Here is a 230,686-nt window from a genome sequence, read left to right as displayed (position 1 = left end):
TGGCGATCAAACTCCTAACCTTCCACTAGAAGAAATGATAGATACAAGCAACATTCATGGCTGGCTTCAAGGGAAAATACATTCTGCTGAAGGAAGAATGGCAGCTTGGACAACAAAAGTTCTAAATAATAATAAGGAAGCTGCTACAAAGTTTGAAGATCTTTATTTAAAGCAGGGAATTAAAGCAGCACAAGAAGTTAAAGAAAAAGGAATGGAGCTTATTAGCGCGCCAGAGATATTTAACAGTATTAACGACTATATTCTAGATGGAATGCCATGTGATAGAGTTAATGAAATTATACGTTCAGAAGAAGATATAGTTGAGTGGAAGAGAATGCTTTGTGTTCATAGTGATATATGGAATGAAGAAGAAGGCGATGTTAATTACTTTTATAAGTTAAGAAGTATATGGATTAAAGCATTTGTAAAGGAAGTAAATTCAAATTTTGAATACATTGAAGAAGCTGATGATATTAAGATAATTAAAAGAAAATAATATGTGGTATATAAAAAAGTGATTTTATGGATAGGAGGAGAAATATATGGATGCAATAGATTTAATGATGGAAGAGCATAAGTATATAAAGCGAATGCTGGTGGTTGTTAGAAAAGCATGCTTTAAAGTATTTAAAGGTGATAAAATAGATTATGACGATTTTTATGACATAATAAACTTCATCAGAAATTATGCAGATTCTCATCATCATAAGAAAGAAGAAGTAATGCTTTTTAATAAAATGGTGGATGAAATAGGTGAAACTGCTGAAAAAATAGTGAAGTATGGAATGCTTGTGGAACATGATCTTGGAAGATTATATATAGGAAATCTTGAAGAAGCTTTAAAAAATGTACAAAGTGGAAATGAGGAAGCTGTTTTAGATGTAATTTCAAATGCAATTTCTTATACTCATTTGCTGGAAAGACATATTGAAAAAGAAGATAATGTTATATATAAATTCGCTAAACGTGAATTGAAAAATGAAATATTAGAGTGCATTAACAATGAATGTCTTGATTTTGAGGAAAAGAATACAGCTATAAAAGATGAAAATATATTAATATTAGAAAAGTTAGAACATAAATATAAATGATAAAATAAAGGTGCTATAGCAATGAAAGCCATAGCACCTTTATTTTACTTGAAACAAATTTAAGTAAATCGTAATCATACTGGACAATTCCTTTGAAATACTAAAGCATTAGAGAATGTCTTGTAAGGTGTGTTCACCAACCTCACCAATAAAAGAATTTATCGCAGAGTTTAAAATAGATTTCAATTTGCATTTTGAATCAGGGGTGCAAGTATGTTTTGCACTAGAAAAACATTCCGATATATTTAAACTATCTTCAGTTATAACTAAAATTTTACCTAGATTAATATCTTTTGGATCCATGCCAAGTTTAAGACCACCATTTCTTCCTTTGGTGGATATCACATATTCCGTTTTACCTAATCTATGAACAATTTTTTTTAAGTGGTGTTCCGATATTTCAAGATTACATGCTAATTCTTCAACTGTACACAATCTATCTTGATTTTTAGCTAGATAGATTAAAATTCTAAAACCATAATCTGAAAATTTAGATAAGTTCATATTTCCACATCCTTTCTGCATATTTATTATAACCTATTCTATATAAAAAGAAAATTAAATAAAAATTAAAAGTGCATTTATATTGCACATTAAAAAAACCTGTGCTAATATTAAGATATAATTTTAAAGTGTATTTTGAATACACTTTAAAATTATACATATTAAAGAAGTTTGTAAATATAAAATAAAACTCATAATAATTTTTTAGAGGTTTTTAGAAAGTAAATATAGCAATAGAAAAGGGGAACAGTCATGAAAGAAAATCTATTAAAAGTGTGTGATTTAAGAATAGAAGCAGATGACAAAGAAATATTAAAAGGACTAAATCTTGAAATTAATAAAGGTGAAATTCATGTGATAATGGGACCTAATGGAGCTGGGAAATCAACTCTCGCAAATGGTTTAATGAATAATCCAAGGTACAAGAGGCTAAGTGGAGACATAGAATTTGAAGGTGAAAATATTAATGATTTAAAGACAGATGAAAGAGCTAAAAAGGGATTATTTTTATCTTTTCAATATCCTGAAGAGATTCCAGGAATAACCGTAGAAAATTTTTTGAAGTATGCAAAAAGAGCATCTGATGGAAATGTATTAAAACATTTTAAATTTGATTTAGATCTAAAGAAGAATATGAAAGAGTTAAAGATGGATGAAAGCTACGCAGGTAGATATTTAAATGTAGGTTTTTCTGGTGGTGAGAAGAAGAAAAATGAAATACTACAAATGCTTACTTTGAATCCTAAATTAGCCATATTAGATGAATCTGACTCAGGATTAGATGTTGATGCAATAAGGATTGTTTCAAAGGGAATAAAGATGTTCTCTAGTGAGAATAATGGAGTCTTAATCATAACTCACAACACAAAAATTTTAGAAAATTTAGAACCAAATTTTGTTCACGTGTTAGTTGATGGAAGAATAGTTAAAACTGGAGATGGCAGTTTAGCTAAGGAAATTGAAGAAAAAGGATATGAATCTTTTAAAGAAAGTCTAGCAATATAAGGTGGTGAAGTTGCATGGAGAATAAGAAAAAAAATTTTATAGATGAAATGGACAGAGGAATATATGATATTAAAAACGAAGATAGTTTCAGTTTTAAATCAAAAAAAGGTTTAACCAAGGAAATAATAGAAACTATTTCAGAAGAAAAAAAAGAAGCACAATGGATGAAGGATTTTAGATTAAAATCTTTAGAAGTATATAATAAATCGGAAATGCCAACCTGGGGACCAGAATTAGATGTTTTAGACATGGACAATATTGTAACATATGTTCGTCCTAAAAGTAACTTAGTTGGTTCTTGGAATGAAGTGCCTGAAGACATAAAAAAGACCTTTGATCTCTTAGGGATTCCAGAAGCAGAAAAAAAGTCTCTTGCAGGAGTTGGTGCTCAATATGACTCAGAAGTAGTTTATCACAGTATAAAAGAGGAATTAGTTAAACAAGGCGTTATTTATACTGATATGGAAACTGCTCTAAGGGAACATGAAGATATAGTTAAAGAGTATTTTATGAAATGTGTTACACCAAATGATCATAAATTTGTTGCTCTTCATGGAGCTGTCTGGTCTGGTGGTTCCTTTGTATATGTTCCTAAAGGTGTTAATGTAGATATACCACTTCAATCATATTTCAGGTTAAATTCACCTGGTGCTGGGCAATTTGAACATACTTTGATAATAGTTGACGAAGGAGCAAAGCTTCATTTTATTGAAGGATGTTCAGCTCCAAAATACAGCGTGACCAATTTACATGCAGGCTGCGTTGAACTTTATGTTAAAGAAGGAGCAACTCTTAGATACAGTACTATAGAGAACTGGTCAAAGAATATGCTTAATTTAAATACTAAAAGAGCAATTGTTGAAAAAAATGGAACTATAGAATGGGTATCAGGTTCCTTTGGATCACAAATATCCATGTTATATCCAATGAGCATTTTAAAAGGTGAAGGTGCTAGAGCAGAATTTACTGGAGTGTCCTTTGCAGGAAAAGGGCAAAATTTAGATACAGGAGCTAAGGTAATACATGCAGCACCAAACACTTTCTCTACAATAAACTCAAAGTCAATTTCTAGAAATGGTGGAAAGGCTACTTATAGAGGAGTATTGAAGGTAAATGACAATGCCTACAATTCAAAGTCTATGGTTTCCTGCGAATCTTTAATGCTGGATAATAAATCAAAATCTGATACTATTCCAGTTATAGATTTATTAAATGACGAAGTTGAGATAGGACATGAAGCTAAGATTGGTAAGATAAGTGATGAGGCTATTTTTTATTTGATGACTAGAGGAATAAGTGAAAATGAAGCTAAATCAATGATAGTTAGAGGTTTTGTAGAACCGATATCTAAGGAATTGCCATTAGAATATGCAGTAGAGATGAATAATTTGATCAATATAGAATTAGAAGGAAACATAGGGTAGGTGAGATTAATGAAGGCTATACAATTAGATAATTTAAATAAGACTCCAGTAAGGACAAAAAAGTGGCTTAACATTAATGATATAAGCCTTGGGAAATTAAATATTAATGAAATTAAAAAATTTGATAATGTAAAAATAACAAGTTCAAATGATGGAGTATGTATTCAAAAATTAGAGAATAACAAGATACTTCCTTTATATAAAGAGTTTATATATGGCGCTAATGAAGAATTAATAAAACAAGCCAAAGAAGAATTCAATGCTGGATATTTAATAACTATAGAAAAGAATGCAAATGTTAGTGAGCCAATAATTATAGAATTTAATTTTGATAAAGCTAACGCAACATTAATTGATAATTTAATTGTTGTAGGAGAAGAAAATTCAAAGGCATCAATTGTTATAAAATACAAATCACTAGATGCTTCCAAAGGATATCATAACGGTATATGTACAATATATTCAAAGAAAAATAGTCAAGTAAAGTTAACTAAGATTAACTTATTAAATGATAATATAGTTCACATTGATTCAAATGCTTCAGAAGGTAAAGAGGACGGCACAGTTAATTTTATATCTGTAGATCTTGGTGGAGAATATAGCATTTATAATTATCATGGTGATTTATTGGGAGAAAAATCCTCTTCTAATATAAAAGCTATATATCTAGGTAATGGAAATAAAATCATAGATATCAATTATGTTATTACTCATAGAGGAATAGGTAGTAAATCAAATATAGATGTTAAAGGTGCACTTCAAGGTGAAGCTAAGAAAGCTTTTAAAGGTACAATAGACTTTAAACAAGGTGCAGCAAAGAGTGTTGGGGCTGAAGATGAATATTGCATGCTGCTTTCTAAAGATGCCAGAGCTAAAGCGATGCCGATATTATTATGTGAAGAAGATGATGTTTCAGGAGAACATTCAGCATCATCAGGAAAAATAGATGAGAATAAATTATTTTACTTGATGTCTAGGGGATTAAGTTATGATGAAGCAAAGATTGTGATTGTTAGAGCTGCCTTTAACCCAATTATAGATGAGATTGGTGATAGTAATATTATAGAAGAAATTTTAGATACAGTAGACAGGAGATTGAAAAATGAATAATGTGAATTTTTTAGATGATTTTCCTGTTTTGAAAGCAGGTGAAGATGGAAAAAGATTAGTTTATTTAGATAGCGGAGCGACAACTCAAAAGCCAGTGCAAGTCTTAAAAGCTATTGAAAATTATTACAGAACAAATAACGCTAATCCTCACAGAGGTGCCTATAAGCTTAGCATAGATGCAACTAAGGCTTATGATGATGCGAGAGAAAAGGTTAGAAACTTTATAGATGCTGAATTTTCAAAAGAAATTGTATTTACCAAAAACGCAACAGAAGGTTTTAATCTTCTTGCTGCATCTTATGGTATGGAAAATGTTAATGAAGGTGATGAAATTGTAATTTCAATTTTAGAACATCATTCAAACCTTATTCCATGGCAGATAGTAGCAAAAGCAAAAAAAGCCGAATTAAAATATATGTATATAAATGAAGACGGAGAAATTCCAGAAGAAGAAATAAAAAATAAAATAACAGAAAAGACTAAATTAGTCAGCATAACTCATGTTTCTAACGCTCTTGGTACAATAAACGATGTTAAGAAAATCATAGATTATGCTCATTCTAAAGGTGCTAAAGTAATAGTTGATGGCTCTCAAAGTGTGCCGCATATGAAAGTTAGTGTAAGAGAATTAGATGCGGACTTTTTAGTATTTTCTGGGCATAAACTTTTATCTCCAATGGGAATAGGTGTAGTATATGGTAAAAAAGAATTATTAGAAAATATGCCTCCTTATATAGTAGGTGGAGATATGATTGAATATGTTTATGAACAAAGTGCTACTTTTGCAGAATTACCTTCGAAATTTGAAGGAGGAACTCAAAATGTAGAAGGAGCTGTAGGTCTTGGAGCAGCTATTGATTACTTAGAAAAAATAGGCATGAATAAAATTCATGAAATAGAAAAAGAACTTTTAATATATGCTATCGGGGAATTATCAAAATTATCTTACGTAAAAATATATGGACCAAAGAATATAGATCATATGGGCGGACTAATTTCATTTGAAATAGAAGGTGTTCATCCTCATGATGTTGCTTCAGTTTTTGATACCTTTGGAGTTGCTATAAGATCAGGAAATCATTGTGCTCAGCCTTTGATGAGATATATGGGAATTAATGCAACCTGCAGAGCAAGTTTTTACTTTTATAATACTAAAGAAGATGTAGATAGATTAATTGAAGCAACTAAGAAGACATATGAAATGTTTTTAAAATGGAGGTAATTAGTATGGATTTAGATTCAATATATACAGAATTAATTATGGAACACAGCACATCTAAACACAATAAGAGAAATTTAGAAAATCCAGATATTAAAGAAAAGGGTCATAATCCAAGCTGTGGAGATGAAATAACCTTAGAGTTAAAATTAAATGACGATATAATTGAAGATTTAGCTTTTACAGGACAGGGATGTGCAATATCTCAGGCCTCAACTTCAATAATGATAGATTTAATAAAAGGTAAAAGTATAAAAGAAGCTTTAGAACTTACTGAAACCTTTATTGGTATGATTAAAAGAGAAATTAAAGATGATGAAGAATTATATGCTTTAGAAGATGCAATGGCTTTTAAGAATATATCAAATATGCCTGCAAGGGTTAAATGTGCAGTTTTAGCATGGCATACCTTAAAAGAAGCTTTAGAAAAATAATATTAATAATAAGCATTAAAGAGTAATTTAAATTTATGTTATTATAAACGAAAAGAAGATACTATATTATTTTAGTTTTTATGAAAATAATATAGTATCTTCTTTTTTTTATTTTTAAAAATATTCTCTTGAGGCTTTTCTAAGAGAAGTTATTATCATGTTTTGTTTTATACATGAATAACTCAGATTTACTTAGCAAATAATAAACAAATCAAGAATAATTATAAAATATATAATATGAAAACGAGGTAAATGCGATGAGAAAAATGAAGACTATGGATGGTAATACAGCTGCGGCATATATATCTTATGCTTTTGCAGAAGCAGCGGTGATTTTTCCAATAACGCCATCATCACCAATGTCAGAACATGCAGATGAATGGGCAGCACAAGGTAAAAAAAATATTTTTGGAGAGCCAGTGAAGGTTATTGAAATGCAGTCAGAAGCAGGTGCTGCAGGTGCGCTGCATGGATCACTTCAAGCAGGAGCAATAACAACTACATATACATCATCACAAGGATTACTGCTTATGATTCCTAATATGTATAAAATAGCTGGAGAATTACTTCCATGTGTAATAAATGTGGCAGCAAGAGCAATTGCTACATCATCTTTAAGCATATTTGGAGATCATCAGGATGTTATGGCTGCAAGGCAAACAGGTTTTGCAATGCTTTCAGAAGGTTCTGTTCAGGAAGTAATGGATTTAAGCGGAGTTTCATATTTAACATCTTTAAAAGCAAGAATGCCGTTTATGAATTTTTTTGATGGCTTTAGAACTTCACATGAAATACAAAAAATAGAGGTTATAGAATATGATGAACTTGCTAAGCTAGTAGATTATAAGGCTGTTGATGAATTTAGAAAGAGAGCTTTAAACCCTGATCATCCGGTTACAAGAGGAACGGCTCAAAATCCAGATATTTATTTCCAGACAAGGGAAGCTGTTAATCAATATTATGATGATATTCCGGAAGTTGTTGAACATTATATGAATCAAATAACTAAATTAACAGGCAGAACTTATCACTGCTTTGATTATTATGGTGACCCGGATGCTGATAGAATTATAATATCAATGGGGTCTGTAAATGATGTTGTAGAAGAAACTGTTGATTTTTTAAACTCTAACAAGCAAAAAGTAGGTTTGGTAAAGGTTAGACTTTATAGACCATTTTCTATGGAGAGACTTTTAAAAGCTATTCCTAAAACAGTAAGAAAAATTGCAGTTTTAGATAGAACAAAGGAACCAGGCTCAATTGGAGAGCCCTTATATTTAGATGTGGTAAGAAGTTTCTTTGGAAAGGAAAATGCTCCAATTATAGTAGGCGGAAGATTTGGTCTTGGATCAAAAGATCCAACTCCGGCTCATATAGCCGCAGTCTTTGATAATTTAATATTAGATGAGCCTAAGAATAATTTTACAATAGGAATAATTGATGATGTGACAAATACTTCTCTTAGACCACTTGAAGATATAGATGCTACTCCAGATGGAATTACCTCCTGCAAGTTCTGGGGATTAGGTTCAGATGGTACCGTTGGAGCAAATAAGAGTGCAATAAAAATTATTGGAGATCATACAGATATGTATGCTCAGGGGTATTTTGATTATGATTCAAGAAAATCTGGAGGAATAACAGTTTCGCATTTGAGGTTTGGTGATAAGCCAATTAAATCCCGTTATTTAATTGATAGACCTGATTTTATTGCATGCCATAATCAGTCCTATGTATATAAGTACCATGTAATTAGAGGTTTAAAGAAGAATGGAAAGTTTATATTAAATACAATATGGACACCAGATGAATTAGATGAAAAATTACCCGCAGTGTTAAAAAGATATATATGTGAAAATAACATAGATTTTTATACAATAAACGCTGTTAAAATTGCGCAAGATGTTGGACTTGGTGGAAGGATAAACATGATAATGCAGGCTGCTTTCTTTAAAATAGCCAATATAATACCTGTAGAGGATGCTGTTAAATATTTAAAAGAAGCTGTTGTCACTTCATATGGTAAAAAAGGTGAAAAGATCGTTAACATGAACCATGCAGCTATAGATGAAGGAATAAAGGGTATTATTAAAATAAAAGTTCCTTTTGACTGGGGAACTATTCCTGATGAAAAACTTGAGCATGATGAAGATTTCCCAGAGTTTATTAAAGAAATTACAAGGCCAATGAATAGACTAGAAGGAGATTCAATGCCAGTTTCAACCTTTATAAGAGCTGGAATGCATGATGGTACATTTATGCATGGAACAACGGCCTATGAAAAAAGAGGCATAGCCGTAAATGTTCCAGAATGGATACCAGAAAATTGTATACAATGTACTCAATGCTCCTTTGTATGTCCTCATGCTACAATAAGATCATTTTTATTAAATGAAGAAGAGAAAAATAAGGCACCTGAAAGTCTTAAAATATTAGACGCAAAAGGAATTAAAGGTGAAGGCAATTCATATTTTGTAATTGGAGTGACACCACTTGATTGTACTGGATGCGGTAATTGTGCGCAAGTTTGTCCAGCACCAGATAAAGCATTGGTTATGAAATCTCAGGATAGTCAACATGAGCAAATTGAAGTTTGGAATTACTTGGTTGAAGAAGTACATACTAAAAATCCATTAAATAAGTATACTCTTAAAGGAAGTCAATTTGAAAGACCATTACTTGAATATAATGGAGCTTGTGCAGGATGCGGAGAAACTCCATATGCAAGGCTTGTAACTCAATTGTTTGGAGACAGAATGATGATAGCAAACGCAACAGGCTGCTCTTCTATTTGGGCAGCAGGCGCACCGGCAATAGCATACACAATCAATCAAGAAGGTCACGGTCCTGCATGGGCTAACTCATTATTTGAAGATAACGCAGAGTTTGGTTATGGAATGTATTTAGGTGTTAAAACTATAAGAGAAAGAATAGCAAATAATGTTAAACATGCGCTTGAAGGCGACATGTCAGAGAAGGTTAAAGGTGTACTTAAAGAGTGGCTTGATAATAAAGATGTTGGAGATGGAACAAGAGATAGAGCAAAAAGGTTAATCGAGGTGCTTGAAAATGAAAATGGTGAAGCTGCTAAAGAAATTTTAAAGGATAAAGAGTATTTTATTAAGAGATCTCAATGGATATTTGGCGGTGATGGCTGGGCTTATGATATTGGATATGGCGGTCTTGATCACGTTCTTGCAAGTAATGAGAATGTTAATGTGCTAGTATTTGATACAGAAATTTATTCAAATACAGGAGGCCAATCTTCAAAATCAACACCTACAGCTGCTATTGCTAAATTTGCTGCATCAGGCAAGAGAACAAAGAAAAAGGATTTAGGGCGAATGGCAATGACTTATGGATACGTATATGTTGCCCAAATATCTATGGGAGCAGACAAGAATCAAACTATTAAAGCTTTAACAGAAGCTGAAGCTTATGATGGTCCATCACTTATAATTGCTTATTCAACATGTATAAGTCATGGTATAAAGGTAGGAATGTCTAATTCTCAAGCTGAGGAGAAAAAAGCAGTGGAATGTGGATATTGGCATTTGTATAGATATAATCCTTTATTAAAAGATTCAGGTAATCCATTTATATTAGATTCTAAAGATCCAAAGGGGGATTTTAAAGACTTCTTGATGGGAGAAGTAAGATATGCCTCCCTTGCTAAAGCATTTCCAGAAGAAGCAGAAAAATTATTTGATAAAGCTGAGGGAGAAGCAAAAGAAAGATTAGAAATTTATAAAAGTTTAGCACACGAATAATAAGAAAGCATATCAATTTAACAGCATTATGCTGCTAGGTTGATATGCTTTTTATAAGTGCATCTTTATGAATAATCTACATTATATATAAATATTATATTATATATGAGAACTATGGAGGAGCTAAATGTGCCTTATTCAAAAAATTGTAATTTATATTACACAGATTCGCCTAATTATTTAGTTGAATATAGAGGGAATTTTAAAGAAGAGATAGATAAGGTATCATATGCTTGCGGAGATATAATAACCAATACTATTGGAATTGTATCGACATCTCCTGAGAATATAGATAGATTGAAAAAAGATGTACCAGCAATTATGTATATTGACTTTAGACGTAGGTTTGTACTTCAAGACATTTCTCCATCCAGTGTAGATAATATAAATGCTATTAAAATCAATCCTTATTTAAATTTAGATGGTAGAGGCGTACTTATAGGTATGGTTGATACAGGAATAGATTACTTAAATGAAGAATTTATTAGGGAAGATGATACGTCGAGAATAGTAAGCATATGGGATCAATCAATTCAGGATACAACTGATAAATCTGTATATGTTGGCAGGACGTTTTCTAATGAAGAAATTAATAATGCAATTAAAGCTTATAGAAATAAACAAGATCCTTATGCTATCGTCCCTTCAAAAGATGATAATGGACACGGAACCCAAATTGCAGGAATAATAGGTGCAAAAGGCTTTAATAGTGGACTTCAAGGAATTGCAACAGGTTGTGATTTTGTAATTGTTAAACTTTTAGAATCTTCTAATTTTGTAAATGAATTAAAAGCTAATGGTGTTCCGTATACCCCTGTCTATAATACATCAGAAGTTTTGGCAGCTGTGGAGTATTTGAAAAATTATGCATTAACATCCAACAGACCAATGGTATTATATTTAGGAGTTGGAACTACAGACGGGAATCATGATGGTAACAATTTAATTTCAAGGCATCTGGCATCTGTGGCTAGCAATATAGGAATAACCATAGTTGCTGGTGTTGGAAATGAGGGCGCTTCAGATGGACACGCATCTGGGAATATTCAGCAAGTAGGAAACATAGCTTCAGTGGAGCTTAGAATACCAAGAGAAATGAAAGTTTTTTCTCTGAGTATATTAGTATTAAAACCTAATACAGCATCTTTAAATGTGATTTCACCTAATGGCGAAGCATCAAATTTTATTAAGGCAAAGTCAAGTGGTATAGATAATATTAATTTTGTATTCTTCAGGACTCAGATGACAGTAGGGTATTTTAATCCAGAGCAATTTACAGGGCATGAAGTTATTACTGTTAGTTTTAAAGATATTAAAGCGGGAATTTGGACATTTCAATTAAGAGGTGAATATATAACTGATGGAAGATATCATATATGGCTTCCTCCTCAAAAAACTTTACCAGAAAACACAAGATTTCTTCAGTCTGATCCATTTACCACACTGACAATCCCAGCAACTGCAGATAGCGTAATTACAGTGGCCTATCATGGAAATGATAATGCTTTAGTTGCTGCGTCTGGAAAAGGATACAATGTAAATGTTAATATTAATCCGGACATAGCAACCTTAGGGGTAAATATTTTAACAACAAAACCTAATGGAGGAACTACAACGGTTTCTGGGAGTTCAGCAGCTACAGGAATAATAGCTGGAGCTTGTGCACTCATTTTACAATGGGGAGTTGTTAATGGAAATGATAAGACTATGTTTTCTACAAAAGTTTTATCTTATCTTATACTTGGTGCTGATAGAAGCAATCCTAGTTATAGATATCCTAATAGAGAAATAGGTTATGGATTTTTTGATTTATTAGGTACGTTTAATATTATAAGCAGAAGCTTTAGAATAGATATCAATCCAGATATTGATGATAATTCTATAGAATATTTTGTTAAGAAGTTATTTATAAGAATTCCTAAATTTAAGGTGGAGTGAGCTAGGTGATTAAAAATTTAGTGCATGAAAGAATTTTACACGATGTTAACTACGATAATTATCTTGTTCAGTATCAAGGTAATATTGAAGCTGAGATTTCAACAAGACCTAATTATTATGTGTCAATAATCAATGATAGTTATGCAATTGTATCCGTAATAAAAGATTTAGAAATTAATATGAGCCCAGAGACGTATTTTAAAACTATTAGATATGTTGTACCTGCAGAGTTCTTTACGCTACAGGAAATTTCACCTCAAGAAGCATCACAGGCAAGTTTTGTTCAAATCGGATCACCCTTAAATTTAACAGGAAAAGGTGTTAATGTAGGAATTATTGATTCTGGAATAGACTACTTAAATGAGGAGTTTATGGACAATAATGGGATGACGAGAATTGAAAATATTTGGGATCAAACTAGTATTACAACTGATTTTAATAATACTGATAATGTGCCATTTGGAACTGTGTATAATAAAAATAAAATAAATGAAGCTATAAAAGCAAATAGGGAAGGAAATTCCCCATATGATATAGTTGAAACTCAAGATGGAATTGGTCATGGAACTAATATGGCAGGCATTATTGGAGCTACAGGAAAAACAACTGATTTAAAGGGAGTTGCCTTTGAATGCGATTTTGTAGTGGTAAAATTAATGAGAGATTTTTCATACGAAATACAATTTTCAGAATCAACAGTTCCAGTATATAATTTAACTGTTATTTTTGCAGCAATAGAATACCTATATGAGTATGCATTAACTAGCAGGAAGCCAATGGTTATATATTTACCAATTGGAAGTTCACTGGGTAATCATAAGGGTGGAGGAGTTCTGGCACAATTTATAGATAGAATTTCAACTAGTAATGGAGTAGCGGTAGTTTCAGGAACAGGTAATCAGAGGGATAAGGGTGGACATGCTTCTGGCGTGTCAACCCAAGTAGTTGGAGTTCAACTTCAGGAAGCCAGTATCATAGAATTTACAGCTGCACCGGAACAAAAAAACTTATGGGGATTAGAAATTTGGGCAGATGTTCCTAACTCATTTTCTCTAGAAGTTGTTTCACCGTCAGGAGAAAGCACGGGGGTGATGTCAATTATAATAAACTTTACAATAAATCATACATTCATATTTGAAAAGACATCACTTAAAGTTAATTATTATTTTCCGGAAGAAACTACAGGCGATGAGTTAATTCGTCTTAGGTTTTATAATCTGCAGCCAGGAATATGGAGACTTAGATTATATGCAAATTATATTACCACAGGAAGATATAATGCATGGCTTCCTCAAGCAGGGTTAACGGTTGGGGATACGAGATTTAGTTTTTCAGATCCTTTTGGAACAATAACAAATCCATCTAATTCTGATCGTATTGTAACTATAGCAGCATATAATCAAAATAATAACAATCTTGTTGATTATTCCGGTATGGCGTTTTTAGAATCATATGTTGATAAAATAGATTTGGCTGCAGGAGGAGTAAATGCATTGACAGTGGCGCCAGGCAACAAAACAGCAGTTGTTAATGGTACAAGTGTATCAGCTGCTGTAGCCAGTGGAGTCTGCGCTATGTTATTTCAGTGGGGAATAATCAATGGAAATAATCCGTATATGTATGCTGAAACTCTTAAAGCATATCTTGCAAAGGGTGGAGTTGCAAGAAGCGGGGATCTTATACCTAATCCATATTGGGGATATGGAATGTTGAATGTACCTAAAATATTTGAAAATATGACATAGAAATTAATAATAAATTCGGAGGAATATATGAAATATGGGAAGATAGAATTATCATATTCATATAACGCATTAGAACCATATATAGATGAGGAAACAGTAAGAATACATTATAATAAGTATCTTCAAGGATATGCAGATAAATTAAATAGTATCTTAAAATGGATGTGGGAAAATTACAAACAGAAAGCTTTTAGGAGATAAAAAAATACGAGCTTCCGTTTTGTTTTATAAATTTTAATAATAATGGTGTAGAGTAGATAGCGTCAATTTATATTTGTATTAATGCTATTTCAGTTATAATTTAATAAAATTTCTGATATAATATTATTTAAGTTATAATTTATAAAACATTATTTTTATTTAAGAGGAAGAAAAAATGGTAGAATTGAGTAAGATATTAAGGCCTAAGTTAGGAAAGCTATTACAAAATGATAATATTAATCATGAATTAATAAATGAAAGATATTTAGCAAATACATTAATTCAAAATATTAATTTAGATTATATAAATGAGGAAAAAATAGAAATTAGAGAATGTCACTTTGTAAATGTTACATTTAATGAATGCAGCTTTAAGAATGTGGATTTTTTGGATGTGGTATTTGAAAATTGTGATTTATCAAATTTAGATTTTTCTGAAGGAAGCATCCATAGAGTAGAATTTAAAGCATGTAAACTTATCGGAACTAACTTTAGTGAAGGAAATCTTCAAAATGTTCTTTTTGAAGAAACATTAGGGCGATATTTAAACTTTGGATATTCTAAAATGAAAAATGTGAATTTTAAACAATGCAATATACAAGGAAGCATTTTTTTAGGATGTGATCTAAAAAATGTTGGATTTAAAGGCTGCGACATAAGCAATTCAGAGTTTACTAATACACCTTTAAAAACAATAGATTTTAGCGATAGTGATATATCACAAGTAATATTAACTGGAACAGAATTAAAAGGAGCCATTGTATCACCTATGCAGGCTTTAGATTTAGCGCGGCTTCTTGGAGTTGTTATCAAATAGAAGATTTGTATATTGTTAGGAGAAATTTCTTAGTTAAAGATAGGTAACTTTTATTTATAGTGAGATAATAGCTTATAATATGGATGTAATTAGAGTGGGAAATTGTAATAATTATTTTTGTGTAGGAAAAACTACCTTATATAAAAACGAAAATATAAGGAGGACACATAATGAACTTTCCAACATCCTTTCCAAAACAAAAACAAAGTGAGCAACCAGGAATAGAATACGAAATGAATCCCGCTCCAATTTTTGATGAACCGAATTATAATAAAAAAGGTAATTTACTAGAAAATAAAGTGGCGATAATTACAGGTGGAGATAGCGGTATAGGTAAAGCCGTAGCTATTGCTTATGCATATCAGGGAGCAGATGTAGTTATTGTTTATTATAATGAAACTAAAGATGCAGAAAATACTAAAAAAATCATTGATGGCTTAGAGAGAAAATGTACATTAATAAATGGCGATATTGGAGATTCAAATTTTTGTGATAGTGTCTTAGATAAAGTAATTAAGGAATATGGAAAATTAGACATACTTGTTAATAATGCAGCTGTTCAGTTTGAGTGCACAGATTTAAAGAAATTAACAAATGAAAATTTTGATAAAACTTTTAAAACTAATGTATATGGAACTTTTTATATGACTAGAGCTGCGTTAAAGCATCTAAAAGCTGAGGGATGTATAATAAACACAGCTTCTGTTACTGCTTATAAAGGAAATGAAACATTAATAGATTACTCCATGACTAAAGGTGCTATAGTCGCCTTTACAAGATCTTTATCAACTGCTTTGGCAAAAGGAAAGACTGGGATTAGAATAAATGCTGTAGCTCCAGGTCCTATTTGGACACCGTTAATTCCTGCAAGCTTTGATGAAAATAAGGTTACTAAATTTGGTTCAGACACCCCACTCGGCAGAGCCGGTCAGCCTGTTGAATGTGCAGGAGCATATGTATTTTTAGCATCTAAATGTGCATCATATATTACAGGTCAGGTTATTCACGTTAATGGAGGAGAAATAGTAAATGCTTGAATAACCCAACCAATCCCAACTAATTTCCACTAAACCCTGGCGATTTCAACTAAACCATGACGAAATCGCCATCCTGGTCGGAATTTCACCCAATCCAAAATTCAAACAAAAACCCAGAGCTGAGAGCAAAATCTCGGCTCTTTTTTCATGCAGATAATTAGGATTAAAGGAGAAGAAAGAGATATTTAATACCATGATTTTTGCGAGAAAAATTCTAAAGAGTGTGACGGAAATTGACTGGGGAAGGCGGGGGGAGCGGGAAGATTTTGAGTGATGTTTGTTTGGTGAGTACATAGTTAGGACGATTTTTTAGAAAAATCGTTAAGGATATAGGTCTGAAGGGACAAGTGATAATAGAAGTAAACTTAAATATTGAGGTTATTAAAGGGTTAATGGAATTTATTTATTATTTCTTATGTGTATTTTTCAGCAAGATTTATTAAAATTCTAATAAAGCATTATGAAAAAAGAAAGTTAGTAGAAAGTAAAAATTAAATTCTGTAATGTAAAATTATAGATTTATTTACAATTAGTATAAGTGATATGAAAATAGTGATATAATTTTTATATTAATTAAATTAAGGGGAGGCGAGAATATGAAGTTAAAAGTTTTAGTTGATAATAATACATATATTGACCAATATTATTGTGGTGAACCTGCTGTTTCATATTATATTGAAGATGGAGAGGTTAGACTATTATTAGACGTTGGATATTCAGATTTATTTATTTGATAATTTGTTCGCCTATTTTACAAGATGAATTAAAAGAAAAATGTAATCTAATTCTATCAAAAGAACCTAAAAAGGTTAGTGAAAATCGAATATTCTTGGGTGAAATACCTAAAATTAATGATTTTGAAAATAGGAAAGCTATAGGAAAACAGGTGGAAGGTAAAACGTTAGTAGATGATTATGTAATGGATGATACAGCACTCGTGTATAAAAGTGAAAATGGTATTTATATTATTGCGGGATGTTCTCATAGTGGGATTTGCAATATTGTGGAATATGTAAAGCAAGTCTGTAATGATAATAGAGTATTAGGAATTATAGGAGGATTTCATTTATTTGAAGTAAATGAACAAGTATATAAAACTATAGATTATCTAAAGCGGAATAATATAAAAGAGTTATATCCGTGCCATTGTACTTCATTTGTTGTTAGAGCTGAAATTCATAAAGTTTTGCCAGTAAAAGAAGTTGGAGTAGGTTTGGAAATCAATTGGTAACAATATCGTGAAAATGTATGTTATGTGAATATATATTATAACAATAGATGGTGTATATTTAAGGAATTATTATAAACTCTTATAAAAGCGAGGAATAAAATTATGTTAACTATTTTTTAGTGGATAACAATAATCAGTTTGCAGAAATTGAATATTGCATTGGAAGTCTCTTTCAAAGAAAAGGTCTTGCAACAGAAGCGACAAAGGCTGTCATTGCTATTTCAAATATAGATAAAAAAACAGTGGGAAAACCAATTGGTTATATGGCAAATTGTGTTCATCCAACAGTGTTAGGAAAAGCATTATCTCCTTCATTCAATAAGACTAAATTGGTAAAAGAGCGTTTCTGTGGTATACAAGCAAACACTTCACCATTATCACCAGAAGAATTAGATGATTGCAGTGATTTAAAGTCATCTGATAGTGTTAATCTTGCTAATGAAATGATGAAGTTAGATCAGTATTTTACTCCTAAAATTTTTGGTGGTTGTTGTGGCACTGATGATAGTCATATGGAAGAAATAGCAAAACGAATAAAAAATATTAGAATATTTGGAGGAAAAGAAAGTGTTAGAACAAAAACAAGTTGGCATTTTGCTCTTTAATGAAGTTGAAGTATTGGATTTTGCAGGTCCATTTGAAGTGTTTTCAATTACTACATATATTGGATGTAATGAGAAACCATTTAAAGTGCATACAGTTGCTCAATCTAAGGAGCTAATAAATGCCCGTAATGGTTTGAAAATTAAACCTGATTATGATTTTAATGACGCTCCACAATTTGATATTTTAATTATACCTGGTGGATATGGAGCAGAAGAAATTGAAATTCATAATCCAACGATTATAAATTGGATTAAAGATAATATTAATAATGTAGATATAATGGCCTCTGTATGCACTGGTGCATTTTTATTAGCTAAAGCAGGTCTATTAGATGGAAAACAAGCTACAACACATTGGATGGATATTGATAGATTAGAAAAAGAATATACTACAATTGATGTACAACGCAATGTTAAGTTTGTTGATGAAACACCTATTATTACTTCTGGTGGCATATCGTCTGGAATTAATATGTCTTTTTATATTATCAAAAAGCTTTTAGGTGAAGAAGTCGCAAATTTCACAGCTAAGAGAATGGAATACGATATTAATATTAAAAATATGTTTTGAATAAAAAGGAGAATTATAATGCCATTTGTAAATTGACAATGATTCGAGAAGAATATAGTTACTTTTGTTAATATAAAAGTATCAAAGGGAACTACTAATCCAGATGAAATGGATAGAATGATGAAAGCTACAAAAGAATTAATAATAAAAGTATTAGGTAGCAGTGCAGTAACAAATTATTTCATTATTGATGAATTGAACCCAGATGGATGGGGATTTGATGGCATTTCGATGACTGAGAGAAATAAAATGGAGCAATAATATTTTTGGGTGACTTTAATTTGAAAAGTATTTAAGGGGGATTAACGTGATAAAGAAAGTAGAAACTGATGTGGAAATTATAAAATGCCAAGAAATAATTAGAAATTCATTTATAACTGTAGCAGATGACTTTGGATTAACTATAAAAAACGCATCTACAAACCCTGCATTTATAACATATGAAAATTTACAGAAATCAATAGAAAAGGGAATGGAATTATATATAAAATATGAAAATAATGAAGCTGTTGGATGTGTAGGAATTCAGAGGTCAAGCAGTAGTAAAGAAATCTATTATATTGAGAGATTAGCTGTATTACCTGAAAAAAGACATCTTGGTATAGGAAAAAGTTTATTGGATTTTGCCTTTTATAAAGTAAATAAAAGAGAAGGAAAGGAAATATCAATAGGAATAATAGATGAAAATAAAGTTTTAAAAGAATGGTATATAGAATATGGTTTTATCGAAAAAGAAACAAAAATATACGAACACTTACCTTTTACTGTATGTTTGATGACAAAGAAGGTATAGAGTAATTATATGAATAAATAGGGAGAATGTATAATATTTTAAAGAAATTTAAACAAAATTTTATGGAGGCGATTAAAGTTGAGAGATTTCCCAGAGTTTATGAAAAATGAAAAGAATCATATTAGTAGCAGTCAGCAAAATACAGAAGACATTGATGGATATTATTTTGAAGGTGCAGATGGTAGTCAAATGGCTTTTTGGACATGCTATTCTGATAGGGTTTCTAAAGAACATAAGCATGAATTTGATGAATATACGGTTGTTGTTTCAGGTCAGTATACAGCAATTATTGATGGAAAAGAAATTGTATTAAACCCAGGTGACGAGATATTTATTCCTAAAGGAACTTTACAAGGTGGAAGTTATATTGCAGGAACAAGGACAATTTCAGCCTTTGGTGGAAAAAGAATAAAAAATGATGTAGAATAATGAATTAAAAAAAGAGGAGTTAGCATTATGAATTTTGATATACAGTCTATAACATGGGATGATGAAAGAAGAAAGAGCAGAGCTAAATTAATTGCAGAAGAAATAAGTAAATCAATTCAAATAAAAAAGCAGTATACTGCACTCGAATTCGGTTGTGGAACAGGACTTATAAGCTTTTGTCTTAATGATAAATTTGAAATGATAACTCTTGTTGATACGTCAAAAGGTATGATTGATGTATTGAACTCTAAGATAGAATCATTTGAAATAGATAATATGAAGGCGTATCAAATAGATATAAATGAAAATCATACTTTGTCAGGGGATAGCTATGATGTAATATATACGTCTATGGCTTTACATCATATTATTGATACAGAAGCAACGATAAAGAATTTATATAAATTACTAAAGTCAGATGGTTATTTATGTATTATTGATTTAGATGAAGAAGATGGAAGTTTCCATAAAGAAGAAAAGGATTTTAATGGGCATAATGGATTTAATCAGAATGATCTGAAAAATGTATTATTAAAAGCAGGATTTAAGGGAGTAGAGTCTACTACTTTTTATGAAGATGAAAAAGTTGTGGAAGAGATAAAAGTGAAATATTCATTATTTTTGATGACAGGAAGAAAATAATAATAATGGATAAGGTGTTTATTTTATAGAAATAATAAGTATATATAGAGATTACATTAGAAAAAGATAATTTAATAGAATTTGATGAAGTTGAGAAGTTGGTGGAGCAATACTCGGAATTAGAGTTAAAAGAGGAGATGAAAATTAGAACGCCTGATGGAAATACAATAAGTATACCTGGGACATATATACTTTGGAAGAAGAAAGAATTTGATGTTTGGTGGAACTATAATAGAGGAAAAATAAGTTCAAGCTATATTAGTGATGATGGAATAGAAAAGTTAAGAAAAATCGCATATGAATTAGATGGTCAAGTTATAGGTGATGAAGGAGAAGAGTATTAATTGAAGGTTAACTTTAGTATTGAAGTAAAATTTTATAATAGCATTGATGATAGTTTACTGAAATTTGCTGTTATTGTCGCGAAACACAATGGTAAATGGGTTTTTTGTAAACATAGAGAACGTAATAAATACGAAGTTCCAGGTGGTCACAGAGAAGAAAATGAAGCAATTCTTGATACAGCTAAAAGAGAATTATTTGAAGAAACAGGAGCGTGTGAATATGAGATAAAAGAAATTTGTGTATATTCAGTTATTGGAAAAACAAGGGTTAATGATAGCGGCCAAGAAAGTTATGGAATGCTATACTATGCAGATATTAAGGCATTTGAAAATTTGCCAAAATCAGAAATAGAAAAAGTATGCTTATTTGAAAACCTGCCTACAGAATGGACATATCCACTTATTCAACCCAAATTAATTGACAAGGTTCAAAAATTAATATTCGGTAGCATTACATAATATCATCAATTGGACAAGTTATGAGTTTAGAAATAGATAAGTAAAATAAAGGAAGTATTATGCACTATTAATAGGATATATTACCAAATGTGCTATAATTAAGAATGAAATGGAGCGGGATTAGTAAAATTATATTATGAAAAAAGATAAAGTTTTGCTTTTTACAAGGTTTCTTTGTGTTTTAATTTTAATAGGAACGATAGTGTCCTCGATTATTGTTTTTAAAAATATAGATAGTAATGTTGCTCTTAATTTTCTAAAAGGATATTTATTTTTAGTTTTTTTCATCATTTTATATATTCCAGTGGTTATTGTTTACAATTTAAGGAGAATGAAATTGGTTAAAATAAAAAAGCGATTATTTAGAGTTATTATTTTGTTTATTTTATTCGGAGCATTAAATAATGTTTATGGCAGTCTATTTAAATCTTTTAATATAGAATTAATCAAAGATTTAACTATCTGCTTAGTTTTATCGCTATACATTGTTTTTGGAGATATTATATTTTTGAAAAGTAAACAAAATTGAAGAAATAGTGTCTTATTTTTATAAGGGAAGGATGAATAACATGGAGATAGCTCAATTACAAAAAAGTCATATAAAAAATGCTCTCGAATTAATATGGAGTGTTTTTCAAGAATTTGAAGCCCCAGATTATTCTGAACAAGGTGTTAACACGTTCAAGGATTTTATTCGTTATGAACAAATAACCCAAAAGTTTGATAATGGACAAATGATGCTTTGGGGCTGCTTTATTTCAGATGATTTGAAAGGAGTCATTGCAATAAGAGATAATAACCATATTTCTATGCTTTTTGTAAAGGAAGAGTATCAAAGTAAAGGTATAGCAAAGAAATTGTTTCAAACATTAATTGAATATTGTAAAGCTAATGAAAGCATTAAGAGTATTACAGTGAACTCATCTCCATATGCAGTGGAAATATATCATCATCTTGGTTTTAAAGATATAAATACTGAACAAACAGTAGACGGAATTAGGTTTACGTCAATGGAATATATAATAGAATAAGGAGTCAAATTTATATATAGAAAGGAATGACAGGATTTGAAAGAAGGAAAAGAAAGAACTATTGGAGGAATAGAGGGGCTGTTGGTGGCTTTTTGGGTTCAATGATTAGTTTATTTCTAACTATATAAGTTGCATTAAAGACATTTCAATACATATTTTGCATTTGAGTTTGTTTATACTTCTGCAATGTAACTATATTATTGCACTTATATAATAAAATGTTGTTAAGCGATAATATTTTTAAGATTATAATTGTAGCAATTATTGCAGGTAATTGCCTTTTTTACATGTAAAGTATTACGTATAATATGGAAATAACCTATGTAAAGTAGTTAATTGATATAAATTAAATAAAGGTGGTTCTATTTTAAAAATAAATATTTACGAATTAGATTTATGTGTGGAATAGGAGCATTTATATTTTTATTATGTATGGTATAATTCATTCATTTATTTCAGGGAATATAATAATTCAATCAATTTTTTTATAGGTGGGATTATTGTTAAGCGCATTGCATGAAGATGTCCAGTGTGTAAGAAGTCTTTACCAACAAGACAACCAATGAAATATATTAATTATTGTTCTAATTGTAATGCCAAATTAAAATAATTTATCAATAATTAGTAATATTCCTAAATACGGAGATATTGGATTAGTTAGAAAATACAAGTAAGAAATATAAAAATTAATAAGTTCATAATTTTAGGTATTGGATGTATCCCCAAAATCAATTAATTAAATAGATAAAAGAGGTGTCTTATGAGTTTAATGCACTATATTTCAGCAAATAAAGAACTACCTTTAGGAGTAAGTGGAAAGAAGGAACCAAAGCAAATTGGTATTAGTTTAAATGAAATTAAAGAATAAAGTGGAAAGTTAATAAGGAGAATATTATGGAATTAAGCAAATTGGTATATAAAAGAGCGGATATACAAAATGTTGATATTATATTAGGAATTATACATAGGTGCATGAAAGAAGTAAACTATATAGATTATAATGAGAATGAATTTGAAAAATATTTAGGCAGATTTACTACAAATTGGCTAAAAAACATTATTGAAACAAAGCATTATTATGAAGTTTGGTATGATAATAAGATTATTGCTTGTGGAGGAGTAAGTAGAGATTATAGTCAAGAAAAACAAAGTTATTTTACTGCTATATTTGTCAATCCAGATTATAGGTGGAAAGGTATTGGAAGAGACCTTGTACATCATCTTGAACTTGATGAATGGTGTATTGACAGCAATTTAATTGAAATTCCATCTTCCAAAAGTTCTCATAAATTTTATTATAAGCTTGGTTATGAGTATAGGACATATCCACCAGTATTTAATGAAGATGATGGTTCAACTATTATGTATAAGTATAAAAAAGTATAACATATATGCGATTTAATGAATTTTAATTTAAAGTAGGAGCTATATAAATAATATGTATAAATGAGGGATCGATATGTACGTAAAAAAGTTAGATGAAAATGATGAATTATTATTGAAACAAAGAAGAGAAAAAATAAAAGAATTCCAAGAAAAAGGAATATGCTTTTCATGTCAAAATTTTATTACTGGTGATATATTTCCAGATGAAGGTTTAATTATTTATGAAGATGAATTAGTACGATGTCAATTTGAAAAATTTCCAAGAGCAACGGGACAAACAATTATAGTTTCAAAAGAACATTATGAAGATATTTCTGAAATGCCACTTGACTTGGGAATACACATATTAAAAATATCTGATGTTATTATAAAATTACATAAAGATATTTTAGGTGCAAAAAAAGTATATATGTGTACTATATGTGATGGTAAAAGAAATCATTTGCATTTTCAACTTTTTCCGAGGTTAAAGGGAGAAAAAATAGGCTATCAAAACTTTGTGAGAGAAGAGGGAATTTTAACTGATTATCAAGAAACAGCAGATTTATACAGAGAAGCTTTAAAAAATATCAAATTATAAGCTGTTAGTTATAATAAACAAATTCTAATTTTGCAGATAATAATATGGATAAATTATATGTACTTGGAACGTGAATATGATGATTAAAACATAAAGATTAACCATTAGACTAATAAAAGAAATAGATTATGATGATATTTGTGAATATGGTTGTGATGAAGAAACTGGACAATATATGATTTATTGGACAAAGACTAAGGAACAAATAAGGATGTTTATTAATGATTGTATATTTTTATAGGTTCATATAAAACTATGAACATTTAAAAATATTTTTAAATATTTCTATGTAAATTTGTTTATAGAAATATATTTATCTAGGAACATACATATAAAGAAACATATAAATATATAAAAATATGTAAATATATAAATATTTATAGAAAACATGCGCATTGAGAGGAGTAAGGGGAAAATTTAAGTATTTTTAATTAATGCAGAAAATTTTACTTTTAATTTTTATAAGAAAAAATATTTACTAAGGTGGAGATAATAAATGGAATTGCTTAAAAATCATATATTAAAACTTGAAAATGATTTATTAAAACCTGAGATAAGACAATCTGCAGAAAAGACAAGTGAATTGTTAATAGATGGATTTACAGAGTTTACAAGTTCAGGATATATATATAATTACAATATAGGACAAGCAATAGATGAATATATTAATGTACAAGATATGTATTGGGAGATAACAGACTTTAAAATAGATCAACTTAGTAATGACTGTGTATTAGCAACATATAGATTAATAAAGCATAGTGAATTAAATGAAAACAAAAAGTATTCACTGCGTAGTTCTGTATGGAAGTGCTTTGAGGGTAAGTGGAAAATGATTTTCCATCAAGGAACAATAACTGCTTAATTATAATTGAAATATGATTTTCAATTATAATTTATATAATAAATATAGTCGTATTGGAGGATTCATAATGAACATAAACAAAGATATAATTAATGAAAGGGTTAATAAATATTATTGGGAAGATGATTTAAATTGCGCTACAACAGTATTAAAAACTTTAGGAAGTATCTATGAGATAGAATTAGAATCTCAAATAATAGATTCTGCTATTGGAATGCATGGTGCAGGAAAGTTTGGAGCTCAATGTGGATTAGTAGAAGGAGCTTTAATGTTCATAGGTATTTGGGGTAGAAAACTTAGATGTGATAATAGAAGGATCGTAGAATATTGTTACAATTTTGCAGATAAATTTCAAAGTAACTTTGGAAGTTTACTTTGTAGAGAATTAAGACCTCAGGGATTTAATAAAGATAACCCTCCACATTTATGTGAAGGGATGACTAAAAAAGCAATTGAATTTACATGTAATTATATTAATAATACAATTTTATAAAGGTTTATATATGAGGAGAGAGTTATATAATGAATATTAACATAATTGAAAAGGATATATCTGAAATAAATATAATAAGGCCATTATGGGAAAAACTTAATTTAATTCATCTTAATAAATCGGTTTATTTTAAAGAGAAATACAAAACATTTACTTTTGAAGAAAGAATGAAATCAATTTATGAAAAGGCGCAAAAAGGGATCATTAAACTTGAAGTACTTTTAGATACTGAAAAAGATGAATATATTGGATATTGCTTATGTTCAATTGAAGATACTTTTGGAGAAATAGAATCTATTTTCATAAAAGAGCAATATCGTAAATTTGGATTAGGAGACAAGCTAATGAATAATGCTTTGAAATGGTTTGAATCTAATGGAATAGTAAAAATTGAAATCAATGTTGTTTATGCAAATGATGAAGCACTACCATTTTATAATAAATATGGATTTTTCATTGGAAATTATATTTTAAAAAGAGAAGTTAAATAATAAGATATAAAGTTGAATGCTGATATTTTCACGATGTAATAGAAATATAACAAAATTAAAATAGAAATAGACCTCAAGTTTTTTTATATATGAAAGATTGAGATCTATTTTTATGTAAATAATACTAATGATCTGGATATAATTATTATAAAAAAGTTTGAATTTAATTCTAATAATAAGTATAAATACATTTCTAATTGTAGCTGTATAAAAATAACAAATAGATATATGTATATACGTAAAGATATTAAAATAGTAAAATAAAATAAAATTATTGACTACATATAGATGAATATCTATACTGTATACGTAGAAATAAATATGGATAATGTTGAGAGGAGTATAAGGTGAGCACAGAATATGAAGAAAATGCTAAAATACTAAAGGCTTTAAGCGATCCTAATAGACTTAATATAATAGATCTGCTTTCGTGCGGAGAGAAATGTGCGTGTGAGATATTGGAAAGTTTTAATTTTACTCAACCTACATTATCTCATCATATGAAAGTATTAATTGATTGTGGTTTAGTTGAAGCTAGAAAAGATGGCATTTGGAATTTATATAAATTAAATATAAATAATGCGAATCGATTGGTATTATTCTTATTAAAGCTAGTCACAGAAAAAGATAAATGCATATGCGATAGTAAAAAATTTAATATGCATTGTAATGCAGAGAATAGTAGGGGGTAATATGAAGAAAACAGATTTGACCGAAGGAAAAACTTTAAAAGTATTGACAACCTTATCTGTTCCTATAATGGGAAGTTCTTTATTACAATTTACATATAATTTAGTTGATATGTTATGGGTTGGAGGCCTTGGGAGTGGTGCTATTGCCAGTGTCGGATCTGCAAGTTTTTATATGGGACTTGGCTATTCAATAAATTCCTTAGTTGTTATTGGTACTGGAATAAAAGTAGCTCATGCTATTGGAAAAAAAGATGATAATGAAGTTAAAGAATATATTAATGCGGGACTTTTAATAAATACAATAATGGCGATTTTATTTGCATCTGTATTGATTTTAAGTGGAAGAAGTCTAATAGATTTTTTGCATATTGATAATCCAAGTGTCGCAAGAGACTCTTATCTATTTTTAGCTGTAAGTGGACCAACTATGTTTTTTACTTTTTATAATCTGCTTTATGCAAGAATACTTGGAAGCTTTGGGAATAACAAATTACCATTTAATATTAACTCAATAGGTGTGGTTGCAAATATTATATTAGATCCGATTTTTATTTATGTATTCAAATTTGGAGTGATTGGAGCAGCAATTGCAACAATGCTGGCTAATATTATAATGTTTTTGCTATATTTGTCTAAATCATCGGATATACTTAAATATAATCTAAAAACAAAAATATACTATGAAAAAATACAAGAAATAATAGTTTTAGGATTTCCAATGGCACTTCAAAGAATTTTATTTACTATAATAAATATATTCATTGCACGAATTATTGCGATATTCGGCTCAGATGCTATTGCAGCTCAAAAAATAGGATTACAAATTGAATCAATTACCTATATGGTTGTAGGCGGGCTGCATGGTGCAATAGCGGCTTTTACAGGTCAAAATTTTGGCGCAAAAAAGTATGACAGAATAAAAGAAGGATATAATACAGCAATAAGAATTGGTGCGATATATTCGCTTATAATGGCATTTTTATTTATGTTTTTTAATGTTCCATTTATCAAATTATTCGTCAGAGATGAAAATACCATAGTTATTGCAAAAGCTTACTTACAAGCAGTAGCTTTTTCGCAGATTTTTAGTACTATTGAAACCGTGTCAAACGGTCTATTCACTGGAATTGGCAAGCCTAAAATCTCTTCAATTATAAGTATAATATTTACAGGTTTGCGTATTCCAATGGCATTAGCTTTAATTAAGCCTTTTGGACTTACAGGTATTTGGATGAGCATCTCACTATCAAGCATACTTAAGGGGATTACAGCTTATTTATTATATATAATTCAAGTAAAAAGAAAATATTAACAGGGGGACAATTCATGTTAAACGAACTTAAAGAATTATTTACGCCTTATGAATTATTAAAAGGAAATTATGGAATTGAAAGAGAAAGTTTAAGAGTAAATGATACTGGAGAATTATCAGAAGAAAATCATCCAGCAATATTTGGTGATAAAGTTGAAAATTCATATATAACTACAGATTTTGCAGAAAGCCAAGTTGAGGTTGTAACACCACCTTTTACAAATGTGGAAGATGTCTATAATTTTTCAAATGCACTTTATGATATTGTTGCAATGGAAATTGGCGATGAGTATTTATGGCCGCAATCAATGCCAGGTATAGTCCCTGCAGATGATAAAATTAGAATTGCAGAGTATGGTGAAAGCAGTAAGGGGACGGCAGCCAGATTATATAGAGAAAGTTTAATTGAAAGATATGGCGGTAAAAAGCAAATTATTTGTGGTATACATTATAATTTTTCTTTTAGTGATGAATTCTTAGTAAAATTATATAACAGCAAAAAGTTTAATAAATTTTTATTTAAAGAAAACTGTGATAATCAGGATATTAATTACAAAGAATTTAAAAACAACATTTATTTAAAAATAGCAAGGAATTATTTGCGTTATAGATGGTTTATCATATATTTACTAGGTGCGAGCGGTGTTGTAGATAAGAGCTATGTTGGTAAATGCTTAAAATCATCTACACAAATTGCGCAAGATAGTTTTTCAAATGAAGGAGCTTTATCTTATAGAAACAGCGAATGTGGTTATAAGAATAAAATTGATTTATATCCGAATTATGATTCTGTTGAAAGTTATATCGAAAGCTTAAAAGGGTTTATAAGCGACAAACTTATAGATAGTTACAAAGAATTATATAGCTGTATAAGACCTAAACCAGCTGATCCAGATGATTTCTTTAGCTCACTTAGTCGTGATGGAATTAAATATTTAGAGTACAGAAGCATTGATATAAATCCATTTGAAAAAGGAGGAATAAGTCTAAATGACTTATATTTTCTTCAAATATTCAATTTATTCTTGTTAATAAATGATGAAAATGATTATGATAAGTGGCAGGAAGAAGGAAATGAGAATCAAAGAATCATTTCAAAGCTTGGTCAAAATGATATTATGTTAAAGAAAGATGGAGTTCCAATTTCAAAAAAACAGTGGGGATTAGAAATATTAGAAAAAATTAAAAATATAAACAATGAACTTAAACTTAATAAAGAAGAAATTATAAATCTAATGACTGAGAAAATAAAAGATAATAAATTGACCTATGCATATAAAATTGAGCAAAAGGTTAAAGAAGAAGGGTATATTAATGCTCATTTGAATTTAGCAAAGAAATATAAGAAAAGCGCTTATGATAATAGATTTAAGTTGCAAGGATATGAAGAATTAGAGTTGTCTACTCAAATTTTAATGAAGGATGCAATTAAAAGAGGTATTAAAGTTGAGGTTTTAGATAAGACAGAAAATTTTATTTCTCTAAAAAAGAAGAATAAAATAGAATATGTAAAGCAGGCAACAAAAACTTCAAAGGATAATTATGTAACAGTTTTAATTATGGAAAATAAAAGTGTTACTAAAAAGGTATTATCAGAAAATAAAATTAAAGTTCCACAAGGAATAGAAGTAAATTCTATGAATGAAGCCTTAAATGTAATAAAGGATTTTGTAAATATTCCAATAGTAATAAAGCCTAAATCGACTAACTTTGGCTTAGGAATAAGCATTTTTAAAGATGGAACAGATGAGAAAAGTATACAAAAAGCCTTTGAAATTGCTTTTAAACATGATAATACAGTGCTTGTTGAGGAATTTGTAAACGGAAAAGAATATCGTTTTTTAGTTATAGATGATAAAGTTGTAGGAATACTTCACAGAGTTCCAGCCAACGTTAAAGGAAATGGCATAAATTCTATTTCAGAACTTGTAGAAGTAAAAAATCAAGATCCTCTTCGAGGATACCATTATGTTACTCCTCTTGAAAAAATAATATTAGATGAGAATGCAGAATTATTTTTAAGACAGCAGAATAAAGATTTTAATTATATTCCTCAAAAAGATGAAGTAGTTTATTTAAGGGAAAATTCTAATATCAGTACTGGAGGAGACAGCATAGATTACACTGATGATATTCCAGAAAAGTTTAAAAAGATAGCTGTTCAGGCAGCTAAAGCTGTTAATGCTAGAATTTGCGGCGTAGACATGATGTTAGAGGATTATTCTGATGAAAATTCAAACTATGCAATAATTGAACTTAATTTTAATCCTGCAATCCATATTCATTGCTATCCATATAAAGGCTCTGAAAGAAAAATTGGAGCTGATGTATTAAAAGTGCTCGGATTTTTAGAAGACTAAATAATATAATAAACCGATGAGTAATTGAAGGTTTATTCATCGGCTGGTTTCAAAACTTAAGTATTATAATATATAAAAACAAGAGAAGCTCTATAAATAGAGCTCCCTGTAATATAATTACTTACTATTATTATAGAGTTTCAACAGCTAAAGCTGATAATGTTGCGTTAGTTATAGTTAAACCAGCTGTCTCAGCAATCAAGCTACTTGGTTCAAGCTGAACTGTATAAGTTATATTTCCGCATGCTGGATTGCAATCGCAATATTGGAAAGCAAATGATTCTGCTTCCAAAACGCTTGCTATTTCAGAGAAAGTATGAGTTCCACCTACTGGTTGAGGTGCTCCATCTGCAAGACTCTTAATTATAATAAAGTTTAATGTTACAGCAACAGTTGCTGGTAAACAGATTAAGCTAGTAAAAGTTAAAAGAACCTTAGGATTGCACATGCAAGTAGTATCTATAGATACGCTAGCTACAGGAATAGGTCTAGATAATGGTGTTGAAATTATAGGCATTGGTCCAATTCCGCCGCATCCAACATTTAATATGGCTCTGCCAGGTTCTTGAGGAGCACAACCGCATCCACAGCCACAGCCACAGGATGGATAATAAGGGCGATTATCAGAATATTCATAACCGCGTTCGTTTTCACATAAAATGTTCATAATATACCTCCATACTATCATAAGTTTATCAAAGTTTTCTCCGTATAATTGAGTTATAAGAGATTCTTTTTATAGTATATTGTATGAAAAATATATAAAAGTGTGCTGTATAAGATCTTTTGATAAATATATAAATTTTGTATGGAATATTTTATAATTATTTATTATAATCTCATGGTAAATGTAAATATTAATTAAATTAATAAAGTTATATTTATTATAGACAGATTCAATATAAAGCTGTAAATTTTTAATATGATAAGAGTTAGGTTAAAATGAAATAGAGTTTAGATTTCAAACATAATCATGCAAGACAAAGGTGAGGTGTGGATACTAAGATGATAAAGAATGATCACGTTAGAGAAATAGAAAACAATTTAAGATTAGTTAAGGAAGAAGTTAATAAAGATATATTTGATGGAAATATAGAAGAAGCTAAAGAAAAAGTAAATAAGCAGCTAAGAAGATTAGTTGGACTAGATATGGGGACTGTAGATGTATTCTCCTTTGATAGTATAGCAGCACTTATAAGCAAGGAAATGCAATATAATGCTGAAAAATTTATAGCTTTTGGAAGTCTTATGAAGCTAAAAGGATTAATAAGTGATAAAGAAGATAATCAAAATGCAAAACTTCAGTACTATGAAAAATCGCTAGAAGGTTTTTATAAAGCCTATACAGAAGATGATGAAGTGACTGCTAAATATTTAGATGAGGCAGCAGAAGTAGCAGATGAACTTAGTAATTATGAACTTTCTCTTGATATTGATAAGAAGAGCTTAAAAATATATGAGTATTCTAAAAAATTTGATAAAGCTGAAGACACCTTATTTTATATGCTTAGAAAGACTGATAATGATGGCAGTGTTATACTTGAAGGAATGAAATTTTATAATAGACTTAAGGAAGTTGACCACGATGAATTAAATGAAGGTAATCTGCCTATTGAAGAGGTTGAAGATGGGATCTCAGAGCTTGAAAGAAGATTAGGGTTATAAATAGATAAATTAATAATAGCTAGTATTAAAGTCAACTTTAATACTAGCTATTATTTTGTTTTCCAAATAATTTTTGCCTAACCTTTTTTAGATTTGTAACTTGTCTTGTTATTGTAGATACGAAAATTACTCCTAATGATAAAGTTCCTGCACTATAAATTGTATCTAATCCAAGAGCTACAGCACCATGTATATTTCCTCGAATTGTTTCATACATGGTATAATACATACCAGACCCAGGAACTAATGGGATAAGAGCACAGACAACTAAAGTTGTTACTGGTGTTTTTAGATATCGCGCACAGATTTCTGAATATATACTAAAAATTATAGAAGATATAAACATGGATAAGATATTGCTTATTTTATTTTCAACTAAAAATAAATAACAAAACCAGCTTAAGCCCCCACCAAGTGCTGCAAAAATTAATTTTTTGCCTCTTATATTAAAAATTATACCAAATCCCAAAGATGCAAAAATTGAAACTATAATTTGTTCAATCATATAATCCTCCTACAATTATAAGAAATATTGTAACTAGTTACATAGAAATACCTAAGCTGGTTATTAAGATACTTAAGATAGCTCCAGTTCCAACTGCTATTGATACAGCTACTAAAAAAGCTTCTGAAGCTTTTGTGATGCCAGATAAAAAGTCACCTGCTATAGTATCTCTAATAGCATTTGTAATTGTAAGTCCTGGTACAAGAAGCATAATCGCGCCTATAATAGTTTTATCCAGATTAGAGCATAAATTAAATTTTATTGCTATAGCAGCTAAAAATGCACATAGACCACCACAAACGCTATTTACAAAGAATTCGTTTATATCTAACCGCCCGAAGATAATTTCTCCTATTTTAATAACTGCACCTATAAAGGTCGCAACAAAAAAATCTTTTATATCCCCTCCAAACATGATTGAAAAGCAGCCAGCAGCGATAGAAGACCAAAGTAAAGTAACTAAAAATGAATATCTAGTGCTGTTAGATATTTTAACAAGCTCTTCATAAAAGTCATAAATAGGAATATTTTCTCTTTGAATTTTTCTAGAAAGATCATTAATACGGTCTATCTTGTTTAAGTCTACACCTCTTGAAGTAATTCTTTTAACAAGTGTCGCAACTTCATCATTATAAGTAACTGTAACAATTATTCCTGTTGGTATTACAAAACTATCTGCCGTATGAGCACCAAAGGAAGTGCATATTCTACTTATTGTTTCTTCAACTCTATAAGTCTCAGCACCACTTTCTAACATTATTTTTCCAGCCAGCGTTGATACTTTAAGCAATTTATTTAAATCCATAGTTTTTTCTCCAATAATTATTTTATCAAATGCATTATAGCATATAATAAAAATTTCTTATATAATAAAATTTTTTGTTCTTTAATGTAAATTACTTATATGCATAAATATGCTCAGTGTAAGTGTTAAAACAGTAAATATAGAAGTGAAAATATTATATAAAATAAAAAAATAATACTAATAATATCATAAATACTCAAAAAATAGTTGATTAATATAGTAAGAAATCTTATAATTTGAATATAAAAATTATGTTGGGGTGATAAAAATGAATTTTGAAAATATTCAAAAAGAAGACAAAGAAATTTATGATCTAATTGAAAAAGAATTAAAAAGGCAACAAAAAGGTATAGAATTAATAGCATCAGAAAATATTGTAAGCCCAGCTGTTATGGAAGCTATGGGATCTTATTTAACTAATAAATATGCTGAAGGATATCCAGGTAAAAGATATTATGGCGGATGTTACGTTGTTGATGAGATAGAACAGATAGCAATTGATAGAGCTAAGAAACTATTTGGTGCAGAACATGCTAATGTTCAGCCTCATTCAGGTTCTCAGGCAAACATGGCTGTTTATTTTACTGTACTTGAACCAGGAGATACTGTTCTTGGTATGGATTTAAGCCATGGAGGACATTTAACTCATGGTTCACCAGTTAACTTTTCAGGAAAATTGTTTAACTTCGTATCATATGGAGTTGATAAGGAAACTGAAATGATAGATTATGAAAATGTAAGAAAAATTGCTAAAGAAGCAAAGCCTAAACTTATAGTTGCTGGTGCAAGTGCATATGGAAGAATAATAGATTTTGCAAAATTCAAAGAAATAGCTGATGAAGTTGGCGCTTTACTTATGGTAGATATGGCTCACATTGCAGGACTTGTTGCTGCAGGAGTGCATCCATCACCAGTACCATATTGTGATTTTGTCACTACAACAACACATAAGACTCTAAGAGGTCCAAGAGGGGGATTGATTCTTTGTAAAGAAAAATATGCTAAAGACTTAAACAAAAATATATTCCCTGGTATACAAGGAGGTCCATTAGAACATATTATAGCTGCAAAAGCCGTATGCTTTAAGGAAGCTTTAGAACCAAGTTTTAAAGAATATGGGAAAAATATAGTTGAAAACTGTAAAGAACTTGCAAGTGCATTAATTTCAAAAGGATTTAAAATTGTTTCAGGCGGAACAGATAATCATGTGTTCCTAGTTGATTTAAATAACAAAGATATAACTGGAAAAGAAGCAGAAACCTTATTGGACTCAGTAGGTATAACTGTTAATAAAAATACAGTGCCAAACGAAACAAGAAGTCCATTTGTAACTTCTGGAATCAGAATAGGTACAGCTGCAATCACCACAAGAGGTTTTGTAAAAGAAGATATGTTAGAAATAGCTTCAATTATTTCTGATGCAATAGATAAAAGAGAAGGGGATTTATCAGTTCTTAAGGCTAGAGTAGAAGCTTTATGTGATAGACATCCATTATATAAATAATTATATTTTAAGAGGCTTCATAAACAATTATGAAGCCTCTTAATTATTATGTATATGTTGAAATTAATTTTATGCATTTTGCATTTGGATATTTTCTTAGCCCCTATAAATTCACTGAAATGTAATTTTATTATTGCACATATAGATGATATTAAATAATTTATATTGAACATTTTAGGGTTTTTAGGAATATCATGAATTAAGAAGTAAGAAGGTTTTATAGGAGGCTTATATAAATGAATCCCTACCAATTAATTGTTTCAGTTCAACAGAAAATGCAGAAAGATCCTGAATTTTCTAATAGGTTTAATAAGGCAGTTTCTGAATTAAACAAGGTACCAGGACTTCAGCAAAAAGTAATTCAAATTGCCCAGCTTAGCAGTGAAGAACAAAGACAAGAAGCTATGGACAAACTCCCTAAAGATGCAAAACATGCAGTGAAAAAAATATTATCATTACTAGACGATTATAATCTATATAATTAATAAAATTCGTCTATAATTTTATTAATAATATACATTCTTTAGTTCTTCAAAAATGAAGGGAGGTTCTCTTATAAAATATATATAAGAAAACCTCCTTACATTTTTGAAAAATTTAGTTAGAATCCTCTCTTGTCTGCTTCTATTCCACTCTCATTTTTTGCAGGTCTTTCTATAGTTGTATTAAAGCTGCTTTTGGCATGCTGATTTTGAGTTTTATTTCCATTTCTTAAATAGTTGGATTCTGAATAATCTTTATTGTTGTTATTTTGCATAAAACCATCTCCTTTTAAATTATACGTATATAGTATTTCTATATAATAAAAATTTACTAATGGTAAATTCAGTATTATTAAGAGAGTATTACATAAATTAAAGGAGTAATTAGTTTGCCTATAATATTGTAAGTAGAATAAATAGTACATTCCAAAAAAACAAATGCATTGATAAGGTAATAAAAAAACAAAGAAGAACGCGCTGCTTGGCCGTAAAAGAAGGTTCTATGCTTATTCTAATTAAAAAATATAATCCTATTAGAGTAAAGAGAGCAGCACATACACTATTGTATGAAAATATAAAAATAAGTAAGATTAGTCCTAAAAATATAAAATTCCAATTTGGCATATATTTAACTGTTACATATTTCATACCTGAGCCCAAATACATACCATTAATGGCAATATCAGCTTCTTTGTCTATAGTGACTAAAATAGCAGCTCTATTACCAAGATTAAAGGCTGTTTCTCTCGTTATTCCAAAAGTTTTTGACGGTTCAAGTTTTATGGGAATAGAATTTACTAATAATTCTTTCTTTAAGAATTTAGTAGTAAATTCTATGTTATAAGTTATATTATCTATAGTAGTTGTCCAAGTTTTTCTTCTCATATAATCCCTCCCTTGCATCTAAATAATTTTTATTGAAATAGATTATATATTTATATATATACAATAAGATGATAAATAGAATTGTATAACAAGGATATATAATATAATGGCGAAAATATATAGATGAATTTAATAATTTACAAAATAATAAATTATTAAAGAAAATTTATACAAAATATGATATAATAAGATGCTTTTAAAGTTAGGTATATGAAAGGAAAATGGATAAAAAATAATTTATAATATGTAATAATTAAGGAGAGATAAATTTGGATACATCTACTATATTTTTATTTATTTTTATATTAGCAGTAGATATAATACTCATCATAAAAGATATACGAAGTAAATTAATAATTAGCGGCAACAAAAAATTTAAGGTTATAATACCAATTATGCTAGTACTATTTATTGTAATGACTCTTGAAAATTCTAGTTTTAGTATTGAAAATATTATAGTGTGCATTGGGATATTACCACTTGCATTTGTCGGTAATAAAACAGGTATAACAGAGAATGGATTTTTATTTAATTCATATGTAACTCCTTGGGATAAAGTTGAAAGTTATTCTTTAAAGGAACAAGGAGAGAAATATGTACTTTCTTTTAAAACAAATATTGGAATTAGAAAAATATTTTTTAAACTTGAACATAAAGATGAAGTAAAAAAGTACTTATCTGGAATAAGAAAATTAAAATATGTTATATAATGACTTTAGGTGCTGAAATAATAAAGAGTTGCCGTGAAATAATTTTCTAGGTAACTCTTTATGTTTTAAAAAAGTATAGCGCTTTTAATGCAAACTTATATGATATAATTGATACATTAATACATAAATAAATATAATTGACGTTAGAAAAAGGCACAGTTAAAATAATATGTTTAATTATTATTTTAACTGTGCCAAGGAGAGGAAGAGAAACAAAATGAGTAAAACTCTTGTATTAGCTGAAAAGCCATCAGTAGGAAGAGATCTGGCAAAAGTTCTTAAGTGTAATCAAAATAAAGGTTCATATATAGAAGGAAGTAAATATATAGTGACTTGGGCAATGGGGCATTTGGTTGGTCTTATGGACCCAGAAGGATATGATAATAAGTATAAAGAATGGAAGATGGAGACACTTCCAATGCTTCCTAAACATATGAAGCTTACAGTATTAAAAAAAACAGGAAAACAATATAATGAAGTTAAAAAGCAATTATTAAGAAATGATGTAAGTGAAGTTATAATTGCAACAGATGCAGGGAGGGAAGGCGAGCTTGTAGCTAGATGGATTTTAGAAAAATCAGGCGTGAAAAAGCCACTTAAAAGATTGTGGATTTCATCACAAACAGAAAAAGCAATTTTAGATGGATTTAGAAACTTAAAGCCAGGAGAAGCTTATGAAAATCTTTATAGGGCTGCAGTATGCAGAGCAGAGGCAGATTGGCTTGTAGGACTTAATGTCACTAGAGCTTTAACCTGCAAATATAATGCACAACTATCAGCAGGAAGGGTTCAATCACCAACATTAGCTATGATAGTATTAAAGGAAGATGAGATAAAAAACTTTAAACCAAAAACTTACTACACTTTAGATGGAAAAACTAAAGGTTTTAATCTATCATGGATAAATAAAGATAATAATTCACGAATATTTGATGAAGAATTTGCTAATAAAGTAGCTGCTAAATTAAAAAATTCAGAGGGAAAAATAGTTGATATAAGTGAAGTAAACAAGAAAAAGTTTTCTCCAGCGTTATATGATTTAACCGAACTACAAAGAGATGCAAATAAAATCTGGGGATATTCTGCGAAACAGACATTAAATATAATGCAGAGACTTTATGAAAATTATAAAATATTGACTTATCCAAGGACAGACTCAAGATATGTTACTACTGATATCGTAGCTACAATTCCAGAAAGATTAAAAGCAATATCTATAGGAGAATACAGAACTTCAGCAGAAGAATTGCTTAAAGGAAAGATAAATGGACATAAAGGCTTTGTAGATAATTCAAAAGTTAGCGATCACCATGCCATAATTCCAACAGAAGAAAGACCGAATTTATCAATTTTATCGTCTGAAGAAAGAAAGATTTATGATTTAGTAGTTAAAAGATTTTTAAGTGTTATGCTTCCACCTTTTGAATATGTTCAAACCACAATAGAAGCGGATGTTAATGGAGAAAGGCTCATAGCTAAAGGGAAAGTTATTAAAGCTAAGGGTTGGAAAAAGCTTTATGATAAATCAGACGAAGATAACAGCGAAGAAGATATTAAAGAACAAGTATTGCCTAATGTATCTAAAGGGGACGATATTAAAATAGAAAGTGTAAATTTAAAGAAAGGTGAAACAAAACCACCAGCTAGATTTACAGAAGCTACGCTCCTATCAGCTATGGAAAACCCACATAAATACATTAATGTTTCTAAAGAAGCAGCTAAAACTTTAGGTGAAACAGGTGGCCTTGGAACAGTTGCCACTAGAGCAGACATTATTGAAAAGTTATTTAATTCTTTTGTTATAGAAAAGAAGGGCAAGGAAATAATACCTACATCAAAGGGAAAACAATTAATAGACCTTGTACCAACAGACTTAAAATCACCTCTTTTGACAGCTAAATGGGAGAGTCAACTAGATGAAATAGCTAAAGGAAAAAGAGATGATAATTCTTTTATAAGAGAAATGAAAAACTATTCAGTTGCATTAGTTGAAGATGTTAAAGGTGGAAACAGCAAATTTGTTCATGATAATAAAACTGGAAAGAAATGTCCTAATTGTGGTAAATATTTATTAGAGGTTAAAGGAAAAAATGGAATAATGAATGTTTGCCAGGATAGAGAGTGTGGATATAGAGAGAGTGTATCAAGAGTGACGAATGCAAGGTGTCCTGAATGTAAAAAGAAGCTAGAACTTAGAGGCCATGGAGAAGGTGCCATATACGTATGTCCAGGCAGCAATTGTAATTTCAGAGAAAAAGCATCGCAATTTAAGAAGAGATTTGAAGGTAATGGAAAAGTTGATAAAAGAGAAGTAAATAATATAATTAAAAAAATGAAAAAAGAAGCAGAAGCTGACATGAATAATCCTTTTGCTGATCTTCTAAAAGGTTTTAATAAATAGCTAAATAATTAAGAAGTAGTATGCTTCTTTAAGGAGTTGAACTCACATAAATTCAAAATGGATTTTTTGTGAGTTCTTTTCTTTTAAGAGCATTTATATAAATAATATATTTAAGATATGCGGCTAATCATAGGCTGTATACCTTTTTTATATAAGTACACATAAATTTAAAAATGAATTAAATAATAATATATTATTTTGACAAAAGGAAGTTAATAAGATTTAGGTATGTATAAAATGATTTAGGTTGACAAGTGAATTTGAAGGATGATATTATATGCATATACATATAAATAATAATAAGATTTTGAAACAAAAAAATTTTGTTTAAGTACATGTATATGCATGTAAAGGAGATAACAAAAACTGTTGAAAGGATGATATAATAGATGAATTCATTAGCATTACAAATAAAAGAAGCAGCTTTAGATATGGGATATGAAAAATGTGGGATTATTAAGATATCAGACATAGAAGGGTATAGTGAAAAAGTTGATGAGAGGATTGAGAGAGTTCCAGTTACAAAACCTTTCTATCAAAATTACTATCGTTTTGAGCAGTTAAAGGATAATCATCCATGGGCAAAATCTATTGTTGTTTGTGTTAGACAATATGGCAGATATACTATACCAGAACATTTAAAAGGCAGAGTTGCAAAATACTATTTAGTTGATAGTAGAAGAGATGAAGAATCTCAGGATTATAAAGATAGTTTAAGATTCGAAAAGTATCTTAAAGATATGGGAATTAGGGCAGAAACTGAAAGAAAGTTTGGATTAACAGCTTTAAGATGGGCAGCTCTTAAAGCTGGTTTAGGAATGGTACGTAGAAATAATTTCTTCTATACTGAAAATGGTTCATGGGTGTATCTAGAAGCATGGCTTATTGATAAGGAATTAGAAGCAAAAGAAACACCAAACTTAAGACCTTGTTCTGATAAATGCAATCTGTGCATCAAAAATTGCCCTTCAAAATCTTTATCAGAACCATATACTATGAATCCTTTTGCTTGTGTATCATTTATTACAACATTTGGAGGGAGAGATATGCCAAATCAGCCATGTAAAAAAGAAATAGGAGATTGGGTGTATGGCTGTGATGCCTGTCAAGATGCCTGCCCCATGAATAAGAACCGTTGGAAAGAAGAAGAAAAATTCCCGAATTTAGAGGAATTAGGTGAAAAAATTTCGTTAGAAAAAATTCTAAAAATGGATTACGAGTTTTTAGAAAATGTAATGCAGCCTAAGTTTTGGTATATACCAAAAGATGATGTTTGGAAATGGAAAGTTAATGCTATAAATGCAATGGTAAATGATTATAAAGATCAATATAAAGATAGTATTTATGAAGCATGTAAGGATGAACATGAAAAAGTAAGAGAAATGGCAGAATGGGCAATTCATAAATTAAATATATAACATATTTAATTGGAATGTAATATAATAATACCATCAACAAAATGATTCTAAGGTAAATAATTCATTTTGTTGGTGGTTTTTCTAGTAAATTTATTTAATGTACTTAAGGAGATAGAAATATGGCTAAAACAATAATGATACAAGGAACAGCATCAAACTCTGGAAAGAGTTTAGTAGTTGCAGGTTTATGTAGAATTTTAAAGCAGGATGGTTATAAAGTCGCACCATTTAAATCTCAAAATATGGCTTTGAATTCATTTATAACTGATGATGGGGATGAAATGGGAAGAGCGCAGGTTATGCAGGCAGAAGCGGCAGGAATTGCACCTGATGTAAGAATGAATCCTATTTTATTGAAGCCTACAAGCGATCAAGGGTCCCAGGTAATTGTAAATGGGAAAGTCATTGGGAATATGAGCGCAAAGGATTATTATGCTCAAAAAACTAAATTAATTCCAGATATTTTAGAAGCATTCAATGGATTAGCTAATGAGCATGATATTATTGTAATAGAAGGAGCAGGTAGTCCAGCAGAAATAAACTTAAATAAGGATGACATTGTAAATATGGGACTTGCTAAGCTGGTAGACGCTCCTGTACTCATTGTTGGAGATATAGATCGTGGCGGAGTTTTTGCATCTTTAGCGGGTACAATGCTTTTTTTATCTGATGATGAGAAAGGAAGAGTAAAAGGAACAATCATAAATAAATTCAGAGGCGATATATCAATACTTAAGCCAGGGCTTAAAATGCTTGAAGATGCAATTAAAGTACCTGTAGTTGGCGTTATTCCTTATTTAAATGTTGATGTTGATGATGAAGATAGTCTTACAGATAGATTCTCGGTAAAAAATAAACCATCTATCATTGATATTGCTGTAATTAGATTGCCTAGAATATCAAATTTCACAGATTTTAATGCTTTAGAATGCATTGATGGAGTTTCTCTTAGATATGTAGGATCTCTCAATGAACTAAAAGATCCAGATCTGATTATTCTGCCAGGAACAAAAAATACTATAGCTGATTTAATTTGGCTTAGAGAATCTGGCTTTGAAGCAGCCATAATGAAGCATATATCTAAAGATAAGCCATTAATTGGAGTATGCGGTGGATATCAAATGCTAGGTTTGACCTTAAAAGATCCATATGGGGTCGAACAAGGAGGAGAAATATCAGGGCTTGGACTTTTAGAAACAGATACTATATTTGCAAAGGAAAAGACGAGAACTAGAATTAAAGGAAACCTTGCAGAGGTTAATGGAATATTTTACAAGCTTTCAGGAGCTGAATTTGAAGGGTACGAAATTCATATGGGAATCACCATGAGTGATAAAAATATAGTAAATAATAAAAATATATATGGAACATATATTCATGGAATATTTGATAAAGATACAATTGCTAAAACAATAGTTGAGGCACTTTTAAAGAAAAAAGGATTAAGTGCAGATAATATAAAAACATTTGACATGTCAAGTTATAAGGAAAGTCAATATGATATTTTAGCTGATGAAATGAGAAAAACATTAGATATGAATTATATATATAAAATAATCAGTTAAAGGAATGTATAAATTAAAATGGTAGATTGATCAAATATAAGATTATTTTCCTGTCAAATCCTTGAGGAATTTAGGATTACTTATAATATAATTTCTTTTTATGGTAACACTAAATTTTGAAAGGAGGTAGAAAAATGAAATATAATATTAAAAAGATTTTATCTTTAACTTTGATATTTATTTTTACTGTATTATTATTACCAATTAAGTCTGCCATTGCAGTTGAACCAGAAGATAAAGCTCAGTCAGATGGAACGAATATAGAAGCAAGATCTGCTTTATTAATGGAGCCTATGAGTGGAAAAATACTTTATGAAAAGAATGCAGATGAAAAATTTGCGCCTGCATCAGTAACAAAAATAATGACCATGTTGCTTACAATGGAGGCTGTTGATAACGGAAAAATAAATTTAGATGATAAAGTGACTTGTAGTGAAAATGCTAAGAAAATGGGCGGAAGTACAATGCTTTTAGACACTGGAGAAATAAGAACCGTTGAGGAATTACTAAAAGGGGTTGCAATAGCATCTGGTAATGATGCGGCAGTAGCTCTTGCCGAGTACCTTGGAGGTACAGAAGGCGATTTTGTTAATATGATGAATAAAAGAGCTCAAGAATTAGGAATGAAGAATACAACCTTCAAAAATTGTAATGGCTTACCAGCAGACGGACATTTATCAACAGCAAAAGATATAGCACTAATGTCTAAAGAATTGTTAAAGCATCCAAAAGTTTTAAAATATACAGGAACTTATATGGAAACTATATCTGAAGGCAGGAAATCTCCAATAGAGCTTGTAAATCATAATAAATTGGTTAGATTTTTTGAAGGCTGTGATGGATTAAAAACAGGATTTACAGATGAAGCTAAATATTGTATTAGTGCTACTGCAAAAAGAAATGGAGTTAGAATGATGTCGGTAATTATGGGCGCTCCAACCTATAAAATTAGGAACCGTGATGCAGGAGTATTACTTAATTATGGTTTTTCTAAATACGAAGGAAAAAAACTTATCTCTAAAGATGAAGATATAGATAAAGTATATATGGATAAACAAACCGATAAGTTCTTTATGGCAAAGGCATGCGATGATTTAAATGTTATACTACCTAAAGGACAAAATGATGAACTTGAAAAGAAAATTGTCATTGATGAATTGAAAAAAGAATACAAAGTTGGAGATGTAGTTGGAAAATATGAAGTTTATTTAGGAAATGATAAGGTAGGCGAAGTAGAAATATATTGCGATAGAAATATAAAGAAGGGCAATATATTTGATAATATAAAATATAATATTAAGAATTTATTTGAAAAAGGCGTTTAAATCATCATAAATCTAATGATATATTTTTATTATTAAATAGAATAAGACATATTTGAGATATAACTCAATAATTAGAAGAATTTCTTTTTATTGAGTTATATTTTTATGTATAATATAAAGAGATATAAACTTTATTGTTTTATATCATATAAATTGTTATTATATTATAGTATCAATTCTAATTATATGAATTGAGTGAAATATACGGTGGAGGTAGAAGATAATAATGGAACTTCCAAGAATTAAAATTAATGATTTTGAAGGACCATTTGATTTATTGTTGCATTTAATAAGAAAAAATCAAATGAGTATTTATAATGTAAAAATTTATGAAGTAACCAATCAATACTTAAATTATATAAACGAAATGAAAGAAATGGATTTGGAGATAACTTCGGAATTTATTGTTGTCGCAGCGACATTAATAGAAATAAAGTCTAAATATCTGCTACCTAAATATAAAAAGGAAGATGAAGAGGATGAAGAAGATGAAGAAAAATCTCTTTTAGAAAAGCTTATAGTTTATAAGAAAATCAAAGGGGTTTCCACGTTCTTTAAAGAAAGATATATTAGCGCAGGTGAGGTATATAGTAAAAAGCCAGAAATAATAGAAGAAATAAAAGAAGATGTTACAAAAATAGATTTATTTAAAGATATAAGTCTTATTGAATTATATAATATCTACAATAATTTATTAGAAATCTATAATAATAAGCAAAATAGAAATAATGTAATTCAAAAGAAAATATATGTGGATAAGTATAAAATTGAAGATAAGTTAGACTATCTTATGAATAAGATAAAAAATGAAAATGTTCGTGATTTCGCCCAAATAATAGAAGCTTGTGAATGTAAGCTGGAGTGTGTTGTTACATTTTTAGCTCTGCTTGAAATGATAAAACAGAGAATGGTTAAAGTTTATCAAAGCGATAATTTTAGGAACATAATAATTGAAAGGAGAATAGATAATGCATAATGGAAAAGGAATTCAAATACCATTTATGAACGATGAAAAGAAAAATTCGCTAAAATCTGCAATAGAAGCATTATTATTTGCAAGTGGTGAACCTTTGAGTATTCAAGACCTAGTAAATCATCTTGAAGAAAAAGCTAAGCTTATTGAAATTATAATTCAAGAAATGATTGAAGAATATGACAATACTAGTAGTAGAGGAATTAAAATAATTGTTATAAAAGGTAGTTATCAATTAGTAACAAAAGCAGAAAATTCTGATCAGATACAGAAATTGTTAAAGAAAAATAAAAGACAATCTTTATCCCAGGCATCAATTGAAAGTTTAGCTATAATAGCATATAAACAGCCTATCACACGAGTCGATATAGATGAGATTAGAGGTGTTAAATCTGAAAGTGCGATTCAAAAACTTGTTGAAAAAGATCTTATAAAAGAAGTCGGAAGATTAGAAGTACCAGGTAGGCCGATTTTATATGGCACTACGGATGAGTTTTTAAGACAATTTGAACTAAGGGATTTGAAAGAACTACCATCATTAGATCTATTTGGCCAGGATAATGATGTTCAAGAAGAGGAAATAGGTGAAAAGAGGTAAATAATGAAGATATAGAATAATTTATTAGTAAGATACTAATGAAGTTAGTAATTAAAAAGGAAAATAGTCTATGAGTAAATCATTATAAACATTTCCCTTTTCAATTTAATAATTTTATATTTTAAATAGCATTATCATTATTAGTGGCATTATTTTCAAAATTATTTACAGGATTACTAGTATTATTTTTATCGCTAGTTTCATTATTTTTTTTACATAGATCTTTAACAAAGCCTTTAACAATATCTAGAACTTGAGGAACTGTATCAACGATTCTATCACAAGTAGTATTTTGGTCTGCAGGTATCATTCTAACTCCATCCTCCTTTACAACCAAAAAGGCAACAGGTTTTACTGAGACTCCAGCTCCAGATCCACCTCCAAATGGAAAAACTGTACTTGTAGTATTTTCGTACAAGTACTCACTTCCTCCAGAAGCAAATCCAAAGCTTAATTTTGAAACTGGAATTATACAAGTTCCATCTTTTGTTTCAATAGCTTTTCCAATAACTGTGTTTACATCAATCATATCTTTAAGATTTTCCATAGTACTCTTCATTAAGTTTTCAACATGTTGTTCACTCGACATAATTTGTCCCCTGTGAAGGGGTCACCTCCCTTTATTTAATACTTTTTTAAATATAATAATTGTCATATATATAATGTTCGCAAATGATAAGAAAATTATACTTGAGGACTCAATTCTTAGTGAAAATTTATCTTCAAATATTGGATTTATGCTTAAATTGAATTTATTAATTTTGAAAATGAATTTTAGAAAAATATATATTAATGGTGGTACTTGACAGAGAACTCCATAAAATATAGCAGTTCTTGCAGCATCATTTAGGGAATAGTAAAAAAAGAAATTGAGCTTTAATGGCGGCTTAAATCTAAGATTTAAACTATACATCTTTGATAATAAGGATTTATAATTTATATTTTTATAGATATTTGAAAAAAACTTACGTTCTTTTTTTACTACAGGTTTATCTCTTTTAGGAGGTCTTTTTTTTGACATAATGGTTAATTTATATATCTTTATATAATAATCTTCAGGAGAATAGTGAATAATAATCTTAATAGGAATAGGCATGAATAATAAAAATATTATAATGACTAAGATAATAAAAAATAATTTCATAAGATACCTCCAAGTTATCTGTACTTCATAATTATTGACTTAATAAAAAAAAATAAACAAAAAAATTAAAAAATTATGTTTAAAAAATAATTAAAAAGGTAAACTAGAACCAAATAGTAAGTTTAGAAGGTGATTAATTATGAGAAAAGGTATAAAATTCGTTACTGTTATATTGTTAGGTCTTATTTTTTCTCAAATATCAAATATAAGTGTAAATGCCAAAAGTAAAGATAATATAAAGTTTAAGGTTAACGCAAGATGTGCAATAGCCTTAGATAAGGAAAGTGGGACAGTTTTATATGAACAAAATGCATACGAATTGGTACCAATGGCAAGCACAACTAAAATACTTACTTCGCTAATTGCTATTGAACAAGGCAATTTAGATAAAAAGGTAACTATCAGCAAAAAGGCAGCTAGCATTAGAGGTTCTACTGTAGGATATAGAGAAAATGAAGAGATTACATTAAGAGAATTAATTTTTGGACTTATGTTTAAGTCTGGAAATGACGCAGCAATTGCAATAGCTGAAGAATTAGGTGGATCGGTAGAAGGATTCTCAGAGATTATGAACCATTATGCTAGAGGAATCGGAATATTGGATTCGCACTTTGAATCTCCACATGGATTGGATAGTAATGAGCATTATTCATCTGCCTATGATTTAGCCCTATTAACTTCTAAGGGAATGGAATATGATTTATTTAGAGAAGTTGTAGGAAGTAAAGAAATATCGAAAGAAAAATATAATTTTACTAGGGATTATAGTAATATTAATAAAATATTGTGGAGAATTCCTGGTGCTAATGGCGTTAAAACAGGATCAACAGGTAAAGCTGGAAAATGTTTAGTTTCATCAATAAATAATAATGGTAAAGACATTATTATTGTAGTTTTAAATTGTCCAGATAGATGGAATGCAACTGAAAAGATATACAATTATGTATTAGAAAAAGTAGCCTTTGGAAGCAAGACAGTTAAAGAATTAGTATAGTAATTTTAAAGTAGATAGTAATTTTATACTATCTACTATTTTTATGAAAAAAATAAGTATATATAAATAAAAGTTTCAAATTAATCCTATTTTGTAGCAAATTCTATCTTTTTAAATAATCTATTAATAGAAACAATTTTATCTAAAGGAAAGAAAATGGTGAAAGAAGCTATTGATTGTATTGATGCAGGAACTGAATATTGTCCTTGTAAGCTTGCAGAATATGGACAATGTTTAATTTGTTCTCAATGCCAAGGAAAAGTTTTCTGCGATTGCTTAAATTGGAAGGGGGTTTGTATATATCAAGAATTTCACAATAATAATGAAAAGGCTAAAGATGGCCGAAAAACTTATGAGTGCCTTATTAAAGATGTATTTAATTATCATAACGATTTAGTTATAGTAAAGTTTAAGGCACCTCATAAATTGGTTATAGATTTAGTTAAACCTGGAAGCTATGTATTCGTAAGAAGTAATGAAAATGAATATTTTGATATTCCTATTTCAATAATGAATTGTGATATAGAAAATGATATTATAACTATTGCTATTGAAATTAGGGGAATAAAAACTACTGGATTACTAAATATAAAGGCTGATGAAAACATAGTAATTAGAGGGCCCTATTGGAATGGAATTTTTGGAATAAAAAATATATTAGCTCAAAATAAAACTAAAGCATTAATTTTAGCTAGAGGAATTGGACTAGCACCTATGATACCAGTTATTAGAAAATTAATTTCTCAAGATAACGAATTGCAGGTAGTAATAGATACAAGCCCCTTCAAAGAAAATTTTGTAAGTGAATTTTTAACTAATTATTCGCTAAAAGCAACTGAGAAATCTTTATTAGATAAAGGCAAACTTTCAGATCATGCTAAAGTTGTAATTAAAGATGCCTTAGAAGATGGAGTGAAATATATTCATGTAGGAGGAGCAGATATATTAACTTATAATGTAATAAATTACTTAAATGAAATTTATAGAGATGATGTTTCTCTTTCGTGTTGTAATAATTTTAAAATGTCTTGTGGTGAGGGGATTTGTGGAGCATGTACAGCAAGGTTTTCAGGTCATATAGTAAAAAGATTTTGTAAAGAGCAGGCTGATCCACGAAATATTTTTGAAGGGAGAAGATTCATATGAAAGTTGTTATTATTGGTGGAGGGTGGTCTGGATGTGCAGCAGCTGTCTCCAGCAAAAAAGCTGGAGCAGATGTTACAGTCATAGAAAAGACGGATTTACTATTAGGACTTGGTAATGTAGGCGGGATAATGAGAAATAATGGACGTTATACTGCAGCAGAAGAATTGATTGCGTTAGGATGCGGTGATTTAATAAAAATTACAGACAGAAATGCTATTCATAGCAATATTGATTTTCCTGGCCATAAACATGCTTCTTTATACAATGTAAATAAAATTGAAGGAGAAGTAAGTAAATATCTAAAATCCTTGAATATAGAACTCATGATGGAGAGCAGGGTAACTGATATTAATTTTGATGGACAGAAAATTAAAGGGGTATATTTGAGTGATGGCACCTATATAGATGGAGATGTATTTATTGAAACTACAGGAACTACAGGGCCAATGGGAAATTGTCTTCGTTATGGAAATGGATGTTCTATGTGCGTTTTAAGATGTCCATCATTTGGACCTAGAATTAGCATTAGTGAAAGATGTGGTGTTTCAGATATTCAAGGTGAACGAGGAGATGACATATTTGGTGCATTTTCTGGCTCATGTAAGTTAGCAAAAGAGAGCTTATCAGAAGAGATAAAAGCTGAATTAGATTCCAAAGGGGTTGTTATTTTAAAAGTTCCTGAAGAAGATGTTAATTATGAAAAATTAGAAACTAAGGTCTGCCAACAATATGCATTAAAAGAATTTGCCGAGAATATTATACTTCTAGATACAGGCCATGCAAAATTAATGACAACATATTATCCTTTGCATAAATTAAGAAAGATAAAAGGTTTAGAAAGTGCAAAATATGTTGATCCATATGCCGGAAGTAAAGGAAATTCAATTAGATATCTATCGGTTGCCCCAAGGACAAATGATTTAAGAGTTATAGGTGTAGATAATTTATTCTGTGCAGGAGAAAAGAGCGGATTATTTGTAGGACACACCGAAGCTATATGTACAGGAACTCTAGCAGGTCATAATGCCGTTAGATTAACTATGGGAATGCCGCTTTTAATTTTGCCTTCATCGATTGCGATTGGTGATTTAATAACCTATACAAATGAAAAAGTTCGAACTAGGGAAGGAAGAAAGGATAGATATACTTTTGCTGGTTCAGTTTATTTTAATAGAATGAAAGCATTAGGATTATACAGCATTGACATAGATGAAATAAGGAAAAGAGTTCAAAAAGTGAATTTAGATAATGTATTTTCTCAAAAGTTGTGCTAATTTAATATTTATTATTTTAAAGCTATCTAGCCTTACTGGTAAGATAGCTTTCTTTTTATGAAAGATATAAGAATAGGATTTAAGATTATGGTTTTATTAACACAAAAATAAAATCCAACATAACATATAGTATATATAAACCTAAGGAGGAATTATTATGAGTAACTGTGGCTGTGTAACTAGTAAAGGCAACAATGCTGTAAGTCCTGCTGTTGCCAACACTTACGGTCAAAACTACAGAGGGAATAACAATAATAGATTCACTAATCACAATCATGAATTTCTAGCAAGTACAAATTATGAGAAGGATGATGATTGTAATATACACAATCATCGTATAGCTGGAATGACTGGACCAGCAATCAGAAACGGGGTGACCCATGTTCATAAAATTGAGGAGATTACAGATACCTTTTGTGATCATATTCATAAAATCTGTGATACAACTGGACCCGCTATTTATATTTCGAATAATAAACACGTCCATCTTATAAAAGGAGTAACTTCTTGCTGCGATGGGCATGATCATGATTATTATTTTACTACTTTAATTGAAGATCCTACCAACGTACCAAATACTGGTAAGTGTTAATCTTATTTAAGATAATCACTTATTTAGCAATTGGAATTCTAAAATGATGTTATTTTAATTATTCAATGAATATTTACGAATTTTCATAAAATAAAAACTATGCATAGAAGAAATTTACTTTTTCCTTTTATGCATAGTTTTTATTTTATTAGTGAGATATTTCATTATTTTTGCTTATTCTTATAATATTTTATTAATATTTTTACAATATTTATATTAAAAAGAAAAATACTATTAAGTTATGATAATAAGTTATAAATACCTTAACGCAATTTAAAATATGAAAAGCAAAGTTTGAAAAATTTAATATATTCATAAAAATATTAAATATTAATCTAAAAACAGGTAAAATCAGTAGTTTGATTTGACAAAATAACAATAGTAATATAAAAAAGTGTATATTTATATAAAAATGAGGAGTAAGAATAATGACAGAAAAAACAAAACAAAAAAAATTAACACTAATAACATTAATTTTAATGATTTTCACATCAGTTTTTGGATTTGCAAATATGCCCAGATCATTTTATCTTATGGGATATGGAGCAATTCCATGGTTTATATTTGGTGGAATAACATTTTTTATTCCATATGCATTCATGATGGCCGAATATGGAGCTGCCTTTAAAGAAGAAAAAGGTGGAATATATTCATGGATGGAAAAATCAGTAGGGCCTAAATTTGCCTTCGTAGGAATATTTATGTGGTATGCATCTTATGTAGTATGGATGATAAACATTTGTACAGTTGTTTGGATACCGTTATCAAATACCTTCTTTGGTGTTGATACTACTTCAAAATGGGGCGTTTTAGGTTTAAACTCAACACAGGTTCTTGGAATACTTGGAGTTTTATGGGTATCTGGTGCCTTTTTAATATCAAGAAGAGGAATAAGCAAGATAACTAAAATAACCTCTCTTGGAGGAACTGCAGTTGCACTATTAAATATTCTTCTTATCGTAGGAGCGATTGTTGTATTAGTATTAAACAAAGGACAATTTAAGGAGCCTATAACATCAGCTATGTCTTTTGTTAATTCACCAAATCCATCATATCAAACTACTTTTTCGCTATTATCATTCTTAGTTTTTGCATTATTTGCATATGGTGGAATTGAAGCTGTTGGTGGACTTGTTGACCAAACTGAAAATGCAGAAAAAACTTTTCCAAAGGGTGTTTTAATAGCAGCATTAGTTATTGCTGTAGGATATTCGTTAGGAATATTTTTAACTGGAATATTTGTAAATTGGTCTCATAGTCTCTCAGGAAAAGATGTAAACATGGCCAATATTACATATGTTGTAATGAATAATTTAGGATATTCTTTAGGAAATGCACTTGGAATGAGTGATGCAATCTCAATTCAGGTAGGTAACTGGATTGCTCGATTTGTTGGATTGTCAATGTTTTTAGCATATACAGGAGCATTCTTCACTCTATCCTATGCGCCACTTAAACAATTAATAGAAGGAACACCAGCAAAGTTTTGGCCAGGTAAAATGGCTCAAATTGATAAAAATGATATGCCGATAAATGCAATGCTTATCCAAACCATTATAGTTGGAGTAATGGTTTTAGTTATTGCTATGGGAGGAGCTAGTGCACAAGCATTCTTTGCAATCTTAGTTAATATGACAAATGTTGCAATGACATTACCATATGTATTTTTATCAGTAGCATATATATTCTTTGTAAGAAGAGAGAATATACAAAAACCTTTTAAAGTATTCAAAAATAAACCATTTGCAATTTTTATGGGAGTTGTTGTAACATTAGTAGTTGGATTTGCTAATATTTTTACAATCATAGAACCAGCTATTGAAGGAGATTATGTATCTACAATTTCTATGATTGCAGGACCGTTAATATTTATAGTTGCGGCATTAGTAATATATGCAAGAGGCGAGAAAAAATAAAAATTTAAATTAGAAGTACTGTAATGAAACAACTAGATTAATTAAAAAGATCTAGTTGTTTTTTTATATTTTAAAATTTCTTTATTATATTAAGTAATGCTTGACTCTATAAAATAAGATTCAGATATTATTTTAAATCTTAAAGAACCAAAAATATAAAATTAGAATAATATATATTAACAAAAGAATAGGAGATGATTAACAATGTCAAGACATTCTCATGATGACTGTTGCTGCAATAATTGCTGCACATGCTGTAAACCTAGCTGCTGTAATATGTGCGGCTGTGGCGGAGGTTGTGGCGGAGGCTATGGCGGCTACGGAGGAGGTTACGGTGGTTTCGGTGGCTGTGGTGGATTCGGTGGTTGCGGAAGCTGGCTTTGGATCATATTAATTTTATGCTTCTGCGGCGGAGGCTGCGGCGGATTTGGAGGCTTCGGACCAGGTTTTGGAGGATTTTTCTAGTAGTTTAAATTAATATTAAGGAATAGAACTATTAAATGTCCTTTTTATTAGATAGTAGAAACGCTATTTTATTAGCGTTTCTATTATTTTTGAAACTAATAATAAAATAAAGAGAAAGTTGTATTGTATAGCTGAAAAAGATATAATTTAAAATGTTAAAAGATGATATAGATTAATTTTAAAATTTTAATCTAGAAAATTTTTAGAAATCCCAAAAGAATTTTATCAATGGATTTCGTAATTAAATATTACTTAGATATTATGGAGTGGTTTAAAGATGGAAGAAAGATTGCAGAAATATATGGCAAGTTGCGGCGTTGCTTCAAGAAGAAAATGTGAAGAAATAATTATTGAGGGCAAAGTGAAAGTTAATGGGGTTATGGTTAATGAAGTTGGAATTAAGGTAAATCCATTAAAAGACATAGTAGAATATAACGGGAAAGTCATAAAGAAAGAAGAAAAAAAGGTTTATATTATGCTTAATAAGCCAGAAGGTTATATAAGTTCCGTTAAAGATGAGAAGGGAAGAGCAACTATACTGGATATTGTTAATGTAAAAGAAAGAATTTATCCAATCGGAAGATTAGATTATGATAGTTCAGGATTATTATTATTAACTAATGATGGTGAAGTATATAATAAAATAATTCATCCAAGAGTAGAACTAATAAAAAAATATATAGCAGTAGTTACAGATGAAATAACCAAAAATGACATACAAAAATTTGAAATAGGTATCGACATTGGAGGATATATTACAGCTCCAGCAGAACTTAAGGTGTTAAGCTTTGAAAAAGGTGTTTCTACAGTAGAGATTGGAATTCACGAAGGAAAAAATAGGCAGATTAGAAGGATGTGCGCAGCTCTTCATCATGAAGTATTGTCATTAAAGAGAATTTCTATAGGCGATTTAAAACTTGGATATTTAAAAAGAGGGGAATATAGAGAATTAAAGCAAGATGAAATTGATTATTTGAATAATTTATAAGCTAATAATAAACAATAGCGAAAGTTGATGAAGAAAATCTTGCAGATTTTGAATAATTTCTGCGAAAAATCAGTTATTTATTGAATATTTCAAAATAAGATGATAGAATTAGATTGAGATTATTCAATTTGATTACAGGAAGGCAAAAAATGGATGAAATAAATAATGAAAATAGCAAGGATTTAATGAGATTAATTCAAGGGAAGTTTATAAGGTTAAGTAAGGGGCAAAAGCTAATAGCTGAGTACATATTAAAAAATTATGATAAAGCAGCATTCATGACAGCTGCCAAACTTGGCATATCTGTAGGAGTATCTGAATCAACTGTTGTAAGATTTGCAATTGAGCTTGGATTTTCTGGATATCCTAAATTGCAAAAAGCTTTACAAGAGCTTATAAAGAATAAGCTTACTACAGTTCAAAGATTAGAGCTTAGAAATGATTATTTTTCAGACGGAGATGCTTTAAAGGGTGTTCTTAAAGCTGACATGGAGAACATAAGAGCTACTCTTGAGAAAATAAATCAAAACACATTTGAAGATGTTGTAAAAAGTATATTTGAAGCGAAAAGAATATATATAATAGGACTTAGAAGTTCAACAGCTTTAGCAGAATTTTTGGGATTTTATTTAAATATAATATTACAAAATGTAAAGATTGTAAGTTATGGAATCTCTGATGTTTTTGAGCAAATGATAAATGTAGGAGATGGTGATCTAGTAATAGGAATTGGATTTCCAAGATATGCTGCTAAGACAATTGATGCTTTAGAATTTTCTCAAGATAGAGGAGCTAAAGTGGTTGCACTTACTGATAGTTTATTATCACCATTAGCATCTAAAGCTGACCATACATTAATTGCTCAAAGTAACATGGCTTCATTTGTAGATTCTTTAGTTGCACCAATGTCGGTAATAAACGCTTTAATCATTGCAGTTGGAATGAGGGAAAAGGAAAATATATCTGATATATTTGGAAACTTAGAACAAATATGGCAGACGTATAATGTATATTCATATAACAATAAAAATGTAGCTGATGATTAAAAAATAATGGAAGTTACTAATAAGCTGTTCTCAATAAAATTTGGAGAACAGCTTATTTTATAGATATATAACTTTGAACTTAAACTCATGTGATTTTTGATATATGCGCACAAAAAAAGTTTAACAAAGATATATAATTTAGTATATATCTGTAAGGTTTTTATCTATATTATAAAGCAAAAGTGTCAACAATTATAAATAAAGCAAAATGTGACCTGAGTATCATAGGAATTACTGAACAATTATATGATGAAATATTTAAAGATATATATGTTGCAATTGATTTTTTACATTTAACATTTCGATATTTACTTAGCGGATAGATATCCTAAATGTAATTTTATTTGCAACACATATATTAAAAAATAAACTTATAGAAATTTGTATGGTTAATAAGGGGATGAGATAATGAACGTTAAAATTAAGCTGCCGCAAGATGTTGAATTTATTACTAGTAGATTAATTGATAATGGATATGAAGCTTATGCTGTTGGGGGATGTGTCAGAGACAGCATTTTATCTAAAAAGCCAAAAGATTGGGATATAACAACTAAAGCTAAGCCGGATGATGTAATAAGGTTATTTGACAGAGTTGTATTAACAGGACTTAAGCATGGAACAGTAACAATAATATTAAATAACGAAAATTATGAAGTAACCACATATAGAAATGACGGAGAATATGAAGATAATAGACATCCAAAGCAAGTAAAATTTGTTTCTTCTCTTAAAGAAGATTTAGCTAGAAGAGATTTCACAATTAATGCTATGGCATACAATGAAATAAATGGTTTAATAGATTATTTTGGTGGAATTCAAGATTTAAATGATAAAATAATTAAAACTGTTGGAGATCCAAAGCAAAGATTTGGTGAAGATGCCCTCAGAATGCTGAGGGCAATTAGATTCTCAGCAGAATTGAATTTCAGAATCGATTCAGCAATTATAACGGCAATTAAAGAACTTAAAGATAATATTAAATATATTTCAAAAGAAAGAATTAGAGAAGAATTTAATAAAATATTAATCAATGACTCACGAAAAATTGAAATATTAAAGGAATGTGAACTTTTAGATTACATTATACCAGGTATAAATAGAACCTATGATTTTGACCAAAACAATCCATATCATGTATATGATTTATATACTCATACATTGTTATCATTAGAGGCTATAGACTCAGTTCTACACTTAAAATTAACTATGCTGCTTCATGACTTTGGGAAGCTTTTTACTAAAACCACAGATAAAAATGGAATTTCTCATTATTATTCTCATGGAAAAGAATCAGTAATAGCTGCTAAAAATATACTAAAGGATTTAAAATATGATAATGATACAATTAATTTAGTTTTAACATTGATACAATATCATGATTGTATATTAGAAAGCAAAGCGTCTATCAAGAGAATGTTAAATAAAATAGGTGAAGATCTTTTTAGAGACTTAATTAAAGTAAAAAGGGCAGATATACTTTCACAAAATCCGTTGTATATTAAGGAAGGTTTATTAAACTTAATTAAAGTTGAAGAGAAACTGGATTTAATAATAAAGCAAAGGGAATGTTTTAATTTAAAAGATTTAAAGATTAATGGAAAAGATTTAATCTATTTAGGATTTAATAAAGGTAAGGAAATTGGAGAGATATTAAAATACTTACTAGATTTGGTTATAGAAAATCCAAATTTAAATGATGAAGAAAAACTAATTGAATTAGCAAATAAAAAAATTAAAAGCAAGTCTTAAAATTATTTAAGGACAATCATATGTGTATTTATGTAATACATAAATTGAAAATATAATTGTCCTGTTTTTTACCAGCTCCCACTTGATCCACCGCCGCCGGAAGATCCACCGCCAAAGCCACCAAAACCTCCACCGGAAGATCCGCCTCCTCTTGGCCCACGACCTCTAAATATATTACTCCAAAAAATGAGTTGTAATAGAGATAAAGAAATTCTTCCTCTGTTAAACATAAAATCAAATAGTAACATTGCTATTATTATACCGCCTGCAATTTTAGTACCAGTACCATAAGGTTGAGCAGTAGTTTGCTTTGGTAATGATATATTTAAAGATTTATCTAAAGTAACATTATATTCTTTGGCGATATAATCAGAAAAGGTACTATATGAGTTGACTAATCCCTCACCATATTTGCCTTCTGCAAATCTAGGCTTTGCAATAGATTCCATAATTCTGTTACTTAATACATCTGGAATAGCTCCTTCAAGACCTCGACCTACTTCTACTCTCCATGTTCTATCATTTATGGCTAATAAAATAAGTAAGCCATTGTCTTTTTCTTTTTGTCCTATTCCCCAGGTTCTAAAAAGTGTAATAGCATAATCTTCTATAGGAACATTATTTGTTGAATTTATTAGAACAACTACTGCTTGAGCGCCTGTTTTATCTTCTAGTTCTTTCCCAATGGATACTATACTATTCATCTCAGTTTGAGTTACTACATTAGTATAATCATTTAAATATTTATATGTTGTAGGGGAAGGAATTTTAATTTCAGCATTTGATTGAAAGGATGAAAAAAGAATTACTAAAAGAAAAAAGCATATAAATAAATTAAGAATTTTGCTTTTATTACTTATTCTCATTTAGTAAAATCCACTGGAGGAACATCTTTTGCACCTTCTGCCGCTTTATAAAGTGCTTTTTCCTGGAATCCAAATAATGATGCTACTATATTGCTCGGAAAACTTCTTCTTTTAGTATTATAATTTGTTACAGCAGTATTATAATCTTGTCTAGCTACAGCAATTCTATTTTCTGTACCTTCTAATTGAACTGATAAATCTCTAAAATTTTGATTTGATTTTAATTCAGGATAATTCTCAACTACAACTAACAATCTAGAAAGTGCTCCAGAAAGCTGATTATCTGCGTCAGCTCGATCCTGTATATTGGTAGCTCCGGCCAATTTACTTCGTGCATCTGCTATATCTGTGTATATTGTTTTTTCCTGAGCAGCATATCCTTTAACTGTATTAACCAAATTAGGAATTAAATCCGATCTTCTTTGAAGCTGAGTATCAATATTGGATGATGCAGAATTTGCCGTTTGTTCAAGGGAAACCAATTTATTATAAGAAGTAATAGGAATACCTAAAATTATTAATATCGCAACTACCAATATTCCAAGTTTCATACCTTTGCTCATCATTGAATACCTCCTTTGTTATTGAATATATTTTGTGTAAAAAATCAAAAAATATGTTTTCATAAATAGAATCTTAAATATGTAAAAAAAGCTTAAATAAAAACAATGGATATTTACAAATGATATTTTAACAAAATAAACATTAACTAGAGGATATTAGGAAAATTTAATTATAAGAATTTTTTCCATTGAAAAATTTATCCAGCACATGAGATAATTAACACAGCCGGTGATTCTAAATGAAAGGGGATGATAATATTGATTATTAATAGGAGGTGGCTATTAGCCTAAATAGTAGGTTAGTAGTGTCATCGATAAATAATGAAGAGGGCAGGTTAAAATGACCTCTTCTACTGTTATCATTAAAGTAGTAATATCAACAAAGCATAATTGGGATATGTTGACAGAAAGTGAAATTTAAAATAAAATATAAATAGTTTAATAAATTCAGATGAAGGAGGAGTTAGAATATGAATTCATTTATATATTGTGAAGAGGTGTTTTTTAAATAATTTAATATTGCCGGAAGCACTGTAATAAGTTTATAGTTATTTCTATAACTTCTGTAGGAAGTTTAGACAAATCAAAGCTTAGTATGCTTTCGAAAGTGACTAATAACCGTCATCTGAAGAGTTAATATGGATTGAAATCTGACAGAGTGCACGAGGATTATCGTGTTTTTTTTATTGTCTTTTTTCTAAAGTCCCGTGGATGGTTATATATATCCACGGGATTTTTTTATCCAAAATTCAAGATGAAAAACTGTAGTTTTAAATTTTAAAATTTATTAGGAGGTGATTTCAATGGGAAATTCTAAAAGCGAAATAATACTAGAACTTATAAAAGATAAGGAGGAATTGAACATTGTGTTACAAAAATGGAAAGGATATTTTGCCGAAGAAACTTTTAGAGGAGCTGCAAAAATATATTGAGGGAGAAAACATATATATTCCTAGAAAAGAAGAGAGAAAAGGCTGGGGAGAAAATAATGGTACTAGAATAGCAATAAGGGAAAGAAATTTAGAAATATACAATCTTTATAAAAAAGGAACTAAAATCCTTGATATAGCGGAATTATATAATCTTTCAGAAGACAGTATAAGAAAAATTATTTTTAAATTAAATAAGCTTAAAAATATAAGAACAACGTAAAAGAAAGATTTCTATAAGTAAAGTAACTAATATAAATGACATTTTAAAGGATTATATGAAATAACATACTTAACATTGTCAATCGAGAAAAAAAGTATATCATTACCTATATGATGAAAATGTGATTTATATATAAAGATAGAAATTAATATTAATTATAATGGTGAGAATTAGATATAGGTACTAAATGAATAACTATGATTTAGTTATAGCTATTTCTCCTTTACCAGCTATTATAATAAGATCTCCATTTTTAATACAACCTAAGTTTACAACTTCATTAAGATTTTCAAAGTTTTTAAAATATCTTTGATTACCAGTAGAATCAATTATTATCAAAGTTGTAGGCGGATTTACTACCAGTTTAGCGGTAGCGGTAAAATCCGCTACTTCAGAAATATTATATACACCTTGTTTATAAGAATCTGATATAAAAACTGCCTGTGGTACTTTTACAAGAGCAAATGTAAACATTAAAAAGAATATTATAAATACTTTTAATTTCATTATGAACACCTCACTGTGTAGTATTTTGTGAGATTACGATGAAAATATACTATAGAATTTATAATTCGGACTTAATATTAAGATTAAAATATAAGCAGTGTTATCTATTTTACGGGTGTCCATGCATATAAAGTCGGAAAGTTTTATTCTAATTATTTTTTATATATACCTTAAGCGACAGTAAGAGTAATCTATTATTATGATGATAGTTTATAATAATATAAACTTGTCAAAAATAATTAGTAAAGGAGCGATTTAAATGAGAAGTTATAAAAGAAAATTTAATGGATATTCAAAGAAAGGAGTTATAAAAAATACGGAATGAAATTTAAAGTTAGTAGAGGCAAAAATAATATGAAAGCTGAATTCAAAATGAGAATGCTTTTTTCAAAAGTAAAGAGTTTAATCAAAGTTTTTAGAAAAGTTTTTGAAATTAAGCCATATGAGAATAATAAAGAAATTTACTACGATTACAGAACTGAAAAGCTGCAGCTTAATAGCTATGAAAAGCGTAGAATTGAAATTTATAAAGAAAAAATAAAAGATAGACTTTTATTTTAAAATAAATAGGGATTGGGCAAGAGTAGAATTAAATAAAACTTGCTTCAATCCTTATTATATTTTAATTAATTTTACATATTTAATAATAGTTATATTTGATAAAAATTTCATTAAGGAATAAAATAATAGTTGGTATGATAAATCAAAAAAGTAAAAAATATGAATATGATGTTTAGTCATAAGAATGAGGTAGATATGGATATTGTAAAAAAATACGAGGAATTAACCAAAAAACAAGCTGAAGCCAATCCAAAGACAGCATACAAAATGATTAAATTAGGACTTTTCTTAGAAAAGCAAATGGTTAAGTTTTCATCTCAAGAAGTTCCTAAAGCATATAAAGAATTAAATTTAATAGCTCTTAATTCGATCTTAAGAGGATTAAAAAGTCCAGAGAATTCTGCCTGGGTTAATATCTTTACTCCAGTGGAAATTCTACAATGCTTTGATATCAATCCATTATCACTTGAGTGCATGTCCTGCTTTATGTCAGGCTTTGAATGTGAGGATTTTGTAAATGAATATGCTGAAAATATAGGAGTTGCGGAAACCCTATGTTCATATCATAAAGGCTTCATTGGAACGGTAGAAAGCGGAATTCTACCAAAACCTAAGTTTGCATTTACAACATCTACATGTTGTGATGGAAATGTTAATACAATCCGTTATCTTGCGAGCAAACATGATTTAGATTCGTATATTTTAGATATTCCTTATGAGTATTCTCTAGAAAATGAAAAATATGTTGTAGTCCAATTAAGACAGATGATTAATATGCTTGAAGAAAAGTGTAAGAAGAAATTTAATGAGAATGAATTGAAGGAAATATTAAAAAGGGAAAATGAATCCAAAAGTTTTTTCAAAGAATATTTAAAATATCAAAGAACAAAATATTATCCGAGCTCTTTAACTTTGCATATGTATATGCTTTTTGCATCACATGTAGGTATAGGAACTAAAGAAATTTATAATTTTTATAAGTTATTAGCAGAAGATATAAAAAAGTATCCTGAAAGTGAAGGACTAAAAGTATTTTGGGTTCATCTTTTGCCATATTATCAAGAAACGATGAAGGAATATTTTAATTTTAATCCTAAATATCAAATTCAATCATATGATACGAATTTTGATTACATGGATGAATTGGATGTTGAACATCCTTTAGAAGCATTGGCAAAGAAGCTTATTTTAAATATATATAATGGCTCCTATGAAAGAAAGATCGAGGCAATTAAAAAAGCTGTAGATGATTTAGGTTCTCAAGCTATCATTCATTTTTGTCATTGGGGCTGCAAGCAATCTTCTGGAGGGGTAATGCAGCTTAAGGAGGCAATGAAAGAAAAAAATATACCAATGCTTATTTTGGATGGAGATTGTATGGACAGGAGAAATTGTCAAGATGGGCAGTTAAAAACTAGATTAGAAGCTTTTTTAGAAATCTTAAAAAATACGGAGGGAAACATATGATTGGATATACTTGCAAATATACGCCAATAGAAATATTCACAAGTCTAGGTGCTGAAACAAAGAGAATAGAACCTAATGTAACGAGCTATGATAAAGCCGAAATGATGATGCATACTAACTTGTGTTCTTATGTTAAAGGCGTATTAGAAGATGTAATTTTAAATGATTATGAAGGAGTAGTATTAACAAGCTGTTGTGATAGTACTAGAAGGCTTTATGATACTTTAAAAGATACTTTTCCAGATAAATTCATTTATATATTAGATTTGCCTAGAAAAGTAAACGATGAATCTATAAGAATTTATGAAAATATAGTTAAAAAAATGATACATGCATATGAAAGTTTTAGCAAAAAGACATTTGAAGAAGAGAAACTTAAAGAAATCTGTGATTCAATAAAAATAAATTATAGTAAGCCTTCAACCGGTATAAACGTAGGAATGATGGGCGCAAGATGCAATGATGGAATAATTGAATTAGTTAAGAACTCTAATGTTAATGTATTATTTAATATTTCATGTACCGGTGATGAACGGAAATATGAGTTAAATAATAAAGACATATATCATAAATATATAAAAGATTTGTTGAGTAAATTGCCTTGTCTTCGTATGACAGATATTAATGATAGAAAAGATTTTCTTAAAGAACAAAAAGAGAATCTAGATGGAATTATATATCATACAGTTAAATTCTGTGATATTTATTCTTATGAATATGCTGATATGAAAGAAAATTATGATGTTCCAATATTAAAGGTAGAGACAGATTACACAAAACAATGTGAAGGACAAATAAAAACAAGGGTTGAGGCATTTATTGAAGCATTAAAGACAAACATGGAAAAAGGTGATAATAAAATGAAAAATGTTATTAGCGAAGAATCAATAAATAATTCTAATAAAAAAGATGAAGATATAAAGTATGTAATTGGAATTGATAGTGGTTCAACATCAACAAATGCGGTAGTTGTTAATACTAATAAGGAAATTGTAGCTTTAACAGTAATAAGAACTGGAGCTAAAAGTAGTGAAAGTGCGAACAGAATTTTAGAGGAAATATTAAATAAATCAAAATTAAACAGAACTGACATCTCACTAATAGTTGCTACTGGTTATGGAAGGGTAAGTATATCTTTTGCTGATAAAGAGATAACAGAAATAAGCTGTCATGGTAAAGGTGCTCATTATTTAAATCCCAAAATTAGAACAATAATAGATATAGGAGGCCAGGATAGTAAGGTCATTAAGTTAAATGAAAAAGGAGAAGTAATTGATTTTGTAATGAATGATAAATGTGCGGCAGGAACCGGCAGATTTCTAGAAATGATGGCTAGAACTCTTGAAATAGCTATAAAGGATATGGGACCTGAATCGTTGAAATGGAGCGAAGATATAAAAATAAGCAGCATGTGTTCGGTTTTTGCCGAGTCAGAAGTAATTTCCCTTATTGCACAAAACAAAGAAAAAGCTGATATTATTCACGCTTTAAATCAATCTATATCAAGCAAGACTAATGCTCTACTTGGTAGAGTAGGAAAAGAAAGTGAATTCATGATGACTGGAGGTGTAGCTCAGAACATAGGAGTTGTAAAAGCTTTAGAAGAAAAAATAGGCGAAAAGTTATTTATTTCAGATGAACCTGAAATAGTAGGAGCACTAGGAGCAGCATTATTTGGAGTTGAAGAACTAGAAAAAAAAGAGAATTAATAATTTCTTAAGAATAAATAAAATAAAGTTTTCTATAGAATTTATTTTGAGAGGATGTAGATATTATGGACAAATATAATATACCATTAGGAACTTTAGTTGAAGTAATACAAACTAATTCTGAGTCTGATAAAAAGAATCATGGAGTTAGACTTTATGTTGTGGCTCATCATAAAGATTCACAAGGAACACCGCTATATTCATTGGGCTTAAAAGGAGAAACTAATGCTTTAAAAATGTATAATGGGTATTATGAAGAAAATTTGAAAATTATTGATAAGATATCGGTTGAGTTAACCAAAGAAGAAATAGATGATATAGTTCAATGGGGAAATATATGTGAAGAAGAAGGCTGGTTTATTGAAAAGGATAGAAATTTAAAAGAGAAATTAAGTAAATCAATTTAAATTATAGAAATTATGAAAACGATATTCCTTTCACATTTAAAAACCATAATTAGTAAATATATATACTAATTATGGTTTTTTTAAAGAATATAACAATCTTAACTAGCACAATAAAAGATAGCTTATCATCCCATTATAATCTTTCGACTATAATACAACAAATCACAACCTAATAATCATGTTTCGCTCCACCAGACAACATATTTATTCAACTCTATATAACCTCACGGCTATATAAAATCAATTCAACACATTGAATAATGTTAACTCGACCTTAAATAATAAGTTGGAGTATTATTATAATAAATATAATAATATATAATCAACTATAATAAAACTTTTCCATACTATTTAAAATCTTATCGCCGACTAAATATAACAACTATATTTATAATCATTATATAATCTTTGTTCGACACATATACACCCTTTTATTTAGAGCATATATATATCTTTGCTCAACTGTTATATCCCTTATGATAATAATATGTGCATTTTCATTTTTAATATACATATTATTATAAATTAATTTATTGGGTATTATGTTATTTTTTGCAGGTACATATAGAGATTTAATGATTAAGTGTATTTGTATTTTTTGCTTTTAGTATATTTGTAACAAACTTCACTATGATATCTGATGATATTATGAGAATAATATATTCTACATAAAATTTATTATTTAAAATATTTTGCCACAAGCCTCATTAAAGTTATAGAATTTAATTTAAATATATGTTTAATTAAATCAGTTGTCCAAAAAATGATTTCTTATAATTATCATATATGATAGAATGTAAGAAAACTAGAAAACAGGTGATAGCAATGATATACTCTCTAAATAATGAGAAATTAGTTGAAGATTCCATTGATAATATAAATTCCGAAGAAAGGTCTTTTGTTGCTGTTATTACTTATGAGCAATTAAAAAAATATGCAGAGAAGCTTTTTATTAATGAAAAAATACTTTTCGATTGCCTTAATGGAAAAACCACAAAATTTGAAAGCTATGAAGGTTTTGATTATTTATCGTTAAAGATTCCAAAAGTTTTTGATGTGTTAAAACCATCTAAAAGAGTTTGCATATATATTAGAAAAAAACTTCTTGTATTTAGCTGTGATAATTTTCAAATGGTAGATGAACTTATATTAAAAATTAACTCTGAAGAAATAAAATGTTCTACGCTTAGTAAGATGCTTTACATATTTTTTGACAAGCTAACATATGATGATACTAATTATCTTGAAAAACTTGAATATGAAATAACTGATCTTGAGGAAGGACTTATAACTTTAAAGAATGATAATTATTTAAAGAAGATAATTGTTTTAAGAAAAAAATTATTGAAACTAAAACGCTATTATGAGCGGCTTATAAATATTGCAGAATTAATCGAAGAAAATGAAAATGGACTTATTGATAAAAAGACAATTAAATATTTTAAAATGCTTACCAATCGTATTAATAGATTATATCAAGTAGTAAACAACTTAAGAGATTACGTAACGCAAGTTAGGGAAGCATATCAAGCTCAGGTAGACATAAGTCAAAATCAATTGATGAAATTATTTACTGTTGTAACTACTATATTTCTGCCATTAACTCTTATAGTAGGGTGGTATGGAATGAATTTTCAAATGCCAGAATATAATTGGACCTATGGTTATCCGTTTGTCATATTAATCAGTATATGTATAATTGGTATATGTATTTTTTGGTTTAAAAAGAAGAAATGGTTATAAAATAGGTGCAGGCACTTTAATGAATGTTCGTATATATACAATATTTTTTCCACATGAAAATATAAAAAAATGTCCAAGTGATATAAATGTCATTACTAGCTTATTGGAAACTTTAGTAGATTATTAAAAATAAAATGTTTAAAGTTAAAAAGCACTTAAATGTTTAAATAAAGGAACATTTAAGTGCTTTTCGACTTTATAGTGATAACTTTTATATAATTATAGGATAAAAAATGATGCAGCAACAATTAAATATACCGCTAGCAATTGTACACCTTCCAGCCAATTTGATTCTCCATCATTAGATACTCTGTTTACTATTAATACAGCAACTATAAGAGCAATTAATTCAAATTCATTAAAAATAATGCTCATAGGAGTAAATAATAAACTGATGAAAATTAATACTGGAGCAACAAATAATATTATTTGAAGACTTGAACCTATAGCAATTTCTAAAGCTACATCCATTTTATTTTTAAGAGCCATAACTACACCAGTACTATGCTCAGCAGCATTTCCGATTATAGGAATTATTATAATACCTACGAAAAATTCGCTAAGACCTAAACTCTTTGTTATATCTTCAATACCACTTACTAAAAATTCACTTTCAATTGCAATTAATACAGTGGATATAATTAGTATTAATATAGCTTTTTTTAGTGACCAATTAGCACTTGTTTCCTCCTCAGAATTAACAATATAAATATCTTTATGAGTAAAAAAGGAAAAAATCAAGCTTAATATGTATATTGTAATCATTATGATTGCTACCACTATACTTAATCCTTCATATCTTGTATTCAAAAGAGATGGATCAACGGTATGAGTAAATAATGCAGGAATGCATAAACCAACTACTGCAAATAGAAGCATACTTGCAGAAACTTCTACTACCTTTTTATTAAATTTTTGAGTTTTATGTTTTAAGCCTCCAGCAAGCATGCTAGCACCGAGTACTAATAATACATTTCCTATTACTGCACCCGCAACGGATGATTTAACAACTTCAAAAAGACCTTGTTTAAGTGCAAAGAATGATATGATAAGTTCTGTTGCATTACCAAAAGTACCATTTAGAAATCCGCCAATTTTAGGACCTGAATAAAATGAAATTTCCTCTGTTCCTTCACCCATAAGACCAGCTAGCGGAATTATAGAAAAAGCTGCAAGTACAAACATGATCGAAGGTGAAGCATGCATAAATTCTGCTATAAAGCTTATTGGAATGAATATAAGCATATATTTTAATATTTTCATCTAATTATTAACCCCCTTAATTATTCTTAATATCGATAAAAATTATGAATGTGATAGCTAGAGTCACTGTATACTATTATAAAGTATAAGTTGATATTATGCTATATTTTACTAGTTAAGTTGAACGTAAAAAACCAAGCAAGGTAAATTTTAATATTTTATATAAATTAAAGTATTTTTTGATTTTAATTTATATGTTATATTATGATTATGACGATTTATATAGAGTTCATAATAAAAATTATGCTTAGATCTTAGAAATTCTAGGCAGTTATGTTTTAAGCATAAGATAGTTTCTGTTGCATTTGCATGTATATTTATAACTATAGTATATAAATAATCTATATAAATTATTAGAAATATTATAATTTAAATTGTACACTAATAAAAGGAGGTACTGATATGTCAGTAAAAATGTTGCATACCTGTATAAGAGTTAAAAATTTAGAGGAATCATTAAAATTTTATAAAGAAGGTTTAGGGCTAATAGAAACAAGAAGAAAGGATTTCCCAGAGCATAAATTTACTCTTGTTTATTTATCAAATGAAGCTAATGGTTATGAAATTGAACTTACATATAATTATGGTGCAGAAAAATATGAATTAGGAAATGGATTCAGCCATGTTGCTATTGGAGTTGAAAAGTTAGAAGAATTAAGAGATAAGCATATTGAGCTAGGATACGAAGTTACACCTTTAAAGGGTCTACCAGGAGAAAAACCAGGTTATTATTTTGTTACAGATCCAGATGGATACAAGGTTGAAGTTATTAGATGTTAATAACTATCTACATTAAAGAGGCTGCTAAAAGAGAGTGCAGCCTCTTTAATCATTTGTAGCGTGCAATATCAAAATGTATTTTTATATAAAGTCATATGTTATAATTTACTTAATTGATAAAATCATGAAGGGATGATTATATGGAAAAAAAGAAAAATATTTATGTTATTATCGGTACGGCGGTTGTAGTCATTCCATTTATTATTTGTGTAATCGCTTTTTTTGTATATAATAATATGCACAAACCTACGGACAAATTAACAGAGTATATAAATTATCTAAACCAAAAAGACTATAAGAAAATGTATGAATTAACTGACGCTGAGACAAAACAAAAAATCTCAGAAGATGATTTTGTTTCAAGAAATAAAAATATCTATGAAGGTATACAAGCCAGTAATATTAAAGTAGAGGTTAAAGATGTTCAAAAAAGTAACACTGAGGCAACCATAAATTACATAATGAATATGGATACTTTATGTGGAAATCTAGAGTTTTCAAACAGTATAACCATGAGTAAAGATATAGGTAAAGATTATATGATAAAGTGGGGTTCTCAAGTGATATTTCCAGATTTAGCTGATAATGATAAAGTCAGAGTGGAAACAATAAAATCAAAAAGAGGAGATATTTTAGATAGAAATAACGTGAAGCTTGCAACTGATTCAGTCTCTTCTAATGTAGGCATTGTTCCAGGTAATCTAGGCGATGATAAAGACAAGTCTGTTAATGATATTGCAAAACTATTAGAAACAACTCCAGATTATATAAACAAGCAATTAAATGCTTCATATGTAAAGCCTGATATGTTTATTCCAATAAAATCCATACCTTATGGTGATGATCGAATTCCAAGTTTACTTAAAATTCCTGGAGTAAAGATTAATGATAAGGATTCAAGAGTATATCCTCTAGGTGAACAAGCAGCGCATCTAACAGGTTATGTACAAACTATAAATTCAGATGAATTAGAGACGCACAAAGATGAACAATATACTGAAAGTTCATTAATTGGAAAAGCAGGAATTGAAAAAGCATTTGAAGACACTCTTAGAGGAATAGATGGTGCAGAAATATATATTCAAAGTAGTACAGGAGATAAAAAGAAAACTATTATAACTAAAGACGTTAAAAATGGGACAGACCTGAAGTTAACCATTGATAGTAATATAGAAACTCTTTTATATAATCAGCTAGGCAGTGATAAAGGGTCTTCGGTAGCTTTGAATCCAAATACAGGTGAAGTTCTGGCTTTAGTTAGTACTCCGTCCTACAACCCTAACGATTTTGCTTTAGGTATGTCTAATGATAAATGGAACAGTTTAAATAATGATCCTAATAAGCCTTTATACAATAGATTTCAAGCAACCTTAGTTCCTGGTTCTTCATTTAAACCAATTACAGCAGCTATTGGGGTTGATACTAAAAAGATAGATCCAAATGCTGACAAAAACATAAAGGGGTTAAGCTGGCAAAAAAGTAACAGTTGGGGAAGTTATTCTGTTACAAGAGTAGAGGCGTATAATGGACCATCTAATCTCCTAAATGCTCTTGTTTATTCTGATAATATTTATTTTGCACAAGCAGCACTTGATATAGGAAAGGATACTTTTAAAAATAAATTGATTAGCTTTGGGTTTGCTGACAAAATTCCGTTTGAATTCCCATTATACAATTCACAATTTACAAATGATAATAAAGATTTTAAATCAGAAGTCCAGTTAGCTGATAGTGGATATGGACAAGGAGAAGTATTAGTTAATCCAGTTCATTTAGCGTCATTATATACAATGTTTGAGAATGATGGGAATATTTTAACTCCTTATTTAACATATCAAAGCAATCCACAAAGTAAGATATGGAAAGCGAATGCAGTTGCCAAAGAATCATCAGATTTGGTACTTCAAGATTTAATACAAGTAGTGGAAAATCCTGCTGGTACTGGACATGGAGCTTATACAAACGGGTTAACCATAGCCGGAAAAACTGGAACAGCAGAAATTAAAGCTTCACAAACAGATGTTAATGGAACTGAATTAGGTTGGTTTATAGGTATGACTACAAATAAGGCGCCTAATAATTTACTAGTTGCAATGATGGTAGAAGACGTTAAAGATAGGGGTGGAAGTCACTATGTAGTTCCAAAGGTAAAAAAAGCACTAGAAACTGTAAAATAGCTAAATAATTTTTAGTTGTAAGTTATAAAAAGCTATTATAACTTACTGAATAGGAGAGTGCTCCCTGTAACTCGATTTATAAATTTATTGATACGAGTAATGGGGAGCACCATTCTATTTAAATACTTTCAACTATGTTTAAATGTAATAATTAATAATGCCAAGTTAAAAATTATCATTCAAATTTCCGTTCAAAAATACTTATTTTATCTTTATCATGAAAGTCATCTAGTGAATGTATATCAAGCTTTTCCAAAACTTGATCAAGTACTTTACTATGAACAGGGACTTTTATTGCTGAATTGTAAGCATATTTATCAGCGGCTTCTTTACCTAAATCTGTAGGAAGTATTGCCTTAGGTCCACCAACACACCCTCCTATACAGCCCATACCTTCAAGGAAATTTGCATCAAGCTCTCCTTTTAAAGCTTTTTCAAGAAGCTCTTTGCAATCTTTAACTCCGGAAGCATTAGCAGCCTTAAAGTGTTCAAATTTTTCAGGACAAAATTCCTTTATAACATCAGAAACTGCAATAGAAACGCCACCACTACGTGCATATAAACGGCCGCCTTTTGAAGCGTATTCTATAGAAGGAATTTCTTGCAGTTTATCAGGTTCAATTTTTAATGCTGAAAATATTTCATTAAGCTCCTCAAATGTTAATACAAAATCTACGGCATCATTTAAATCCTTATCTTTCGCCTCAGCTTTTTTTGCAATACATGGACCTATAAATACAACTTTCGCATCGTTATCTAATTTTTTTATCATGCGGGCAGCTGCAACCATAGGAGAGACAGAAGGAGATAAATTAGGAACAAGTTCTTTGTATACTTTTCTTAACATTCCAATCCATATAGGACAACAGCAGGATGTTATCATAAAGTCATCTGGATTATTTACAAGTCTATCAAATTCAACAGCTTCCTTTATTGATAATGCATCAGCGGCAAAGGCAACCTCAAACATATCAGTAAATCCTATTTTTATTAATGCTGCTCTTAATTTATCCATTGTCACACTATCACCAAACTGACCAGAAATAGCGGGAGCAACAGCTGCAAAAACATGTTTATTATTCTTAATAAGATCCAAAACAGGAAGAAAAAATACTTTATCTAATATTAATCCATTCTGGCATGAATCTATACATACTCCGCAGCTTAAACAACGATCGGAATCGATAAAAGTGCTCTTTTGTTTGTCATCATACATGATTGCATCAAATGGACAGGCTGCTTGGCAACTAAACTTGCCATTTTCATCTTTAGTGCATTCTATGTTGCAGCCTTTAATTTTTTCTATTAATCGTACATTAACAGTATATTCAGTTATAGCTTTCTTCAAGTTATATAAATAATTATTATCAAACTCCATATCAACTCCACATAAAGACGTAATTATCTGAAAAGTTTCTTGTGGAGATTTTTCATGGCATGTCATAATTCTCTCAAGAGTTTCATCGAAATTATCTTCATAATATGATTTAACCAGTTCATCAAATAAATCATTATATTTATTGTTCATTATGGCACCTCCAAAATATAAATATAATACTTATATTAGTATGTATATATTTGCAAATAATAATTCCTATATTATAAAGAAGTTAAATAAAATAATAATTTAATAAGAATAATATAAAGAAAAAAGAAAATTGTACAAATATGTAGAATGGGGTAGATTAAGTAGAAATTTAGTGATATAATTAATGTAAACGTATATCAAAGAAATATAATTTAAGGAGAAATTAAATGTTTATATATATTTTAAATATCTTGAATGACAGCTTAAGAAGGAATGAACACGATAACAACTTTTTGCCTGCAGAAGTTTTAAAAGATGCAAAATACATTGTTGAACTTGGAAGAATTGACAAGGAATTAGATTTTAAGATAATTAGTAATCGTCTTAACAATGTTGTTGAACTTTTATGGAAATATAATCTATCTTTTAGAGAAACTATGAATACTTTGAGCAAGCTTCTAAATAATAAGAAAAACATGTGGATATTAGAATATTTCAATACCTCCAGCGTGTACAGTTCTAATATAATATTTAGTTCAGCAATAAATGAAATACTGCAGAAAGCTAGAGATAGCGGAGAGAATAGAAAAATGAATTATCTCGCATTATAAGATTAATAGTTACATATATTAAAAAGGAACAGTATACACTGCTCCTTTTTAATATAATAATGAAATTATGCTCTGTTTACAGAACCGAATAATTGCATTTTTTCTTTAACTGTAGCCTTAATAGCTTCAAAACCTGGTGCCAATAATTTTCTTGGGTCAAAGCCTTTTCCTTCTAAATCTTTTCCAGCTTCTATGTATTTTCTAGTAGCTTCTTGGAAAGATAATTGACATTCAGTGTTAACGTTGATTTTAGCAACACCAAGAGAAATTGCTTTTTTAATCATATCTTCTGGAATTCCAGTACCACCATGTAATACTAATGGCATATCAGTTCCAACAGCTTTTTCAATTTTAGCTAATGCATCAAAATCTAATCCAGTCCAGTTAGCTGGATATTTTCCGTGGATATTTCCGATTCCAGCAGCAAGCATTGTAACTCCTAAATCAGCAATTTGCTTACATTCATTTGGATCAGCAACTTCACCTTTACCGATAACTCCATCTTCTTCTCCACCAATTGAACCAACTTCTGCCTCTAAAGAAAGTCCTTTTTCATTAGCTATAGCAACTAATTCTTTAGTCTTTTCTATGTTTTCAGCTATTGGATAGTGAGATCCATCAAACATGATTGATGAGAATCCAGCTTCGATACATTTTTTAGCTCCTTCATAACTACCGTGATCTAAGTGTAGTGCAACTGGTACAGTGATATTTAATTCTTCGATCATTGCTTTAACCATAGCAGCAACAGTCTTATATCCAGTCATATATTTTCCTGCACCTTCAGATACACCTAAAATAACTGGTGAATTGTTTTCTTGTGCAGTTAATAATACAGCTTTTGTCCATTCTAAGTTGTTTATGTTGAATTGACCAACTGCATACTTTCCTTGTTTTGCTTTGTTTAACATTTCTTTAGCTGATGTTAACATTATTACGACCTCCGTATACTTGTAAATTTGTTGTGATACTAAATAGGCTAAGAAATAAATTTAGTTAATAAAATAACAAACTTTCTTATCCATGTTTATTATACTCTAAAAATTACTATATGAAAACAAAAAAATGAAAATTCTGTTTATAGAGTATTAAAGTAGAATAATGTCTTATTATATATACAAATGCAATTAATTAGGTTTAGTCCATATAAATTCTATAATTCTAACTACATATATATTTTTATCTTAAGTAATATAATTATGCAAATAAACAGTGTTATCTTTAATTAAATATTAGTTAATTATTGAATTATTTCTTTAAGAGGTATATTATTCACATATAGACTAAAACAATAAAATATCAGGAGGACTTTATTTATGATATGTGAAAATATTAAAAACACTAAAGATTACTCAACTATCAATAAGAATTTTGTAAAAGCTTTTGAATTTTTAAAGAGCAATAATTTAAATGACTTAAAAGTTGGTGAATACGAAATCTCAGGAAAGGATGTATTTGCATTGGTACAAGAATATACTACTGCAGATGAAAAAGAAAAAAATTGGGAAGCTCATGAAAAGTATATTGATATCCAATTAATTGTTGAAGGTCAAGAAATTATGGGATATGCTCCAATAACTAATTTAGAAGTTAGCGAAGATTTTAGACCAGAAAAAGATTTGATTTTTTATAAAGAAACAGATAAAGGCTCGAATATAAAATTTTCTGCTGGAGATTATGCAATCTTTTTCCCAGAAGATGGACATAAACCAGGTTGTGCTCTAGGTAAACCTTCTAGTATAAAGAAAATAGTAGTAAAGGTTGCCTGCAAATAATTAATTTAGGCTTGTATAACATTTTGTGCACGTGTGCAAATATTGCACAAGCCTAATTATAAAAATAGTAGATAATTATAATTCTGGATTCCATTTATCATTTCCACTAAGTATGTTAAAAATAGTATATTTTTTAATTTCAGTTTCATTTAAGATATAAGACCAAGGCATTCTTGTTTCATTAGATGCACCAGGTCCATAACTGTTATATTCTGCATAAACTGCTTCCTTCTCAGCAAGTGTCTTGTTCCAATTATTCCATCCTTCTTTTTTTATGTGATTTTCCATATAGCAATTTATAAATACAGTTTTAGCAAAATCTCTCCAAGGCCTTCCTAGATAAACAGTATTAGAAGCTGCATTGCTTGTTAATTTGCAATCAATAAACACATAACCAAATTCTTTGCCTTCTACTGTTGAGGCTGCAGTTATATATCCATTAACATCTCTATCCCTGTTTTTTGAGAATATTTCACATTTATTAAAGACAGCAATGGCAGAACCAAATATAAAATCTATATCACCTTCAATGTAGCAATTTTCATAATATTGCCTTCCTACAATTCGTTCTTTTTCATCCATAGGTCCACCAAAGTTATTGCCTTCTATTGGTTTAGGGGGAAGTGGACCAGTAAATAAAGTATCTTGATTTCCTAAGAATCTACAGTTTTTAAATTTTGCTTTATCACCTTCAACATATGCAGCTACGGCTTGCCCAACAATTTCACCAATTCCAGCAGCATTTTCAAAAGTTATATTTTTTGCAGTAAAATTTTTAGTGCCTATGAAGATAGTATAAGAATTAAATGTCCTATATGCTTCGCCATTTGGAAATAGTTTTTTTGCATAATCATCATAAGTTATAATAGTTTGATTTTTATCCTCTCCGATGAGGGTTATAAAAGGTTTTAAAATACATAATTTCTCTTTGTAGACACCTTTTTTTATATATATTTCAATTTCTTCAGCACTATCTTTTGTAACAGAATCAACTGCAGCTTGAATGTTATTAAATTGTCCTGTACCATCTTTAGCAACTATTATCATATTAAGCCTTCTTTCATTAAATATTATAAAATCTGAGACATAGCATTTAACTTGAAAGTATTTTTAATTACTTTATTATAGTAATATTATACTACTAAAGAATTATATTACTTATGTTAAAAAGTCTTTGCAGAAAAATTATTAATACTTAATATTACTTACTTAATGTGAATAGAAATGAAGATATGATATTTAAAGCCTTCATTTCTATTTATAAAGTCTAGAGAATATTTAAAAATCTATACTTATATTATAATTTTTGAACATTTGTAGCCATAGGGCCTTTTTTACCATCTTCAATATCAAAGGTTACACTTTCATTTTCATGTAACTCTTTATCTGGACCTTTTTCTTTAACTTGTGAATGATGTACAAAAACATCATTTCCTTCGCTGCATGATATAAAACCAAATCCCCTTTCAGCATCAAACCATTTGACTACACCAGTAGTTTTAGGCATAAATCATTCCTCCTTATATAGTAATTATTTAATAGTATTTGTTAATGTAAGAATTTTAAACCTAAATACAGAGATTTTTATAGGATTACATTCTAATTCAAATATTTATTGAAAGTGTACGCTTATAATTCTTTCCGTAATTAAACTTAGTGATAAAGTCACAGACAATTATGCTGATAATTTTATAAACTCTAATTAAGTTAAATAAATAACAATCAGTAGTATGAAAATAATCGAAATATTATCATGATGTTTTATAAATATGCATTATAAAAAAGGAGAGATTTTATGACTAAGAAAATAATTATCGTTGGTGGAGTTGCTGGTGGTGCGTCTACTGCTGCAAGGCTTAGAAGATTAGATGAAAAAGCTGAAATAATTGTGCTTGAAAAAGGTGAATATATATCCTTTGCTAATTGCGGTCTTCCTTATTATATCGGTGAGACAATAGACGATAGAAGTAAGCTTATAGTACAGACAGTTGAAGAAATGAGTGAAAAATTTAATCTGGATATAAGAAATTTTAATGAAGCATTAAATATAGATAAAGAAAATAAAGTAGTTAAAATTAAGAATCACAAAACAAATGAAGAATATGAAGAATCTTATGATATTTTAGTTTTATCGCCGGGAGCAGCACCAATAAAACCTCAAATATCAGGAATAAGAGAATGTGATAATTTATTTACTCTTAGAAATATACCTGACACCGATAAAATTAAAGCATATGTTGATAAGAAAAAACCGAAGCATGCAACTGTAGTAGGAGGAGGATTTATCGGTCTTGAAATGGCAGAAAATCTTCATGCTCGAGGAATTAATATAACATTAGTTGAGGCAGGAATCCAAGTAATGGCTCCACTAGATTTTGAAATGGCAAGTATCATTCATGAACATTTAATAGATAAAGGTGTTGAACTACTATTAAATGATGGAGTAAAGAGTTTTAAAGATAACGGTAGAAAGATAGTATTAAATAGTGGAAAAGAAGTATCAACTGATATTGTAATATTATCAATCGGAGTGAAACCTGAAACAACAATTGCAGGAGATGCAAATTTGAAATTAAATGAAAGAGGAGCTATTGTAGTTGATAAATTTATGAAAACTTCTGATCCTAATATTTATGCTTTAGGTGATGCGGTAGAGATTATGGATTTTGTAAATGAAAAGCCTACAATGATTCCTCTAGCCTGGCCAGCTAATAGACAAGGTCGAATAGTAGCAGATAACATCTGTGGCAAAAAAGCTGAATATAGAGGAACTCTTGGTTCATCAGTTGCAAAGATATTTGATTATACAGCAGCAACAACTGGAAATAACGAAAAGACTTTGAAAAGATTAGGCATTGAATATGAAGCTATACACATTCATCCAGGTTCTCATGCTGGCTATTATCCAGGTTCTTTCCCTATAGCCTTTAAAATGCTATTTGATTCAAAATCAGGACGAATATTTGGTGCACAAGGAGTTGGCCTTGATGGTGTTGAAAAAAGAATTGATGTAATAGCAGCAGCAATTAAAGGAAAACTTACTGTATTTGATTTACAAGATATAGAACCATGTTATGCGCCACCATATAATTCGGCTAAAGATCCAGTTAATATGCTTGGATACTATGCTTCAAATATTATAGAGGGATTTACAAAAACAATTCAATGGCATGAAATTGATAAATTAGACGCCGAAAAATCCTTAATTCTTGATATAAGAGAAGAATTTGAGTTAGTTACAGGTGGATTTGATAATTCTATTCATATTCCACTTGGAGAATTGAGAAAGAGAATAAATGAAATTCCAAGGAATAAAAGTTTATATGTTACCTGTCAAGTTGGACTTAGAGGATATGTTGCCTGCAGAATTTTAGAACAAAATGGATTTGACTGTACAAATATAGACGGTGGAGTAAAAACTTATTTATATGTAAAAAGAGCAGAGGAAAGTATAGAAAATCAGCATAAAAATAATAGAAAAATAGATGATGAGGTAGCTGTAATGAAATTAGAAAATTCAGATGTAACAGAAATAAATGCTAATATAAGTTTAAATGCATGTGGACTTCAATGCCCAGGTCCAATAAAAAGAGTATTTGAAGAAATTAAGAAAATGGAAGATGGAAATATTTTAGAAGTTAAAGCAAGCGATCCTGGATTTACGAAGGATATAAAATCATGGTGTGATTCAACTGGAAATACTCTATTAAAATCAGAATTTAATAGCAGCGAGAAAGCCTTTATGGCTTATATTCAAAAAGGAAAAGCATCAGCATTGAATTTACAAACTGAGGCTCTTAAAGTAGAATCTATAGAAAAAAATGGAGCAACACTAGTTGTGTTTAGTGGAGATTTAGATAAAGCAATAGCCTCATTCATAATAGCTACAGGGGCTGCATCTATGGGAAAAGAAGTTACAATGTTCTTTACCTTCTGGGGGCTTAATATATTGAAAAATCCCAATAAGCCTAATGTAAAGAAGGATACTATGGAAAAAATGTTTGATATAATGCTTCCAGCTCATCCGGGAAAATTACCATTATCTCAAATGAATATGATGGGAATGGGTCCTGCAATGATAAAGCAAATCATGAAAAAACATAATGTTGATAGCCTTGAAACATTAATAAAGAATGCAATTGATATGGGTGTTAATGTTGTAGCATGCTCTATGAGCATGGAATTAATGGGAATAAAGAAAGAAGAATTTATTGACGGAGTTGAAATAGGAGGAGTTGCTTCATATCTAGGTGCTGCTAATGATTCAGGATTAAATTTATTTATCTAATATATAAATTTTAAATGAAACTAACTATAAGAAGCTATTGCAATTAAGTAGTAAAACTTTATGCAATAGCTTCTATATTTACAAAAGTATTAATCTTGAAATAGTTACCTATATATAATAAAATATCCATAGAGGTTTATTTAACAAACAGATTTTAAAGACGATATTTAATAAATTTCTTCATGATATTTTTAAGATAGAGGGTAGTATACATGAGAACTATTTATAAGTGTTTTCCAAATGGAAAATTTAAAGTATTAACAATGAGCTATGATGATGGACGAGAGCCTGATAAAAAATTAATTTCTTTATTTAATAGATATGGAATTAAAGGGACTTTTCATTTAAATTCTGGGCTTCTTAAGGATGCGCCTCCAACCCAAAATGATATTTATGGATTAAGAATACCTAAGGAAGAAATTAGCGATTTATATAAAGGACATGAAATCTCATGCCATACAGATACTCATCCAACTATTTCAAGATTACCAATAGCCCATGTAGCAAAGCAAATTCTTGAAGACAGGGAAAAACTTGAATCTATAGTTGGATATACAGTAAGAGGCTTATCTTATCCTAATGGTTCATATAGTAATGAAATTAAAGCAATACTACCTAGTCTTGGAATAGAATATGGACGAGTCGTTGAAACTACTGGTACCTTTGATATTCCAGAAGATTTTCTTGAATGGAAAGGAACTTGTAGACATGGTAATCCTAATTTGCTTAAGTATGCAGATGATTTTTTAGCTTTAAACAAGAAACAATACTTATATATGTTTTATGTATGGGGACACAGTTATGAATTCCCTAGAGATGATAATTGGGATATCATCGAGAAATTCTGTGAGAAATTGGGGAATAGAGAAGATATATGGTATGCAACAAATATCGAGATAGTTGATTATTTAAAGGCAAGTGATAATTTACAATTTTCTATGAGCGGAGAGTTTGTATATAACCCTAATTTTAAATCTGTTTGGATAAGTGTGAATGGAATCGTGTATGAAGTTCCAGGTGGAAAACAAGTTCATTTCAAATAGTTTAGTATTAAAAAATTTATAATTGAAATAAAAAAAGAGTACAATATAAAAGGAATTGAATATATTGATAATGAGGTCACTGCATTTATACAGAAGGTTTAATGTGGTGACTTTTATATTTTTTTTAGCTAAGCTTTTTCTAGAATCTGAGCTCATATTTTTATAGAAGGAGAATAAGTTATATTATTATTTTATAGATAGGGGAATGATTAAATGATACAGCCTAAACCTTTAAAAGTTGGAGATAAAATAGGATTAATCGGTCCCGCTGGTCCAACTCCAAATGATAGAATAAATCCTTCAGTTAAAGCAATGGAAGACTTAGGTCTTAAAGTAGTTTTGGGTGAAAGTTGCAGAGGCTTACATGGTTTTTTATCTGGAAGTGATGATTTAAGAGCTAATGATATAAATAATATGTTTAAAGATAAAAATATTAAAGGAATTTTTGCAATAAGAGGTGGTTATGGTTCCGCAAGATTACTTGATATGCTGGATTATGAGATGATTAAAAGGAATCCTAAAGTGTTTGCAGGATATAGTGATATTACAGTTCTTCATAATGTACTTAATCAAAAATGCAAGCTAATAACTTTCCATACCCCAATGGCTGGAACAGAATTATATAAAGGAATAGATTGTTACACTATGGATTATTTTAAAAGAAACATATTTAGTGATAAACCTTTAGGGAAACTTGAAAATCCTAATGGACAAAAAATCAATACTTTAGTTAATGGATGCGCAACAGGAAAACTAGCTGGTGGTAATCTTTCTTTAATAGTTTCATCTCTAGGAACTCGCTATGAAATTAATACTAAAGGTAAAATATTATTTTTAGAGGATGTGGATGAATTACCATATAAAATAGATAGGATGCTGATTCAATTAAAACAATCAGGAAAATTTAAAGATGCAGCAGGTATTATTTTGGGAGCATGGACTGATTGCAAGGCAAAAGAGGAAGATAAAAGCTTAAGTTTGATGGAGGTTTTTGAAGAACTAATTAAGCCAGAAAACAAGCCTACAATTTATAATTTAGCCTGCGGGCATTGTATGCCTACTATGAGCCTCCCTTTAGGCAAAAAAGCAGCCATAGATTGCAACAGAAAAGAAATAACTATCTTTTAATATATTAGAATTAATGAGGTGATTAAATGAAATATGCTGTGGTAAATAAAACTATTGGGATATTAAAAAGTGAGCCTAAAGAAATTTCAGAAAATGTTGATGAAGTTTTATTTGGAATGAATGTTGAAATACTTAAAGCTGAACCTAGTAATTGGTTTTATATAAGAACTCATTACAAATATGAGGGATATATAAATGGAGAAAATCTGATTATTGATGATATTAACTCAAAACTATGGAATAGAGAAAAAAATACTGTGGTATTAAACTCATTTGCAGATGTACTAAACAAACCTGAGGCTTCTGGATATCAAATAGCAAGATTAACGAAGGGTGGTAACTTGATTTCAACTAATGAAATCAGTGAAAATAAAAGATTCGTAAAAGTTAAATTACCAGATTCAAGAATAGGATGGATTAGAAAAAGTTTTATATCAAAAATAATAAATACCTATGATATAAAAGATGAAGAAAACTTAAGAAAGAATTTAACTAAAGCTGCAATAAGCTATTTAGGAACTCAATACAGGTGGGGTGGGAAAACACCTCTTGGAATTGATTGTTCAGGTCTCTGCTCAATGGCTTACATGCTAAATGGAATACTTATTTATAGAGATGCTAAGATAAAAAAAGGCTTTCCAATCAAAGAAATATCATTTGAAAAACTAAAGCCAGGGGACTTGATATTTTTTCCCGGTCATGTAGCTATGTATTTAGGAAATGGAAATTATGTTCATTCATCAACCAGTAATGATATAGTTAAAATAAATAGTTTTAATGATAAATCAGAAAATTATAATGAATATTTATTCAAAAGTCCTAAGAAGTTTGGAAGCATATTTTAAAATAAAATCTTAAATTTATTTTTATAATTTTCCCTGTTAATATAGGTATATAAATTGTCTACTAAGCTTGTAAGAGACTTATATATAAGTTGGCAGATTTAGCCGCAATGAGTAATTTTTTGAATAATAATAGTATTAAAATAGTTAAATTTTATATTGCAATTATTATAATTTTTCAATATAATGTAAATTGTTGGTAAAAAATGTTTTTGGAGGAAGGGGGCTATATAATGGATGAATTAAGATATAAATTGATAAACCTTATAGACGAAAAAGGATTGTTGAATGAAAAAACAATATCAGTTAGTCAAGAATTGGACAACCTTATTGTGCATTATTATAAAACTAATTATCAGCTAATTGGTAAGTAAAAATATATAAATTTTAATAAGTATCTATAATAAGATACTTTTTTTATTCTTAAGCAATGGATATAGTAGCCTTTCCCTATAGTAGCTTATATGAAAACGATTATCTAAAAGCGTCATAATACTATTCTGAGTCGTATTACGAAATATAATATTGATATGCATATTAACTATATAAAGTTAAGTATTATTTTTAGTTTTATTATGTAAAAGTTAGGTAGTATTATGCTATTGACAGCATAATAATCCAAGTATAGTATTATATTTAATTATGATAAAATGTTTACATGACATGAAAGGTGTGTTAATGGATGAAAGCGTTATTAATAGGTGGAACAGGAAGAATTAGTCTAGCTATTTCAAAGTTATTAATCAAAAAAGGATGGGATCTTTATTTACTTAATCGTGCTAATCGCTCAACTGAGCTTGAAAGTGCTAAAGTAAATTTTATAGTTTCTGACGTTAATGATGAAGAAAAGGTACAAGGCTTATTAAGCGGAATGGAGTTTGACGTTGTAGCAGATTTTATAGCATTTACACCAGATCAACTAGAAAGAGATTACAGATTATTTAAGGGCAGAACAAAGCAATTTATTTTCATAAGTTCAGCTTCAGCTTATCAAAAACCACTATGTGATTACAGAGTTAACGAAGGCACACCACTTTCAAATCCTTACTGGGATTATTCTAGAAATAAGATTGCCTGCGAGGAATATTTAATTAAATTATATAGAGAAGAAGGATTCCCAATTACCATAGTTAGACCAAGTCATACATATGATGAACGTTCTATTCCATTTGCTGTTACTGGCAATAATGGAAGCTGGCAGGTTGCAAAAAGAATGTTAGAAGGAAAACCTGTTATTATTAATGGTGATGGAACATCATTATGGACTATGACTCATAATAGTGATTTTGCAAAAGGTTTTGTTGGATTAATGAGTAATATACATGCAATTGGTGAAGCAGTTCAAATAACTTCAGATGAGACCTTAACTTGGAATCAGATTTATCAAACAATAGCTGATGCTTTAGGTGTGAAATTGAATGCTTTTTACGTTTCATCAATGTTTTTAGATGTTTGCAGCGATCAAGATTTTAAGGGAGGACTCATTGGAGATAAAGCCAATTCAGTTGTATTTGATAATTCAAAATTAAAACGTCTTGTACCAGAGTTTGTAGCTACAACACGATTTGATCAAGGAATAAGAAAAACAATTGAATATGTTTTAAAACATCCTGAGTGCCAGACTTTGGATAAAGAATTTGATAACTGGTGCGATAAGGTCATTTCAGTATTGAATAAAGCTGTTGAAGAAATAAATGATTAATAAAAAATAAGGTGCTACACGGCACCTTATTTTTTATTATATATATAAATTCTGCTATTAAAGCAAATATGCATTACTAAATTTAAATAGTCATCTATATAATGATAATGAGGTGATTGTATTATGAGTTTTAAAGAAACATTTAAACAAATGAAAGCTGAAAAAGATAAAAAACTTCAGGAGAAGATTGAGAAATTAGATGATGATGAATTAAAAGAGTTCAGCAAGCTGAAATATAAAACACACTTGCAATTAATTCTGGCAGGAGTTATATGCCTTATATTTGGAGTATTTATATCACCTTTATTACTGGTATCTGTCATATTTTTTGTATTAGGCTTTATATGGATGGGTACTCATTGGCAACAAATAAAAGATGAGTACGATAGTAAAAGGCACATTAATAGAAAATTTTAAGATAAACCTAAAAGCGCTTACTAAATAAGTAGGTGCTATTTTTTTATTCTTACGAGGAATTTATAATAACGAAAATTTATATACCTATACAAAAGTATATTTGTCATATACAATATAGTTTGAAATTATTTATAATTAGGAGTTTTATAAGATGAAATACTTTTTTGCACCATTAGAAGGTGTTACTGGATACATATATAGAAATGCATATCAAACTTTCTTTGGAGGAATTGATAAATACTTTATGCCCTTTATCTCACCGACTAAGAATAAAGGATTTACTTCTAGAGAATTGAATGATGTAATACCTGAACATAATCAAGGAATTCCTGTTATTCCTCAAATACTTACAAATAATTCCGAATACTTCATTTATACAGTAAATGAATTGATTAAATTTGGCTATGATGAGATTAACTTAAACTTAGGATGCCCATCTGGCACAGTTGTAGCCAAACATAAAGGTTCAGGATTTCTATCACAAAGAAAGGAGCTTGATGAATTTTTAGAAGACACATTCTCAAAAACGTCAGTGAAGATTTCTATAAAAACAAGAATCGGAAAAGAATCTCCAGAAGAATTTTATGATTTAATTGAGATCTTTAACAAATATCCTATAGATGAACTTATTATTCATCCAAGAATACAAACAGACTTTTATAAAAATAAGCCTAATATGAAGGTATTTGATGATGCACTAGCATTAAGTAAAAATCCTGTTTGTTATAATGGTGACATTTTTAATATGAGCGACTATGAGAAATTAATAGAAAACCATCAATGTTTAGATAAAGTAATGTTAGGACGAGGACTTATTGCAAACCCAGCATTAATACGAGAAATAAAAAATAATCATAGTTTAAATAAACTGGAGCTGAAAGCTTTTCATGATACGGTTCTTAGAGGGTATAAAGAAATACTTTCTGGAGATAAGAATGTATTGTTTAAAATGAAAGAACTTTGGTTTTATATGATACATATGTTTATAGAAAATGATAAATATGCAAAGCAAATAAGAAAGACAGAGCGATTAAGCGATTATGAAATAATTGTAGCAAACCTATTTCAAGAACTTGATATAGATGAAACGCCTCTACGAGGATTTAAATCTAATTAATAATAAAATGCTTTAATTATTATAAAAATGATAGCAACTAATGGTATTGCTATCATTTAATTTGTGCTTCTAAATATAGTTTCCGTATTTATATAAATGATAACAATGCTTTATTTATGATTATTTTTGTTAGAGATATGATCATTATCATGTTTATCTTCTTTAGTTCTGTCAGTATTGCTTTTATCATTCTTATTCTTATTATATTGAGAAGAACCCATAACTTTCACCACCTTACTTTAGTTTTATTATTTACGCAAAAACGCCAGGATATTCATTCATTTTTATAGTGATAGAAATCTGAAAATATTAGCATAATGTTAAATACATAGAATAAGTAGTTCAAGATACAATTATTTTTTATAAATGGAGACCTTACGAATTTTATATTTTAGAATCTTTCTATTTTTCGAATTTTTGAGGAAAAAAGAGGATTTTTATATTGAAAAATTTAACCAATAATGATATTCTTAATTATATGATAAGTAATTTCATTTAGGAGGTGGCATTATTAATATTTGTAGTTTAAATCCAGGAGAAAAAGGAATAATTTCATCAATTAAAGGAGATTCAAAATTAATTAAAAGGTTATTTGCGTTAGGATGTATTGAAGGAACTGAAGTTGAGCTAAAGAGAGCAGCACCACTTGGAGATCCTGTTATTATAAATTTTAGAGGATTTGATTTGGCTATAAGAAAAAAAGATGCTAAAAACATTTTATTGAAAAGAGCATAGTGTTACAATATATTATTATAGATACAAAATCCAATTATTACCAGAGTGAGGGAGACGTAAAAAATGATCAATGTAGCATTACTTGGTAATCCCAATGTAGGAAAAACAACGTTATATAATGCACTTACCGGTTCCAATCAATATGTTGGAAATTGGCCAGGCGTTACGGTAGATAAAAAAGAAGGTTTTCTTTTTGACGATATAAAAATAGTAGATTTGCCAGGAATATATGCCATGGATACATTCTCAAATGAAGAAAAAGTATCTAAGAGTTATTTAGAAGAAGGCAATGTGGATTTAATATTAAACATTGTAGATGCATCTAATCTCAATAGAAATTTATATCTTACCACCCAGCTTAAGCAATTTAATATTCCAATTGTAATGGCACTAAATATGATTGATATTTCTGAAAGCAAGGGAATAACAATTGATTATGATAAGCTTTCTAAAGAATTGGATGTAGAAGTAATTCCTATTGTTGCAGGGAAAAATATAGGAATTAGTAAAATTAAAGAGCGATTAAAGAACGGTAATTTTAAAGAACCTTTAAATAATAAAAAATATAGGTTCTCTTCTGAGAAAGATGCATATATTTTTATAGAGGATGTATTAAAATCCTGTATCACAAAAAGAGCTGAGAATCAAGAAACTATTACTGAAAAATTAGATAAGTTTATATTGCACCCATTTCTAGCATATCCAATTTTTTTGCTATTAATGGCTTTGATGTTTCAACTTACGTTTGCGTGGATTGGACAACCTATTTCTGACTTGCTGGACAATATTTTAAATGAACTGATTATACCAGGAGCTAGAGAAATGCTTTCAGGTTCATCTCCATGGTTCAGTTCTCTTATAGTCGATGGAATAATTTCAGGAGTTGGAGGAATTATAGTATTATTACCAATAATACTGGTTCTATTTATCTGCATAACCATACTAGAAGATAGTGGATATATGGCAAGAGTAGCATTTATGATGGATAAATTAATGAGAAAAATGGGACTTTCGGGGAAAGCATTCATTCCCATGATAATAGGCTTTGGATGTACTGTACCAGCAATAATGACAGCAAGAACGTTAGAAAGTGAGAAAGATAGAAAGCTTACTGCGCTTCTTGTTCCATTTATGTCGTGTAATGCAAGACTTCCGGTTTATACAGTTTTTGCAGCAGTATTTTTTAAATCACATAGAGGATTAGCAGTATCCTCGCTATATTTACTTGGAGTAATGGTTGCATTTTTACTTGGTATTCTATTTAAAAACACATATTTTAAGAAGGATGAAGAACCGTTTATAATTGAAATTCCAGAATATAAAATGCCAAAAGTTAATTCGGTCTATAAGCAGACATTGGATAAAGCCAGTGGATTTTTAAAGAAAGCTTCAACTATTATATTTGCAATGAGCGTATTAGTATGGTTTCTATCGAACTTTAGTATTCATGGGATGGTTGATCAGGTTGATGATAGTATATTAGCATCGATTGGAAGTGTACTTGCACCGATATTTAAACCATTGGGCTTTGGAAATTGGCAGTCGGCAGTATCACTTCTTTCAGGGCTATTAGCAAAGGAATCTGTTTTAGCTTCAATGCAGGTAATTTTCTCAGGAGATTTAGCAGTTGTTTTACCACTGCACTTTTCTACTATTTCTGCTTATGCTTTTTTAGTATTTGTATTACTGTATACTCCATGTATCTCTACAATTGGTACTATGCAAAAGGAATATGGAACAAAGTTTACATTGTTTTCCGTACTTTTTCAATTAATCGTTGCATGGATTGCAGCATACTTTGTGTATAATGCAGGCGGTTTGATTATTAATTTGCTTCGCATGTATTTAAGAATAAATAATATGTTTTTTTGATATATGTAGTTTAAAAATAACGTTATTAATTGTATATTTTTATTGATTTAAGAAGGTGATTTTAAATGTTAGAGATAACAATTACCATAGCTATTGTATTTATTGCAGGATGTATTATAGTTAAATCATTTAAGAATTCTTCAAAAGGCAAGTGTGATTGTGGTTGTAAAAATTGCAAAGCCAAAGAAACTTGCTCTAGTAAAAGCAATATTTCAATAAAGAAGTGAACTTAACACATGATATGTCTTATATGAAATGCTAAGTATAAATACAGATAGAAACGATATTCCACTAAGATAATAAATATTTTAGTGGAATATTTTATTTTATTAGAAGATTTATAGTATAATAGCAAAATGAACATACTTTAACAAAAGATTACAAAGAATAGGAGTACATAAGATGACTTATAAAACACATTTAAATGGTGGGATATTAGCGGGGCTTTATATTATAGGCTCTAAGATTATAAATGTTCCTATAATACCTTCAATAATATTTTTAGGGGGAGCAGTACTAGGAAGTTTACTTCCTGACATTGATCATAAAAACAGCTATATTGGTAAAAAAACTAAAGGCGTATCTAAAACTATAAATAAGCTGGCAGGGCATAGAAAATTATTTCACGCCCCGTTTTTATATTTGCTGCTATATTCATTAAGCATTGGCGCATCTTTGCAGGAATTAATACTGATTGGTTTGAAGGGGATTTTTATTGGTATACTATCGCATTTGATTTTAGATAGTTTTACGATTGGAGGACTTCCGTGGTTTTTCCCTTTAAGTAAGAAAAAATTTTCATTAGGGAATATTAAAACTAATAGTAAACTTGAAGAAATATTTTGCGGAATTTTACTTTTTACAAATGTAATTATAGTTCTAGATATATTTAAAATAACCTCAATCTTTACCTTTACACAACATTTTAGACAATAAATAAGAGCTGAATAAAGTGAAGAATAGTTCATTTTATCCAGCTCTTATTAGTTTAGTACAACACATTAACGAATACATATAACTCTATTAATATTATTTCATTAAATTTAAATTGGATTTATTAGTATCCTTTAGCTCATTTATAGCCAATCCACAGTAGAGCAACGTAACCATATAAAATATAACCGAAAAATAATCAACATATATTCCAGCTATAAGCAATAAAGATTGAAGTAATAGTGGAAGTGTCATTGCGTAAAAACTTAACGTGCATGATCTAGAATAGTTTAATCTAACTTTCATAAGCGATCCTAGTAATAACGTAAGAGGTCCAAAAAATAAAAAAACTATAATCAAATTATCACAAAAATTAAATATTGGCTTAAATAACATGATAGTTATCGGCAAAATTATGTTTAATCCTGATAATTCGCTTAGAAAAACTTCATTATTTACATATAAACTATTGAAATCAGAAAATGAAGCATTTCCAATTGTTCTATAATTCTTTTTAACAAAAAATCCATTTGAATCAATGAATATACCATCCTTATAATTAGCTAAAACCGATGAATTCGTTTTTCCAGTAGTATCGACAATAATCATATAATAATTAGGTTTATCATCTTCTTCATCTGTTCCCGCATCTTCCAAGCCAATAGATTCAGAAGTATCTCCTGTATCAGAATTTAATAAAGTCATTTTATTAAATATAGATGCATACTCCGATACAAAATCAAATAAAAGATCTCCTGTATGTTTATAATAAATAGTTTCTTTAGAATCAACTGTTAATAAACCGTCCTTAAGTTCAAAGTCAGGAGCAGTTTCAACAAGATTATTTTGCATAGTGGATATCTCCGAAGTAATTAACGCTACATCTTTGAAATTGGTTAGAGTCGAAAATATTAATGTAACTAAAAAAATATATAAGATTGATCTTCCTAATCCTTGCTTTAAAAAATCTTTATAGGCGGAAAAATCAAAAAAGCTATACGCAAATTTATGCCTAAATCCCAGTTTGGTTTCCAAAAAATGACCTCCTTAAATTTTGAAAAGATTAATTGTTTCTTGATAATTATAGCACATTACTTAAATAATGTAACAGAAAGTTTGCATATTAAAACGAAATATGGTATTATTGACCTTGTAAATTTCATATGGACAGTTCATTAAGACCATCCTGTCCTTAAACAAAACTAGGCATTTTAATTTTAGATTTAAGAGAATTTAAGGTTAATTTTGTGTTGCTAGTTTTTAGTCATGCAGAATTAGCCTTTTTTATTTCTTAGAAATTCATAATAATGTTAAATCTGTTGATAACTTATTATGAGGAAGATATTCAATTAGGTTTATTATTAGATTTTATTATAATTACAAATAAATTAATTATTATACAGTGAAGTAAGGAGAATTATATGTTTAAAATAAAAAGTGAAGTACAATTTGATATGGCCCATTATTTAAGTGGTTATAATGGTAAATGCTCAAATATTCATGGGCATAGATATAGATTAATTGTTAAGTTAAAGTCTGAAACATTACATTCAGATGGACAGCTTAGAGGGATGGTTGATGATTTTTCTAATTTTAAAGAGGCTTTAAAAGAAATTGCTGAAATATTTGACCATAAGCTTATTTTAGAGGACAATGAGGAAGGCAGAACTTTAGCCGAAAAATTTAAAGAGCTTACGAACGATTTTAATACCTATTTTGTATCTTACAGGCCAACAGCAGAGGAAATGTCCAGGGATATTTTTAATAGGCTAAAGGAAAAAGGATTGCCTGTATGTGAAGTAGAATTGTTTGAAACTCCAAATAATAGCTGCATATATACAGAAGATTAATTGGAGGTATATAAAAATGTTTAATGTTATAGAAAAATTTCTATCAATAGACGGGGAAGGCCCAACGTCAGGAGAAATTGCTACATTTATAAGATTTCAAGGCTGTAATTTAAGATGTTCTTGGTGTGATACTACTTATTCATGGGATAAGGGCAATATCTCAGAATTTTTAAGTATTGAAGAAATATACAATTACATAAAGGAAAATAAGGCAGTAAATGTTACTTTGACTGGTGGTGAACCACTTATTCAAGAAAATATAGATAAACTTTTAAGTGTATTAAATTGTGATAATAATTTAAAGATACATATAGAAACTAATGGATCTGTAGATATAGAACCTTTTAAGAAAAAGCATTTAAATGATAATATAAGTTATATTATAGATTTCAAGTTACCAAGCAGTAAAATGACAGATAAAATGAACTTAAATAATTTAAAAGTTGTAGGCAAAAATGATGTTTATAAATTTGTAGTCGGCAGTCATGAAGATTTAAAAATGGCTTATGAAATAATTAAGAAATATGACTTGATATCTAAGTGCTTGGTTTATTTAAGTCCTGTTTCGGGAAATATAGATATGCAGGATATTGTTGAGTTTATGAAAGAAAATAAATTAAACAATGTCAAATTGCAGGTACAGCTTCATAAAATTATTTGGAATAAGAATACAAGGGGAGTTTAAAAATATAGTTATCTCCAGATTCTATTCGGTCAGTATACTTTATATTGTTTGAATAGAAATCGTCCTAGTAATTAAAAAATAAAACATGCGATTAGATTAGGTTATAATGTGAGGAGGCTTTAAAATGCCAAAGAAGATAGATACTAAAAAGATAGAGGAATGTATAAGAGAAATATTAATTGCATTGGGAGATGATCCAAACAGAGAGGGATTATTGGATACACCAAAAAGAGTTGCTAAAATGTATGAAGAAGTTTTTGAGGGAATGACACATACAAATGAAGAAATAGCAAAAATGTTTGGAACTACCTTTGAAAATGAAGATACAATTTCTGAAATTAATAATAACATGGTTGTAGTAAAAGATATACCAATACACAGTTACTGTGAGCATCACTTGGCGCTAATGTATAATATGAAAGTTTCTGTAGTTTATATACCTAAAGAAAAGATAATCGGACTTAGCAAGATTTCAAGAATAGCAGATATGGTTGGAAGGAGACTTCAGCTTCAAGAACGTATAGGAAGCGATATAGCAGAAATTGTTTCATTTGTTACAGGCAGCAACGATGTTGGTGTTCTTATTACTGGAGAACATGGATGCATGACTTCAAGAGGTATAAAAAAGCCTGGAACACTCACAACCACTACAACTTTTACTGGAAGTTTTAAAACTAATGATATGTTAAGGCAGGAAGCTATATTAATTATGAAATAACTAATTTGAAACTAAATAAATTGAAATATATAAAAGTTTGGGAGGAATTTAATATGAATAAGAAGGCGGTAGTTGTATTTAGCGGGGGACAAGATTCTACAACATGTTTATTTTGGGCACTTAGGGAATTTGATGAGGTAATTGCTGTTACTTTTAATTATAATCAGAAGCATAAGAAAGAAATAGAATGTGCAACTGATATAGCTAAAGAATTAGGTATAGAGCATCATATATTAGATATGGGATTACTTAATCAATTAGCACCAAATGCGCTTACAAGAGATGATATAGAAATAAAGGCTGGTGAAAATGGTTCACTGCCATCAACTTTCGTTGAAGGACGTAATATGCTATTTTTAACTTTCGCAGGAGTACTTGCAAAAGTTAAAGGAGCACGACATATTGTAACTGGAGTATGCGAAACAGATTTTAGCGGATATCCTGACTGCAGAGATGTATTTATAAAGTCTCTTAATGTCACTTTGAATTTAGCCATGGATTATGAGTTCGTAGTTCACACGCCTTTAATGTGGATTGACAAAGCTGAAACATGGAAAATGGCAGATGAATTTGGAAAATTAGATTATGTAAGAGAAAAAACTCTTACTTGTTATAATGGCATAATCGGAGATGGTTGTGGAGAATGCCCAGCGTGTAAGCTTAGACAAAGAGGATTAGAACATTATTTAGAGAGTAGGAAAAAATAATTTTTGCATAAAGTTTTATTTAAAGGAGAAGAACAATGAGTGAAAGCGGAAGAAAATCAAAGGAACTTGAAGGATTATCACTTCTGGGAAACCAAGGAACAAAATATGATTATGGCTATAATCCTGGCGTATTAGAGGTCTTTGAGAATAAACATCCTGATAATGATTATTTTGTAAAATTTAATTGCCCAGAATTTACAAGTCTTTGTCCAATAACAGGCCAGCCTGATTTTGCTACAATTTATATTAGCTATATACCAAATATAAAAATGGTAGAAAGCAAGTCTTTAAAACTATATTTATTTAGTTTTAGAAATCATGGAGACTTTCATGAAGATTGTATGAATATAATCATGAAGGATTTAATAAAACTTATGGATCCTAGATATATAGAAGTTTGGGGTAAATTTACTCCAAGAGGTGGTATAAGCATAGATCCATATTGCAATTATGGAATGAAGGGTACAAAATATGAAGAAATGGCAAACTATAGAATGATGAATCATGATATGTATCCAGAAAAAGTAGACAACAGATAATTAAAACGGTTTACAACTCACGGTTTACAGTTATAGAAGAAAAGTCTATGACTTTTCTTAATATTTAAATTTATCTAATTATCATTAAGTGAAAATTTATTTATATTAGTACACTTAATCATAGATACATTTTTCAAACTCCTTTGGAGTTTGTTCATAAACTGTAAATTGTTAATTGTACATTGTTAACTGAATAAAGGTGGTTTTAAAAATTGAGTAAGGTTATTGTTATAGGCGCAGGCCCAGCAGGTATGATGGCTGCACTACATGCAGCAAAAAAACATGAGGTAATATTACTAGATGGTAATGAGAAACTTGGAAGAAAGCTTTTTATTACTGGTAAAGGAAGATGTAATGTAACTAACGCAAAGGATATATCAGAATTTTTTGATTATATTCCTGGTAATCCACATTTTCTATATAGTTCATTGTATAGTTTTACTAATAATGACACTATGGACTTTTTTGCAAATGAAGGAATTAAATTAAAGATTGAACGTGGTGATAGAGTTTTTCCTGAGTCTGATAAATCTTCAGATATAATAAAAGGTTTAGCTAATGCTTTAAGTAGAACAAATGTAAAAATTAAATTAAATTCAAGAGTAACAAATATAAAATTAAAAAATAAAATAATAACAGGTCTTGAAATAAACAATAAAGAGACTTTAAGTGGAGATTATTATATTATAGCAACAGGTGGAGCGTCGTATCCTCTTACAGGATCAAGAGGTGAAGGTCAAAAATTTGCGCAAATGCTAGGACATAATATTGTTCCATTAACTCCAGCATTAGTTCCAATTGAAATTGTAGATGCTAAAACTAAAGAACTCATGGGATTATCTTTAAAGAATGTGGAAGTAACTGTTAAAGAAAATGATAAAAAGGTTATCTATAAGAATTTTGGCGAAATGCTATTTACACATTTTGGAGTTTCTGGTCCTATTATATTAAGCGGCAGCAGGTTCATAGAAAAAGGTAAAAGCTATAGATTATATATTGATTTAAAGCCAGGTTTAAATCTAGGTGAATTAGATAAGCGTATTCAAAAGGATTTTAATAAGTATATTAATAAAGACTTCAAGAATTCTTTAGATGATCTTTTACCTCAGAAGTTAATACCTATGATCATTAATATATCTGGAATTTCAGAAAATAAAAAAGTAAATGAGATAACTAAAGATGAAAGAAAAAATTTGGTTAAATCAATAAAGGAACTAGCTTTTGATATAAAGGGCTTAAGGCCAATTGATGAAGCTATTGTGACTTCAGGAGGAGTAGATGTAAAAGAAATTGATCCTTCAACAATGAAATCCAAAATAATCGAAAATCTTTCATTTGCAGGAGAAGTAATGGATGTAGATGCTTTTACAGGTGGATATAATGTTCAGATTGCTTTTTCGACAGGCTTTATTGCTGGAACTAATATTTAGCAAGATAAAAATATTTTCTTGTTTGAATTGATAAAAAATTATATAATCTTATAGTAGACGTAAATTATGGGATACAGAAATGAGGAGAACGATTTGAAAATTTCAGTAGCAATAGACGGACCAGCAGGAGCAGGGAAAAGTACTATAGCAAAATTAGTTGGTAAGAGATATAATCTAATGTATATAAATACAGGAGCAATGTACAGGGCGGTAGCATTAAAATCAAAAGAAAATAACTTGCAGCCAGAAAATGTTGATGAAATTTGCACTCTAATAAAGGAAATGGAAATGCATTTTGAAAATGATGATTTAATATTAAATGGTGAAAATGTACAAGATAAAATAACAACACCAGAAATAAGTAGTATCGTATCAAATTATGCCAGCATTCCGGAGATTAGGGCTATGCTTGTTAGACTTCAACAGGAGATGTCAAATAAATTTGATGTAATTATGGATGGAAGAGATATCGGGACAGTTGTTTTAAAAGATGCAAGTTTCAAGTTCTTTTTAACAGCAAGTCCAGAAGAAAGAGCTAAAAGAAGATTTAATGAATTACATGCTAAAAACATAGAATGCTCATATGATCAAATTTTAAAGGGCATAATAGATAGAGATTATATTGATACCCACAGAGCTGCTGATCCTTTAAGAAAAGCTGACGATGCCATAGAAATAGACACTACTAGTCTAGATATTGATGGGGTTGTGAATGCAATTACTGAATACATAAGAAAAGAAAACTAGCAAGGAGGCTACGATGCGTGAAGTTGTTTTAGCTCAAAATGCAGGATTTTGTTTTGGAGTTCAAAGAGCTGTAGATGAGGCCATTAAAATTCAAGAAGAACATAATAAAAAAATTTATACTTTAGGACCATTAATACATAATAATGATGTTGTAAAGTATCTAGAAAGCAATAATATTTTTTCTATAGAATTTGAAGATATAGGTAGACTGGGTAAAGGTGACGTAATCGTTATAAGATCTCATGGTGTATCTGAGGCGATTATAGATGCACTTGAAAAAAAGGAATTAACTGTTATAAATGCTACATGTCCTTTTGTAGCGAATATTCAAAAAAAAGTTAAGAAATATTCAAAAGAGGGATATCATATAGTAATATTAGGAGATAAAAATCATCCAGAAGTTATAGGTATAAACGGATGGTGTGATGATAAAGCCATTATAACCAAGGATGGTACCTTTGAAGACAAAGTACCACATAAGGTATGTCTAGTAGCTCAAACTACTGAGAAATTAAAAAATTGGGAAGAAACTTTAAGAAATTTAAGTTGTGTAAATGAAGTATTAGCCTTTAATACTATTTGTGCAGCAACAGATGTCAGACAAAAAAGTGCAAGTAAAATATCAAAAGAAACAGATGCTATGATAGTAATTGGCGGAAAAAATAGTTCAAATACAACTAAATTATATCAAATCGCCAAAGAAAATTGTGAAAATACAATTCACATTGAAAATGCAAAAGATCTGCCAGAAAATTTAATAAAAAATAATAATATTAAAAAAATAGGAGTTACAGCTGGTGCATCAACACCAGATTGGATTATTAGGGAGGTACTAGATATTATGAATACAGAAAATAATAATTTTGAAGATCAATTATCATTAATGAACGAATTAGACAAGAGATTTGCTATTGGTGATGAAGTTCAAGGAGAAATACTTTCAAAAACTAGAGATTCTATTTTAGTTTCACTTGTAGGATATAAATCAGATGGGATTATTCCTTTTTCTGAGTTATCAGCTAAAGAAGATCCTATAACACTTTCTGAAAAGCTTAATGTTGGAGATAATATTACAGCTAAGGTAATAAAATTACAAAATAGCGATGGATATGTAGTATTATCAAGATTGGAATATGAAAGAGAAGAGGCTTTTAAGGAACTTGAAGAAATGTTTGCAAAAAACAGTACTTTTGAAGTTAGTATAAAAGAAGCTAAGGAAAAAGGGTTAATTGCTGATTATAAGGGTGTTAGAATCTTTATACCAGCATCTCAGATCGATATAAGGTTTACTGAGGATAAAAATCAATTCGTAGGGAAAAACCTAGAAGTAAAGTTAATAGATTTTTCTCTAAAAAATCCAGTGAAAATAGTGGCATCAAGAAGAATCATTTTAGAAGTAGCAAAAGATGCGGAAGATTCTAAGGCTTGGGAGAAATTCAACCTTGGTGATATTGTAAAAGGTGAAGTAAAAAGATTTACAAACTTTGGCGCATTTGTTGAAGTAAATGGTATAGATGGACTATTACATTTATCTCAAATATCTTGGAATCATGTTAAAAATGTAAGTGATGTACTTAAAGAAGGTCAAATAATTGATGTTAAGATAATAGGTCTTGATAAGGAAGCAAAAAAATTATCTTTAAGCATGAAAGAACTTATGCCTAAGCCATGGGAAAATGTTAAAGAAAAATATCCTGAAGAATCAATAGTGCTTGGAAAAGTTGTAAGACTTAATGATTTTGGAGCATTTGTTGAATTAGAACCAGGTGTAGATGGATTAGTTCATATTTCTAAGATTTCACATAGCAGAATAGAACATCCATCAGAAGTATTAAAAGTTGGTCAAGAAATAAAAGCAAAAATTTTAAGTGTTGATGAAGAAAATAAGAGAATCAGCCTAAGTATAAAAGATATTTAATTTGTAGAAAGAAGGAAGTTATTCCTTCTTTTTATTTATATGTATGACATCCTGGAAATTTGAAGTATAATTGTATTACGCTAAAATGATTAATATGATTCTTATATATAGGAAGGATAGCAAGAATATGAAAAAGAATAAAGTTACAAATATAAGAACTTTAGTGGAAACTAAATTTTTAAAATTATATGAAGCAGAATATGAAAATAAAGTTGGAAATACTAGAACTTGGACCATTGCTTCAAGGAAAGATAAGGATACTATTCAAAAGAATTTTTTTGAGAAGAAGGAAGATAATGTAGATGCTGTAATAATTGCAGCCTTTCATAAAGAGAAAAAGAAATTAGTCATAATAAAACAGTTCAGAATACCAATTAATGATTATATTTATGAATTAACTGCAGGTCTTATTGATCCAGGAGAAGATGCTAAGAGTACGATTAGTAGAGAATTGATGGAAGAAACAGGTTTAAAATTAGTAAATATAATCAAAAATAAAGGTAAAGAAAAAGTATATGTATCACCTGGCATGACTGATGAATCATTAGCTTTTGTATATTGCATTTGTGAAGGCGAAATAAGCGATGAACATTTAGAAGACGATGAATGTATTGAAGCAATATTAGTTTCTCAGGAAGAAGCTAAGAAGCTTATACAAAGCGATGAAAAGTTTGATATTAAATGTTTTTTACTTCTTCAAAGTTTTGCATTAATAGGAGAAAATTTATTTGAAGAATAATATAACCGCAAAAAAGAGATCCTATATGTGAATTAAAATGATCACATATAGGATCTCTTAATATTTGAATTAATGCATAAATGAATTTGCAATAAAATATAACAAGAAAATTAGTGGAGTAATATACATGGATATTGATAGCTGCTTATCTTTTTTATTACACAATTTGCAGATAGGATAAAGTATAAATCCAAAGGCAATTCCATCTATAATACTATATGTTAGCGGTATAGAAATTATAGTAATAAAACTCGGAATGAGTTCACTAAAATCATCAAAATTTAAATTTCTTAGATTTTGAGCCATTAAACATCCAAGAATAATAAGTATTGGTGCTATTGCTGCATTTGGAATTAGTGAAATTAATGGTATAAAGAATATTGATACTAAAAACAAAATTCCAGCAGCTAAAGATGTAAGTCCTGTTTTGCCACCAGCTGATATCCCAGCAGTTCCTTCTACAGCAGAAACAGTTGGACTAGATCCCAAAAGCGCAGAGGTTATAGTAGAAAATGATACTGCAATTAAAGCTTTTGAAGCTGCTTCAGATCTGTTTAGCATTCCTGCAACCTGACTTTGGATAATTCCTATATTTTCAAAAACTAGTACTAGCGTTAATGAAAAAGTTCCTATCCAAAATTTAATTTTCCCAAGAGAAGCAAAATCTAAATGGAAAAAGATGTCCTTATAGTTATTAAAGTCTGGCATGGAATAAGTTACATTATGAATATCGATAATTCCAAAGCAAACAGAAATCATTGTCCCTAAAATAATAGAAATTAGAAAACTCCCTGGTACTTTCTTTAGAAATAGCACAAGTGTTAATATCATAATTATAATAAATGCTAATACTTCTGGACTCGTAAGATCCCCCAGCTTAAGTAATGTGGTCGTATCCGAAACTATTAATTTAGATTTTTGAAGCCCAATAAACGTGATAAAAAGTCCTATACCTATGGTAATAGATTCTTTCAAATTATTAGGTATAGCTCTTACCAAAATGGTACTTAATGGGGTTATTGCAATAATTACAAATAGAATTCCTGCAATAAACACCGAGGTTAAGGCCTCGTAAAAGGAAAGACCTAAAGTTTGTACTAATGTGTAAGTAAATAGTGCATTAATGCCCATACCAGGCACTATGATTAGAGGTGTGTTACTTATAAAAGCAACTAAAAGACATCCGACGACAGAAGTAAACACCGTAGCAATTATTAATGGATTAATATTCATTCCAGAATCACTTAATATACTTGCATTTACAATAATAATGTAAGCTGCTGCAAAAAATGATGTAAGCGCCGCAAGCATTTCACTTCTAAATGTGACATTGTTTTCTTGTAATTTAAATAATTTTTTCATCCTTTCAACTCAACTTTCAAATCTCCCTCACCCACCCGCATAAAACGCAATTAATATTATAACATCATTTAGTAATGTGTCAATAACATTTCCACTTATTCTTATAGTATAGATGAATAGATAGATTGATATTTGGAATTGGATAGTTAAAGTGCTATAATATAGTTTAATATTTTAAATTATAAAAGCAATTTGCAATAAAACAATTATTGGGAGGCAAGAAGATGTATACAAATTCAGAAAACATGAGAAAAGCTAATATAATGATAAACTCATTATGCATTTTTACTAAGCTTAAAGAAGATGAAGTGATAAAAAAGTATAAAATACTTCTAGATTATCTAAGTACAGACAAAATAGAAATAACGACAGCTATAAGCATATATAATGATTTCGCTTATGGATTGTTAAATAAAACTTATGGAAGCTCTTTAAAGAAGTATATTGTAGATTTAATGTTTCTAGAAAGCAATCCATTTACAGATATGATTGATCGTAATGATTTAGGCAATGATGGTATTATAGCTCAAGTTTCATACGAGCTATGCGCCCTTCAATTTATAAGTGGTATTAAAACTGAGAGTATAAAAGAAGAAATTTTACATAAAACTAATCCTTTAGATTTTGAAGAAGATATTGTTAAAAATCTAATTGCTTTTGATAAGGAGATATTACACTGTAATAGCAAGAAAGCAATTGATAAATTAAAAGTTAGTATTTTAAGCTCAGAAAAGTGGGATAAATGTCTTGAAAGCATTATGACATTTTATAAACAATATGGAACAGGAGAATTTGGACATTATAGAGCCTTTGTCTGGGAGCATGAGGATAATAATGAATATTTAAGAGGTATAGAAACACCAGATCCTATAAGATTAAAAGATTTAGTAGGGTATGAAGATCAAAAGGATATAATAATTGATAATACAAGACAATTTTTAAATGGTTATCCAGCCAATAATCTTTTGTTATACGGCTCAAGAGGTACTGGGAAATCATCAACTGTTAAAGCTATAACAAATGAATTCTATGATGAGGGTTTAAGACTTATAGAAGTAGATAAAAATAAGCTTGCTGATTTTACAAAGATAATACGAATACTAAAGAACAAAAATTTAAAATTTATAATATTTGTAGATGATTTAGTATTTGAAGAAGGAGAGGCGAGCTATTCAGCACTAAAGACTATTTTAGAAGGCGGTGTTGAAAATAGATCTAATAACATATTAATTTATGCAACTACAAATAGAAAGCATCTAGTAAAGGAAACCTTCAGTGAAAGAGCAGGAGACGATGTACATGCTAATGATGCAATAGAAGAAAAACTATCATTAGCAGATAGGTTTGGAATTACTGTATCATTCTATTCACCTGATCAAAAGGAATATTTAAAAATAGTTAATGGAATAGTTGAAGCAAGGGGAATTGAAGTCGATAAGGAATATCTTCGCGCTGAAGCACTAAAATGGGTAATGTGGTATAATGCACGTTCCCCAAGAACTGCTATACAATTTGTAAATTGGCTTGAGGGTAAATTGAATACCAAGTAATAATTTCTTTTTATTTTATGGACCCCTTTGTTTTTAAAATCGTGTTTGTGTTATTATATTATATTCTCTATAAAAGGCATACATAACTTTGCTCTCCTAACTAATAATATAAATTAGAAAGGAGATGATGCAATTGTCCAAAAATAAAAAAGATAAGTTAATTTTACAAACTGGTGAACTGTCTCAAAGCAAAGTTAAATCTTACGTTGAAAGAGAGCGAGATGATTTAAGAACAAAAAGAGTTTCTAGAGGCAAAGATATAACCATAAATAATAAATATTAAGGACATAACAAGCATTAAACAACTGCATAATTTAAAATATGACTGTAACACATATTTTAAGTCTATGCAGTTGTTCTGTTATTTTTAAATTTATGCTAGTATATATAATTTTATGAAAGTATGCTAATATATAAATAAATAGGGGATTAAATCAGAAAATTCAACAATTCGATTAATGGAAGGAAAGAGCTAATGGCAACAAATAGAAGCGCACCAGAAAATTTTTATTATGATAATGCTGAAAAGACTAATAAAAATTTTATTTATAAAAATCTTAAAAGAAGTAAATGTTATAATTGTAATTTTTCAAATTCAAATTTTGATTACGCTAGTTTAAGAGGAGCTCACTTTAAAAAATGTAATTTTTTTAGATGCAGTTTTAAAGGATCTGAATTTATTGGTTCAAATTTAAAAGGTTGTAAATTTAAAGAAGCAAAATTTGAAGACACTATATTTGAAGGAGTTAATTTAGATGGAGTAGATTTTAAAGATGCATCATTTAAAAATACTTTTTTTGTAGGCTGCGACTTATCTGAGGCTAAAAATATAAGTGAAGCTAAAAATGGAATTCGTATTTTTGACGAAATGCCTGATATTAATATAGATGAAGATTTAGAAAAACTAGTGCTTGGACTAATGGATAATGAATTTATTAAAAAGTCAAGAATCTTTGATACAAAGGATGGAAAGATAAATACATTGACAATGATGATTTTAGGCGAAAAGTTTGATGAGAATACTTTAAGTGAAGGGCTTAACTATATTAAGTATGAGATAGATAGAGATTTTTACACACTTAGTTATGTTATTAGATTAATTCAAAATATGTAAATATCATATTTTTCAGTATAAAATATTTAAGGGGATGAATTTTATGAATGAAAAATCAAATGAGAAGAAAATATCTCTTACGGAGGAGCAAGCATCAAGAGCAGCGGAGACTTTAATAAATGCATGGCTTAGAAATGATGATACTATTACATATGTACCTAAAGATAATACTAAAAAATAATAAAATTTTAAGATAAGTAAATTTAAAGAGTAGCAGTTTTTTTGTTAAAATACTTCTACTCTTTAAAATTTAAACATAATTATAAATTCACCATTATATAAAATTGAGGTAAAACTGTAATCGTAAAAATAAACTTGTAATTTATCAATATAATTTGAATATTTTATTATAACACTAATAATTTATAATTAATGTTTTTGGAGGAAATATTAAAATGAAGAATAATAATCTTGCAAAAACAACAAAGAATTATTCCTTAAATACTCTAAAAATAGAAAGCAAAAATACTATAGATTATAAAATATATACTCCTGAAATAATGAAAAAATACAAATATGATTTTAAAATGATACTAAGATTTACAAATGATAAAGATAAAACTAAATTTATTATGTACAATAAAGTGAAGAAATGGTTTAAAAACGAAAAAATAGTGAATGTAAGCATGGAAAGAATATTTATTAAATCTAAACTTGGTTCGTATACTAGTGGCGGTTGCGGAATTGGAGCCTCATTCTTTGCTGGATTAATAGCAAGTGGCTTGTTTTCATATATGGATGATTATATAAGGAAACTAGGTCCATTCTTTTTTGTAATGTATTTTGTGCTAGTTTTATGCTTCGGTGTAAAAATTCTTTCTGATGAAGATAAGAATGTAGAAATGTATAATATGTTTCTAGAGGTATTAAATAATCTAGATTATGATAAAAATGAAAAACTAGGATAATATAAATACGGATAAAACTAAGCATTAGTGCACAATATATTGTTGTGAAAGGAAGTGTTATTATGAGTAATGAATCAGAAAATAACTTTAAAAATTTTCAAAGCTTAAATTCGGTATCGACTAAGCATAGTGATTTAAACAGTAAATGTTCCACAGGCAGCAGGAGTGTCAATTCAAATCAAAAGAGTGCTGGAGATAATGAGTGGAGTTCTGTACCACGTACTTATGATAAAGACGAATCTACTCGTAAAAATGAAAAAAGTGAAGGAAATAATCAATGGACTTCGACCTCAAAATAGTAGTTTTACTATAATATAATACTACTTTAACTAAAAAAGGAGTGTGGATATTATGAGTAATGTAAATAAAGGACATACTACTAATAAGATGAATGATAATTATATTGATTATCAAGGAGGATATATTTCATATGATCCAAATGCATTAACTGAACATTATACAGTTAAAGGGTTTGAAGGAAAAATCAAAAAACCACAAGTTTCTAAAAGCAGATGGTGTTAGAAAATATTAGCGCAAACTAGTTCTTGTTGCTAGATAAAATATTTTGCTTCCTTCAATTTTATGAAGGAAGCATTTTTTCCTAGTGTATTTAGTATATTATATTAAACAAAATTTATACTGGGACTTACTACTTATATTTCTTTTGATATTTTAACGTAAAATTAATATGCTATTAAGCTATATAGGAAGTTGACTATACTTATTATAAGAATTATAATTTATTTATAACTGGGTGAAATGAGGAAATATTATGGTCTTTTTAGAAAAATTATCTTTTTTTAATATAGAGCATTTTAGGAATTTGTATAAGACAAGTGAAGATGCTTATATATGCGATAAAAATTTTTTTGAAATTTATGATGATGAATCATTTATAATAAAATATCTTATAAGAAAACAAATTAAATTATTTAAGTTTAAGGATGAGTATATAGGGTACATTTGGTATGAAAATCCGTCTAATAAAGAATTCTCCAATATTTATGCAATTTATTTAAAGGATGAGTATATGGACTTGATTAGTAGTAAAATATTATCTTTTTTTAATATTAATGCTTTTAAGTTTGATATGTTAGCTAATTCAAAAGCATCTTATATAATGAAGAAATTGAACTTTAATGTAAATTCCAAACATATATTAATGAAGTTAAGAACAAGTAATCAATGTAATGGATTTAATAATAACAGATGTGTATTTAAACATTTTGTAGAAGGACAGGATGAAGAGTTGAGATGTAAAATCCAAAATTCAGTTTTTAGTGAAAAGAATAGAATTCCATTAACTGTAGAAGACGTTTGTAGAGAAGAGGACGAAGATTATTATTTAAGCGGTTTTGGAGTTTTTGTTTGCAACACTAATGGACAAGCCGTTGGATATGGTCAGGTTATTTTAAACAAAGGTTTATATACAATTGTTAATGTTGGGATACTTGATGGATATAGGCAAAAGGGATATGGAGAAAAACTTGTTAGATATTTAATTGATCTTTGTCATAAAAATTCTATTAAAAATGTATACATTAGAGTTGAAAAGAGTAATGAAAAGGCATTGTCTTTATATAATAAAATTGGATTTAGAGAACATCAATCTTTTATAAGTTGGTATAAAGACATTCACTAGAATATAAAGCGGGGCTATAAAGTAATGTGTAGCCCCTTAATCATCTATATAATTCAACTCTTTCTTTTGTAATTATAATTTGATATAATACTATGGAACTTGATTTTTAAACGGAGGAACAATAATGAACTTTGATATAGAACAATTAACTAATGAAAAAATTAATGATGAAAGAAAATTCTTCTTTATACAAACGTATGGATGTCAAATGAATGAAGAAGATTCAGAAAAACTTTCAGCTATGCTTAAAATAATGGGATATGAAAGCACAGAAAATAGAGATGAAGCATCTATAATAATATTTAATACTTGCTGTGTTAGAGAAAATGCAGAAAATAAGGTTTTTGGTAACCTTGGAGCATTAAAAAAGCAAAAAGAAAAAAATCCAGATTTAGTTATAGGTATTTGTGGATGTATGATGCAGCAAAAAGGAATGGCAGACGAAATCTTAAAGAGATTTCCTTATGTTAACATAATATTCGGTACTCACAATTCGTATAAATTTCCTGAATATCTAAACAGAGTAAAAACTGAGGGTGTACAAATCAAGGAAATTATTAATAAGGAGACTGAAATAGTAGAAGGAATTCCTATAGATAGAAAAAGTGCTGTTAAAGGATTTGTAACTATAATGTATGGATGTAATAATTTTTGTACATACTGTATAGTGCCTTATGTTAGAGGCAGAGAAAGAAGCAGAAAATCTGAAGATATAATAAATGAAATTAAAGAGATGGTTGCAAATGGTTATAAAGAAGTAACTCTTTTAGGTCAAAATGTTAATTCATATGGAAAGGGATCAGATGAAAATATAACTTTTGCTGATCTTTTAAGAAAAGTAAATGAAATAGAAGGTATTGAAAGAATAAGATTTATGACTTCTCATCCTAAGGATTTAACTTTAGATGTAGTTTATGCTATAAGAGATTGCGATAAAGTTTGCGAACAAATTCATTTGCCAGTACAAAGTGGATCAAACAGAATTTTAAAAGAAATGAATAGACATTACACTAAAGAACAATATATTGAATTAGCTAAAAAAATAAGAGAAGAAATTCCAGATGTAACTTTCTCTACAGATATAATTGTAGGTTTCCCAGGGGAAACTGAAGAAGACTTTAATGAGACACTGGAGTTAGCTAAAGAAGTTCAATATGATGCTGCATTCACATTTATTTATTCAAGGAGGAACCATACTCCAGCAGACAAAATGGAAAACCAAATTTCTGACGATGTTAAGCATGAAAGATTCAATAGGCTAGTAGAGGTTGTAAATAGCGGTATTGCAAAAGGGAACAAGGAAGCAGAAGGAAAAATTTACGAAGTTCTAGTTGAAGGCACTAGCAAAAATGATGAGTCAAAATTAATGGGTAGAACCAGAAATGGTAGACTTGTAAATTTTGAAGGTGGGGAAGACCTAATAGGAAAATTAGTAAATGTAAAAATAGTTAAGGCAAATTCGTTCTCATTAATTGGAGAAGTGATATAGAAAAGTAAATTTAAAATCGTCTGCGCAGTTTTTAAGTAGAATGTAAACTTCAAACTACGCAGACGATTTATTGTTTTTTGAGTAATATAGGTTAATACCGGAAGCATTTATTTCATATATCATTGAATCAGCGCAAGTCATAATAATAGGAGAGTGGGTTGCTAAAAAATTTACTTTTTCTTTATTTAATTATATCTATAAATGAGCAAGGAATCACTTTAGTAAGTTCATTTGGGTTCATTTCAATTTGAGCTCCTATTTTACCACCGCTAAATACAATTGTATCAAACAAAAGTGCGTCTTCTTGTATAAAAGTCTTAAAAACTTTTTTCATTCCAAGTGGGGAACATCCACCTCTAATGTAACCTGTAATTTTATTTATATCTTTAACGTGAATCATTTCGATACTTTTTTCACCAGCTGCCTTTCCAGCTTTCTTCATATCTAATTCTTCACTCACAGGGATAACAAAAACATAGAATTCTTTAGAATGACCTTGCGTTACTAAAGTTTTAAATACCTGATTAACATCTTTATCTATTTTATGCGCAACTGCAACTCCATCTATTTTACCATCTTTATTTTCATAGCTATGAGTTGAATATGTTATTTGATAGCTATCCAAAAGTCTCATAGCATTAGTTTTAGATTCTTTAGCCATATGTACGAGAGTCCTCCTTGAATGTTAAAATATTACTTAGTATATTATATCACATAATGCTATGGTAATTTCTGTGTATTAATAGAATCTTTCATGATAAATATAGTATTTTAACAAAGAGATACTAAAAGTAAATAATATATGTATTTTTTCGTAGATATTAATTAACGGTCAAATAACAAACATAAAATTTTAAAGTAAATTAAAAGTAAGTTTCTTAACATAAAGTGATTTTCAAATTTTAAATTTTGTCAGAATCCATATTAAAATCAAAGTCATATGAATCGATGTAAATAAGTTCGTTATAACATATATGATCTGAATGATTATTCGATATAAAATAATTGATATTTTTTATTTAAAATAAGCTTGGCAAATAAGATTTGAAAATTTGCAGCTTAAAAATTATACATTAATAAAATAAAAGTATAAAAAATAAAGAAAAAATCTCAAATATTATTTCGCTAAATATACATTTAGCGAAATAATTGCATTAATTTATGAAATTTGATATAATATTTTTAAATTAGTACAAAGTTCCAGCTATAAAGCCAACTATTTGTTTTATAGCAAACGTTTGTTGCTTTTTAATTTATAAAAACACAGGTGAAAATATGAAATATGATATTCAAGTTCTTCAAAATAATAATTTACCAGAAAGTTTAGTTGATTTTTTAAATTACTTAGAAACGATCAGAAGCACATCAATAAATACCATAGATGGTTACAGAATTGACTTAACTGTATTCTTTAGATTTATGATGATCTACAAAGGCAAGGTGAACTCTGAATCTATAGAATTTGAGGACATAGATATAAGTGTTATAGATTCAGAGTTTTTAAAAGCCATAAAGCTTAGGGATTTATATGCTTTTCTCTCCTTCACAGAAAAATATAGAGATAACAGTTCCTATGCTAGAGCTAGAAAGGTTGCAACTTTAAAGTCTTTTTTTAAATTTCTTTTCGGAAAAGCAAAGATAATTACTGAAAATCCAGCTTTAGAATTAGAATCTCCTAAAATAAATAAACGTCATCCAGTATATCTTACCTTAAATCAAAGCATTCATCTTTTAGAATCTTTGAATAAGGAAGATAAGAATTATCACAGAGATTATTGCATACTAACTTTCTTCCTAAATTGCGGAATGAGACTTTCGGAACTCTGCAGCATTCAACTTGATAAAATCAGAGATGATACACTTACTATTATAGGTAAAGGGAACAAAGAAAGAACTGTTTATTTAAATGATGCGTGTCTAAAGGCTTTAGCAAATTATCTAAAGGTTAGAAATGATTCAAAGGCATCTTCGGATAATAAAAAATTTCTTTTCTTATCTTCTAGAAATGTTCCAATAAATAAACGAACTGTTGAAATTATGATAAAAAAACATATAACTAATGCTGGATTAACTGATGATAAATACACCCCTCATAAATTACGTCATACAGCTGCTACTTTAATGTATAAGTACGGAAATGTAGATATAAGAAGTTTGCAGAGCATTCTAGGACACACTAACATCTCAACCACACAAATTTACACTCATGTTGATGATGATTCGTTAAGAGATGCTGTAAAATCAAATCCACTTTCAAAATTATAAAAAATCATATAGTTACGCAATATTATAAAGACCGAGAATTTAGGATAACTCTCCTATCTACTCTCTCCTATTTATTTTTTGCAAAAATTTTATAATTAAAAAGATTACTATTTGTAAAATAGTAACCTTTTTAATTTTTTATTTGAATATTATCATGGCCTTAATGTATTTCCATACAATCTTCCAAATTCATCAATATATGCAGGCTCATTACCTTCATAAACTATAAGGGTATTTCCTTTTCTATAATAATGAGGCTTATTAGTTGCGGTATAATTCGCTTTAGTCCCACTAATAGTCATTCCATCAGATGAAATTCTGTTAATATCTGCATCTAAATCTCCAACTGTATTATATTCATAGAGTCTTACTGTATCTCCTCCTAATTTATAATCTGTTTCGTTACCTTTAAAATAATCAACTTTAGAATTAGGAAGTTCTATAACTTTATAACCAGCATTTGAAATATCATTTTTAAAATTCTCAGGTCCGTATTTCATAGTATCAGTGGCGAATTGCATATTATTAGTTCCATCTGTAGCGCCTGTGTTATTTGTTCCTGTTCCATTGGAACCAGTTGAGCTTCCCCCGGTATTTGTTCTGCTTCCATTAGTGCCGTCTTGCAAATTTGCAGAATTATTACCATTGCCACCCCGAGGTGTATTTATATTATTATTATTAGCACCATCTGTAGTGTCTAATCTTGTAAAATTAGTTCTATTTCTTAGATGATCCCTAATATCACCACATCCAAATAATGATATTGAGAATAAAAGAATTGAAAATAGCATAAATGCTAAAATAAATTTTCGTCTCATAATAAATCACCCTTTCTATCGAAGTTATTACGTAATTATTATGTGAAAAAAACGAAAATCTATTCATAGGATTATTCTTGAATTTTATTTCTGAGTCTTCTAACTCCAGGATACAGTTCTTCGGTCGCTTCATCTATATCTATATCCATTCCATCTAAGTATTCTATATGTTCAAAAGCATCAACATAGTCATCTTCATCATCAATAATCTTATCTGAAGATTTTCCGTACTTAGCATATATATCTTTTAAATCAAGACTTTCTTCATCAATTTCGCTTAGTTCATCCTTATCTAAAGAGGATTTTAAATCATTTAAAAATTCTTCTTCTAATAGCTCGTTTTGCTCCTGGCTTTTAGCGATATCTTCTATTTTAATTGCTTTTGTATCTATTCCATCTATTTCTAAACACTTACCACAATTATCACAAATTTTATTTTCGTAAATATCACAGTAGTCGTCATCGGTATATTTATATGTCATTTATAACACCTCGTTATCTATATTTGAATTTTTATTATACCAAAAACAATCAATCAAATCAAATAATAATTTATGATTTGTTATTTATAAAAACTTTTAATATTATTAACTAAATTATAGCATTCCATTCAATATATTTATTCAATATTGAAATTGCTTTTTCTAAATATTTTCTTTCTAGTTCTGTAAACCTGCCAAATTCAGCACTATCCAAATCAAGAACACCTATAAGCTTATCATCTCTTACTATAGGAATAACTATTTCTGAGTTTGAAGCCGCATCACAGGCTATATGTCCCTCAAAATTATGTACATCATTAACTAACAAAGTTTCTCTTTTTAATGCCGCTAAACCACAGACCCCCTTTCCTATTTCAATTTTTGTGCAAGCAGGCATGCCTTGAAATGGCCCTAATTTAAGAGCATTATCATTAACTAAATAAAATCCGCACCAATTTATTCTTCCTATTAATGCATTTATTAAGGCAGAGGCATTACACAGTTTAGTTATTGGTAAATCTTCATCACTAACTAACCCTTCGAGCATGATCAGCATATTATCTAATTTACTTTCAGTGCTCATATCTTCAAAAACTTTTATATCAAACATTTTTTATCACATCACCTTTTAAATTATTTTAATCTTTATATCATCATTAAATATAATACTATTTTTTTCTCCAAATGGGAATAATAATATTACGATGGTGACTTATCAAAAATCTGTGATGATGCAATCCTCAGAACATAGGTTTGCTATAGAAATTATTATATGCTATAATAATTAGAAGAATAGAGAGGTGTTTGTAATGTCAGACGAAAAAGATAAGCAATCAGAGATATATGAATTTTTAAAAACATATACAGAAAGTAAAGGTTACCCACCTTCCGTTAGAGAAATTTGTGAAGCTGTATCATTAAGATCAACTTCAACCGTTCATGGACATTTAAAAAGATTAGAGAGAAAAGGCATGATTAAAAGAGATCCCTCTAAACCAAGAGCTTTAGAAATAGCTGAACTTTCAGCACCTAAAAGGGAAATGATAAACATTCCTATCTTGGGCAAGATTACAGCAGGTCTTCCAATACTTGCAACTGAAAATATAGAGGATACTTTTACCTTACCATTAGATTATATAAAACATGATAATGAGCTTTTTATGTTGCGTGTATCTGGAAAGAGCATGATTAATGCAGGTATTAACGATAATGATTTAGCGATTATAGAAAGTGCGCAAAATGCTAAAAACGGAGATATAGTAGTTGCATTAATTGACGATAGCGCTACTATAAAGAGATTCTACAAGGAAAAAGATCATATTAGACTTCAACCAGAAAATGATGCAATGGATCCAATCATAGTAGATGATTGTAAAGTTTTAGGTAAGCTTGTTGGTATATTCAGATCCTTTATATAAATATCTTTATAAAATAAATTAATAAACTATCTAATTATCAAAGTTCTATTAAATTTATAGCTTTGATAACTCAGATAGTTTATTTTTATTATAATTTATTTATTTTAAAAGTAATATATTCTATAAAACATTCAATACTCTGCTTAATCCAATAAGTACTCCAATTTTACCATGATCAAAATTTAGCCCGCCTTGTATATAAGCAATATACGGTTCTCTAACTGGCCCGTCTGCAGATAATTCAATAGTTGAACCTGAAATAAATGCTCCTGCAGCCATAACAATTTCACTATCGTAACCAGGCATTGCCCAAGGCTCACACACTGCAAATGCATCTATTGGTGAACCTGCCTGTATACCACTACAGAAATTAACTAATTTTTTAGGATCTCCAAATTCTATTGCTTGTATAATATCTGTTCTTTTATCACTTGATGCTGGAAATACTTTAAAGCCTGCTATTTCCATTACACGTGCGCAAAAAATTGCTGTTTTTACAGCCTCTATAGCTACATGAGGTGCAGAAAATAACCCTTGATAAAAACTCCTCATAAGACCATATGTAGCGCCATATTCGCCACCCACTCCTGGTACAGTCATTCTATTTGCAGCAGCATCTACATATTCTTTCTTTCCAACTATGTATCCACCTCCTGGTGCAATCCCCCCTCCTATATTCTTCATAAGAGATCCTGCCATTATGTCAGCACCAAATTCAGTAGGCTCAACAGTTTCTATAAACTCACCATAACAATTATCAACGAAGATTATAACATCTTCACGAATTTCTTTAATACATTTAATCACTTCTGCTATTTGGGAAACTAAAAATGACTTTCTAGAAGCATAACCAGTACTTCTTTGAATATGTATAAGTTTTATACTCGAATCACTCTTTAAAGCCTCTTTAATTTTATCAAATTGGAATTTTCCTTCTTTATCTAAATCAACTATTTCTGTTTTTATTCCATATTCATCTAAAGAGCCCGGATTCTTTTTTTCTGATAAACCAAGTACACCTAATAAGGTATCATACGGAAGACCTGAAACGCAAAGTATTTTATCCCCAGGTCGTACATTACCAGCTATAGCACATCCTATAGCATGAGTTCCACTGACAAAATGCGGACGCACAAGACCAGCTTCAGTATTAAAAATATTTGCGTATACATTATCTAATGCATCACGACCTAAATCATCAAGACCATATCCAGTGGTATTCGTAAAATGTGAATCACTAATTTTTTCAGTTTGAAAAGCTCTTAAAACTTTGAGCTGATTAAATTCTCTAATTTCATCATATTCTTTAAATTGAGCTTCAGTGTCAGTTAAAGCCTGTCTATAAATATCAAACGTCTTCTCTCCTATATTATAATTTTTAATTAAAAATTCTTCTGTTTGTTTTAACATATCTAAGTCTCATCCTCCAAAGTACTTATTTCATATAGTTTAAGCATTGTTTAAAAAAATAAGAAATCAATCCACCTAGCTATTTTCCACCATTGTTATGAGAACAAGCTACTTCTTTGTATGATGAAAAATACCCCCGGCATTATTTAGACTTGTTATTTTCTTTCATATGCCTTAATTAACAATAAGAAAATTATATAACCCAAAAATAAATAGGCAAATTAAATGCCTATTTACTAACTTTCATATTCATTTTCTGCAAATAAAATTGGTTTAGCTGGCGTTATAGTTGATATCGAATGCTTGTAAATCAGCATTTGCTTGTTATCAGAATCTAAAATAACAGTGAAATTGTCAAAGCCTTTTACAGTACCTTTTAATTGAAATCCATTTAACAAATGTATAGTCAACTGTATCTTATTTCTTCTCGCATTATTTAAAAAAATATCTTGTAAATTATTTTGTGCTTTATTGACCAAAATATAACACCTCCATATACATAACTTTATTATTATTATACAGCTAGTTTTTTCCTATGTCATTAATAACTTTTTCTAAAATTTCATCATCGCTCATGATGTCTTTATCCAAAAAAATACATCTCTTATCTCGTCTAAACCATGTTAGCTGCCTTTTAGCATAATTTCTAGAACCTTGTTTTATCATATCTATTGCTTCATCTAATGAAATTTTACCCTCTAAATAATAAAGAATTTCTTTATAACCAATTCCCTGCATGGATTGAACATTTGAAGTATAACCCATTTCTTTTAATCTTATGCACTCATCTAATAGTCCCTTTTCCATCATAATATCTACTCTTTTATTGATTCTTTCGTATAGTTTTTGTCTATCCATAGTTAATACATAATAAAAAATATCATAATTGCTATTGTAGAAATCTTCACCAGCATTATAAGAACTAAACGGCTTATTAGTAAGCTTAAATACCTCCAATGCCCTAATTACTCTTTTTCTATTATTAGGATGTATTTCAGCATAGCTTATTGGATCGATATCTTTTAACATATTGTGTATATATTCATTTCCCTTCTCAGTGGCTAACCCTTCTAAATACATTCTATAATCTTCATCTTTTTCTGATTCAGTAAAATTCATATTACAAGTTAATGAATTAATATATAGTCCGGTGCCTCCAGATATTATTGGAAATTTTCCTTTTTCTATGATGCTTTTTAAGGCTTTTTCTCCATATTCCTTAAAATCTGCAACAGAAAACTCAGTATCTGGTTCTACGATATCTATTAAATAATGTTTAATCCCATCCATTTCTTCTTTTGTTACCTTAGCAGACCCAATATCCATGTGCTTATATATCTGCATAGAATCAGCGGATAAAATTTCGCCATTAAGCTTTTTTGCAAGCTTAATTGAAAGGTCAGTCTTCCCCACCGCTGTCGGCCCGCCAATTATTAATAATTTCTGCTTCATTATCTCATCCCTTCATTATAATGATTAGAGTATTAATCAAATTATAAAAATAGTTTATATTATTCTCCTAAATTTTTTCTCAATATCTGTATTTGTAAACTTTATTATTACAGGTCTTCCGTGAGGACAATGAAAAGGATCATCTATAAATCTTAGATCTTCAATTAACTTTATCATTTCATTTACTTCTAGTTTATCATTTCCTTTAATGGCAGCTTTGCAAGCTTTGGTTGCAATTGCATTATGCTTTACCTCGCTCGTTTTTCCATTTCCTAAATTCTTCAAATTATCTAGAATATCTAAAAATAAACTCTTAGGATTAAGTTTTCCCAAAAAGTAAGGAACCTCTTTTAATGATAAAGAAGTACCACCAAATTCCTCTAGTAAAAATCCTGCCTGTTTAAATATTTCTTTATTCTCCTCAAAATAAGAATAATCATCCATACTTAAATCTATTATGCTTGGAACTATGAGAGGTTGGATAATAATAGTTCCATTCTCAATTTCTTTTAAATACTTCTCAAATAATATTTTTTCATGAGCTGCATGCTGGTCAATCATATATAATGTACCGTCGTATTCACCTAATATGTAAGTTTTATTATATTGGCCAATTATTGATATAGGCGGAAATTTAGCAATAGGTTTTTCTTCATCAATTTTACTATATTCCTTTGAGTTTAACATAACAATAGGATTGTAGTTGTCTTCTTCAGCATTATTATCCTCAGAAAATTTTTCTTCAATATCATTATTAGATTTTAAATCTACAGGTATCTCTACTCTATTTTTTCCTTCTTCATTAAAGTCTTTGTTTTCAATTGATATATTACTATCATAAGTTGAAGTTACATTATAAGCATTCATTGTTCTATCTTCATTATTAGAATAGTTATTGACTTTAAGATCCTTTCCTTGTTCCATTAATGTTTTGACTGCTGAATTTGCAACTTTAACTTTTTCTTCCTCTTCTTTTATTTTAAAAGTTATTTCTTCAAAAGTTGGTATTGGAGAATTTTTAGGTTCTTCTTCCTTAATAGCAAATGTATCAAATACTTCGCTTTTTAAAGTAGTATGAACAGCTCCAAAGATTTTTTGAAATATCATTCTTTCATCATTAAACTTAACCTCTGCCTTAGTAGGATGAATATTAACATCTACATATTCAGGATATACTTCTATGAATAATATAAAAAATGGGAACTTGTTAACTGTAGAAAAAGACTTAAACGCTTGTTCGACTGCTATGGCTAATGCTCTATTCTTTATGTATCGCTTATTTACAAACACACTTTGATTATTTCTAGATCCTCTAGCAATTTCTTCAGTTCCTACATATCCATAAACCGTAATCAAATCAGAAGCATCATTAAAATAAAGTATATTATCAGTTATAGACTTTCCATATATAGTCCTTATAACATCCTTAAGTTCTCCGTTTCCAAAAGTGTGTAGAATCTTTTTTTGATTGTTGTATAATTTAAAACTGATCTTAGGATTAGCTAGGGCAAGCCTGGTTATTATATCGCTTATTAATGAACCTTCTTTAGAGACAGACTTTAAAAATTTCTTTCTAGCAGGTACATTATAAAATAGATCACGAACCTCAAGAAGAGTACCTTTGTTAACACCACATTCCATTACTTCAGAAGCCTTTCCGCCTTCAATAAATATCTCATAACCAAATTCTTCATTTTCCTGCTTGGATTTTAAATTAACTTTTGCTACCGAAGCTATTGAAGGAAGAGCTTCTCCTCTAAAGCCCAAGGTATGTATATTATATATGTCTTCAGATCCTTTAATTTTACTTGTAGCATGGGGAAGAAAGGCTTTGGCTATATCATCTTTATAGATTCCTTCTCCGTCATCTATAATTCGAATTAAAGAGATTCCACCTTCTTCTATTTCAATTGTTATATTTTTAGAATTTGCATCAATGGAGTTTTCAACCAATTCCTTAACCACCGAAGATGGTCTTTCAACAACTTCTCCAGCTGCAATCTTGTTTGCTGTATCCTCATTTAAAATGTTAATTCTCTTCAAATTTAATTTGCCTCCTCTCAATGCATTATAATTTTTATTTAATTGTTTTATTAAACGATATAATTATTTAATTACATTGATATTATTACATAGTTTATTAACATATTCAATAATAATACCGTTTGTTACCAGTGAAGTACTAATTCTACATCAATTCCTTTTATTATTAGACACTTGTTTTATATAAATTTTAATGATAAATTGCTATTACATTTAATATGGATACATAAAGACTTATGATTTAAATTAGCAATATGGTAATAAAATTTATATAAAACAAATTAATCAAAATAGAATCTTGATTTTAAGATAATAATATTTCTAGTTATAATGGGTAAACTAATATAGTAATTTAATTATTGTAATATTAGGAGGCATTAACATGAGTAATGAAAATTCTTCTTGGAAAAGTAAAACACAGTCTGATCCTTCGTCACGTAATTATGCTAAAGAAGTAAAAAATAAAGCAAACGAAAAGAGCCCTTATGGAGAGGAAGAGCCTTCAGCTCAAACTGATTTTAAGCGCAGTCATAATAAATTCTAACTAAAATAATAACCACTCCTGACATATACGAATATTTCATATACTTAAAGGGAGTGGTTATTCATAATTCAATTTATATAGTTATTATATCAAGGTATCATTCTTTAATAAATTATATAATGTCGGATCTAAATTAAACTGCTTCATTAAATTTTTCACTTCAGTTAATGCTTTTTGTTTTTTCTCCTTAGATATATTCGCTTTTGAAGCCCTGATTAATATGTTCTTAGGAGAATGAGCTATATCTATAAATTCTAAGAGTTGAGTTTTATACCCAACACATTCTAATAGATTTGCACGCACACTATCTGTCATAAGAGCAGCAACTCTTTCTTGCACTATTCCATACCTTGTTAATATTGATAATGAATCAGTTTTCATTTGAGCATTAAATTCATGTTGACAGCATGGTACTGAAAAAATCATTTTAGTATTCCACTTTATTGCATTATATAAGGCATAATCAGTAGCAGTATCACATGCATGTAATGTAATTACCATATCAACTTTGTTATTATACTTAAAGCCATTAATATCTCCAAGTTCAAAATGCAAATTTTCATAATTATATCGTTTAGCTATATCGTTACATTTTTTTATAACATCTGCTTTTAGATCTAAGCCTATCATCTTTACATTAATTTTTTTAATCTTAACAAAATAGTAATAAAGCACAAATGTTAAATAAGATTTTCCGCATCCAAAATCTAAAATAGTTAAATCGCTATAATCATTACTCTTAATTTCATCATCGATAATTTCAACAAACCTATTTATCTGCTTATACTTATCATATTTTGAATTAACCACTTTTCCTTCTTTAGTGAAAACACCTAAATCAATAAGTGGTTCAATAATCATTCCTTCTTTTAGAATATAATTTTTCTCTTTATTATGACTCTTATTAATAAGTTTTACATTATCATCTTTTTTCTTACTTAATAAAACCTTACCTTTTTTAGATACTTTCAATTCAAAAGTGATAGAATTAGACCAAGCAGAAATCTGTTTATAATCTGATATATACATTAAAACTTTTTCTTTTAAAACATCTACATCAATATTTTCATGAAAAACTTGCTTATCTGTATATTTTTCTGTTTGATAATACTTTTTATTATTATTTTCTTTAAATACAAATGTTATCTTATTGTATTCAGCACTTTTATTAGATTTATTACTTATAACTAATTTTATAATTTCTTCTTTAGTTATTTCATCAATAGCTTTCATTAATTCTTCCATATCACTACACACCTTGCTAGTTATTTACGCATAATTATTCGAAATTTATACCTATAATAAATTTAATTGAATATATACAATAATACCATTATATACATTGAATCAATAAATGCAAATCATTTATCAATGAATTTAGGCACATGAAAATAAATACCAAGTCCAAAGTTGCCATGGATATTTTTCATCAGGCAAGAAGACAAATTGTCCTCATAGCGGGCCTATTATAAGTGAGAGTCCAAATCTTGTATTTGGTTTCTCGAACTTAGTTAAATTGCGCATGCAATTTAACCTCCTTTGATGATGGAAAATAGGCTGGCAAATGGACTTATTATTTATTTGATTGTGCCTTAATGCAAATCTATACCTTTGTTTAGCAAATCCTTAAAAACATTCCATTCTACAAATTTTCCACCCATACTCTCTAAATGCTCTGTATGCATTTGACAATCTATAAAAATGAACTTTTCTTCATTTAATTTTTCAGCTAGTTTAATAAGTGCTATCTTCGATGAATTGCTTACTTTAGAAAACATGCTTTCACCAAAGAAGCATTTTCCTACCTTCACTCCGTATAATCCGCCTACCAGTTCATCATTTAAATATGTTTCAACGCTCATAGCATAACCAAACTTAAAAAGATTTATATATGCATTTTTCATTTCATCAGTAATCCAGGTTCCCTCACCATTTGCTTCCCTAGTGAATTTGCAATTACCTATTACGCCTTCAAAATCATTGTTAAAGGTTACCTTAAATTCACCTTTTCTTATAATTTTTTTCATAGACTTTGAAATTTTAACTTCTTTAGGTATTAATATAAATCTAGGTTTAGGACACCACCAAAGTATTGGCTGACCATCATCATACCATGGAAAAATACCATTTCTATAAGCTAAAATTAATCTTGGTAAAGATAAATCTCCACCAACTGCTAAAAGCCCATCATCTTCTGAAAATTCTGGCTTAGGGAAAACAAGTTCCCTTGTCAATTTAAAGACTGGCATTAATTAATCACTTCCTTACAAACCAACTCATTTAAGCATTACAATTCTGAAAAGTTTCATTTTAAATAATATTAGTAGGCTTTCCATTAATAAATGCTTCAACATTTCCTGCTAGAAACTCTAAAAGTCTTTGTCTAGATTCAAGACATCTCCATCCAATATGTGGAGTAATAATGACATTTTTCATATCAAAAAGTGGATTATTTAATTCCGGTGGCTCTGGATCCTGAACATCAAGTGCTGCTCCAGCAATCTTTTTATCTTTTAAAGCTTGGATCAAATCAATTTCATTTATAAGTGCACCTCTAGAAGTATTTATAATGAATGCTGATGATTTCATAAGCTCTATTTTAGATTTATTAATAAGATGCCTTGTTTCAGAAGTAAGAGGACAATGTAAAGAAACAAAATCGCTCTTTTCAAGAAGTTCTTCAAGGCTTACAAATTTGATACTTGAATCTCCAAGATCCTTAACTGTTCTATTATATACTAATATATTCATTCCTAATACTTTAGCTATCTTCATCACCTGTTGTCCAATAGCTCCAGCTCCAATAATCCCAAGAGTTTTGCCTTGTATTTCAAAATGAGGAACTTGAAGACATTTAGTAAAGTTATCATAATTTTTATTTTCAATCATTCTTAGCTGATTTGCTAGTGATGAGCTTAAACTTAGCATAAACGTAATCACTAGTTGAGCAACAGCCTCAGTGCTATAACCAGGAATATTGCATACAGATATATTTCTTTCTTTAGCGGCTGCAATATCAATATTATTGTAACCTGTACCAGCTTCGCAAATTAATTTAACACAAGGCGGAAATTTTTCAATTAAATCTCTACCAATTGTCAGTTCCTTTGTAATTACAATATTTTGATCTTTTACCCTTTCTAAAATTTCTTCATTATTGCTATCTTCATATTTAGTAACTTCACCTAATTTGTTTAGAGATGAAAAATCTAATTTATTATCATAATTTATTCTACTTGAATTAAGAAATACAATATTATTCATTTTTATCCTCCCTTTAAATTAATTTTATATTAACTATTTAATTTTTTAGCTTCAGCTACTAACTTATATAAAGTATTCATTGCATCCATAGGATTTAATGTAAGTATATCAACATTACTTAATTCCTTAATTAAAGCTTCTTTCTCCATATAAGTAAAGTCTAACTGCATATTATTAGAATCTTCTTTAATTTTATTCTTTTTATGCATATTTTTTTCATTGTTAATAGATTCATTAATATCATTTATTTCTTCTTTTATATGTTCATTTGCATTTTCTGAAGATATTTCAGTCTTGTAATTACTTATTTCTTTATCTACAGCTATTTCACTTTCCTCATTCTTAGCAGCACTAACTTTATTTATATCAAAGTTGTTCTCACCTTCTAGATCAAGTAAAATTTCCTTAGCTCTATTTATTACCGCCTCTGGAAGACCTGCAAGTTTTGCAACTTCTATTCCATAAGACTCATCAGCTCCCCCCTCGACTATCTTTCTCAAGAAAATAACACTATCTTTCATTTTCTTAACTGCTACAGAATAATTCTTAACTCCAGGTAAAATTCCTTCAAGTTTCACTAGTTCATGATAATGTGTAGCAAATAATGTTTTACATCTTAAATTATTTTCTTTTGTTATATATTCAATCACTGACCAAGCAATTGAAAGTCCATCATATGTAGATGTTCCACGTCCTACTTCGTCTAATAATACTAAACTCTTAGAAGTTGCATTTTTAAGTATATTTGATACTTCCCACATTTCAACCATAAAAGTAGATTTACCACCAGCTAAATCGTCAGAAGCACCTATTCTAGTAAATACTTTGTCGCATATGGAAATGTTAGCACTTGATGCCGGTACAAAAGAACCTATCTGGGCCATTATTGTAATAAGTGCTACTTGCCTCATATATGTTGATTTACCTGCCATATTAGGACCCGTTATTAGTAATAGTTCCTTATCAGTTTGATTCAAGGTAGTATTGTTTGAAACAAATTCACCTTTCCCTATTACTTTTTCAACTACAGGATGTCTTCCATCTACAATTTCAATATATCCTTCTTCATTGATCTGTGGTTTAATATAGTCATTTTCAAGAGCTACTAAAGCTAAGGTTGATATTCCATCTAAATTAGAGATAATTCTTGCACTTTTTTTAAGTCTTGAAATCTCTTTCTCTATAGTATCTCTTATTTCAGTGAACAATCTATATTCTAAATTTATAAGTTTTTCTTCTGATCCTAGAATCTTATCTTCCATTACCTTAAGCTCTTCAGTAATATATCTTTCAGCATTTGCTAAAGTCTGTTTTCTTACATATCTTCCTTCAGGAATAGAACTATAATTTGATTTTGATATTTCTATATAATAACCAAATACTTTGTTATAACCAACTTTTAAAGATTTAATTCCTGTAAACTCTCTTTCCTGATTTTCAAGAGCTGCAATCCATTCTTTTCCGTGAAGCTTTGATTGTCTCAATTCATCAACTTCAGAATTATATCCATCTTTTATTATGTTTCCTTCTTTTATGCTTAAAGATGGTTCTTCTTTAATTGATAAATCTAATAAATCCTTAATATCTATAAGCTCATCTAAATCTTCATAATATTCTTTTAAAAGCTCAGAATCAGCATTTCTTAAAAGTCCTTTTATTGTTGGTATTTTTTCTAGAGATGCTTTTAAAGATAACATATCTTTTGCATTTACATTTTTATTAGAAATTTTCCCTACAATTCTTTCTATATCATAGATTTCCTTTAAGGCATTTCTTAAATCTTCATTAAAGCTAATAGAACTAAATGCTTCATTGACCCCGTTCAATCTTTTTTCAATTTCTGATTTAATAATTAAAGGTTCTTCTATCCATTTTCTAATGGTTCTTCCACCCATGGATGTAGCACTTTTATCTAGAACCCATAAAAGAGATCCCTTTTTACTTTTTTCTCTTATACTTTCTGTTAACTCTAAGTTTCTTCTTGAATTACCATCAATAGTCATATAATTTACTATTTCATATTGTTCTAGCAAGTTGATATTTGTTAAACTCATTTTTTGAGTTTCATATATGTATTTAAGTAGTACTCTGCTTGTTAATTCTCTTTCAGAAGTTAAACTTGATACTTCCATATCAGAGAATTGATCTATAAGTTCTTCCCTAGAAACGTAAAATTCATTAAAATTCTTTTTAGATATAAGTGCAGAAGTTATTCCCTTTATATCATTAATAAGAGCCTCATTTAAACTTTCATCTACTAATATTTCCTTTGGTGATACCTTTGATATTTCATCTAATAAACTAATCTTTATATTCTCAAAAGAAGTTGTTTTAAATTCACCAGTACTTATATCTGAAACAGCAATACCTATTTTGTCGTTATCCTCATATATAGCCATCAAATAAGTATTGTCATTTTCTGTTCCACTATTATTATCTACGAAAGTTCCGGGTGTAATTACCTTTACAACACCTCTTTTAACTATACCTTTAGCTTCCTTTGGATCCTCAAGCTGCTCACAGATTGCTACTTTATAACCCTTACTAATTAATCTTGGGATATAAGCAGCTGCTGCATGATGTGGAATTCCACACATTGGCGCTCTTTCTTCAAGCCCACAATTCTTCCCTGTAAGAACTAATTCAAGCTCTCTAGATACAATAACTGCATCTTCAAAGAACATTTCATAGAAATCTCCCAATCTATAAAACAGAATACAATCATTGTATTCTTCCTTTGTTCTCATATATTCAACCATCATCGGCGTTAAAGCCATAAGTAAATTCCTCCTTCAAAGTGTTAATCTTTTATGTATGTAAAGCGCATGAAATTGATTATGCCTAAATACAACATCTCGTATAAATTCCATTATACACCTAAAAATCCCTAAGAATAATTATAACAATTATCTTAGGGATTTTCATTAATATTTATATTTTAAATTATCTATATCTTCATATCAGACATACAAAAAGAAAAAATGATTACCACATACAACAACTTACTATATTTCTTCATATGCCTTATCTTACTAAATTTATTACTGTTGCTTTAGGTCTTGACATAGACTCTATTGAATACCTTATTCCTTGAGTTCCTATACCAGAAGATTTCACGCCAAGGAATGGAAAATGATCTGGGCCTCTTTCTGTTTTATTATTTACCTGTACTGTTCCGACCTCTAATTTGTCAGCCACATAAAAAGCATCATCGATATTTTCTGTAAATACAGCACTTTGAAGACCATATTCTGATCTATTTGCAATTTCTATAGCTTCATCTTTATCTTTAACCCTTAAAATTGGAAGTACTGGTCCAAAAGGCTCTTCCCATGCAATTCGCATATCTGTAGTAACATTATCAAATAAAGTTGGATAAATTAAATTTCCATCTCTATTTCCTCCGACTACTAACTCTGCACCTTTATTTTTTGCATCCTCGATTAACTCCATAACATAATCAGCAGATTTAGTACTGATAAGTGGAACTATATCAACATCTTTTTCTAATGGATTACCAGCTGTAAGCTTAGCCATTTTTTCTTTTACCTTAGCAACTAACTTGTCTGCAACTTTGTCAACTACTAAAATTCTTTTAACGGCTGTACACCTTTGACCTGAATATGAGTAACCTCCTGCAACTATATTATTTGCTGCAAGGTCTAAATCTGCATCTTCTAAAACTATAGCAGCATCCTTGCCACCCAATTCCATAAGTAGCGGAACCATACTTGTTATTTTAGAAATCCTAGTGCCTACTTCTGTACTTCCAGTGAAGTTAATGAAATTTATACCTTCATGTGTTACAACATAATCACCTATTTCACTGCCTCGTCCTGTTATTGTGTTTAATACTCCATTAGGCACGCCAGCTTCTTGAAATACCTTAGCTAAGTATAAACCACACAAACTACCTTGAGTTGCTGGTTTTAAAACAACAGAATTACCTACAATTATTCCTGGTGCAATTTTTGACGCTGATAAATTTATTGGATAATTAAATGGAGATATTGCAAGTACAACTCCAAGAGGTTCTCTGCTTACAACTGAAATTTTATTTCTCTTAAATCCTGGGAAAGTATCACCTGGAATGCTCTCTCCAGATATATTTTTAGCTGTATCAGCTGTAAATCTAATAAAATCTGCTGTTCTTAAAACTTCTGATTTAGCACTTTTTCTATCTTTTCCAATTTCTCTTATCATTATCTCAACTATTTCTTCAGATTTTTCTACTAAAATATCAGCTGCCTTATATAAAATTTCTGCTCTTTCACTCATAGGAACCTTACTCCATTTTTTTTGAGCTTCTTTTGCTATATTAATCACATTATCTACTTCTTCTTTTGACATTGTAGGAACACTTCCTATCAATGAATTATCAAGTGGAGAATATATCTCTATGGATTTGTTATCTTTACTGCCAACCCATTCTCCATTTATTAAGTTTTTAAAATTATTGTTTTCGCATTTTATACAATTAAACATTATATCACCTCTTCCGAATTAATTTTATTATTAATTAAGATTAATTATTATATAGTATATATTACTCCTTTTGGTATTATAATTCAATTATTTTTATATTAAAATTTTTTATTTGTTTAATTTAAATAGTATCTTAGTTTAACAATAATTCAATCAAAACATTACACCATATTAGTATATTATCAATGTTGATTTCTATTCATGGGATTTAAATATAATATCTCTAGAGAAATTTAGTGTCATATATAAAAAATAGCAGAAATATCGTATTCTCTAATTTCCTGCTATTTTATGATCACTCTCAATTATCAGTATTTTATTTAGTTATAGATTTCAAATCATTTATCAATCTATCAATCCATTCTGGAGATAAATTTCTTCTGCTACGGAATGCTTCAATATATAAAAAATATTCATCTTCATTACATATTACCTGTCTTATTTTATTATTTCTACTCTTCTTTATAATTATCTTTTGATTCCCTCTCAATGCCCTTAAACCTTTTATAAATACATCCTTTATATATTGATATTTAATTTCAAGGTCTTTAGCTTTCGCATTAATATTGGGTCCACTGTAGTAGGCTAACTCTGCATATTCCAAGTATGCTTTAGTTAAATACAAAGTTTCAAAATCATCATATATTACATATGCATTTTCTTCATCTTTTATTGAACCAAATACCCTTTCCATAGCAGAATAAGTTGTAATCCATACGTCGCCGGCCTGTTTTATCTCATTTTGCTCAAATTTTCCTCTTTCAATGGCTTTTCTAATAGTAGACCCATTAGCTAATCCCCATTTCTTCGCTGCTTCAGATAAAGTCATTACACAATCTAATTCATTGCTAGCTTTAATATCTTTTTCCGCAAACAAAGCTCTTATATCAGATTTTCCTAATTCACCATTAAAAATTTTAAGTTCTTTTCCATATTGATCAAATTGGGTAGATATGACTAAAATATTTTGGTTTTTATACAGCAAATCATAAATATCATCAATATCATAAATTGGATTCTGCTGCTCTTTATCTTCAACATTATATATTGTTGCTGGATAGAGTCTTCTATTTTCTGATGTAATAATAGTGATACTCATAAATCAATCACCTCTTCTATAATTCTGTCACTATTAGGTGACAGCTTTATTATAAACCTTAGTAGTTATACTTGACAATTTCAAATCAATTAAACATAAAAATTTAAGTGACGCATTTATGGCGGATATAAATATCGCTAAACTGTGCGGCTCAGATGGGGTTATCTTTAACTCCTATGTATTTTTCCTTTAACTTTATAAAACTCCAAAATAGGAGTTTTATTAGAATACATAAAAAGAGGCTATATCAAATTTATTATGATATAGCCTCTCCCATTATTAGCAATTAGCGATTTCTGGAATAACAAGTACACTTACTGCTAGTGAATCAGCAATTGTACTATCAGGTGCTACCTGTACAAATACTAATTTGTACGAAGCTGTTTCTGGGTAAAGTGCTTTGAATTTAAATAAAGCTGTTCCTGGACTACCAATTGCATCACTATCTGGTATCCATTGCTTACTTATAAACTGTATATTATCAGGAAGGTTCCACACAAGTTCCCAATGGTATCCTGTGGATCCTTCGCTTACTGAATGAATTTTAACACAAAAATTTTTGCTTGCCTCAACAGTTATGCTTTCTGGAGTAATTAATGAATTTGCCATAATACATTCACACTCCTGATTAATATCAATTTTATTCTAATATTCTTGTAGGTTTAATATTACATTAATAGAGATAAAATTATTACAAATCTCTATAATATAAAATATGTCTAGTAGTATAATAATGTTCATATATTTTTATTTTTATGGAACATATTGTATATGTTGCAATTAGTTTTCTACATTTTATATTCTGGTATTTACTTAGCTTGCAAATGTTTTAAATGTAATTTTATTATTGCAATATATATATTAAATTTTCTTTGTTCTCCACTTGTTGATTTTATAATTTAATTGCAATATATCTTGACTATATATAACCTGCTGTTAAATGATGCATGCCAAATTCTTTAATTAAAGAATCTGGCATAGTATTTTTGTGCAACTAAATCCAATGTTTTCTGCTTGTCCTAAATAAAGTTGGAATTTAAAATTCTTTTATCATTATTTAACTAAGTCTCTTGTTATGCTTAAGCTCCACATTAATCTTATGGTTAAGAGAGAAAGAGCAAAAATTATTATTACATATAAAAATATATCTATAAATAGAACACCAGTTAAAGCATAGTGAGTATTATACATTATGCCGTGAACAAACATATCGTGAATAACGTAAATGCCTAAAGTATATTTACTTATATCAGCTAATCTGTATCTTTCTAATCTTAAATTACTAAAGTATAAATATAAATATATTGCAGACAATGTGCCTAATGGATTAGACGAAAGGTGAAAACACTGCCAAAGCATATTGCCATTTGCTTGGAATAATAACGCACAACCTCCTCGCATCATGGAAAGTATTATATAAATGCAAATAAGAATATTAGGATTAAACTTTGGTTTATAATCTTTTAAAGTGTATCCAGTTATGAAATAACCAAGATAGTCAACAAAATAAAATATTGGTATATATTTGAATTGGAACATCCCCTGGGCCATTTCACTTATCATTGCAAAAACAAGCAATATATACCCTAGATTTCTAAATACTTTAGCTGAAAATTTATTTTTTATTTTATATAATATAGGAGTTATAGCGTATAAACCAATTATCATATAAAAAAACCAAAGATGTTCGTAAGGATTCCCATGTAAAGTATCTTTAATATAAGATGTAATAGTTGCACTTTTTTCAATAAATATTCTATATAAGCCATAAATAATAATACTAAAAATAAAAGGAAGTAAAACTCTAGACATTCTCTTTTTATAAAAACTAATTACACTCTTTCCCTCCCAATTACTTAAAAGGTATCTACCACTTATTAATACAAAAACAGGAACAGCAACTCTTGTAAAAAGCTGAATCGAAGATGAAATGCTAAAAGCAGCATTAAAAACATTACTATTAGCTGTAAGAATTGGTGAACAAACGTGTACAGAAATAACAAACAGCGCAGCTAATGTTCGTAAGGAATTCATATTTTTTTCTATTTCTTTCATAATTATTCCCCCTAAACTTAATCAAAGATTTCTAAATCTATAAGAAATTATTATTTTACAGTAGATAATTTTAAATTGTTTCTAGTCTAATTTTAAATAACTAAAATGTTTTGAACACTCCACTTATTTTATCTATTTTGCTCTCATTATTATTTTAGAAGTCTTTGACAATCTACTGGGTTATTAGGTCTACACACTGTATACTTATACCCCTCAAATACACTATCATTCACTACAGGTAAAATACTAACTGCAAGAGCAGCTGCTCCTGGAATCTGCATTATTGCTTTCATTATAAGCATATATTCCATAACTGTAGATTTATCTATATCTCTTGTCATGTCTTCGATTTTAGAATCAAAATACATTCTCATGCCTTCAGTCTTTACATGCTTAAATAGTTTCACGCCATTATATTCTAAAGACTCAATATTTTTTATTATATCCTCCTGCCTCCACACACAGTTTACTAATACCATAATAACCCTCCTCATATATTATTTTTATCTTAACAAATCATTTTATTTTGTAAGATAATAATAGTAAATTTCACGTCTTAGTCACTTTATATAATATGTTTGTCACTAAGTAGTGATAATTATATTATATGCTTGAGTGCTTATATTTTCTAATTCAAATTTACCTAAATATAAGCTTTAACTTGTCCTTCTGACTTATTAAAGTGGAATTTTCCTAGTTTCACTAATTATTTCTTCTATTTATTCACTATATCGTGACCAAGTATTTTGAATCCTAAATTAAACTAATTAAGCTTGAGTTAGATTTTATTCTTTAAAATCTAACTCAAGCTTAATTAGTTTTTAATATTTATTAGATATAATTAATATTAAAAGGAGTGATAGTTAAAATGAAAAAATTAAATATTTGTATTGATATTGATGGAACTATAACAAATCCATATTATTGGCTTAGCTACGCAAATAAATATTTTAATTTAAATATTTCAGAAGAAGAAGTTACGAGCTATGAAATTGCAAAGGTTCTAAATGTTGAAATTTCTGATTATCTAAGATTTTATGATGAGCTTAAATTCGAAATGCACAGTGAAGAGGAACTGAGAGAAGAGGTTAAGGATATATTAGATATTCTTTATGAACAAAATTATATTCACTTTGTAACTGCTAGGGAAAAATCATTAGAGTTATTGACCAATCGTTATTTAAAGCAGCATAATATTCCATTTGACGATGTATTTGTTTTAGGTGATACAAATAAAACCCCAACAGCAATATTTTTAGATTGCGATATTTTTATAGAAGATAGTTATGATAATGCTATTCAATTATCAAAGAATGGTTTTAAAGTTTTATTAATAGATACCAATTACAATAGATTGCCATTAAATGATAATATTATAAGAGTTTATGACTGGAATGATATATTAGAAATAATAAACAAAATATCAAAAGAAAAAGAAGTTATTTAATTCTCTAATCAAAAACTTCTTCTCCTCATTATATAAAATTATAATTTTGTAAATTTCTTATCTTAATCTACTATCCTTAGTAAAAAAAGTTCTATATCCAAGTGTTACAAATATGACGGTAGATACTGCTGTACTCCCCAAGATAGCAAGCATAATACCTATTTGATATTTAATTGCTGTTATTGGAAAAGTTCCAGAAAGTATTTGACCTGTCATCATTCCTGGAAGTGACACAATCCCCATAGTAAGCATGTTATTCATAGTTGGCAGAATTGCTGTATCAAAAGCATTGTTGACTATTTCCTTTGCTGCATCTGCAGGACTAGCTCCGAGCATTAAGGAATTTTCTATTTCAATTCTTTTATCTTCAAATGAACTGCAAAGTTTATTTGCTCCTAAAGCAATTCCTGTCATACTATTTCCAATTATCATTCCTGAAATAGGTATAAAATATTGTGGATTAAACCATGGTCTAACATTTAATACAATTACAATAAAAAAAACTGCAGTTAAAAGTGCTCCAAAAGTCATTGAAAAAGAAATTATCCTTTTTAATTCTTTTGACATTGGATATTTTACTCTATTTATTGAATTATAAATTGCAAAGGAAATCATTATTGCTATCATTATGGAAGTCAGCCACCAGCTTGGATTTTTAAATACAAACATTAAGATATAGCCCATTATTGTAAGCTGTATTGTCATTCTTGTAGAAGCAATTAATATTTGTCTTTCCCGTTTAATTCCTCTAGATTTAAATATGATAAGCATTATAAGTACAAATACATAAGCTATAGAAAGCTGCAAAACTGAAAGGTTCATTACACTGTTATTCATCATATGCCTCCGTAACTTTTCCATTTTCAATTCTTATTATTGAATCTGGAAACTTTTCTGCAATCTGCTCAGAATGTGTAACCATGATTAGTTCCTTGTTATTTTCCAAAACAAATTTCGAAAAGTTTTCTATTATAAACTCCTCAGTTTCTTTATCAAGTGCTGCAGAAGGTTCATCTAATAAATATGTATCTGCATCCATAAGCATTACCCTTGCAAGACATAATCTCTGCTTTTCTCCTCCTGAAAGATTTCCACATCCATCAGATAATTTTTTATTAAGTTCAACTCTTTTTAATGCTTCTTCCATTTTTATTTTTGATGCAGGAAGCTTTTGAGAAAATTCTAATCCAATTTGAAGATTATCTTCAATTGAACCGCTGTAAATAACAGGTGTCTGTCCAAGCATTACCACATTACGTCGCAATTTTACAGTGTCAATTTTAGAAATATCCTTATCATTATACTGAATTACGCCTTCTTCTGGAACATTTAAACAGTTTAACATCTTAAGTAAAGTTGTCTTCCCACTGCCAGATGAACCAACTATGCAGGTGATAGGCTTATTAATCTTTAAGAATGAAATACCTAAAATATCTTTAAATTTTATATTTCTTATTTCAAACATAGCATATTCTCACTTTCTAAAAATTTTCTTTTAATTTAGCTCTAGCAATAAATATATTTATATAATAAATATTATAAAACCCTGTAATAATTATAACAATTATTACAGGGCCTTTCATTAAGACTATGTAAAGAAAAGAACAAATCATAAATATGTACTCTTTTCTTAATTCCTTCTATATGGGTCATAAACTCTAGGAATTTTTAACAAGGCCTATAGCAACACCAAGAAAACTAAATTGCTGATCTTCAATAATTATTGGATCATACTTTTCATTTTCAGGCATAAGAGTAATCTTCCCATTAATTATCTTATATGTTTTTAGAGTAGCCTCTCCTTCAATGTCAACTGCAACTATATCTTTTACATTCGGGTAACTTTGGTTACTTATTATAACATAATCACCATCATTTATGTTCTTATTTATCATAGAGTCCCCTTTTACTTTAAGCATAAATGTACCTTTTGTGTTTTTTATCCATTCTTTTGGTAAATAGTAATTTTCATCAACCTCATCATTTATGAGTATTGGATTACCTGCTGCTATTTCATTAAATAAAGGTATACTTATTACATCCTCTACCTTTTCATCTATTCCATTAGCTTCGATATAAATCTCATCTATGTTTCCCGAATCTTTTATAAATCTATGTGACACATTGTGCTTTAAATCTATATACTCTATAGTATCTAATACAAAAGATTTGTTAGAAGAAGTATTTTTTTTCAAATTATCATGATTCATTTCTTTCGCAATAATTTTATTTTCATTGGATTTTTCTGCAAAAGTTCTTTTTAAAGAAATGCTTTTACCTTTCATATCGTATCCTAAACTAGCAAATGATCTTCCCTTTGTAATCCATGCGTTTAATGTCATATTTGAATCAGTATTAAGTGTAAAATTTAAACTTGAATAAACTTTATCATTATAAAGTGCTTTTAAAAATTCTAACTGCACCCTAGTTAATTTTTCACAATCATCAATAACTATATGAGTGTACTTTTTAGTTTGCATTCCTTGTGCACTTTCTAAAGCCAATAGAGCCATATCCTGTAAGTCTACTTTGTTTAACATTCCTAATTTTTTGTTATACTCATCCAACACTTCATATATAGCTTGTCTTTGCTTAGAATTCTTTCTTAAAATTCTAGCGTCATTATTTAACCTGTTAATTCGGCCAATTCTATTTGCAGTCTGATAATCATTAATATTTAAATAAGAACATGACTTAATCCAAGCAATTTCTTCTTTTACAAATTCAATATTTTCATAATCCAATAAATCAAATTTGTTTTTTTCATATTTCTTTTTGATAATTTCCATGGAATCTTTTAATTGTTTTTCACATTCCTCAGCAGATGCCATGGTAATTTCGATACTATTATCCTTTTTATATTTATTAAAATAATATATTATTAATGATTCAATAGTCCTAATTTCCAACTTATCACTATTATCTTCATCAAAAAAACTATTTTGATGATATTTTTCACTTTCAATATTATCGTAAATATATGAAATATGCCTCAAGTGCTGCTCATCATAAGCTGCTATTAATATTTTATCATTCTTCTCTATGCAATAATGATTAAGAAGCATTGGGATCTTATTTATAATTATAGTAGTTTTTCCTGTCAGCTTTTCACCTTTTATTAATAGATGCCCGTGAGGCTTATAATTGATTATTTTTTTCTGTTCTTTATTAAACTCCATTTTCATCACACCTCATCCTTAGCATTATACATAAATTTGTTGCATTTATCATTTAAATTATACCTGTAATTATACTATATTGTTTTAGCAACTGTAAAGCTATAGTAAAGCAGCGTTAAAGATTAAATTTATTTATGTCGTCCAAATTCTCTTAAAATCCCTTATTTATTTTCAGAAAATTAAGAAAATATATTTCCATCAATTTTTGAAAAAACGCCGTACTAGTTGCGTTGCAACTACGCAAAAAAAATTTAATTAATTTGTTCCATAGTCTTTAAATTTATCACAACCTTTGTTAAAATAATATTTGTTATAAATCGTGTATTTTTATATGCTGATTTAACTGTGATATATCTTCAGATGTTAGAGTGTCTGTTCGAAAGGATTCTAGCATTCTTGAAGATATTTCTTTTATCCCAATTTTTAATTCTTTTAGTGCTGCGCTACCGTTTTCTAGTAGTTGTCTTAATATATCTGAAATCTGAACTAATAAATAATGATTTTTCATGGCCTGATAATATAAACAACACGCATGCTCAATATCATATCTTATATTCTTTTGGTTGTTGAATCCTTCATTTTCTATTTTCCATCTGCTTCTACCAGCGACTACAATTTTAAAAGCATTTCGTTTAGTAACTTGTATATTCGTAACAAAAACAAAGTTTTTGGACGTTTCTTCTTTTGTGCTTTTATCTTTAGATTTCTTGCGAATGTTTTCAGTGAAATCTACTATATTAACAGAGCTATTTTTATATGAAACTTCATTTATATAAGTTAACTTTTGATGTATCTCGTGACTTTTAAAAGTTAAATTAGAGGTGTTTTCATTATTCTCAATATATTTTATGGTTTGAATTTCTTCCCAAAGTGTTTTTGCTCTTCCTTCTTTAAATCTAAAAATAAATTTCCACTTATACTCAGTACATAATTTATAAATTGGTTCACATGCATAAAGACTATCACCTAAAATGCAGATATTAAGCTTTCTAAACTTATATTTCAATTTTTTCATAAGTCTTCTAGCTGCATTTATTTCACAATCTTGTTTGCTAACGCTTTCGTTCTCATTTTCTACAAATTCAGTTAATATACTAAATGTCATATTTCCTAAAATAAGCTTAGCTTCTAATACCGTGTGATAATAAGTTATTCTTTCTATTTCACCAGTATCTTTATTCTTGTGTTCTTTCCTTAAACAATGTTCACAATGTTTTTCCTTAAAGGAAAATAATTGTGAACCATCAATAGCAATGCACCAATGCTTATCTAATAATCGATATTTCTCCAACGACCTTTTTTTGAAAAGCTCTCGTATCATATAATCTCTAATTTTTTCTAATTCAGATACGTCTAATTTTCTCAAAAAGTCATTTATAGTATCATAGTGTGGTATGTCTTCTAACGAGTCATATCCTAATGATTTAGCTATATTATCTATTGCTAAATCATTGTTAAAATCATTTGTCATTCTATTCATGCTAACAATTCCAGAAACATTTTTCATAATAACTACAAACAGTATTATTTCTGGATTATAAGTTATATAACTTTGATTTCTTTTATCTTTCACATTGGCTAATTTCCTATTAAAATCTCTAAAAAAATGCTTTTTTATTTTTGAAAATTCTCCGAAAAAATTTATTTCTTTTTCCATTTCTCTTTTTTGTTTTCTTGTTCTTCTATTCATAACTTTCCCCGCAAACGTAGTAATTTAGGCACTTTTCTTAATTATATTTTATCATAATTCATTACATTTTTGGAGTTTATTTACTCGAAATTAATTCAATCTTTAGAGCTGATAGTAAAGTATTCTAATTAGAATTTTCTATTATTTTGATGAAAACGCAAACGTTGTTTTGATTCTATAACAAGGGTATAATTAACAAAGTGATACAAGCCAATGAATAAGCAAATAATTAATATACTAGGAAGGAAAATAAGATGAAAAATAAAATGATATTTTTTGATATTGATGGAACACTACTTAATGAAAAAACTTATATGGTACCAGAAAGTGCAAAAATAGCAATAAAAAAGGCTCAAGAAAATGGACATCTTGCCTTTATAAATACTGGGAGACCAATTTTAGGAATTGACGATTGTATTAAAGAATTAAATTTTGATGGTTATGTATGCGGATGTGGAACCTACATAGAATTTAAAGGGAGAGAATTATTTCACAAAAGCCTTGGAAGAAAGATTTCAACAGAAATTGTTAGCAAATTAAGGGAATGTAAAATTGATGCCATCCTTGAAGGAAAACAAGGTGTGTATTATGATAATGATCTTAATATAAATTCTTCTGAAGTCTTAAGAATTAAGAAACGTCACATAAATGTAGGTTTATATACAGGACAAAGTTTTGATGATATAGATATTGATTTTGATAAAGTTGTAATTTGGCTAAATACAAATAGTAATTTTGCTGAATTCAAAAAATGTTATGAAAAGACTTTCGAGTTTATACATCGTGGTAAAGATTTTTATGAATTAGTTCCTTTAGAATATTCAAAGGCATCAGGAATTAAATATTTAATGGATCATCTAGATATTCCTCATCAAAACACTTATGCCATCGGTGATAGCACAAATGATTTATCTATGCTTAAATATGCAAAAAACAGTATTGCAATGGGAAATAGTAATCCTCTTCTTTTTGATCTAGTCTCATTTGTAACAACGGATATAGAAAAAGATGGAGTAGCTAATGCACTAAAACATTATAATATCATATAATAAACATACATATACGAACAGCTTGTTAGATTTTGCAAATTCAAATTATACAAGCATAAGCAAAAGTATTATAAACTGCTTATGCTTGTTTAATTTAAGGCACAATCAAGTAAATAACAAGTCCATTTGCCAGCCTATTTTCCATCATCCTACGGCAGCAAATTGACCTAATAGGCCCACTATGAGGGCAATTTGCTTTCTTGCCTGATGAAAAATATCCATGTCAACTTTGGACTTGTTATTTATTTTCATGTGCCTAAATCAAATTTTATTCATTAGATTCGTAATTAGTAATTTCCTTTATTGTATTATCATCATTCATAAATACAACAGCCGGCTTAAATTTTTTTGCTTCCTCTTCATTCATCTGAGCATAAGCAATAATTATGACTTTATCACCAGTTTGTACTAATCTTGCTGCTGCCCCATTTAGGCAAATAACACCTGAATCTCTCTTCCCTGGGATTACATATGTTTCAAATCTTTCTCCATTGTTTATATCAACTATCTGAACTTTCTCATTTTCAATTATATTTGAAGCCTCCATAAGTGTTTTATCTATAGTTATGCTTCCCATATAATTTAACTCAGCTTGAGTTACCGTAGCTCTGTGTATTTTCCCTTTTAACATTGTAAGTATCATCAAAAAGTTCCTCCTAAGATTCTTATTATAGTTTAAATGTAAAATTATCTATTAATCTTGTTTTACCTATATAAACAGCAATTGGAATCAAAATGTTTTTTTCTATTTTTTGAACATTTTCTAATGATTCACTGTCCACTATTTCAACATAATCAATTTTTGCTAGTGATTCTTTATTAATTTCTTCTCTGATAATTTCTTTAATAGCATTAGCATTTCTTTCGCCATGATTTAATGCTTCTTTAGCTACCCCTAAGCTTCTGCTTAACACTAAAGCAGCTTTTCTTTCATCATCTGATAAATAAGTGTTTCTAGAACTTTTAGCTAGTCCATCTTCTTCACGAATTATTGGACATGCTACGATTTCCACATCTATATTTAAATCTCTAACCATTCTTTTTATTACAGCTACCTGCTGAGCGTCCTTTTCTCCAAAGTAAGCTTTATCAGGAGTAACTATGTTAAAAAACTTAGAAACAACTAAGCAGACTCCATCAAAATGTCCTGGTCTTTTAGCCCCACATAGAACACTAGTAAGATTTGAAACCTTAACACTAGTTGATTTATTATCATAATACATTTCACTTGGTTCAGGATTGAAAACTATAGCTGCACCTGCATTTATACAGATTTCCATATCCCTGTTTATATCTCTAGGATAACTATTATAATCTTCATTTGGTCCAAATTGTGTTGGATTAACAAAAACACTTACAACTACCTTATCATTTTCTTCTACTGCTCTTTTAATCAAACTCTCATGACCTTCATGTAAAGCCCCCATTGTTGGAACATATCCAATTGAAAGTCCTTCTCTTTTCCATGCTTTGATTAAACTTCTAAGTTCACGTATTTCTTTAACTAACATCGCTTCTACTCCCTTTTATTAAATTAATATAATTTCTTTAATTCGGTTTCATCAATTTTAAAGGTGTGTTTTTCTTCAGGGAAAGTACCGTCTTGAACTTCTTTTACATAAGAACCTATAGCTTCTCTCATGCTCTGTCCAATGTTTGCATATTGTTTAACAAACTTCGGTACAAAATCATTAAACATTCCAAGCATGTCTTGGTACACCAAGATTTGTCCATCGCAGTATTTACCTGCACCAATTCCTATTGTTGGTATTGAAACCGCCTTTGTAATAAGCTCTGCTACCTTTTCAGGAATTCCCTCAAGAACTATAGAAAATGCACCTGCCTTTTCTATGAGAACTGCATCTTCAATAAGCTTTTTAGCTCCTGACTCATCTTTACCTTGAACTTTAAATCCGCCAAAAGCATTTATAGATTGAGGTGTTAATCCTAGGTGCCCCATTACTGGAATTTGAGCATTCACAATAGCTTTTATTTGTTCTATAACATTAGCTCCGCCTTCAAGCTTTACTGCATTAGCGCCACCTTCTTTAATTAACCTTCCTGCATTTAGAATAGCTTGTTCCACTGAAACATGATAAGATAGAAATGGCATATCACTTACTATAAGTGCATTCTTAGCTCCTTTTTTGACCGCTTTTGTATGATAAATAATTTCATCTATAGTAACTCCTAATGTATCCTCTTCTCCTTTAATCACCATACCGAGAGAATCTCCAATTAAAATTCCATTAACATTACTTTCATCAATAATTTTAGCCATTGAATAATCATATGCTGTAAGCATACTTATTTTTTCCCCATGAGTCTTAGCATTTTTAAAAGTAGATACTGTATTTTTCACTATTCTATTCCTCCTAAAACTTTATAGATCTCTAAATGTTTTTCTGAATTTTTTAACAAACTTTTGAGTATACTTTCATTATTTGTAAATGCTATCGTATTTCCCTGTTCTTTTTCTTCAAGCCTCAATCCTTCAGAATTTTTCAATGCAACAAGCTTTAATAAGTTTAAAGATAATAAATTATAAATATCTTTATCCTCATCATTTATAGCCGAAAGATGCTTTTCTATAGTATTAATGTCACCTCTTAAAACTGGACCTGTTAAAGAATTCACAAATCCACTTGAAAAAATGTTCTCAATATTTCCATTTATAAGAGGTTTTACAGCTTTTAAAGCTTCTTCTTCACTTAATCCGAGAATTTTAAAATAACTAATTCCTATTTCTAATAAAGATAATGTAAGATTAGAAATAAATACGTTAGCTAAATGATAAATAGACGAAGTTTTTTCGTCCCGTTCAAAAAAGTTATTTCCTATAACTTCAAATAACTTTAAAACCATTGAATCGTCAAAAATATCACCTTCAATAGAAAAATAAATCTTTTCAAGTTCATTTAAATTCATGTTCTTGTTTGAAAACGCAAATATTGGATGTATAGAATAGATAAATGCACCAGAATGTTTGGCATTACATAATACATTTGATTTAAGTGATCCACTTGTGTGGCAAATTGATTTGCTGTTTAGATCAAATTTTGATAATTCACTATCTATAATTGAAATGATGTCATCAGGCGTTGTAATAAATAATATATCGCTTTCCTTGATAATCTCTTGAATGTTTTTATAAAATTTAGATTTAGTAACATTAGCTGCATTCATGGTATTTTCTATATCCCTTCCATAAAAACCGCTTAAATCTATCCCCTTATGGGTAAAGTAACGTCCTAAATTTACGCCTACCTTCCCAGGCCCAATAAATCCAATTCTTATAGTATCACCTCCATAAATGTGATACAACATCCTAATTCAATCTCATTCATATAGATATGAGTCGTATTATAAATTTTAATGCAAAAAATCTGGTATAGCTCTATAAGATACTACCCAGTGATATTTTATCACTTAAATTTAAATTTAACAACTAATATATTTGGTGTGAATCAGTTAAGCAGACATCCAAATCTGTGATTTGATGATGATCGCTTACTCTGTGAGTATCCAGCGAACGAATGTGAGTCGGATTTCCTTTTATATTCTTAAATTCCATTATTCTTAAGTTCTTTTATTCTAAAATTCTAAAAAATATATATTCCTAAATTCTTTAGAATTTTAGAATCTCTAATAAATAACCATATATCTTTTACGAAGATAAATAAAAATACTGCTAAGTAGGTATAATTTATTGCTTTGTCATTATATCTATTTGCTATAATTTTTTAAGTCTCTTATCATATTTGGACTAGTCGTTTTCCCAATTCAAATGCCTTTTTGCAATCTTGCGGAAATACTTCTTTCCTACGCTTCATTTTTTCACTAGCATCAAAAGCTGTTGCAACATATTTTGAATAATCATCAAATTGATAAGTATCGGTTACAAAAAGTGATTCTACTTTTCCTAAAAACCTTTCCGCTAAAAATTCATTGTATTTAATGGATTCTTTCCATTTTGATTGTTCCAATTTTTGTTCATTAACTCCAAGGGTATAAATTAATCCTACAGAAATTTTTTTAGGAAAAAGCGAAGAATAATTTTCATCATAAACCAGATATGGAAAAATTAATCGTTCCATAAAAGATTTCATTTCACCTGTAATTGATCCTAAATAAATTGGAGAACCAAGAATTATAGCATCTGAATTATTAATTTTTTTTAGAATTGGACTTATTTCATCATTAATAGAGCACTGTCCATAACTATTACCATTTATTAATTTACATGCAAAACAGCTTTTACATCCTTTATAATTAAAATCATATAGATGTAGCATTTCTGTTTCTGCTCCATTTGAAGCTGCTCCCTCAAGAGCTTTATTTAGTAAAATTCCTGTATTCTCGTTTTTTCTTGGACTTCCGTTAATAGCAATTATCTTCATGTTTAAAACCCCATTTCCTATTTTATAAATAGTGTAATGGTTGTAGTATAGAACAATGTCAAGAATTATTTATCAAAGATTTAAAAAAATCACATTCGCCTAAATGCTTATTTTCTTTTACTTTATTCAATAATTCTATTAATTGATATAATTCTTTAATTTGATTTTCAACTCCAGTTATCTTATTATCTATATAATCTACTAACTTATCCTGATGAGTACATTTATCATTAAGAACCATTTTAATCAAATTCGATATTTCTCTTAAACTGAATCCATAATTTTTCATTCGAACAATAAATTTAATTCTTAATACATCTTCCTCCGAATAAACTCTATAGCCACTTTCATTTCTAACTGGATTGTCTATCAACTTTATATTTTCATAATATCTCAGAGTTTCTTTTCCTATATTCAATAGTTCTGACAAATCCTTTCGTGTATATTTATTCAAATTTTTTCTCCTTACTTATTACAATTTTAGTTTTACTTTAGAAAAACAAATCGCTATTCATTTTGGGTAAATTATATCATATTTGCAAATATCGCATTATTCAATTTTCAAAGAATATTTTTTTATAAGTTATTACATCATATCTACAGTTTGTCCAATATTAGTATTATGTAGTATTTTAAATAAAAAATATCGCAAATCTATTGTTGGTTATGAATAGTGCGATATTCTAATTTACTATTAAATTTTTAGATATGATAATAGCATTCATAAACAGCTATACAAATTAAATTTTTTTATGTGATCATTAATGATTATCATTCCATCGCATTATCTCAACAAAAATAGGATATAAATCTTTTCCTGCCTGAGATAGTGAGTACTCAACATGTGGTGGAATTTCATTAAATTGAGTTCTGTGAACTAATCCCCTGCTTTCTAAATCCCTCAGTGTGTAAGTAAGCATTGTATTTGTTATTCCACCTACTTGTTTTTTTAAATCTCCAAAACGAATAGAGTCGCATCTTACCAACTCAAAAAGCACTCTAATATTCCACTTTCCTTGAAAAATCTCTAATGTTTTAGCTGCTGCACAATTTTCGCTAATTGGGAAATTTTTTATTTGCTCTTGATATTCCTTAAATTTAATGTCTGTCATTTGATTAATTCCCCCTCAAGTTATAGAAGTCAGTACGCTTAAGCGTACTTAGTTCGTATCTTCTGCGTACTTGTATTGTATATATATCCTAAGTATAATAAATGTACTATAATAAATCAAGGAGTGATGCCCATATGAATACAACAATTTATTATTTTTCCGGCACAGGAAATAGCTTAAAGGTAGCAAATGATTTAAGTGATCAATTAACAGATTCTAAAATAGTAAAAATATCTAAAAGCAATATGTCAGTTTTTAGTGATACTCAATCAGATAAAATAGGCTTTGTATTTCCTGTATATAATGCAGGAATACCTGTGATAGTAAAAAACTTTATAGAAAAACTACAGATCAATAAGCATACCTATGTTTTTGCTATAGTAACTTGTGGTGCAATGGCAGGCTCGGCTCCTAATCAAGTAAAAAAAATCCTAGCTAAAAAAGATATTAAGTTAGCTGCATCTTTTACTGTTTTTATGCCAGGCAACAATCAGCTAGTGTATCAACCTGCTTCCGAAGAAAAACAAAATAAACTTTTCATAAATGAAAAAGAACAGATTTATAAAATAGCTTCTGCTATAAAAAGCAGCCAACATGTTGAATATAAGGTTAATTCTATTATGAGTGCTGTTTATAATTTGGGATACAGAGCCACTTTTAATCCAAAAGCTATGGGGAAAAATTTCTGGACTGATGAAAAATGTATTGGATGTGGTATATGTTCAAAAGTCTGTCCTGCAAGCAACATAGTTATGTATGAAGGAAAACCAAAATGGGAACATCAATGCGAGTCTTGTCTTGCTTGTATGCAATGGTGTCCACAAAAATCTATACAATATAAAAAATCTACTGTTAAAAGAGGTCGTTATCATCATCCAGACATAACAGTAACTGATCTTATTCAAAAATGATAAAATATACTTAAATTAAAATATAACCAGAACATGAATTGAAGCATACTATAGGCTATTGAGTAAGTATGCTTCAATAATTACTATTTGTTTCAGCTGATTATAGTATATTTTGTAAACACCATATTATTAAATTTTCAAAGAACATATTCTTTTATTTACTACACAAAAAATGAGTTGGGTTGATTGCGATGTTGAGACCTAAAAAATAGCACATATTTAATATATATCTATACTTATTTTACAGATGTATCTTAAATTTGCACTTCTCAATATCGCAATCAATTTATAGAACGAAGTCGCTAAAAGCAGACCGCCCAGTATGGGGATTCAAAAATTCACAACTCACTTTAAATTCCATATTCTTTCATTTTATATTACTATTTTAAGACTTTATTTCCTAAAAATATATAGTTATTTTATTTTTAAACATAAAATCCCCCTCCCCATACGTAAGCGCTTATTCACTTTTATTTTTATTTAAGGCAGTGAAGCACTCCTAGGCATTATTTTACCTATTTTAATTAAATTTCCCTTCTCACAATTTTTACACTTACCTATTTCAATCCCAGTTAATTTCAAGAATAGCTCCGCTGACGATAGACTCTCAAATTCTTTAGGTTTGCCCCTAAATATTTCTAAACAGCGTTTAAACTTTACTTTTTTATTTCTGTTTCCTAAAATCCCATAATGTCTTATTTTCACAAATCTATCTGGTAGAATATGCATTGTAAATCTTCTGATAAATTCTGCTGGTTTTAAAGACATTATTTTTAAGAAAACTATTAAAACTCAAAAATGTTCCAGCATCAATTTTTCCTTTTCTGCTTATAAATCCTGTATCTCTAGCAATTCTATCTACTAATTCATATGAAAATAACTGAGTCGAATCTCTTACAATTTTTCTTAATCTTTTGTGAATGATGAACACCTCTTTTCAAATTTATATTTTTATTATACAAGCTATATATGAATTTGAAAAAAGGTTTATATTAGCAATATTAGCTTTACGGCTATGGCCATTGATGGGGAGACTCTGAATATTAAAAGAAGCTACACCCTTAGAAGTTCTACCATAAGAAAAATAAATGAATTAAAGAGTATACATCCAGATATTAATGTATGTATCAGTACCATAGTTGATATTGCCATAGATTATTATCATAACCATATTGTAAATGAAGGTGGCACTCAGTAATTTAATTTATTTTAATTTCAAATAATTATTTGTTCTCTAACATGAGCTAATATATTTATTTCATATATCCCTTATAGGAGGTGATAGATTTATGTAAGTAAATGAATTAATTAACCTTATTGTTAATAATGGTTTTCCTGTGGCTGTATCTGCATATTTACTAATACGCTTAGAGAAACAAATTGTTAGCTTATCAAGTTCAATTAATAAGTTAAATACCATAATATCAGCTAAACTTGGAGTAGCTATCGATACAGAGAGTTCTACTGATGATTCTCATAAAGTGGCATGAATAAAAAGGCGATAAACATTTTGAAGTGTTTATCGCCTTTAAACTTGTTTATATTTTAATGGAAAACTATGTAGTTCAATTCAAATTATAAAGTGATACACTGATACAAAACTTACGAAAATTGTGAATTTCTGATTATATAGAAAATAAGATACCTAATAGAACATTTCTATAAATTTTTCACCATATGGAACGTAATTCTTTTTGTAATCATGAATTACTTTTTCTTTATTATATTTCAATTGTTTATAAGTAATATTAACAAGTCCATCATCTATTTCCGCTATAACAAACTTTGCTATACCATCTTTACCGCAGCCAAGTGAACCTGGATTTAATATAGGTTTCCAATTCCAATGTACAGCATATAACGGAAAATGGGTATGTCCAATCAAAACATAGTCTACATCCACATTATAATCTGCAACAAATTCCTCAAGAGTTTTCTTTTTATACAGAAGAGGAAACTCTATAACACTATTCATTCTTGTATGCACCATAAGAAATTTTTTATTTTCAATTTCAACAATTCTTTGAAGTGGCACTTGTTTTAATCTTTCCATTCTCTCATTTCCTAATCGATTAATTACCCAATCTCTATGTTCAGATTCCTTTTCGTAACGTTTCTTTATTTCCTTATCAAAAAACATATACTCTCCATTACCCATAACATTTATAAATCTGTCGTCATTCATAATAATATCGTAAACTTCTAATGGATTTGGCCCTATTTGAATAAAATCACCCATATTTAAAATTTTAGAGACTTTGCATTCATTATTAATGTAATTCATAAATACTTCTAATGCGTGGATATTTGAATGAATATCCGAAACCAATGCTATCCTTTCCATATATAAACCTCATTCTACCTTAATGTAATATAATTATTCTTTTCTATAACACTAAAGTTCTTTGGTACTTCGTGTTATTCTACAGTCTTGCAAGAAAAATAAATATTTTGAAATAACTATAATAATTTTTTCTCTAAAATAAAGCGTGTTGGCCAAAATTCATATAAACTAATGGACTCTATTTTTCCAGAAAAACCTTTAAAACTGTCTGCTACAAAAGGTAATGCTTTTAAAATAGTTTTATGATCATCTATTAGCATCGTTGTATGGGCTGTCCATCCAAATCCATCAGCAAAATCATGATTAAAATATTGTTGTAAATTTAATAATTCATGATTTACAGAAGGTGATATAAACAAAACATCCAGTCCAAAGAGTCCAATATTGCTCAATTTAATTTCAAATTTATGAAACTTTTCTGATACCATTTTTACTTTTTCTTTTATCAATACTTCTTGTGATATTTCAAAACTCCCAAGAGTGATATGATTCGGCAAGTTAGGTGTCTGCTTCCCGACAACCCCTTTTTCCTTTAATAAATTTTGAATTTCTTTCAACTTTTGTTCTGTTTCCATATCATATTGTGCCATGACACAAAGAAATTTATCTTTCATAATTTTAGACCTCCTGTTAAGAATTAATCGTTCTTTGATTATAATCTTTGATACACAATTTGTTATGTACTATTACGTTTTAATTTACAATTACTTCGTTTAATACTTATCTTGAAAGTAGAAGTACAATTTCATTTTTAATCTTTTCTTTCAATTCTTCTCTCTGCTCCTCATTCGGTCTTGTAGATTCATCAAACAATTCCTCATTTGACAATTGATATACCGAACTAACTATAGGAGTATCACCTTTTACTCTTGGATATAGATGCCAATGAATATGAGGACATCCATTTCCAAGTAGTTCATAGTTCATCTTATCAGGCTTAAATATATTAGAAACAGCCTCTGCTACTATAGCCATTTCTTCAAGATGTTTTATTTTAAAAGAATGTTCTAAGTTGTGTAATTCAGGACCATGCTCTTTACAATTGAAAACAGTATAGCCCTTGAACCTCTGAAACCATCCTAAAATTACATATCCTGTTTCAAGTTCCATAATAAAATATGGGTCATCTTTAATATTTTTTTGCTTGTCACACATTTTACAACTCATTCCATTACCTCCAACATAAAATATTAATTATCTTCAGTTCGCACTTATTTACTACTTTGTATTAATTATAGCATATTTTGTAAAAATCTCATTATTCAATCTTAATATGCCCCCTTTACATTTTAAACCTTATTTTGCTTTTGGCTATGTTAAAAATTAATTACTATTCCAATGATAGATTAGTTGTACAACGCCAGAAGAGAATGTTCTGGTATTAACCATTTTTAAATTTAATCTCTTTTTTATATCACTAAACAACGGTTTTCCTTCTCCCAAAATAACAGGGTGAATAGATAATCTAAATTCATCAACAAGCCCTAAATTTATAAATGTCGTAATGAGACTTGCTCCTCCATATAGCCAGATGTCTTTACCAGGCTTATTCTTCAATTTATTTACTTCTTCAAGAATATTTTCATTTATAAATATCGCTTGATTATTAGTATCTATTTGTGTTCTGGAAAACACATATTTCTCTTTACTATGAATCAATTTCCAAACTTCTTTTTCATCATCAGAATCTTCATCTTGTGGAATATATTGTCCCCATAAATCGTAACTTTTTCTACCATATAAAATAGTATCAATTTCATTCAAGAAATTAGTAAACCCCATATCAGTATCCATAATGCACCAATCAACTTCTCCATTTTCCCCTTCAATAAAGCCATCTAAAGTAGTTGCTAAATCTAAAACTATTCTTCTCTGTTTTACGTTGCTTGACATAACTTTTCCTCCTTCTTATATTATTCCTTGAACAACTTTAATTGTGACACAACAATTTACTATCAAGAAATATTTTTTAAAAACCACCTTAAATTCATTTCTTGAATTTTTAACTATTCAATATCATTTTATATACTTATTATTATATTACAACTGCATTTATTTATAAGTTCTTCATATTATTGCATCAATATTATTATGTAACAAATTAAAATAATACAAGTTAAGATGGACAGAACAACGTTTTTATGTAATTTTCCATAAAATTTCAATCAGATTAATATTTATACACCTCCCTTGGAGATATATGAAATTTTACCATATATACTATATGTAGAGATATTTTTATATTTCACACTACATATAGTAGTGAAATAATTTTATATAATAATAGGGAGGTCTGTATGGATTTTAATTACATTGAAGAATTAGTTTATAAATGTAAAAATGGAGATATGTTATCAAAAGATAAATTAGCTGAAGAATTTAGGCCTTTAATCTTAAATATTTCTAAAAAAACTTTTATTGATGGATATGACATACATGATCTTCACAATGAATGTTACAAATCATTATTCAAATGTGTTTCCATGTACAATTTAGAAAAACATAGGTTTGTTGCCTATGCCACTAATGCAATTAAAAATAATATGAATGATCTTATAAAACGAATTAAAACTAGACGCTCCACTGAAGGATATGATGCTTTAAGTCTCCTTGATGATTTTGAAAAAGATTTGCCTTCTCAGGATATCAGCTTAGAAGATTTATTTTGTGAGGAATGTGATTATACGGATTTAAGATTAGCCCTTAATAACTTAAACGATGATGAAAAGGAACTTATAGATTTTATTTTCTTTAAAAACAATACAGTTCAAAAATATGCTCACTTTAAAAATATGTGCTACTCTACAGCTACTCGAAAAAAGAAAGTTGCTTTAAATAAAATCTTCAACTATATTTCCCTAAATTATCAAGCTTAAGAGCTCCAAGATTACTAAATTCTTGGAGCTCTTATTTTTGTAATGACATTATTAAATTCAAATATACTGTCAGATAAACTTGTTATTTTTTTTGATTCTTCCTTACACTATTCAAAACTAAAATTATTTACAACCTTAGTGGTCATTTCTAGATAATCCTCTGAAACTTCGTCAATCCCATCGCAAGTTTACTTAAGATTACATCCTTTGCATTTATCTAATATTCCTTCATCCTGCAAGGAGCATCTTAACTCACTGTTAAATGTAGACTTTCTAATAGCTAATGCTAGCTGCTTTTTTTAGGTGCATATTCTTCTATTAATTTATCACTTTTTAATCTGATTCCATGAAATTATATGCTTATGCTCATATATCCATTATGGGAGGTGATGAAGTTATGGAAATAAATGACTTAATTAATTTAGTAGTTAATAATGGATTTGCTGTGGCTGTTTCAGCGTATTTGCTGATTCGGTTAGAAAAGCAAATAAATGGACTATCTGCTTCAATTAATAAACTAAATACCATAATATCAGCAAAACTTGGGGTTGCTCTAGAAGTAGATTCTAGTGATGATTCTCATAGAGTAGGTTGAATAAAGGCAATAAACATTTTTTAAGTGTTTATTGCCTTTAAGATTAAAATCTAATAAATGTTATTATCTCATTTATCATTATCTAATTCTATATATTCCTCAGGGAAAAGTTCAATTTTATATGAAGCTTTTAATCCTGCTTCATTTTCTACTATAACTATATAATTATAATCTTGTTTACCCCATCCATTTAAAATTTGTTTATATCAATTTTTTTGAATCTAAATAATTCGCCAAAGGCTGCACCTCCTAAAATTAACACAGCCCCAGCTATTTGTACAAAACTTAATTTTTCTCCCAAAATGGCAGCTGAAAAAATCAATGCTGAAAGCGGTTCTAAATATCCACAAATTGATACCGTCTGCACAGGCAGATCACCAATGGAAGAAAAATAAAAATAGCAACCAATTCCTGTGTTTACAACGCCTAATATCAGTATAGGTATTAGATTTCCCTGCATAATGTTGATTGAAAATCCTTTCTTTAAACCTATGAAAATCGCAACTGTTATAAAGCTCATAATTAACTGGCACATGGAATTTTCAAGTCCAATTATGCTTACAGCTTTTTTATTGAAAATCACCATAATGGCATACATGATTGCCGATAATACTCCACAAATCAATCCCCATGAATTCCTTCCCTGTAATAAAGCTTGCCCATTTACACAAAGCATTCCAATTATTACAGCAATAAATCCAAGTAATTTGTATTTTGTCATCTTTTCCTTAAATATAATAGGAGAAAAAACCATGACAATCATAGGACCACAATAATAGGCAAGTGTGGCGATGCTTACACCAATTTGTCCGTATGCTTCATATAAAAACATCCAACTTGCACCCATAGCCATCCCAGAAATAACTAAACACAGAAAGTGTGATTTATTTTTCCAAAACTGTATTTTCTGATTAGAAAGTGTAAATACTAAAATCAAAAATAAGCTGCCTATCAAGGTTCTCAAAAAAACTATTTCATAGCTATTTAGTAAAATGTAACTTGCAACAATTCCATTAAATCCAAAAAGTAATAATGCTAAAAAATATTTAAAATATGCTCGTTTCATCTTTTTCCTTTCGTAAAGCCATATTTGCTTGTGTTTTAGATAATTTCATTTCTATACTCTCCTCCCTCTAATCACTATTAATTCTACTATTTGTTACATTCCATTATAAGTACCTTCTAGCAAAGCTCTTGAAAACTCTATAGGCATAATGTATCATAAATTCATAAATGACAAAAGCGAATATTTATCATAGGAAAGATGATAAAATCAGATGAATATGAGGTAAACATAGTATGGATATGAACATTCAAAAATATATGGCATTTATTAGGACTGTTGAATATGGGAGCTTTACAAAGGCAGCAGAGATGTTGAACTATTCTCAGTCTGGTATTAGTCGTATGATTAATGATTTAGAAAAGGAATGGGGTGTTTCACTTCTTGAACGTGGACGCTCTGGTGTACGACTAACCTCAGATGGATTGAAATTATTGCCCTTTGCTAAAAATGTTTGTAATGAGTATCAGAAGTTACAGACGCAAGTTGAAGAATTGAACGGATTGCAATCAGGACTTATTCGAATAGGTACATTTTCAAGCGTTGCAACTCATTGGCTCCCTAATATCATTAGAGAATTTCAAAAGGATTACCCTAATATTGATTATGAGTTACTACTCGGCGATTATACAGAAATAGAAAGCTGGATTTTAGAGGGGCGCGTAGATTTTGGTTTTCTTAGGCTTCCTACACTTCCAGAGTTTGAAACAATTTTATTGGAGCAGGATAAACTGCTTGTGGTTTTACCTGAAAATCATCCACTTGTAGATTGTGAATACTTTCCAACTAACGCACTATGTAATTATCCTTTTATGCTTTTGGAAAAAGGCGCAAAAGCAGAGGTTTCGGAGATATTTGAACGCTATAACATTTCCCCTAAAGTTCATTTTACAACATGGGATGACTACGCCATTATGTCCATGGTAGAAAAAGGGCTTGGAATTAGTATCCTGCCTGAATTGATTTTACAACGTATCCCTTATAAAATTATAGCAAAAGAGCTTGAAGTTCCTTGTTTTAGAAACATTGGTATTGCTATGAGAGATCAAAAATCACTTTCCCTTGCAACTAAGAGATTTTTAGAATATGTGCAATATAGAAAGAGGGAGTAAACCATATCCTTACAGAGTAATAAAAATTTCATGATAAAATTTCATAAAATTTAGTTTAAAATAAATAAGTAATATTATATAACCATTCGATATTTTTTGTGTTAAAAAAGTCGAGCATCGTTAAAATACCTCTGGTATTATGTAGATATGAAAAGGAGGAAGACAATGATAAACGAATTAAATCATGTAATTGACTATATTGAAGATCATTTAACCGATGATGATCTATCTCTTGAAACAATTTCTGAATATGCTGGGGTTTCTGACTATCACTTTAGAAAGATATTCTTTTATCTTTCAGGACTGATGCTTAGTGAATATATCAAGAACAGAAAATTGTCGGAAGCAAATAAAGATTTATTATATGGAGAAAAAGTAACGGATGTTGCTTTGAAATATGGTTATCAGTCTATGGACGGCTTTACTAGAGCATTTAAAAAATGGAGTGGTTTTTTACCCTCAGATGTAATAAAAAAAGGCATAAGTAAATCGTTTCCCAAACTTTCATTCATAATAACTATCAAAGGAGGAATTAATATGGAATTTAGAATTGAAGACAAACCAGCGTTTAATTTAGTTGGTGTAAATAAACGTATCCCTATGCAATTTGAAGGGGTTATTAATGAGATTATAAAACTAGCACAAAGCATAACGGACGAACAAAAGAAAGAAATGCATTCTCTTCAAAATATCGAGCCTTATGAAATTATCAATGCATCTTATGAGGCTGACGCTAATTTCTTAAAAGAAGAAGGATATTTAACTCATCTGATAGGCATTTTAACGACTGAAAATCAAATAAGTGATCTGTTAGAAAAAGTACCAGTTGAATCTTGTACTTGGGCAATATTCCCAAACGAGGGGCCATTTCCTTCTACATTACAAGGAACAATGGCAAGAATATATTCGGAATGGCTTCCCTCTTCCAATTATGAGATAATCAATGTCCCTACTTTTTCTTTTACTAAAATGGATAAAGACAAAAAAGATTACGCTTATAGTGAAGTTTGGATTCCTGTTAGGAAGAGATAAAAACAAATTTATATTTTACTTGTGCTCAATGGGAATTATGAAGATTAGCATAAGATAACAGTAAAAAGACAAAGAGCCGATAACCTATGAGAATGTATCATGTGGTTAGCGGCTCTTTGTTAAATAAATCAATTGTAACAGCAAAATTTTACTTGGTTTTATTTTTTTCTGATTTAATTTTTTATAAAGAATATCTTTTAAAACCCAAACAGTGTCCTCGTCATTAAAATTAAATTCATTTTTGCAGTCATCATATAACTTCGATAACTTTTCACAATAAGTATTCATTCCTTGCACACCTTGATAGGATGCTAAAATCGGGTATTTTTTACTCCAGGCACTAGTCCAGTCAATTTCGTCAACTATCATTTCGATGCTTGCGATATCACCGCTAAAATTACTTTCACTAATAAGATAGTCATAACTCACATTATATAGTTGGCTTAATAATTTCACTTTAATTAACATTAATGCATTTAAGCCAATATTATAATATGATTTTCCAATTTCTTAAGTAACATAAGAAACAAAATAATATGATAAACTTTAAATATTTTAGCTTTGGCATTTGGGCTGTATCCCGATGTTTCAATGCTAAAACCAAGATACATATGCCAATCCGAAATTTATAATTGTAATTCGTGCAATTCTGATATTGAAATAACTGGCTTTGGATTTGCAGAATGCTCTCCGATTATTTTCTTCATCCAAATCATATCATACCATTTTTGAAACTTATATCCACATTTTGAAAAATGTGCAACTTTATTATATCCTAAATGCTCATGAAAATATTTACTGTCATTGGTGAGATTTATATCCTCAATAGATGTATAAGCTATACACGCATTCATATTAAGAATATTTTGCTTCTTTAATATTTCTTCCAAGGCTAAATACAATTTTTTGCCTACACCTTTACCTTGACAATTCTGTCTTACATATACAGTAGTTTCAACAGCCCAATCATATGCAGCTCTCCCCTTAAATGGTGAAACATATGCATAGCCAATAATCTGATTGCTATCTATTGCTACAATATATGGATATTTTTTTAGTGTATTATTAATCCTATCACCAAATTCTTCAACAGTTGGAACATCATATTCAAAAGTTATTGCAGTATCCTTTACATAGGGTGCATAAACTTCCAATATTTCTTTTGCATCTTCTTTAGCTGCCATACGTATTGTAACACTTGTATTCATTATAATGCCTTATTTCTTTTTATCAAAGCAAATCTATTCTTTTTCTGAATAGTGCGATATTCTAATTTACTATTAAATTTTTACGTATATTAATGCTTATAACCAACTCTACAAATTGAAATTTACATGTCTATAATGATCTCCCTTGCAATACTTTCTTCAATTGTTGTAGAAAAGACACCTTCACTAAATTCCACAACGTTACCAATTCCATTTTGTATAACAAATCGTAGTTTTCCATTCTTAACTTTTTTATCTGTATATAATTTCTTAACCAATTCCTCCCTATCAATATAATCAGGTATATCGATTGGTAATTTTGCCTTTTTGAGAAGATCTATTACTTCTTTTGTTTCTCGTTCTGTCATATAACCTAATTCATTTGACATTTTCACTTCAGCTACTAATCCAATAGATAATGCTTCTCCATGTAGCAATCTATACCCGCTAACAGTTTCTATGGCTCTTCCAACAGTATGCCCTAAATTAAGCACTTCTCTAAGACCAGCTTCTTTTTCATCTCTCACCACAATTCCATCTTTAATTTTACAGTTTTCCTCTGCTATATATTCACATGATTTTTTCTCAATATTTAATATCTCATCCATGTTCTCATTTAAAAAATCAAAGAAACTTCTACTAGCCATGCATGCATGCTTTATTGTTTCAGCAAGACCGCTGGATATTTGCCTTTTGGGAAGAGTCTCCCAGGTTGCAATATCTAAGTACACTTTTTTAGGCTGATTAAAAATACCTATTAAATTAGTTGCAAGAGGTGTATCCACTGCAGTTTTTCCTCCTACAGAAGCATCTGCAGCTGCCAGCAATGTTGTAGCATAGTTAATGAATGGAATACCTCTACCAAATGTACCCGCTACAAAACCAGCTAAATCTGTCACAACTCCACCACCTACAGCTATTATGCAACAATCTCTTCTATATCCTTTTTCAAGCATAGCATCTTCTATGTATTCTTTCGTTTTTCTTGTTTTGTTTATTTCGCCAGCTGGAAATACAAAAATATCTGTCTGATAGCCAGCTTCAATTAATTTTTTAACAATTGTTTCTGCATATAGATTCTTTACATTACTATCTGTTATTACTGCAAACTTTGAAATTCCTTTTAGTAAATCATTTTTTAAATCTTCTACTAACTTATCCATCAAGTAAAAGCCGATTTCAATTTCATAAGAATCATCTACAATCTTTTTCAAATTTACATTGTATGTACTCATTTTTATCCCCTCTCTACATCTCGAGAAATTACTATTTATTAGTATGTTATACAAATAATTTTTGTTATTTATATTATAACAACATTTATAATAGTTTCATATATAATGGGAATATTGTTCTTCAATAACACTATATTAATCTATAGTAGTTTTTAGCCTGCAGCTGTTCCAGGCCAGTTTATATACCAAAGGCCATTCTTTGTTATAATTTAATTTTATCTATCTACAAAACGCATTATTTCTTCAGTATCTTTTCTTAGAGTTTGCGATGCATGTTCTCCATCTTCATAACCATAAACTATAAGTGCAGCTACTGTTTCTTCTTCTGGTAAATTTACTATTTTTGATATTGATTTTTCATCTATAACTCCCATTATACATGTACCAACACCTTTTGCATGTGCTGCTAAACAGAATGTTTGACATGCAATACCTGCATCAAATACTTCCCAAACATTAGCTTTTGATGTTACATATGCCTCATTTATCTTACCGCTTTTCCCTTGAACAAAACTTAACACTGCAACACCTTTTGCATTTTTTAAAGTATCTATATTATAAACAAATCCATTAACGCCCTCATTTGCAAGCTCTTTAATTATTGCTTCATCATCAACTAATGTATATCTAGCTATTTGATAGTTTACCCATGATGGAGCCCATTTGGCTATATCAACTATTTCTTTCATAGTTTCTCTATCTACTTTTCATTTTTAATTTTCTTACGCTTCTTCTTTCCTTTATCATTGTTATTGCTTCCATTTTAAGTACCTTCTTTCTTTAAAATCTACTAACTATTTATTTTATTTAAATAGTTTATAGAACATTTTTCAGCTTCTACGCGTTTTACAAAGTCTTCCGTTAGAAAATACATCTAAATATTAACATTATTTTAGATAATTGAATACTCTCTTTCTACATGCTAAATAGATTATATACTACTTACTTTCTTTTTTATTATATTTTTTATGAAAATAGGCAATCTTTCAATTCTGTACATATATCCTCTATGAAAACAAAATAAAGGAGGTAAAAACCATGCCTGTAACTAAAGTTCTTAACTCTGCTTCACTTAGTATTGAAGTGCAAAAAGATGTTGATAAGGCCGGCGATCCAATTTATGCCAAAAAGACTTTTTCAAGTGTAAGAATTGATGCTGATGCTCAAAATGTCTATGAAGTTGCTGAAGCTATCAAATTAGTTTTGGATGCTAACACTAGAGATTTCTTCATAACTGAATCTTCTACTTTAATTAATGCTTAAGCAGATAAGTGAGATAAGTGAGAGTCCAAATCTATGATTTGATAATGATCGCTTACTCTGTGAGTACTCCTACAACGGTAGGAATAGGAGTTTCCTTAACTCTAAACTGAATGAAAGGAGGTAAATTAAATGGAATATACTTTATCTATGACTTTTTTAACTGAAGCTGGTGAAAAGAGTACGTTAAGTATTTCTGGTGTTAAATCCACTCTTACTAAAGACGAAGTAAATACACTTATGGACACAATCATAAGTAAGAATATCTTTCTAACTAATTCTGGAGATTTAGTTAAAAAATCAGGTGCTCAATTGACTCAAAGAGAAGTTACTAAATATGAAGTAGCTTAATATTGAGTTAGAAAAATAAAGTCTTATCCAAAATCAAAATTGGATAAGACTTTATTTTTTGGCTGTGTTTTAATATAATATTGAAATATAGTCTAAAAAATTATAGATAGAATTGTCCACCTATAATGCTTACTTTAAGAATGTTATGCATTAACTATTTTTATCTAATCTACAAGCCCGTAGCCTATTTACTTTCTTTTGGGTTTCTGAATCTAATTGATTAAATGCAATTTCTCTAATATCTTGCTCTGATGAATTTATATCACTACATTCTTTAATTCCTGCAAACTGTTCTCCCAAAATAGTCTTTAAATTAGAAATGATTTGCTCATTCTTTCCAATATACTGAACAATTATATTTCCCTTTTTATAGAAGTGAGGATATGAAATCCAACTAACACTTTTTGTTTTTTGTTCCCCCCATGGTTCAGTAAGTGTATATCCAAATCCAAATATAAAAGCCCCTAATGTTTTTTTCATATACTATTCCTCACAATACTTATTTCCGTTAATAATTTCTTCGCATAATTTACTATTACGTTAATTAAAAAATATGACTAACCTTTGTATATACATTACCTTAGTATAAATTCAACTGCTTCTGAATAATTTTCTACTTTTTTCACAACAAAATACTTCTCAAATTCTTTCGTCCACATATCCATTTCTTCTTCTATTTCTTTAACTTCATTCATTATAAACACAACATATTTACAATCCGTTTTTGCAATTCCTGGAAGTAAAAAAGAAAATCCCCATTCAACATCTGCTTTATCATCTTCAAATCCACTTCTTGCATCAACCACAAAATTGCTATTAGGATATTGTTTCATTAGATCTAACGCAAACAGTGTTGGTTTTCTATAATCATCTAAGCAGCAGAATTTCTTCCAAGTTAGAAATACTATATTCTCCTTCTCAATGTATTTTACATTACAAAATTCTGAATCAAATTCTATTTTACTATTCATTATTAACCTCCAGATTATATAAATGATTTTACTTCGTAGTTAATTATAGTGACGTAGCAGCTTCAAATTTTATCTTTATAGAAATGGTTTCCATTATTCCATGGAAGTAATATCATATCTTATTTCTACTACTCTATTTTCCACATTCCAAAATTCAATTGTTACATTTCTTTCATAGTCTACATATCCAATTACTGGCGACCAAGGCATTTGTTCCTCAGTTCTTTTATAATAGTTAGTCCCATAAGCATTAATTACATCATCAACTGAACTGCCTAACCCGATACCTTTAATTGTCTTTATATTACTTTTGACATCACTATTAATAACAACTCTAATAATTTGTCTCTGCTTATTTGTAGCAATTTCTAAACCATCACTTAGTTTATAGTAGTCAAATAAAGCATTATCAATTCTTTTAAGGTTTGTACCATACTTTTGTACAAATTCCTTACTATCAATACTCTCATACATTGAAATACCATCTATGTTCTCGTGGCTAAGGGATGTTGTTTTGGTAAACATAAAACTACTTGACCTCTGTAAATATTTATAAGCACCCAATACAGTACAACCTATTAATAGCAAGATAATAATGATACTTTTACATACTTTCTTTATTGTGAACTTTTTCTTTATGAATTCTACAATAAGAACTGTGACCGCTAACAAAGAGATACTTATCATAATTCCACTAATACTCATAGCTACTCCTCCTTATTTATACGGCATAATTTTATTCCTCTCATATATCAATAATTATCAATTTAATCTCCACTCAATTGGAATTTATCATTCAGGTACATATGGAAATTTAAGACTGTTCCTTAGTTCTCACTTACTTAACCCATTTACCCGTATGCTGTCAAGCTCTTCTGCTAACAATACATGGTTTTTATATAATCTTAGATATTCCTTTGAAACATCACTATCAAAAATTAATATATCATCAGAATTAATAGTTACATCTACTCCTGCTCTATATAATTCTTTAATTGGATGCTCACATATAGATATTACACGACCTAGTTTCTCATTACTTGTAGGCGTTATATTTAATCTTATTTTATTATCTATTAAATACTGTATAACTTTACCTGATTCCACAGCCGAAATTCCATGTTGAATTTCATCAAGCCCTAATATTTCAACACCTTTTTTTATATCATCAGCATTTCCCCACTCACCAATATGTGCCTTTAATCTTAGTCCATTATCCTTAGCCTTTATATATATAGGTTCAAAATTTTCTATTGGTTGTGCTAATTCATCTCCATATAAATCAATTGAATAAAATTCTTTTCTTCCCCAAAAATTTTCTAAACAATCTAATAAATAATCAATGGAACAATGTCTAGAAAGACCTATTTGTAGTCTTAACTCTGTTTCTGGTGCAAATCTCTTATTTGATTCCGAAAAAGTATTAATAAGCTCTTCAATATCATTATTAAAAAACTCTCCTAATCCCCAGACATCTTCTCCGATTTCAAGTATTTTAATTCCATCTAAATTAGCTTGTACAAACGTAGCATCAATTTGTAGCTTTCTCATCTCCCTATTATTGAATCTCTCACCTAAATATATGCTATTCCATTTATGCATATCATCCATAGATTTCAATATACCTTTATAATATGGTATTTCTATTTCTGTAACTTCTCTAATGTATTCTCGATTTCCACCAAGTGCAAAATGATTATGTAAATCAGCCTTTGGAATCCCCCTTAAAGCTTTTATATCTTCTTTTTCAAGTGCATCTATGAATTCATTTGAAAATCTGTCCTTCATTCCATCACCTTTTACCTTCTATAACTTTATAATTTATAGTACTCAATATTAAATTGAAATTTGGGATCATATTACTCCAAAAGTCGCACTAAACAAATAAGCACCATCTAATGCCATATTTATCAATAAAATCTGCCATAAGTGCACTGAATTCACATGGTGCAAGAGGCACTAAAATTTTAGCATCAGTTTTTAAAATTTCATATGCTTTCCGCACCTTTTCTTCGTTACCTTCTCCATAATGTAAACAAAACTGCATTACGTTACCAGTAACCGTTTCCTCACCAATTATGGCATATTCTGAATTTCGTTCTGCCACAGCTAAAATTTCCCCTTGAATATCAAGTTCTGAATGAAAAAATGTTCCATCTTCATTTGGATAACTGCTAATGAGAACAGCATCAAAAGCCTTTTGGTAAAGAGCAACCGCCTCATCACTTCTTGTAACATATGCTTGCATCATTGATCTTTTCATAATAATTCCTTCCTTTATTGCATATAAATTTTTTAATTTAATTCACCCATTTGATATTCATCTAACTTGCCTTTAAAAAGGGATTCCCCTTTTTCATTAAACAATATATATTCAAATGCTTTTGAGCTATAACCTGAATATTGGCTTTCTTTATCAAATTTTATTACTTCATTTACATTTAAAGTTTTTTCTTTATTTTGAGGTACTGTAAACTCATTTGTTAATGTAATATACTCTTTACTTATATCCTCTTTTACTAAAAACGGTGCCTTAACTTTTATCTGAAATTTTTGTGCATTGTTACTACAATTTACTATATGCATTAATCCTTTTACAATAAGCTTATCTTTATCACCATAAAATTCTACAGAAGTATTCTCTCTATCAAGATATATGGAATTTAAATCATTAGAAAATCCTTTATATATTTGAATACAATGCACCCATACTGCAGAAAAAATATTCATTAGAACAATTGTTATAATAATTCTTCTAAATGAGGTGCTAATTAAGAAGTTTTCTCTAATTTCATTAAAACTTTTTAAACAATAGTATAATCCTACTATAATTATAAATCCAGCATAAGAAAACCTCCAACTATCACCTCTTATTGGAGCAAATATCCTTTCAACAAAAGATTCTGGCACATTATTACTGTTTCCCATTAATATAAATAGTATTATTATTCCCAAGCAACTAAGTATTCCCTTTTTCATTTTAAATAGCTTTTCCAAATTCTCACCCCTAATAACACAAATAATTATAATAAAACAAAAATTACTTCTAGACTATTTAGCCATTCCTTCAATGCTTCTATTAATTGTTAATCATGACCATTACGATTTAATTTTACTGGCAATGCCCAAACAAAAATAGCTGTTGCTGGTCCAATAACAAAAAAGCTCTCAATCAAAAATCGGTATTCTTTTGTAATATTTAAATTATCTATAATTAAAGAACCAACAATATTAAATAAAAAAGCAATTAGAACAAGTCCAATTCTTCTGCTTATTTTACCACTTATGAATTTTTCTATATCCAATTTTAAGCCAACATTGAAACATATTAAAAAAGATACTATAAACGTTACATTTGCCACAAAATAAAAATAACCTTTCATAAAAAGATTCTCCTTAAATAAATAAAAAAATTTTCTAACATTATATGTTAATTATAACATATTTTAAAAAAATAATTTAATTTTACTACATGTATAGTATTTTTTTGTATATTAAATAAAGACATTCGGAATTTCATCCCTGCTTATCCTTTGAGGTTCAGTTTATAAATAATCTTCGGGTCACACTTTTTTAAAATTTTATGGTACCAACCTAAAATTTGAATATCTGATTTTAAATTTCACATAATGATATTATTCACATTTGTTGTTTTACTTATATCTTAAGGGGGTATACTATGAGCGTTGAAGTTCAATGCGGGATAGATAAGACCGGCAATGCAATTTACAGTAAAAAAATAGAAGCTTATCTTAAGATGAGCTTCTATTTTTTGTGTTTTTAATGAATTCTTAAAAAGCAATTAAGACCAATTTATATTAATATAATATCTTCCGCTATATCTTAAGTACAGCTGAAATTAGGAGATGACATTCCTCCACTTATACTTATTATTCTAAAGCAAAGGATGCAAGACTTGCGCTTCCATCACCTGTAAAGGTAATATATATTGCTTCAATTCCATCAGGGATTACAATATCAGATGAATATTCTTTCCACACATTTGAAAATCCAATTGATATTTTTCCAAGAGATGGACCGTTCCATGATGTTTTTACTTCAAAGTCACCTTTTGCATATCCACGGGCTTTAATTTTAACTTTCCTTATGTCCTTGCAATCAAAATATTTAAAACCGGCAGTCGCAGACTCCTTCATATTAGCAATATATCCAATTTCTTCATCGCCGTCTTTTCCATCCTGAGTTATCTTTGGAAACTGATTATTCATCCATGATGCTGTAAAATCAGTATAAACAGATTCTTCCATGCAGAACAAATTGCATGCAAGATAAGCTGGATATTCTCCATGTCCCTTTAGCGGCCCATCATTCGAACCGCATGAAGTCATTTCCACCTGCGGAATTATTCCACTCGGTAAAATTTCAATTTTCTCCATGCACCCCTGTCTGCTGAAATTGGTTCCGTTAGTGTGTCTATGATAGAAAATATACCATTGTCCATTAATTTCAATTATACTTCCATGATTGTTGCCACCATAAAACATTGGTTTTTCAGCCGGCTTATAAGAGCTGATATGAAGATCATTATTACTTATAATTACTCCTCCGTATTTAAAGTCCTTCGTTGGATGTTTACTGGTAGCATAGCATAATTCGTGCATTGATATAGAGGAATATACAAAATAGTACGTATCTCCATTCTTTCTAATTGATGGAGCTTCAAAAAATTCGAAACCTTCAAAGCCTGAGCCTTTACTATAAGGTTCACTTGGCACGATAATTACAGGTTCTTCAATAATTGTCAACATATCTGGGCCAAGTACTGTAGCCATAGCTCCACTTCTAGATTTATCCCCTCCTGCACAAAAACCTGTATACAGATAGGTTCTGTCTCCCTCTCTAAGTACTCCAGGGTCAAATTGAGGCTCATCCCACTCCCTATTTCCAAGATATGTTCCGTCAGAATAATGAACATATCCATAAAATTCATATTTGCCTGCTGGTGTATTACATACAGCAACAGAAACGATAGAACGCTTACTGTCAACATAGTATAAATAATATCTGCCGTCTTGTCCTACTGCAACATCCGGAGCGTATAGACAACTATCACGGTCTTCATTATTTTCAACATCGGTAGCTTTTAAAATAACACCTTCATAACGCCAATCCGCAAGGTTGTCCACCGGTGCAGACCAACACACATAGTCATTTAAACAATATGCATATCCGTTAAAACGATCATGAGATCCATATATATAGACTCTGTCGCCAAAAACATAAGGTTCTCCGTCAGGGATATATTCCCACGATGGAAGATAAGGATTAAAGCCTTGTTTATTCATTTTTTCTCTCCTTTAATGCGGCAAATTTATCAGGCATATGTAGAATGCCTAAACCCGTTGATTTTGCTATTTTATAATTCCAAATTCTTAACATAAATATTATAAGGCGAACTACCATCAAGTATATTACCATATGTATCAATCCAATATGGTACGTAACCACTGCGATTAGCCACCATCTGAGAACCAATATTAGTTATTGAAGCAGAGTAAAAAGGAACTATCCCTTGTTTAATAATATCTAATGTTAAGTCAGCTACTAACTTTGTTCCGAGACCACCTTTGCGATGTTCAGATTTCACATCTACTCCTATTTCCCATAATTTTTGTGTTTCTTCCCCTGCCCCTGCCAACCCAACAATTTCATCATCTTTTTTAGCTAAAAATACAATCTTTGTTGAGGTATTGCCATTACAATCAAAAGCTATTGAATTATCAAAACCTTCAATACCCCTCAACTTATAAATATCATTACCTTGCAATAATTCATATGTATACTCCTCAAGAAGTGCTACTTTCTGAATCTTTTTAACATCTGGAATATAATGTATTGTTTGTCCATATATAAATGGAAACTCAAATATCTCATCCCTGCTTTTATTACTTAATGCTGATTTAACCTTTGAATGAATAGATTTAGAAGTATTTACAATTACACATTTATTAAATGCCATAATTTTAATATATGGTGATTTACTTAAACTATTTATAGTAAAAGCAGTATTGTCTTCTTCCAATACTGATAAACTGGCAAAAAACTGTTCCGCTAAATATTTCTTAATTATACTATCTACAAATGATCTCTCCATAAAATGTAATCTCCTAAATAAAATCAATTAATTTGCTTTATTTGCATGAATTTGCTTTTATATACGCATCATCCAATAAATCATATTTGTACTTATCATATTTTGCTAAGATTTCTGATGTCTTATCTGTGTTTTTCTAGTTGATTAAATTTTATTATTCGATTCATCCTGATGCTAAATTTCATTAATTTTCATAAAGCTCAAATTACTACTATTAAACATGTAATTGTATACAATAATACTATATTTTCCAATTTTAATCAATATAGTTTGAAAAAGATAAAGTTGTTAATAACTTTTACTTCTACTTCGTCATATAAGAAGATGTGAACTTACCTAATATTAAATGTAATTTTATCTTTCTATTATTATACAATTATGATGTACATATTTTTCATTCCGAGAATCGTACATTTGTTTCAAATGGTGTATAGAAACTTCTTCATAATTACATATATTAGGTTGAATACTTTGCTTATCATCAAGCCATATTAACCAAAGTTCTAATTGATGTCCTTCACTAATATTTTCTTTTAGATATTTTAATAATTGTTTTGCTCTTAATTCCGAATACTCAAAATCTAATGTATAAATGAATGGTTTATGAGTATACCATCTTACATTTTTCTCAAAGTCAGTACCTTTTGTAATAACCAGTTCATCTAAATCACTTTCTTTTTCAAAGAACAATATCTTATCATCTGGGTTCATTTTCTCCCAAGGCATACATTTATGTGCTTCTATTCCCAATTCAATAGCTTCTTGCACAGTAATAATTCTTTCCTTTGAATTTTTCACTTCTGGTATTTCATAATCAGTTGCTATAAACGAATAAATACTCATATAATCACATCCTAAATATAATTTGTGGTATGTTAACCTAATTCATGATTATTTACTATTACCTTTTAGTTAACATCATAACCAACTCTTACTATTGCTTGAGTGGTAATGATTTACTATTAAGTATAATTTAACATACATATTATACCATGATTAAATTACACAAATATATATTGATACCAATATCTAACAGATTCTTAAACAAAGAACAACTTAAACTCTCGCAAAAAATAAGCATGTCCTAATAGTTCTGGACATGCTTTTATTTTTACACTATACAGATATCATCTAATTCTTTACAATATTAAACAGCACTCATCTTATACTTTCCTCATCAATTATCAATAGTAAGGCACAATCAAATAAATAACAAGTCCATTTGCCAGCCTATTTCCCATCATACTACGGCAGCAAATTGACCTAATAAGCCCACTATGATGGCAATTTGCTTTCTTGCCTGATGAAAAATATCCATGTCAACTTTGGACTTGTTATTTATTTTCATGTGCCTAATGTGATTTTAGTAATAAACCAAATCCCCTATCTTCTGATATCTATCTACATATGCAAATTTTAAAGTTCCAGTTCTTCCATTACGCTGCTTGCTTATGATCCATTCAATTATTCCTTTATCTTCTGACTCTAGATTATAATAATCATCTCTGTACATAAACATTACTAAATCTGCATCCTGTTCAATATTTCCGGATTCCCTCAAGTCTGAAAGCATAGGTCTTTTATTTGCTCTTTGTTCAACTGCTCTTGATAATTGACATAGGAGGATTACATTTACATCTAGCTCTTTTGCTAAACCTTTCAAGCCCTTTGTAACTTCACCTATTGCCAAATCTCTAGTTCCTCTTTCTGGAATATTCATTAAAGTTAAATGATCTATTATTATTACATCTAATCCATGAGCTTGCTTTATGGCTTTTGCTTTTGCCTTTATTTGAAGTAATCCTTGGTTTGAACTGCAATCTGTAAATACTTTATTTCTCTTAGCTAATTCATTAGATATTAATGTAATTTTTAAAAAATCATCATCGCTTAATTTCCCAAATCTTAGTTTTTCGGCTTCAATATTTGCATTGTAAGACAATCTTCTTATTCCAAGGGATTCCTCTGTCATTTCTAATTCTGATAAATACACAGTGTAACCATTTTTGCCTAGTCCATCCATTATATTTAATGCAGTTAATGTTTTACCCATAGATGGCCTGCCAGCTATTATGACTAATTCTCCTTTTTTAAGTCCTCCAGTTCTCTTATCAAAAGCAGTAAATCCGGTTTGCATTCCAGGTATTTCCCCACCCTTTTGATACCTTTTTTCTATTTCTGTCAATGTCTTAACCATAAGGTCACTATCACTGAATATTGAACTTTTATTTTTCATATCATTTGCAAGATTTTCTGACATTTTACTTATAACATCTGTAGGCGCTGAATTCTCATCATACATACATTGCATAACTCTTGATAATTCTTTAATAGCTTTTCTTCTATAGGACTTGTCCTTTAAAATTTTTATATACTCTTTTGCTTTTATTGGCAGCCCACCTATAGCTATATCAGTTATATAGGTTATTCCTCCAGCATTTTTAAGATTATCTATGCCTATCTCATTTACTAAAAGTGTTATATCAATATCTTTTCCTTCAGCAAATAGCTTGCATATAGCAGCATAAATAATTTGATGTGTTGTTTTATAAAAATCTTCTACTTTAACTTCATTAATCACTTCAGTCAATATTTTATTATTATAGAATATCCCACTTAATATCTCCTGTTCACACCTAATATCATTTGGAAGTGTTTGTATATGGTCTAGGTTCATGCTACCCCTCCTTAATTATCTAGGACGCTGTCTCCAAAATCTTTATAGGCACCAGCATTTGCTCTTTGCAGTGCTGCTTTCTTATCTCTTCCATCTGCTTTCCAATTTTGTAATATAGCCAATAAATATTTATAATTTATCTTTCCTCTTTTCATTGATTCTGTGGCTGCATCTATCAGCCATTTAGCTGAATATACTTTAATATCTGCTGCTATAAATTCCATAAGCTTAGGCGACATGATAAATCCACATTTCTCAAAATGTTTAAATACTTCATTGTTAGAATGGACAACTACTGGCAGGCTTTTTATATTATCCCTAACTAAACTGCTCTTATCTCTCTCTAAATTACTCTTATCTATACTAATCTCATCTAATCTCATCTGAGTATCCGTTTTGTATACAGATTGAATACAACTTTCTGAAGCCTTAATTTTCCCCAGTGTATAAGCTTTATTTTCTTTTAATGACAGCATAGATTTTTCTTCCCTATAAACAGTTTCCTTATATCTGTCTTTTTGAATAATGAAGGAAATCCTTTCGGATTTTCAAATGTGCATTGTAAATTACAATATATATATAAGTTAAATATTGGAGTGAATAATATGAGTAGTACTCTTAATGAACGAATTAAAGAAAGAAGATTGTTATTAGGATATAATCAACCAGAACTAGCTAAAATAATGAATGTCAGCAAGCAAACTGTTTCTAACTGGGAAAACGGAAATAGAACCCCTGATGCTGAAACACTCTCTAAGCTAAGTGATTTATTTTCAGCATCCGTTGATTATCTTTTAGGAAAAACAGATATAGTAACACCTCCTACTGTTGATGGATTAGATTTAGAATTAACTAAAAAAGATGAGAAAGATATAGAAAAAACTTTAAATAAAACTCTTGAAATGTTAGAAAAGCAAGACGGTCTAATGCTCTCAGGAGAACTTATAGACGAAGATGACTTTGAATTAATTAAAGCAGCTATTCAAAATGGGCTTGAGTATGCTAAAAAGGTAAATAAAAAGAAATTCACGCCTAATAAATATAAGGCACAATCAAAAAAATAAAATTATGATGATGGTAATGGTCAATAATTGGGGGTATTTATTTGAATAAAATTATAGATAAAAAAGTCACCCAGCTAAAGAAGAAATATCATACGAAAAACCCATTTGAACTTTGTGAATGTCTTGGAATAAAAATTTTATATGAGAATCTTGGTAAAAATATAAATGGATTTTTTCAAGCTGCTCCTCGTAATAAAATAATTCACATTAATATCAATTTAGATGAATCTTCAAGATACTTCACATGTTCACATGAATTAGGACACGCTCTCTTTCATAGCAAACTTAACATATTGTTTTTAGAGAAAAATACTTTTGTCATTAAAAACAAACTGGAAAATGAAGCTGACTATTTTTCAGCTAATTTAGCTATTGATGAAAACGATTTTAGAAGTGATAATTTCGAAAGTATGACTGTTGAGCAAATAGCCGCACATCTCCATGTACCAATAGAATTATTGAGACTAAAATTCAAATTTAAATAACTGGGAGAATTTTTGAATTTGAGATTGAATAACTTGATTTGATAATTAACAACAACCCGCAAAAATCCAAACTTTAGATTTTGCGGGTTTCATGAGATGATTAGGCTAAATTTTGATACAATTTAACTAGCTAGTCAAGATTTTTTATTATGATTTTTTCCATTTAGCATTTCTTCCTTTGCCTATAACTTCTATCTTTCCTCCAACTTTCATCCTCTCAAACACTCTATTTATAGTAGCTTCTCCTACATCAGGGCATATAGTTCTTATTTCATCCTTCGTAAAATACCCTAACTTTCCTTCTATAGCCATTTCTATTCTGTCACTCTTACTACCCTTAGTATTTTCAATACAACCTACTCTGTCCTCTAATTCCTTATATGCTTTTATGGTAACTCCAAGAAAGTACTCAAGCCATATTTGCAAATTATTTTTTCCATCATGCCATAGCATAGATGCTTTATTCAGTGCCTCATAATAAGTTTCTTTACTATCCTCAATAATTTTTTCTAAACTAATAAATCTTCCAACTTCAAAGCCACTTTGGTACAAAAGTAAAAGTGTTAATAATCTAGACATTCTTCCATTTCCATCATTAAAAGGATGGATACAAAGAAAATCTAATATAAATGCCCCTATTAAAACTAATGGCTCTACTTCTTCTTTTGCAATTTCCTTTCTATATTCTTCGCAAAGTCTCTCCATATAGTTTGGAGTACTAAAGGAATCTACAGGCTTAAATCTTATGTATTTGGTTCCATTAGGTAATATTTCTTCAATTACATTATCAGTATTTTTATAGTTTCCTCCCTTTGCTGATGAAAATTTGTACAAATCTCTATGTAGTTGTAATAACACAGATGATTTTATAGGTATAGCATCAAAAGCACTATGAATAGTATTTAATACATCTCTATACCCAGCTATCTCACTTTCACTTCTATCTCTTGGTTCTATTTTATTATCCATTATTTCACGTAATCTTTTATTTGAAGTATAAATACCTTCTATTCTATTAGATGATTCCGCACTTTGTATAATTGCCACATCTTTAAGTGTATTTAATATTTGAGGTGATTGCTTTTTATACAAATCTTGCTTCCCTTTATATTCATTTATAGTAGTTAACATTCTAACTATGCTCATAGGTAATGTTAAGTTATTCAATTTATTATTTTCAAAAGAAATCATTATCTAGTCTCCCTCAATCATATTATATTTTATTATTATCATTTTATCATAAATATAATCATTTTTTCCTAAATGATTATATTTTTTGTTAATATAATATATCAAAATCAAGATAAATCTTATCATTTAAAAGTGAATAATAAGGTTTATCTTAATAAAAATAGCCAAAGAAGTTGAGCAAAGATTAGAATACTGTGAAAAAAATATAAAAGTAGTAATAAAAACCCACGACCACCTGTAAGCAAACTATTTAAGCCACATACAAATGGTCGTGGGTTTCATGGTGGCGGCAAAGCACGACCTTTGAAATCCACCATAGAATTTTTTAATTCTATTTTTTAATATTATACTTTCTCCATTTTATGCATTCATGCATTATATTCCTAGTCTAATCCGTTAAATGCTGGATAAGCAGATTCCCCATGTTCAGCTACATCAAGTCCATCAGCTTCTTCTGAGCTATCAACTCTAATATCCATAAACATTTTCATAACTTTTATAATTAAGAAAGTCATGCCACCTGCAAATATTATTGTTATTACAATACTCATTATTTGTGCAATGAAAAGTTTAACATCTCCATAGAAAAGACCATTCCATTGTGCTACAGGATTAATTGCAGTTTGTCCAAAAATTCCAGTTGCAATACCACCCCAAATTCCTCCGATTCCATGACATCCAAAAGCATCAAGTGCATCATCATATCCAAACTTAACTTTTACTTTTTCCACAAAGAAGAAATAAATTGGAGATACTGCTATACCAATTATAATTGATGACCAAAGTGGAACAAACCCTGCTCCTGGTGTAATTGCAACTAACCCTAATACTGCTCCTGTTGCTGCTCCAAGTAATGTTGGCTTACCATGTTTAACTTTTTCAATTAACATCCATGAAAGCATAGCTGCTGATGCTGCAGTATTTGTTGTCATGAATGCATGTACAGCAAGTGGACCAGCTCCGAGCGCACTACCTGCATTAAATCCAAACCATCCAAACCAAAGTAATGCTACTCCAAGAACTACAAATGGAATATTATGTGGTCTATATGACATCATTCCATGTCCACGTCTCTTACCTAACATAATACAAGCTACAAGGCCTGAAATACCTGAGCTTATATGAACTACATTTCCTCCAGCAAAATCAACGGCACCTAAAGAACTTATTAATCCACCAGCTCCCCATACCATATGTGCCATTGGATAATATACTAAAAGTGACCATATAGCTACAAATATGAACAATGCTGAAAACTTCATTCTTTCTACTAAAGCTCCAGTTATAAGCGCTGGAGTAATTATTGCAAACATCATTTGAAATGCAGCAAAAAGTTCTTGAGGTATTGTAGGTGCATATGCTGAAGGCTCTGCTCCTACCCCATTAAAACCTAAGAAATTAAGTCCACCTATTATCCCATGAAAATCATTACCAAAAGACAATGAATAACCTACTAAAACCCACATTATTGATGCTAATCCACAAATAAAGAAGGAAGACATCAATGTATTTAAAACATTTTTCCTACGAACCATTCCACCATAAAAAAATGCAAGTCCTGGTGTCATTAAAAGTACAAGTGCTGAACAAATCAACATAAAACTGCTATCGCCTAAATTAATTTCCATATAAAATCCTCCTTAGTATATTAAATCTCAAAACAAAATTTCAGCTATTTATGTATAAGTTTTTTTAATTTTTGAATTCTTTTTCTCAACTAATTATAATGTCCTATTTTTTTGTATAAAAAAACGACGTCCGAAAAATATACTTTTTTAAGTATGTTTGTCGAACATCGTCGTTCTTATTTCATAGTATATTATTTTCACGGAATTTTGTCAATATTTTTTACATTTAAAAATACAAATGATTATTTTATTATCATAATGATGCTTAAATCCTCCAGCAATCTATAAAACATTGAATACATTTCTGGCCTAATAGTTTCCTTTTTAGTTTTACTAGTTGGAATTGAATTTATTAAATCTTCTTATGAAAAAATAAGAAATCCATCAGCAATTAATTTTCAATGGACTTCTGTAATAATTTTATTATTATCTATTTGATGGTTCATAATTATAATTTTTTAACCTTGAATTTATCCTTGTCATTTATTATTTTAATATTTAAATTATTTAATAATTTATCCAAACTTTTTATTTGATTAATATATTTTTTATTATTTTTTTCAATTACCTTTTTTATCATTTTAATTATAGCTTCTTTTTCTTCAGCTTCTAATTTAATTCTTTGACATATATATTCTCTGTTAATGTGAATTAATGTAGTCCAAATTTGTTCTTCTACTATGTTGTTAATATTCATCATAACCCAAGTGAAATCTTTTCTTCTATCTTTTACAGGGTATGCCTCCTTAAAGAATTTTATAAAGGCATCTTCTTCTTTAGGCTCCTTTTCAACTACATATTTGCCAAACTGATTTTTTAATTCATTTTGAAGATACATAACAGTATTCGGTTTAACTTTATCTGACATCTTCTCAATATTATCATAGATAAAATTATAAGTATCTTGAATCTTTTCTGGGTCAGCCTCACCCTTTTTTAGTATCTTAGCAATATCAATATATTCTAAAATGTTCTTCTTACAATTTAATTCTTTCTTATATAACTTTTCCCATATTTCTTCTGCATTTAAATTTTCTAAGCTTAAGTTTTCTTCCATGCTTACACTCCTTGGTATCTTTTAAGATACTATGTATTAAAATAATTGTACTCGTAAAAATATTTGTAATAAATTATTATTCAGGTACGCGATAATTTTATCACAATAAAATAAAAGGAGCAATTATAATGAATAATATCTTGAAATTTTATTTTTTCTTTAAGAATCACTTAACTTTTAAAATTAAATATTAGTGGCTCTTCATTAAGATTGACGTTATTAAATCCTACATGCAAAAAATCTGTAAAATGAAATTTTAGAAATTACTTTTATAAGATTCCTACTCATAACTTCAACACTTTTTGATGGTCGTGCCAAATTATCCGCCATCCTTTCTTGAAAATTCGTTTAGAATTTATCATTTATTATTTAGCCTAGTATTTTTTTCTTTGATAGTATTTATCACTTCATTACATAGGATCATCAAAGCACTAATAATACTTAGTACAACTACTCCAATATATAAAAACCTATTGTAAATAAAATTTTCTATAATAGGTAGTAATATTAGAAAGTAAATTATAATTAATGGATAAATTAACTTTCTAAATTTTCGAGTCTCTATAAACTCTGACATACTACCAATAATTAAAAATATTGAAAGTATTGTCTCCATTTTTACAGATAATCTCACATTAAAAAGTATAGTTATAAACCCAATTATGCCAGCAATAAATATAAGTTTGTTTATTATCATCGTTACTAGTTTTAATTTCATTAATATCATCCCTCATTCTAAAGCATTAGTATATATATAATTGAGTTATTTTACTTTATGTCAAAATGATATTCTTATTGTAAAATTTCATTTATGGTATAAAAAAACACATCATTCATTTAGAATAATGTGTTTTTAGGGATTGAATTTAAGAATATTGCATTCTAAACTAGCTACAAGCCCATTTAAGCATATGGCAAGAGTCACTTCTCTCCCCATATTCTCATTGCATATAAAACATTGTCGAAATCTTTTTCCTTTTCTGTTAGGATATGTTTTAATATAATGTTGAAATATAGCCTTAAAAAATTATAGGTGGATTGTCCACCTATAATGCTCAATGTTGGAACTTATTACATTGCAATTATTCTCCTTGGTGAATAATCACAAACCATAACTTGAATAATAGAGTTATAGCATAACTGTCTAAATATAACGTCTCACTTTATTCATATATTTTATATATTCTTCTCCGAATTTCTTAATACACCATCTTTCTTCTGAAAGAATAATCCAGTGTGCGGCTACTTGAAAACAGATTAATAACGCAAGTAATATCAAGGAATGTGTTAGCAATGCACACCCTAAAAAATAAATAAAATATGCAATGTACATAGGATTGCGGGATACTCGGTATAATCCATTTAAATTTATTCCATTCATTTTAGGCTTAGCATAATTTACTATAGATACAGCATATAAAATAATTCCTAAACTATATACTCCTAAACCTATGTAAAACCAATCAGAGTCAGTTTTGATTTTGAGTAATAATAGGTATAGTAAAATAAGGACGGTTGTAATTTGATAAACCCAGAATGCTACTTTTTCTCTTCCGATTAATGGAGCAAAGAAACCTGCACGTTTAAGTGATTCTTTGTCTATTATACTTAAAATCCCATACCTAATAAGTATTAGTGGTATTACTGTCAAAAATGCATTCATTTTACCCTCCCTTTTAGTTTTTTGCTCTATAACATTTCTATTTTAGTTATTCGTCTTTTCTAACTATTGTTCATTAGATTATAGTCCTGTATAATACTTATTATAACATAATTTACAAAATATCACACATACATTGGTTCTCTATTTTTTAAATCTTTTACTTTGGTATATGAATATACCACATTGCTTTGAACTATAAAGTTTTTAGCCTTTATTATTTCTTTATCTGTATCAAATATTTGAAGCCATTTGAACCACTTAATATAGTTGTTGATATATTTTGTTGCAACACCATTAAACCTATTCATCCATTTCTTTAAATTACTGTGTAGAGAGGTAATTCTACCTTTACATGCTAATTCCATGATTAATCTAAAGATTATTTAACTTAACTTTATTCTTCCACTATTAAGCTAGATATCCCGAAGATTTAAATTTTCACCAGTGGATATGTTTCAAGGCAAAATAAAATTAATAAGGAACCGTCAAAAAAATAACTAATATACTTGTACATTTTGTATACTTAACTTGTTATTTTATTTCTGGTTCCTTAATTAAAGTAATCTAATAATTATTCTAATAAATAAATAACCTTCTCATCTTCACCGCAACACTTTTTATATTTTTTCCCACTACCACATGGACAAGGATCATTTCTTTTTATATCCTTATTTGCCTTTAAGCTAACTACATTTGATTTAATATCATTAGTGGTTGAACCCTTATATCTCCATAACCTAATTTTCTTAACAAATTTATTCATCATACTAGATGCAACGTATCTGGCTTCTTCATTTTCAATATTAATTAATTCTATCATTTTATCTACTGCATCTTTAGGTTCATTTTCTTGAACATCAAAAATCAAGTCTTCCATCATAGCTATTAACATGTCTCTATCTACCCTAAACATATTAGTAAACTCTTTATAAAAAGTTTTTCCTGCTTTACTATTATAAACCCAATTTTCTTCTAACATATTTAATAATTCTTCTTTTGAAATCATGGCATAACTTAAATCTTTTTCTGTATCTATATCCTTTAATAGTTCACCAAAATTATCTATTTCATTATTAACAATAAACATTCCTTCTTCTCTATATTCATTGTAGTAATATGTTGCCTCTCTAATTAACTCTTCTAATTCACAATTTTCTATATTCAAATATCTTTCTATTATCTCTTTAGCATCTTTTAGTTTTAAAATACCATATACTTTATTCATTGCCCTAAAGATATTTACAATTTCACTATTGAATTTTATTAAACGTCTATATTCAATATTATTTCTTTCTTTGATTAATCCTTGTACTATTTCAGGCATTAAAAATATCGATATCCCATCTTTTACAATTGGAAAGAGCATTCCTTGCTGTATAAAATATACGCTCTTATCTGCTTCCTCTTCATCAATATCATCAAAAAGTTTTACACCTTTGCTATCCACATAACTTCTTAAAATCTTATATCTTTCTTCTTCAAAGAGTAAAGCTCTTTTTTCAACCAAATTCTTATATTCTTTAAGTAATGTTTCAATCAATTTTTCTTTATTTAAACCTGATATCTTATTTACTCCAAGATTTCTTGCTATATTATATATTTCATCTTTAGATAAACAATTTATTAATTCATTTAAATCAAAAGAATAAACTCTTTTGCTTAGCTTTTTCTCTATTTTATCAGCAAGTTTATCTAACCCATCTTCTATGCTCCTGCAATCCTCACATAGCCAACCATTATTTTCATCACTAAAATAACTTGCTTGTTCTCCACAGTTTTTGCATTTATTATTTTCTTTTTCCTCTTCATTGCACTTTTTCATCTCAATGCATTTACCTGTATTTTCTTTTCCATTTTTTATTTGTTTATTATAATCATTCTTTTTCTTCAAATAATTCTATCTCCCCTGTATATAAAATAAAGCTAATTCTTAAGTACAAATTTGATTTTATATATAAATTAAATTTAAGTCAACAGGTGCTGCCGCAACAGATTCTAAGCTGCTACTTTATTATTCAAGATTTTTTACATATTATCTCGTAATTTCCTTCAAATTTATCTCCTTCTATAAAAAGCTCATATATGTCGGTTTTCTCTATTTTTATATCCTTTTCTCCCTTTTCCCCTGGATCAAACTCATAAATTAAGTTTCCTTGAGAATCAACAAATCTTAGCGATAATTTTCCATCTTTAATAGTTGATTTATAATTAAATCGTATAATATCTCCTTGATTAAAAGTAGTTGTATAAGGAATTTTTGAAGAATCTGTCCATTCTCTATTTGTACTCATACGCCTAGTTATTGATGTTGTTTTATTATTTTCTTTTATAACTGTGTAACATGATAATAATGTAATTAATCCAAAAAGTATAATGCATACAAAAGATTTTTGATAAGAATTTAATTTCATGATATCCTCCTTTATTAAAATATTGTGATAAAAATATGATCAGTTTTAAAGAATTATGTATTAGTTTCTTAATAAATCATAGATATTCTACAATCATATAAATACCATGCCATCTTTTCTTCTAAAAATCTTATTTTTACCGGCTATATTCTAATAATAAACATAACTTTTAAAGAATACCTTGTTATATTTCAAAGGATTTTCTAAAGATTAGTTAACTTTATTCTTTCACTGATCCCGAAGGTTTAAATTTTCACCAGTGGATATGTTTGAAAGCCAAAAAATCATCTATTGATAAAATTCATTTTATCAATAGATGATTTATTATTGGGTTAAGATTAACTATTTCATTTCATCAATTGCAGTTTTACCAGCAATTCTTCCGAAGGTAAATATATCAGTTAATGCATTACCGCCAAGACGGTTACCTGCATGGATACCTCCAGCAACTTCTCCAGCAGCATAAAGATTTTTAATTGGTTTATCATTTTCATCTAATACATGAGCTTTAGTGTCTATCTTAAGCCCACCCATTGTATGATGAACTGCTGGCTTTCTTGGAGTAGCATAAAACGGTGCTTTCTCTACTTTTAAGCTAAATGTATCCTTATGGAATTCAGGATCAAAACCAGCATCCACATATGAATTATATTTATTAATAGTGTCTACAAGAACTGCAGGATCCATTCCAACTTTTACTGCTAGCTCTTCTAGGGTATCTGCTCTAAATAAAGTACCAGCTTCTACTTGACGGTCTAGCTTTTCTTGACTTGTATTAGCTGCAGTTTTCTTTATTTCATCATCAGCAATAAGGTAGAATAAACCACCCTGTTCAATTGCAGCTTTTGTTAATACATCTCTTCCAGAGAATTCATTAATAAATCTTTTTCCTTCTTTATTTACCATTACAAAGTTTTCAGGAGGTACTTGAACTCCACTGAATAATTCACCAGTTTCAGGATCAGCTACAGGCATCATTTGAGTAAAGCCCATTCCTGTAAGTGCTGCACCTACAGTTTTACCAAGTACTATTCCATCACCAGTCATAGCATATGAATTTGTAGTTTTTATATCATCAGCTATTTCATTCCAGTAAGTGTTATATTCTTTCAGCATCTTTGTGTTTGCACCAAAACCACCACTTGCAAGGACTACTGCTTTTGCATGAACAGTTATCTTTTGGCCATTGACACCAGTTGCTATAACTCCTTTTATTTCACCATCTTCTATGATAAATTCTTTTACCGGACTATCAGTAATGATTTTTCCTGAGTTATCTTGTACATATTTTGTTAGTGCAAGTATAAATGATGAACCATGGCTTTTTGTAGGCTTATGACCACGACGCCAAAGTGCACCAACTGGAGCAAATACTATGCTCTTATCATACTCAACCCCTATATCTTCTAGCCATTTAACACTTTCTAAAGCTCTGTCTGTAAGTATCTTTACTAGGTCATATTGGCCGTATATTGTGTTACCATTAAGGTCAGTTCTTTTACCACCAAAATATGTTTGCATTCTGTGAAGTAATGGCGAATCAAACAGATGTCCTTTTTGTGTTTCAAACTTTTTCTTGTACTCTGAAAACTCTTTTCTAAGTGCACGGAAATCATCTATGTATTCTGGATGAATTAAGCTCTCATCTGTATCTAGTAGTTCTTCAATTGTATGTCTTTCTCCTTTATTTTCTTCAAACTGCATCTGCCACTCTGGATCTGCAGCATTGACAGGACCACCTGAACGTATGGTATTTCCACCTACTGCTGGGTATTTTTCAAGAACAATAGCACTTTTGCCATTTTGCAGCGCTGTTGCAGCTGCACTTAATCCAGCGCCGCCTCCGCCTACAACTACTACATCACAAGTATATTCTTCGTCTTCTTTTATAAGACTGCTAGCAGGCTTTGGACGTCTCTTAAGTATGTCAGGGTTAACTCCTGCAAGCTTAACTGCTTTAGCTACACCGTCTAATACAGCATTACTAGTTTCGGAAGCACCAGAAAGAGCATCAACATTTAATGTCTGTCCTTCAATTATTTTATCTGGTATTCTTACAAAAACTACATCTGCAAGTCCTTCTGTCTCGCCATCTGTATTTATATCTATACTTTCTATTCTGTCTTCACTAAAGGATACTTTCATTGGAAGGCTTCCGCTGTGACCTATTGCATCTACCTCATATACTCCTGGGTTAAAGGTAAACTCTTCTTCTTCGTTAAGTTGATTTGAAATATTTGCAAAACGCATAAAACGTAGGAAGCATATTTCTAAGAAGTCTATAGTTCTTTCATTGTTTAGATTACCTTCCTCATCAAATGCTTTATTTGCACTTCCAAGTAAAAACTCATATCCTGGCATTACATTTGCATCAACACCTGGTGCATCTAGGATTTGACGAAGATGTAGTTGTGCACGAGAAGAACCTTGACTATCAAGAGAAGCACCAAGGATCATTACTGGTTTGCCAGCAAGTGGATGAAGATCAAAGCTTAGCCATTCAATTAAGCTTTTAAGACTAGATGGGATTGAGTGATTATACTCAGGAGTAGCTATAATAACACCATCACTTGCTGTAATCTTATTATTGAACATCTGTATAACTTCACTTGAGGACTGATTATCAGATTGATTAAACATAGGAACATCTGTAATCTCAAGTATTTCTATTTCTGCCTTCGACTCAAAGTATTTTTTCATAAACTGAAGTAGTTTACGATTATATGATCTTTTTGCACTAGTTCCAACAATTGCTATAAATTTCATTGATATTAATCCTCCTACTCTTGCCATGTGAATTTTTTAACTTTTTTATGTAAAACTTTTTCTGCTAAAAGTTTTGATGTAATATCTGTAAATAAAAGAAACTCTCTAAAAATTTCATCAAGTTCTGATAGCTTATCTGAATAGATAAGATTTCCTTCGCTATCAAATGCCCCTTGTGATTTTCCTAAAAGGAATTCACTGCTTGGCATGATTCTAGCAGCAAGCTCAGGTGAATCAAGTATTTGTCTAAGATGTGCCTGTGCACGAGAAGAACCAAGTGTACCAAGAGAAGCCCCCACTATTAAAACAGGCTTGTCAGTAAGTGCCTGACTAGTGTAACTAATCCATTCAAGAGCACTCTTTAAAACCGCAGGTATGGCATGATCATACTCTGGAGTTGCTATTATTACTCCATTTGCTTTTAAAATTTTATCTGATAATTCTGCTACCTTTTCAGGAACATCAGAATCCTCTGGTTCATTAAAGGCAGGTAAATCCTTAATTTCATATAGTTCTATCTCTGCCTCACTCGAAAAATGCTTTTGCATAAATTGAAGCAGCATACGATTAGTTGACACGTCTGAGTTAGTGCCTACAATTGCTAAATACTTCATAGTAATCCCCTTTCTGTATTTCAAAATTTCATAATATTAGTAATTGTTTGATATAATTTTAACATGTTAAGTATATTATATCTAATAGTTATTTATTGAAGTTTGATAACATATTTGTTATAATCGAACACAAGAATCAAGTGAAACTTGATTCAGGTGGAGTTTGATCTCCATCTGAATCTTAGTTGAACTTATACCCTCAAGGGGTACCTCGTCTAGGGTCGTGCCACTGTTATCCCCGTTTAAAGAAGTGGGGGTATTACAGTGGCTAGACATCAGATAAATGAGTTAAGGCACTATCACATAAATAACAAGTCCACTTGCAAGGCTATTTTGGACTCGTTATTTATTTTCATATGCCTAAATATTTCACAAAAGGATGAATTAAATGTCAAAATACTATTCTCAGGATATTTTGTATTATATTGATGCCATTTTAAAGTACAGTAATTATAGCAAGGCTGCCAAATCACTTTATATTTCTCAACCTCACTTGACACAGAGTATTAAAAGGATAGAAAGTCAGTTAAACTGTGAGCTTATAAGTCGTAACAAGCTGCCATATAGATTAACCGAGCAGGGGAAGATATATTATCAGTATTTAACTTCAATAGAAAATAATTATGCGAGGCTCATTAGGGAAATATCAGCTGTGTCTGATATAGATAGCAAGGTTATAAAGATAGGAGTGCTTCCTAGCCTTGGAACCTACCTTTTACCTCTTTTTTTACCAAAGTTTTTGGATATACATCCAAACTGTAGAATAGAGCTTTCAGAGGCTTTACCAGAAAAAAACGAGAAACTCATTCTGAATGGTGAATTGGATTTTTGGCTTGGACAAAATTCAAGAAATATTTCTCCGAGCTTAAACTCGATTACTTGGGGCAGACACGGATACCGTGCTATTATTCCTCGCTGCTGTGATTTATATCGGAAAGACATCGCCATTATTCCAGAAGGAACTATCGACATAACCAAGATATTATCTCAAAAGCTGATACTAACTTCCAAAGGATCTGCTATAAGAAAGCAGATAGATCAGTTATTAAGCATTTATAAGGTGGAACCAAAAATCATAATGGAAAGCACCGAAATCAATACTGCACGTAACCTTGCAGCGAGTAATTTAGGACTGACCTTTATACCAGAAAGCGTCTATGTAAAGGAGTGTCCATCTGAATACAATATATATCAAATTCCAATTGATGAGCTGAATTTAGATTATTTTATATCATATCACAGTGAAAAAAAACTAACTGATATTGATAAAGACCTTATAGATGCATTTCTAATTCATGGACAAAATAATTACACTATAGGAGAACAAAATGAATGAGTATACGAAGATAATATATCTTATGGGAACAAAAATCTCACTATATATAAAGGGAGAATCTGCTGAAAAGCTTGCAGAAAAAGCTTGTGATATGCTGATTAATTATGAAGAAGTCTTTAGTGCTAACAGTGATAACTCACAGCTTGCCATGCTAAAAAAAACAGCTACACTAGCTCCGCAAGAAGTGGATGATGAGCTATATGAGCTGATAAAAATAGGGAAAAAACATAGTCTGTGTGAGAATACATATTTAAATATTGCAATAGGGCCATTAATAAAATTATGGAGAATAGGTTTTAAGGAGGCACATGTACCAGAGAAAGAAACTATAGCAAAGGTACTGGAACTTTTAAATCCTGAAAATATACAACTAAATGATGAAAAAAAGACCGTGTATTTCTTAAAAAAAGGCATTGAAATAGACCTTGGAGCCATAGCTAAGGGCTATTTTGCTGATAAAGTTATGGAATTATTTAAGGAAAATGGAGCTGTTTCAGCTATGGTAGATATGGGAGGTAATGTTCTCGTTTTTGGAGACTCACCATCAAACGGTGGTAACTGGAATGTTGGAATACAAAATCCGTTTCTACCAAGAGGAAATGCTGTGGCACTTGTCAAAATAAAAGATCAATCAGTTGTAACTTCCGGAATATATGAAAGAGTATTTGAAAAGGAAGGACGTAAATACCACCATATATTTGACAGCAAAACAGGCTACCCAATAGAAAGTAATATAGCTTCTTTAACTATTATTGCTGATAAATCTCTAGACTGCGATATATATACTACAAAATTGTTTGGATTAGATGCTGCTTCAATTATTCATAAAGTTAATAAAATTAAGGGCATGGGTGCTGTTGTAATAACTGTGGACGGAAAACTAGCCTATACAAATAATCTTATAGGAAAAATATCTCCATTAACAATGTAAGGCACTATCAAAAATATAACTAGAAATTTGATTGCCAGTTATATTTTTGTGGTTTTGATTGCAATGCTACCCTAATAAAAAACACAACCGCCTGTAAATACTATTTAAGCCACCTACAGGCGGTTGTGGATTTTATGGTGCAGGCGAAGTATGAGCTTTGAAATTCACTATTAACTAATATTATAAATAACATAATTTCCTTCATGTATTAATTTTATAGAAGTATATAGTAATCCATTTTTTATTTGTATTTTTGTTTTCATTATATACTCCTTCTAATTCCAATATGTTTAATTTTCTCTATAATAATGCTTTCATTTTCTGTACTATACACTAGTTGACCATTTTTACATTTTGTAAATTCCTTCATAGCTTCTCTGCCGTCTTTTATTGCTTTTATAATTGCAACTTCATCAACATATGTAGTTTTCTCATCTTCATGATATTCCACAATTTCAAATTTAACAAATTGATTTGGATACATTTCTATAACTTCTTGCCATTTCATTTGAATCAACTCCTTTATATCAAATACTAGAATCTTATTCTCGATTTGCATCTCTATTTTATACAATCCGTACTTATCATCTTTTATTTTAATTATAACTTGCCATATAACTTCTTAAAATAAAAATTTCACTTTGGATCAATACTAATGGCATTTTAAAACAATATTTTTTGTAAATATCATTTCTTCCAAAAGATCTCCCCCCAACAAAAAATGCACACCCCCTAACTCAAGAAGAATCGGTGGTATGCATGTCCAACATAAAATTCTATAAATCTAAGCTAAAAACTTAAAATTTTTTACCACAGTTTGTCCTACAAGACACTGAAAGCCAATGAAATAAGTGGCTTTGCATTGTATCAAAATTCTAGTTCTTATTTGGTGTCGGCGAAGCGTAACCTTTGAAATCCACCATAAATTATGTTCTTATTAATAATATTTCATTTATTATTTCAAATGCTTTCTTAAAAATTCTAATGATTCTGCTATTATTTCATGTGTTCTATCATTATCATTAAATAAATCAAATGCATGTCCACCTGTAGAATGATTAAAGATATCAATAGTTAAATTATTTTTCAATCCTTTTGTAATAAACCCATCTATTGATTCATTAATTATTTGATTATCAAGTCCTGCTCTTACAATAAATAATGGTGGACTTCTACTTGCATCAGTTCTTCTTTATTTGTAGATTTATAAACTATACTTTTTTGTATATTAACATTTTCAATATCATCAATTTTATAAACTATCTCTTTTTTTAAAATTTCTTCAAAACTTAACATATTATTTTTCCCTTCTTAAAATATTACTATCATACACTAGTTATATATATAATAATGTAAAATCTAATTATCATTTAAATTACTTAGTTCTCTTAATAGGTATCCAGATTTCACACCTATAATCATTAGCAGAAGTATCACCTATAGGTAAAACATCCATGTCTGGTGCACAATCATGCTCATATCCCATTGAAGGCATCCACTCTGAATATATTCTTCTAAGAAGATTATGTGCTGCCTTAGGCATTGGCTCTAATTTCTAAAAAAGCAACTGATGTAAATTATGAAATTTCTAAAGTTTTATTTGAAATTATTATATCTAAGTGCAATCGCCAAATGCGAAGGATTCTAAATTTACCAAAACAATTGATAGCAGTTGACTCAACTACTGTGACCGTAGGTGAAAACCGTCTTAAATGGGCAAAATTTAATGGCAAGAAATCTGGGATAAAACTTCATGTATCTTTAAATATTAATGACTTTACACCAAAAAAAGTTATTGAAACTATTGCTAAAAAGCATGATGGACCGATAGGTGAAGGTTTAATAGATGTACATTCTATTTTAGTTGAAGATAGGGCTTATGAAAATCATGAGAGATTTGATATGTTTAAAGAAATAAAACAATCTTTTGTTATAAGAATAAAAAATAATACAATACTTTCAAAAACAAAGAAATTGAGAAGTTTAGGAGTAGTAGAAAATTCTTCTGTAATTCGAGATGTTACATGTTATTTAGGAAAAGAGACTAAAAAAACTCAAAATAGATTTAGAGTAGTTGAATTTACTGATTATTATGGTAAATCAGTAAAAGTGTGCACTGACCTAATGGATATTACTCCAGAAAAAATAGCAGAAATATATAAGGAACGTTGGAAAATTGAAACCTTCTTTAAATTTATCAAACAAAACTTGAATATAAAAAGAATATTTGGAACAACTAAAAATGCGGTCTATAATCAACTCTTCATATCATTGATAGCTTATGTTTTGCTTCAATTTACTTATGTTGAAACGACTAAAAATTTAAAATATGTTAAACTATCATTCATTCAATTTATAAGAAAATTGAATGAAAAAAATCTTAATGTCGAAGTCTATATATCTACTAACATCATGATGACCTTGTGTCAATAAATTATATATTACTCTTGAGTTCTTCCCCATTTAGATAATTCAGACATCACTGACGAAAGTTCCTTTCCTCTCTCAGTTAATGAATATTCAACTCTTGGGGGAATTACATTGTATTGTGTACGCTTTATTATATTATCTTGCTCTAATTCCTTTAATGATTGCGAAAGCATCATATCCGTAATTCCATCAACTTGACGCTTTAACTCATTATACCTAACAACTTCATTTATCATTAATATTCTAATTATATAAGGTTTCCATTTACCACCTATAATATCTAAGGTATTTTTTACAGGACACCCCATTCCATTTTTTGAATTACATTCTTTGTTTGAATCATCCATTTCCTCACCCCATACTAATATTTTGTGTATTATCTATATAAAATACTATAAATACTATTTTATTAATTTCATTATAATCTATGCTAAGAAAAAACTTAGTAACTAAGAAAAAACTGCATTCTTGTCATAAGAATATTAATTGATTAGAATTATAGCATACCCAAGCTAATTAATAAAGGAGTGTATATTATGAATACATTAGATTCAATTATCAAAAGAAAAAGCGTTCGTAGTTTTAATAATGAGCAAATATCAAAGGAACAATTAGAAAAACTTATCCAGGCTGCAAATGCAGCACCTATAAGTGGTGGTGGACATGCAGATTCAGCTAGACACATAGCAGTTGTTCAAAAGGTTGAAGTTTTAAAAGATTTATCAGATGTAGTTGCAAAACTTGTACCTATACCTAATCCAAATCCTTTATATGGTACTAAAACTTTAATTGTTTTTTCTGCTCCAAGCAATCAATTTAAAGCTGAACAATTAGATGTAGCTTTATCCGCACAAAATGTATCAATAGCAGCAACAGGTATGGGATTAAATTCTGTAATCATGGCAGGTCCTGTATATGCATTTAATGCTAGTGAAGAGTTAAAAAGTAAGTTAAATATTCCTGAAGGTTATACACCTTATATTTCAATAGCAGTTGGAAATACTGACGACACATCTGTTAAAACTAGAGAATTTGATGATACAAATGTTAGTTATATATTATAATTAATGACTATAAAGAAAGTGGGGTGACTTAAAATAAATATCAAAGTTATGTATCATTAAAGGACAGGTAACACTAAAAAAATTGCAGAAGCCATAGCATCTTCAGTTAACGTTAAAGCGGAGGCCATAGATAATAAAACCACATTGTTAGAACCAGTTGACCTTTTATTTATTGGCGGCGGAATATATTGGTGGAACATGGATAAAACAACTAAAAGATTTATTGAAACATTAGACAGATCAATTGTTAAGAATGCTGTGGTTTTCGGAACAATGGGCGGACTTGATAAAGCAATAAAAGATATGATAAATCTACTGAGAGAAAGAGAAATAAATACAAAAACTGAAAGTTTTTCATCCAGGGGGAAAGCATGGGTTTTTATTAACAAAAACTATCCCAACAAAAATGATATTGAAGCAGCTAAAGTATTTGCAAAAAATATTGTAAAATCCTTGATCTAAATATATTGCTAAGGGTTCAGCTAGACTATGCCAAGTAAAGAAAGCAATACACATTGTTCCAAGATAGAGTGAATACTTGCAGAGATCAGTTGAGTCCTTGAGCGGAAAGATGAGAATATAATGAATTATATTGATAATACAATAAAAGATTTACAAAAAATATGTGTGGAATGTAAAAATTATGGAACAGACCAGTGCATTATATCCAAATGTAATATTGGGTTTGCTTTAAGTGTTGCAAATTCAATACAAAAAAATGGAATAACATTCATCAATGATGGTTTGCAACTTATTCCCAAAGAAGATATGAAACATTATGATAATAGAATGGTGGCACGATGTATAGCATCCATATGTAAATCATGTAAGCAGTGTATGAAAGGCCATAATGAAAATTGCACCGTTTCATTAGTTAGGAGGTCTATTGAAAGTATAATTTTAAAGGAAATAATTCATTATCCAGGTAATATACTAACATATATTATTAAAGTTTCAGAACAAAATCAGGATTTTGCTAATTTAATTAAGGAAGAAATTCAGCTACTAGATTAAAGAATTTGCTGATTTTAATATATTTGTGGAGAGATTGTAAAAATTGCTCTAATTAAACCATTAGGATATACTTGTCTCGTTCATTACTACAACTAAAAACACAGAATAATTTATAATAAAAAACAATATGAGGAGGTAATATTATGCCATTTATTACAGTTGAATGCAGTAAAGACCCAAAATGGGATAAGACTAAACTTGCTGAGGTTCTTACAAAAAAGCAAGTGATATTTTGGAAATAAACCAAAGTCCTATTGCTACTATAATTAAAGAAAATAGCCTAGATAATCTTGCACTTGGTGGTAAGCTTTTATCAGACTCGCTGGCGAGCAAATGAAATCTAAGTAAGCCAATTTATAATAATTGTTACTTTATCTCTTTCACCCTGCCCACAATGCCGCTTTCAAGCATCACTTTTATGCCACGATGATGCTCTGGTGAATTAGTAAGTATCTTTCCCACTATTCCTTCTGTCAATTTTCCTGTACGTTGATCCTGCTTTTGAACAACTAAAACAGTTGCTCCTATTTTAATATTACTTCTCTTTGTTCCGTTCATTTCAATTTCCTCTCATCTATGATTAATATTTATCCCATTGTACACTAAACTAATTATTATTTAAACCTTTCATATAAAACTTCTTACCTTAGCACATCTAAATTTTTTATATAGTTTTTTCAATTACTCCATAAATAATTGAACCGCTTTTTTTGCCGCCATAATATTTTTCTATTCCTAGCTTTTCAAACTCATTAGAGCCTTGTCTTTCTTTAATAACAACTCTTTTTGCACATACTCTAAGTGCTTCCATTAAAATATTTTTTGTTAACCCTTTGTGATCTGCAAAATCTCTAAAGGAGTTTATTGATGTTGACTTTCTATTTGGTTCTTTAAACATAGGATCAAAATATACTACATCAAAACTATTATCTCTTTGCTTTAAAATATAATCTTCATATGATTCATTAACAACCTTTATATTATCTATAGCTTTACCATTAACACCATTATAGTTTTCTAATCCACATTTACTTAAATAAGCTATATACTTATTAATTTCCGTCCCTACTACATATCCCTTTTCTCCAACAACTGCTGAAAAGACAAGAGAATCACCTGCAAGACCTAATGTACAATCCAATATACTATTTCCTTCTTCTAATTTTGTTGCCTTTATTATAGCTTCCTTATTTCCTTGTCTTATTGATTTAACCTTAAGTTCTGACATATTAGGATGCCAAAACAGTGCACTATCTTCTCCCTTTATAACAATCTTATCTCTTTCAACTACTAATAAATAGTCAAAGCCATCTTTCAAGATTGTTTCCTTGATACTAAAAGTACCTCTTTTTATATATGATATGTTTAAATCTTTAGATACATCTTTTGCTTTATAATTTAAACTCTCATCTGCATCTCTTGTAGTAGTAACTGCAATCTTCATTTTTCCCTCTCTGTCTTTCTTCATATATATTGTAAAAATAATTGCGAATTTATAATTATAAAATATATTGTTATTCTTTTGTTCTAACAAACATTATACTATATTTCAGTTGAAATATGAGTTTTCTTTATAAATGCCGAAATACAATATTACATTTTGCATAAATAACTCATAGTATTATATAGAGTTATCGCACTGAATAATTAAAAATATTCTCTTTCTTGATTTTGACATAGAAGTTAAAAGCAAAAAAAGTGCTCCATCTAACCAAGATTAGCACCGTTTCTTAATTAACGTTATTAATTTCATCCAACACTCTGTGAAAGTGAATATGCTGTAGCTTTATGATTCTTTACGTGATTGATTTTGCATATTCCTAATAATTTCATGGTGTAAAGATCATTTTATGACCTTGTTTTTTTCAATCTTGATGTATAAAATTTATTAATAGTGGTAATTTTAAATATAAAAGGAGTTTTTTATATGCTTATTTATAAACATAATGAATACGAATACATATATGATGATAATACCATTGGTAATTCAATGGAGATAAGAAAAGATGGAATAGTTGTTGATAATATAGAATCACCTATATCCAATTTAAAAGATGCAAAAAATCTTGAAAATACAGTAATAATGTTAGGATTAGATAATCAAGTATAGTATCTTTTCTATAAAACTAGAGTCTTTCAATGCTTATGTAATTTTCTGGATTCATATGAAATAGTACAACATTATGATGCTCTTCAGCTATTTTTTCGAATGGGCAGAGAAATATAAACTCTCAATTACACTTCTTTACCATTTTCCCATTCTTACATTGTGACATCATTTTGATTTAAAAATTTTAATAAATCATTATTCAGCTGCACAATTTCGTTGTTTGCACTACTGGCATAATCCGGCAACATCATATCCTTTACCATTTTAGTCCGAAGTCACATCATAAAGAAAAAATCTAGAATGAAATTTGGACATTTAAGCACAATTTTAAATGCAGATGGGTTAATAGCAACTCCAGCCTTTTGTATTGCCCTTAAATATGCTTTTAAAGTGATTGTTATTTTGTGTGCCGTTTTTCTGATTCTAACTGTTTCTTCATCAATTATCTTATTTTTAAAATATAAACTACCCAACAGTGCAACTGAAATTACAGAAAAAACAAGGCAAGCGTTTATAGATGTTTTTTGTGAGTTATATAGTCAAAAGCCCATTGAAAAAATATCTGTTCAAGATATTGCCAACAAAGCGGGATATAACCGTAGCACATTTTATCAACACTTTCCTGATATTTACGAATTATTAGACTCTGTTGAAAGCGATTTATTGACCTACATGAAAGAGGAATTGACAAATATGAAAAAATCTACGGCTTCTATCCAAAATGCACTTAATTGTATAGAAAATAGCAAGCATATCTCAGTTCTCAAGGCTCTCTTGGGTGACTATGGGAGTGTTCATTTTTTAGAGCGCTTGAAAAGAGAAATCCCCTTTGATGGATTGGACTTGAACTTTCAAGAATATGATTTCTTAAAGCCATACTTGATTGAATTTTACATATCAACATCCCTTTCCTTATTTCGCCTTTGGATCAAGCAAGAAAAGGATTTATCCTCAGAAGAATTTTTCAAGTTAGTAGATACCCTATATAAAAATGGGATAACGCCTTATTCTAAAAAATAATGGGCATATTCCTGCAAGCCACCAAAATGCATAAATTTTACTGCTCATATGTTTCCACTAACTACTGAACTATAAATCATCCACACTTCCTACCAGTGGATATGTCTACATAAAAAAAGGGGCAAGGTCAGTTTTTTAACCGACCTTGCCCCTTTACTATATTCTTAGAAATATAGTAAGCCTTTCAATTAGTACTACTTTGTTCATAAATCAGTTCATGAATATGCTATACTCTTCTATTTTTCAGACATTTAATAATTAATTGCTCAGCATTTGATATTATATTATAGTTACGCATTACTTGTACAAAAAAATACCGCAAATTCATCTGAATAATACGGTATTTCAATAAATACTAATTTATGTTAATGCTCCCTTTTTAACAATAGTCCCATGCTTATCTTCACTGTGTTTATAGATCCAAGCAAACGCCCTTTTGTTCTTTCGTTATTGTACAATTTATCGGTTATCATAATGAAAGGGAGTATCAATAAAAATCTTTCGATACTGCTTCTGTCGCTTTATTAATAAAATCAGCAATTTTACTTGGACTTTCCTTCATACCACTATTTACCCACTTCTCTATTACGGCTATAGTGCCATATGCGGTAAATGTGTACCAATTATCAAATAGTTTTTGATCAATATATTTTTCTTCCTTCTTCCATTTCTCAATATTTAATTCGTGGCTGATATAAAGAATACGTTCTAATAATTCTTTATCCCCGTTCTCTGAAAATAATACTCCACATATATTGCTATTTGCTTTTATATACTTGCAAATTTCATATGATAGTTTTTCATAAGTTTCAAGGTTCAAAGTACGTTCCGCAACCTGTCTGATTTCTTCATATAACTCACCTTCAATATTTGAAAGAAGTTCAAACTGATTCGCATAATGTGAATAAAAAGTATTGCGATTGATATCCGCTTTTTTGCATATATCTGTCACTGTAACTTTGCTGATAGGACGCTCTTTCATAAGTTCCAGTAAACTGTTTTTTATAACCCTCTTTGTATATCTCACCCGGCGGTCTGCTTTTTCGTATGCCATAATACCGTTGCCAAAACCTTATAAAACTTTATAAAACTTGTTTAATTCCCTGTTCAATGTGTCCGATTTTGTAATTCTAAAAGAATATACTACTTTTATTGAAGTAATCTAATCTGCTTTTCAAGTTTTATAATTTTGCTAGTTTTGACAACCTTCCTCCCTTCTTTATTTAACTCATATTTTCTTGATATTTTGCACTGCAACCTACGTAATCTTTTTTCTAATTTCTTAACTAATCGTGTTTTATTTATATTAGAATCCCTATAATTCTTAATCTTCTTCATTTTAAGTATTAACTATAATCTCAGTAATAATTCCACATTTACTACATAGATTTTCTATAATTTCAAATCCCAAAATATTTTCTTGCCTTAAACTAAAAAAATGATTGAGTTGTTCTTATTTACCCTGCCTAAATAATTCAGTGAACGAACAACACTTATCTGATTTGTAAGATATCGAACGTAATGTTATCGAACTGCCTGTTGATTAAGTAGCACTGTGTACTTATAATATATTTAACAGCTAACATATTTGAACGTTCAAATAAATTATAATTTTAAATGGAGGTAACACAATGGGAAATATAACTATAGTACCTGTATGGATTATTCAAGATATTTTAGTTCTAATCATCGCCACATTAATGGTCTTCTATATACTTAAAAACGAAGAACGTCCAAATGTTGTATTAATGCAATTCATATGTTTTGTCTTTTTCTACGCCTCAGCCTTTGAAAATGTTTCGGCAACTATGGGAGTTATGGGGAAAGAGGGGTTTTACTCATATGGGCACAGTATCCTAATGATATTCAATATACCAATAACTGTTCCAATTATCGAGTTTCTTATAGTTTACTCAACGTTGCGTGTTTTAAAGATGGTCAATATACCGTCATGGAGTAAACCATTTATTGTTGGACTCATGGCTATGATTTTTGACTTTTCCATGGATCCAGTGGCTATTAAACAGATTTTTCATACAGCGGAAGGAGTTATCGGAAGGTGGAGCTTTATTCCTCTTCCTGGTGAACCTTTAATATATGGTGAACCTGTCATGAATTTTACAGGATGGATTTACATAGGTGGGTACTGGACTGTATTCATATTACTAGGTGAATGGTGGCATAAAAAGAAAAACTATAGTAATCTAATTGGATACATATATCCGTTTTTGGCTGCAATTCTTTCTCTAGCCTGTTTAGTTTCACCTTTATCCAACTTTTTTAATTATATGGGACCATTTTTCTCCAGAGCTTCTAATATGCAATGGGTAATGTTGATATCTCTTTCTGTAATTTCAGCGGGAGTTTTAGTGTTAGCCTTCGTCAAGTTCTGGGATCGTAAGGTCATTAGTTCTATGGATTACAAAAAAGATTTTCCTATCATGTTTACATTCCTGGGTTTTCCACTGGTTAATACCATATTTTGCATTATAGGTGGATACATGCAGGTACTATGGCTTGTTGTTCTGGCACAGGTGTTATTATTGCTATGCTGGATTGGAATTCATATTTTGAGTAAAAAAGTTATTCTCAAGAAATGAAGTGCCCCAACAAGTTAGATAAATATTCGCACAATAGAATTTTATACCGTCTTATTCCATTGAGGCATTAATTAGAAACCAATGAAAATCTCGGATGTCATCTATAAACAGGGCAAAAAAAATCGGGCTGAAAAACGCATTTTTCAGTCCCGATTTTTTCTCATTTTTCACTTTAAAACCACTACATATTGTGATTGACCTGTCTCGCTTGACCTTATAGCCACTATTCGGCATCAAAATTACCGTCTCCACGTGAGTTGTATGTGGAAATACACAAAAACCCCATTTATTTATAATACGGTTTACCATAACGTGTTTAACGTAGACTTAATAAAGTTAATAATTTGAATTTGGAATAATATAATTAGATAAACTTAGGGACTTGAGCTCCGTCAAGTCAATTTCCTTCCCTATTTTCTAACCCAAGAAATAATATATTTTTTATTATCTTGAGAGGAAAGCTTAAGTTTCTCCCAATGCCCCTCTAACCCTAATTCTGCTGAAGTTAACTCAAAATGACACATAGCTATGCCCATATCTATTTTGTGCATATCATTATAACTATCACTTTTTGAGTCTTTACTTTGTTCTAAATAAAAATCGTATGAATTAGAACTTTTAATTATTCTCCAAGGTTGCTTGTTTGCTGCTGAAGGTGCAAGCCTTACCATTTGAAGAGGAATAAAATACTCTAAGCTTTCCAGCTCCTTTAACGGTGTATTGAAATCTACATCAAAGAATAGTTTAGACCAGGCTTTTCTATTTTTAGAACCTACCATAAACCTAACGAAAGTATCCATGCCTCTTCTTGCTTCACTAGGATACCCTACAGGTATAACTATTGGAAGGATTTCATTATCTTTAAGCTCCATAACCTCTGCAAATTGACCTTTATTAAAGGTACCACCTAGCCAACATGTACCCAAATTTAAATCAGTTGCATACAATACTGCTCTTTCCAATGAATATCCTAAATCAACTAATGCATTATCTGATTTTGAAATTGATGAGACTATGAAAGTAGAAGTTCCTTTTATAACACCATAGGTTCCAAGCTTTAAATCTGAATCTTTAGAGTTTATCAGCTTAACTCGTATATTTGTGCCAAAAGGTGCTTTAACCTGATTTATAACATCTATTATGCTATCTCCTGTTGTTTTGTCCAAAGCCACTCCATTATATGACCTCATAGATGTTCTTGCTTTAATAACTTCTGTAATTGGCTTCTTGAAAATCGGATTATCTAAATTCATATTTCAAAACTCCCACCCTTTTTATTTTATAGTAAGTCCGCATTTGAATTGCTAATTTGCGTGCTAAGAATGTAACTTTAACTTAGATATTAATCCTTTAGTTATGAATTTAACTGCACCAGCCTGACAATATGTTTGATTAAGATATGATTGTGATTTGTGAGCCTCTCGACATGCTTTACAATTCCCGTGATTTTTACAGCTTTTATTAATACATTTACAGTTCGGATTTATAGTTGACATATTTACCTCCTAGTAATAAATATTTATTTAAACCAATTATTCTAGCAACCTATATTGCAAAAACAACTCGTGTTGCTTATAATGATTATAAAATTAGCTTATATATTTTTCAACCAACAAAATTCATAAAGTGTTGCTTATAAAACACTTTATTTACAATATGAGTTTAACTAAAATTATTTTAAATGAGGTAATGATATGTCAGTAAATATAAATAATCCTAGAGTAAAAAGAACCCGTGATCTTATTATCAATGCTTTTATTTCACTAGTTACTAAAAAAGGCTTTGACTCCATTACAGTCAAGGATATTACTACAGCAGCCACCATAAACCGTGCAACCTTCTATGCACATTTTACAGATAAATATGCACTACTGGACACCGTCATAGTAGAGAAATTCTCTGAGATCTTTTCTAATAAGCTACAGAGCGAGATGCGTCTAAATGAGAATACTATACGAATCCTCATTCTTTGCGTTTGTGAGTACTTTGAAATGGTAAAAAACATCTGCAAATGCGGTTTTGACTCTATTTTACCTTTAATAGGAGATAAAATAGTTTGTGAGCTATATTCTACGATTTATGCATTGCTAATAAAAGACAATGACTTAGCTGAAAATGAAAAAATACGAGCCCAATTAGTTGCAACAATGATGAGCACTTCTATTTATAATGTAATTTACAAATGGGAAGTTCAGAAGAGACCAATACCTCAAGAACTTCTAATTTCTGAGATTATTGGATTTGTTTTTACCGGTATGAATACTTTAAAAGGATGAAAAGAGCACTATATCAAATAGTGTTCTTTTCATTATTTATTATGCCAATTTTATTAAACTTTTTTCAATAATATTCGCTGTATTTTGATTATACTAAACATCAAGTTCTTAAATGCTTATTCTAAAAATAGTCTGCGTCATTTGTGGTACGGTTCTCCGTATCAGTAGCAAACGTAATTTATAATTTTATAATTAAAACTTCTAATAAGTCAACAATCAATGAATTCCAGCTATTTTATGTATAGTGTCCCCATATCTACAGGGCTGATCTTCCGATTTGATTAAGGATACTGATCCTAGGCATATCCCGCAACATCTCAGTTGCCTCTTTAAGACCTGATTTCGCAGCACTCATGTGAGCTTGAAAGGCTTCTACATTTTCCCATTCTTGAATTGAGTATAATGTACCTTTATCACTACTGTCTTCAAAAATTTCATAGCTCAAAAGTCCAGGCTTTTCCGTTGTTGCTATCGTTGTCATGAACACCTTTCGTGCAACCTCTTCTTGACCATCTTTTGCATGAATTTCAATGAATATTGTTACGCTGTTATAGTTTTTGCTATTTTCCGATATGTTCATACTGCTTCCTCCTCTTTTTCTGGTTTTTCTAATTTGGCTGAACTATTATCTTGCTGGGTTCACATAAAAATCAAGATATTCCTCATACCACATGTCACTAATTAAATCCAATTTATTTCTTTTAAGTATATATATTATTAATCATTATTTATATTTACTTATTAAATTTGATCATGAGATTTTTCAGAGTTTGTGTTGTTTGTTTTATGAGTCCTACATCCTCGTTAGTAAGGTTATTTAATATACTGATAGATGACTTAATTAGTTCTGCTGCTGACTCATCTAAAAAATTTTTTCCTTCATCAGTAAGTCGGATCAAGAATACTCTCCTGTCGCTGCTGCTACTTATCCGTTCAACATAGTTCATCTTAGTAAGCTTATCAATTAACACTGTTATGTTTGGTTTTGTAACATGGAGAATTTCACTCAAATCACTCATTGGAAGTTCTTTTCCGTCCACCAGTGCATGTAAAATCCCAAAATGTGTTCTGCCCAGTCCTGTCTTATTTAATTGCTCATCAATAAATTTAAATGCTTTACTGTTAAATTCATTAAGAACATTTGAAAATTCCCTAATCATTAACAACATTTCATCATTTTGCAACTTATCACTCCCTTAGATTTTTAAATATATATATTCTAATAAATTCTATTCATTCAAATCAATCTGTATTTTAATTAGTGAAGATAGGTTGATTTTTCATGTTATGAATTTTATTAATTAGAACTTATATACATTAATAATATTATACTTGCTCCTCATCATATATAGTTAAATATTTAATAGTTAAACATTTAACTATATTTATAGTAATACACTATTTGCTAAATGTCAAGATATGAATTTATATACTAAAAAGCAGACTGGACGCACTGATAACTTATTTAATTGCTTTTTAAACTTTTGTATTAGGGTTTAAGTATTGACCATGTTTCTTTGTATTCTTTCCATACTGAATAGCAAATTTCGGACATCTGTGCAGACATCCAAGGCACATGATACACTGCTTCTTTACCCACACAGGTTTATTCTCCTTCATTTCAATGGCATTGGCAGGGCATTTTTTTGCACAATAGCCACAGCCTACACAACTGTCCTCCAACACAAAATGTGATGTCTTGCTTTGATTTCCATACATACTATAAGATATTCTTGCAGCAAGCATAGGCATTTTATGGCGCATATGATTACCTGTCACGCGCCTTTTTACCTTATTAATTACTTCCACAATCTCATCTTCTGCACTGTTATTTCTAGCTTTTACTTTCTCTTTATCAGACAAATCAAAATGAGGTGTCCATACATCCGGCATTCTAATACTGAACATTGCATCAATGTGCTGCCCACTTTCTTTAAGAAACTTATCTGCCATATTTCCTGATTGTCCTGTTGTTGTCCCATAAGTTGAAATGTAAAACAGATAAATATGCCCCTGCATCGCAACTTTTGTCAAAAATTCTTTCACATTTTTAGGAATGCCCCAAAAATATGTGGGAGCAACAATGCCTACGGCCTCATTTTCCTCAAAATTATACTCAAAACTGTTATCATCAATACACTTCACAATATCTACAGTACAAGTGCTTAATTCCTTTGCCACACTCTCTGCAACATACTTACTGTTTCCAGTTGCTGAAAAATAAAAAATCATTCCGATACCTCCTATTTCTGATATGGTTTGCACGATAACGCCTCTATATTTTAATCCTGTTTGTTTACAAAGACTGATAACTCTTATCCACCCCTCTATCGATTTAATACTTCTGTCCGTAAAAGTCTGAACCAATTGCTTAACAATTTTAAGTAGTGATTTTAAATCATCAATCTCACTACTATCCAGAGCAAGGTAAAAGTGAATACCTGTTTTGTTTAATCTCCCACAGCAGTTAGTATTTGGTGCAGTTATTGGAATATAGTGCTAACTGCTGCATATCATATTACTATATATTTTATTTAATAAAAACTTTCATTAGTTTGTTATAAATTGGATTAATCATATAACCTGTAGGACTATGTGAATATCTTTTTCCTGTATTTAGTTGGTTAATTCTATCCATTTCTTCACTAGTTAATTCAAAATCGAATAACTGAAAGTTTTCTTTAATTCTTTTTGGGTTTGATGATTTAGGAATGATAATAATATTCCGTTGTATATGCCAGCGTAAAATCACTTGAGCTACTGTTTTATTATGATTCATTGCAATCTTCTTAAGCTCAGGATTTTTAAGCAATTCTATATTCCCTTGACCTAATGGAGCCCATGCCTCATGCAGAATTTGATGTTCAATAAGATAATCATGCAGTTCATTTTGCTGAAACTCTGGATGAGTCTCTATTTGATTAACCATTGGCATAATCTTCGAATATTTCATCAGCTTTTCCAAATGCTGTATTTCAAAATTTGCAACTCCAATCACCTTAACTTTACCTTCTACATACAATTCCTCCATGGCCCTCCACGCCTCTACATAATGTGGTGCTGCAAAATGGATGAGGTACATATCAAGGTATTCTACTTTCAGGTTTTTGCAGGTTTGTTCAAAAGCCCTTTTAGTAGATTTATAACCAAGATCCGTATTCCATACCTTTGAAGTGATAAAAAATTCTTCTCGCGCTATCTGGCTTTTTTGAATTTCCTTCCCTAAGCTTTCCTCATTCCCATAAATTTTAGCAGTATCAAAATGTCGATAACCAACCCTTATAGCCTCTCCCACTGCACTTTCGAAATCTTCGCCTTTTGTTAGTTTGTATACTCCGAAACCTATTTGTGGAATTTTCACACCATTTGCTGCTTCCATTTCATTATTAATCAAATTCATTTACTTTCTCCCTTCAAAATGGATTATTTAAACTCTCTCTTGATTCTTAATTTATTTCATTCCCTCTTCCAGCACTCAAACATAGATTCCTCTATATGTGAAAATAGCTTCTTTAGTAGATTTAAATCGCTTGTAGCTGGATTAATATGATAAAAATTCATTGTACCTTGCTTTACCATATTCACAACTTTTGCTTCTTTTAGTACTTTTAAATGATGTGAAACGGCTGGAGGGGACAAATTTACTCCTTTAGTTATTTCTCCTACTCTCATTCCAGGAAATGTGCCCTTCATTAAACATAATATAATTAATTGTCTTGTCTCATCTCCAATAGCAGATAGTACTGCTTTGCATTCTTTAAACTCATTTTCTAATTGTTTTAAATCCACTACTTCATTCATTGTAAAACTCCTTTAACTAAAGATATTTAATACTAATTTATTAGCTCTTTTCACAAACTTAATTAATTTTTATATAATGGTTTAATCTTTTAATCCATCATAGCAAGATGTAATTTCATTATCAACATTGAGAAAGTAATTCGAGACGAATATCTTAATATATTTCTAAAGCAAAACTATATCTATATAGTAAAATAGAAAAAAAAGAAGCCCCTTCATCTGAGGATTCTCCTTATTTATTATTTATTAAATATTGCTTTCCAATTCTTTTTGTATCTTTATCTTTCCTATTTTCTAACCCAAGAAATAATATATTTTTTATTATCTTGAGAGGAAAGCTTAAGTTTCTCCCAATGTCCCTCTAACCCTAATTCTGCTGAAGTTAACTCAAAATGGCACATAGCTATGCCAATATCTATTTTATGCATATCATTATAACTATCACTTTTTGAGTCTTTACTTTGTTCTAAATAGAAATCGTACGAATTAGAACTTTTAATTATTCTCCAAGGTTGCTTGTTTGCTGCTGAAGGTGCAAGCCTTACCATTTGAAGGGGAATAAAATACTCTAAGCTTTCCATCTCCTTTAAAGGAGTATTAAAATCTACATCAAAGAATAGTTTAGACCAGGCTTTTCTATTTTTAGAACCTGCCATAAACCTAACGAAAGTATCCATGCATCTTCTTGATTCACTAGGATACCCTACAGGTATAACTATTAGAAGGATTTCATTATCTTTAAGCTCCATAACCTCCATAACCTCTGCAAATTGACCTTTATTAAAGGTACCACCTAACCAACATGTACCCAAATTCAAATCAGTTGCATACAATACTGCTCTTTCCAATGAACATCCTAAATCAACTAATGCATTATCTGATTTTGAAATTGATGAGACTATAAAGGTAGAAGTTCCTTTTATAACACCATAGGTTCCAAGCTTTGTATCTGAATCTTTAGAGTTTATCAGCTTAACTCGTATATTTGTGCCAAAAGGCGCTTTAACATGATTTATGACATCTATTATGCTATCGCCTATTGTTTTGTCTAAAGGCACTCCATTATATGACCTCATAGATGTTCTTGCTTTTATAACCTCTATAATTGGCTTCTTGAAAATCGGATTATCTAAATTCATATTTCAACACTCCCATCCTTTTTATTTTATAGTAAATCCTCATTTGAATTGCTGGGTTGTGTTCTAAGAATGTAACTTTAACTTAGATATTAATCCTTTAGTTATGAATTTAACTGCACCAGCCTGACAATATGTTTGAGGTGTAGTTTTTTTACGCCAGACATCTTACGAGCCTCTTTTGAAGCTTTAACACCATCCCCCACAAGAATTATCATTCCATCTTCTGTATAAATCGGAGCGAAGCTTTTAACAATTTCACACCACTTGTTTGCAATAGTTTCGAGTGTCCATGAAGAAGCATGAAAAAAATGTATCATCGTAGCATATCTACTATGCGAAAGATTCAAATCGCGAATTATTGATGTTAATCCAAATGAATCTGAACGTAGCATAAGGCCAATTATAATAATGACAAACCAGTTAAATGAAGCTTGCCTTGAAAAACATTCTTTAAAGTTAGCTAAAATTTTATTTAATAAATTTCACATAAATCTATAGTTACTCTACCAATATTGTGATAAACTAATTTTAGTTAATTCTTTTGATAGAGGTTATCTCCTTTTTTTCTTAAGCAATTAAAAGGATACTATAAATTTACCCAAAAGGGTTAACTTTTTTTATAAAACTTTTGACTGTCCAGCACTGTTAAAGAATATGCTTATATAAAAAATATGTGTTACTCTACTGCTATTCTCAAAAAGAAAACTATTTTAATAAAAATCCTTAATAATATTTCATTGTATTATTAAACATAAAGTATAACAGCTCCAAGGTTAATTTTATCCTTGGAGCTGTTACTATTTCTCATAATAATATCAATATTTCATTTGCCTACTCAAAATTAAAATTATTCAAAACCTCTGTAGTTTTTTCCTCATAATTATCAACCACCTGATCTATTCCATCACAAATATATTTTAAGCTGCATCCTAGGCATTTATCTAATATACCATCCTCTAACAAAGAACATTTCAAAGCATCATCAAAAGTAGAATTTCTAATTGCCAATGCTATTTGCTTTTTATCAAAAACTTCTCCTACTTCTGAGTTAAGTCTAATTTCATCTCTAATCATATTTAAGCACCTCCAATAATTTATCTGCAGATCTAAAAATTTAACAGCTGCTATTATGGATATATGTTTTATACTGTACCATAACATTAAATTCATCATTAAATTTGTATACTTAGTTTCTTAACCCGCATTTCACAAGCAAATTCTTATATTCTTAAGTTCTAATATTCTTTTATTCTTATATTCTAAAAAATTCATATTCCTAAATTCTTTAGAATTTTAGAATCTCTAATAAATAGCCATATATCCTTTAAGAGAATACATAAAAATGCTGTTATTACTGCCAAAAAGGAGGGCATATAATTTATGGCTAGAAAAAAAACATCAAAAGTTCCTAAAAATGATTTTGAATATGATGAAGGTGAAGTATATGGATTTACTAACGAAGCTCCTATAGCTGGTGACTGTATATCTTCCTTTTCTTTTGATGATTCTGATGCTGATAAGATTCAAGCTGATTCTAAATTTGAATCAAATAATAAAACTGCTATTCACGAATCTCCTAAAACTAATACAAAATCAACTATTACTTTTGGTAATAGTGACAATACTAAAGATAATACAACAGATCGTGCAGAAACAAAAAATACGCTAAGCTCTACAAAAGATATATTTGATAATAGAAGAACTCCTCTTCCTAATGGTGCTGCTCCTGCTATTGATGGGGAAACTCCAACTATTAAGCGAAGCTATACTCTTAGAAACTCTACAATAAGAAAAATAAATGAATTAAAACATCTGCATCCTGATATAAGTGTATGTGTCAGCACCATAGTTGATATTGCTATAGACCATTATCACAACTACATTGTAAATGAAGGCGGCACTCAATAATTATCCTAATCCAATTACTTTCAACTGATTATTTTTTCTAAAAATAGAATCATCAATTTTCCATCATATATCCTTTATAGGAGGTGATAAATTTATGGAGGTAAATGAATTAATGAATCTTATTATTAATAATGGGTTTCCAGTAGCAGTATCTGCATATTTGCTAATACGCTTAGAGAAACAAATTATTAGCTTATCAAGTTCCATTAACAAATTAAATACCATAATATCAGCAAAACTTGGGGTTCCTCTAGATGTAGATTCTAGTGATGATTCTCATAAAGTAGCTTGAATAAAGGCAATAAACATTTTGAAGTGGGTGTTTATTGCCTTTAAATTTGCTTATATACGAACGCCAAAATTAAGTAATTCAATTTGAATTTTGATTATAAAGTGATACATAAGTTAAGAACTATACGTCCCAAATACCAATAATAGTTTTAAAAAAATGTTGACCCTAACATCATGTCATAGTGTAATATAAAAATAGAGTTTGAAGATATAAATTAAAACTCATAGCCGGCAGAGTATTAGGAGTATTGATAGCTCTAAATTCATATTTGGAGGGAATAGCCATGAGAACAGTAAAACAAGTTTCGGATCTGACAGGAATAAGTGTGCGCATGCTGCATTACTATGATGAAATAGGATTGTTAAAGCCAAGTGCAATTACAGAATCAGGTTACAGGCTTTATGACAATGAAGCGCTTGAAACCTTACAGCAAATTTTATTTTTTAAAGAACTTGATATACCATTAAAAGAAGTTAAAGAAATCATGGTTAGTCCTTATTTTGATAAAATGCAGGCTCTGGAAAATCAAAAAAAGCTGCTGATTTTAAAACGAGATAGATTGAATGATTTGATAGAGCTTATAAATAAAACCTTAAAAGGAGCGAATACTATGAGTTTTAAAGAATTTGATATGACCGAATATTATAATGTATGGGAAGAATTTAAGAAAGAAAATAAAGATAGAGTAATTAAAACTTGGGGAAGTATAGATAAATTTGATAAGATGATTGAACACATGAAAGCTAATGAAACTAAAATTGCTAAAAACGCTATAAAACTTTATGGCAGTATAGAAAAATGTGCTGAAGCCATGAGGAAAGATTTTACTAATGAAAGGTTAATAACTATGGGAGAAAAATATGATAAGTTTGAAAATGATTTTCTTTACCATAAGAATCCTAAATTAAATGAATTGTATAAAAAGCTTACAGCAGATTTAAGTAAAGAACCTTCTTCAAATGAAATACAGCAAATTGCTAAGGAAATAACAGATATTGTTAAAAAAGACTATGAAGTTTTTAAAATGGATAGAGGGGATAATCATTGGTACCATATGATGTCCATGACAGATCCTAAGTGGATAGAAGCAGCAGATAATAACTACGGAAAAGGTGCAGCTAAGTTTATTAAAGAAGTTTTTAAAATTTATTTGAGGGATAAGAAGCCTAAATTAGATAAATTATATGAAAAGCTTGCATCAGACTTAAGTAAAGATCCTACTTCAGAAGAGATTCAACAAATTGTTGAAGAAATAGAGGATACAACTAAAAGGAATTATGAACATTATAGAATGGATGCAGGAATAAACTATAAGGCTTTATTATCCAATATGGCTGATATTTATTTATCAAGTGCCAATAAAGATATGAATGTTGTAGATATGAAATATAGTAAGGGTGCAGCTAAATTTATTGGAGAATCTCTAAAATTTTATTCTGAAAATAATAAGTAATGAATTAAAACGGTATTTTAAGCAGATGATAATAGACTAAATATTCAATATGACATATCATAAAAAGCACTAGTAAAGTGCTTTTTAGTTCGCATTAAATTACTAACTCACCTCTTGTTTTTTCTAGTTCATCTAAAATGGTATCCAACTTTTCATTCATTTGTTTATTCCTTTTTATAGCTTAATTTCAACCCATAAAGACTTAAAGAAGCACCATCATACTCAATAATTACTGAGCCATCCTTTAACCTATAAGCTATTTCTGAAAATCTAAATTCTTCATGTTCACTTAAATATCTGTACTCTGCAATTAGCGTTTTTGATTCATATCTTCTCTTTTCCACTTTTATGACCACCTTTTCTTTTTAGTTCCTCTTCTCCCATATTTTATTATGCCCACTTATAGAAATATTAGACATTATTTATGTATAAAAAAAGTGCCTTTTAGGCACTTCTATTTTTTATAATTTATTCTCCAATACATAATTTCATGTAACCTCTTATTGCCTTACTAACGTCTTTTCCATTCCTATGACAATATGCCTCAAAGTCTTCATATAACTTAATTTCACATTCCACATGTAGCTGCTTTGTTTGTGATTTTAATTTTTTAATCCTCTTCATATTTTCCATTATTATTCCACTCCTTCTCTGTAAAATATTCTAGCCAATAATTTAAATTCTTATACTTAAATTACTTAAAAAATATACAAATAAGTACAAGCTCTCGCGAATATTTGTTCGTAATTTAGGCAATAATTATAATATCAACTTAAGAAAGGATTTTACATATATGAGATACTTTTCTTTTACTAAATAGCTTACTACTAAAGAAGTATTTAATTCATATGGCCACTATAAATCATGGCTTTCTATTTTATCAAAAGAAGAGGCTAGAAAAACTGATTTATCTGAGGTCTAGCCTCTGTAACACTCCAACTTCTTTAAGTTGGAGCTAACAGCGGCACGACCCTAGATAAGTTCAACTAAGATTCCGATTTGGATACCCCACCAGAATCAAGTTTCACTTGATATTATCACGAGAAATACCAGTATTTTTTAGATTACCTGCAAACTGAATGGGATTAGCAGCATATTGCCTGCTTGCTCCTGTTTACAAATCCATATATGAAAGGATGAATCTAATGACATTTACAACATGGCTTATAAAAGAAAAAGGCTTTTCTTCACTGGAACAATACAATTCACTTGTAAATAAATTGCCTTACGAAAGTCGAAGAAAATTAGTTCTATACTATAAAATAGAGTATAATCATTTCCTTGATACAAGGCATATACAACTTGAAATTGAAATAAAATAATCCTGAAGAGGTCATCTCCAGAATTACTTTATTTTCGTAAGAATATTAATTAAGTATAATCAAATCCTATTTATCAATTGTATGGCAAAACTTCAGAAGAAATCTAGAACAAAAGCAAAATTAAAATATCCACAAAATGTGGAATCAACTACTAAAATTGTAGGAAGAGCCTCCATTGTTTTTGGGGTAAATACTAAGCTCCATAGAAAATAAATGTTGTCAATGGGTGAGCGCATATCAAATTTCCTTTTACAATATTTATTTCCTATTGGTATAATTGTTCTCCCCCAAAACAGCATTGCACTTATACAATAATATTCTACATTATTCAAACTCATAATCGCACTTTTTAGATTAGCTCTTTTAGTTTATGGCAAAAATTTATATTAGAGGTGTTTAAATTGATATACTTTATAAAAAGCCATGCACTTACGAATTTAAGAAATAAACTTTTAATTCTATATATACTTAATGTTACAGATATAATATTTACTCTTTTTCTTTTAAACACTGGTTTCTATATGGAAGCAAATGCTTTAATGTCTAACACTGTAAAAAGCTATATAGCTAGCTTTTTCTTAAAAATTCTATTGCCAGCAATTCTTTTTATAATTTTATTTTTTAGAATGAAAAAAGCAACAGATAAACAGCTTATGTTATCTAATATTTTTATTACCGGTGCTGTTATATTATATATATTAATAAACATTTTCCATATTGTTTGGGTTGCTATATTGCCTATTTTTATTTTCAGCTAATCTAAGACAATTTAATTAACATCTATAGTATTCATTCATCATAACTCAAACAAAAAAGAATGATCTACTAGGGTGAATAGACCATTCTGAATACTAGATATTTATATATAATAAGGGATAAATAATGTTTAACTACTTTATACTTATATATTACTAAATCATTATGTCAGTAATATGGCAATATATAATTCTCTTTATCCTCACCCTGTCTTAGAATGACGTATTAAAAAAATCGTAAATTCAATCTCTTGAATAATACGATTTTACAATTTGCTATTTATTTTTATTGATTCATGATATAAGAACATTACGAATTACCTCAACGATAAATTTGAATTTATCTAACTAATTAATATCTATTTCACTACATTAATAAAGCACATTTATATATCTTAAATTTAATTGAATTTTAATCTACATTTTTATTATCATTATCAAAATTATTAGATTTATCAAAAGAATAGAATCTATAATACATTTCTCTAAAACTTCTTCCGGTGAGCAATTCAAATAAGTTACCTAAAAATAAACCTAATATAATTCCAGGAGCCAAACTTGACACGTATGCAATAATTTCTATTCTGCTATTAGTATTTTCACAAAGCATGAGAACTGCCATAGCAAGAAAAATCTGTGTTATCAAAATACAAATAACAACTAAAACAAGAGTAAGTATAATTTTTTCTGTTTTCATATAAAACACCTCTATTCTTATTTTGATTCTATTTCCAATAATTTTATACGTTAGATATAACTTTTCAAATGTTCATCAAACAATTCTTTATTTAATAATATTGGTGTTATGGGCTCGCCATAAAAATCTTCTGTTTCTCCAATAACTTTACATCCAAATTTTATTAGCATATTTACAGTTACTTCTCTTGCCTCAATATATAACTCGTCCGTATATTGTCTAAAAATCTCTTTTAATGAATGGATAGCCATTTTTTGACCAAGACCTAAACCTCGCAGTCTCTTATCAATAGCAAATCTTCCCCATTTCCATTTATCTTTTTCTTTCCATGTTGCAACAACCCCAATAACATCTTCACCTACTCTTGCACACCACCAGATTGGTTTTAAATTAGCATCAATTGCAATTGATTCTGCTGGGATACCCTGCTCATTAGTAAATACTTCTGTTGCTAATTTTATTGCATCATCCATATAATTTTCTGGAATTTTTTCAATCAAAATTCTAGAATCATTCTTTCTAAGATTGTTTTTTAATGCAAGAATACGAAATACTTTAAATGCCCTAACAATATTGTCTATATCCTCGCTATCTCCTAAATCTAAAATTTCATTCATAAATGTATTTGCGTTATAATCCCCATCATTAATAGTTGTCAAACCCAATGGTAAAAGACAAATATCTTTCATTCTCTTATCATTTTCAGACTTTTTCAATTCTAAGTAATTTTTTGCTTCCATATTACTAACTATTCTACTAAGTGAAGCCTTATCAATACCAAGGTTTATCAACAATTCATTAAAAGGAGTCTTTCCGTTTTGCCTTAGGTAGTTTAATATGTGTGCTTGTGCAAGTGTCAAGCCTGAATTAAAGCAATTGTAATTTAATAAACCCAATTCCCTCACAATTAATCTTATCTCTTTTCTAATCATTTCCTCTTTATTCATACCGCGCCTCCAAATTTATTGATATTATCAACTATATTATCTCATTCTTATTTTTTTGTCAAGGCGGCTTTCAAAAATGGGTATGCACCTAGAAATTATAATTTGTCTATTACACAATTATTTACTATTGAAAACAAATGTTGTACAGGGGGCAGTTCAGAGCGTGCGAATTTCCCCTTTACAATATTTATTTTATATTGGTATAATTGCTCTCCCAAAAAACATTATTTTAAAAAAGCTCTATCATTACAATCTAAAAACAAAGCACCTATTTATTCTACTATATCTAACTTATTAAAATTCTCTTTATCAATAGAGCCTGTTTAAAACTTCCTTTTTGGTACTTTCATATACTATAAATTATCTAATTCTATAAATAAAGCGGATATTTCCTCGTATCTTGACAATGAAATGCATATCAGTTATGATTGCATAAACAAAAAGTTTATACTAATAGGAGTGTCACAATATGATAAATCAAATGAAAACATTTATTCAAGTTGCGGATAATGGCAGCTTTTCCAAGGCTGCCGAAAAGCTGTTTATTTCGCCGACAGCAGTGATAAAGCAAATAAATATATTGGAGTCAATCGTTGGTGTGCCTCTTTTGTATCGCACAAACCATGGTATACATTTATCAGAAGCTGGGAAGTCATTTTATCAAGACTCAAAGAAAATTTTGAATTACACCGCAGCTGCTATCTTACATGCACAGAAAACCGTACAAGAAAATACACACGTCATCCATTTGGGAACTTCTTTGCTGAGCCCGTGTAAGGTATTACTGGATATTTGGAATGAGATACGCGAACAATATCCGCAATTTAAAATAAAAATCGTCCCGTTTGAGGACGAGCCAGATGCTCAAAACGAAGCAACCCGCTATTTGGGAAAAAATTTTGACGTTTTCGTCGTTCCTAAAGTTATAGGGAACTGGATAGGGACCGTTCAGGCACTGAAGCTCGGTGAGTATCGTTTTTGTTTTGCGGTGTCAATCAGGCATCATTTATCGCAGAAGAAGGTACTTTCTTTGACAGATTTACATGGCGAGAAATTGATTATCACAAGACGCGGCACCAGTGGGTTGATCGACAGCATTCGTGATTTCATAATGACACATCACCCGGAAATTCAAATTATAGAAGGACCGCCCCACTATTCCATCGATGTATTTAACAGATGCGAGCAGGGAAATGAGATTCTACTCACGTTAGATGCCTGGGATTCCGTTCATCCGTCTTTGTTAACCATCCCCAGCGATTTGAATTTCGTCTGTCCATACGGGCTTCTTTATCCTGCAGAACCAACATCCGCAGTTCTTGAATTTATAAATATCCTTAAAACCGCTAAGTTTGAAGCCCTTAAATAAGTGTTATGAGCATTTTTATAAGACCAGCCCACAAGGGGATACTAATATGTTTCTTTCTTCAATGCAGCGAATGGTTCACGAATTAATAAGTTGCTATGGAAGTCTCCCGGTTGTGAATAGCTGGAAATCTGGACATCATATAATGCAGAAGTCCTTCAGGTACTCAACAATAACAAATTATTGTAAAAATGAGCCATATGATCAACCACATGGCTCATTTTTTAATTTCCGATAATCCGACAAAATGGTTCTAATGAATATGTTGCCAATCCCCTACTTTTGTAGCATCTTCTCGCCCAAGTCCCAAAGGCGTCGTGCCGAATCAGGGTCAATTGATGCCGATGTGATGTCCGAAGGAACATTCTGTGCAGTCACGGGAATCGGTTCGTCGTTCAACGCCGAGATATCGTTGTCCTTAAGGTATACTCCACCAATTTCCGCAAGTAGAGGGCTGGATGCTGCAAATACAATCGTGCTGGCACCCTGTTGGATATTTTTTTTGCCGTGTTCGGGATCAATAATGGGTTTTCCGTCCTCGCCGACAAGTCCCATTGCCCTAAGTGCTTCTTCGCCTACGGCGCTGTTTAGTGGCGTACCAACTATGACACCTGGATGAACCGCATAGGCGCGGATACCAAATTCTGCCCAGCGGCGGTCAAGCTCCACTGCTAACAAAACTACCGCCCTTTTCGACTGAGCGTAAGCTACATCTCGGTTATAGCCAGTGGTGAAGTTTGGATCGTCCCAGCGTATTTCCGCAAACCGCTGAGCGCCAGACGAAACATTGACAATACGAGCGCCATGCGCATCCCTGAGTGCAGGAAACAATTCCAATGAGAGCTGAAAATGTCCCAAATAGTTTGTCGAGAACTGACTTTCGTAGCCACGAGCATCAACTACCCGTTCGGCAGGCCCAGGAAGGCCGGCACAATTAATTAGGATGTGGAGTGGCCTGTTCGAATCAATCCACCGTGCGGCGAATGATTTAATCGACAAAGGATCCATGAGGTCGAGCTGGCTAATCTCGACTCTCTCAATCCCTTTCAGCGATGCGGCAGCACGCTCTGGATACCGACTACCCACGGTGACGGAGGCCCCTGCCTCGCTTAACACTCGAGTCGCCTCCAGACCGAGGCCACTATGCCCTCCTGTGATGATAATGTTTTTGCCAGAAAGATCAATACCTGCAAGAACCTCGCTTGCGGTTGATGAGGCAGTAAATCCAGTTCCAATAGGCTGTTGTTTAGTAGTCATATAATATACTGCTACTTAAAATATGGACAAATATACCCATATCGAGATTTTTCCTTAATTACTTGTTTGCGGATATTTTGTCTAGTAGCTTCTCCTTTCTTTTTATTTCTTAATTTTAAACTTTCATATTTCCTTGAAAGCTTTCTTTGTTCTCATTTTAATTTCTTTACTAATTTTCTTACTGTTTTAGTTTCATTAATATTTTCAAATGGTTTATCAATTAGAACCACAATCATCATCAATAAAGAGCTTTTCATTAAGATGAAGCCGGTTCCCAGGTCTGGAATCTACTATCTTTTATGGGACATATATCACAAACCATCTGTCTTCTTTAGCAATCTTGCACCTTTTTCTATTCATGTGTACTGTTTAAATCCGAAGGAATTAGCTAATTATAAGAATTCCTTTAATTCTTTAGATAAAAATCATGGTATTGACTCAGTTGTCATTGCTGACTTTGCACGCGTTGGGCGTATCAACATTCAACCCTGGCGAGTTTCACAGTATCTGGCTCTTCAAAGGCTAACACACCATAGATTACATATTACAGAGTATATCGCCAGAAAAAAGACCTGGATTTGCGGATAGACCTTTTTTATTATTCAGCGCCTCCTTCCTCACTAAAATTATTATACAGTTCCATCCCCTAGCATTGAAGTACATATCTGTTATAACCGCTAAAACTAAAAGTTTATGCAGAAGGGCATATTTGTTGCTGCATGTTCACAAGCATTTCATTTCGGAAGATAAAGGTAATTCCTTCAGGTATGATAATAGATTGGCGTTGCGTATTATTAGAACAGAAAGTGCAATATTTGCTCCAAAAATTTTCATTTAGTTTGAAAATACATTTGATGCTGAAACAAATCTAGAAATATGCTTACTATTTAATAGTTCAAAACGCTGATCCAAGAAAATCAGTTTTCGCTTTAGGATACCGATTTTAACATAATTATAGATAATTACAGTCTGTATTGTATTTTATAGGAGGTTTTATTATGAATCACAACCACATGGATCAAAAATTTTTAAGCAAAATTGCCTTTTTAGATAGTAGGCAAAGGAAAAAGGACTTACTAATATTGAATTAATGCAAGGTTTTATTGAAAACTTAAGTATTGAAGATCACAGTATTGATTTTGTTATGGCATCCTTAATACTCCACGAAGTAAGTTCACTGACAAAAGCACTGTCAAATATATTTAATGTACTAAAATCAGGAGGACACCCGTTATGTCTGGAGTATCAAAAGGACGACCAAATAGTGGAAGGACCTCCAATGTCCATTCGTATTGGATCAAAGGAACTTGAGAAAGCATTGTCATCAATTGGCTTTAAAATTGTGAAAAAGACTAAAATTAATGATGCTGTATATACTGTACTCGCAGTTAAAAAGTAGATAGTTTTAGCTGCTGATTTTTTAAAACAATTATGGATAATTACAGTCTACATTGTATTTTATAAAATCTTATACCTTCTCAGCATTGTAGGACATAAAGCTAAGTAAAAAGGAGAAATGAATTATGGAAACAAAAAAAACAGGAAAAATCGATGAACTGGAACAAAAACCAATTGGAATACTGCTGGCACAGTATTCTATTCCTACTATACTTAGATTGATTGTGAATTCACTATATCAGATAGTTGATCGAATTTATATCGGCCATATAGAAGGGATTGGAGCGTTAGCTTTAACCGGTATAGGGTATACGATGCCAATATCGACAATCATTCTGGCAATAACGGCCTTAATTGCCGTTGGTGCCAGTTCAAGCATATCTATTCGACTTGGAGAAAGGCAAAAAGAGGCGGCAGAGAAAACGGCAGGAAATGCCTTCACTTATGTTACCATTATTAGTTTGATAATCACCGTTATGTTTTTTATCTTTAAGCAACAAATTTTTGGATTGCTTGGTATCACAGGCGAATCCCGTCCTTATGCTGACAGCTTTATTTCAATCATAGTCTTAGGAACCATTTTTAATATGTTCAGCTTCGCATTACCGACCCTCATAAGGGCCGATGGACGACCAACTTTATCTGCCGTAATTACATTGACCGGGTGTATTGTAAATTCATTTTAGATACAATTTTGATATTAGGCTTGCACATTGGAATTGCCGGTACAGCAATTGCTAGCGTCATATCTTAGGGTGTTGTTACCTCAATTGGTTTTGGATATTTTATAAGCAGGAAGGCATATTTAAGACTGTCAAGAGCCATGTTTCGCCCAGTTCTATCAATACTCAAATCAATTATAAAAATAGGGATTGTTCCTTTTACTAACCAGCTTTCAATAAGCATTGCGCAACTGGTGGAAAATTACTCACTGGCACTACATGGGGGAGAATTGTCCGTAGGTGCGATGACTGCGATAAATTCTATTCTAGTGATATTTTTAATGCCTATACACGGTGTCGGGCAAGGTTTACAACCAATTGCAGGATTTAACTTTGCAAAAAAAAATTATAGTAGAACATTTACCGTATTTAAGATAGCATTAGCATGGAATGCGGTAATCTTATTGGTCGGACTTATTCTGATTCAAATATTTCCACATTTTTGGGCTTCCCTTTTTATCAACGACCCATCTTTGGTCCCACTTACTTTGGATGGCTTGCGTAAATTCACTATTCTATTACCCTTGGCTACCGTTGTTCCGACTAGTCTGGGTTTCATGATGATGACAGGCAATGAGAAAAGCTCCATATTTCTAAGCATTTTTTATCAAATAGGTTTATTCGCAGTTATGATTTATTCACTGCCACTAATCCTTGGTATGGACGGACTTTGGTACTCGCGGCCTATAACGGATATCATTGGCAGCGCTTTGACACTATTCCTGTTTATACGTGGATATAGCTCCGTTATCCATAAAATGAGAACGGATCAGGTAGAATAGGTGTATGTCATAAACACCAAATTTAAACTATTAGCCTAGCAATGATATGTGACATTGGAAGGTACCATGTCACGTTTGAAATAGTAATATTTCAATTTACTCATACCGCAAGCCTTTAACCTAAGTCACTTCCTCTCTATTCTCGCAACAGCCCCAGTCGGAAAACAAATTATTATTTGGATCTGAATATCACATTAACATTTATATACATTAGATTATGAGCTTATTATTTTTTTTACTATTAACAAGGGAAAATACAAGGGAAAATTTAAAAAAGACTAAATTTCCTCTTGTATTTTTCCCCATAAAAAGCTACATTATTTCTTCAATAGAAGATACATTTTCAATGGTATGAAGCTTCAAAATATATTCTGAATGGTCAATTTTCTTATCCAATGTTAAAGTCATTGATAGACCAATAATGTGTCTGTCCATTTCATTTGATTTCCTAACTTCTATATTTGAAATTTTAGTTCCATCAGATTTTACAACATCAAGAAAGTTCGTAACACCAGATATATCCTTGAGTTCAGCATATACATCTAATATTTTAGAATGAGTTCTTGAGTATAGATCTAATTTATGAAGTACTGTTAACACACCAAATAAAAATACACAGGATATAATAGCACCTTCATAAAAGCCTATGCCTATAGCAAGCCCCATACATGCACATGACCATAGACCTGCTGCCGTAGTAAGTCCTTTAATTTCATTTCTTCCAACTACAATAATTGTTCCAGCACCTAAGAATCCAATCCCACTTATAACTTGTGCGCCCATTCTGCTGGCATCCCCAGCCATATGAAGAATATCAGTCATATATTGGCTTGTTATCATGACCATAGCTGCACCAATACACACTAGTATATGAGTTCTAAAACCTGCTGGTCTCTTCTTTCTTCCTCTTTCAGCTCCGAGAATTCCTCCGCAGATGGTAGCTAAAGTTAATCGTAAAATAATAGATGCTGTATTTACTTCCCTTAAATAAATGCTTAAATCATTCATAAAACTTATCATATAATCACCTGATTGTAATTTTTATAAAATCTCCTATTAGTTGCTATAGCTAAATAAATTCAAAATTTCATCTTCATCCAATGAATTTATAAAAGCTCCTACACCTAAATCATCTCCTAAAATTTTGCTTATCAATTCTCTTTTAGAATCTTGTAATTCAACTATTTTTTCTTCTATTGTACCACTTGCTATTAATTTAATAACTTCTACCACATGCTTTTGTCCAATTCTATGAGCTCTATCTGTAGCTTGATCTTCAACAGCTGGATTCCACCATGGATCAAAGTGTATTACAACATCAGCACTTGTTAAATTGAGCCCTGTACCTCCAGCTTTTAACGATACTAAAAATACTGTATTTTCTCCATTATTAAATTCTTCTACCATTTTCATTCTATTAATCGATGGAACTGCTCCATCTAAATAAGAGAACATGAAGTTCTTTTCTCTTAATATTCTACCTATATTTTTAAGAACAGATGTAAATTGAGAGAATACTAGTATTTTATGTCCCTCTCCTGCACTTTGTTCCAATAATTCAATAAGAGCATCTATTTTTCCACTTGTTCCTAAATAATTATCCATTGTAACTGAAGGATCTAGGCAGATTTGTCTTAACTTTGTTATATAAGATAAAATTTCAATTTTACTCTTAGTGAATTCAAAATCTTCTACTTTTTTCTGAATTAAATCTTTAACATAATTTGCATAAGTCTCATAAATTACTTTTTGCTCATCACTTAACGGTACTAATAATCTCTTTTCTATTTTATCTGGCAATTCCTTAATAACATTTTTCTTATATCTTCTTAATATGAATGGCTTCACAAGTCTATTTAATTCCTCTAATATTTCAGGGCCTTCTTCAAGTCTTCTATAATATCGTGTTGTAAACTTCTTTTCATTATATAAATATCCAGGCATTATAAAATCAAATATTGACCAAAGCTCCATCAGAGAATTTTCTATTGGAGTACCTGTAAGGGCAAACCTATTCTTCGCTTTAATATCTTTAACAGATTTGGCACTTAATGATGTCTGATTTTTTATATTTTGAGCTTCATCTAAAATACAATAATCAAATTCCATATCATATAACTCAATATCACGCCTTAATAAATTATAAGTTGTTAAAATCACATCATAGTTCTCATAATTTTTAATTAGTACTTCTCGGTCTTCTTTATTGCCATTTGATATTCCTATTTTCATTGATGGTGCAAATTTTTTAAATTCACTCTTCCAATTATAAATTAAAGAAGTAGGTGCTACTATTAGTGTTTTAGAATTTGATTTTGAAAGTAAAAGTGTTATTGTCTGAAGAGTTTTTCCAAGCCCCATTTCATCACTTAGTATTCCTCCAAAGTTCAAGTAATCCAGCGTTCTAAGCCAATTATATCCTTCCTTTTGATATTCTCTAAGCTTAGCTTGAAGTCCATGTGGCAGTTGAAATGTTTTTCCTTCTAAGTTTCCAAGCCTGTTTTTAAGTTCCTTAATTTCATCGCAGCTTTGTATAAATCTTAAGCCTTTTTCATCTAAATAATCTTCAAGATAAGCTCCTTTATTCATAGGTACATTAATTCTATTATTAACTAATTCTTCTTCTAAAAGCAGATTGTCCATTAATGTTAAGGCCTCTTTTATAGAGGCTTCTTCTAAATCTAAAAATTCTCCATTTTCAAGCTTATAATATCTTAAATTATCTCTAAAACTTCTAAGTATTTTTGCAGTTTCTTCTTCAGATATATCCGAAATATTAAATTCAAACTCAAAATAATTAAATTTTCCTTTTCTAACTTCACCTTTAAAGTCAGATTTACTTATATCTTTTATTCCTTTAAATCTTTCAGAATAGAAAACTTCTCCATATCTTTGAAGTTTTTCTACTTCATACTTAAAGAATTTAAAAGCATCCTCATCATCCCTTAGAAAATACAATTTTCCATTAACTTCTTCAAATCCGAGACTTTTTAATAGGCCAAATACTTCATGCTCTTTATTAGTATCTCTATAAATAATCTTTCCTTTATATTCTTCAAAATAATTAAATTCATGACCTTCATAAGATACTTTAAATATTAAAGCAATATCCTTATCTCTATCAAAATAGAATTTGAAATTGACTGGAGCAATAACTACTTTGTTTCGAATTTCTTTAGACAATGAAAAATTGCTTGTAACTTTTTGAATTGATGGTATTAATTCGTTTAATACTTTACTTTCTTTATTTTTATTGAAACTTATTTTATTTGTAGCCTTAAAAATTTTTAAATAAGGTGCTAATCTTTCACATTGTTCTACTGATGGAATATAAATAGAAGTTCCATATAAAAATACATCCTCATTTTGGGTTAAAGTCTCTGGCATACCACTTGCCGCCTCTAAAACTATAGCATCCTTTTGACTTTTTAAGCTAAGAGGAATAGGGATATCCTCTTCTATTACTTCTGACTCTAATATCCTATAGAAGAAACCATCACCTAAAAATATCCTATTCTTCTTCACAATATATAAAAATTCTTTGACCATCATGTCTGGAAGTGTTAAAAACTTGCCATCTATTAATTTATCTTGAGAACGCCTAAAATTTCTATCATGCTGCTCTAAGTTTTTTATGTTATTAATAAATTTTATTAATCTCTTATCCTCATAAGAAAAGCATTGTGTTTTTATATCAAAACTAAATTCCTTCCCATATTTTATTGGGACTCTATTATATAGAGCTATTAAAAATTGATTTATGTCTTTAATGATATACATCTTATTACTTCTGCTTTTCAATCCGATTTTAAATTCTACTTGAAGTTTTGAAGACCAATTATTTTTATTAATAGTAATCTCAAATTTAAGTTTATCCTTTCCAGTATCTCCTATAAGTACAGATAATAAATCTTCTCCATTATCCTTACTACTTTTAACTTTATTTTCTTTAAGATTATTTGTAATTCTATTTCTTAACTCTGCATCCTCATCAATATTTTGTAAGAATGTATAAAAAGCAGCTATTAGATGTTTGCAGCAATAATTATCTTTTAAGAATTCATTTTTTTCAAATTCCAAACAACTACAATGAGTACCTATAACTTCTTTTGTTATATTATCAATTTCAAGTTTACATGAATATTCACTTAGAAGGCTTTCTGATACTACATCAGAGCTAATCTTAATGTAGTCCTTATCCACATTAACATTTATCTCTCTTACCAGATCATTTTTTAATACTCTTTGACCTTTAATAAGAGCTGAATTTGATATATTTTTATTAAAACCTTCTAGCAATATTTGTTTTATCAATTTTACCACCTGCATTTTTATTTTGTAACTTCTTTAATGTGTTTTATCAAATCTATACTAATATATTGCGACTTAGAAACTCCCTTTCTAAAATATCTTATTTGTTTATACTTTTTTCCTTGAAGCTCAATATCTAAAATATCTATACGCTCACCTTTAAAAATAGTAGGTTCCAATTTTCCTTTTAAAAAAACATGTATTTCCACCTTGCATAAAAGAGAATAATATAAAAATATTCTCTTATTCCTCCTTTTTACTCAAAATATGTAAAATATCTTATTTTCCTTCATATGCTTCAATTGCTTCGGCTATTCCGCTTAAATATTCCCATCTCTCATATTTACTATCTAATTCCTTTTGTACTTCTTCTTTTTCCTTCATAAGTTCATTAAGCTTACCATAACTCGAAGAATTTTTGCTCATTTCTTTATCTAATTCTTTTATATTCTCCTCTAATTTTGAAATATCCTCATCTATTGTTTCATATTCCTTTTTTTCCTTAAAAGTAAACTTAGGTTTATTGTCCCTAGTTTTCTCTTTATAGTTTTTATTTTTATCGTCGTTCTTTGCATTAGCACTATTATTATTATCGATTATATCTTTAGCTTTCTCAATTTCTTTTGAAATTAGAAAATCACTATAATTACCATTATATTCTCTTATGCAGCCATCGCCTTCATAGGAAAATATTTTATTACATATCCTGTCTAAAAAATATCTATCATGAGATACAACAATAATAACTCCCATAAATTTATCTAAGAAATCCTCTAATATTTTAAGGGTCTCTATATCTAAATCATTTGTTGGCTCATCAAGTATTAAAAAGTTAGGTGATTCCATAAGCACTCTAAGCAAATGCAGTCTTCTTCTTTCACCACCAGATAATTTTTCAATTGGTGTATACTGCATTGTGCTATCAAATAAAAACCTTTCACACATGGTGGAGGCAGTTATTTTTGTGCCATCCTCTACTGGAATGTATTCTCCACCTTCCTTAACATAATCAATCACTCTGAGTTTTGGATCCATATTACTATTATCTTGAGCAAAGCAGCTTATTTTAACAGTGTCACCAATTTCTATTGTTCCACTATCTAATTCTATGTTTCCCCTAAGTAAATTGACTAAAGTTGTCTTACCAACTCCATTTTTTCCAATAACTCCAACTCTATCACTTCTAAGAAATGTATAACTAAAATCTTTGATTAACACTTTATCACCAAAGCCCTTGCATACATCATATAGTTCAACAACTTTTTTACCAAGTCTTGATCCAACAAAAGAAATATCGACATCTTCTTGCATCTTTATGCTCTCGCTGTTCACAAGTTCATCAAATCTCTGAAGTCTGGCCTTTTGCTTAGTACTTCTTGCCTTTGCACCACGTCTAACCCATTTCAATTCATTTCTTATTAATGCATTTTTCTTTTCTTCTTGTACTTGCTCAGTTTCAAGTCTCTCAATTTTCTTTTCAAGAAATGCAGTATAATTTCCAGGATATGAATATAATAATCCTCTATCTAGTTCAATAATCCTATTTGTAACTCTATCTAAAAAATATCTATCGTGAGTAATCATTAAAAGAGCACCTTTTCGCCCATTAAGATATTCTTCAAGCCACTCAATAGAATCAGAATCTAAATGGTTAGTAGGTTCATCTAATATAAGAAGATCACATGAAGTAATAAGAGCACATGCAAGAGCAATTCTCTTCTTCTGCCCTCCAGATAAGTTGCCTATCTTCTCAGAATAATTTTTTATTCCAAGCTTTGTAAGAATAGTTTTTGCTTCACTTTCCATATCCCATAGATTTAACAAATCAATTTCACTTTGAAGTTTAATCAACTCGTTATTTAATGAATCAAACTCTTCGCTTGCACATAAATTAATTCTATCTAATAGCTCCTCATAATTTCTAAGGAGCTTCATTTCTTTTGTATCGCCTTTAAATACTTGTTCTAAAATAGTTGCATCTTTATCAAAATAAGGATTCTGATCTAAGTATTCAATTCTTACATTTTTACCTTTTGTTATTGTTCCATCGTAAAATTCCTCTTTACCAGAAACTATTTTCAAAAATGTGGATTTTCCAGCACCATTTATTCCTATTAATCCTATTTTATCGCCATCATTGATTCCTAAAGATACATCTTTTAGTAATACCTTATCGCTATAGCTTTTGCTAATTTTTTCTAAAGTAATTATATTCATTTATTTTAAACTCCTTCTTGCAATTGTATACTCTATATTTTAACATAGTAAGCTTACAATCCAAAATTAAAAATAAAATATACATAACCAGCTTACCGAGGCGCTTATTTTTCTTGATATATATTTCTCAGGAAATATTTTCCAAAAGGATACAGATATCTATAGATACTTTATAATCTAATAATATGTTTTTAATCAGCTTTTAAAGGAAACTATAATTTTTTTAGTTTTTTAAATTTAATATCTACACTTAAATTTACATTATTATATAACTTTACTTTACATAATAATTATTATTTAAACTATTTTATACATATGCTATATGTTAAATCCTTATATATGTTGCAATAATAAAATTACATTTAGGATGTTTATCTGCTAAGTAAATATCTAAATGTTAAATGTAAAAAATCAATTGCAACATATATATTTCATTAATTCCCCCTTTTCTTTTTCCACATTTGATTATTGTTTGATTTATCAGAATTTTTAAAATTTTATTGACAAAGAGATGTTTTTTTGAATATAATAAATACAAACGCAATAGCTAAAAACTGTGAAAAGGAAGAGTACATATATTATTGAAACAAAGAGAGAGAATGTTTGCTGTAAATTCTCATGATTTATATATGGAATGTAGCCTTGGAGTTTTTAATCGAAATCTATTTGAGAGTAGACTTAAACGGATGCTTACCGTTACAAAAGCAATAATATCGGCTATCCCTTAGCCTGTATTATAAATAAGTGTGTATTTAATTTACAAAATTAGGTGGTACCGCGGTGATTATCTCTTCGTCCTATTAATATTAGGATGAAGAGTTTTTTTATTCATCATACTGAATTTAGCAACTAATTATTAAATCTATTTCATAAGTTATTATTGTTTGAATTATTTTGTATTTATAAGGAGTGATTATTTTGAAATATAATGGTGCTGAAATTGTTATTAAATTATTAGAAAATCAGGGTGTAGAATATATATCTGGCATTCCAGGTGGCTTTAATCTTCCACTTTATGACGCGTTATATAAAAGTAAAATAAAACATATATTAGCGCGTCATGAACAGGGTGCAGGTTTCATAGCACAAGGAATCTCCAGAAGTACGAATAAAGTTGGTGTATGCTTTGCAACTTCAGGTCCTGGTGCAACAAATTTATTGACTGCTATCGCAGATGCTAAACTTGATTCCATTCCACTTGTTGCAATAACAGGTCAAGTTCCTTTATCAGCAATTGGAACAGATGCATTTCAAGAAGTGGATGCATATGGATTAACTATACCTATTACAAAACATAATTTTCTTGTTAGAAATATAAAGGAACTCTTCACAGTAATATCAGAGGCTTTCAAAATTGCCTCAGAAGGTAGGCCAGGTCCAGTTTTAATTGACATTCCAAAAAATATTCAGACAGAAGTTATAGAATTAGACGTTTTTCCTTCTGAAGCTGAAGATAATATTCATCCTATCCGAAAAACTCTGAAGGGCTCTACTTTATACTGCATGGCAGAATTAATTAATAATTCAAAAAGGCCTATAATTTACGCAGGTGGAGGTATAATAAACTCCAATGCTTCGCAGAATTTATATAAATTTGCTAAAAGAAGTAATATTCCTGTGTGTTTGAGTCTTATGGGACTTGGTGCTTTTCCATACGATGATGAATTAAACCTTGGAATGCTAGGAATGCATGGGGCTCCATTTACTAATTACCTATTAAACGAATCTGACCTAATTCTAGCATTAGGTGTTAGATTTGATGATAGAGCTACAGGTAATATAGAGAAATTCTGTCCTAATGCATCTATAATCCACATCGATATTGATCCTTCAGAGTTAAATAAAGTTAAAACCGCTAGCTTATCTATGGCTGCAGACGTTAATGATTTTCTAGAGGATATATTATCTCACATTGAGGCAAAAAATAGAAATTCGTGGATTGATAGAATTAAATGTTTTAAGGAAAAATATCCGCTTCCATCGTATACGAATGACTTGCATCCTGCTAATATAATTCCTTTTATAAGTACTGTAGTTTCAAAAGATACTATTATCACAACAGATGTTGGTGAGCATCAAATGTGGGTTGCTCAAAGATATCCTTTTACTCATCCCAAAACCTATTTAACATCTAGCGGACTTGGAACTATGGGCTTTGGACTTCCTGTAGCCATAGGTGCCGCATTAATTAATAGAAACAAAACAATAGTATGTTTTTCTGGAGACGGTTCGATTCTAATGAATATTCAAGAACTCGCTACACTTTCAGATTTTAATCTCAATGTAAAAGTAATAATATTAAATAATCATCACTTAGGATTAGTTCGTCAACAGCAGCAATTATTTTACAATGAGCATTATATAGCTTCAAATTTTATTTCAAATCCAAATTTTAAAATTATTGGTGATGGTTTTGGAATAAAATCATGTGATTTAGGCATTGAAGAAAGTCCATTAGAGAAATTAGAAGAACTATTATCAATTGAAGGTCCATGCTTAATCAACATTCCCATAGAAGAAACAGAAAATATTCTTCCAATGGTTCCTCCAGGTAAATCAAATATAGAGATGATAGGAAGTGAAAATTAAAATGATTAATACTAATTTCTACCTTATTGAACTGCATGTTAGAAATCATGCTGGAGTGATGAGCCATATTACAGGACTTTTTGCACGTCGTGCTTTTAATCTTGAAGGAATTTTATGTGCACAAATCGGTGATGGTTCAACAAGTAAGATGTTTCTACTCGTAAAAAATGATTCTGTTTTAGATCAAATAATTAAACAATTGGAAAAATTATATGATGTTCTTGAAGTTTCTATACATCAAGACTATGATCAATCTGTCTTTGAAAACTTAGATAAGGTATTAAAACTTAAGGACGAAGATAATTAGGAAATGTCTGAAAATACCTCTCTATTTTAATATAAAATTATGATATAAAACGTAATCTAATGGTGTGTAAAAAACTCTATCAATATCCTATATATATTTTTTTAATAGACTTAAGAATGCCCATTAGTATTGTATTAAAGATTAGATTATAAAAAATACAGGTTCTCTAACAAATAACTAAAGAACCTGTATTTATTGCCTATCTCATTATATATTCTTTTTTATACTAGTTATCCTTTATACCCCAAGGTCTACTATCTGGCTGATATCCACGTACCAATTTCTATTTCTGTATTGCCATCCTGTATCATATGCGTTACCTTCTGAATACCACCACTCAACGCTCTCTTATTTCCATTAGGCATTCATGTGCATAACTAATTATTCAAAAAAAAGCATAATTATATAGATAATAAAAGAACCCTAAATTAATAGAGTTCAATCAGCTTTTTACATATACAGTTCTACTTCTTCTATATTATTATCATTTGACGCAGGTTTAGGTTTGTATACACCTGCTTTTTCATACTCTCCATTTACAATTAATAATATCTTTTCTAATAACTTTTTCGCTTCCTCATCTTCTTGAAGTTGTTTCTGAAGGTCATCAAATGTATAATATTCTTTTTTCTTAGCAAGATTCCCTAATATCTCACTCTGCCTTTTACTAAACTTCTTATAAGTGTTTAGTATATTCCTTATGTTTATCTCTTCCATTAATATCTACCCCTTTCATATAATAAATTATACAAAACTGACATGATTATGTAAATAAGAAAAAACTCTATTTATATAATTCTTACTAATTATTTAAGCAAATAAATCCACATCAAAAATAAGACTAAGCAGCCGTACAACTACTTAGTCTATCAACAATCATATTCATTCATATTTAATTATTACTTATAGTTTTATACAACTGCATTTAATGTTAAATCTTATTCTTGATCTTAACTATATACAAATAATCCAACTAAATAACCTAATACTCCTGAACATAATATAGCTAATATTTTAAATATTGGAATTTCAATTTTTATTTCCATAAACTTAATCCTCTGTCTTTCTAAATCTTGCGTTTTAATAATTTAATTATAGCATGTACAATTATTATTTTCATCTAGAAATATTATTTATATAACCTAATTATGAAAAAGTTAGAGAAATTTTTCTAAAATAATTAAGTAAGAGATCATGCTCTTAAAATTTAATGCATGATCTCTATATAAACTTTATCCGAATTTTTATAATTCACTAAGCTTCTTGTCTACTAGCTCTTTTGCTACCTTTGGATTTGCTTTTCCCTTTGATATTTTCATTACTTGCCCCATTAGGAAGCCTGCACTTTGAGTTTTACCTGCTTTATAATCTTCAACAGATTGAGGATTATTTGCAATTACTTCATCAACTATTTTTTCTATTTCATCAGATGAACTTATTTGCATAAGTCCCCTTTCTTCAATTACTTTCATTGGATCTTTATTTTCGTTAAAGATATCTTCAAGCACTTCTCTACCAATATTATTGCTTATCTTCCCTTCTTCAACTACTTTAAGAAGTTTTGCAAAATTTTCAGCTTCTAGAGTCATATCTTCTGATTCAATTTTTCTATCATTTAATATCCTTAAAATATCACTTAGTATCCAGTTTGACGCTATTTTAGGTGTAACTCCTAAAGCTACAACTTTTTCAAAGAAAGTTGCAAGTCCTTTATCACCTATTAAGATTTCTACATCCTTTTCTACTAACTTGTATGAAGTTAGGAATCTTTCTTTCTTTTCGTCTGGCATTTCAGGTAAAGATTTTTTCATAGCTTCAATTTGCTCATCATATATGATAATTGGTGGTAAATCTGGTTCCACAACGTATCTATAATCATCCGCTTCTTCTTTAGATCTCATTGAAATTGTCTTACCTTTTGCAGCATCCCATCTTCTTGTTTCTTGAACTACTTTATGACCTTCTCCATAGGTGTACAGTTCTCTTTGTCTTCTTTCTTCTTTTTCTAAGGCTTTTTGAAGTTCTCTAAAAGAGTTTATGTTTTTAAGCTCAACCTTAGTACCAAATTCTTGTTGTCCTACTGGTCTTAATGAAATATTGGCATCACATCTAAGTGACCCCTGCTCCATACGGCAATCTGAAATTTCGCCATATTCTAAAATTGACTTAAGTTTTTTCATAAATGTTACAGCTTCTCCAACGCTTCTCATATCAGGTTCTGTAACTATTTCTGCAAGCGGAACACCAACTCTGTTATAGTCAATTAAAGAAACCGGTTCTCCTTCTACGTGAACTAATTTACCGGCATCTTCTTCTATATGAATTCTATTTAATCTAACCTTTACTTGCTTTCCTTCATGTTCAAATTCTACAAGTCCACCTGAACATATTGGTAAATCAAATTGTGAAGTTTGATAATTCTTAGGAAGATCAGGATAAAAATAATTTTTTCTATCCATTTTATTATATTTATTTATTGTACATCCTAGTGCAGTACCTGCTTTTATTGCTAAATTTACAACTTCTTCATTAAGCACTGGGAGTGTTCCAGGTACTCCTGTGCATATTGGGCATGTATTGGCATTAGGTTCTGCCCCAAATTTAGTTGAACAAGAGCAGAAAATCTTAGTTTTTGATTTTAGCTCTGCATGTATTTCAAGTCCTATTACTGTTTCAAAATTCATCGTAATTCCCCTCCTATAATTCAATAGCTAAAGCTTGCTCTAAACTATATGCTGCTTTGAATATTTTTTCTTCACATAGCATATCACCCATTAATTGAATTCCAATTGGTAAGCCTTCTTTACTAACCCCTGATGGAATTGATATTGCAGGATTTCCAGCTAAATTAACATTAATAGTGTAAATATCAGCTAAATACATTGCTAATGGGTCAGCATTTTTCTCACCAATTTTAAATGGTAATATTGGAGAAACTGGTCCTACGATTAAATCATATTTCTCAAAAGTCTTTTTAAGATCATGTCTTAACTTTAATCTAAATGCATCTGCTTTCTTGTAATAAGCATCGTAATATCCTGATGCCAATGCATATGTTCCCATCATAATTCTTCTTTTAACTTCTGGTCCAAAGCCTTCAGTTCTGCTGTTTTCCATTAATTCATCTACATTTGTATAATTTGAAGTTCTATGACCATATCTTATTCCATCATATCTGTCTAAATTAGTACTTGCTTCAGCAGATGACATTATATAATAAGCTGCTAATCCATCCTTTATTATAGGGAAAGAGAATATTTCTACTTCTGCTCCTAATTCTTTTAATTTTTCTAAGCTATTATTAACTGAAGCTTTGATTTCTTCATCTAAACCTTCGCCAAAGAATTCTTCTGGAACACCAATCTTCATTCCCTTAATCCCATCTTTAAGATTTGATGTATAATCTATTTCTTTTAAGTCTCTTATGCTTGTAGAATCATATTCATCAGTTCCTGATATAATGTTTAATATATATGCACTATCTTCCACTGAATTAGAAAATGGTCCTATTTGGTCTAAAGATGATCCGAAAGCAATAAGTCCAAATCTTGAAACCAAACCATAAGTTGGCTTAAGCCCTACAACTCCACAAAAAGCTGCTGGCTGTCTAATTGATCCACCTGTATCAGATCCAAGGGATACTGGAGACATTTTTCCTGCTACTGCCGCAGCAGATCCACCAGATGATCCACCTGGAACTCTTGATGTATCTCTTGGGTTTAATGTCTTTTTAAATGCTGAATTTTCAGTAGATGATCCCATTGCAAATTCATCCATATTTGTTTTACCAATAATTATTGCATCTTCAGCTAATAATTTTTTTACTACAGTTGCATCGTATGGAGGTACAAAATCTTCAAGCATTTTTGAAGCACAGGTAGTTTTTACACCTTCTGTACAAATATTATCCTTTATTGCTATTGGAATACCTGCAAGTTTTCCTAAAGTCTCTCCAGCCTTAACTTTTGCGTCTATTTCTTTTGCTTTAGCTAAAGCTTCATCACATTGTAATGATAAAAATGCATTAACTGTTCCTTCAGTCTTAGTAATTTCGTCTATATATGATTGAACTAGAGCTTCACTAGTTAAGTCCCCAGTTTTAATTTTTTCTACCATTTCTTTTATATTCATTTTCATCTTGCTCTCACCACCCTATTCAATAATCTTTGGTACTCTAATATATGTTCCTTGCATATCTTTAACATTTCTAAAAAGGTCATTACATTCAAATGACTTAACTTCATCTTTTCTAACTACTGGCTTTAATCCAGCTTTATTATCTACATCTTCTTTAATATTTAAATCTAATTCATTTAAATATTGAAAATTCTCTAAAATGCCTTCAAATTCTTTTGCAAACTTAGCCGCTTCTTCATCAGAAAATTTTAATTTAGAAAGCTTTGCTATATATTTTACTTCATCAATACTAACTTTCATTACTTTCACCTCATTAAATTTTTGTCATTTAATACTGTTTTCTAAACTTACTATAAGTGAAATTCATAATTTTCACTTATAGTTAAGTAATTTTACGTAATCGAAAATTTATATAAGTTTCTATTACGTAAATTATTTTTAGACTCTTCAAGAGATTTAATTCAAAACTCTTAACTCTTAAGGAAACCCCACTCACATTCGTTCGCTGGGTAAGTTCGACTTGCCAAATGCTTTTTATTAATGTAGCTAACTCCCTCTGGTTGTTAGCTAAGTTCGAATAACTAAATATAAAATGCGCATAGAGAAAGTTCTGCTAGCCAAATATAAAATTTGGAGCATCACTTTTAGATTCTCACTTATCACTTATACTTAAGGTGTTAGTCTCTTCATATCTCTTGGGAATAGTGATGCTTCTCTGATATTTCCAAGATTTAAAATCTGCATTGTTATTCTTTCAAGTCCAATAGCAAATCCTCCATGTGGTGGCATTCCATATTTAAATGTATCTAAGTAGAAAGCAAAATCTTCAAGCTTCAATCCTAGTCTGAGCATTTTAGCTTTTAACATCTCATAATCATGAATTCTTTGACCTCCTGTTGTAATTTCAACACCTTTAAATATTAAGTCAAAGCTCTTTGTCATTTCTGGATTCTCTTCACATTCCATTGCGTACATTGGTCTTTTTGCTGTTGGATATTCTGTTAAAAACACAAAATCACTGTTGTATTTTTCTTTTACATACTTGTGGAATAATGCTTCACCTTCATTATCAATATTTCCAACTGGAGATTTCTTGCCGAATTCTTGAAGTAAAATTTCTTGAGCCTTTGCTAGTGGAATTCTTGGAATATTTATTTCTTCTGGAAGCTCTACATCAAACATTTTTAACTCTTCGCTGCATTTCTCTTTTAAATGCTTATATAAATATCTCATAAAGCTTTCTTCCATATCCATAAGATCAGTTTCATCTTTAATAAATCCCATTTCAACATCTAAGCTGACATATTCATTTAAATGCCTCCATGTATTATGAAGCTCTGCTCTATATGCATATCCAACTTCAAAAACTCTTTCAAAACCTGCTCCTACCATCATTTGTTTCCAAAATTGTGGACTTTGTGCAAGGAAGGCTCTTCTGTTAAAGTAGTTAACGGTGAACATTTCAGAACCGCCTTCTGTTCCGGAGTGTGTTATCTTTGGAGTATGAATTTCTTCAAAATCATTACCCTTAAAAAATGTTCTAAATGCTTCTTCAATTTCATTTTGAATTTTAAATATTGCCTTTTTCTTAGGAATTCTTAGGCTAATTGTTCTGTAATCTAATTGTGTTTCAAGAGATGCTTTTTCTTTATAACTTTGAATCTCAAATGGTAATTTATCATAATAAACAGTACCTGCTATTTTAATATCCGATACTTCTATTTCCATTCCTTGTGGTGCTTTTTCATTTATACGAACTATTCCAGTTACTTCTATTGCATTTTCAAGTCTTAAACCTTTTATTTGCTCTTTATTACATACCAATTGAATTATTCCTGATTTATCTCTAAGTAGGATAAATGAGACATGTGAAAGATCACGAATTTTATGAACCCATCCTTTAAGTAATACTTTTTCTTCATCATTAACTGCTAAATCTTTAATAAATATTCTTTTCATTATTATTACTCCTTTTTACATTTATTGCTTATTTTTACAGGACATATTTATAATAATTTCCTATTTTAGCTACTTTAAATATAAATTTATAAAAAAAACTCGTCTCTATGCTTATGCATAGGGACGAGAATACTTCGCGGTACCACCCTAGTTAGTTTATATAAAAACTCACCTCAAACAAGTACAAAAATATATAACACATAATTTTATACCCTCCACTTTTAACGGTGTGGACCCGATTAAGCCTACTCTTTATTATGCACTACAATCACTTAGATTAGTCACTTAAAATTTCAGTTAATTACTCCGAAGTGTTCTTTCAATTCAAGACTCATACAGATATTCCACCATCATCTGCTCTCTAAAAATCACCTATTTGAATTTACTTTTCTTCATCATTGCATTTATAAATCTATATATAAAATATTAAATTCCTATTAATTTGTTACTAACTATCTTATGTGCTTTATTATATTTCAAAATTATCCATAAATCAATACTTTTTTTAAAAATATATTATTTATTTTCAAATAATTCATTTCGGCTTATATATTTCCTCAAATATAAATTTATTCTTATTATGGTATATTAATAAAATTATAAATTATGTTATAAATATTTTTTCATTAAAACATATCTTTTTAATCCACCATATTTTAGTTTTTCAATTAAGATTTTATATCCGAGTTCAATAAATGTATTTAAACTATACTTATTATCAGGTGCAACAGTTGCACAAATATACTTAATATCTTTAGCTTTACTTATTTTTTCAAGATGTTCACATATTTTCTTTTGAAGCTTATTTCCTCTATAATTTTCAGCAACTAATGTTGATTCAATTTGCCCAACTTTTAAGAGTTCCTCACCTTTAATTTGAATATCATACCCATAGTTTTCTTCCTCTAAACCATATTCAACATAAACACCTATAGCTATCAACTCATTATTATCATGAGTAAATAATCCTATAATCTTTCCCTTTTCATTTATGATATCTTCAAATTCTTCTTGTTTAGAACAAGAATAAAAATCTTTATTAACCAATCCTTCGTAAATTTCATCTTGAAGCTTCATTATCTTATTTACGTGACTTAAGTCTAATTCTTTTAATTCAGCCTCTATATTCTTTCCATCTTTTCGCTTTAAAATCATCTTTTCCATATGTATCATAGCAAGAATATTTAGGATTTATTCCTGCCTCCCCCTATTGTAAATTAATCTTTGAATTGTATTATACTATATTATTATAAAATAGGTAAAGATGATTATGCTAATATTAGTAAAGCTTTAGGAATATATCTTTCCTAAAGCTTATTATAATTAACAATTTACTTTAATTAACCAAAATTTTATTTTTTTGTCACTCCACCCCAAGTCCCATGGAACATTATTTCTATCAGAATTATGACATGTCACTAACGTATAACCTTTTGAATCAACACCTGTAACTACTGAAACATGCGTTATATCTCCTTTTTTCTCATATGCCACAAAATCTCCCGGAAGCAATTTATAAGAGGCTTTATATACCTTTTCATAACTTCCTTTAGCTATAACTGAAGCTCTTCCGCTATTTATCATATAATAAGTAAATTTATCCGCATTAACCCATGGTCCTGTGGCATCTCCCTTATCATAATTCCATACAGAAGTTTCCTTAAACTTAGCTCCTTCATGTAATACTTGTGAAGCAAAATTCGCGCAATCACCTCCTTGAGAATTAAAATTTCTATATTTATTGTTATACTTAAATCCATATTCTTCAATTGATGCAGCTCCACAATATTTTTCTGCATATTCTTTAGCGCCTTTTCTTCTTTCACTGATATCAGATATATCTCTTGATGGTTGAGCTTTTATATATTCCTTAATTGCATCAGCCTTAATTGATTCTAGGCTTAATGAGTCTGCAAAAGGATCCGTATACCATTCTTTAGTGATTATCCACGCATCACCTCTCTTGGCTAATTGAAAGGAATGATATGTTCCAAGCCTTGAGCTATTAATTTTCCAAGGTTCACTTGGGTATATGTATTTATACTCAGTATTACAAGTTATGTTAAAAGAACATTTATCTTCTTTAATCGTAGATTTTCTAACTACAACTTTAGGTACTATATCAACAAATTTAATACCTTGTTTTTCTGCCCAGTTATTTATATATTTCACTCTTTTTTCTTCATATTCAAATGCCCATTGGCCATATCTAGTGTCAGTAGCATATAAAGATTGTATGGAATCTAAGTCTTTACTTAATATTGCTTTATTCTTAATCTGAAAAATATTTTCTATTATATTTTGAGCATCCTCTTTTGATATAGTATCTGCTAATGCTACTTTATTTCTAAAGTTAAACAATGAAAAAAGCAAAGTAGCAATAATAATATTATTTATTATAAACAAGGCTCTTTTATTTTTAGAGAGTTGCATATTTAAATACCCCTTTCAAAATAATCTCTTTCTACTGTAGTGAATTACTTATTATTTCAATACATCTTTTTGTATTCTCATCCAAAGGGACGCCTTCATACCATTCATTATTGCTATCACAATTAGGAAAATATTTAGCTTTTAATATTATTTCTGGTCTATATTCAAAATGTAAAATATCAAAGTGACCCCATTTTCCACCCCATACAAAATTATTTTTCTCAAAAGCGTCTATTAATTCTTTTGGGTATTCTGATAGTCTCTTCTTCCCGCCTTCTCTCGAACTCCACTTCCAATAATCTCTTTTATCACTTTTTAAATCAATTGCAATACCATAAGAATGTGGACTTAACATTCCAGTACCTGATATAACTCTATAGTTGAAAGTTCCACTGGCTGGATAAAGAATACTTCCAATATCGCCGCGAGTTTTTGCAAGAGGCATTAATTCTTTTAGAGCAGCTTCTAATGATGTATTTGCACTATTTTTGCTATTAAATTGATAATTTGTATATCCATATTTCAAGCTGGCTAAATTTTTTTCTACAGCACCTTTAGAATTTCCATAAACCTCACCCAAAAGACCATAATGCCTAGTTCTTCCAGGATTAAAATCTTTATCCATAATATCAGTTATAGTTCCTAAAGGATAATCTTGTTCTAACATATCTTGAATATCTGGATTTCCAAATTTCTCTTCATAATTCTTCTGCTTTTTGTCATCATAAATAATTTTTTTACCAGATTTCATAATTAAATAAACTTCATCATCACTCTTTTTTTCTACGCCAACAACGTATTCTGGATATGCTAACATAAGTATTAAAATATCCTGTTTCATCTCAACATTATAATTTTTATCATCAGAGGCAGCTGCTACAATTGGTATGTTGCAAATTATCAATAAACATATTATAAAAGCATTACATTTCTTCATCTATATTCACCACCTTAAACCATATAAATATATACTGTCCCAAGAGTAGCCATACTATGTACGCTAATCTTTTGTATACAAAAAAAATAACAAATCGAAATTATAAAATTATTTTTTAATAGGATGGCTTTCATGTTAAAGCTCAATTTATTCCCATAACTCAAATTAATTTTATATTCGATTTGCTACTCGATTTTTTAATTATAAATTTACTATAAAATAATAAATATATGTAGTTTTATTCTAACAACGAAATTACCCACTTATTACAAGCTGTGCATTTATGAACTGTTATAACAAATAAGTCGAATTTCTTATTAAGAGCCATGACTCCCATGGCATCTCTTTCTTCTTTAGTTATAAATTCATCATTTTCATCAATATATCCAATTATCTCAACTAAGTAATTCTTTTTGGTTTTATCACAACATCCATTTGCCCCTGCAACTTCAATTAATTCATAATCTAAATCAGGACTTAACTCTTGAATAATTTCTAGTATATCTTCATAATCATCTATATTATCAACAAACTCATCTTCATAAAATACTAAATCTTTAACTTTAAATAACTCTTTCATATGTTCTGCTCCTCTATAAGCTTTTTCAATTTATTTTGAACTAACCATAATTTTTTCTGCTTTCTATTAAAAGCAACCATTCTATTTTTATTATTTTTATTTTCATCTATGAGTTTTATATACTCAGCATCTGCTATTTTTAAGGCATCTTCAATTACAAGAAGTTCCTCTTTAGTAAACATATTATATCTCCTCCATAAACTAAAATTTGCTCATAATATTATAACATAAAGTATATATATATGTTGCAATTGATTTTCTACATTTAACATTTAGATATTTACTTAGCAGATAGACATCCTAAATATAATTTTATTATTGCAACATATATAAAAGACAAAAATAGAAAGAATTTATTTTAACCATAAAGTATTTTATTTACAACTTAATGAAAAATATTCAAAAATGTTTATTAGCTTATTTCCTAAATTGAATTATAACTTTAAATAAATCTCCATCTATTTCTATATCAAATCTACCTCCTTGAACTTCTATAAAACTCTTTGCAATTGCAAGGCCAAGCCCCGAACCATCCGTATTTCTAGATTTATCTCCCCTTTGAAATCTTTCTGCAATATCAAAAGCATTGAATGTTATTTCTTCAGCAGACATATTTCTCATAACAATTTCTACATTTTCATCATTTTCAACTATGTCTACATATACTCTAGAACCTTTCATTGCATATTTGGTAATATTATTTAATAGATTTTCAAAAATTCTAAAAGTCTTTTGACCATCAAGTTTTAGTATGATTTTAGAACTTGGAAAATTATTTTTTATTCTTAAATCAGAATTTCTTATTTTATCCTCTAATTCTATTTGAGTCTGTTTCATTAGCTCTACTATATCCACATTCACTAAATTAAGTTTAATATCACCGCTAGTAGCTTTACTTACTTCAAATAAATCTTCTATTAAAAATTTTAATCTCTGAGATTTTTTATCAATAGTATCTATATATAACCGGCGTTCTTCTTCAGATATATTTTCATTTTTTAATAAATCTACATAAGTTATTATTGAAGTTAGAGGTGTTTTCAAATCATGTGATACATTCGATATCAGTTCTGTCTTCATCTTTTGACTTTTAACTTCCTCATCTACTGCACGTTTAAAACCTTTTTGTATAATTTTTATTTGTTCTTTAAATGGATTAAATAACCCCAAATCTTCATTTATTTCTACATCAAGATTTCCATCCGCAATTTGATTCGTAGCCTTTAAAAGTATTTTGAATTTCATCCTTACGTTATCTACATATTTTCTAAGCATAATAAATAATACCATTGAATACAATATTGATGCTGCTATTCCGAAGAACCATATTATAGATATTATTGATAATATCACAAAATTTATTAAAAGAACTTTTATAATGACTTTGTTAGACTTATCAGTTAAATCTACATGTTCTACATAATCAATTAGGCTCTCAGTAAGCTTTTTTAATAATTTGAATATTTTAATCACTAATGATTTTTCCTTGAAATATTTAACTATTCCAGTATTAAATATATACTTTAATAGCATATCCCCTGCAAAAATGAAATACAAGATTAATGTCCAAATAATGATGTTTACCACAATTGCTGTTGGATTTGCAATATTAGCTGTAATATATTGCCCCATCAGATCTTTTGCAAGCCTGCCTTTTAAGGTTTCTAAAATAACCTCTTGAGAAATAAACAACGAAAATAAAGCTCCAAATCCAAATATAATACAATTAATTTCAAGTGGTATTTTAAAGAAAACATTAATTCCAAGAATATTGTTACCTCTTTTATATGGGATCAATAATCCTAATACTAATGCACAAAATAATATTATTGTTATTATTTTATGAAAAACACTAGTATTCACTTTATTTAAGGAATTATCTACTATTACACTTATATTATCTGAATACTTTAAATCTTTAGAAATAGCATAAACAAAAGTTACATTTTTAATAGGATTTATTTTAATATTCTTATCTCCATCAATATTGTAACCCCATATATTTCTCAAATTAAATGATGAGAATGTATTTTTTATTGTATTTTCATCAGCGCCATAAACATTATTAATTGAAATTGCGCCATTTTGATCATATTTTATAATCATGTACCATGCATATTTATCTTTTAGGTTACTATCGCTAGCACCATTAACTAACATATTTAAATTATTATTAGTATTAGTCTTATTTTGAGAGGTATCATTTAGATAAACTAAATAATCAAGATTCCTTAGACCATTGTTTAAATCGTCTTTCCAAGAGCTTAATTCATAATTAAAATTACGAATTACATTTATATCATTAGTATATGCTTTGTCTGTAGCTCCTATATATATTTCATCTCCAGTTTGTTCTTCGCCATTTTTTTGATTTATTATATCTTTATATAATACATAATTACTCTTATAAATATCTTCTAACAATTCATGATTCTCATAAGG

General features: G+C 29.5%; 236 protein-coding genes, 12 pseudogenes and 2 other annotated features (2 of these 250 running past the window's edge). Of the genes and pseudogenes, 131 read left to right on the top strand and 117 right to left on the bottom strand.

Going from position 1 to position 230,686, the window contains the following annotated elements; all coding sequences use genetic code 11:
• Both CDLVIII_RS17470 and CDLVIII_RS17465 read left to right on the top strand, forming a co-directional pair.
• Positions 1–496 carry the 3' portion of a hypothetical protein gene (locus CDLVIII_RS17470; protein ID WP_009170785.1) on the top strand. It extends 143 nt beyond the left edge of the window, so 496 of the gene's 639 nt are visible here — the last part of the coding sequence; the start codon falls outside the window, past its left edge; the stop codon is at positions 494–496.
• 46 nt (positions 497–542) lie between these two features.
• Positions 543–1,091 (top strand): hemerythrin domain-containing protein, encoded by a 549-nt coding sequence (locus tag CDLVIII_RS17465; RefSeq protein ID WP_009170784.1) that lies wholly within the window; start codon positions 543–545, stop codon positions 1,089–1,091.
• 108 nt (positions 1,092–1,199) lie between these two features.
• On the opposite strand, the gene CDLVIII_RS17460 is transcribed toward CDLVIII_RS17465, so the two are convergent.
• Positions 1,200–1,595, bottom strand: coding sequence for an Rrf2 family transcriptional regulator (locus tag CDLVIII_RS17460; RefSeq protein ID WP_009170783.1), 396 nt, complete (start codon positions 1,593–1,595; stop codon positions 1,200–1,202).
• Positions 1,596–1,847: 252 nt separating this feature from the next.
• Here CDLVIII_RS17460 and sufC point away from each other — a divergent pair, with 252 nt between their 5' ends.
• The 30 genes and pseudogenes from sufC to gshAB all read left to right on the top strand — a co-directional run bounded on the left by sufC (position 1,848) and on the right by gshAB (position 30,579).
• On the top strand, positions 1,848–2,600 hold the full coding sequence (sufC, locus tag CDLVIII_RS17455) for a Fe-S cluster assembly ATPase SufC (RefSeq protein WP_009170782.1): 753 nt from the start codon (positions 1,848–1,850) through the stop codon (positions 2,598–2,600).
• Between the two features lie 14 nt (positions 2,601–2,614).
• Entirely contained in the window at positions 2,615–4,024 is a 1,410-nt protein-coding gene (gene sufB, locus CDLVIII_RS17450) for a Fe-S cluster assembly protein SufB (protein ID WP_009170781.1), read from the top strand.
• Positions 4,025–4,033: 9 nt separating this feature from the next.
• Positions 4,034–5,134, top strand: coding sequence for a Fe-S cluster assembly protein SufD (sufD, locus tag CDLVIII_RS17445; RefSeq protein ID WP_009170780.1), 1,101 nt, complete (start codon positions 4,034–4,036; stop codon positions 5,132–5,134).
• Positions 5,127–6,356, top strand: a complete 1,230-nt coding sequence (locus tag CDLVIII_RS17440; RefSeq protein ID WP_009170779.1) for a cysteine desulfurase — start codon at positions 5,127–5,129, stop codon at positions 6,354–6,356. Before sufD ends, CDLVIII_RS17440 begins: the two co-directional genes overlap by 8 nt.
• Before the next feature lie 5 nt (positions 6,357–6,361).
• Positions 6,362–6,787, top strand: coding sequence for a Fe-S cluster assembly sulfur transfer protein SufU (gene sufU / locus CDLVIII_RS17435; protein ID WP_009170778.1), 426 nt, complete (start codon positions 6,362–6,364; stop codon positions 6,785–6,787).
• A 257-nt stretch (positions 6,788–7,044) separates the two neighbouring features.
• Positions 7,045–10,557: a pyruvate:ferredoxin (flavodoxin) oxidoreductase gene (nifJ, locus tag CDLVIII_RS17430; protein WP_009170777.1), complete on the top strand. Its 3,513-nt coding sequence runs from the start codon at positions 7,045–7,047 to the stop codon at positions 10,555–10,557.
• A 129-nt stretch (positions 10,558–10,686) separates the two neighbouring features.
• Positions 10,687–12,495, top strand: a complete 1,809-nt coding sequence (locus CDLVIII_RS17425) for a S8 family peptidase (protein ID WP_009170776.1) — start codon at positions 10,687–10,689, stop codon at positions 12,493–12,495.
• Between the two features lie 5 nt (positions 12,496–12,500).
• The gene (locus CDLVIII_RS17420) at positions 12,501–14,240 is read left to right on the top strand and encodes a S8 family peptidase (protein WP_009170775.1); all 1,740 of its coding nucleotides are present in this window, start codon (positions 12,501–12,503) and stop codon (positions 14,238–14,240) included.
• Positions 14,241–14,267: 27 nt separating this feature from the next.
• Positions 14,268–14,399: pseudogene (locus CDLVIII_RS30050) on the top strand (superoxide dismutase); the annotation flags it as partial.
• Positions 14,400–14,616: 217 nt separating this feature from the next.
• Entirely contained in the window at positions 14,617–15,258 is a 642-nt protein-coding gene (locus tag CDLVIII_RS17415) for a pentapeptide repeat-containing protein (RefSeq protein ID WP_009170773.1), read from the top strand.
• 170 nt (positions 15,259–15,428) lie between these two features.
• The gene (locus tag CDLVIII_RS17410) at positions 15,429–16,295 is read left to right on the top strand and encodes an SDR family oxidoreductase (RefSeq protein WP_009170772.1); all 867 of its coding nucleotides are present in this window, start codon (positions 15,429–15,431) and stop codon (positions 16,293–16,295) included.
• A gap of 596 nt (positions 16,296–16,891) precedes the next feature.
• Positions 16,892–17,526 (top strand): annotated as a pseudogene (locus CDLVIII_RS17405) (MBL fold metallo-hydrolase).
• A 215-nt stretch (positions 17,527–17,741) separates the two neighbouring features.
• Positions 17,742–18,131: pseudogene (locus CDLVIII_RS17400) on the top strand (homocysteine S-methyltransferase family protein); the annotation flags it as partial.
• Positions 18,094–18,702 (top strand): DJ-1/PfpI family protein, encoded by a 609-nt coding sequence (locus CDLVIII_RS17395; RefSeq protein WP_009170771.1) that lies wholly within the window; start codon positions 18,094–18,096, stop codon positions 18,700–18,702. The pseudogene CDLVIII_RS17400 and the gene CDLVIII_RS17395, both read left to right, overlap by 38 nt.
• A gap of 108 nt (positions 18,703–18,810) precedes the next feature.
• Positions 18,811–18,963, top strand: coding sequence for a hypothetical protein (locus CDLVIII_RS30045; protein ID WP_083825362.1), 153 nt, complete (start codon positions 18,811–18,813; stop codon positions 18,961–18,963).
• 46 nt (positions 18,964–19,009) lie between these two features.
• A complete protein-coding gene (locus tag CDLVIII_RS17385) occupies positions 19,010–19,495 on the top strand; it encodes a GNAT family N-acetyltransferase (RefSeq protein ID WP_009170769.1) in 486 nt (161 codons plus the stop codon).
• Between the two features lie 78 nt (positions 19,496–19,573).
• Entirely contained in the window at positions 19,574–19,924 is a 351-nt protein-coding gene (locus CDLVIII_RS17380) for a cupin domain-containing protein (protein WP_009170768.1), read from the top strand.
• A gap of 27 nt (positions 19,925–19,951) precedes the next feature.
• Complete coding sequence (locus tag CDLVIII_RS17375; RefSeq protein WP_009170767.1) at positions 19,952–20,566, top strand: class I SAM-dependent methyltransferase; 615 nt, start codon at positions 19,952–19,954, stop codon at positions 20,564–20,566.
• 101 nt (positions 20,567–20,667) lie between these two features.
• A complete protein-coding gene (locus tag CDLVIII_RS17370) occupies positions 20,668–20,910 on the top strand; it encodes a hypothetical protein (protein WP_009170766.1) in 243 nt (80 codons plus the stop codon).
• Between the two features lie 18 nt (positions 20,911–20,928).
• Complete coding sequence (locus CDLVIII_RS17365) at positions 20,929–21,369, top strand: NUDIX domain-containing protein (protein ID WP_035302401.1); 441 nt, start codon at positions 20,929–20,931, stop codon at positions 21,367–21,369.
• A gap of 136 nt (positions 21,370–21,505) precedes the next feature.
• Positions 21,506–21,898: a hypothetical protein gene (locus CDLVIII_RS17360; protein WP_009170764.1), complete on the top strand. Its 393-nt coding sequence runs from the start codon at positions 21,506–21,508 to the stop codon at positions 21,896–21,898.
• A 40-nt stretch (positions 21,899–21,938) separates the two neighbouring features.
• Positions 21,939–22,400, top strand: coding sequence for a GNAT family N-acetyltransferase (locus tag CDLVIII_RS17355; protein WP_009170763.1), 462 nt, complete (start codon positions 21,939–21,941; stop codon positions 22,398–22,400).
• Between the two features lie 894 nt (positions 22,401–23,294).
• On the top strand, positions 23,295–23,786 hold the full coding sequence (locus tag CDLVIII_RS17350; protein ID WP_009170761.1) for a GNAT family N-acetyltransferase: 492 nt from the start codon (positions 23,295–23,297) through the stop codon (positions 23,784–23,786).
• Positions 23,787–23,859: 73 nt separating this feature from the next.
• Positions 23,860–24,366 carry an HIT family protein gene (locus CDLVIII_RS17345; protein ID WP_009170760.1) on the top strand — a complete coding sequence of 169 codons (507 nt, stop codon included), beginning with the start codon at positions 23,860–23,862 and terminating at the stop codon, positions 24,364–24,366.
• A 496-nt stretch (positions 24,367–24,862) separates the two neighbouring features.
• A complete protein-coding gene (locus tag CDLVIII_RS17340; RefSeq protein ID WP_009170759.1) occupies positions 24,863–25,231 on the top strand; it encodes a DUF4440 domain-containing protein in 369 nt (122 codons plus the stop codon).
• A gap of 67 nt (positions 25,232–25,298) precedes the next feature.
• Positions 25,299–25,724, top strand: a complete 426-nt coding sequence (locus tag CDLVIII_RS17335; RefSeq protein WP_009170758.1) for a C-GCAxxG-C-C family protein — start codon at positions 25,299–25,301, stop codon at positions 25,722–25,724.
• 29 nt (positions 25,725–25,753) lie between these two features.
• Positions 25,754–26,215: a GNAT family N-acetyltransferase gene (locus CDLVIII_RS17330; protein ID WP_009170757.1), complete on the top strand. Its 462-nt coding sequence runs from the start codon at positions 25,754–25,756 to the stop codon at positions 26,213–26,215.
• A gap of 347 nt (positions 26,216–26,562) precedes the next feature.
• The gene (locus CDLVIII_RS17325; protein ID WP_009170756.1) at positions 26,563–26,907 is read left to right on the top strand and encodes a metalloregulator ArsR/SmtB family transcription factor; all 345 of its coding nucleotides are present in this window, start codon (positions 26,563–26,565) and stop codon (positions 26,905–26,907) included.
• 1 nt (position 26,908) lies between these two features.
• The gene (locus CDLVIII_RS17320) at positions 26,909–28,219 is read left to right on the top strand and encodes an MATE family efflux transporter (protein WP_009170755.1); all 1,311 of its coding nucleotides are present in this window, start codon (positions 26,909–26,911) and stop codon (positions 28,217–28,219) included.
• Positions 28,220–28,233: 14 nt separating this feature from the next.
• Complete coding sequence (gene gshAB, locus CDLVIII_RS17315; RefSeq protein WP_009170754.1) at positions 28,234–30,579, top strand: bifunctional glutamate--cysteine ligase GshA/glutathione synthetase GshB; 2,346 nt, start codon at positions 28,234–28,236, stop codon at positions 30,577–30,579.
• Positions 30,580–30,709: 130 nt separating this feature from the next.
• Here the strand turns inward: gshAB and CDLVIII_RS17310 are convergent, their stop codons facing one another.
• On the bottom strand, positions 30,710–31,246 hold the full coding sequence (locus CDLVIII_RS17310; protein ID WP_009170753.1) for a DUF4489 domain-containing protein: 537 nt from the start codon (positions 31,244–31,246) through the stop codon (positions 30,710–30,712).
• A 338-nt stretch (positions 31,247–31,584) separates the two neighbouring features.
• Here CDLVIII_RS17310 and CDLVIII_RS17305 point away from each other — a divergent pair, with 338 nt between their 5' ends.
• The gene (locus CDLVIII_RS17305; protein WP_009170752.1) at positions 31,585–32,244 is read left to right on the top strand and encodes a DUF6483 family protein; all 660 of its coding nucleotides are present in this window, start codon (positions 31,585–31,587) and stop codon (positions 32,242–32,244) included.
• Between the two features lie 43 nt (positions 32,245–32,287).
• Here CDLVIII_RS17305 and CDLVIII_RS17300 read toward each other — a convergent pair whose 3' ends face one another.
• Complete coding sequence (locus tag CDLVIII_RS17300; protein WP_009170751.1) at positions 32,288–32,749, bottom strand: threonine/serine exporter family protein; 462 nt, start codon at positions 32,747–32,749, stop codon at positions 32,288–32,290.
• Positions 32,750–32,786: 37 nt separating this feature from the next.
• The gene (locus tag CDLVIII_RS17295; protein WP_009170750.1) at positions 32,787–33,554 is read right to left on the bottom strand and encodes a threonine/serine exporter family protein; all 768 of its coding nucleotides are present in this window, start codon (positions 33,552–33,554) and stop codon (positions 32,787–32,789) included.
• Between the two features lie 268 nt (positions 33,555–33,822).
• On the opposite strand from CDLVIII_RS17295, the gene glyA reads away from it, so the two are divergent.
• A complete protein-coding gene (gene glyA / locus CDLVIII_RS17290; RefSeq protein ID WP_009170749.1) occupies positions 33,823–35,058 on the top strand; it encodes a serine hydroxymethyltransferase in 1,236 nt (411 codons plus the stop codon).
• Positions 35,059–35,294: 236 nt separating this feature from the next.
• Positions 35,295–35,543 (top strand): hypothetical protein, encoded by a 249-nt coding sequence (locus CDLVIII_RS17285; protein ID WP_009170748.1) that lies wholly within the window; start codon positions 35,295–35,297, stop codon positions 35,541–35,543.
• Between the two features lie 116 nt (positions 35,544–35,659).
• Here the strand turns inward: CDLVIII_RS17285 and CDLVIII_RS31425 are convergent, their stop codons facing one another.
• Both CDLVIII_RS31425 and CDLVIII_RS17280 read right to left on the bottom strand, forming a co-directional pair.
• A complete protein-coding gene (locus CDLVIII_RS31425) occupies positions 35,660–35,815 on the bottom strand; it encodes a hypothetical protein (RefSeq protein WP_009170747.1) in 156 nt (51 codons plus the stop codon).
• A gap of 118 nt (positions 35,816–35,933) precedes the next feature.
• Positions 35,934–36,425, bottom strand: coding sequence for a hypothetical protein (locus CDLVIII_RS17280; RefSeq protein WP_009170746.1), 492 nt, complete (start codon positions 36,423–36,425; stop codon positions 35,934–35,936).
• Positions 36,426–36,694: 269 nt separating this feature from the next.
• On the opposite strand from CDLVIII_RS17280, the gene CDLVIII_RS17275 reads away from it, so the two are divergent.
• The 7 genes from CDLVIII_RS17275 to scpB all read left to right on the top strand — a co-directional run bounded on the left by CDLVIII_RS17275 (position 36,695) and on the right by scpB (position 45,415).
• Positions 36,695–37,135, top strand: coding sequence for a DUF5673 domain-containing protein (locus CDLVIII_RS17275; RefSeq protein WP_009170745.1), 441 nt, complete (start codon positions 36,695–36,697; stop codon positions 37,133–37,135).
• Between the two features lie 217 nt (positions 37,136–37,352).
• On the top strand, positions 37,353–39,536 hold the full coding sequence (locus tag CDLVIII_RS17270) for a DNA topoisomerase III (RefSeq protein ID WP_009170744.1): 2,184 nt from the start codon (positions 37,353–37,355) through the stop codon (positions 39,534–39,536).
• 389 nt (positions 39,537–39,925) lie between these two features.
• Positions 39,926–40,954: a 4Fe-4S double cluster binding domain-containing protein gene (locus tag CDLVIII_RS17265; protein WP_009170743.1), complete on the top strand. Its 1,029-nt coding sequence runs from the start codon at positions 39,926–39,928 to the stop codon at positions 40,952–40,954.
• Between the two features lie 119 nt (positions 40,955–41,073).
• Positions 41,074–42,519 carry a cobyric acid synthase gene (locus tag CDLVIII_RS17260; protein WP_009170742.1) on the top strand — a complete coding sequence of 482 codons (1,446 nt, stop codon included), beginning with the start codon at positions 41,074–41,076 and terminating at the stop codon, positions 42,517–42,519.
• Between the two features lie 134 nt (positions 42,520–42,653).
• Positions 42,654–43,844, top strand: coding sequence for a D-alanyl-D-alanine carboxypeptidase family protein (locus CDLVIII_RS17255; RefSeq protein WP_009170741.1), 1,191 nt, complete (start codon positions 42,654–42,656; stop codon positions 43,842–43,844).
• A 226-nt stretch (positions 43,845–44,070) separates the two neighbouring features.
• Entirely contained in the window at positions 44,071–44,820 is a 750-nt protein-coding gene (locus CDLVIII_RS17250) for a segregation/condensation protein A (protein WP_009170740.1), read from the top strand.
• Entirely contained in the window at positions 44,813–45,415 is a 603-nt protein-coding gene (gene scpB / locus CDLVIII_RS17245; RefSeq protein ID WP_009170739.1) for an SMC-Scp complex subunit ScpB, read from the top strand. The genes CDLVIII_RS17250 and scpB overlap by 8 nt, the downstream gene beginning before the upstream one ends.
• A 121-nt stretch (positions 45,416–45,536) precedes the next feature.
• Here the strand turns inward: scpB and ytfJ are convergent, their stop codons facing one another.
• Complete coding sequence (gene ytfJ / locus CDLVIII_RS17240; RefSeq protein WP_009170738.1) at positions 45,537–46,004, bottom strand: GerW family sporulation protein; 468 nt, start codon at positions 46,002–46,004, stop codon at positions 45,537–45,539.
• Positions 46,005–46,025: 21 nt separating this feature from the next.
• The gene (locus CDLVIII_RS32120; RefSeq protein ID WP_242836014.1) at positions 46,026–46,328 is read right to left on the bottom strand and encodes a DUF2953 domain-containing protein; all 303 of its coding nucleotides are present in this window, start codon (positions 46,326–46,328) and stop codon (positions 46,026–46,028) included.
• Between the two features lie 370 nt (positions 46,329–46,698).
• Here CDLVIII_RS32120 and CDLVIII_RS17230 point away from each other — a divergent pair, with 370 nt between their 5' ends.
• From CDLVIII_RS17230 to CDLVIII_RS17190, 9 genes are all read left to right on the top strand, one after another.
• Positions 46,699–47,553 carry a D-alanyl-D-alanine carboxypeptidase family protein gene (locus CDLVIII_RS17230; protein ID WP_009170736.1) on the top strand — a complete coding sequence of 285 codons (855 nt, stop codon included), beginning with the start codon at positions 46,699–46,701 and terminating at the stop codon, positions 47,551–47,553.
• Between the two features lie 156 nt (positions 47,554–47,709).
• Positions 47,710–48,699 (top strand): sulfide/dihydroorotate dehydrogenase-like FAD/NAD-binding protein, encoded by a 990-nt coding sequence (locus tag CDLVIII_RS17225; RefSeq protein ID WP_009170735.1) that lies wholly within the window; start codon positions 47,710–47,712, stop codon positions 48,697–48,699.
• Positions 48,696–49,973, top strand: coding sequence for an FAD-dependent oxidoreductase (locus CDLVIII_RS17220; protein WP_009170734.1), 1,278 nt, complete (start codon positions 48,696–48,698; stop codon positions 49,971–49,973). The genes CDLVIII_RS17225 and CDLVIII_RS17220 overlap by 4 nt, the downstream gene beginning before the upstream one ends.
• Positions 49,974–50,130: 157 nt before the next feature.
• Positions 50,131–50,565, top strand: coding sequence for a YmaF family protein (locus CDLVIII_RS17215; RefSeq protein WP_009170733.1), 435 nt, complete (start codon positions 50,131–50,133; stop codon positions 50,563–50,565).
• Positions 50,566–50,993: 428 nt separating this feature from the next.
• A complete protein-coding gene (yjeM, locus tag CDLVIII_RS17210) occupies positions 50,994–52,481 on the top strand; it encodes a glutamate/gamma-aminobutyrate family transporter YjeM (protein WP_009170732.1) in 1,488 nt (495 codons plus the stop codon).
• Between the two features lie 204 nt (positions 52,482–52,685).
• A complete protein-coding gene (locus CDLVIII_RS17205) occupies positions 52,686–52,946 on the top strand; it encodes a hypothetical protein (protein ID WP_009170731.1) in 261 nt (86 codons plus the stop codon).
• Positions 52,947–53,223: 277 nt separating this feature from the next.
• Positions 53,224–53,934 carry a pseudouridine synthase gene (locus CDLVIII_RS17200; RefSeq protein ID WP_009170730.1) on the top strand — a complete coding sequence of 237 codons (711 nt, stop codon included), beginning with the start codon at positions 53,224–53,226 and terminating at the stop codon, positions 53,932–53,934.
• 149 nt (positions 53,935–54,083) lie between these two features.
• Positions 54,084–54,980, top strand: a complete 897-nt coding sequence (locus tag CDLVIII_RS17195) for a MurR/RpiR family transcriptional regulator (protein ID WP_009170729.1) — start codon at positions 54,084–54,086, stop codon at positions 54,978–54,980.
• A gap of 408 nt (positions 54,981–55,388) precedes the next feature.
• Positions 55,389–56,729: an HD domain-containing protein gene (locus CDLVIII_RS17190; protein WP_009170728.1), complete on the top strand. Its 1,341-nt coding sequence runs from the start codon at positions 55,389–55,391 to the stop codon at positions 56,727–56,729.
• 68 nt (positions 56,730–56,797) lie between these two features.
• Here the strand turns inward: CDLVIII_RS17190 and CDLVIII_RS17185 are convergent, their stop codons facing one another.
• Positions 56,798–57,595 (bottom strand): TPM domain-containing protein, encoded by a 798-nt coding sequence (locus tag CDLVIII_RS17185; RefSeq protein WP_009170727.1) that lies wholly within the window; start codon positions 57,593–57,595, stop codon positions 56,798–56,800.
• Entirely contained in the window at positions 57,592–58,158 is a 567-nt protein-coding gene (locus CDLVIII_RS17180; RefSeq protein WP_009170726.1) for a LemA family protein, read from the bottom strand. Before CDLVIII_RS17180 ends, CDLVIII_RS17185 begins: the two co-directional genes overlap by 4 nt.
• An 864-nt stretch (positions 58,159–59,022) precedes the next feature.
• On the opposite strand from CDLVIII_RS17180, the gene CDLVIII_RS17175 reads away from it, so the two are divergent.
• On the top strand, positions 59,023–59,310 hold the full coding sequence (locus CDLVIII_RS17175) for a CD3324 family protein (RefSeq protein WP_009170725.1): 288 nt from the start codon (positions 59,023–59,025) through the stop codon (positions 59,308–59,310).
• A gap of 195 nt (positions 59,311–59,505) precedes the next feature.
• Here CDLVIII_RS17175 and CDLVIII_RS17170 read toward each other — a convergent pair whose 3' ends face one another.
• Entirely contained in the window at positions 59,506–59,817 is a 312-nt protein-coding gene (locus CDLVIII_RS17170; RefSeq protein WP_009170724.1) for a hypothetical protein, read from the bottom strand.
• 321 nt (positions 59,818–60,138) lie between these two features.
• On the opposite strand from CDLVIII_RS17170, the gene CDLVIII_RS17165 reads away from it, so the two are divergent.
• The 5 genes from CDLVIII_RS17165 (at position 60,139) to CDLVIII_RS17145 (ending at position 65,704) form a co-directional block, all read left to right on the top strand.
• Positions 60,139–60,378, top strand: coding sequence for a hypothetical protein (locus CDLVIII_RS17165; RefSeq protein ID WP_035301833.1), 240 nt, complete (start codon positions 60,139–60,141; stop codon positions 60,376–60,378).
• Between the two features lie 195 nt (positions 60,379–60,573).
• Entirely contained in the window at positions 60,574–61,845 is a 1,272-nt protein-coding gene (locus CDLVIII_RS17160) for a 2-hydroxyacyl-CoA dehydratase family protein (RefSeq protein WP_009170722.1), read from the top strand.
• Positions 61,842–63,554 (top strand): acyl-CoA dehydratase activase, encoded by a 1,713-nt coding sequence (locus CDLVIII_RS17155; protein ID WP_009170721.1) that lies wholly within the window; start codon positions 61,842–61,844, stop codon positions 63,552–63,554. Before CDLVIII_RS17160 ends, CDLVIII_RS17155 begins: the two co-directional genes overlap by 4 nt.
• 65 nt (positions 63,555–63,619) lie before the next feature.
• The gene (locus CDLVIII_RS17150) at positions 63,620–63,961 is read left to right on the top strand and encodes a hypothetical protein (RefSeq protein WP_009170720.1); all 342 of its coding nucleotides are present in this window, start codon (positions 63,620–63,622) and stop codon (positions 63,959–63,961) included.
• A 786-nt stretch (positions 63,962–64,747) separates the two neighbouring features.
• Positions 64,748–65,704, top strand: coding sequence for a CorA family divalent cation transporter (locus CDLVIII_RS17145; protein WP_242835753.1), 957 nt, complete (start codon positions 64,748–64,750; stop codon positions 65,702–65,704).
• A 219-nt stretch (positions 65,705–65,923) separates the two neighbouring features.
• Here the strand turns inward: CDLVIII_RS17145 and cax are convergent, their stop codons facing one another.
• Positions 65,924–66,967: a calcium/proton exchanger gene (cax, locus tag CDLVIII_RS17140; protein WP_009170718.1), complete on the bottom strand. Its 1,044-nt coding sequence runs from the start codon at positions 66,965–66,967 to the stop codon at positions 65,924–65,926.
• Positions 66,968–67,369: 402 nt separating this feature from the next.
• On the opposite strand from cax, the gene CDLVIII_RS17135 reads away from it, so the two are divergent.
• Positions 67,370–67,747 carry a VOC family protein gene (locus CDLVIII_RS17135; protein ID WP_009170717.1) on the top strand — a complete coding sequence of 126 codons (378 nt, stop codon included), beginning with the start codon at positions 67,370–67,372 and terminating at the stop codon, positions 67,745–67,747.
• A 140-nt stretch (positions 67,748–67,887) separates the two neighbouring features.
• Positions 67,888–69,924, top strand: coding sequence for a penicillin-binding transpeptidase domain-containing protein (locus CDLVIII_RS17130; protein ID WP_009170716.1), 2,037 nt, complete (start codon positions 67,888–67,890; stop codon positions 69,922–69,924).
• 175 nt (positions 69,925–70,099) lie between these two features.
• On the opposite strand, the gene CDLVIII_RS17125 is transcribed toward CDLVIII_RS17130, so the two are convergent.
• Complete coding sequence (locus CDLVIII_RS17125; protein WP_009170715.1) at positions 70,100–71,452, bottom strand: [Fe-Fe] hydrogenase large subunit C-terminal domain-containing protein; 1,353 nt, start codon at positions 71,450–71,452, stop codon at positions 70,100–70,102.
• 227 nt (positions 71,453–71,679) lie between these two features.
• On the opposite strand from CDLVIII_RS17125, the gene CDLVIII_RS17120 reads away from it, so the two are divergent.
• Complete coding sequence (locus CDLVIII_RS17120) at positions 71,680–72,063, top strand: hypothetical protein (protein ID WP_009170714.1); 384 nt, start codon at positions 71,680–71,682, stop codon at positions 72,061–72,063.
• 65 nt (positions 72,064–72,128) lie between these two features.
• Here CDLVIII_RS17120 and fba read toward each other — a convergent pair whose 3' ends face one another.
• Complete coding sequence (fba, locus tag CDLVIII_RS17115; protein ID WP_009170713.1) at positions 72,129–72,995, bottom strand: class II fructose-1,6-bisphosphate aldolase; 867 nt, start codon at positions 72,993–72,995, stop codon at positions 72,129–72,131.
• A gap of 384 nt (positions 72,996–73,379) precedes the next feature.
• Here fba and CDLVIII_RS17110 point away from each other — a divergent pair, with 384 nt between their 5' ends.
• Positions 73,380–73,838, top strand: a complete 459-nt coding sequence (locus CDLVIII_RS17110) for a YhcH/YjgK/YiaL family protein (protein ID WP_009170712.1) — start codon at positions 73,380–73,382, stop codon at positions 73,836–73,838.
• A gap of 75 nt (positions 73,839–73,913) precedes the next feature.
• On the opposite strand, the gene CDLVIII_RS17105 is transcribed toward CDLVIII_RS17110, so the two are convergent.
• Positions 73,914–74,885, bottom strand: a complete 972-nt coding sequence (locus CDLVIII_RS17105; protein WP_009170711.1) for a pectinesterase family protein — start codon at positions 74,883–74,885, stop codon at positions 73,914–73,916.
• A gap of 250 nt (positions 74,886–75,135) precedes the next feature.
• Positions 75,136–75,345 carry a cold shock domain-containing protein gene (locus CDLVIII_RS17100; protein WP_009170710.1) on the bottom strand — a complete coding sequence of 70 codons (210 nt, stop codon included), beginning with the start codon at positions 75,343–75,345 and terminating at the stop codon, positions 75,136–75,138.
• A gap of 288 nt (positions 75,346–75,633) precedes the next feature.
• Between CDLVIII_RS17100 and CDLVIII_RS17095 the strand changes: the two genes are divergently transcribed.
• The 12 genes from CDLVIII_RS17095 (at position 75,634) to CDLVIII_RS17050 (ending at position 87,918) form a co-directional block, all read left to right on the top strand.
• Positions 75,634–78,126, top strand: coding sequence for a CoA-disulfide reductase (locus CDLVIII_RS17095; RefSeq protein ID WP_009170709.1), 2,493 nt, complete (start codon positions 75,634–75,636; stop codon positions 78,124–78,126).
• A 212-nt stretch (positions 78,127–78,338) separates the two neighbouring features.
• Complete coding sequence (locus CDLVIII_RS17090; protein ID WP_009170708.1) at positions 78,339–79,169, top strand: polysaccharide deacetylase family protein; 831 nt, start codon at positions 78,339–78,341, stop codon at positions 79,167–79,169.
• A 213-nt stretch (positions 79,170–79,382) separates the two neighbouring features.
• Positions 79,383–80,297 carry an LD-carboxypeptidase gene (locus CDLVIII_RS17085; protein ID WP_009170707.1) on the top strand — a complete coding sequence of 305 codons (915 nt, stop codon included), beginning with the start codon at positions 79,383–79,385 and terminating at the stop codon, positions 80,295–80,297.
• A gap of 26 nt (positions 80,298–80,323) precedes the next feature.
• Positions 80,324–81,142, top strand: a complete 819-nt coding sequence (locus CDLVIII_RS17080) for an NlpC/P60 family protein (RefSeq protein ID WP_009170706.1) — start codon at positions 80,324–80,326, stop codon at positions 81,140–81,142.
• A gap of 230 nt (positions 81,143–81,372) precedes the next feature.
• Positions 81,373–81,513, top strand: a complete 141-nt coding sequence (locus CDLVIII_RS30035) for an aspartyl-phosphate phosphatase Spo0E family protein (RefSeq protein WP_009170705.1) — start codon at positions 81,373–81,375, stop codon at positions 81,511–81,513.
• A 308-nt stretch (positions 81,514–81,821) separates the two neighbouring features.
• A complete protein-coding gene (locus CDLVIII_RS17075) occupies positions 81,822–82,841 on the top strand; it encodes an SDR family oxidoreductase (RefSeq protein WP_009170704.1) in 1,020 nt (339 codons plus the stop codon).
• Positions 82,842–82,964: 123 nt separating this feature from the next.
• Positions 82,965–83,258, top strand: coding sequence for a hypothetical protein (locus CDLVIII_RS17070; RefSeq protein WP_009170703.1), 294 nt, complete (start codon positions 82,965–82,967; stop codon positions 83,256–83,258).
• Between the two features lie 151 nt (positions 83,259–83,409).
• On the top strand, positions 83,410–84,375 hold the full coding sequence (locus tag CDLVIII_RS17065) for a tRNA-dihydrouridine synthase family protein (protein WP_009170702.1): 966 nt from the start codon (positions 83,410–83,412) through the stop codon (positions 84,373–84,375).
• Positions 84,376–84,885: 510 nt separating this feature from the next.
• Positions 84,886–85,110, top strand: coding sequence for a ferrous iron transport protein A (locus CDLVIII_RS30030; protein WP_009170700.1), 225 nt, complete (start codon positions 84,886–84,888; stop codon positions 85,108–85,110).
• A gap of 63 nt (positions 85,111–85,173) precedes the next feature.
• Positions 85,174–86,982, top strand: coding sequence for a ferrous iron transport protein B (feoB, locus tag CDLVIII_RS17055; protein ID WP_009170699.1), 1,809 nt, complete (start codon positions 85,174–85,176; stop codon positions 86,980–86,982).
• 65 nt (positions 86,983–87,047) lie between these two features.
• A complete protein-coding gene (locus CDLVIII_RS30025; protein WP_009170698.1) occupies positions 87,048–87,209 on the top strand; it encodes a FeoB-associated Cys-rich membrane protein in 162 nt (53 codons plus the stop codon).
• A 175-nt stretch (positions 87,210–87,384) separates the two neighbouring features.
• The gene (locus CDLVIII_RS17050) at positions 87,385–87,918 is read left to right on the top strand and encodes a metal-dependent hydrolase (RefSeq protein ID WP_009170697.1); all 534 of its coding nucleotides are present in this window, start codon (positions 87,385–87,387) and stop codon (positions 87,916–87,918) included.
• Positions 87,919–88,011: 93 nt separating this feature from the next.
• Here CDLVIII_RS17050 and CDLVIII_RS17045 read toward each other — a convergent pair whose 3' ends face one another.
• Positions 88,012–88,950 carry a DUF1189 domain-containing protein gene (locus CDLVIII_RS17045; RefSeq protein WP_009170696.1) on the bottom strand — a complete coding sequence of 313 codons (939 nt, stop codon included), beginning with the start codon at positions 88,948–88,950 and terminating at the stop codon, positions 88,012–88,014.
• Between the two features lie 386 nt (positions 88,951–89,336).
• On the opposite strand from CDLVIII_RS17045, the gene CDLVIII_RS17040 reads away from it, so the two are divergent.
• The 9 genes from CDLVIII_RS17040 (at position 89,337) to CDLVIII_RS17000 (ending at position 97,248) form a co-directional block, all read left to right on the top strand.
• Positions 89,337–89,765: a 6-carboxytetrahydropterin synthase gene (locus tag CDLVIII_RS17040; RefSeq protein ID WP_009170695.1), complete on the top strand. Its 429-nt coding sequence runs from the start codon at positions 89,337–89,339 to the stop codon at positions 89,763–89,765.
• Between the two features lie 16 nt (positions 89,766–89,781).
• Complete coding sequence (gene queE, locus CDLVIII_RS17035; RefSeq protein ID WP_009170694.1) at positions 89,782–90,450, top strand: putative 7-carboxy-7-deazaguanine synthase QueE; 669 nt, start codon at positions 89,782–89,784, stop codon at positions 90,448–90,450.
• A 124-nt stretch (positions 90,451–90,574) separates the two neighbouring features.
• Positions 90,575–91,168: a GTP cyclohydrolase I FolE gene (folE, locus tag CDLVIII_RS17030; protein ID WP_009170693.1), complete on the top strand. Its 594-nt coding sequence runs from the start codon at positions 90,575–90,577 to the stop codon at positions 91,166–91,168.
• 53 nt (positions 91,169–91,221) lie between these two features.
• Complete coding sequence (gene queC / locus CDLVIII_RS17025; RefSeq protein WP_009170692.1) at positions 91,222–91,875, top strand: 7-cyano-7-deazaguanine synthase QueC; 654 nt, start codon at positions 91,222–91,224, stop codon at positions 91,873–91,875.
• A 35-nt stretch (positions 91,876–91,910) separates the two neighbouring features.
• Positions 91,911–92,414 carry a preQ(1) synthase gene (queF, locus tag CDLVIII_RS17020; RefSeq protein ID WP_009170691.1) on the top strand — a complete coding sequence of 168 codons (504 nt, stop codon included), beginning with the start codon at positions 91,911–91,913 and terminating at the stop codon, positions 92,412–92,414.
• Positions 92,415–92,626: 212 nt separating this feature from the next.
• The gene (locus tag CDLVIII_RS17015) at positions 92,627–93,844 is read left to right on the top strand and encodes an NAD(P)/FAD-dependent oxidoreductase (RefSeq protein WP_009170690.1); all 1,218 of its coding nucleotides are present in this window, start codon (positions 92,627–92,629) and stop codon (positions 93,842–93,844) included.
• Positions 93,845–93,937: 93 nt separating this feature from the next.
• On the top strand, positions 93,938–94,591 hold the full coding sequence (cmk, locus tag CDLVIII_RS17010; protein ID WP_035301831.1) for a (d)CMP kinase: 654 nt from the start codon (positions 93,938–93,940) through the stop codon (positions 94,589–94,591).
• A 13-nt stretch (positions 94,592–94,604) separates the two neighbouring features.
• Complete coding sequence (locus CDLVIII_RS17005) at positions 94,605–96,509, top strand: bifunctional 4-hydroxy-3-methylbut-2-enyl diphosphate reductase/30S ribosomal protein S1 (protein ID WP_009170688.1); 1,905 nt, start codon at positions 94,605–94,607, stop codon at positions 96,507–96,509.
• A 127-nt stretch (positions 96,510–96,636) separates the two neighbouring features.
• Positions 96,637–97,248, top strand: a complete 612-nt coding sequence (locus CDLVIII_RS17000; protein WP_009170687.1) for an NUDIX hydrolase — start codon at positions 96,637–96,639, stop codon at positions 97,246–97,248.
• A gap of 69 nt (positions 97,249–97,317) precedes the next feature.
• Here CDLVIII_RS17000 and CDLVIII_RS16995 read toward each other — a convergent pair whose 3' ends face one another.
• Positions 97,318–98,610, bottom strand: coding sequence for an NCS2 family permease (locus CDLVIII_RS16995; RefSeq protein WP_009170686.1), 1,293 nt, complete (start codon positions 98,608–98,610; stop codon positions 97,318–97,320).
• Positions 98,611–98,834: 224 nt separating this feature from the next.
• Here CDLVIII_RS16995 and CDLVIII_RS16990 point away from each other — a divergent pair, with 224 nt between their 5' ends.
• The 9 genes from CDLVIII_RS16990 to miaB all read left to right on the top strand — a co-directional run bounded on the left by CDLVIII_RS16990 (position 98,835) and on the right by miaB (position 105,313).
• Positions 98,835–100,160, top strand: a complete 1,326-nt coding sequence (locus CDLVIII_RS16990) for an ATP-binding protein (protein WP_009170685.1) — start codon at positions 98,835–98,837, stop codon at positions 100,158–100,160.
• Positions 100,161–100,293: 133 nt separating this feature from the next.
• Complete coding sequence (locus tag CDLVIII_RS31420) at positions 100,294–100,443, top strand: hypothetical protein (protein WP_186005506.1); 150 nt, start codon at positions 100,294–100,296, stop codon at positions 100,441–100,443.
• 192 nt (positions 100,444–100,635) lie between these two features.
• Entirely contained in the window at positions 100,636–101,274 is a 639-nt protein-coding gene (locus CDLVIII_RS16985; RefSeq protein WP_009170683.1) for a pentapeptide repeat-containing protein, read from the top strand.
• 43 nt (positions 101,275–101,317) lie between these two features.
• Positions 101,318–101,455 carry a hypothetical protein gene (locus CDLVIII_RS31415; protein WP_009170682.1) on the top strand — a complete coding sequence of 46 codons (138 nt, stop codon included), beginning with the start codon at positions 101,318–101,320 and terminating at the stop codon, positions 101,453–101,455.
• A 214-nt stretch (positions 101,456–101,669) separates the two neighbouring features.
• On the top strand, positions 101,670–102,182 hold the full coding sequence (locus CDLVIII_RS16980) for a hypothetical protein (protein ID WP_009170681.1): 513 nt from the start codon (positions 101,670–101,672) through the stop codon (positions 102,180–102,182).
• Between the two features lie 62 nt (positions 102,183–102,244).
• Positions 102,245–102,481: a hypothetical protein gene (locus CDLVIII_RS16975; RefSeq protein WP_009170680.1), complete on the top strand. Its 237-nt coding sequence runs from the start codon at positions 102,245–102,247 to the stop codon at positions 102,479–102,481.
• A gap of 52 nt (positions 102,482–102,533) precedes the next feature.
• The gene (locus tag CDLVIII_RS31410; protein WP_009170679.1) at positions 102,534–102,704 is read left to right on the top strand and encodes a hypothetical protein; all 171 of its coding nucleotides are present in this window, start codon (positions 102,534–102,536) and stop codon (positions 102,702–102,704) included.
• Positions 102,705–102,954: 250 nt separating this feature from the next.
• Complete coding sequence (locus CDLVIII_RS16970) at positions 102,955–103,824, top strand: GNAT family N-acetyltransferase (protein WP_009170678.1); 870 nt, start codon at positions 102,955–102,957, stop codon at positions 103,822–103,824.
• A 124-nt stretch (positions 103,825–103,948) separates the two neighbouring features.
• Entirely contained in the window at positions 103,949–105,313 is a 1,365-nt protein-coding gene (miaB, locus tag CDLVIII_RS16965) for a tRNA (N6-isopentenyl adenosine(37)-C2)-methylthiotransferase MiaB (protein WP_009170677.1), read from the top strand.
• A 181-nt stretch (positions 105,314–105,494) separates the two neighbouring features.
• Here miaB and ybaK read toward each other — a convergent pair whose 3' ends face one another.
• On the bottom strand, positions 105,495–105,974 hold the full coding sequence (gene ybaK / locus CDLVIII_RS16960; protein WP_009170676.1) for a Cys-tRNA(Pro) deacylase: 480 nt from the start codon (positions 105,972–105,974) through the stop codon (positions 105,495–105,497).
• Between the two features lie 614 nt (positions 105,975–106,588).
• Here ybaK and CDLVIII_RS16955 point away from each other — a divergent pair.
• Positions 106,589–107,578, top strand: coding sequence for a tyrosine recombinase XerC (locus CDLVIII_RS16955; protein ID WP_009170675.1), 990 nt, complete (start codon positions 106,589–106,591; stop codon positions 107,576–107,578).
• A gap of 152 nt (positions 107,579–107,730) precedes the next feature.
• Here the strand turns inward: CDLVIII_RS16955 and CDLVIII_RS16950 are convergent, their stop codons facing one another.
• The 3 genes from CDLVIII_RS16950 to CDLVIII_RS16940 form a co-directional block, all read right to left on the bottom strand.
• Complete coding sequence (locus CDLVIII_RS16950) at positions 107,731–108,396, bottom strand: hypothetical protein (RefSeq protein WP_009170674.1); 666 nt, start codon at positions 108,394–108,396, stop codon at positions 107,731–107,733.
• Between the two features lie 71 nt (positions 108,397–108,467).
• Positions 108,468–108,878: a hypothetical protein gene (locus tag CDLVIII_RS16945; protein ID WP_009170673.1), complete on the bottom strand. Its 411-nt coding sequence runs from the start codon at positions 108,876–108,878 to the stop codon at positions 108,468–108,470.
• A 109-nt stretch (positions 108,879–108,987) separates the two neighbouring features.
• Complete coding sequence (locus CDLVIII_RS16940) at positions 108,988–109,488, bottom strand: GAF domain-containing protein (RefSeq protein WP_009170672.1); 501 nt, start codon at positions 109,486–109,488, stop codon at positions 108,988–108,990.
• A gap of 199 nt (positions 109,489–109,687) precedes the next feature.
• Between CDLVIII_RS16940 and lexA the strand changes: the two genes are divergently transcribed.
• Positions 109,688–110,296, top strand: a complete 609-nt coding sequence (gene lexA, locus CDLVIII_RS16935; RefSeq protein ID WP_009170671.1) for a transcriptional repressor LexA — start codon at positions 109,688–109,690, stop codon at positions 110,294–110,296.
• Between the two features lie 120 nt (positions 110,297–110,416).
• Here lexA and CDLVIII_RS16930 read toward each other — a convergent pair whose 3' ends face one another.
• The 4 genes from CDLVIII_RS16930 to mutL all read right to left on the bottom strand — a co-directional run bounded on the left by CDLVIII_RS16930 (position 110,417) and on the right by mutL (position 115,201).
• Positions 110,417–111,706, bottom strand: a complete 1,290-nt coding sequence (locus tag CDLVIII_RS16930) for a methionine gamma-lyase family protein (protein WP_009170670.1) — start codon at positions 111,704–111,706, stop codon at positions 110,417–110,419.
• Positions 111,707–111,942: 236 nt separating this feature from the next.
• Positions 111,943–112,185 (bottom strand): RNA chaperone Hfq, encoded by a 243-nt coding sequence (hfq, locus tag CDLVIII_RS16925; protein WP_009170669.1) that lies wholly within the window; start codon positions 112,183–112,185, stop codon positions 111,943–111,945.
• A gap of 43 nt (positions 112,186–112,228) precedes the next feature.
• Complete coding sequence (miaA, locus tag CDLVIII_RS16920; protein WP_009170668.1) at positions 112,229–113,158, bottom strand: tRNA (adenosine(37)-N6)-dimethylallyltransferase MiaA; 930 nt, start codon at positions 113,156–113,158, stop codon at positions 112,229–112,231.
• 54 nt (positions 113,159–113,212) lie between these two features.
• A complete protein-coding gene (gene mutL / locus CDLVIII_RS16915) occupies positions 113,213–115,201 on the bottom strand; it encodes a DNA mismatch repair endonuclease MutL (RefSeq protein ID WP_009170667.1) in 1,989 nt (662 codons plus the stop codon).
• A 382-nt stretch (positions 115,202–115,583) separates the two neighbouring features.
• Here mutL and CDLVIII_RS31405 point away from each other — a divergent pair, with 382 nt between their 5' ends.
• On the top strand, positions 115,584–115,745 hold the full coding sequence (locus CDLVIII_RS31405; protein ID WP_009170666.1) for a hypothetical protein: 162 nt from the start codon (positions 115,584–115,586) through the stop codon (positions 115,743–115,745).
• An 84-nt stretch (positions 115,746–115,829) separates the two neighbouring features.
• On the opposite strand, the gene CDLVIII_RS16910 is transcribed toward CDLVIII_RS31405, so the two are convergent.
• The 9 genes from CDLVIII_RS16910 to CDLVIII_RS16870 all read right to left on the bottom strand — a co-directional run bounded on the left by CDLVIII_RS16910 (position 115,830) and on the right by CDLVIII_RS16870 (position 127,127).
• Positions 115,830–116,990 carry an SAM-dependent methyltransferase gene (locus CDLVIII_RS16910; RefSeq protein ID WP_035301830.1) on the bottom strand — a complete coding sequence of 387 codons (1,161 nt, stop codon included), beginning with the start codon at positions 116,988–116,990 and terminating at the stop codon, positions 115,830–115,832.
• A gap of 347 nt (positions 116,991–117,337) precedes the next feature.
• A complete protein-coding gene (aat, locus tag CDLVIII_RS16905) occupies positions 117,338–117,994 on the bottom strand; it encodes a leucyl/phenylalanyl-tRNA--protein transferase (protein ID WP_009170664.1) in 657 nt (218 codons plus the stop codon).
• A gap of 61 nt (positions 117,995–118,055) precedes the next feature.
• A complete protein-coding gene (locus CDLVIII_RS16900) occupies positions 118,056–119,009 on the bottom strand; it encodes an NAD(P)-dependent oxidoreductase (RefSeq protein WP_009170663.1) in 954 nt (317 codons plus the stop codon).
• A gap of 29 nt (positions 119,010–119,038) precedes the next feature.
• The gene (gene mutS / locus CDLVIII_RS16895) at positions 119,039–121,786 is read right to left on the bottom strand and encodes a DNA mismatch repair protein MutS (protein ID WP_009170662.1); all 2,748 of its coding nucleotides are present in this window, start codon (positions 121,784–121,786) and stop codon (positions 119,039–119,041) included.
• 247 nt (positions 121,787–122,033) lie between these two features.
• Positions 122,034–123,494: an NADP-dependent glyceraldehyde-3-phosphate dehydrogenase gene (locus CDLVIII_RS16890; protein WP_009170661.1), complete on the bottom strand. Its 1,461-nt coding sequence runs from the start codon at positions 123,492–123,494 to the stop codon at positions 122,034–122,036.
• Positions 123,495–123,810: 316 nt separating this feature from the next.
• A complete protein-coding gene (locus CDLVIII_RS16885; protein ID WP_009170660.1) occupies positions 123,811–124,593 on the bottom strand; it encodes a helix-turn-helix domain-containing protein in 783 nt (260 codons plus the stop codon).
• Positions 124,594–124,872: 279 nt separating this feature from the next.
• Positions 124,873–125,202 (bottom strand): protease inhibitor I42 family protein, encoded by a 330-nt coding sequence (locus tag CDLVIII_RS16880; RefSeq protein WP_009170659.1) that lies wholly within the window; start codon positions 125,200–125,202, stop codon positions 124,873–124,875.
• A gap of 444 nt (positions 125,203–125,646) precedes the next feature.
• Positions 125,647–126,648, bottom strand: a complete 1,002-nt coding sequence (locus CDLVIII_RS16875) for an acyltransferase family protein (RefSeq protein ID WP_009170658.1) — start codon at positions 126,646–126,648, stop codon at positions 125,647–125,649.
• Positions 126,649–126,797: 149 nt separating this feature from the next.
• A complete protein-coding gene (locus tag CDLVIII_RS16870) occupies positions 126,798–127,127 on the bottom strand; it encodes a hypothetical protein (protein WP_009170657.1) in 330 nt (109 codons plus the stop codon).
• A 389-nt stretch (positions 127,128–127,516) separates the two neighbouring features.
• On the opposite strand from CDLVIII_RS16870, the gene CDLVIII_RS16865 reads away from it, so the two are divergent.
• Entirely contained in the window at positions 127,517–128,095 is a 579-nt protein-coding gene (locus tag CDLVIII_RS16865; RefSeq protein WP_009170656.1) for a hypothetical protein, read from the top strand.
• A gap of 57 nt (positions 128,096–128,152) precedes the next feature.
• Here CDLVIII_RS16865 and fetB read toward each other — a convergent pair whose 3' ends face one another.
• From fetB to CDLVIII_RS16845, 4 genes are all read right to left on the bottom strand, one after another.
• The gene (gene fetB / locus CDLVIII_RS16860; RefSeq protein ID WP_009170655.1) at positions 128,153–128,932 is read right to left on the bottom strand and encodes an iron export ABC transporter permease subunit FetB; all 780 of its coding nucleotides are present in this window, start codon (positions 128,930–128,932) and stop codon (positions 128,153–128,155) included.
• Entirely contained in the window at positions 128,925–129,560 is a 636-nt protein-coding gene (locus CDLVIII_RS16855; RefSeq protein WP_009170654.1) for an ABC transporter ATP-binding protein, read from the bottom strand. The genes fetB and CDLVIII_RS16855 overlap by 8 nt, the downstream gene beginning before the upstream one ends.
• Before the next feature lie 193 nt (positions 129,561–129,753).
• Entirely contained in the window at positions 129,754–131,274 is a 1,521-nt protein-coding gene (locus CDLVIII_RS16850; protein ID WP_009170652.1) for a peptidase, read from the bottom strand.
• Between the two features lie 310 nt (positions 131,275–131,584).
• Positions 131,585–132,964 carry a transposase family protein gene (locus CDLVIII_RS16845; protein WP_009170651.1) on the bottom strand — a complete coding sequence of 460 codons (1,380 nt, stop codon included), beginning with the start codon at positions 132,962–132,964 and terminating at the stop codon, positions 131,585–131,587.
• Positions 132,965–133,218: 254 nt separating this feature from the next.
• On the opposite strand from CDLVIII_RS16845, the gene CDLVIII_RS16840 reads away from it, so the two are divergent.
• On the top strand, positions 133,219–134,013 hold the full coding sequence (locus CDLVIII_RS16840) for an HAD family hydrolase (protein ID WP_009170650.1): 795 nt from the start codon (positions 133,219–133,221) through the stop codon (positions 134,011–134,013).
• A 268-nt stretch (positions 134,014–134,281) separates the two neighbouring features.
• Here CDLVIII_RS16840 and panD read toward each other — a convergent pair whose 3' ends face one another.
• The 7 genes from panD to CDLVIII_RS16805 all read right to left on the bottom strand — a co-directional run bounded on the left by panD (position 134,282) and on the right by CDLVIII_RS16805 (position 139,525).
• Entirely contained in the window at positions 134,282–134,656 is a 375-nt protein-coding gene (gene panD, locus CDLVIII_RS16835; protein WP_009170649.1) for an aspartate 1-decarboxylase, read from the bottom strand.
• A gap of 25 nt (positions 134,657–134,681) precedes the next feature.
• Entirely contained in the window at positions 134,682–135,524 is an 843-nt protein-coding gene (gene panC, locus CDLVIII_RS16830; protein WP_009170648.1) for a pantoate--beta-alanine ligase, read from the bottom strand.
• 23 nt (positions 135,525–135,547) lie between these two features.
• The gene (gene panB, locus CDLVIII_RS16825; RefSeq protein ID WP_009170647.1) at positions 135,548–136,375 is read right to left on the bottom strand and encodes a 3-methyl-2-oxobutanoate hydroxymethyltransferase; all 828 of its coding nucleotides are present in this window, start codon (positions 136,373–136,375) and stop codon (positions 135,548–135,550) included.
• Entirely contained in the window at positions 136,375–137,340 is a 966-nt protein-coding gene (locus CDLVIII_RS16820) for a Rossmann-like and DUF2520 domain-containing protein (RefSeq protein ID WP_009170646.1), read from the bottom strand. The genes panB and CDLVIII_RS16820 overlap by 1 nt, the downstream gene beginning before the upstream one ends.
• A gap of 428 nt (positions 137,341–137,768) precedes the next feature.
• Positions 137,769–138,413 (bottom strand): flavodoxin family protein, encoded by a 645-nt coding sequence (locus CDLVIII_RS16815; RefSeq protein WP_009170645.1) that lies wholly within the window; start codon positions 138,411–138,413, stop codon positions 137,769–137,771.
• Positions 138,414–138,471: 58 nt separating this feature from the next.
• Complete coding sequence (locus CDLVIII_RS16810) at positions 138,472–138,867, bottom strand: MerR family transcriptional regulator (RefSeq protein ID WP_009170644.1); 396 nt, start codon at positions 138,865–138,867, stop codon at positions 138,472–138,474.
• A gap of 307 nt (positions 138,868–139,174) precedes the next feature.
• Entirely contained in the window at positions 139,175–139,525 is a 351-nt protein-coding gene (locus CDLVIII_RS16805; RefSeq protein ID WP_009170643.1) for a helix-turn-helix domain-containing protein, read from the bottom strand.
• Between the two features lie 134 nt (positions 139,526–139,659).
• Between CDLVIII_RS16805 and CDLVIII_RS16800 the strand changes: the two genes are divergently transcribed.
• Positions 139,660–140,436, top strand: coding sequence for an EFR1 family ferrodoxin (locus tag CDLVIII_RS16800; protein ID WP_009170642.1), 777 nt, complete (start codon positions 139,660–139,662; stop codon positions 140,434–140,436).
• A 648-nt stretch (positions 140,437–141,084) separates the two neighbouring features.
• Here CDLVIII_RS16800 and CDLVIII_RS32115 read toward each other — a convergent pair.
• Positions 141,085–141,186: pseudogene (locus CDLVIII_RS32115) on the bottom strand (transposase); the annotation flags it as partial.
• A gap of 268 nt (positions 141,187–141,454) precedes the next feature.
• Between CDLVIII_RS32115 and CDLVIII_RS30020 the strand changes: the two are divergent.
• Both CDLVIII_RS30020 and CDLVIII_RS30015 read left to right on the top strand, forming a co-directional pair.
• Positions 141,455–141,634 (top strand): annotated as a pseudogene (locus tag CDLVIII_RS30020) (hypothetical protein); the annotation flags it as partial.
• Positions 141,635–141,743: 109 nt separating this feature from the next.
• Complete coding sequence (locus CDLVIII_RS30015) at positions 141,744–141,926, top strand: YvrJ family protein (protein WP_242836011.1); 183 nt, start codon at positions 141,744–141,746, stop codon at positions 141,924–141,926.
• A gap of 155 nt (positions 141,927–142,081) precedes the next feature.
• Here CDLVIII_RS30015 and CDLVIII_RS16790 read toward each other — a convergent pair whose 3' ends face one another.
• The 4 genes from CDLVIII_RS16790 to CDLVIII_RS16775 all read right to left on the bottom strand — a co-directional run bounded on the left by CDLVIII_RS16790 (position 142,082) and on the right by CDLVIII_RS16775 (position 144,673).
• On the bottom strand, positions 142,082–142,780 hold the full coding sequence (locus tag CDLVIII_RS16790; RefSeq protein ID WP_009170641.1) for a metallophosphoesterase family protein: 699 nt from the start codon (positions 142,778–142,780) through the stop codon (positions 142,082–142,084).
• A gap of 116 nt (positions 142,781–142,896) precedes the next feature.
• Positions 142,897–143,394 (bottom strand): hypothetical protein, encoded by a 498-nt coding sequence (locus CDLVIII_RS16785; RefSeq protein WP_009170640.1) that lies wholly within the window; start codon positions 143,392–143,394, stop codon positions 142,897–142,899.
• A 106-nt stretch (positions 143,395–143,500) separates the two neighbouring features.
• Positions 143,501–143,947, bottom strand: coding sequence for an HIT family protein (locus tag CDLVIII_RS16780; protein WP_009170639.1), 447 nt, complete (start codon positions 143,945–143,947; stop codon positions 143,501–143,503).
• Between the two features lie 156 nt (positions 143,948–144,103).
• Positions 144,104–144,673 carry a dihydrofolate reductase family protein gene (locus CDLVIII_RS16775; protein WP_009170638.1) on the bottom strand — a complete coding sequence of 190 codons (570 nt, stop codon included), beginning with the start codon at positions 144,671–144,673 and terminating at the stop codon, positions 144,104–144,106.
• A 404-nt stretch (positions 144,674–145,077) separates the two neighbouring features.
• On the opposite strand from CDLVIII_RS16775, the gene CDLVIII_RS16770 reads away from it, so the two are divergent.
• Positions 145,078–145,656, top strand: coding sequence for a sigma-70 family RNA polymerase sigma factor (locus CDLVIII_RS16770; RefSeq protein ID WP_009170637.1), 579 nt, complete (start codon positions 145,078–145,080; stop codon positions 145,654–145,656).
• Positions 145,657–145,763: 107 nt separating this feature from the next.
• On the opposite strand, the pseudogene CDLVIII_RS32110 reads toward CDLVIII_RS16770, so the two are convergent.
• Positions 145,764–145,955, bottom strand: a pseudogene (locus CDLVIII_RS32110) (hypothetical protein); the annotation flags it as partial.
• A 98-nt stretch (positions 145,956–146,053) separates the two neighbouring features.
• On the opposite strand from CDLVIII_RS32110, the gene CDLVIII_RS16765 reads away from it, so the two are divergent.
• The gene (locus CDLVIII_RS16765) at positions 146,054–146,251 is read left to right on the top strand and encodes a YvrJ family protein (RefSeq protein ID WP_009170636.1); all 198 of its coding nucleotides are present in this window, start codon (positions 146,054–146,056) and stop codon (positions 146,249–146,251) included.
• A gap of 190 nt (positions 146,252–146,441) precedes the next feature.
• Here the strand turns inward: CDLVIII_RS16765 and CDLVIII_RS16760 are convergent, their stop codons facing one another.
• Positions 146,442–147,317 carry a DMT family transporter gene (locus CDLVIII_RS16760; protein WP_009170635.1) on the bottom strand — a complete coding sequence of 292 codons (876 nt, stop codon included), beginning with the start codon at positions 147,315–147,317 and terminating at the stop codon, positions 146,442–146,444.
• 233 nt (positions 147,318–147,550) lie between these two features.
• Here CDLVIII_RS16760 and CDLVIII_RS16755 point away from each other — a divergent pair, with 233 nt between their 5' ends.
• Entirely contained in the window at positions 147,551–148,426 is an 876-nt protein-coding gene (locus CDLVIII_RS16755) for a LysR family transcriptional regulator (RefSeq protein WP_009170634.1), read from the top strand.
• Between the two features lie 165 nt (positions 148,427–148,591).
• Positions 148,592–149,458, top strand: coding sequence for an AraC family transcriptional regulator (locus tag CDLVIII_RS16750; protein ID WP_009170633.1), 867 nt, complete (start codon positions 148,592–148,594; stop codon positions 149,456–149,458).
• Positions 149,459–149,563: 105 nt separating this feature from the next.
• Here CDLVIII_RS16750 and CDLVIII_RS16745 read toward each other — a convergent pair whose 3' ends face one another.
• The 4 genes from CDLVIII_RS16745 to CDLVIII_RS16730 all read right to left on the bottom strand — a co-directional run bounded on the left by CDLVIII_RS16745 (position 149,564) and on the right by CDLVIII_RS16730 (position 152,590).
• Positions 149,564–149,926, bottom strand: coding sequence for a hypothetical protein (locus tag CDLVIII_RS16745; RefSeq protein ID WP_009170632.1), 363 nt, complete (start codon positions 149,924–149,926; stop codon positions 149,564–149,566).
• 158 nt (positions 149,927–150,084) lie between these two features.
• Positions 150,085–150,666, bottom strand: coding sequence for a GNAT family N-acetyltransferase (locus CDLVIII_RS16740; RefSeq protein ID WP_009170631.1), 582 nt, complete (start codon positions 150,664–150,666; stop codon positions 150,085–150,087).
• Positions 150,667–150,788: 122 nt separating this feature from the next.
• Positions 150,789–151,901, bottom strand: coding sequence for a 3-dehydroquinate synthase (aroB, locus tag CDLVIII_RS16735; protein WP_009170630.1), 1,113 nt, complete (start codon positions 151,899–151,901; stop codon positions 150,789–150,791).
• A 215-nt stretch (positions 151,902–152,116) separates the two neighbouring features.
• Positions 152,117–152,590 (bottom strand): nitroreductase family protein, encoded by a 474-nt coding sequence (locus CDLVIII_RS16730; RefSeq protein WP_242835752.1) that lies wholly within the window; start codon positions 152,588–152,590, stop codon positions 152,117–152,119.
• Positions 152,591–152,939: 349 nt separating this feature from the next.
• On the opposite strand from CDLVIII_RS16730, the gene CDLVIII_RS16725 reads away from it, so the two are divergent.
• Positions 152,940–153,164: a DUF1659 domain-containing protein gene (locus tag CDLVIII_RS16725; RefSeq protein WP_009170628.1), complete on the top strand. Its 225-nt coding sequence runs from the start codon at positions 152,940–152,942 to the stop codon at positions 153,162–153,164.
• Between the two features lie 129 nt (positions 153,165–153,293).
• Positions 153,294–153,512, top strand: coding sequence for a DUF2922 domain-containing protein (locus CDLVIII_RS16720; protein WP_009170627.1), 219 nt, complete (start codon positions 153,294–153,296; stop codon positions 153,510–153,512).
• A gap of 150 nt (positions 153,513–153,662) precedes the next feature.
• On the opposite strand, the gene CDLVIII_RS16715 is transcribed toward CDLVIII_RS16720, so the two are convergent.
• The 12 genes from CDLVIII_RS16715 to CDLVIII_RS16660 form a co-directional block, all read right to left on the bottom strand.
• Positions 153,663–153,992, bottom strand: a complete 330-nt coding sequence (locus CDLVIII_RS16715; protein ID WP_009170626.1) for a hypothetical protein — start codon at positions 153,990–153,992, stop codon at positions 153,663–153,665.
• A gap of 95 nt (positions 153,993–154,087) precedes the next feature.
• Positions 154,088–154,483, bottom strand: coding sequence for a hypothetical protein (locus CDLVIII_RS16710; RefSeq protein WP_009170625.1), 396 nt, complete (start codon positions 154,481–154,483; stop codon positions 154,088–154,090).
• Between the two features lie 93 nt (positions 154,484–154,576).
• Positions 154,577–155,188 (bottom strand): hypothetical protein, encoded by a 612-nt coding sequence (locus CDLVIII_RS16705; protein WP_009170624.1) that lies wholly within the window; start codon positions 155,186–155,188, stop codon positions 154,577–154,579.
• Positions 155,189–155,317: 129 nt separating this feature from the next.
• Positions 155,318–156,271: an adenosine deaminase gene (locus CDLVIII_RS16700; protein ID WP_009170623.1), complete on the bottom strand. Its 954-nt coding sequence runs from the start codon at positions 156,269–156,271 to the stop codon at positions 155,318–155,320.
• Between the two features lie 88 nt (positions 156,272–156,359).
• On the bottom strand, positions 156,360–156,746 hold the full coding sequence (locus CDLVIII_RS16695) for a hypothetical protein (protein WP_009170622.1): 387 nt from the start codon (positions 156,744–156,746) through the stop codon (positions 156,360–156,362).
• A 32-nt stretch (positions 156,747–156,778) separates the two neighbouring features.
• Positions 156,779–157,480, bottom strand: a complete 702-nt coding sequence (locus CDLVIII_RS16690; RefSeq protein ID WP_009170621.1) for a hypothetical protein — start codon at positions 157,478–157,480, stop codon at positions 156,779–156,781.
• 89 nt (positions 157,481–157,569) lie between these two features.
• Positions 157,570–157,866, bottom strand: coding sequence for a hypothetical protein (locus CDLVIII_RS16685; protein ID WP_009170620.1), 297 nt, complete (start codon positions 157,864–157,866; stop codon positions 157,570–157,572).
• A gap of 507 nt (positions 157,867–158,373) precedes the next feature.
• A complete protein-coding gene (locus CDLVIII_RS16680) occupies positions 158,374–159,789 on the bottom strand; it encodes a family 43 glycosylhydrolase (protein WP_009170619.1) in 1,416 nt (471 codons plus the stop codon).
• Positions 159,790–159,860: 71 nt separating this feature from the next.
• Positions 159,861–160,598 carry a GNAT family N-acetyltransferase gene (locus CDLVIII_RS16675; protein WP_009170618.1) on the bottom strand — a complete coding sequence of 246 codons (738 nt, stop codon included), beginning with the start codon at positions 160,596–160,598 and terminating at the stop codon, positions 159,861–159,863.
• 354 nt (positions 160,599–160,952) lie between these two features.
• Entirely contained in the window at positions 160,953–161,441 is a 489-nt protein-coding gene (locus CDLVIII_RS16670) for a hypothetical protein (protein ID WP_009170617.1), read from the bottom strand.
• A gap of 520 nt (positions 161,442–161,961) precedes the next feature.
• Positions 161,962–163,275 carry a replicative DNA helicase gene (gene dnaB / locus CDLVIII_RS16665; RefSeq protein WP_009170616.1) on the bottom strand — a complete coding sequence of 438 codons (1,314 nt, stop codon included), beginning with the start codon at positions 163,273–163,275 and terminating at the stop codon, positions 161,962–161,964.
• A gap of 11 nt (positions 163,276–163,286) precedes the next feature.
• On the bottom strand, positions 163,287–163,751 hold the full coding sequence (locus tag CDLVIII_RS16660; protein WP_009170615.1) for a DnaD domain protein: 465 nt from the start codon (positions 163,749–163,751) through the stop codon (positions 163,287–163,289).
• A 129-nt stretch (positions 163,752–163,880) separates the two neighbouring features.
• On the opposite strand from CDLVIII_RS16660, the gene CDLVIII_RS16655 reads away from it, so the two are divergent.
• Both CDLVIII_RS16655 and CDLVIII_RS16650 read left to right on the top strand, forming a co-directional pair.
• Positions 163,881–164,339, top strand: coding sequence for a helix-turn-helix domain-containing protein (locus tag CDLVIII_RS16655; RefSeq protein WP_009170614.1), 459 nt, complete (start codon positions 163,881–163,883; stop codon positions 164,337–164,339).
• A gap of 41 nt (positions 164,340–164,380) precedes the next feature.
• Complete coding sequence (locus CDLVIII_RS16650; RefSeq protein ID WP_009170613.1) at positions 164,381–164,824, top strand: ImmA/IrrE family metallo-endopeptidase; 444 nt, start codon at positions 164,381–164,383, stop codon at positions 164,822–164,824.
• 147 nt (positions 164,825–164,971) lie between these two features.
• Here CDLVIII_RS16650 and CDLVIII_RS16645 read toward each other — a convergent pair whose 3' ends face one another.
• Both CDLVIII_RS16645 and CDLVIII_RS16640 read right to left on the bottom strand, forming a co-directional pair.
• A complete protein-coding gene (locus CDLVIII_RS16645) occupies positions 164,972–166,015 on the bottom strand; it encodes a Fic family protein (RefSeq protein WP_009170612.1) in 1,044 nt (347 codons plus the stop codon).
• Between the two features lie 383 nt (positions 166,016–166,398).
• Positions 166,399–167,643 (bottom strand): ammonium transporter, encoded by a 1,245-nt coding sequence (locus tag CDLVIII_RS16640; protein ID WP_009170611.1) that lies wholly within the window; start codon positions 167,641–167,643, stop codon positions 166,399–166,401.
• Between the two features lie 291 nt (positions 167,644–167,934).
• On the opposite strand from CDLVIII_RS16640, the pseudogene CDLVIII_RS32105 reads away from it, so the two are divergent.
• Positions 167,935–168,078, top strand: a pseudogene (locus CDLVIII_RS32105) (cation transporter); the annotation flags it as partial.
• A gap of 13 nt (positions 168,079–168,091) precedes the next feature.
• Here CDLVIII_RS32105 and CDLVIII_RS16635 read toward each other — a convergent pair.
• The 7 genes and pseudogenes from CDLVIII_RS16635 to CDLVIII_RS16600 form a co-directional block, all read right to left on the bottom strand.
• A complete protein-coding gene (locus tag CDLVIII_RS16635; RefSeq protein ID WP_009170610.1) occupies positions 168,092–168,700 on the bottom strand; it encodes a hypothetical protein in 609 nt (202 codons plus the stop codon).
• Between the two features lie 1,144 nt (positions 168,701–169,844).
• Positions 169,845–170,363, bottom strand: coding sequence for an isoprenylcysteine carboxylmethyltransferase family protein (locus tag CDLVIII_RS16625; RefSeq protein ID WP_009170608.1), 519 nt, complete (start codon positions 170,361–170,363; stop codon positions 169,845–169,847).
• A 122-nt stretch (positions 170,364–170,485) separates the two neighbouring features.
• Positions 170,486–170,695 (bottom strand): annotated as a pseudogene (locus CDLVIII_RS16620) (IS1595 family transposase); the annotation flags it as partial.
• Positions 170,696–170,934: 239 nt separating this feature from the next.
• A complete protein-coding gene (locus CDLVIII_RS16615) occupies positions 170,935–172,254 on the bottom strand; it encodes an SEC-C metal-binding domain-containing protein (RefSeq protein WP_009170606.1) in 1,320 nt (439 codons plus the stop codon).
• 124 nt (positions 172,255–172,378) lie between these two features.
• Entirely contained in the window at positions 172,379–172,774 is a 396-nt protein-coding gene (locus CDLVIII_RS16610) for a hypothetical protein (protein ID WP_009170605.1), read from the bottom strand.
• Between the two features lie 342 nt (positions 172,775–173,116).
• The gene (locus CDLVIII_RS16605; protein ID WP_242835751.1) at positions 173,117–175,567 is read right to left on the bottom strand and encodes a flavocytochrome c; all 2,451 of its coding nucleotides are present in this window, start codon (positions 175,565–175,567) and stop codon (positions 173,117–173,119) included.
• A complete protein-coding gene (locus CDLVIII_RS16600) occupies positions 175,555–176,154 on the bottom strand; it encodes an NADPH-dependent FMN reductase (RefSeq protein WP_009170603.1) in 600 nt (199 codons plus the stop codon). The genes CDLVIII_RS16605 and CDLVIII_RS16600 overlap by 13 nt, the downstream gene beginning before the upstream one ends.
• Before the next feature lie 388 nt (positions 176,155–176,542).
• Between CDLVIII_RS16600 and CDLVIII_RS16595 the strand changes: the two genes are divergently transcribed.
• Both CDLVIII_RS16595 and CDLVIII_RS16590 read left to right on the top strand, forming a co-directional pair.
• Positions 176,543–177,490 (top strand): LysR family transcriptional regulator, encoded by a 948-nt coding sequence (locus CDLVIII_RS16595; protein ID WP_009170602.1) that lies wholly within the window; start codon positions 176,543–176,545, stop codon positions 177,488–177,490.
• Positions 177,483–178,421: an FAD:protein FMN transferase gene (locus CDLVIII_RS16590; protein ID WP_009170601.1), complete on the top strand. Its 939-nt coding sequence runs from the start codon at positions 177,483–177,485 to the stop codon at positions 178,419–178,421. The genes CDLVIII_RS16595 and CDLVIII_RS16590 overlap by 8 nt, the downstream gene beginning before the upstream one ends.
• 262 nt (positions 178,422–178,683) lie before the next feature.
• Here the strand turns inward: CDLVIII_RS16590 and CDLVIII_RS16585 are convergent, their stop codons facing one another.
• From CDLVIII_RS16585 to CDLVIII_RS30790, 4 genes are all read right to left on the bottom strand, one after another.
• Complete coding sequence (locus CDLVIII_RS16585) at positions 178,684–178,929, bottom strand: hypothetical protein (RefSeq protein ID WP_009170599.1); 246 nt, start codon at positions 178,927–178,929, stop codon at positions 178,684–178,686.
• A 447-nt stretch (positions 178,930–179,376) separates the two neighbouring features.
• Complete coding sequence (locus CDLVIII_RS32590; protein WP_278245854.1) at positions 179,377–179,511, bottom strand: hypothetical protein; 135 nt, start codon at positions 179,509–179,511, stop codon at positions 179,377–179,379.
• Between the two features lie 59 nt (positions 179,512–179,570).
• Complete coding sequence (locus tag CDLVIII_RS31400) at positions 179,571–179,717, bottom strand: hypothetical protein (RefSeq protein WP_009170598.1); 147 nt, start codon at positions 179,715–179,717, stop codon at positions 179,571–179,573.
• 79 nt (positions 179,718–179,796) lie between these two features.
• On the bottom strand, positions 179,797–179,964 hold the full coding sequence (locus CDLVIII_RS30790; protein WP_144005383.1) for a GyrI-like domain-containing protein: 168 nt from the start codon (positions 179,962–179,964) through the stop codon (positions 179,797–179,799).
• Between CDLVIII_RS30790 and CDLVIII_RS16580 the strand changes: the two genes are divergently transcribed.
• On the top strand, positions 179,964–180,854 hold the full coding sequence (locus tag CDLVIII_RS16580; protein ID WP_009170597.1) for an IS4 family transposase: 891 nt from the start codon (positions 179,964–179,966) through the stop codon (positions 180,852–180,854). The two genes, CDLVIII_RS30790 and CDLVIII_RS16580, sit on opposite strands and share 1 nt — an antisense overlap.
• A gap of 8 nt (positions 180,855–180,862) precedes the next feature.
• On the opposite strand, the gene CDLVIII_RS16575 is transcribed toward CDLVIII_RS16580, so the two are convergent.
• Positions 180,863–181,198: a helix-turn-helix domain-containing protein gene (locus tag CDLVIII_RS16575; RefSeq protein ID WP_009170596.1), complete on the bottom strand. Its 336-nt coding sequence runs from the start codon at positions 181,196–181,198 to the stop codon at positions 180,863–180,865.
• Between the two features lie 189 nt (positions 181,199–181,387).
• Here CDLVIII_RS16575 and CDLVIII_RS16570 point away from each other — a divergent pair, with 189 nt between their 5' ends.
• From CDLVIII_RS16570 to CDLVIII_RS16560, 3 genes and pseudogenes are all read left to right on the top strand, one after another.
• Positions 181,388–181,915, top strand: a complete 528-nt coding sequence (locus CDLVIII_RS16570; RefSeq protein ID WP_009170595.1) for a nitroreductase family protein — start codon at positions 181,388–181,390, stop codon at positions 181,913–181,915.
• Positions 181,916–181,987: 72 nt separating this feature from the next.
• Positions 181,988–182,377: pseudogene (locus CDLVIII_RS16565) on the top strand (flavodoxin domain-containing protein); the annotation flags it as partial.
• A 120-nt stretch (positions 182,378–182,497) separates the two neighbouring features.
• Positions 182,498–182,929 (top strand): hypothetical protein, encoded by a 432-nt coding sequence (locus tag CDLVIII_RS16560; RefSeq protein ID WP_009170594.1) that lies wholly within the window; start codon positions 182,498–182,500, stop codon positions 182,927–182,929.
• A 366-nt stretch (positions 182,930–183,295) separates the two neighbouring features.
• Here the strand turns inward: CDLVIII_RS16560 and CDLVIII_RS16555 are convergent, their stop codons facing one another.
• Together CDLVIII_RS16555 and CDLVIII_RS16550 are read right to left on the bottom strand one after the other, a co-directional pair.
• Positions 183,296–183,487, bottom strand: a complete 192-nt coding sequence (locus CDLVIII_RS16555; protein WP_009170592.1) for a YwbE family protein — start codon at positions 183,485–183,487, stop codon at positions 183,296–183,298.
• A gap of 106 nt (positions 183,488–183,593) precedes the next feature.
• Entirely contained in the window at positions 183,594–184,373 is a 780-nt protein-coding gene (locus tag CDLVIII_RS16550) for a class I SAM-dependent methyltransferase (RefSeq protein WP_009170591.1), read from the bottom strand.
• A gap of 483 nt (positions 184,374–184,856) precedes the next feature.
• Here CDLVIII_RS16550 and CDLVIII_RS16545 point away from each other — a divergent pair, with 483 nt between their 5' ends.
• The gene (locus CDLVIII_RS16545) at positions 184,857–185,039 is read left to right on the top strand and encodes a hypothetical protein (protein ID WP_009170590.1); all 183 of its coding nucleotides are present in this window, start codon (positions 184,857–184,859) and stop codon (positions 185,037–185,039) included.
• A 300-nt stretch (positions 185,040–185,339) separates the two neighbouring features.
• On the top strand, positions 185,340–186,059 hold the full coding sequence (locus CDLVIII_RS16540) for a TetR/AcrR family transcriptional regulator (RefSeq protein WP_009170589.1): 720 nt from the start codon (positions 185,340–185,342) through the stop codon (positions 186,057–186,059).
• A gap of 487 nt (positions 186,060–186,546) precedes the next feature.
• Here the strand turns inward: CDLVIII_RS16540 and CDLVIII_RS16535 are convergent, their stop codons facing one another.
• Both CDLVIII_RS16535 and CDLVIII_RS30000 read right to left on the bottom strand, forming a co-directional pair.
• The gene (locus CDLVIII_RS16535; RefSeq protein WP_009170588.1) at positions 186,547–187,113 is read right to left on the bottom strand and encodes a TetR/AcrR family transcriptional regulator; all 567 of its coding nucleotides are present in this window, start codon (positions 187,111–187,113) and stop codon (positions 186,547–186,549) included.
• A 101-nt stretch (positions 187,114–187,214) separates the two neighbouring features.
• Positions 187,215–187,367: pseudogene (locus CDLVIII_RS30000) on the bottom strand (RNA-guided endonuclease TnpB family protein); the annotation flags it as partial.
• 323 nt (positions 187,368–187,690) lie between these two features.
• Between CDLVIII_RS30000 and CDLVIII_RS16530 the strand changes: the two are divergent.
• Entirely contained in the window at positions 187,691–188,659 is a 969-nt protein-coding gene (locus tag CDLVIII_RS16530; RefSeq protein WP_009170587.1) for a carotenoid biosynthesis protein, read from the top strand.
• 410 nt (positions 188,660–189,069) lie between these two features.
• Here the strand turns inward: CDLVIII_RS16530 and CDLVIII_RS16520 are convergent, their stop codons facing one another.
• Positions 189,070–189,912 (bottom strand): nitroreductase family protein, encoded by an 843-nt coding sequence (locus CDLVIII_RS16520; RefSeq protein ID WP_009170586.1) that lies wholly within the window; start codon positions 189,910–189,912, stop codon positions 189,070–189,072.
• A 63-nt stretch (positions 189,913–189,975) separates the two neighbouring features.
• On the bottom strand, positions 189,976–190,155 hold the full coding sequence (locus tag CDLVIII_RS16515; RefSeq protein WP_009170585.1) for a hypothetical protein: 180 nt from the start codon (positions 190,153–190,155) through the stop codon (positions 189,976–189,978).
• 198 nt (positions 190,156–190,353) lie between these two features.
• Here CDLVIII_RS16515 and CDLVIII_RS16510 point away from each other — a divergent pair, with 198 nt between their 5' ends.
• Positions 190,354–190,935 carry a TetR/AcrR family transcriptional regulator gene (locus tag CDLVIII_RS16510; protein ID WP_009170584.1) on the top strand — a complete coding sequence of 194 codons (582 nt, stop codon included), beginning with the start codon at positions 190,354–190,356 and terminating at the stop codon, positions 190,933–190,935.
• Positions 190,936–191,191: 256 nt separating this feature from the next.
• Here the strand turns inward: CDLVIII_RS16510 and CDLVIII_RS16505 are convergent, their stop codons facing one another.
• The 6 genes from CDLVIII_RS16505 to CDLVIII_RS16480 form a co-directional block, all read right to left on the bottom strand.
• Complete coding sequence (locus CDLVIII_RS16505; RefSeq protein ID WP_009170583.1) at positions 191,192–191,515, bottom strand: antibiotic biosynthesis monooxygenase; 324 nt, start codon at positions 191,513–191,515, stop codon at positions 191,192–191,194.
• 154 nt (positions 191,516–191,669) lie between these two features.
• Positions 191,670–192,095 carry a MarR family transcriptional regulator gene (locus tag CDLVIII_RS16500; protein WP_182629380.1) on the bottom strand — a complete coding sequence of 142 codons (426 nt, stop codon included), beginning with the start codon at positions 192,093–192,095 and terminating at the stop codon, positions 191,670–191,672.
• A 316-nt stretch (positions 192,096–192,411) separates the two neighbouring features.
• Positions 192,412–193,167 carry an EFR1 family ferrodoxin gene (locus CDLVIII_RS16495; RefSeq protein ID WP_035301824.1) on the bottom strand — a complete coding sequence of 252 codons (756 nt, stop codon included), beginning with the start codon at positions 193,165–193,167 and terminating at the stop codon, positions 192,412–192,414.
• A 298-nt stretch (positions 193,168–193,465) separates the two neighbouring features.
• Positions 193,466–194,335, bottom strand: a complete 870-nt coding sequence (locus CDLVIII_RS16490) for an aldo/keto reductase (RefSeq protein ID WP_009170580.1) — start codon at positions 194,333–194,335, stop codon at positions 193,466–193,468.
• Between the two features lie 56 nt (positions 194,336–194,391).
• Positions 194,392–194,736, bottom strand: coding sequence for a metalloregulator ArsR/SmtB family transcription factor (locus CDLVIII_RS16485; RefSeq protein ID WP_009170579.1), 345 nt, complete (start codon positions 194,734–194,736; stop codon positions 194,392–194,394).
• Positions 194,737–195,023: 287 nt separating this feature from the next.
• Positions 195,024–195,875, bottom strand: coding sequence for a nitroreductase family protein (locus tag CDLVIII_RS16480; RefSeq protein WP_009170578.1), 852 nt, complete (start codon positions 195,873–195,875; stop codon positions 195,024–195,026).
• 641 nt (positions 195,876–196,516) lie between these two features.
• Between CDLVIII_RS16480 and CDLVIII_RS32100 the strand changes: the two are divergent.
• A pseudogene (locus CDLVIII_RS32100) lies at positions 196,517–196,624 on the top strand (sigma-70 family RNA polymerase sigma factor); the annotation flags it as partial.
• Between the two features lie 82 nt (positions 196,625–196,706).
• Here the strand turns inward: CDLVIII_RS32100 and CDLVIII_RS16470 are convergent.
• On the bottom strand, positions 196,707–196,949 hold the full coding sequence (locus CDLVIII_RS16470; protein WP_009170577.1) for a hypothetical protein: 243 nt from the start codon (positions 196,947–196,949) through the stop codon (positions 196,707–196,709).
• 306 nt (positions 196,950–197,255) lie between these two features.
• On the opposite strand from CDLVIII_RS16470, the gene CDLVIII_RS16465 reads away from it, so the two are divergent.
• From CDLVIII_RS16465 to CDLVIII_RS16455, 3 genes are all read left to right on the top strand, one after another.
• Positions 197,256–197,783, top strand: coding sequence for a hypothetical protein (locus tag CDLVIII_RS16465; protein WP_009170576.1), 528 nt, complete (start codon positions 197,256–197,258; stop codon positions 197,781–197,783).
• A 94-nt stretch (positions 197,784–197,877) separates the two neighbouring features.
• A complete protein-coding gene (locus CDLVIII_RS16460) occupies positions 197,878–198,075 on the top strand; it encodes a YvrJ family protein (RefSeq protein ID WP_009170575.1) in 198 nt (65 codons plus the stop codon).
• 283 nt (positions 198,076–198,358) lie between these two features.
• On the top strand, positions 198,359–199,528 hold the full coding sequence (locus CDLVIII_RS16455; protein ID WP_009170574.1) for a MerR family transcriptional regulator: 1,170 nt from the start codon (positions 198,359–198,361) through the stop codon (positions 199,526–199,528).
• A gap of 164 nt (positions 199,529–199,692) precedes the next feature.
• Here CDLVIII_RS16455 and CDLVIII_RS16450 read toward each other — a convergent pair whose 3' ends face one another.
• Positions 199,693–199,872 (bottom strand): hypothetical protein, encoded by a 180-nt coding sequence (locus CDLVIII_RS16450; RefSeq protein ID WP_009170573.1) that lies wholly within the window; start codon positions 199,870–199,872, stop codon positions 199,693–199,695.
• Positions 199,873–199,996: 124 nt separating this feature from the next.
• Complete coding sequence (locus CDLVIII_RS31395; RefSeq protein WP_009170572.1) at positions 199,997–200,161, bottom strand: hypothetical protein; 165 nt, start codon at positions 200,159–200,161, stop codon at positions 199,997–199,999.
• Between the two features lie 446 nt (positions 200,162–200,607).
• Between CDLVIII_RS31395 and CDLVIII_RS16445 the strand changes: the two genes are divergently transcribed.
• A complete protein-coding gene (locus CDLVIII_RS16445) occupies positions 200,608–200,850 on the top strand; it encodes a hypothetical protein (protein ID WP_035301822.1) in 243 nt (80 codons plus the stop codon).
• 521 nt (positions 200,851–201,371) lie between these two features.
• The gene (locus tag CDLVIII_RS16435; RefSeq protein WP_242835750.1) at positions 201,372–201,608 is read left to right on the top strand and encodes a DUF5658 family protein; all 237 of its coding nucleotides are present in this window, start codon (positions 201,372–201,374) and stop codon (positions 201,606–201,608) included.
• A gap of 409 nt (positions 201,609–202,017) precedes the next feature.
• Here the strand turns inward: CDLVIII_RS16435 and CDLVIII_RS16430 are convergent, their stop codons facing one another.
• Entirely contained in the window at positions 202,018–202,302 is a 285-nt protein-coding gene (locus tag CDLVIII_RS16430) for a hypothetical protein (RefSeq protein ID WP_009170569.1), read from the bottom strand.
• 50 nt (positions 202,303–202,352) lie between these two features.
• Positions 202,353–203,249 (bottom strand): GNAT family N-acetyltransferase, encoded by an 897-nt coding sequence (locus CDLVIII_RS16425; RefSeq protein ID WP_009170568.1) that lies wholly within the window; start codon positions 203,247–203,249, stop codon positions 202,353–202,355.
• Between the two features lie 469 nt (positions 203,250–203,718).
• Between CDLVIII_RS16425 and CDLVIII_RS16415 the strand changes: the two genes are divergently transcribed.
• Positions 203,719–204,618, top strand: coding sequence for a LysR family transcriptional regulator (locus CDLVIII_RS16415; protein WP_009170567.1), 900 nt, complete (start codon positions 203,719–203,721; stop codon positions 204,616–204,618).
• Positions 204,619–204,891: 273 nt separating this feature from the next.
• Here CDLVIII_RS16415 and CDLVIII_RS16410 read toward each other — a convergent pair whose 3' ends face one another.
• Positions 204,892–205,872 (bottom strand): SDR family NAD(P)-dependent oxidoreductase, encoded by a 981-nt coding sequence (locus CDLVIII_RS16410; protein ID WP_009170566.1) that lies wholly within the window; start codon positions 205,870–205,872, stop codon positions 204,892–204,894.
• A 53-nt stretch (positions 205,873–205,925) separates the two neighbouring features.
• Positions 205,926–206,081, bottom strand: a pseudogene (locus CDLVIII_RS32095) (RNA-guided endonuclease TnpB family protein); the annotation flags it as partial.
• A gap of 52 nt (positions 206,082–206,133) precedes the next feature.
• On the opposite strand from CDLVIII_RS32095, the gene CDLVIII_RS29990 reads away from it, so the two are divergent.
• From CDLVIII_RS29990 to CDLVIII_RS32085, 4 genes are all read left to right on the top strand, one after another.
• Complete coding sequence (locus tag CDLVIII_RS29990; RefSeq protein ID WP_083825359.1) at positions 206,134–206,460, top strand: transposase; 327 nt, start codon at positions 206,134–206,136, stop codon at positions 206,458–206,460.
• 502 nt (positions 206,461–206,962) lie between these two features.
• Positions 206,963–207,271, top strand: a complete 309-nt coding sequence (locus CDLVIII_RS16405) for a methyltransferase domain-containing protein (protein WP_035301819.1) — start codon at positions 206,963–206,965, stop codon at positions 207,269–207,271.
• A gap of 124 nt (positions 207,272–207,395) precedes the next feature.
• On the top strand, positions 207,396–207,956 hold the full coding sequence (locus CDLVIII_RS32090; RefSeq protein WP_242835749.1) for an MATE family efflux transporter: 561 nt from the start codon (positions 207,396–207,398) through the stop codon (positions 207,954–207,956).
• A 137-nt stretch (positions 207,957–208,093) separates the two neighbouring features.
• Positions 208,094–208,774, top strand: a complete 681-nt coding sequence (locus CDLVIII_RS32085) for an MATE family efflux transporter (RefSeq protein WP_242835748.1) — start codon at positions 208,094–208,096, stop codon at positions 208,772–208,774.
• A 312-nt stretch (positions 208,775–209,086) separates the two neighbouring features.
• Here the strand turns inward: CDLVIII_RS32085 and CDLVIII_RS16395 are convergent, their stop codons facing one another.
• The 4 genes from CDLVIII_RS16395 to CDLVIII_RS16380 all read right to left on the bottom strand — a co-directional run bounded on the left by CDLVIII_RS16395 (position 209,087) and on the right by CDLVIII_RS16380 (position 215,302).
• Entirely contained in the window at positions 209,087–209,794 is a 708-nt protein-coding gene (locus CDLVIII_RS16395) for an MgtC/SapB family protein (RefSeq protein WP_009170565.1), read from the bottom strand.
• Between the two features lie 36 nt (positions 209,795–209,830).
• The gene (locus tag CDLVIII_RS16390; protein ID WP_009170564.1) at positions 209,831–213,088 is read right to left on the bottom strand and encodes an SNF2 helicase associated domain-containing protein; all 3,258 of its coding nucleotides are present in this window, start codon (positions 213,086–213,088) and stop codon (positions 209,831–209,833) included.
• A gap of 17 nt (positions 213,089–213,105) precedes the next feature.
• Positions 213,106–213,294, bottom strand: coding sequence for a hypothetical protein (locus tag CDLVIII_RS16385; protein WP_009170563.1), 189 nt, complete (start codon positions 213,292–213,294; stop codon positions 213,106–213,108).
• Positions 213,295–213,364: 70 nt separating this feature from the next.
• A complete protein-coding gene (locus CDLVIII_RS16380) occupies positions 213,365–215,302 on the bottom strand; it encodes an ABC-F family ATP-binding cassette domain-containing protein (RefSeq protein WP_009170562.1) in 1,938 nt (645 codons plus the stop codon).
• Positions 215,303–215,849: 547 nt separating this feature from the next.
• Positions 215,850–216,105 (top strand) — a binding site (T-box leader).
• A gap of 115 nt (positions 216,106–216,220) precedes the next feature.
• Between CDLVIII_RS16380 and ilvB the strand changes: the two genes are divergently transcribed.
• Positions 216,221–217,891, top strand: a complete 1,671-nt coding sequence (gene ilvB, locus CDLVIII_RS16375) for a biosynthetic-type acetolactate synthase large subunit (protein WP_009170561.1) — start codon at positions 216,221–216,223, stop codon at positions 217,889–217,891.
• Between the two features lies 1 nt (position 217,892).
• Positions 217,893–218,198, top strand: a complete 306-nt coding sequence (locus CDLVIII_RS16370) for an ACT domain-containing protein (RefSeq protein WP_009170560.1) — start codon at positions 217,893–217,895, stop codon at positions 218,196–218,198.
• Between the two features lie 450 nt (positions 218,199–218,648).
• Here the strand turns inward: CDLVIII_RS16370 and CDLVIII_RS16365 are convergent, their stop codons facing one another.
• From CDLVIII_RS16365 to CDLVIII_RS16315, 11 genes are all read right to left on the bottom strand, one after another.
• Complete coding sequence (locus tag CDLVIII_RS16365; RefSeq protein WP_009170559.1) at positions 218,649–218,915, bottom strand: hypothetical protein; 267 nt, start codon at positions 218,913–218,915, stop codon at positions 218,649–218,651.
• A 527-nt stretch (positions 218,916–219,442) separates the two neighbouring features.
• Positions 219,443–220,882, bottom strand: coding sequence for an Asp-tRNA(Asn)/Glu-tRNA(Gln) amidotransferase subunit GatB (gene gatB, locus CDLVIII_RS16360; RefSeq protein ID WP_009170557.1), 1,440 nt, complete (start codon positions 220,880–220,882; stop codon positions 219,443–219,445).
• Between the two features lie 13 nt (positions 220,883–220,895).
• Entirely contained in the window at positions 220,896–222,335 is a 1,440-nt protein-coding gene (gene gatA, locus CDLVIII_RS16355) for an Asp-tRNA(Asn)/Glu-tRNA(Gln) amidotransferase subunit GatA (RefSeq protein ID WP_009170556.1), read from the bottom strand.
• A 15-nt stretch (positions 222,336–222,350) separates the two neighbouring features.
• Positions 222,351–222,635, bottom strand: a complete 285-nt coding sequence (gene gatC, locus CDLVIII_RS16350) for an Asp-tRNA(Asn)/Glu-tRNA(Gln) amidotransferase subunit GatC (protein WP_009170555.1) — start codon at positions 222,633–222,635, stop codon at positions 222,351–222,353.
• Between the two features lie 369 nt (positions 222,636–223,004).
• The gene (aspS, locus tag CDLVIII_RS16345; RefSeq protein WP_009170554.1) at positions 223,005–224,294 is read right to left on the bottom strand and encodes an aspartate--tRNA(Asn) ligase; all 1,290 of its coding nucleotides are present in this window, start codon (positions 224,292–224,294) and stop codon (positions 223,005–223,007) included.
• A gap of 116 nt (positions 224,295–224,410) precedes the next feature.
• Positions 224,411–224,702: a binding site (T-box leader), on the bottom strand.
• Between the two features lie 201 nt (positions 224,703–224,903).
• A complete protein-coding gene (locus CDLVIII_RS16340; RefSeq protein WP_035302381.1) occupies positions 224,904–225,458 on the bottom strand; it encodes a GNAT family N-acetyltransferase in 555 nt (184 codons plus the stop codon).
• A 159-nt stretch (positions 225,459–225,617) separates the two neighbouring features.
• A complete protein-coding gene (locus CDLVIII_RS16335) occupies positions 225,618–226,727 on the bottom strand; it encodes an amidase domain-containing protein (RefSeq protein WP_009170552.1) in 1,110 nt (369 codons plus the stop codon).
• A 31-nt stretch (positions 226,728–226,758) separates the two neighbouring features.
• Positions 226,759–227,664, bottom strand: coding sequence for a M15 family metallopeptidase (locus CDLVIII_RS16330; RefSeq protein WP_009170551.1), 906 nt, complete (start codon positions 227,662–227,664; stop codon positions 226,759–226,761).
• Between the two features lie 238 nt (positions 227,665–227,902).
• A complete protein-coding gene (locus CDLVIII_RS16325) occupies positions 227,903–228,244 on the bottom strand; it encodes a hypothetical protein (RefSeq protein WP_009170550.1) in 342 nt (113 codons plus the stop codon).
• A complete protein-coding gene (locus CDLVIII_RS16320) occupies positions 228,241–228,426 on the bottom strand; it encodes a hypothetical protein (protein ID WP_009170549.1) in 186 nt (61 codons plus the stop codon). The genes CDLVIII_RS16325 and CDLVIII_RS16320 overlap by 4 nt, the downstream gene beginning before the upstream one ends.
• A gap of 235 nt (positions 228,427–228,661) precedes the next feature.
• Positions 228,662–230,686 carry the 3' portion of a sensor histidine kinase gene (locus CDLVIII_RS16315; RefSeq protein ID WP_009170548.1) on the bottom strand. The gene runs 153 nt beyond the window's last position, so 2,025 of the gene's 2,178 nt are visible here — the last part of the coding sequence; its start codon lies beyond the right edge, outside the window; it ends in the stop codon at positions 228,662–228,664.

Source organism: Clostridium sp. DL-VIII (assembly GCF_000230835.1).
Classification (GTDB): domain Bacteria; phylum Bacillota; class Clostridia; order Clostridiales; family Clostridiaceae; genus Clostridium.
This window is presented reverse-complemented; position numbering and strand designations above follow the sequence as displayed.

What these genes read in the sequence shown, in the direction of transcription:
- CDLVIII_RS17465 (WP_009170784.1), top strand. Translation starts at nt 543, where the DNA reads ATGGATGCAATAGATTTAATGATGGAAGAGCATAAGTATATAAAGCGA.
- CDLVIII_RS17460 (WP_009170783.1), bottom strand. Translation starts at nt 1,595, where the DNA reads ATGAACTTATCTAAATTTTCAGATTATGGTTTTAGAATTTTAATCTAT.
- sufC (WP_009170782.1), top strand. Translation starts at nt 1,848, where the DNA reads ATGAAAGAAAATCTATTAAAAGTGTGTGATTTAAGAATAGAAGCAGAT.
- sufB (WP_009170781.1), top strand. Translation starts at nt 2,615, where the DNA reads ATGGAGAATAAGAAAAAAAATTTTATAGATGAAATGGACAGAGGAATA.
- sufD (WP_009170780.1), top strand. Translation starts at nt 4,034, where the DNA reads ATGAAGGCTATACAATTAGATAATTTAAATAAGACTCCAGTAAGGACA.
- CDLVIII_RS17440 (WP_009170779.1), top strand. Translation starts at nt 5,127, where the DNA reads ATGAATAATGTGAATTTTTTAGATGATTTTCCTGTTTTGAAAGCAGGT.
- sufU (WP_009170778.1), top strand. Translation starts at nt 6,362, where the DNA reads ATGGATTTAGATTCAATATATACAGAATTAATTATGGAACACAGCACA.
- nifJ (WP_009170777.1), top strand. Translation starts at nt 7,045, where the DNA reads ATGAGAAAAATGAAGACTATGGATGGTAATACAGCTGCGGCATATATA.
- CDLVIII_RS17415 (WP_009170773.1), top strand. Translation starts at nt 14,617, where the DNA reads ATGGTAGAATTGAGTAAGATATTAAGGCCTAAGTTAGGAAAGCTATTA.
- CDLVIII_RS17410 (WP_009170772.1), top strand. Translation starts at nt 15,429, where the DNA reads ATGAACTTTCCAACATCCTTTCCAAAACAAAAACAAAGTGAGCAACCA.
- CDLVIII_RS30045 (WP_083825362.1), top strand. Translation starts at nt 18,811, where the DNA reads ATGGATAGAATGATGAAAGCTACAAAAGAATTAATAATAAAAGTATTA.
- CDLVIII_RS17375 (WP_009170767.1), top strand. Translation starts at nt 19,952, where the DNA reads ATGAATTTTGATATACAGTCTATAACATGGGATGATGAAAGAAGAAAG.
- CDLVIII_RS17360 (WP_009170764.1), top strand. Translation starts at nt 21,506, where the DNA reads ATGAAAAAAGATAAAGTTTTGCTTTTTACAAGGTTTCTTTGTGTTTTA.
- CDLVIII_RS17355 (WP_009170763.1), top strand. Translation starts at nt 21,939, where the DNA reads ATGGAGATAGCTCAATTACAAAAAAGTCATATAAAAAATGCTCTCGAA.
- CDLVIII_RS17350 (WP_009170761.1), top strand. Translation starts at nt 23,295, where the DNA reads ATGGAATTAAGCAAATTGGTATATAAAAGAGCGGATATACAAAATGTT.
- CDLVIII_RS17345 (WP_009170760.1), top strand. Translation starts at nt 23,860, where the DNA reads ATGTACGTAAAAAAGTTAGATGAAAATGATGAATTATTATTGAAACAA.
- CDLVIII_RS17340 (WP_009170759.1), top strand. Translation starts at nt 24,863, where the DNA reads ATGGAATTGCTTAAAAATCATATATTAAAACTTGAAAATGATTTATTA.
- CDLVIII_RS17335 (WP_009170758.1), top strand. Translation starts at nt 25,299, where the DNA reads ATGAACATAAACAAAGATATAATTAATGAAAGGGTTAATAAATATTAT.
- CDLVIII_RS17330 (WP_009170757.1), top strand. Translation starts at nt 25,754, where the DNA reads ATGAATATTAACATAATTGAAAAGGATATATCTGAAATAAATATAATA.
- CDLVIII_RS17320 (WP_009170755.1), top strand. Translation starts at nt 26,909, where the DNA reads ATGAAGAAAACAGATTTGACCGAAGGAAAAACTTTAAAAGTATTGACA.
- gshAB (WP_009170754.1), top strand. Translation starts at nt 28,234, where the DNA reads ATGTTAAACGAACTTAAAGAATTATTTACGCCTTATGAATTATTAAAA.
- CDLVIII_RS17310 (WP_009170753.1), bottom strand. Translation starts at nt 31,246, where the DNA reads ATGAACATTTTATGTGAAAACGAACGCGGTTATGAATATTCTGATAAT.
- CDLVIII_RS17305 (WP_009170752.1), top strand. Translation starts at nt 31,585, where the DNA reads ATGATAAAGAATGATCACGTTAGAGAAATAGAAAACAATTTAAGATTA.
- CDLVIII_RS17300 (WP_009170751.1), bottom strand. Translation starts at nt 32,749, where the DNA reads ATGATTGAACAAATTATAGTTTCAATTTTTGCATCTTTGGGATTTGGT.
- CDLVIII_RS17295 (WP_009170750.1), bottom strand. Translation starts at nt 33,554, where the DNA reads ATGGATTTAAATAAATTGCTTAAAGTATCAACGCTGGCTGGAAAAATA.
- glyA (WP_009170749.1), top strand. Translation starts at nt 33,823, where the DNA reads ATGAATTTTGAAAATATTCAAAAAGAAGACAAAGAAATTTATGATCTA.
- CDLVIII_RS17285 (WP_009170748.1), top strand. Translation starts at nt 35,295, where the DNA reads ATGAATCCCTACCAATTAATTGTTTCAGTTCAACAGAAAATGCAGAAA.
- CDLVIII_RS31425 (WP_009170747.1), bottom strand. Translation starts at nt 35,815, where the DNA reads ATGCAAAATAACAACAATAAAGATTATTCAGAATCCAACTATTTAAGA.
- CDLVIII_RS17280 (WP_009170746.1), bottom strand. Translation starts at nt 36,425, where the DNA reads ATGAGAAGAAAAACTTGGACAACTACTATAGATAATATAACTTATAAC.
- CDLVIII_RS17270 (WP_009170744.1), top strand. Translation starts at nt 37,353, where the DNA reads ATGAGTAAAACTCTTGTATTAGCTGAAAAGCCATCAGTAGGAAGAGAT.
- CDLVIII_RS17265 (WP_009170743.1), top strand. Translation starts at nt 39,926, where the DNA reads ATGAATTCATTAGCATTACAAATAAAAGAAGCAGCTTTAGATATGGGA.
- CDLVIII_RS17260 (WP_009170742.1), top strand. Translation starts at nt 41,074, where the DNA reads ATGGCTAAAACAATAATGATACAAGGAACAGCATCAAACTCTGGAAAG.
- CDLVIII_RS17255 (WP_009170741.1), top strand. Translation starts at nt 42,654, where the DNA reads ATGAAATATAATATTAAAAAGATTTTATCTTTAACTTTGATATTTATT.
- CDLVIII_RS17250 (WP_009170740.1), top strand. Translation starts at nt 44,071, where the DNA reads ATGGAACTTCCAAGAATTAAAATTAATGATTTTGAAGGACCATTTGAT.
- scpB (WP_009170739.1), top strand. Translation starts at nt 44,813, where the DNA reads ATGCATAATGGAAAAGGAATTCAAATACCATTTATGAACGATGAAAAG.
- ytfJ (WP_009170738.1), bottom strand. Translation starts at nt 46,004, where the DNA reads ATGTCGAGTGAACAACATGTTGAAAACTTAATGAAGAGTACTATGGAA.
- CDLVIII_RS32120 (WP_242836014.1), bottom strand. Translation starts at nt 46,328, where the DNA reads ATGTATAGTTTAAATCTTAGATTTAAGCCGCCATTAAAGCTCAATTTC.
- CDLVIII_RS17230 (WP_009170736.1), top strand. Translation starts at nt 46,699, where the DNA reads ATGAGAAAAGGTATAAAATTCGTTACTGTTATATTGTTAGGTCTTATT.
- CDLVIII_RS17225 (WP_009170735.1), top strand. Translation starts at nt 47,710, where the DNA reads ATGGTGAAAGAAGCTATTGATTGTATTGATGCAGGAACTGAATATTGT.
- CDLVIII_RS17220 (WP_009170734.1), top strand. Translation starts at nt 48,696, where the DNA reads ATGAAAGTTGTTATTATTGGTGGAGGGTGGTCTGGATGTGCAGCAGCT.
- CDLVIII_RS17215 (WP_009170733.1), top strand. Translation starts at nt 50,131, where the DNA reads ATGAGTAACTGTGGCTGTGTAACTAGTAAAGGCAACAATGCTGTAAGT.
- yjeM (WP_009170732.1), top strand. Translation starts at nt 50,994, where the DNA reads ATGACAGAAAAAACAAAACAAAAAAAATTAACACTAATAACATTAATT.
- CDLVIII_RS17205 (WP_009170731.1), top strand. Translation starts at nt 52,686, where the DNA reads ATGTCAAGACATTCTCATGATGACTGTTGCTGCAATAATTGCTGCACA.
- CDLVIII_RS17200 (WP_009170730.1), top strand. Translation starts at nt 53,224, where the DNA reads ATGGAAGAAAGATTGCAGAAATATATGGCAAGTTGCGGCGTTGCTTCA.
- CDLVIII_RS17195 (WP_009170729.1), top strand. Translation starts at nt 54,084, where the DNA reads ATGGATGAAATAAATAATGAAAATAGCAAGGATTTAATGAGATTAATT.
- CDLVIII_RS17190 (WP_009170728.1), top strand. Translation starts at nt 55,389, where the DNA reads ATGAACGTTAAAATTAAGCTGCCGCAAGATGTTGAATTTATTACTAGT.
- CDLVIII_RS17185 (WP_009170727.1), bottom strand. Translation starts at nt 57,595, where the DNA reads ATGAGAATAAGTAATAAAAGCAAAATTCTTAATTTATTTATATGCTTT.
- CDLVIII_RS17180 (WP_009170726.1), bottom strand. Translation starts at nt 58,158, where the DNA reads ATGAGCAAAGGTATGAAACTTGGAATATTGGTAGTTGCGATATTAATA.
- CDLVIII_RS17170 (WP_009170724.1), bottom strand. Translation starts at nt 59,817, where the DNA reads ATGAAATTAAAAGTATTTATAATATTCTTTTTAATGTTTACATTTGCT.
- CDLVIII_RS17165 (WP_035301833.1), top strand. Translation starts at nt 60,139, where the DNA reads ATGAAATTTAAAGTTAGTAGAGGCAAAAATAATATGAAAGCTGAATTC.
- CDLVIII_RS17160 (WP_009170722.1), top strand. Translation starts at nt 60,574, where the DNA reads ATGGATATTGTAAAAAAATACGAGGAATTAACCAAAAAACAAGCTGAA.
- CDLVIII_RS17155 (WP_009170721.1), top strand. Translation starts at nt 61,842, where the DNA reads ATGATTGGATATACTTGCAAATATACGCCAATAGAAATATTCACAAGT.
- CDLVIII_RS17150 (WP_009170720.1), top strand. Translation starts at nt 63,620, where the DNA reads ATGGACAAATATAATATACCATTAGGAACTTTAGTTGAAGTAATACAA.
- CDLVIII_RS17145 (WP_242835753.1), top strand. Translation starts at nt 64,748, where the DNA reads ATGATAGAATGTAAGAAAACTAGAAAACAGGTGATAGCAATGATATAC.
- cax (WP_009170718.1), bottom strand. Translation starts at nt 66,967, where the DNA reads ATGAAAATATTAAAATATATGCTTATATTCATTCCAATAAGCTTTATA.
- CDLVIII_RS17135 (WP_009170717.1), top strand. Translation starts at nt 67,370, where the DNA reads ATGTCAGTAAAAATGTTGCATACCTGTATAAGAGTTAAAAATTTAGAG.
- CDLVIII_RS17130 (WP_009170716.1), top strand. Translation starts at nt 67,888, where the DNA reads ATGGAAAAAAAGAAAAATATTTATGTTATTATCGGTACGGCGGTTGTA.
- CDLVIII_RS17125 (WP_009170715.1), bottom strand. Translation starts at nt 71,452, where the DNA reads ATGAACAATAAATATAATGATTTATTTGATGAACTGGTTAAATCATAT.
- CDLVIII_RS17120 (WP_009170714.1), top strand. Translation starts at nt 71,680, where the DNA reads ATGTTTATATATATTTTAAATATCTTGAATGACAGCTTAAGAAGGAAT.
- fba (WP_009170713.1), bottom strand. Translation starts at nt 72,995, where the DNA reads ATGTTAACATCAGCTAAAGAAATGTTAAACAAAGCAAAACAAGGAAAG.
- CDLVIII_RS17110 (WP_009170712.1), top strand. Translation starts at nt 73,380, where the DNA reads ATGATATGTGAAAATATTAAAAACACTAAAGATTACTCAACTATCAAT.
- CDLVIII_RS17105 (WP_009170711.1), bottom strand. Translation starts at nt 74,885, where the DNA reads ATGATAATAGTTGCTAAAGATGGTACAGGACAATTTAATAACATTCAA.
- CDLVIII_RS17100 (WP_009170710.1), bottom strand. Translation starts at nt 75,345, where the DNA reads ATGCCTAAAACTACTGGTGTAGTCAAATGGTTTGATGCTGAAAGGGGA.
- CDLVIII_RS17095 (WP_009170709.1), top strand. Translation starts at nt 75,634, where the DNA reads ATGACTAAGAAAATAATTATCGTTGGTGGAGTTGCTGGTGGTGCGTCT.
- CDLVIII_RS17090 (WP_009170708.1), top strand. Translation starts at nt 78,339, where the DNA reads ATGAGAACTATTTATAAGTGTTTTCCAAATGGAAAATTTAAAGTATTA.
- CDLVIII_RS17085 (WP_009170707.1), top strand. Translation starts at nt 79,383, where the DNA reads ATGATACAGCCTAAACCTTTAAAAGTTGGAGATAAAATAGGATTAATC.
- CDLVIII_RS17080 (WP_009170706.1), top strand. Translation starts at nt 80,324, where the DNA reads ATGAAATATGCTGTGGTAAATAAAACTATTGGGATATTAAAAAGTGAG.
- CDLVIII_RS30035 (WP_009170705.1), top strand. Translation starts at nt 81,373, where the DNA reads ATGGATGAATTAAGATATAAATTGATAAACCTTATAGACGAAAAAGGA.
- CDLVIII_RS17075 (WP_009170704.1), top strand. Translation starts at nt 81,822, where the DNA reads ATGAAAGCGTTATTAATAGGTGGAACAGGAAGAATTAGTCTAGCTATT.
- CDLVIII_RS17070 (WP_009170703.1), top strand. Translation starts at nt 82,965, where the DNA reads ATGAGTTTTAAAGAAACATTTAAACAAATGAAAGCTGAAAAAGATAAA.
- CDLVIII_RS17065 (WP_009170702.1), top strand. Translation starts at nt 83,410, where the DNA reads ATGAAATACTTTTTTGCACCATTAGAAGGTGTTACTGGATACATATAT.
- feoB (WP_009170699.1), top strand. Translation starts at nt 85,174, where the DNA reads ATGATCAATGTAGCATTACTTGGTAATCCCAATGTAGGAAAAACAACG.
- CDLVIII_RS30025 (WP_009170698.1), top strand. Translation starts at nt 87,048, where the DNA reads ATGTTAGAGATAACAATTACCATAGCTATTGTATTTATTGCAGGATGT.
- CDLVIII_RS17050 (WP_009170697.1), top strand. Translation starts at nt 87,385, where the DNA reads ATGACTTATAAAACACATTTAAATGGTGGGATATTAGCGGGGCTTTAT.
- CDLVIII_RS17040 (WP_009170695.1), top strand. Translation starts at nt 89,337, where the DNA reads ATGTTTAAAATAAAAAGTGAAGTACAATTTGATATGGCCCATTATTTA.
- queE (WP_009170694.1), top strand. Translation starts at nt 89,782, where the DNA reads ATGTTTAATGTTATAGAAAAATTTCTATCAATAGACGGGGAAGGCCCA.
- folE (WP_009170693.1), top strand. Translation starts at nt 90,575, where the DNA reads ATGCCAAAGAAGATAGATACTAAAAAGATAGAGGAATGTATAAGAGAA.
- queC (WP_009170692.1), top strand. Translation starts at nt 91,222, where the DNA reads ATGAATAAGAAGGCGGTAGTTGTATTTAGCGGGGGACAAGATTCTACA.
- queF (WP_009170691.1), top strand. Translation starts at nt 91,911, where the DNA reads ATGAGTGAAAGCGGAAGAAAATCAAAGGAACTTGAAGGATTATCACTT.
- CDLVIII_RS17005 (WP_009170688.1), top strand. Translation starts at nt 94,605, where the DNA reads ATGCGTGAAGTTGTTTTAGCTCAAAATGCAGGATTTTGTTTTGGAGTT.
- CDLVIII_RS17000 (WP_009170687.1), top strand. Translation starts at nt 96,637, where the DNA reads ATGAAAAAGAATAAAGTTACAAATATAAGAACTTTAGTGGAAACTAAA.
- CDLVIII_RS16995 (WP_009170686.1), bottom strand. Translation starts at nt 98,610, where the DNA reads ATGAAAAAATTATTTAAATTACAAGAAAACAATGTCACATTTAGAAGT.
- CDLVIII_RS16990 (WP_009170685.1), top strand. Translation starts at nt 98,835, where the DNA reads ATGTATACAAATTCAGAAAACATGAGAAAAGCTAATATAATGATAAAC.
- CDLVIII_RS16985 (WP_009170683.1), top strand. Translation starts at nt 100,636, where the DNA reads ATGGCAACAAATAGAAGCGCACCAGAAAATTTTTATTATGATAATGCT.
- CDLVIII_RS31415 (WP_009170682.1), top strand. Translation starts at nt 101,318, where the DNA reads ATGAATGAAAAATCAAATGAGAAGAAAATATCTCTTACGGAGGAGCAA.
- CDLVIII_RS16980 (WP_009170681.1), top strand. Translation starts at nt 101,670, where the DNA reads ATGAAGAATAATAATCTTGCAAAAACAACAAAGAATTATTCCTTAAAT.
- CDLVIII_RS16975 (WP_009170680.1), top strand. Translation starts at nt 102,245, where the DNA reads ATGAGTAATGAATCAGAAAATAACTTTAAAAATTTTCAAAGCTTAAAT.
- CDLVIII_RS31410 (WP_009170679.1), top strand. Translation starts at nt 102,534, where the DNA reads ATGAGTAATGTAAATAAAGGACATACTACTAATAAGATGAATGATAAT.
- CDLVIII_RS16970 (WP_009170678.1), top strand. Translation starts at nt 102,955, where the DNA reads ATGGTCTTTTTAGAAAAATTATCTTTTTTTAATATAGAGCATTTTAGG.
- miaB (WP_009170677.1), top strand. Translation starts at nt 103,949, where the DNA reads ATGAACTTTGATATAGAACAATTAACTAATGAAAAAATTAATGATGAA.
- ybaK (WP_009170676.1), bottom strand. Translation starts at nt 105,974, where the DNA reads ATGGCTAAAGAATCTAAAACTAATGCTATGAGACTTTTGGATAGCTAT.
- CDLVIII_RS16955 (WP_009170675.1), top strand. Translation starts at nt 106,589, where the DNA reads ATGAAATATGATATTCAAGTTCTTCAAAATAATAATTTACCAGAAAGT.
- CDLVIII_RS16950 (WP_009170674.1), bottom strand. Translation starts at nt 108,396, where the DNA reads ATGAGACGAAAATTTATTTTAGCATTTATGCTATTTTCAATTCTTTTA.
- CDLVIII_RS16945 (WP_009170673.1), bottom strand. Translation starts at nt 108,878, where the DNA reads ATGACATATAAATATACCGATGACGACTACTGTGATATTTACGAAAAT.
- CDLVIII_RS16940 (WP_009170672.1), bottom strand. Translation starts at nt 109,488, where the DNA reads ATGTTTGATATAAAAGTTTTTGAAGATATGAGCACTGAAAGTAAATTA.
- lexA (WP_009170671.1), top strand. Translation starts at nt 109,688, where the DNA reads ATGTCAGACGAAAAAGATAAGCAATCAGAGATATATGAATTTTTAAAA.
- CDLVIII_RS16930 (WP_009170670.1), bottom strand. Translation starts at nt 111,706, where the DNA reads ATGTTAAAACAAACAGAAGAATTTTTAATTAAAAATTATAATATAGGA.
- miaA (WP_009170668.1), bottom strand. Translation starts at nt 113,158, where the DNA reads ATGAAGCAGAAATTATTAATAATTGGCGGGCCGACAGCGGTGGGGAAG.
- CDLVIII_RS31405 (WP_009170666.1), top strand. Translation starts at nt 115,584, where the DNA reads ATGAGTAATGAAAATTCTTCTTGGAAAAGTAAAACACAGTCTGATCCT.
- CDLVIII_RS16910 (WP_035301830.1), bottom strand. Translation starts at nt 116,990, where the DNA reads ATGGAAGAATTAATGAAAGCTATTGATGAAATAACTAAAGAAGAAATT.
- aat (WP_009170664.1), bottom strand. Translation starts at nt 117,994, where the DNA reads ATGCCAGTCTTTAAATTGACAAGGGAACTTGTTTTCCCTAAGCCAGAA.
- CDLVIII_RS16900 (WP_009170663.1), bottom strand. Translation starts at nt 119,009, where the DNA reads ATGAATAATATTGTATTTCTTAATTCAAGTAGAATAAATTATGATAAT.
- mutS (WP_009170662.1), bottom strand. Translation starts at nt 121,786, where the DNA reads ATGGCTTTAACGCCGATGATGGTTGAATATATGAGAACAAAGGAAGAA.
- CDLVIII_RS16890 (WP_009170661.1), bottom strand. Translation starts at nt 123,494, where the DNA reads ATGTTTAATTGTATAAAATGCGAAAACAATAATTTTAAAAACTTAATA.
- CDLVIII_RS16885 (WP_009170660.1), bottom strand. Translation starts at nt 124,593, where the DNA reads ATGAGTATCACTATTATTACATCAGAAAATAGAAGACTCTATCCAGCA.
- CDLVIII_RS16880 (WP_009170659.1), bottom strand. Translation starts at nt 125,202, where the DNA reads ATGGCAAATTCATTAATTACTCCAGAAAGCATAACTGTTGAGGCAAGC.
- CDLVIII_RS16875 (WP_009170658.1), bottom strand. Translation starts at nt 126,648, where the DNA reads ATGAAAGAAATAGAAAAAAATATGAATTCCTTACGAACATTAGCTGCG.
- CDLVIII_RS16870 (WP_009170657.1), bottom strand. Translation starts at nt 127,127, where the DNA reads ATGGTATTAGTAAACTGTGTGTGGAGGCAGGAGGATATAATAAAAAAT.
- CDLVIII_RS16865 (WP_009170656.1), top strand. Translation starts at nt 127,517, where the DNA reads ATGAAAAAATTAAATATTTGTATTGATATTGATGGAACTATAACAAAT.
- fetB (WP_009170655.1), bottom strand. Translation starts at nt 128,932, where the DNA reads ATGAATAACAGTGTAATGAACCTTTCAGTTTTGCAGCTTTCTATAGCT.
- CDLVIII_RS16855 (WP_009170654.1), bottom strand. Translation starts at nt 129,560, where the DNA reads ATGTTTGAAATAAGAAATATAAAATTTAAAGATATTTTAGGTATTTCA.
- CDLVIII_RS16850 (WP_009170652.1), bottom strand. Translation starts at nt 131,274, where the DNA reads ATGGAGTTTAATAAAGAACAGAAAAAAATAATCAATTATAAGCCTCAC.
- CDLVIII_RS16845 (WP_009170651.1), bottom strand. Translation starts at nt 132,964, where the DNA reads ATGAATAGAAGAACAAGAAAACAAAAAAGAGAAATGGAAAAAGAAATA.
- CDLVIII_RS16840 (WP_009170650.1), top strand. Translation starts at nt 133,219, where the DNA reads ATGAAAAATAAAATGATATTTTTTGATATTGATGGAACACTACTTAAT.
- panD (WP_009170649.1), bottom strand. Translation starts at nt 134,656, where the DNA reads ATGATACTTACAATGTTAAAAGGGAAAATACACAGAGCTACGGTAACT.
- panC (WP_009170648.1), bottom strand. Translation starts at nt 135,524, where the DNA reads ATGTTAGTTAAAGAAATACGTGAACTTAGAAGTTTAATCAAAGCATGG.
- CDLVIII_RS16820 (WP_009170646.1), bottom strand. Translation starts at nt 137,340, where the DNA reads ATGTTGTATCACATTTATGGAGGTGATACTATAAGAATTGGATTTATT.
- CDLVIII_RS16815 (WP_009170645.1), bottom strand. Translation starts at nt 138,413, where the DNA reads ATGAAGATAATTGCTATTAACGGAAGTCCAAGAAAAAACGAGAATACA.
- CDLVIII_RS16805 (WP_009170643.1), bottom strand. Translation starts at nt 139,525, where the DNA reads ATGACAGACATTAAATTTAAGGAATATCAAGAGCAAATAAAAAATTTC.
- CDLVIII_RS16800 (WP_009170642.1), top strand. Translation starts at nt 139,660, where the DNA reads ATGAATACAACAATTTATTATTTTTCCGGCACAGGAAATAGCTTAAAG.
- CDLVIII_RS16790 (WP_009170641.1), bottom strand. Translation starts at nt 142,780, where the DNA reads ATGGAAAGGATAGCATTGGTTTCGGATATTCATTCAAATATCCACGCA.
- CDLVIII_RS16785 (WP_009170640.1), bottom strand. Translation starts at nt 143,394, where the DNA reads ATGAAAGATAAATTTCTTTGTGTCATGGCACAATATGATATGGAAACA.
- CDLVIII_RS16780 (WP_009170639.1), bottom strand. Translation starts at nt 143,947, where the DNA reads ATGAGTTGTAAAATGTGTGACAAGCAAAAAAATATTAAAGATGACCCA.
- CDLVIII_RS16775 (WP_009170638.1), bottom strand. Translation starts at nt 144,673, where the DNA reads ATGTCAAGCAACGTAAAACAGAGAAGAATAGTTTTAGATTTAGCAACT.
- CDLVIII_RS16770 (WP_009170637.1), top strand. Translation starts at nt 145,078, where the DNA reads ATGGATTTTAATTACATTGAAGAATTAGTTTATAAATGTAAAAATGGA.
- CDLVIII_RS16765 (WP_009170636.1), top strand. Translation starts at nt 146,054, where the DNA reads ATGGAAATAAATGACTTAATTAATTTAGTAGTTAATAATGGATTTGCT.
- CDLVIII_RS16760 (WP_009170635.1), bottom strand. Translation starts at nt 147,317, where the DNA reads ATGAAACGAGCATATTTTAAATATTTTTTAGCATTATTACTTTTTGGA.
- CDLVIII_RS16755 (WP_009170634.1), top strand. Translation starts at nt 147,551, where the DNA reads ATGGATATGAACATTCAAAAATATATGGCATTTATTAGGACTGTTGAA.
- CDLVIII_RS16750 (WP_009170633.1), top strand. Translation starts at nt 148,592, where the DNA reads ATGATAAACGAATTAAATCATGTAATTGACTATATTGAAGATCATTTA.
- CDLVIII_RS16745 (WP_009170632.1), bottom strand. Translation starts at nt 149,926, where the DNA reads ATGTTAATTAAAGTGAAATTATTAAGCCAACTATATAATGTGAGTTAT.
- CDLVIII_RS16740 (WP_009170631.1), bottom strand. Translation starts at nt 150,666, where the DNA reads ATGAATACAAGTGTTACAATACGTATGGCAGCTAAAGAAGATGCAAAA.
- aroB (WP_009170630.1), bottom strand. Translation starts at nt 151,901, where the DNA reads ATGAGTACATACAATGTAAATTTGAAAAAGATTGTAGATGATTCTTAT.
- CDLVIII_RS16730 (WP_242835752.1), bottom strand. Translation starts at nt 152,590, where the DNA reads ATGAAAGAAATAGTTGATATAGCCAAATGGGCTCCATCATGGGTAAAC.
- CDLVIII_RS16725 (WP_009170628.1), top strand. Translation starts at nt 152,940, where the DNA reads ATGCCTGTAACTAAAGTTCTTAACTCTGCTTCACTTAGTATTGAAGTG.
- CDLVIII_RS16720 (WP_009170627.1), top strand. Translation starts at nt 153,294, where the DNA reads ATGGAATATACTTTATCTATGACTTTTTTAACTGAAGCTGGTGAAAAG.
- CDLVIII_RS16715 (WP_009170626.1), bottom strand. Translation starts at nt 153,992, where the DNA reads ATGAAAAAAACATTAGGGGCTTTTATATTTGGATTTGGATATACACTT.
- CDLVIII_RS16710 (WP_009170625.1), bottom strand. Translation starts at nt 154,483, where the DNA reads ATGAATAGTAAAATAGAATTTGATTCAGAATTTTGTAATGTAAAATAC.
- CDLVIII_RS16705 (WP_009170624.1), bottom strand. Translation starts at nt 155,188, where the DNA reads ATGAGTATTAGTGGAATTATGATAAGTATCTCTTTGTTAGCGGTCACA.
- CDLVIII_RS16700 (WP_009170623.1), bottom strand. Translation starts at nt 156,271, where the DNA reads ATGAAGGACAGATTTTCAAATGAATTCATAGATGCACTTGAAAAAGAA.
- CDLVIII_RS16695 (WP_009170622.1), bottom strand. Translation starts at nt 156,746, where the DNA reads ATGAAAAGATCAATGATGCAAGCATATGTTACAAGAAGTGATGAGGCG.
- CDLVIII_RS16685 (WP_009170620.1), bottom strand. Translation starts at nt 157,866, where the DNA reads ATGAAAGGTTATTTTTATTTTGTGGCAAATGTAACGTTTATAGTATCT.
- CDLVIII_RS16680 (WP_009170619.1), bottom strand. Translation starts at nt 159,789, where the DNA reads ATGAATAAACAAGGCTTTAATCCTTATCTTCCATCGTGGGAATATATC.
- CDLVIII_RS16675 (WP_009170618.1), bottom strand. Translation starts at nt 160,598, where the DNA reads ATGGAGAGATCATTTGTAGATAGTATAATTAAGAAATATTTAGCGGAA.
- CDLVIII_RS16670 (WP_009170617.1), bottom strand. Translation starts at nt 161,441, where the DNA reads ATGAGTATTTATTCGTTTATAGCAACTGATTATGAAATACCAGAAGTG.
- dnaB (WP_009170616.1), bottom strand. Translation starts at nt 163,275, where the DNA reads ATGAACCTAGACCATATACAAACACTTCCAAATGATATTAGGTGTGAA.
- CDLVIII_RS16660 (WP_009170615.1), bottom strand. Translation starts at nt 163,751, where the DNA reads ATGCTGTCATTAAAAGAAAATAAAGCTTATACACTGGGGAAAATTAAG.
- CDLVIII_RS16655 (WP_009170614.1), top strand. Translation starts at nt 163,881, where the DNA reads ATGAGTAGTACTCTTAATGAACGAATTAAAGAAAGAAGATTGTTATTA.
- CDLVIII_RS16645 (WP_009170612.1), bottom strand. Translation starts at nt 166,015, where the DNA reads ATGATTTCTTTTGAAAATAATAAATTGAATAACTTAACATTACCTATG.
- CDLVIII_RS16640 (WP_009170611.1), bottom strand. Translation starts at nt 167,643, where the DNA reads ATGGAAATTAATTTAGGCGATAGCAGTTTTATGTTGATTTGTTCAGCA.
- CDLVIII_RS16635 (WP_009170610.1), bottom strand. Translation starts at nt 168,700, where the DNA reads ATGGAAGAAAACTTAAGCTTAGAAAATTTAAATGCAGAAGAAATATGG.
- CDLVIII_RS16625 (WP_009170608.1), bottom strand. Translation starts at nt 170,363, where the DNA reads ATGAATGCATTTTTGACAGTAATACCACTAATACTTATTAGGTATGGG.
- CDLVIII_RS16610 (WP_009170605.1), bottom strand. Translation starts at nt 172,774, where the DNA reads ATGAAATTAAATTCTTATCAAAAATCTTTTGTATGCATTATACTTTTT.
- CDLVIII_RS16605 (WP_242835751.1), bottom strand. Translation starts at nt 175,567, where the DNA reads ATGGCAAGAGTAGGAGGATTAATATCAATGAAATTTATAGCAATTGTT.
- CDLVIII_RS16600 (WP_009170603.1), bottom strand. Translation starts at nt 176,154, where the DNA reads ATGAAGTATTTAGCAATTGTAGGCACTAACTCAGACGTGTCAACTAAT.
- CDLVIII_RS16595 (WP_009170602.1), top strand. Translation starts at nt 176,543, where the DNA reads ATGTCAAAATACTATTCTCAGGATATTTTGTATTATATTGATGCCATT.
- CDLVIII_RS16590 (WP_009170601.1), top strand. Translation starts at nt 177,483, where the DNA reads ATGAATGAGTATACGAAGATAATATATCTTATGGGAACAAAAATCTCA.
- CDLVIII_RS16585 (WP_009170599.1), bottom strand. Translation starts at nt 178,929, where the DNA reads ATGAAATGGCAAGAAGTTATAGAAATGTATCCAAATCAATTTGTTAAA.
- CDLVIII_RS31400 (WP_009170598.1), bottom strand. Translation starts at nt 179,717, where the DNA reads ATGTTAAGTTTTGAAGAAATTTTAAAAAAAGAGATAGTTTATAAAATT.
- CDLVIII_RS30790 (WP_144005383.1), bottom strand. Translation starts at nt 179,964, where the DNA reads ATGCCTAAGGCAGCACATAATCTTCTTAGAAGAATATATTCAGAGTGG.
- CDLVIII_RS16575 (WP_009170596.1), bottom strand. Translation starts at nt 181,198, where the DNA reads ATGGATGATTCAAACAAAGAATGTAATTCAAAAAATGGAATGGGGTGT.
- CDLVIII_RS16570 (WP_009170595.1), top strand. Translation starts at nt 181,388, where the DNA reads ATGAATACATTAGATTCAATTATCAAAAGAAAAAGCGTTCGTAGTTTT.
- CDLVIII_RS16560 (WP_009170594.1), top strand. Translation starts at nt 182,498, where the DNA reads ATGAATTATATTGATAATACAATAAAAGATTTACAAAAAATATGTGTG.
- CDLVIII_RS16555 (WP_009170592.1), bottom strand. Translation starts at nt 183,487, where the DNA reads ATGAACGGAACAAAGAGAAGTAATATTAAAATAGGAGCAACTGTTTTA.
- CDLVIII_RS16550 (WP_009170591.1), bottom strand. Translation starts at nt 184,373, where the DNA reads ATGAAGATTGCAGTTACTACTACAAGAGATGCAGATGAGAGTTTAAAT.
- CDLVIII_RS16545 (WP_009170590.1), top strand. Translation starts at nt 184,857, where the DNA reads ATGCTTATTTATAAACATAATGAATACGAATACATATATGATGATAAT.
- CDLVIII_RS16540 (WP_009170589.1), top strand. Translation starts at nt 185,340, where the DNA reads ATGAAATTTGGACATTTAAGCACAATTTTAAATGCAGATGGGTTAATA.
- CDLVIII_RS16535 (WP_009170588.1), bottom strand. Translation starts at nt 187,113, where the DNA reads ATGGCATACGAAAAAGCAGACCGCCGGGTGAGATATACAAAGAGGGTT.
- CDLVIII_RS16530 (WP_009170587.1), top strand. Translation starts at nt 187,691, where the DNA reads ATGGGAAATATAACTATAGTACCTGTATGGATTATTCAAGATATTTTA.
- CDLVIII_RS16520 (WP_009170586.1), bottom strand. Translation starts at nt 189,912, where the DNA reads ATGAATTTAGATAATCCGATTTTCAAGAAGCCAATTACAGAAGTTATT.
- CDLVIII_RS16515 (WP_009170585.1), bottom strand. Translation starts at nt 190,155, where the DNA reads ATGTCAACTATAAATCCGAACTGTAAATGTATTAATAAAAGCTGTAAA.
- CDLVIII_RS16510 (WP_009170584.1), top strand. Translation starts at nt 190,354, where the DNA reads ATGTCAGTAAATATAAATAATCCTAGAGTAAAAAGAACCCGTGATCTT.
- CDLVIII_RS16505 (WP_009170583.1), bottom strand. Translation starts at nt 191,515, where the DNA reads ATGAACATATCGGAAAATAGCAAAAACTATAACAGCGTAACAATATTC.
- CDLVIII_RS16500 (WP_182629380.1), bottom strand. Translation starts at nt 192,095, where the DNA reads ATGATTAGGGAATTTTCAAATGTTCTTAATGAATTTAACAGTAAAGCA.
- CDLVIII_RS16495 (WP_035301824.1), bottom strand. Translation starts at nt 193,167, where the DNA reads ATGATTTTTTATTTTTCAGCAACTGGAAACAGTAAGTATGTTGCAGAG.
- CDLVIII_RS16490 (WP_009170580.1), bottom strand. Translation starts at nt 194,335, where the DNA reads ATGAATTTGATTAATAATGAAATGGAAGCAGCAAATGGTGTGAAAATT.
- CDLVIII_RS16485 (WP_009170579.1), bottom strand. Translation starts at nt 194,736, where the DNA reads ATGAATGAAGTAGTGGATTTAAAACAATTAGAAAATGAGTTTAAAGAA.
- CDLVIII_RS16480 (WP_009170578.1), bottom strand. Translation starts at nt 195,875, where the DNA reads ATGAATTTAGATAATCCGATTTTCAAGAAGCCAATTATAGAGGTTATA.
- CDLVIII_RS16470 (WP_009170577.1), bottom strand. Translation starts at nt 196,949, where the DNA reads ATGATTAGAGATGAAATTAGACTTAACTCAGAAGTAGGAGAAGTTTTT.
- CDLVIII_RS16465 (WP_009170576.1), top strand. Translation starts at nt 197,256, where the DNA reads ATGGCTAGAAAAAAAACATCAAAAGTTCCTAAAAATGATTTTGAATAT.
- CDLVIII_RS16460 (WP_009170575.1), top strand. Translation starts at nt 197,878, where the DNA reads ATGGAGGTAAATGAATTAATGAATCTTATTATTAATAATGGGTTTCCA.
- CDLVIII_RS16455 (WP_009170574.1), top strand. Translation starts at nt 198,359, where the DNA reads ATGAGAACAGTAAAACAAGTTTCGGATCTGACAGGAATAAGTGTGCGC.
- CDLVIII_RS31395 (WP_009170572.1), bottom strand. Translation starts at nt 200,161, where the DNA reads ATGGAAAATATGAAGAGGATTAAAAAATTAAAATCACAAACAAAGCAG.
- CDLVIII_RS16445 (WP_035301822.1), top strand. Translation starts at nt 200,608, where the DNA reads ATGGGATTAGCAGCATATTGCCTGCTTGCTCCTGTTTACAAATCCATA.
- CDLVIII_RS16435 (WP_242835750.1), top strand. Translation starts at nt 201,372, where the DNA reads ATGGAAGCAAATGCTTTAATGTCTAACACTGTAAAAAGCTATATAGCT.
- CDLVIII_RS16430 (WP_009170569.1), bottom strand. Translation starts at nt 202,302, where the DNA reads ATGAAAACAGAAAAAATTATACTTACTCTTGTTTTAGTTGTTATTTGT.
- CDLVIII_RS16425 (WP_009170568.1), bottom strand. Translation starts at nt 203,249, where the DNA reads ATGAATAAAGAGGAAATGATTAGAAAAGAGATAAGATTAATTGTGAGG.
- CDLVIII_RS16415 (WP_009170567.1), top strand. Translation starts at nt 203,719, where the DNA reads ATGATAAATCAAATGAAAACATTTATTCAAGTTGCGGATAATGGCAGC.
- CDLVIII_RS16410 (WP_009170566.1), bottom strand. Translation starts at nt 205,872, where the DNA reads ATGACTACTAAACAACAGCCTATTGGAACTGGATTTACTGCCTCATCA.
- CDLVIII_RS29990 (WP_083825359.1), top strand. Translation starts at nt 206,134, where the DNA reads ATGAAGCCGGTTCCCAGGTCTGGAATCTACTATCTTTTATGGGACATA.
- CDLVIII_RS16405 (WP_035301819.1), top strand. Translation starts at nt 206,963, where the DNA reads ATGCAAGGTTTTATTGAAAACTTAAGTATTGAAGATCACAGTATTGAT.
- CDLVIII_RS32090 (WP_242835749.1), top strand. Translation starts at nt 207,396, where the DNA reads ATGGAAACAAAAAAAACAGGAAAAATCGATGAACTGGAACAAAAACCA.
- CDLVIII_RS32085 (WP_242835748.1), top strand. Translation starts at nt 208,094, where the DNA reads ATGTTTCGCCCAGTTCTATCAATACTCAAATCAATTATAAAAATAGGG.
- CDLVIII_RS16395 (WP_009170565.1), bottom strand. Translation starts at nt 209,794, where the DNA reads ATGATAAGTTTTATGAATGATTTAAGCATTTATTTAAGGGAAGTAAAT.
- CDLVIII_RS16380 (WP_009170562.1), bottom strand. Translation starts at nt 215,302, where the DNA reads ATGAATATAATTACTTTAGAAAAAATTAGCAAAAGCTATAGCGATAAG.
- CDLVIII_RS16370 (WP_009170560.1), top strand. Translation starts at nt 217,893, where the DNA reads ATGATTAATACTAATTTCTACCTTATTGAACTGCATGTTAGAAATCAT.
- CDLVIII_RS16365 (WP_009170559.1), bottom strand. Translation starts at nt 218,915, where the DNA reads ATGGAAGAGATAAACATAAGGAATATACTAAACACTTATAAGAAGTTT.
- gatB (WP_009170557.1), bottom strand. Translation starts at nt 220,882, where the DNA reads ATGAATTTTGAAACAGTAATAGGACTTGAAATACATGCAGAGCTAAAA.
- gatA (WP_009170556.1), bottom strand. Translation starts at nt 222,335, where the DNA reads ATGAAAATGAATATAAAAGAAATGGTAGAAAAAATTAAAACTGGGGAC.
- gatC (WP_009170555.1), bottom strand. Translation starts at nt 222,635, where the DNA reads ATGAAAGTTAGTATTGATGAAGTAAAATATATAGCAAAGCTTTCTAAA.
- aspS (WP_009170554.1), bottom strand. Translation starts at nt 224,294, where the DNA reads ATGAAAAGAATATTTATTAAAGATTTAGCAGTTAATGATGAAGAAAAA.
- CDLVIII_RS16340 (WP_035302381.1), bottom strand. Translation starts at nt 225,458, where the DNA reads ATGGAAAAGATGATTTTAAAGCGAAAAGATGGAAAGAATATAGAGGCT.
- CDLVIII_RS16335 (WP_009170552.1), bottom strand. Translation starts at nt 226,727, where the DNA reads ATGCAACTCTCTAAAAATAAAAGAGCCTTGTTTATAATAAATAATATT.
- CDLVIII_RS16330 (WP_009170551.1), bottom strand. Translation starts at nt 227,664, where the DNA reads ATGAAGAAATGTAATGCTTTTATAATATGTTTATTGATAATTTGCAAC.
- CDLVIII_RS16325 (WP_009170550.1), bottom strand. Translation starts at nt 228,244, where the DNA reads ATGAAAGAGTTATTTAAAGTTAAAGATTTAGTATTTTATGAAGATGAG.
- CDLVIII_RS16320 (WP_009170549.1), bottom strand. Translation starts at nt 228,426, where the DNA reads ATGTTTACTAAAGAGGAACTTCTTGTAATTGAAGATGCCTTAAAAATA.